This is a genomic window from Kribbella sp. NPDC051936 (genome assembly GCF_040680955.1).
Classification (GTDB): domain Bacteria; phylum Actinomycetota; class Actinomycetes; order Propionibacteriales; family Kribbellaceae; genus Kribbella.
In genome coordinates this window covers 774,240-1,004,925 of sequence record NZ_JBFAXS010000001.1, presented here as the reverse complement: position 1 = coordinate 1,004,925, position 230,686 = coordinate 774,240, and the positions used below count along the sequence as shown (strand labels likewise).

Annotated in this window: 203 protein-coding genes, 1 tRNA gene and 1 riboswitch (2 of these 205 only partly in view); of the genes, 101 read left to right on the top strand and 103 right to left on the bottom strand. The window is 69.6% G+C overall.

All coding sequences use genetic code 11. The features are described from left to right. Positions 1-828, bottom strand: the 5' portion of a protein-coding gene (locus AB0L64_RS05050; protein WP_363707817.1) for a sensor histidine kinase. 315 nt of this gene lie to the left of the window's left edge; only the first 828 of its 1,143 coding nucleotides appear in the window; its start codon is at positions 826-828; its stop codon lies off the left edge, out of view. A 155-nt stretch (positions 829-983) separates the two neighbouring features. Here AB0L64_RS05050 and AB0L64_RS05045 point away from each other — a divergent pair, with 155 nt between their 5' ends. Continuing rightward, positions 984-3,107: an MMPL family transporter gene (locus AB0L64_RS05045; protein ID WP_363707815.1), complete on the top strand. Its 2,124-nt coding sequence runs from the start codon at positions 984-986 to the stop codon at positions 3,105-3,107. 32 nt (positions 3,108-3,139) lie between these two features. Next, positions 3,140-4,096 (top strand): NAD(P)-dependent alcohol dehydrogenase, encoded by a 957-nt coding sequence (locus AB0L64_RS05040; RefSeq protein ID WP_363707813.1) that lies wholly within the window; start codon positions 3,140-3,142, stop codon positions 4,094-4,096. Between the two features lie 131 nt (positions 4,097-4,227). On the opposite strand, the gene AB0L64_RS05035 is transcribed toward AB0L64_RS05040, so the two are convergent. Continuing rightward, positions 4,228-4,800: a hypothetical protein gene (locus tag AB0L64_RS05035; protein WP_363707811.1), complete on the bottom strand. Its 573-nt coding sequence runs from the start codon at positions 4,798-4,800 to the stop codon at positions 4,228-4,230. Positions 4,801-4,878: 78 nt separating this feature from the next. Further along, the gene (locus AB0L64_RS05030) at positions 4,879-5,646 is read right to left on the bottom strand and encodes a hypothetical protein (RefSeq protein ID WP_363707809.1); all 768 of its coding nucleotides are present in this window, start codon (positions 5,644-5,646) and stop codon (positions 4,879-4,881) included. 503 nt (positions 5,647-6,149) lie between these two features. On the opposite strand from AB0L64_RS05030, the gene AB0L64_RS05025 reads away from it, so the two are divergent. Both AB0L64_RS05025 and AB0L64_RS05020 read left to right on the top strand, forming a co-directional pair. Continuing rightward, positions 6,150-7,274, top strand: a complete 1,125-nt coding sequence (locus AB0L64_RS05025) for a helix-turn-helix domain-containing protein (protein WP_363707807.1) — start codon at positions 6,150-6,152, stop codon at positions 7,272-7,274. Further along, complete coding sequence (locus AB0L64_RS05020) at positions 7,271-8,476, top strand: hypothetical protein (protein ID WP_363707805.1); 1,206 nt, start codon at positions 7,271-7,273, stop codon at positions 8,474-8,476. Before AB0L64_RS05025 ends, AB0L64_RS05020 begins: the two co-directional genes overlap by 4 nt. Here the strand turns inward: AB0L64_RS05020 and AB0L64_RS05015 are convergent. The 4 genes from AB0L64_RS05015 to AB0L64_RS05000 form a co-directional block, all read right to left on the bottom strand. Then, on the bottom strand, positions 8,423-8,896 hold the full coding sequence (locus AB0L64_RS05015; RefSeq protein ID WP_363707803.1) for a GNAT family N-acetyltransferase: 474 nt from the start codon (positions 8,894-8,896) through the stop codon (positions 8,423-8,425). The genes AB0L64_RS05020 and AB0L64_RS05015 overlap by 54 nt on opposite strands. Before the next feature lie 88 nt (positions 8,897-8,984). Further along, positions 8,985-10,058 carry a serine hydrolase domain-containing protein gene (locus tag AB0L64_RS05010; protein WP_363707801.1) on the bottom strand — a complete coding sequence of 358 codons (1,074 nt, stop codon included), beginning with the start codon at positions 10,056-10,058 and terminating at the stop codon, positions 8,985-8,987. 69 nt (positions 10,059-10,127) lie between these two features. Next, positions 10,128-10,745: a tyrosine-protein phosphatase gene (locus AB0L64_RS05005; RefSeq protein ID WP_363707799.1), complete on the bottom strand. Its 618-nt coding sequence runs from the start codon at positions 10,743-10,745 to the stop codon at positions 10,128-10,130. A 40-nt stretch (positions 10,746-10,785) separates the two neighbouring features. Beyond that, the gene (locus tag AB0L64_RS05000; RefSeq protein ID WP_363707797.1) at positions 10,786-12,210 is read right to left on the bottom strand and encodes an MFS transporter; all 1,425 of its coding nucleotides are present in this window, start codon (positions 12,208-12,210) and stop codon (positions 10,786-10,788) included. Between the two features lie 108 nt (positions 12,211-12,318). On the opposite strand from AB0L64_RS05000, the gene AB0L64_RS04995 reads away from it, so the two are divergent. Together AB0L64_RS04995 and AB0L64_RS04990 are read left to right on the top strand one after the other, a co-directional pair. Continuing rightward, positions 12,319-12,972 carry a TetR/AcrR family transcriptional regulator gene (locus AB0L64_RS04995; protein ID WP_363707795.1) on the top strand — a complete coding sequence of 218 codons (654 nt, stop codon included), beginning with the start codon at positions 12,319-12,321 and terminating at the stop codon, positions 12,970-12,972. 80 nt (positions 12,973-13,052) lie between these two features. Beyond that, positions 13,053-13,238 carry a YegP family protein gene (locus tag AB0L64_RS04990; RefSeq protein WP_355699751.1) on the top strand — a complete coding sequence of 62 codons (186 nt, stop codon included), beginning with the start codon at positions 13,053-13,055 and terminating at the stop codon, positions 13,236-13,238. A 63-nt stretch (positions 13,239-13,301) separates the two neighbouring features. Here AB0L64_RS04990 and AB0L64_RS04985 read toward each other — a convergent pair whose 3' ends face one another. After that, entirely contained in the window at positions 13,302-13,664 is a 363-nt protein-coding gene (locus AB0L64_RS04985) for a YciI family protein (protein WP_363707793.1), read from the bottom strand. A gap of 95 nt (positions 13,665-13,759) precedes the next feature. Here AB0L64_RS04985 and AB0L64_RS04980 point away from each other — a divergent pair, with 95 nt between their 5' ends. Then, the gene (locus tag AB0L64_RS04980) at positions 13,760-14,722 is read left to right on the top strand and encodes a pyridoxal-phosphate dependent enzyme (protein ID WP_363707791.1); all 963 of its coding nucleotides are present in this window, start codon (positions 13,760-13,762) and stop codon (positions 14,720-14,722) included. A 271-nt stretch (positions 14,723-14,993) separates the two neighbouring features. Then, a riboswitch (cyclic di-AMP (ydaO/yuaA leader) is annotated at positions 14,994-15,185 on the top strand. Further along, positions 15,185-16,045 (top strand): NlpC/P60 family protein, encoded by an 861-nt coding sequence (locus AB0L64_RS04975; RefSeq protein WP_363707789.1) that lies wholly within the window; start codon positions 15,185-15,187, stop codon positions 16,043-16,045. It overlaps the preceding riboswitch by 1 nt. Positions 16,046-16,198: 153 nt before the next feature. Here AB0L64_RS04975 and AB0L64_RS04970 read toward each other — a convergent pair whose 3' ends face one another. From AB0L64_RS04970 to AB0L64_RS04960, 3 genes are read right to left on the bottom strand one after another with little or no spacing between them, the layout of a single operon-like run. Beyond that, complete coding sequence (locus tag AB0L64_RS04970) at positions 16,199-16,687, bottom strand: hypothetical protein (protein WP_363707787.1); 489 nt, start codon at positions 16,685-16,687, stop codon at positions 16,199-16,201. A 38-nt stretch (positions 16,688-16,725) separates the two neighbouring features. Beyond that, positions 16,726-17,382 carry a response regulator transcription factor gene (locus AB0L64_RS04965; RefSeq protein ID WP_363707785.1) on the bottom strand — a complete coding sequence of 219 codons (657 nt, stop codon included), beginning with the start codon at positions 17,380-17,382 and terminating at the stop codon, positions 16,726-16,728. Then, positions 17,379-18,620, bottom strand: a complete 1,242-nt coding sequence (locus AB0L64_RS04960) for a histidine kinase (protein ID WP_363707783.1) — start codon at positions 18,618-18,620, stop codon at positions 17,379-17,381. The genes AB0L64_RS04965 and AB0L64_RS04960 overlap by 4 nt, the downstream gene beginning before the upstream one ends. A 142-nt stretch (positions 18,621-18,762) precedes the next feature. Here AB0L64_RS04960 and AB0L64_RS04955 point away from each other — a divergent pair, with 142 nt between their 5' ends. From AB0L64_RS04955 to AB0L64_RS04945, 3 genes are all read left to right on the top strand, one after another. After that, positions 18,763-19,647 (top strand): ABC transporter ATP-binding protein, encoded by an 885-nt coding sequence (locus tag AB0L64_RS04955; RefSeq protein ID WP_355699744.1) that lies wholly within the window; start codon positions 18,763-18,765, stop codon positions 19,645-19,647. Between the two features lie 29 nt (positions 19,648-19,676). Then, on the top strand, positions 19,677-20,483 hold the full coding sequence (locus tag AB0L64_RS04950; RefSeq protein WP_363707781.1) for an ABC transporter permease: 807 nt from the start codon (positions 19,677-19,679) through the stop codon (positions 20,481-20,483). A gap of 194 nt (positions 20,484-20,677) precedes the next feature. Beyond that, the gene (locus AB0L64_RS04945) at positions 20,678-20,863 is read left to right on the top strand and encodes a DUF3073 domain-containing protein (RefSeq protein ID WP_355474918.1); all 186 of its coding nucleotides are present in this window, start codon (positions 20,678-20,680) and stop codon (positions 20,861-20,863) included. 176 nt (positions 20,864-21,039) lie between these two features. On the opposite strand, the gene purM is transcribed toward AB0L64_RS04945, so the two are convergent. Next, positions 21,040-22,131 carry a phosphoribosylformylglycinamidine cyclo-ligase gene (gene purM, locus AB0L64_RS04940; RefSeq protein WP_363707778.1) on the bottom strand — a complete coding sequence of 364 codons (1,092 nt, stop codon included), beginning with the start codon at positions 22,129-22,131 and terminating at the stop codon, positions 21,040-21,042. Between the two features lie 27 nt (positions 22,132-22,158). Continuing rightward, entirely contained in the window at positions 22,159-23,718 is a 1,560-nt protein-coding gene (purF, locus tag AB0L64_RS04935) for an amidophosphoribosyltransferase (RefSeq protein ID WP_363707776.1), read from the bottom strand. A 256-nt stretch (positions 23,719-23,974) separates the two neighbouring features. Here purF and AB0L64_RS04930 point away from each other — a divergent pair, with 256 nt between their 5' ends. Together AB0L64_RS04930 and AB0L64_RS04925 are read left to right on the top strand one after the other, a co-directional pair. Then, positions 23,975-24,958: a helix-turn-helix transcriptional regulator gene (locus AB0L64_RS04930; protein ID WP_363707775.1), complete on the top strand. Its 984-nt coding sequence runs from the start codon at positions 23,975-23,977 to the stop codon at positions 24,956-24,958. Between the two features lie 7 nt (positions 24,959-24,965). Then, entirely contained in the window at positions 24,966-25,952 is a 987-nt protein-coding gene (locus AB0L64_RS04925) for a helix-turn-helix domain-containing protein (protein WP_363707773.1), read from the top strand. A 774-nt stretch (positions 25,953-26,726) separates the two neighbouring features. Here the strand turns inward: AB0L64_RS04925 and AB0L64_RS04920 are convergent. The 4 genes from AB0L64_RS04920 to AB0L64_RS04905 are packed head-to-tail and all read right to left on the bottom strand — an operon-like array spanning position 26,727 to position 30,895. Then, complete coding sequence (locus tag AB0L64_RS04920; protein WP_363707771.1) at positions 26,727-28,097, bottom strand: NAD(P)(+) transhydrogenase (Re/Si-specific) subunit beta; 1,371 nt, start codon at positions 28,095-28,097, stop codon at positions 26,727-26,729. Beyond that, complete coding sequence (locus tag AB0L64_RS04915) at positions 28,094-28,399, bottom strand: NAD(P) transhydrogenase subunit alpha (protein WP_355699737.1); 306 nt, start codon at positions 28,397-28,399, stop codon at positions 28,094-28,096. The genes AB0L64_RS04920 and AB0L64_RS04915 overlap by 4 nt, the downstream gene beginning before the upstream one ends. Beyond that, a complete protein-coding gene (locus AB0L64_RS04910) occupies positions 28,396-29,517 on the bottom strand; it encodes an NAD(P) transhydrogenase subunit alpha (RefSeq protein WP_363707768.1) in 1,122 nt (373 codons plus the stop codon). The genes AB0L64_RS04915 and AB0L64_RS04910 overlap by 4 nt, the downstream gene beginning before the upstream one ends. Positions 29,518-29,560: 43 nt before the next feature. Next, entirely contained in the window at positions 29,561-30,895 is a 1,335-nt protein-coding gene (locus AB0L64_RS04905) for a dipeptidase (protein ID WP_363707766.1), read from the bottom strand. A gap of 119 nt (positions 30,896-31,014) precedes the next feature. Here AB0L64_RS04905 and AB0L64_RS04900 point away from each other — a divergent pair, with 119 nt between their 5' ends. After that, the gene (locus AB0L64_RS04900; RefSeq protein ID WP_363707764.1) at positions 31,015-31,950 is read left to right on the top strand and encodes a hypothetical protein; all 936 of its coding nucleotides are present in this window, start codon (positions 31,015-31,017) and stop codon (positions 31,948-31,950) included. Here the strand turns inward: AB0L64_RS04900 and AB0L64_RS04895 are convergent. After that, positions 31,947-33,356 (bottom strand): serine/threonine-protein kinase, encoded by a 1,410-nt coding sequence (locus AB0L64_RS04895; RefSeq protein ID WP_363707761.1) that lies wholly within the window; start codon positions 33,354-33,356, stop codon positions 31,947-31,949. The genes AB0L64_RS04900 and AB0L64_RS04895 overlap by 4 nt on opposite strands. Before the next feature lie 109 nt (positions 33,357-33,465). Between AB0L64_RS04895 and AB0L64_RS04890 the strand changes: the two genes are divergently transcribed. The 11 genes from AB0L64_RS04890 (at position 33,466) to AB0L64_RS04840 (ending at position 44,476) form a co-directional block, all read left to right on the top strand. After that, positions 33,466-34,683 (top strand): hypothetical protein, encoded by a 1,218-nt coding sequence (locus tag AB0L64_RS04890; RefSeq protein ID WP_363707759.1) that lies wholly within the window; start codon positions 33,466-33,468, stop codon positions 34,681-34,683. A 66-nt stretch (positions 34,684-34,749) separates the two neighbouring features. After that, positions 34,750-35,895, top strand: a complete 1,146-nt coding sequence (locus tag AB0L64_RS04885) for a hypothetical protein (RefSeq protein WP_363707757.1) — start codon at positions 34,750-34,752, stop codon at positions 35,893-35,895. 55 nt (positions 35,896-35,950) lie between these two features. Then, positions 35,951-36,688: a metallophosphoesterase family protein gene (locus tag AB0L64_RS04880; protein WP_363707755.1), complete on the top strand. Its 738-nt coding sequence runs from the start codon at positions 35,951-35,953 to the stop codon at positions 36,686-36,688. Positions 36,689-36,705: 17 nt separating this feature from the next. Next, positions 36,706-37,836 (top strand): histidine kinase, encoded by a 1,131-nt coding sequence (locus tag AB0L64_RS04875; RefSeq protein ID WP_363707753.1) that lies wholly within the window; start codon positions 36,706-36,708, stop codon positions 37,834-37,836. 180 nt (positions 37,837-38,016) lie between these two features. Beyond that, entirely contained in the window at positions 38,017-39,231 is a 1,215-nt protein-coding gene (gene fdhA, locus AB0L64_RS04870; RefSeq protein ID WP_363707751.1) for a formaldehyde dehydrogenase, glutathione-independent, read from the top strand. Positions 39,232-39,324: 93 nt separating this feature from the next. After that, positions 39,325-39,516, top strand: a complete 192-nt coding sequence (locus AB0L64_RS04865) for a hypothetical protein (protein WP_355699727.1) — start codon at positions 39,325-39,327, stop codon at positions 39,514-39,516. Positions 39,517-39,544: 28 nt separating this feature from the next. Further along, positions 39,545-40,288 (top strand): LytTR family DNA-binding domain-containing protein, encoded by a 744-nt coding sequence (locus AB0L64_RS04860; RefSeq protein ID WP_363707749.1) that lies wholly within the window; start codon positions 39,545-39,547, stop codon positions 40,286-40,288. Between the two features lie 16 nt (positions 40,289-40,304). Next, the gene (locus tag AB0L64_RS04855) at positions 40,305-40,685 is read left to right on the top strand and encodes a hypothetical protein (RefSeq protein ID WP_363707747.1); all 381 of its coding nucleotides are present in this window, start codon (positions 40,305-40,307) and stop codon (positions 40,683-40,685) included. A gap of 21 nt (positions 40,686-40,706) precedes the next feature. Next, the gene (locus AB0L64_RS04850) at positions 40,707-42,245 is read left to right on the top strand and encodes a cation acetate symporter (RefSeq protein WP_355699724.1); all 1,539 of its coding nucleotides are present in this window, start codon (positions 40,707-40,709) and stop codon (positions 42,243-42,245) included. Positions 42,246-42,500: 255 nt separating this feature from the next. Continuing rightward, positions 42,501-42,833 carry a DUF485 domain-containing protein gene (locus AB0L64_RS04845; RefSeq protein ID WP_359936996.1) on the top strand — a complete coding sequence of 111 codons (333 nt, stop codon included), beginning with the start codon at positions 42,501-42,503 and terminating at the stop codon, positions 42,831-42,833. An 11-nt stretch (positions 42,834-42,844) separates the two neighbouring features. Further along, positions 42,845-44,476, top strand: a complete 1,632-nt coding sequence (locus tag AB0L64_RS04840; protein WP_363708095.1) for a cation acetate symporter — start codon at positions 42,845-42,847, stop codon at positions 44,474-44,476. A 120-nt stretch (positions 44,477-44,596) separates the two neighbouring features. Here the strand turns inward: AB0L64_RS04840 and AB0L64_RS04835 are convergent, their stop codons facing one another. From AB0L64_RS04835 to AB0L64_RS04825, 3 genes are read right to left on the bottom strand one after another with little or no spacing between them, the layout of a single operon-like run. Next, positions 44,597-46,093, bottom strand: coding sequence for a CYTH and CHAD domain-containing protein (locus AB0L64_RS04835; RefSeq protein ID WP_363707744.1), 1,497 nt, complete (start codon positions 46,091-46,093; stop codon positions 44,597-44,599). 20 nt (positions 46,094-46,113) lie between these two features. After that, the gene (locus AB0L64_RS04830; RefSeq protein WP_363707742.1) at positions 46,114-46,254 is read right to left on the bottom strand and encodes a hypothetical protein; all 141 of its coding nucleotides are present in this window, start codon (positions 46,252-46,254) and stop codon (positions 46,114-46,116) included. Continuing rightward, entirely contained in the window at positions 46,251-47,051 is an 801-nt protein-coding gene (locus tag AB0L64_RS04825; RefSeq protein WP_363707740.1) for a methyltransferase, read from the bottom strand. Before AB0L64_RS04825 ends, AB0L64_RS04830 begins: the two co-directional genes overlap by 4 nt. A gap of 28 nt (positions 47,052-47,079) precedes the next feature. Here AB0L64_RS04825 and AB0L64_RS04820 point away from each other — a divergent pair, with 28 nt between their 5' ends. After that, positions 47,080-48,600 carry a PLP-dependent aminotransferase family protein gene (locus tag AB0L64_RS04820; RefSeq protein ID WP_363707738.1) on the top strand — a complete coding sequence of 507 codons (1,521 nt, stop codon included), beginning with the start codon at positions 47,080-47,082 and terminating at the stop codon, positions 48,598-48,600. Here AB0L64_RS04820 and AB0L64_RS04815 read toward each other — a convergent pair. The 3 genes from AB0L64_RS04815 to AB0L64_RS04805 all read right to left on the bottom strand — a co-directional run bounded on the left by AB0L64_RS04815 (position 48,588) and on the right by AB0L64_RS04805 (position 51,299). Further along, positions 48,588-49,559: a hypothetical protein gene (locus tag AB0L64_RS04815; protein WP_363707737.1), complete on the bottom strand. Its 972-nt coding sequence runs from the start codon at positions 49,557-49,559 to the stop codon at positions 48,588-48,590. The genes AB0L64_RS04820 and AB0L64_RS04815 overlap by 13 nt on opposite strands. 13 nt (positions 49,560-49,572) lie before the next feature. Next, complete coding sequence (locus AB0L64_RS04810) at positions 49,573-50,859, bottom strand: MFS transporter (protein ID WP_363707735.1); 1,287 nt, start codon at positions 50,857-50,859, stop codon at positions 49,573-49,575. Positions 50,860-50,942: 83 nt separating this feature from the next. Next, on the bottom strand, positions 50,943-51,299 hold the full coding sequence (locus AB0L64_RS04805) for a sterol carrier family protein (protein WP_359936975.1): 357 nt from the start codon (positions 51,297-51,299) through the stop codon (positions 50,943-50,945). 83 nt (positions 51,300-51,382) lie between these two features. On the opposite strand from AB0L64_RS04805, the gene AB0L64_RS04800 reads away from it, so the two are divergent. After that, complete coding sequence (locus AB0L64_RS04800; RefSeq protein WP_363707732.1) at positions 51,383-52,012, top strand: hypothetical protein; 630 nt, start codon at positions 51,383-51,385, stop codon at positions 52,010-52,012. Here the strand turns inward: AB0L64_RS04800 and AB0L64_RS04795 are convergent. From AB0L64_RS04795 to AB0L64_RS04765, 7 genes are all read right to left on the bottom strand, one after another. Next, on the bottom strand, positions 52,009-53,547 hold the full coding sequence (locus tag AB0L64_RS04795; protein ID WP_363707730.1) for an alpha/beta hydrolase: 1,539 nt from the start codon (positions 53,545-53,547) through the stop codon (positions 52,009-52,011). The genes AB0L64_RS04800 and AB0L64_RS04795 overlap by 4 nt on opposite strands. Further along, complete coding sequence (gene ricT, locus AB0L64_RS04790) at positions 53,544-54,596, bottom strand: regulatory iron-sulfur-containing complex subunit RicT (RefSeq protein WP_363708093.1); 1,053 nt, start codon at positions 54,594-54,596, stop codon at positions 53,544-53,546. Before ricT ends, AB0L64_RS04795 begins: the two co-directional genes overlap by 4 nt. Before the next feature lie 417 nt (positions 54,597-55,013). After that, a complete protein-coding gene (locus tag AB0L64_RS04785) occupies positions 55,014-56,099 on the bottom strand; it encodes a DUF4190 domain-containing protein (protein ID WP_363707728.1) in 1,086 nt (361 codons plus the stop codon). 30 nt (positions 56,100-56,129) lie between these two features. Further along, positions 56,130-56,795 (bottom strand): DUF4190 domain-containing protein, encoded by a 666-nt coding sequence (locus AB0L64_RS04780; protein WP_363707726.1) that lies wholly within the window; start codon positions 56,793-56,795, stop codon positions 56,130-56,132. 117 nt (positions 56,796-56,912) lie between these two features. Further along, positions 56,913-58,121, bottom strand: a complete 1,209-nt coding sequence (locus tag AB0L64_RS04775) for a DNA polymerase III subunit delta' (RefSeq protein WP_363707724.1) — start codon at positions 58,119-58,121, stop codon at positions 56,913-56,915. Continuing rightward, positions 58,118-60,103 carry a dTMP kinase gene (tmk, locus tag AB0L64_RS04770; protein WP_363707722.1) on the bottom strand — a complete coding sequence of 662 codons (1,986 nt, stop codon included), beginning with the start codon at positions 60,101-60,103 and terminating at the stop codon, positions 58,118-58,120. Before tmk ends, AB0L64_RS04775 begins: the two co-directional genes overlap by 4 nt. 9 nt (positions 60,104-60,112) lie before the next feature. Further along, the gene (locus AB0L64_RS04765) at positions 60,113-61,213 is read right to left on the bottom strand and encodes a pyridoxal phosphate-dependent aminotransferase (protein ID WP_363707720.1); all 1,101 of its coding nucleotides are present in this window, start codon (positions 61,211-61,213) and stop codon (positions 60,113-60,115) included. A 63-nt stretch (positions 61,214-61,276) separates the two neighbouring features. Here AB0L64_RS04765 and AB0L64_RS04760 point away from each other — a divergent pair, with 63 nt between their 5' ends. The 3 genes from AB0L64_RS04760 to AB0L64_RS04750 are packed head-to-tail and all read left to right on the top strand — an operon-like array spanning position 61,277 to position 63,406. Then, positions 61,277-62,689 (top strand): PLP-dependent aminotransferase family protein, encoded by a 1,413-nt coding sequence (locus AB0L64_RS04760; RefSeq protein WP_363707718.1) that lies wholly within the window; start codon positions 61,277-61,279, stop codon positions 62,687-62,689. Positions 62,690-62,726: 37 nt separating this feature from the next. Further along, positions 62,727-63,002 (top strand): type II toxin-antitoxin system prevent-host-death family antitoxin, encoded by a 276-nt coding sequence (locus AB0L64_RS04755; protein WP_363707716.1) that lies wholly within the window; start codon positions 62,727-62,729, stop codon positions 63,000-63,002. After that, a complete protein-coding gene (locus AB0L64_RS04750) occupies positions 62,999-63,406 on the top strand; it encodes a type II toxin-antitoxin system VapC family toxin (protein WP_363707714.1) in 408 nt (135 codons plus the stop codon). The genes AB0L64_RS04755 and AB0L64_RS04750 overlap by 4 nt, the downstream gene beginning before the upstream one ends. A gap of 98 nt (positions 63,407-63,504) precedes the next feature. Here the strand turns inward: AB0L64_RS04750 and AB0L64_RS04745 are convergent, their stop codons facing one another. The 5 genes from AB0L64_RS04745 to AB0L64_RS04725 all read right to left on the bottom strand — a co-directional run bounded on the left by AB0L64_RS04745 (position 63,505) and on the right by AB0L64_RS04725 (position 73,071). Further along, positions 63,505-66,282: a glycoside hydrolase family 2 TIM barrel-domain containing protein gene (locus AB0L64_RS04745; RefSeq protein WP_363707712.1), complete on the bottom strand. Its 2,778-nt coding sequence runs from the start codon at positions 66,280-66,282 to the stop codon at positions 63,505-63,507. A gap of 97 nt (positions 66,283-66,379) precedes the next feature. Further along, positions 66,380-68,161, bottom strand: coding sequence for a sialidase family protein (locus tag AB0L64_RS04740; protein WP_363707710.1), 1,782 nt, complete (start codon positions 68,159-68,161; stop codon positions 66,380-66,382). Positions 68,162-68,287: 126 nt separating this feature from the next. Beyond that, the gene (locus tag AB0L64_RS04735; RefSeq protein WP_355699703.1) at positions 68,288-68,725 is read right to left on the bottom strand and encodes a Fur family transcriptional regulator; all 438 of its coding nucleotides are present in this window, start codon (positions 68,723-68,725) and stop codon (positions 68,288-68,290) included. Positions 68,726-68,738: 13 nt separating this feature from the next. Further along, a complete protein-coding gene (gene topA, locus AB0L64_RS04730; protein ID WP_363707707.1) occupies positions 68,739-71,435 on the bottom strand; it encodes a type I DNA topoisomerase in 2,697 nt (898 codons plus the stop codon). A 289-nt stretch (positions 71,436-71,724) separates the two neighbouring features. Then, a complete protein-coding gene (locus AB0L64_RS04725) occupies positions 71,725-73,071 on the bottom strand; it encodes an alpha/beta hydrolase (protein WP_363707705.1) in 1,347 nt (448 codons plus the stop codon). Positions 73,072-73,227: 156 nt separating this feature from the next. On the opposite strand from AB0L64_RS04725, the gene AB0L64_RS04720 reads away from it, so the two are divergent. Both AB0L64_RS04720 and AB0L64_RS04715 read left to right on the top strand, forming a co-directional pair. Beyond that, complete coding sequence (locus AB0L64_RS04720) at positions 73,228-76,863, top strand: NPCBM/NEW2 domain-containing protein (RefSeq protein ID WP_363707703.1); 3,636 nt, start codon at positions 73,228-73,230, stop codon at positions 76,861-76,863. Positions 76,864-76,950: 87 nt separating this feature from the next. Then, complete coding sequence (locus tag AB0L64_RS04715; RefSeq protein WP_363707701.1) at positions 76,951-78,393, top strand: methyltransferase; 1,443 nt, start codon at positions 76,951-76,953, stop codon at positions 78,391-78,393. Here AB0L64_RS04715 and AB0L64_RS04710 read toward each other — a convergent pair. Both AB0L64_RS04710 and AB0L64_RS04705 read right to left on the bottom strand, forming a co-directional pair. Then, positions 78,356-79,936, bottom strand: coding sequence for a GGDEF domain-containing protein (locus AB0L64_RS04710; protein WP_363707699.1), 1,581 nt, complete (start codon positions 79,934-79,936; stop codon positions 78,356-78,358). The genes AB0L64_RS04715 and AB0L64_RS04710 overlap by 38 nt on opposite strands. Before the next feature lie 36 nt (positions 79,937-79,972). Then, the gene (locus AB0L64_RS04705) at positions 79,973-81,574 is read right to left on the bottom strand and encodes a GGDEF domain-containing protein (protein WP_363707697.1); all 1,602 of its coding nucleotides are present in this window, start codon (positions 81,572-81,574) and stop codon (positions 79,973-79,975) included. 212 nt (positions 81,575-81,786) lie between these two features. Here AB0L64_RS04705 and AB0L64_RS04700 point away from each other — a divergent pair, with 212 nt between their 5' ends. The 4 genes from AB0L64_RS04700 to AB0L64_RS04685 are packed head-to-tail and all read left to right on the top strand — an operon-like array spanning position 81,787 to position 86,902. Then, positions 81,787-83,094, top strand: coding sequence for a CHAT domain-containing protein (locus AB0L64_RS04700; RefSeq protein WP_363707695.1), 1,308 nt, complete (start codon positions 81,787-81,789; stop codon positions 83,092-83,094). Positions 83,095-83,118: 24 nt separating this feature from the next. Further along, on the top strand, positions 83,119-83,466 hold the full coding sequence (locus AB0L64_RS04695; RefSeq protein ID WP_363707693.1) for a hypothetical protein: 348 nt from the start codon (positions 83,119-83,121) through the stop codon (positions 83,464-83,466). After that, positions 83,463-84,086, top strand: coding sequence for a hypothetical protein (locus AB0L64_RS04690; RefSeq protein WP_363707691.1), 624 nt, complete (start codon positions 83,463-83,465; stop codon positions 84,084-84,086). The genes AB0L64_RS04695 and AB0L64_RS04690 overlap by 4 nt, the downstream gene beginning before the upstream one ends. Continuing rightward, a complete protein-coding gene (locus AB0L64_RS04685) occupies positions 84,071-86,902 on the top strand; it encodes a hypothetical protein (RefSeq protein ID WP_363707689.1) in 2,832 nt (943 codons plus the stop codon). The genes AB0L64_RS04690 and AB0L64_RS04685 overlap by 16 nt, the downstream gene beginning before the upstream one ends. On the opposite strand, the gene AB0L64_RS04680 is transcribed toward AB0L64_RS04685, so the two are convergent. From AB0L64_RS04680 to AB0L64_RS04645, 8 genes are all read right to left on the bottom strand, one after another. Further along, positions 86,895-87,350: an NUDIX hydrolase gene (locus tag AB0L64_RS04680; protein ID WP_363707687.1), complete on the bottom strand. Its 456-nt coding sequence runs from the start codon at positions 87,348-87,350 to the stop codon at positions 86,895-86,897. The genes AB0L64_RS04685 and AB0L64_RS04680 overlap by 8 nt on opposite strands. Positions 87,351-87,366: 16 nt before the next feature. After that, on the bottom strand, positions 87,367-88,671 hold the full coding sequence (locus tag AB0L64_RS04675) for a cytochrome P450 (RefSeq protein WP_363707685.1): 1,305 nt from the start codon (positions 88,669-88,671) through the stop codon (positions 87,367-87,369). Between the two features lie 295 nt (positions 88,672-88,966). After that, a complete protein-coding gene (locus AB0L64_RS04670; RefSeq protein ID WP_363707683.1) occupies positions 88,967-89,761 on the bottom strand; it encodes a DUF2785 domain-containing protein in 795 nt (264 codons plus the stop codon). 187 nt (positions 89,762-89,948) lie between these two features. Further along, positions 89,949-90,698, bottom strand: coding sequence for a hypothetical protein (locus tag AB0L64_RS04665; RefSeq protein ID WP_363707681.1), 750 nt, complete (start codon positions 90,696-90,698; stop codon positions 89,949-89,951). Position 90,699: 1 nt separating this feature from the next. Beyond that, positions 90,700-91,692, bottom strand: coding sequence for an ABC transporter ATP-binding protein (locus tag AB0L64_RS04660; protein WP_363707679.1), 993 nt, complete (start codon positions 91,690-91,692; stop codon positions 90,700-90,702). A 282-nt stretch (positions 91,693-91,974) separates the two neighbouring features. After that, positions 91,975-93,180, bottom strand: a complete 1,206-nt coding sequence (locus AB0L64_RS04655; protein ID WP_363707677.1) for a DUF4142 domain-containing protein — start codon at positions 93,178-93,180, stop codon at positions 91,975-91,977. Positions 93,181-93,273: 93 nt separating this feature from the next. Then, on the bottom strand, positions 93,274-95,577 hold the full coding sequence (locus tag AB0L64_RS04650) for a sodium-translocating pyrophosphatase (RefSeq protein ID WP_359936884.1): 2,304 nt from the start codon (positions 95,575-95,577) through the stop codon (positions 93,274-93,276). Between the two features lie 237 nt (positions 95,578-95,814). Next, complete coding sequence (locus tag AB0L64_RS04645; protein WP_355475853.1) at positions 95,815-96,144, bottom strand: STAS domain-containing protein; 330 nt, start codon at positions 96,142-96,144, stop codon at positions 95,815-95,817. 193 nt (positions 96,145-96,337) lie between these two features. Between AB0L64_RS04645 and AB0L64_RS04640 the strand changes: the two genes are divergently transcribed. The 8 genes from AB0L64_RS04640 to AB0L64_RS04605 all read left to right on the top strand — a co-directional run bounded on the left by AB0L64_RS04640 (position 96,338) and on the right by AB0L64_RS04605 (position 106,309). Beyond that, complete coding sequence (locus AB0L64_RS04640; protein WP_363707674.1) at positions 96,338-98,647, top strand: DEAD/DEAH box helicase; 2,310 nt, start codon at positions 96,338-96,340, stop codon at positions 98,645-98,647. 37 nt (positions 98,648-98,684) lie between these two features. Continuing rightward, entirely contained in the window at positions 98,685-99,095 is a 411-nt protein-coding gene (locus tag AB0L64_RS04635) for a hypothetical protein (RefSeq protein ID WP_363707672.1), read from the top strand. A gap of 317 nt (positions 99,096-99,412) precedes the next feature. After that, positions 99,413-100,180, top strand: a complete 768-nt coding sequence (locus AB0L64_RS04630; protein WP_363707670.1) for a hypothetical protein — start codon at positions 99,413-99,415, stop codon at positions 100,178-100,180. Positions 100,181-100,716: 536 nt separating this feature from the next. Further along, on the top strand, positions 100,717-102,156 hold the full coding sequence (locus tag AB0L64_RS04625) for an extracellular solute-binding protein (protein WP_363707668.1): 1,440 nt from the start codon (positions 100,717-100,719) through the stop codon (positions 102,154-102,156). After that, a complete protein-coding gene (locus AB0L64_RS04620; RefSeq protein WP_359936870.1) occupies positions 102,156-103,112 on the top strand; it encodes a sugar ABC transporter permease in 957 nt (318 codons plus the stop codon). The genes AB0L64_RS04625 and AB0L64_RS04620 overlap by 1 nt, the downstream gene beginning before the upstream one ends. After that, on the top strand, positions 103,109-103,930 hold the full coding sequence (locus tag AB0L64_RS04615) for a carbohydrate ABC transporter permease (RefSeq protein ID WP_355474981.1): 822 nt from the start codon (positions 103,109-103,111) through the stop codon (positions 103,928-103,930). The genes AB0L64_RS04620 and AB0L64_RS04615 overlap by 4 nt, the downstream gene beginning before the upstream one ends. After that, positions 103,930-105,021 (top strand): ABC transporter ATP-binding protein, encoded by a 1,092-nt coding sequence (locus tag AB0L64_RS04610; RefSeq protein ID WP_363707665.1) that lies wholly within the window; start codon positions 103,930-103,932, stop codon positions 105,019-105,021. The genes AB0L64_RS04615 and AB0L64_RS04610 overlap by 1 nt, the downstream gene beginning before the upstream one ends. A gap of 40 nt (positions 105,022-105,061) precedes the next feature. Continuing rightward, positions 105,062-106,309 (top strand): CehA/McbA family metallohydrolase, encoded by a 1,248-nt coding sequence (locus tag AB0L64_RS04605; protein ID WP_363707663.1) that lies wholly within the window; start codon positions 105,062-105,064, stop codon positions 106,307-106,309. 884 nt (positions 106,310-107,193) lie between these two features. On the opposite strand, the gene AB0L64_RS04600 is transcribed toward AB0L64_RS04605, so the two are convergent. The 8 genes from AB0L64_RS04600 to ssd form a co-directional block, all read right to left on the bottom strand. Further along, a complete protein-coding gene (locus AB0L64_RS04600) occupies positions 107,194-107,640 on the bottom strand; it encodes an NYN domain-containing protein (RefSeq protein WP_363707661.1) in 447 nt (148 codons plus the stop codon). 10 nt (positions 107,641-107,650) lie between these two features. Continuing rightward, positions 107,651-108,271 (bottom strand): response regulator transcription factor, encoded by a 621-nt coding sequence (locus AB0L64_RS04595; protein WP_363707659.1) that lies wholly within the window; start codon positions 108,269-108,271, stop codon positions 107,651-107,653. A gap of 586 nt (positions 108,272-108,857) precedes the next feature. After that, positions 108,858-109,190 carry a TadE family type IV pilus minor pilin gene (locus AB0L64_RS04590; RefSeq protein WP_363707657.1) on the bottom strand — a complete coding sequence of 111 codons (333 nt, stop codon included), beginning with the start codon at positions 109,188-109,190 and terminating at the stop codon, positions 108,858-108,860. A 991-nt stretch (positions 109,191-110,181) separates the two neighbouring features. Continuing rightward, entirely contained in the window at positions 110,182-110,583 is a 402-nt protein-coding gene (locus tag AB0L64_RS04585) for a DUF4244 domain-containing protein (protein WP_363707655.1), read from the bottom strand. A 118-nt stretch (positions 110,584-110,701) separates the two neighbouring features. Continuing rightward, positions 110,702-111,418 (bottom strand): type II secretion system F family protein, encoded by a 717-nt coding sequence (locus AB0L64_RS04580; protein WP_363707653.1) that lies wholly within the window; start codon positions 111,416-111,418, stop codon positions 110,702-110,704. 493 nt (positions 111,419-111,911) lie between these two features. After that, a complete protein-coding gene (locus AB0L64_RS04575) occupies positions 111,912-112,652 on the bottom strand; it encodes a type II secretion system F family protein (protein ID WP_363707651.1) in 741 nt (246 codons plus the stop codon). A 450-nt stretch (positions 112,653-113,102) separates the two neighbouring features. After that, a complete protein-coding gene (locus AB0L64_RS04570; protein ID WP_363707649.1) occupies positions 113,103-114,527 on the bottom strand; it encodes a TadA family conjugal transfer-associated ATPase in 1,425 nt (474 codons plus the stop codon). Then, a complete protein-coding gene (gene ssd, locus AB0L64_RS04565; RefSeq protein ID WP_363707647.1) occupies positions 114,524-115,618 on the bottom strand; it encodes a septum site-determining protein Ssd in 1,095 nt (364 codons plus the stop codon). The genes AB0L64_RS04570 and ssd overlap by 4 nt, the downstream gene beginning before the upstream one ends. A gap of 203 nt (positions 115,619-115,821) precedes the next feature. On the opposite strand from ssd, the gene AB0L64_RS04560 reads away from it, so the two are divergent. Then, positions 115,822-117,573 (top strand): glycosyl hydrolase family 18 protein, encoded by a 1,752-nt coding sequence (locus AB0L64_RS04560; protein ID WP_363707645.1) that lies wholly within the window; start codon positions 115,822-115,824, stop codon positions 117,571-117,573. Between the two features lie 28 nt (positions 117,574-117,601). Further along, the gene (locus AB0L64_RS04555; RefSeq protein WP_363707643.1) at positions 117,602-119,143 is read left to right on the top strand and encodes a cellulose binding domain-containing protein; all 1,542 of its coding nucleotides are present in this window, start codon (positions 117,602-117,604) and stop codon (positions 119,141-119,143) included. Between the two features lie 32 nt (positions 119,144-119,175). Here the strand turns inward: AB0L64_RS04555 and AB0L64_RS04550 are convergent, their stop codons facing one another. Together AB0L64_RS04550 and AB0L64_RS04545 are read right to left on the bottom strand one after the other, a co-directional pair. After that, complete coding sequence (locus AB0L64_RS04550; RefSeq protein WP_359941079.1) at positions 119,176-119,949, bottom strand: hypothetical protein; 774 nt, start codon at positions 119,947-119,949, stop codon at positions 119,176-119,178. A gap of 79 nt (positions 119,950-120,028) precedes the next feature. Further along, positions 120,029-120,916 carry a LysR family transcriptional regulator gene (locus tag AB0L64_RS04545; RefSeq protein ID WP_363707640.1) on the bottom strand — a complete coding sequence of 296 codons (888 nt, stop codon included), beginning with the start codon at positions 120,914-120,916 and terminating at the stop codon, positions 120,029-120,031. Between the two features lie 71 nt (positions 120,917-120,987). Between AB0L64_RS04545 and AB0L64_RS04540 the strand changes: the two genes are divergently transcribed. Both AB0L64_RS04540 and AB0L64_RS04535 read left to right on the top strand, forming a co-directional pair. Continuing rightward, positions 120,988-122,199: an MFS transporter gene (locus AB0L64_RS04540; protein WP_363707638.1), complete on the top strand. Its 1,212-nt coding sequence runs from the start codon at positions 120,988-120,990 to the stop codon at positions 122,197-122,199. Positions 122,200-122,203: 4 nt separating this feature from the next. Then, entirely contained in the window at positions 122,204-122,653 is a 450-nt protein-coding gene (locus AB0L64_RS04535; protein WP_363707636.1) for a YbaK/EbsC family protein, read from the top strand. On the opposite strand, the gene AB0L64_RS04530 is transcribed toward AB0L64_RS04535, so the two are convergent. Beyond that, the gene (locus tag AB0L64_RS04530; protein ID WP_363707634.1) at positions 122,650-123,552 is read right to left on the bottom strand and encodes a helix-turn-helix domain-containing protein; all 903 of its coding nucleotides are present in this window, start codon (positions 123,550-123,552) and stop codon (positions 122,650-122,652) included. The two genes, AB0L64_RS04535 and AB0L64_RS04530, sit on opposite strands and share 4 nt — an antisense overlap. A gap of 2 nt (positions 123,553-123,554) precedes the next feature. Beyond that, the gene (locus tag AB0L64_RS04525; protein ID WP_363707632.1) at positions 123,555-125,228 is read right to left on the bottom strand and encodes a glycoside hydrolase family 18 protein; all 1,674 of its coding nucleotides are present in this window, start codon (positions 125,226-125,228) and stop codon (positions 123,555-123,557) included. A gap of 416 nt (positions 125,229-125,644) precedes the next feature. Here AB0L64_RS04525 and AB0L64_RS04520 point away from each other — a divergent pair, with 416 nt between their 5' ends. Next, positions 125,645-126,442 carry an HAD-IB family hydrolase gene (locus AB0L64_RS04520; protein WP_363707630.1) on the top strand — a complete coding sequence of 266 codons (798 nt, stop codon included), beginning with the start codon at positions 125,645-125,647 and terminating at the stop codon, positions 126,440-126,442. Between the two features lie 292 nt (positions 126,443-126,734). Here the strand turns inward: AB0L64_RS04520 and AB0L64_RS04515 are convergent, their stop codons facing one another. Next, positions 126,735-127,508 (bottom strand): cell filamentation protein Fic, encoded by a 774-nt coding sequence (locus AB0L64_RS04515; RefSeq protein ID WP_363707628.1) that lies wholly within the window; start codon positions 127,506-127,508, stop codon positions 126,735-126,737. A 24-nt stretch (positions 127,509-127,532) separates the two neighbouring features. Here AB0L64_RS04515 and AB0L64_RS04510 point away from each other — a divergent pair, with 24 nt between their 5' ends. The 4 genes from AB0L64_RS04510 to AB0L64_RS04495 all read left to right on the top strand — a co-directional run bounded on the left by AB0L64_RS04510 (position 127,533) and on the right by AB0L64_RS04495 (position 133,464). Beyond that, on the top strand, positions 127,533-129,596 hold the full coding sequence (locus AB0L64_RS04510; protein WP_363707626.1) for a CDP-glycerol glycerophosphotransferase family protein: 2,064 nt from the start codon (positions 127,533-127,535) through the stop codon (positions 129,594-129,596). A 133-nt stretch (positions 129,597-129,729) separates the two neighbouring features. After that, on the top strand, positions 129,730-131,394 hold the full coding sequence (argS, locus tag AB0L64_RS04505; protein ID WP_363708090.1) for an arginine--tRNA ligase: 1,665 nt from the start codon (positions 129,730-129,732) through the stop codon (positions 131,392-131,394). Positions 131,395-131,405: 11 nt separating this feature from the next. Next, positions 131,406-132,443, top strand: coding sequence for an alpha/beta hydrolase-fold protein (locus tag AB0L64_RS04500; RefSeq protein WP_363707624.1), 1,038 nt, complete (start codon positions 131,406-131,408; stop codon positions 132,441-132,443). Positions 132,444-132,483: 40 nt separating this feature from the next. Next, positions 132,484-133,464, top strand: coding sequence for a GNAT family N-acetyltransferase (locus tag AB0L64_RS04495; RefSeq protein ID WP_363707622.1), 981 nt, complete (start codon positions 132,484-132,486; stop codon positions 133,462-133,464). On the opposite strand, the gene AB0L64_RS04490 is transcribed toward AB0L64_RS04495, so the two are convergent. Further along, positions 133,453-134,931 (bottom strand): MFS transporter, encoded by a 1,479-nt coding sequence (locus tag AB0L64_RS04490; protein WP_363707620.1) that lies wholly within the window; start codon positions 134,929-134,931, stop codon positions 133,453-133,455. The two genes, AB0L64_RS04495 and AB0L64_RS04490, sit on opposite strands and share 12 nt — an antisense overlap. A gap of 125 nt (positions 134,932-135,056) precedes the next feature. Between AB0L64_RS04490 and AB0L64_RS04485 the strand changes: the two genes are divergently transcribed. Continuing rightward, on the top strand, positions 135,057-135,656 hold the full coding sequence (locus tag AB0L64_RS04485) for a helix-turn-helix domain-containing protein (RefSeq protein WP_355699655.1): 600 nt from the start codon (positions 135,057-135,059) through the stop codon (positions 135,654-135,656). On the opposite strand, the gene AB0L64_RS04480 is transcribed toward AB0L64_RS04485, so the two are convergent. Next, positions 135,616-136,134, bottom strand: coding sequence for a dTDP-4-dehydrorhamnose 3,5-epimerase family protein (locus AB0L64_RS04480; protein ID WP_363707618.1), 519 nt, complete (start codon positions 136,132-136,134; stop codon positions 135,616-135,618). The two genes, AB0L64_RS04485 and AB0L64_RS04480, sit on opposite strands and share 41 nt — an antisense overlap. Next, positions 136,131-137,336: a DUF2786 domain-containing protein gene (locus AB0L64_RS04475; RefSeq protein ID WP_363707616.1), complete on the bottom strand. Its 1,206-nt coding sequence runs from the start codon at positions 137,334-137,336 to the stop codon at positions 136,131-136,133. Before AB0L64_RS04475 ends, AB0L64_RS04480 begins: the two co-directional genes overlap by 4 nt. A 193-nt stretch (positions 137,337-137,529) precedes the next feature. Between AB0L64_RS04475 and AB0L64_RS04470 the strand changes: the two genes are divergently transcribed. Then, positions 137,530-138,924 (top strand): FAD-binding oxidoreductase, encoded by a 1,395-nt coding sequence (locus tag AB0L64_RS04470; protein ID WP_363707614.1) that lies wholly within the window; start codon positions 137,530-137,532, stop codon positions 138,922-138,924. 319 nt (positions 138,925-139,243) lie between these two features. After that, positions 139,244-140,818, top strand: a complete 1,575-nt coding sequence (locus tag AB0L64_RS04465) for a DUF222 domain-containing protein (protein ID WP_363707612.1) — start codon at positions 139,244-139,246, stop codon at positions 140,816-140,818. Between the two features lie 280 nt (positions 140,819-141,098). Here the strand turns inward: AB0L64_RS04465 and AB0L64_RS04460 are convergent, their stop codons facing one another. From AB0L64_RS04460 to AB0L64_RS04445, 4 genes are read right to left on the bottom strand one after another with little or no spacing between them, the layout of a single operon-like run. Next, positions 141,099-141,845, bottom strand: a complete 747-nt coding sequence (locus AB0L64_RS04460; RefSeq protein ID WP_363707610.1) for an SDR family NAD(P)-dependent oxidoreductase — start codon at positions 141,843-141,845, stop codon at positions 141,099-141,101. After that, positions 141,838-143,079: a class I adenylate-forming enzyme family protein gene (locus tag AB0L64_RS04455; protein WP_359941127.1), complete on the bottom strand. Its 1,242-nt coding sequence runs from the start codon at positions 143,077-143,079 to the stop codon at positions 141,838-141,840. The genes AB0L64_RS04460 and AB0L64_RS04455 overlap by 8 nt, the downstream gene beginning before the upstream one ends. Further along, positions 143,076-143,291, bottom strand: coding sequence for an acyl carrier protein (locus AB0L64_RS04450; protein WP_238350281.1), 216 nt, complete (start codon positions 143,289-143,291; stop codon positions 143,076-143,078). The genes AB0L64_RS04455 and AB0L64_RS04450 overlap by 4 nt, the downstream gene beginning before the upstream one ends. Then, complete coding sequence (locus tag AB0L64_RS04445) at positions 143,284-143,568, bottom strand: hypothetical protein (RefSeq protein WP_363707607.1); 285 nt, start codon at positions 143,566-143,568, stop codon at positions 143,284-143,286. The genes AB0L64_RS04450 and AB0L64_RS04445 overlap by 8 nt, the downstream gene beginning before the upstream one ends. Before the next feature lie 115 nt (positions 143,569-143,683). On the opposite strand from AB0L64_RS04445, the gene AB0L64_RS04440 reads away from it, so the two are divergent. Further along, a complete protein-coding gene (locus AB0L64_RS04440; RefSeq protein WP_363707605.1) occupies positions 143,684-146,146 on the top strand; it encodes a hypothetical protein in 2,463 nt (820 codons plus the stop codon). A 5-nt stretch (positions 146,147-146,151) separates the two neighbouring features. Here the strand turns inward: AB0L64_RS04440 and AB0L64_RS04435 are convergent, their stop codons facing one another. Further along, complete coding sequence (locus tag AB0L64_RS04435; RefSeq protein WP_363707603.1) at positions 146,152-147,726, bottom strand: family 10 glycosylhydrolase; 1,575 nt, start codon at positions 147,724-147,726, stop codon at positions 146,152-146,154. 83 nt (positions 147,727-147,809) lie between these two features. Here AB0L64_RS04435 and AB0L64_RS04430 point away from each other — a divergent pair, with 83 nt between their 5' ends. From AB0L64_RS04430 to AB0L64_RS04420, 3 genes are read left to right on the top strand one after another with little or no spacing between them, the layout of a single operon-like run. After that, the gene (locus AB0L64_RS04430; RefSeq protein ID WP_363707601.1) at positions 147,810-148,316 is read left to right on the top strand and encodes a GNAT family N-acetyltransferase; all 507 of its coding nucleotides are present in this window, start codon (positions 147,810-147,812) and stop codon (positions 148,314-148,316) included. Continuing rightward, on the top strand, positions 148,313-149,365 hold the full coding sequence (pseI, locus tag AB0L64_RS04425) for a pseudaminic acid synthase (protein ID WP_363707599.1): 1,053 nt from the start codon (positions 148,313-148,315) through the stop codon (positions 149,363-149,365). The genes AB0L64_RS04430 and pseI overlap by 4 nt, the downstream gene beginning before the upstream one ends. After that, a complete protein-coding gene (locus AB0L64_RS04420) occupies positions 149,365-150,849 on the top strand; it encodes a class I SAM-dependent methyltransferase (RefSeq protein WP_363707597.1) in 1,485 nt (494 codons plus the stop codon). The genes pseI and AB0L64_RS04420 overlap by 1 nt, the downstream gene beginning before the upstream one ends. 138 nt (positions 150,850-150,987) lie before the next feature. Here the strand turns inward: AB0L64_RS04420 and AB0L64_RS04415 are convergent, their stop codons facing one another. Genes AB0L64_RS04415 through AB0L64_RS04395 form a run of 5 tightly spaced genes read right to left on the bottom strand, consistent with a single transcriptional unit; the run spans position 150,988 to position 158,689 of the window. Then, on the bottom strand, positions 150,988-153,135 hold the full coding sequence (locus AB0L64_RS04415) for a glycosyltransferase family 2 protein (RefSeq protein ID WP_363707595.1): 2,148 nt from the start codon (positions 153,133-153,135) through the stop codon (positions 150,988-150,990). Next, on the bottom strand, positions 153,132-154,796 hold the full coding sequence (locus tag AB0L64_RS04410) for a hypothetical protein (protein WP_363707593.1): 1,665 nt from the start codon (positions 154,794-154,796) through the stop codon (positions 153,132-153,134). Before AB0L64_RS04410 ends, AB0L64_RS04415 begins: the two co-directional genes overlap by 4 nt. Continuing rightward, a complete protein-coding gene (locus AB0L64_RS04405) occupies positions 154,789-155,628 on the bottom strand; it encodes a hypothetical protein (RefSeq protein ID WP_359941157.1) in 840 nt (279 codons plus the stop codon). The genes AB0L64_RS04410 and AB0L64_RS04405 overlap by 8 nt, the downstream gene beginning before the upstream one ends. Further along, positions 155,628-157,889 carry a glycosyltransferase family 2 protein gene (locus AB0L64_RS04400; protein WP_363707591.1) on the bottom strand — a complete coding sequence of 754 codons (2,262 nt, stop codon included), beginning with the start codon at positions 157,887-157,889 and terminating at the stop codon, positions 155,628-155,630. Before AB0L64_RS04400 ends, AB0L64_RS04405 begins: the two co-directional genes overlap by 1 nt. Before the next feature lie 47 nt (positions 157,890-157,936). Beyond that, a complete protein-coding gene (locus tag AB0L64_RS04395) occupies positions 157,937-158,689 on the bottom strand; it encodes an N-acetyltransferase (RefSeq protein WP_359941163.1) in 753 nt (250 codons plus the stop codon). A 95-nt stretch (positions 158,690-158,784) separates the two neighbouring features. Between AB0L64_RS04395 and AB0L64_RS04390 the strand changes: the two genes are divergently transcribed. Next, on the top strand, positions 158,785-161,013 hold the full coding sequence (locus tag AB0L64_RS04390; RefSeq protein ID WP_363707588.1) for a hypothetical protein: 2,229 nt from the start codon (positions 158,785-158,787) through the stop codon (positions 161,011-161,013). Here AB0L64_RS04390 and AB0L64_RS04385 read toward each other — a convergent pair. Continuing rightward, positions 161,006-162,028: a spore coat protein gene (locus AB0L64_RS04385; protein WP_363707586.1), complete on the bottom strand. Its 1,023-nt coding sequence runs from the start codon at positions 162,026-162,028 to the stop codon at positions 161,006-161,008. The genes AB0L64_RS04390 and AB0L64_RS04385 overlap by 8 nt on opposite strands. Before the next feature lie 134 nt (positions 162,029-162,162). Between AB0L64_RS04385 and pseB the strand changes: the two genes are divergently transcribed. The 10 genes from pseB to AB0L64_RS04335 all read left to right on the top strand — a co-directional run bounded on the left by pseB (position 162,163) and on the right by AB0L64_RS04335 (position 174,757). Next, positions 162,163-163,146 (top strand): UDP-N-acetylglucosamine 4,6-dehydratase (inverting), encoded by a 984-nt coding sequence (gene pseB, locus AB0L64_RS04380; RefSeq protein ID WP_363707584.1) that lies wholly within the window; start codon positions 162,163-162,165, stop codon positions 163,144-163,146. Between the two features lies 1 nt (position 163,147). Further along, entirely contained in the window at positions 163,148-164,272 is a 1,125-nt protein-coding gene (pseC, locus tag AB0L64_RS04375; protein ID WP_363707582.1) for a UDP-4-amino-4,6-dideoxy-N-acetyl-beta-L-altrosamine transaminase, read from the top strand. Between the two features lie 10 nt (positions 164,273-164,282). Continuing rightward, complete coding sequence (locus AB0L64_RS04370) at positions 164,283-165,692, top strand: hypothetical protein (RefSeq protein ID WP_363707580.1); 1,410 nt, start codon at positions 164,283-164,285, stop codon at positions 165,690-165,692. Beyond that, positions 165,692-166,507, top strand: a complete 816-nt coding sequence (locus AB0L64_RS04365; protein ID WP_363707578.1) for a hypothetical protein — start codon at positions 165,692-165,694, stop codon at positions 166,505-166,507. The genes AB0L64_RS04370 and AB0L64_RS04365 overlap by 1 nt, the downstream gene beginning before the upstream one ends. Continuing rightward, positions 166,495-167,244, top strand: a complete 750-nt coding sequence (locus AB0L64_RS04360) for a glycosyltransferase family protein (protein WP_363707576.1) — start codon at positions 166,495-166,497, stop codon at positions 167,242-167,244. Before AB0L64_RS04365 ends, AB0L64_RS04360 begins: the two co-directional genes overlap by 13 nt. Before the next feature lie 38 nt (positions 167,245-167,282). Next, positions 167,283-168,119 (top strand): class I SAM-dependent methyltransferase, encoded by an 837-nt coding sequence (locus AB0L64_RS04355; RefSeq protein WP_363707575.1) that lies wholly within the window; start codon positions 167,283-167,285, stop codon positions 168,117-168,119. Between the two features lie 154 nt (positions 168,120-168,273). Next, on the top strand, positions 168,274-168,618 hold the full coding sequence (locus AB0L64_RS04350) for a DUF485 domain-containing protein (protein ID WP_359941186.1): 345 nt from the start codon (positions 168,274-168,276) through the stop codon (positions 168,616-168,618). Next, complete coding sequence (locus tag AB0L64_RS04345) at positions 168,615-170,267, top strand: cation acetate symporter (protein ID WP_363707573.1); 1,653 nt, start codon at positions 168,615-168,617, stop codon at positions 170,265-170,267. Before AB0L64_RS04350 ends, AB0L64_RS04345 begins: the two co-directional genes overlap by 4 nt. Positions 170,268-170,456: 189 nt before the next feature. Beyond that, a complete protein-coding gene (locus AB0L64_RS04340) occupies positions 170,457-174,035 on the top strand; it encodes a discoidin domain-containing protein (protein WP_363707571.1) in 3,579 nt (1,192 codons plus the stop codon). Between the two features lie 206 nt (positions 174,036-174,241). Further along, the gene (locus tag AB0L64_RS04335) at positions 174,242-174,757 is read left to right on the top strand and encodes a hypothetical protein (protein ID WP_363707569.1); all 516 of its coding nucleotides are present in this window, start codon (positions 174,242-174,244) and stop codon (positions 174,755-174,757) included. A 95-nt stretch (positions 174,758-174,852) separates the two neighbouring features. Here the strand turns inward: AB0L64_RS04335 and AB0L64_RS04330 are convergent, their stop codons facing one another. Beyond that, positions 174,853-175,854 (bottom strand): winged helix-turn-helix domain-containing protein, encoded by a 1,002-nt coding sequence (locus tag AB0L64_RS04330; protein ID WP_363707567.1) that lies wholly within the window; start codon positions 175,852-175,854, stop codon positions 174,853-174,855. A gap of 98 nt (positions 175,855-175,952) precedes the next feature. On the opposite strand from AB0L64_RS04330, the gene AB0L64_RS04325 reads away from it, so the two are divergent. Continuing rightward, positions 175,953-176,870 (top strand): superoxide dismutase, encoded by a 918-nt coding sequence (locus AB0L64_RS04325; RefSeq protein ID WP_363707565.1) that lies wholly within the window; start codon positions 175,953-175,955, stop codon positions 176,868-176,870. Here AB0L64_RS04325 and AB0L64_RS04320 read toward each other — a convergent pair. From AB0L64_RS04320 to AB0L64_RS04305, 4 genes are all read right to left on the bottom strand, one after another. Further along, the gene (locus AB0L64_RS04320) at positions 176,867-177,325 is read right to left on the bottom strand and encodes a MarR family transcriptional regulator (protein ID WP_363707563.1); all 459 of its coding nucleotides are present in this window, start codon (positions 177,323-177,325) and stop codon (positions 176,867-176,869) included. The genes AB0L64_RS04325 and AB0L64_RS04320 overlap by 4 nt on opposite strands. 47 nt (positions 177,326-177,372) lie before the next feature. After that, positions 177,373-178,692, bottom strand: coding sequence for a GGDEF domain-containing protein (locus AB0L64_RS04315; protein WP_363707561.1), 1,320 nt, complete (start codon positions 178,690-178,692; stop codon positions 177,373-177,375). A gap of 141 nt (positions 178,693-178,833) precedes the next feature. Next, positions 178,834-180,069: an MFS transporter gene (locus AB0L64_RS04310; RefSeq protein WP_363707559.1), complete on the bottom strand. Its 1,236-nt coding sequence runs from the start codon at positions 180,067-180,069 to the stop codon at positions 178,834-178,836. Between the two features lie 56 nt (positions 180,070-180,125). Next, a complete protein-coding gene (locus tag AB0L64_RS04305; protein WP_363707557.1) occupies positions 180,126-180,566 on the bottom strand; it encodes a hypothetical protein in 441 nt (146 codons plus the stop codon). 49 nt (positions 180,567-180,615) lie between these two features. Between AB0L64_RS04305 and AB0L64_RS04300 the strand changes: the two genes are divergently transcribed. Continuing rightward, positions 180,616-181,332 carry a class I SAM-dependent methyltransferase gene (locus AB0L64_RS04300; RefSeq protein ID WP_363707555.1) on the top strand — a complete coding sequence of 239 codons (717 nt, stop codon included), beginning with the start codon at positions 180,616-180,618 and terminating at the stop codon, positions 181,330-181,332. Continuing rightward, positions 181,329-181,820, top strand: coding sequence for a DUF402 domain-containing protein (locus AB0L64_RS04295; RefSeq protein WP_363707553.1), 492 nt, complete (start codon positions 181,329-181,331; stop codon positions 181,818-181,820). The genes AB0L64_RS04300 and AB0L64_RS04295 overlap by 4 nt, the downstream gene beginning before the upstream one ends. Positions 181,821-181,870: 50 nt before the next feature. On the opposite strand, the gene acs is transcribed toward AB0L64_RS04295, so the two are convergent. Next, positions 181,871-183,805 (bottom strand): acetate--CoA ligase, encoded by a 1,935-nt coding sequence (gene acs / locus AB0L64_RS04290; RefSeq protein WP_363708088.1) that lies wholly within the window; start codon positions 183,803-183,805, stop codon positions 181,871-181,873. Between the two features lie 252 nt (positions 183,806-184,057). On the opposite strand from acs, the gene AB0L64_RS04285 reads away from it, so the two are divergent. After that, positions 184,058-184,201 (top strand): hypothetical protein, encoded by a 144-nt coding sequence (locus tag AB0L64_RS04285; protein WP_363707551.1) that lies wholly within the window; start codon positions 184,058-184,060, stop codon positions 184,199-184,201. Here AB0L64_RS04285 and AB0L64_RS04280 read toward each other — a convergent pair. Together AB0L64_RS04280 and AB0L64_RS04275 are read right to left on the bottom strand one after the other, a co-directional pair. After that, the gene (locus AB0L64_RS04280; protein WP_359941224.1) at positions 184,198-184,638 is read right to left on the bottom strand and encodes a MarR family transcriptional regulator; all 441 of its coding nucleotides are present in this window, start codon (positions 184,636-184,638) and stop codon (positions 184,198-184,200) included. The two genes, AB0L64_RS04285 and AB0L64_RS04280, sit on opposite strands and share 4 nt — an antisense overlap. 47 nt (positions 184,639-184,685) lie before the next feature. Continuing rightward, a complete protein-coding gene (locus tag AB0L64_RS04275; protein ID WP_363707548.1) occupies positions 184,686-185,030 on the bottom strand; it encodes a helix-turn-helix domain-containing protein in 345 nt (114 codons plus the stop codon). A gap of 75 nt (positions 185,031-185,105) precedes the next feature. Here AB0L64_RS04275 and AB0L64_RS04270 point away from each other — a divergent pair, with 75 nt between their 5' ends. Together AB0L64_RS04270 and AB0L64_RS04265 are read left to right on the top strand one after the other, a co-directional pair. Next, entirely contained in the window at positions 185,106-185,708 is a 603-nt protein-coding gene (locus tag AB0L64_RS04270) for an NAD(P)H-binding protein (RefSeq protein ID WP_363707546.1), read from the top strand. Between the two features lie 204 nt (positions 185,709-185,912). After that, positions 185,913-186,587 (top strand): SIS domain-containing protein, encoded by a 675-nt coding sequence (locus AB0L64_RS04265; RefSeq protein WP_363707544.1) that lies wholly within the window; start codon positions 185,913-185,915, stop codon positions 186,585-186,587. 173 nt (positions 186,588-186,760) lie between these two features. Here AB0L64_RS04265 and AB0L64_RS04260 read toward each other — a convergent pair whose 3' ends face one another. Next, the gene (locus AB0L64_RS04260) at positions 186,761-187,519 is read right to left on the bottom strand and encodes a GntR family transcriptional regulator (protein WP_363707542.1); all 759 of its coding nucleotides are present in this window, start codon (positions 187,517-187,519) and stop codon (positions 186,761-186,763) included. A 198-nt stretch (positions 187,520-187,717) separates the two neighbouring features. Between AB0L64_RS04260 and AB0L64_RS04255 the strand changes: the two genes are divergently transcribed. Beyond that, the gene (locus AB0L64_RS04255) at positions 187,718-188,665 is read left to right on the top strand and encodes a glutathione S-transferase C-terminal domain-containing protein (RefSeq protein WP_363707540.1); all 948 of its coding nucleotides are present in this window, start codon (positions 187,718-187,720) and stop codon (positions 188,663-188,665) included. Here AB0L64_RS04255 and AB0L64_RS04250 read toward each other — a convergent pair whose 3' ends face one another. Beyond that, positions 188,666-189,247, bottom strand: a complete 582-nt coding sequence (locus AB0L64_RS04250; protein WP_363707538.1) for a TetR/AcrR family transcriptional regulator — start codon at positions 189,245-189,247, stop codon at positions 188,666-188,668. A gap of 50 nt (positions 189,248-189,297) precedes the next feature. Here AB0L64_RS04250 and AB0L64_RS04245 point away from each other — a divergent pair, with 50 nt between their 5' ends. The 4 genes from AB0L64_RS04245 to AB0L64_RS04230 all read left to right on the top strand — a co-directional run bounded on the left by AB0L64_RS04245 (position 189,298) and on the right by AB0L64_RS04230 (position 192,671). Then, entirely contained in the window at positions 189,298-189,960 is a 663-nt protein-coding gene (locus tag AB0L64_RS04245; RefSeq protein ID WP_363707536.1) for a haloacid dehalogenase type II, read from the top strand. A 71-nt stretch (positions 189,961-190,031) separates the two neighbouring features. Beyond that, positions 190,032-191,246, top strand: coding sequence for a Na+/H+ antiporter NhaA (nhaA, locus tag AB0L64_RS04240; protein ID WP_363707534.1), 1,215 nt, complete (start codon positions 190,032-190,034; stop codon positions 191,244-191,246). Between the two features lie 52 nt (positions 191,247-191,298). Next, on the top strand, positions 191,299-191,742 hold the full coding sequence (locus tag AB0L64_RS04235; protein ID WP_363707532.1) for a phage holin family protein: 444 nt from the start codon (positions 191,299-191,301) through the stop codon (positions 191,740-191,742). 116 nt (positions 191,743-191,858) lie between these two features. Then, positions 191,859-192,671 carry an alpha/beta hydrolase gene (locus tag AB0L64_RS04230; RefSeq protein ID WP_363707530.1) on the top strand — a complete coding sequence of 271 codons (813 nt, stop codon included), beginning with the start codon at positions 191,859-191,861 and terminating at the stop codon, positions 192,669-192,671. Here the strand turns inward: AB0L64_RS04230 and AB0L64_RS04225 are convergent. From AB0L64_RS04225 to nth, 6 genes are read right to left on the bottom strand one after another with little or no spacing between them, the layout of a single operon-like run. After that, the gene (locus AB0L64_RS04225) at positions 192,634-193,284 is read right to left on the bottom strand and encodes a hypothetical protein (RefSeq protein ID WP_363707528.1); all 651 of its coding nucleotides are present in this window, start codon (positions 193,282-193,284) and stop codon (positions 192,634-192,636) included. The two genes, AB0L64_RS04230 and AB0L64_RS04225, sit on opposite strands and share 38 nt — an antisense overlap. Position 193,285: 1 nt before the next feature. Then, the gene (locus AB0L64_RS04220; protein ID WP_363707526.1) at positions 193,286-193,771 is read right to left on the bottom strand and encodes a SigE family RNA polymerase sigma factor; all 486 of its coding nucleotides are present in this window, start codon (positions 193,769-193,771) and stop codon (positions 193,286-193,288) included. 42 nt (positions 193,772-193,813) lie between these two features. Further along, positions 193,814-194,992 carry a MarP family serine protease gene (locus AB0L64_RS04215; RefSeq protein ID WP_363707524.1) on the bottom strand — a complete coding sequence of 393 codons (1,179 nt, stop codon included), beginning with the start codon at positions 194,990-194,992 and terminating at the stop codon, positions 193,814-193,816. Beyond that, entirely contained in the window at positions 194,989-195,759 is a 771-nt protein-coding gene (locus tag AB0L64_RS04210; protein ID WP_363707522.1) for a CoA pyrophosphatase, read from the bottom strand. Before AB0L64_RS04210 ends, AB0L64_RS04215 begins: the two co-directional genes overlap by 4 nt. Further along, positions 195,756-196,361, bottom strand: coding sequence for a TlpA disulfide reductase family protein (locus tag AB0L64_RS04205; protein ID WP_363707520.1), 606 nt, complete (start codon positions 196,359-196,361; stop codon positions 195,756-195,758). The genes AB0L64_RS04210 and AB0L64_RS04205 overlap by 4 nt, the downstream gene beginning before the upstream one ends. Beyond that, positions 196,358-197,137 carry an endonuclease III gene (gene nth, locus AB0L64_RS04200; RefSeq protein WP_363707518.1) on the bottom strand — a complete coding sequence of 260 codons (780 nt, stop codon included), beginning with the start codon at positions 197,135-197,137 and terminating at the stop codon, positions 196,358-196,360. Before nth ends, AB0L64_RS04205 begins: the two co-directional genes overlap by 4 nt. 211 nt (positions 197,138-197,348) lie before the next feature. On the opposite strand from nth, the gene AB0L64_RS04195 reads away from it, so the two are divergent. After that, on the top strand, positions 197,349-198,026 hold the full coding sequence (locus AB0L64_RS04195) for a Crp/Fnr family transcriptional regulator (protein WP_167203704.1): 678 nt from the start codon (positions 197,349-197,351) through the stop codon (positions 198,024-198,026). Positions 198,027-198,115: 89 nt separating this feature from the next. Here AB0L64_RS04195 and AB0L64_RS04190 read toward each other — a convergent pair whose 3' ends face one another. The 5 genes from AB0L64_RS04190 to AB0L64_RS04170 all read right to left on the bottom strand — a co-directional run bounded on the left by AB0L64_RS04190 (position 198,116) and on the right by AB0L64_RS04170 (position 201,587). After that, positions 198,116-199,072 carry a type IV toxin-antitoxin system AbiEi family antitoxin domain-containing protein gene (locus AB0L64_RS04190; protein ID WP_363707515.1) on the bottom strand — a complete coding sequence of 319 codons (957 nt, stop codon included), beginning with the start codon at positions 199,070-199,072 and terminating at the stop codon, positions 198,116-198,118. Between the two features lie 138 nt (positions 199,073-199,210). Next, positions 199,211-199,972 carry an MBL fold metallo-hydrolase gene (locus AB0L64_RS04185; RefSeq protein WP_363707513.1) on the bottom strand — a complete coding sequence of 254 codons (762 nt, stop codon included), beginning with the start codon at positions 199,970-199,972 and terminating at the stop codon, positions 199,211-199,213. Beyond that, positions 199,969-200,799: an NUDIX hydrolase gene (locus AB0L64_RS04180; RefSeq protein WP_359941275.1), complete on the bottom strand. Its 831-nt coding sequence runs from the start codon at positions 200,797-200,799 to the stop codon at positions 199,969-199,971. The genes AB0L64_RS04185 and AB0L64_RS04180 overlap by 4 nt, the downstream gene beginning before the upstream one ends. 168 nt (positions 200,800-200,967) lie before the next feature. Next, the gene (locus AB0L64_RS04175; RefSeq protein WP_363707511.1) at positions 200,968-201,429 is read right to left on the bottom strand and encodes a RidA family protein; all 462 of its coding nucleotides are present in this window, start codon (positions 201,427-201,429) and stop codon (positions 200,968-200,970) included. After that, a complete protein-coding gene (locus AB0L64_RS04170) occupies positions 201,426-201,587 on the bottom strand; it encodes a hypothetical protein (RefSeq protein ID WP_166679940.1) in 162 nt (53 codons plus the stop codon). Before AB0L64_RS04170 ends, AB0L64_RS04175 begins: the two co-directional genes overlap by 4 nt. A gap of 84 nt (positions 201,588-201,671) precedes the next feature. On the opposite strand from AB0L64_RS04170, the gene AB0L64_RS04165 reads away from it, so the two are divergent. The 4 genes from AB0L64_RS04165 to AB0L64_RS04150 all read left to right on the top strand — a co-directional run bounded on the left by AB0L64_RS04165 (position 201,672) and on the right by AB0L64_RS04150 (position 208,748). Then, on the top strand, positions 201,672-202,622 hold the full coding sequence (locus AB0L64_RS04165; RefSeq protein ID WP_359941282.1) for an ArsA-related P-loop ATPase: 951 nt from the start codon (positions 201,672-201,674) through the stop codon (positions 202,620-202,622). Beyond that, positions 202,619-203,740 (top strand): ArsA family ATPase, encoded by a 1,122-nt coding sequence (locus AB0L64_RS04160; RefSeq protein WP_363707508.1) that lies wholly within the window; start codon positions 202,619-202,621, stop codon positions 203,738-203,740. The genes AB0L64_RS04165 and AB0L64_RS04160 overlap by 4 nt, the downstream gene beginning before the upstream one ends. A gap of 116 nt (positions 203,741-203,856) precedes the next feature. Beyond that, positions 203,857-206,208 carry an endopeptidase La gene (gene lon / locus AB0L64_RS04155; protein ID WP_363707506.1) on the top strand — a complete coding sequence of 784 codons (2,352 nt, stop codon included), beginning with the start codon at positions 203,857-203,859 and terminating at the stop codon, positions 206,206-206,208. A 131-nt stretch (positions 206,209-206,339) separates the two neighbouring features. Beyond that, entirely contained in the window at positions 206,340-208,748 is a 2,409-nt protein-coding gene (locus AB0L64_RS04150; protein WP_363707504.1) for a transglycosylase domain-containing protein, read from the top strand. A gap of 50 nt (positions 208,749-208,798) precedes the next feature. Here AB0L64_RS04150 and AB0L64_RS04145 read toward each other — a convergent pair whose 3' ends face one another. Further along, on the bottom strand, positions 208,799-209,266 hold the full coding sequence (locus tag AB0L64_RS04145; protein WP_355701025.1) for a GatB/YqeY domain-containing protein: 468 nt from the start codon (positions 209,264-209,266) through the stop codon (positions 208,799-208,801). Between the two features lie 67 nt (positions 209,267-209,333). Then, entirely contained in the window at positions 209,334-210,530 is a 1,197-nt protein-coding gene (locus AB0L64_RS04140) for a transposase (protein WP_363707501.1), read from the bottom strand. Between the two features lie 96 nt (positions 210,531-210,626). Between AB0L64_RS04140 and AB0L64_RS04135 the strand changes: the two genes are divergently transcribed. The 9 genes from AB0L64_RS04135 (at position 210,627) to AB0L64_RS04095 (ending at position 217,473) form a co-directional block, all read left to right on the top strand. Then, entirely contained in the window at positions 210,627-211,568 is a 942-nt protein-coding gene (locus AB0L64_RS04135) for a metallophosphoesterase (protein WP_363707499.1), read from the top strand. A gap of 24 nt (positions 211,569-211,592) precedes the next feature. After that, a tRNA-Pro gene (locus AB0L64_RS04130) sits at positions 211,593-211,669 on the top strand. 67 nt (positions 211,670-211,736) lie between these two features. Next, positions 211,737-213,128, top strand: a complete 1,392-nt coding sequence (locus AB0L64_RS04125) for a J domain-containing protein (protein ID WP_363707497.1) — start codon at positions 211,737-211,739, stop codon at positions 213,126-213,128. 4 nt (positions 213,129-213,132) lie between these two features. Beyond that, positions 213,133-213,762, top strand: a complete 630-nt coding sequence (gene lipB / locus AB0L64_RS04120) for a lipoyl(octanoyl) transferase LipB (RefSeq protein ID WP_363707495.1) — start codon at positions 213,133-213,135, stop codon at positions 213,760-213,762. 9 nt (positions 213,763-213,771) lie between these two features. Further along, the gene (locus AB0L64_RS04115; protein ID WP_363707493.1) at positions 213,772-214,254 is read left to right on the top strand and encodes a hypothetical protein; all 483 of its coding nucleotides are present in this window, start codon (positions 213,772-213,774) and stop codon (positions 214,252-214,254) included. Next, positions 214,247-214,945, top strand: a complete 699-nt coding sequence (locus tag AB0L64_RS04110) for a carbohydrate-binding family 9-like protein (protein ID WP_363707491.1) — start codon at positions 214,247-214,249, stop codon at positions 214,943-214,945. The genes AB0L64_RS04115 and AB0L64_RS04110 overlap by 8 nt, the downstream gene beginning before the upstream one ends. Before the next feature lie 53 nt (positions 214,946-214,998). Further along, positions 214,999-215,922, top strand: coding sequence for a tetratricopeptide repeat protein (locus tag AB0L64_RS04105; protein ID WP_363707489.1), 924 nt, complete (start codon positions 214,999-215,001; stop codon positions 215,920-215,922). A gap of 131 nt (positions 215,923-216,053) precedes the next feature. Then, complete coding sequence (locus AB0L64_RS04100) at positions 216,054-216,842, top strand: CoA transferase subunit A (protein WP_363707487.1); 789 nt, start codon at positions 216,054-216,056, stop codon at positions 216,840-216,842. A 1-nt stretch (position 216,843) separates the two neighbouring features. After that, complete coding sequence (locus tag AB0L64_RS04095; protein WP_363707485.1) at positions 216,844-217,473, top strand: CoA transferase subunit B; 630 nt, start codon at positions 216,844-216,846, stop codon at positions 217,471-217,473. On the opposite strand, the gene AB0L64_RS04090 is transcribed toward AB0L64_RS04095, so the two are convergent. After that, positions 217,463-218,689 (bottom strand): hypothetical protein, encoded by a 1,227-nt coding sequence (locus AB0L64_RS04090; RefSeq protein WP_363707483.1) that lies wholly within the window; start codon positions 218,687-218,689, stop codon positions 217,463-217,465. The genes AB0L64_RS04095 and AB0L64_RS04090 overlap by 11 nt on opposite strands. Before the next feature lie 75 nt (positions 218,690-218,764). On the opposite strand from AB0L64_RS04090, the gene AB0L64_RS04085 reads away from it, so the two are divergent. Then, positions 218,765-219,670 carry a carbohydrate kinase family protein gene (locus tag AB0L64_RS04085; RefSeq protein ID WP_363707481.1) on the top strand — a complete coding sequence of 302 codons (906 nt, stop codon included), beginning with the start codon at positions 218,765-218,767 and terminating at the stop codon, positions 219,668-219,670. A 3-nt stretch (positions 219,671-219,673) separates the two neighbouring features. On the opposite strand, the gene AB0L64_RS04080 is transcribed toward AB0L64_RS04085, so the two are convergent. Beyond that, positions 219,674-220,357, bottom strand: a complete 684-nt coding sequence (locus AB0L64_RS04080) for an NUDIX domain-containing protein (RefSeq protein ID WP_363707479.1) — start codon at positions 220,355-220,357, stop codon at positions 219,674-219,676. Between the two features lie 75 nt (positions 220,358-220,432). On the opposite strand from AB0L64_RS04080, the gene AB0L64_RS04075 reads away from it, so the two are divergent. After that, positions 220,433-221,425: an SPFH domain-containing protein gene (locus AB0L64_RS04075; protein ID WP_363707477.1), complete on the top strand. Its 993-nt coding sequence runs from the start codon at positions 220,433-220,435 to the stop codon at positions 221,423-221,425. Beyond that, positions 221,422-222,297, top strand: coding sequence for a hypothetical protein (locus tag AB0L64_RS04070; protein ID WP_363707475.1), 876 nt, complete (start codon positions 221,422-221,424; stop codon positions 222,295-222,297). The genes AB0L64_RS04075 and AB0L64_RS04070 overlap by 4 nt, the downstream gene beginning before the upstream one ends. Before the next feature lie 131 nt (positions 222,298-222,428). Here AB0L64_RS04070 and AB0L64_RS04065 read toward each other — a convergent pair whose 3' ends face one another. After that, positions 222,429-223,175, bottom strand: coding sequence for an SDR family oxidoreductase (locus AB0L64_RS04065; protein ID WP_363707472.1), 747 nt, complete (start codon positions 223,173-223,175; stop codon positions 222,429-222,431). Between the two features lie 92 nt (positions 223,176-223,267). Here AB0L64_RS04065 and AB0L64_RS04060 point away from each other — a divergent pair, with 92 nt between their 5' ends. After that, complete coding sequence (locus AB0L64_RS04060) at positions 223,268-224,092, top strand: helix-turn-helix transcriptional regulator (RefSeq protein WP_363707470.1); 825 nt, start codon at positions 223,268-223,270, stop codon at positions 224,090-224,092. Here the strand turns inward: AB0L64_RS04060 and AB0L64_RS04055 are convergent. Both AB0L64_RS04055 and AB0L64_RS04050 read right to left on the bottom strand, forming a co-directional pair. Then, positions 224,089-225,024, bottom strand: a complete 936-nt coding sequence (locus AB0L64_RS04055) for a hypothetical protein (RefSeq protein WP_363707468.1) — start codon at positions 225,022-225,024, stop codon at positions 224,089-224,091. The genes AB0L64_RS04060 and AB0L64_RS04055 overlap by 4 nt on opposite strands. Then, a complete protein-coding gene (locus tag AB0L64_RS04050; protein WP_363707466.1) occupies positions 225,017-225,994 on the bottom strand; it encodes a hypothetical protein in 978 nt (325 codons plus the stop codon). The genes AB0L64_RS04055 and AB0L64_RS04050 overlap by 8 nt, the downstream gene beginning before the upstream one ends. A 150-nt stretch (positions 225,995-226,144) precedes the next feature. On the opposite strand from AB0L64_RS04050, the gene AB0L64_RS04045 reads away from it, so the two are divergent. Continuing rightward, positions 226,145-228,037, top strand: coding sequence for a CocE/NonD family hydrolase (locus tag AB0L64_RS04045; protein WP_363707464.1), 1,893 nt, complete (start codon positions 226,145-226,147; stop codon positions 228,035-228,037). Positions 228,038-228,163: 126 nt separating this feature from the next. Here AB0L64_RS04045 and AB0L64_RS04040 read toward each other — a convergent pair whose 3' ends face one another. Together AB0L64_RS04040 and AB0L64_RS04035 are read right to left on the bottom strand one after the other, a co-directional pair. Beyond that, on the bottom strand, positions 228,164-229,321 hold the full coding sequence (locus AB0L64_RS04040) for a glycosyltransferase (RefSeq protein ID WP_363707462.1): 1,158 nt from the start codon (positions 229,319-229,321) through the stop codon (positions 228,164-228,166). Beyond that, on the bottom strand, positions 229,322-230,686 hold the 3' portion of the coding sequence (locus AB0L64_RS04035) for a glycosyltransferase (RefSeq protein ID WP_363707460.1). Its footprint extends 1,269 nt past the window's final position; 1,365 of the gene's 2,634 nt are visible here — the last part of the coding sequence; its start codon lies beyond the right edge, outside the window — the gene reads right to left on this strand; its stop codon occupies positions 229,322-229,324.

Here is a 230,686-nt window from a genome sequence, read left to right as displayed (position 1 = left end):
CACCTCGACCTCCACCCGCGGCCGGTCGCCGGTGCTGCGGGCGAGCTGCTCCAGCTCGGCTACGCCCGGCTGTGGCGCCAGCGCCGCCGTCCCGTCATCACGCAGTACTCCGACCATCGCCCGCATCTCGGCCAGGGTCCGCGTACCCTCCGCCTCGATGACGGCGAGAGCGTCGACCGCCGCTTCCGGGCGGGTGGCCGCGACGGCTCGGCCGGCCTGGGCTCGGATGACGATCGCCGACACGTGATGAGCGACCGTGTCGTGCAACTCCCGGGCCAACAGTTCGCGCTCGCGGAGTCGCACCTGGCCCAACTCGCGGTTCCGGGCCGTCCACCGATAGCGGACCGCGAGCCCGAGTGTCGCGGGGAAGAGCAGGAACATGCTGCCGAACGCCGCTTCGGCGTATCCGGTGAAGTCGCTGGCGATTCCCAGCACCAGCGCCACCAGGATGAACACCAGCCCGATGAGGATCTCGCGGCCGGATCCCCAGCGAGCCAGTGAGTACGGCAGCAGCACCACGCAGATCATCGAGTAGAGCCCGAAGGTCGCGTTCCCGGTGACCAGGGTGACGAGGTTGATCACGATCAGGACGCCGAACACGGCGGCCACCACCGTCAACGGACGGGTACGACGCCACAGCAGAGCGCACGCGACGACGACGGCGATCACGATCGCGGCAGGTCTCCACACGACGTCCTCGCGCAACACGCCTTCGAGAACGACCGCCAGCAGCAGGCCGCCGACGAGCACCCAGTCGCGCCACACCCGCCCGGGTGGCTCGGGCGCTCGCGGCTCGGCCAGCAGCGAGCGGACGGCGTTTCTCAGCATGCCCACAGCGTAGGGACTCAGGGCGCCGAGCGGATCGGCTCAAAGTACGGGACGCGACCTGGCTGTTCGGCCGACAGAAGTCCGGCCCATCGCCCGAGGTGGCGGCCGCCTGTCCGGCCGCACGCTGAACCCAACTCTCGCCGAAGGGATCCATGATGAGGTCGCATCTGTACGGACTGGGCCGGTACGCCGCACGTCGCCCCTGGGTGGTGATCGGGGCGTGGCTGGTTGTCGCCGCGCTCGTGATCGCGGCATCCGGCGCCTTCGGCAAGAAACTGGAGGAGTCGTTCGGGGCGCCCGGCGTGGATTCGCAATCCGCCACCGACCTGTTGTCGGCCGCGGGAGCGGATCAGGCCGGGCTCACGGCGCAGGTGGTCATGACTCCGCGCGACTCGACGTCGACGCTCAACTCGCCTGACCTGCGGACCGCTCTGACCCGGATTCAGTCGGCTGCGGCGTCGTTGCCGCATGTGCTGAGGGCCGGCGATCCCGTCGTTTCGCCGAACGGTCGCGTCGGGCTCATCCGGCTGCAGTACCCGGTACTCGAGAAGCTGGCGCCGAGCGACCTCGAGCAACTCAAGACCCTGGCGGCAGTTGACTCGCCGCTGCGGATCGAGCTGGGCGGGGATCTCTTCTATGCGTTCGAGCAAGGCCAGGCCGGTCTCGGTGAGGCGGTCGGGTTGATCGCCGCGATGGTGATCCTGCTGCTCGCGTTCGGATCGATCATCGCGATGGGCCTGCCGATCGGGATGGCGGTGTTCGGGCTCGCGCTCGCGATCAGTTCACTGTCCCTGGTCACGTATCTCATCGACCTGCCCAGTTGGGCGCCCGTGCTCGGCAGCATGATCGGGCTCGGCGTGGGCATCGACTACGCGCTGCTCATCGTCACGCGGCACCGGGAGTACCTGGCCCGGGGGATGTCGGTCGCGGAGTCGGTCGGGAGTGCGGTCGCGACGGCCGGACAGGCTGTGCTCTTCGCCGGCGGCACGGTCGTGATCGCGATTCTCGGGCTGGTGGTGGCCGGCGTACCGTTCATCACCGCGGGCGGGATCGCGGTCTCGCTGATCGTGCTGACCATGGTGCTCGCTTCGATCACCTTGCTGCCCGCGTTCCTGGGTCTGGCCGGGCACTGGATCAACCGCCTTCGGGTACGGCGGGTCCGGTCGTCGTCTGGTTCGGGTTGGCAGCGGTGGGCGGGGCACGTGTCCAAGCACGCCACCGCGTACGCCGTCAGCGCCACCGTGCTGCTGCTGGCGCTGGCCGCACCCGTGCTCGCACTTCGCGTCGGTACACCCGACGACGGCGCACTTCCGGTGCAACGCACCGAACGCCGGGCCTACGACCTGGTCGCCGCGGGATTCGGTGCCGGTAGCAACGGTCCGCTGGTGATCGCCGTCGACGTCTCGCGCGATCCGGGCGTCGTACAGCCGCTGTTCGACGCCGTCCGCGCCGATCCGGGCATCGCGTCGGTCGCACCTCCTGCGGTGAACACCGCCGCCGGCGTCGCGACGCTGATCGCCGTACCGACGACCGGACCGCAGGACGATGCCACGATGACGACCGTCAAGCGGCTGCGCGCGGAGGTCTTTCCTTCGGTCCTGCGGAACAGTCCGGCGACGGCTCACGTCGGTGGTCAGACGGCGACCCTCGCGGATGTGGGGGCGCGGGTCAACGATCGGCTGCCGTGGTTCATCGGCGCCGTGATCCTGTTGTCCGTCGTGCTGCTCACCGTGGTCTTCCGGTCGGTCGTCGTACCGCTGAAGGCCGCGCTGATGAACCTGCTCAGTATCGGCGCGTCCTTCGGCGTCATCGTGATGATCTTCCAGTGGGGCTGGGCCGCGGACCTGATCGGGCTGGAGTCGACCATCCCGATCCTTCCGTTCATCCCGATGTTCATGTTCGCCGTGGTGTTCGGGCTCTCGATGGACTACGAGGTCTTCCTGCTCACCCGGATCCGCGAGGAGTACGTGCGTACCCATGACAACACCGCCTCGACCATCCACGGCATCACCACCACCGGCCGCGTGATCACGTCGGCAGCGCTGATCATGATCGCGGTCTTCGTCAGCTTCTCCCTCACCGACGACCCGACGGCCAAGATGTTCGGCCTGGGCCTGGCCACCGCCGTCCTGGTCGACGCAACGGTCGTCCGATTGATTCTCGTACCGGCCCTGATGAAGCTGCTGGGCGACGCGAACTGGTGGACGCCGGCTTGGTTCAAGCGGCGGTTGCCCCGGACAGCTGCGCGTCCGAGCTCGGACATGTCCTGGCAGCGATGACAGGATCGACCCATGGTCGCGGTGGAGGGGACATGAAGGCTGTCATCTACGAGAGATACGGGCGCCCCGACGAATTGCGGGTCGAGGACGTCACGATGCCATCGCCCGCCGCTGGGCAGGTGCTGGTGAAGGTCGCGGCGACGTCGGTCAATCTCAGTGATTGGGAGGGCCTTCGTGGATCGCCGTTCTACGCGCGGCTGGGTGGACTGCGCGCGCCGAGACGCCCGACGCTCGGCTCGGACATCGCCGGCTGGGTCGAGGCCGTCGGCACCGGCGTCACTCGGTTCCAGCCAGGTGACGAGGTCTACGGCGACAATCTCCAACTCATGGGCGGCTTCGCCCAGTACGCCGTCGCCTCCGCTTCGTCACTCGCCCCCAAGCCTGGCGGGCTGACGTTCGCCGAGGCATCGACGATTCCGCAGGCCGGCGCGATCGCTGTGCAGGGCACGGTGGGTGCCGCGAAGGGGCGTCGGGTACTGATCAACGGCGGTGGTGGAGGGTCGGGTTCCTTCGCCATCCAGCTGGCCAAGCGCCTCGGTGCTCACGTGACCGGTGTCGACAACAGCGGCAAGCTCGAGTTCATGAGGGCACTCGGCGCCGACGAAGTGATCGACTACCGCCGCGAGGATTTCACCCGCGAGCACCAGCCGTACGACCTCATACTGGATCTCGTCGCTCACCGGTCGGTGTTCGACTATCGTCGAGCGCTCGCTCCGGGCGGCCGGTACCGGTGCGTAGGAGGATCCGTCCGCGCGCTGCTGCGGGTGCTCACGATCGGCGTCGCCGCCGGGCGAGTCACCGGCCGCCGGCTCGGGGTGCTCGTCGTCAAGGAGGGTCCCCGTTACTTCGAGCCGCTGGCCGACCTGTGCGTCGCCGGTGACGTGAGCATCCACATCGACCGCACCTTCGCGCTTGACGAGGTGCCGCAAGCCCTCGCGTACGTCGGCGAGGGCAGCGCCCTCGGCAAGGTCGTTGTCACCCCGCCCTGAGTGCCACAGAGGGACTGCCCGGCGATCAGCTCCTGGCCTGGCTGCGGAGCTCTTGGGAGGGTTGCGCGTCGTCGGTGTGTGCAGATTGCCGTCTGCGGCTGACCGCGCCGACGATTGATCGAGCTGCCCGGCTAGCTCTTCGGGTGGGATGGCTCGCCGACAGCCTCACGCACCCAGTCGTGGGCGGGACCGGGATCAAGGGCGGCGAGGAACTCGGCGAGCGTGCCGTCCCAACTGGCTTTCGCGTTGTCGGCCGCGGCCGACGCGACCGACTGCCGCGTCTTCTGGTCTTTGCAGCGCACGAGGACCACGGCCGCATGCGGGCCGGCGTCGGCGAGGATCTCGTGGGCCCGGTGATCCTCCGACCCGACGCGCCCTTTACGCTCCCTGGCATCGCGCACTCCGCGCCTGCCGCCCGTGAACATCGAGAACAGGCCCAGGAAGCCGATCACCCAAGCCAGCGAGATGCGCATCAGACCGGCCGTGAAATCACCGGCCTCCAGCACCCGCGAATCCGTGACCACCAGAGATCCGTCAGCGTTGCCGCGGACCACAGCAACGCGAGCGTCGCCCTTGCGAGTCTTCCTGCGAAATCCCCCACCAAGCGACGCCACCATGTGCTCGGCTCGACGGTAGCTGCCAAAACTGGCGAGTACTACTGAATCCTGCCCCGATACCGCGGCCGAGCCTGGCTCGGACGTCATACGAACAATCCTCAGCACCCGGCAACCGAAAAGCAAGACCGGCAAACCCGGTCAGGCTTCGCTTGGCTGAGACAGGGGCTACTTGAGGTGCGGGTAGAAGGTGAGTCGCGTGCCTGTGGTGGCGTTGATGACGGGACGGTTGCCCAGCGGCTGGGTCAGGGTGAGTGTGGTTGGTGTGCTGATGCCTACGGCTCGGCAGGCGACCGGTTTCGTGGTGCGGGACCCGCCGATGAGCACCATGTCGTCGTACTCGATGGCGTGGGCCCGGAGGTTGGTGTCGCAGGCGCCGTGGTGGAGAGTGAAGGCGATGGTGTTGCCTTCGACCCGGGTGAGTCTGCCGACGACAGGACCGTCGCGGTCGGGCTCGGCGAGGCCGGGTGGTGGGGTGGGTTCGGCGAGAGGCTTGAGGACGTCCTGAGAGATTGCCACGGCGACGATCGGTCTCGACAAGCCTCGGACGGTGAACGACCACGCGGGGACGGTCGCGCGGCCTCTGCTCGTGTCCACTGCGGCTGTTTTCAAGGAGCCGGCGCTGATTGTGAGCTTGCACGTCGACGCCGGTACGGCGAGGTGACCGCAGTTGTCGTACGGCGTCCCGATCGCTTCGGTCAGTGCGCGCCGCGGATCGAGAACGGTCGCCGAGACATTCGACCCGTCGCCGAAATCGACGCGGACGGTGCCGGCTGATCCGAGTTTCACGCCTGGCGCGATGGTGACGTACCCGGCGCCCCACGCGGCCTTCTGCTCGGTGGTGTCGAACATGAGGCCTGGTGTGCGGGATGTGTACAGGAAGATGCCATCGGGAGACGGCGGGATGCCCGCGGCGCGGACGGCTTCCGTGACCACACGCGCACGGTCGAGGAATGCCGGGGGCGGAGGACCTTGCGGTATTTGCGTCGGATCCACGGAGCGAACCGGTGCCGGCGTTGCACGGCTCGGCGCAGCAGTCGGCGCCACCTGGTTCCCGCACGCCGGCAGCACGAGAAGCGCGAGTACGAGCGCACAGCGCCTGATGAAGGTCATATTTGGTAGACGCATCGAAGCCGTCCAACCGTTGTGGCGATCAGGTCGGCTGCCGATGTTCTCCGCGCGTCGCGTGGTTTCAGTTGGCTTCAGGTCGACTTCAGTATTACGGTAGATCCACGGTGTAACTGCGGTCAATCGCCAGTTTGTCAGGAGCAATGGCGATCGGAGCCGTACCAGAGAGCCCCCAGTCCTACGGCGACAACGCCATCGGGTGACCCCCGGCGGCGCGGAGTACAGCGGGCTCGGTGGAGTCAGGTAGAGCGGGGTACCGGATCGGCCGATCCGCCGCCCCCGCAGTTGGTCGACCATTTTCGGGAGTGACAGTGGCCCCCTCTCCAGAGGCCGTACGACTCGCCAGGCGACTCCGGGACCTCCGGGAAACCGCGGGACTGACCCAGAAGGACGTGTCGCAGGCGCTCAGCGCCGACGTCCGGGTCGCGGTGGCGACGATCAGCTCGTGGGAGTCGCAGAGCAACCCGAAACTTCCCCCCGAGGACCGGCTGCGGTCGTACGCACTGTTCTTCGCGATGTCCCCGACCCTCGAGCGGCTGCCGCGCGAGCAGGACCTGAGCCCGGCCGAGCGCGAGCGCTTCAGCAGCCTGCAGCGGGAGCTGATGACGCTGCGGGACGACGTGCGCCACCAGCAGAGCGGTTCGTCGTCGTCCAACAGCTCGTACACCTTCGACTTCGAGTCGGGCCGGATCACGCTGATCTGCCCGGAGGTGCCGGAGCTCGGCCGTTCGCCGCTCGCGGACGAGGACAACCCGAACCACACCCGGTTGTACAAGTACGCCGACCTCGACGCGCTGATCGAGATGTGGGGGCATGTGCGCGCCTCCAACCCGGAGCTCCGGGTGCGGCACCGGCTGCCGTCCGAGGTGAGCGCCGACCACATGTCCGGCCATCTGATCCTGATCGGCGGGATCGCCTGGAACCGGGTCACCAGCCGGCTGCTGCGGGTCCTCGACAACCTGCCGATCCGGCAGATGTCGGTCCCGGACCTGGCCGACGGTGAGATCTTCCGGTCACGCGACGGTCGTGAGTACCGGCCGCTCTGGGAGGAGCGCAAGGGCGCCGCGGAGGACGACGCGCCGAGCAAGGCCGAGCTCGAGGCGGAGCAGGCGCAGGACGCCTGGAAGGGCGACACTCCCCGGGAGCTGGTCGAGGACGTCGCGCTGTTCGCGCGGCTGCCCAACCCGTTCAACCACAGCCGGACCATCACGATCTGCAACGGCGTCTACAGCCGCGGTGTGCTGGGCGCGGTCCGGATGCTGACCGACGACGCCGTCCGGGAACGCAACGAGATCTACCTCGCCAACAGATTCCCCGGCGGCGTGTACGGCCTGCTGATGCGGGTGCCGGTCATCAACGGCGAGGCCGTCACCCCCGACCTCGAGATCGAGGACAACCGTCTCTTCGAGTGGTCGCCGGAGGACGAGGACGCATGAGCCGTCGCACCAGACAGATCAAGGCGTCCCACGCGGGCCTGCTCTTCGACGGATCCGCACCGGTAGCAGCTTCCGCGAACACGCGCCTGGACGCGATCGTCGTACCGGCCGCGCGGCCGGCGTCGGAGCTGCAGAGCGTCATCACGCTGTCCGCCGAGCTGGGCGTACCACTCGTCGTCCTCTGCAGTCACAGCGCACAAGTCGGGCAGGTCGTCCAGCGGGTGAAGGACACCTTCGGTGCCCAGGCGCTCGTCATCGACGTCCCCCAGGGCTTCCGGCCCCCGTGTCCGGCCCCGAAGACCTCCGCCGAGAAGTTCCAGAACGCCTCGGCCGGCCGCGCGAGCGATCTCAGCGCGAAACGCAACATCGGCCTGTTGCTCGGTCGGCTGCGCGGCTGGAACAAGATCCTGTTCGTCGACGACGACATCAGGCAGCTCAAGGCGCGGGACGTCCGGCGCCTCACCGGCTACCTGGACCGGCACCCGGTCGCCTCGATGGTCAGCTGGGACTTCCCGGACAACTCGGTGGTGTGCCACGCACGCCGCCTGGTCGGGTCGCAGGACGTGTTCGTCAGCGGTGCGGTCCTCGGTGTGGACCTGCAACGCCCGGAGCTGTCCTTCTTCGCCGACATCTACAACGAGGACTGGTTCTTCTTCGCCCGGCACGCGGCCCGGCGGGCGATACCGAAGATCGGCGAGGTCCGGCAGCTGGAGTACGACCCGTTCGCGGATCCGGACCGGGCGGCCCGGGAGGAGTTCGGCGACCTGCTGGCCGAGGGGCTGTACGCGGCGTTCGAGGGCCAGTCGGGCTCGACCTTCGAGGAGCAGCTGCGGATCGCCATGGAGCCGTCGTACTGGGACTACTTCAAAACCGTCCGGCTGAAGACGATCACCGAGACGCTCGCCGACGTCCGGGCCGCGAAGTCCTCGTTCGACGACATCGAGTACCGCCGCATCGAGAAGTCGCTGGAAACCGCGAAGACCTGGGCCCTGAAGATCTCCTCGAAGCTGTGTGTGGAGTTCATCGAGAGCTGGCAGGAGGACGAGGAGCTGTGGCAGAAGATGCTCGGCAACCTCCCGGCCCGGCTGAGCAAGCAGGAGGCCCTGCGCCACCTCGGCCTGTCGAACTGGATGTCCTGCGGCTACGGCCTACCGACAGAATCGGAGACGGATCTCGCACCGGCCGGAGTGGTCTTCCAGTAACTGACGTTCGCCGGTGGGGCTGAACCCGAGCCGGTCGTACACCTGGCGTGCGACCGCGTTCGTGTCCAGCACCCACACCCGCCACTCGGTGACGTCGGGTTCGATCGCCGCGAGCTCGGCGAGGACGGCCCGCAGTACGCCGGTCCGGCGGTAGCGCGGATCGACCCAAACCGACTCGATATGCCGTTCGCACGCCGGCCGGTCCAGCACCCGCACCGAGCTGGCCAGGGCGATGATCCGCGCCTCGTCGCGGGCGACGACCCATCGCATCCGGGTGAAGCGCTCGCGCCAGCCGTCCTCACCGACGGTCACCTCGACCTCGTAGTCGGCGATGTACGCCGACGGTGAATCCTTCAGGGCCCGGAGGCGCACCTCCCGGGCGATGGGCCAGTCGTCGGCACCGAGCATGGCGAGTTCCAAGGTCCCGGACCCCTTCGGGAGATGGCAACAAGGCATCCATACCAGTGTCGCCGTTTCCCAGGATCACCAAACCGCAACGCGGACAATGTCACATCGGGTGACCGGTTTCCCGGCAGATCACCCGGTCGACGAACGCGTCGACGGACGCGTCCGGGTTGTCCGGGAGGTGCGGGGTGACGGCAACCGTGACCTGCCGCCGGGCGTCCTCGGTCGCGAACGAGTAGGCCTGGTACGCGAGGGCGTCGCCGTCGTTGCCGTACACCCGCACCTTGCAGGCGGTGTCGTGCCAAGACAGCCCCAGGCCGTACCGGCTGTCCGGAGTGCCGGGCGTCTTCATCGCGTCGAGCAGCCGGGCCGGGAGCAGCTGCCCACCGAGCAGCGCGGCGAAGAACCGGTTCAGGTCGCGGGTCGTGGAGATCATGTCGCCGGCGGCACCGAACAGCGTCGGGTTCAGTTCGGTGAAGTCGACCAGCCCGCCGTCCTTGGGCACGTAGCCGTGCGGGTGCGGTCCCTTGATGTACGGCGACGTCCCGGGCAGCGTCGTACCGTGCAGCCCGAGCGGGCGGATCAGCCGCTGCTCGATCTCCTCGGCATACGTCCGGCCGGTGACCTTCTCGATGATCTCGCCGACGAGCAGGTAGTTCGTGTTCGAGTAGTCGTACCGCGAGCCCGGCGTGTCGAACACCGGCGGCTGCGCGAGCGCCCGCTCGATCTGCTCGGCCGCGGTCCAGGTCCGGTACTGGAGCGCGTAGAAGGCCGGGCTCGGCGGCATCGGCAGCGTGTCCTTGAAGTCGTACAAACCGCTGGTGTGGTTGAGCAACTGGCGCACCGTGATGTTCGCGCCGTTCGGGACGACGCCCGGCAACCAGCGCTCCACCGAGTCGTCGAGCCGGATCCGCTGCTCGGCGACGAGTTGCAGCACGACCGTGGCGACGAACGTCTTCGTGATACTGCCGGCCCGGAACCGCCCCGCGACCGGGACTTTCCGCGAACTGCCCAGTTCCGCAACTCCGCTGCTGCCCCGCCAGACCTGCCCGCCGTCCCGCACCTCGGCGAGCGCGCCGATCGCGACAACGCCGTCGAGGCCCTGCTGCAACTCCTGCGGCGAGTTCACCGCAGGAACCACGGCCATCGCCGCAGCTGTCACCAATGCCACCAGCATCCTGATCTCCTCATGTGTCCGTCCGGTCCCCCAAGCCTTCAGCTCAGTGGGCCGCGCACACATCAGGGATCACCCGGTCAGGCGACTACGTAACTCACCCAGTTGTCCAGCAGTCATCCCGGCCTGCAGGAGATAAGCCGACGTTCCGCCGTACCGATCGTCCAGATGCGACAGCAATCCGACAATGACGTTGCGGGACGCAACAGAAGCTTCGTAGTCGGCGGCAATCATCTCGCGCGGCACACCAACCAGATCGAGCAGCAACGCGACGATGACTCCGGTCCGGTCCTTCCCGGCATGGCAATGCACCACCACGCACCCCGGCGGCGCCTCCACGATCGCCGTCATCGCCGACGCGATGCGGCCGCCGAAATCGTCGACGAGAATCCGGTACTGCTCGAACGGTCCCAGCTCCGACACGTCCGCATCGGCGGGATCCCACAGCGAGGCATTCCGCCAGCGCGGGTCGGCGGCGTACGGCGACCGGAACGCCTCGCATTCCCACGCGCTCCGCAGATCGACGAACCTGCTGACCCCGGCGGCCTCGACGGCGGCGAGGCCGGCGGGAGTCAGCTGGTCGAGGTTGTCACTGCGCACCAGTCGCCCGGAGAGCAACTCACCGCTTGCCGTCGGGAGGCCGCCGAGGTCGCGGGTGTTGCGGCAGTCCGGCCAGATCAGAGGGCGCATGGGGTGCAGCCTAGATCGGCCGGACGTTGCTGGCAGCAACTTATGCGGCGGCGGTGGCTTCGGTGAGCTGCTCGGACGTGGGCTGGAGTTGCGGGGCGGCGAAGGTCAGCAGGATGTTGGCGACGGCGAAGGCGGCGGCCGCGAGCAGACCGCGCTCGTACCCGGACTGCAGCGCCTGGAGCTGGGTCGCGCCGTGGGTCAGCTCGTTGGTGGTGTGCGTGATCGACAGCGTGGTGACGATCGCCAGACCGAGCGCACCGCCGACCTGGTACATCGCGTTGACGACACCCGACGCCGCACCGGCCTCGGCGGGACGGACCTCGGACACCGCGCTGATCTGCCCCGGTACGCCGACACCGATGATGCCGAACCCGAAGATGATCAGACCGGGCAGCAGCTCGGAGCTGTAGCTACCGGTCGCGTCGGCCTGCGACAGCAGAAGCAGCCCGGCGACGCTGAGCACCGCACCGGCGACCTGAACCGTCCGCGTTCCCCACCGCTGCACCAGCTGCGAGGCGAGGACCGCGCCGACGATCGCCGCGCCGCCCATCGGCAGGAAGTGTATCCCCGCGTCGAGCGCACTGTCCCCGCGGACCTGCTGCAGGTAGATAGCAGTCAGGAAGAACATCGACAGGAACCCGGCGCCGTTCAGCGCCAGCGACGCACCGGACACGCTCAACGCCCGCGACCGGAACAACCGCAACGGGACGAGCGGCGCTGCCGACCGGGACTCCACGATCACGAACGCCGCCAGCAGGACCACGCCGGCCGTCAGTACGCCGACGACCTCGAACGAACCCCACCCGGAAGGCTCCGAGCGCACCACACCGTAGACAACGGCCATCAGGCCGGCGGTGCCCAGGACCGCGCCCAGCGTGTCGAAGGTACGGCGACCCGTCGCGTGCCGCACGTCGCGGACGAACACTGGGATCAGGGCGACCAGTGCGATCACGATCGGCACGTTGACGAAGAACACCCACTGCCAACTCAGCGAATCGACGAGGACGCCGCCCGCGACCACCCCGAGGGTCCCGCCCAGGCCGGCGAGACCGCCCCAGACGCCCATCGCGATGTTGCGCTCACGTCCATGGGCGAAGGTCATCGTCAGGATGGCGAGCGCCGCCGGAGAGAGCAGAGCACCGCCGAGGCCTTGCACAGCGCGGGCGCCGATCAGGAACTCCGGCGAGTTGGACAGCCCGGCGACCAACGACGTGACGCCGAACAGCACCAGGCCCGCGGTGAACACGCGGCGCGGCCCGAGCAGGTCGGCCATCCGCCCGCCGAGCAGCAGGAAGCCGCCGAAGAGCAGCGTGTAGGCGTTGATCACCCATTGCAGGGAGTCGGCGGAGAAGTTCAGGTCCGCCTGGATGTGGGGCAGCGCGACATTCACGATCGTCACGTCGAGCACCACGATGAACTGCGCGAGGGCCAGCACCGCCAGGGTGGCCCAAGGACTGCGTCGCATCGCCGTACCTCATTCACTAAGTCAGGTCTACCCTGTGTTGTCTACACCGTATGTATACGGCGTAAGCTTACGGAGTAGACATTAGGTCTACGGTGTAAACTTGTCAACGTGATCACCAAAGAACGCCTCGACCCGGACAAGATCGTCGACACCGCGCTGGCCATCGCGGACGACGAGGGACCGGCCGCGATCTCGTTCCGGAAGCTGGCCGCGCAGCACGACGTCACCCCGATGGCGCTCTACCGGCACTTCAAGGACAAGGACGACCTGCTCGCGGCGCTGGGCGACCGGCTGCTCGCGGACATCGTGCTGCCGGAGCCGACCGACGAGCCGTGGGACCGGCAGCTGCACGCGCTGCTGACCGCGTTCGTCACGGCCTTGCGGGCGCACCCGCGGCTCGCGGACCTGACGCTGGCCCGGATCCTGGTCGCCGAGCCCGGCCTCGCCCTGGCGGAGCGGGCACTGGAGCTGCTGGTCGAGGGCGGATTCTCCGTCGACGACGCGGCCGAGGTCGGCCGGCAGTCGATCTGCTCGCTGATCGCGCTGGTCACCACCGACCCCATCGTCCGCGAGTTCGGCGACCCGGTGGCCCGTGAGGCGTCACTGCGCCGCAAGCGTGCCTCGCTCGGCGCACTCTCGCCCGAGCGCTACCCGCTGATCACCGCGTCCGCCGGCTCACTGATCTGCTCGCCGTCCCAGGAGCAGTACTACGCCGTCGGCATCGACCTGGTCGTCGGCGGCATCCGCGGCGTCCTCGCGTAGGGCGTGTGTGCCTGCCGTTTGCGTCACCGGAGGACTACGCTCCGAAGCGGAGCGATACCACTCTCTATGGAGGTACACCGATGGCGGGGAAGTTCGAGCTGTACAAGGACAAGTCCGGTGAGTTCCGGTTCCGCTTGAAGGCCGGGAACGGCGAGGTCATCGCCACCAGCAGCGAGAGCTACGGCACCAAGGCCGCCGCACTGAACGGGATCGACTCGATCAAGCGGAACGCTGCCGAGGCGAACGTCGACGACCAGACGGACTGATATCCCAAGAAAACAAGGGGGTTCTCCACAGGCTGTGGAGAACCCCCTTCGTCGTCGGAGCGGTCAGAGACCGTCCGCGAACTCGACGCCGCGGACCTCGACACCGAGGCCTTCGATCCCGGCGTCCGGGATCATCGCGGCCAGCTCGCAGGCACGCTCGCGGGACGCCACGTCGACCAGGTAGTAGCCGCCGAGGAACTCCTTCGACTCCACGAACGGGCCGTCGGTGACGGCCGGCAGCCCGTTGCGGACCCTGACGACCGCCGACTGGGCCGGCTGCTGCAACGCGACCGTGCTGTGGAACTCGCCGGACGCCTTGATCGTGTCCATGAACTTCTGATGCCCGCTGCCGATGGCCTGCTGCTCCTCCTCGGGCAGCGTGGCGATCACGTCGGGGTTGACGTTCAGGACCAGTAGGTACTTCACGATGTCTCCTTCACCAGCGGCTCCCGGTGTGGGCGCCTCTCAACCATCAGTACGGAGCGCTCCGGCCGATCTTGACATCGGTATAGCGTCACCCCATGTCGGAGCTGAGTCTCACAGATGTCAGGGCCGCGGCCGATCGCCTCGCCGGGGTCGCGCACCGGACGCCGGTCCTCACCTCGCGGACGCTCGACGAGCTGGTCGGGGCGCGGGTGTTCCTGAAGGCGGAGAACTTCCAGCGGATCGGGGCGTTCAAGTTCCGCGGCGCGTACAACGCGATCAGCAAGCTCTCCCCGGAGCAGCTCGCGACGGGCGTGGCGGCGTACTCGTCGGGCAATCACGCGCAGGCCGTCGCACTGGCGGCCCGCCTCGCCGGGACGTCGGCGGTGATCCTGATGCCCGAGGACGCCCCGCCGACGAAGCTGGCCGCGACCCGCGGGTACGGCGCCGAGGTGGTGACGTACGACCGGTACACCCAGGATCGGACCGCGCTGGCTCACGAGCTGGCCGCGGAGCGGGGGCGGCCGCTGATCCCGCCGTACGACCACCCCGACGTGATGGCCGGGCAGGGCACCGTCGCACTCGAGCTGATCGAGGAGGTCGGGCATCTCGGCGCACTGCTGGTCCCGGTCGGCGGCGGTGGACTGATGGCAGGCTGCGCAACCGCGGCGACGCTGATGTCCCCCGGGATCCGGATGATCGGCGTGGAACCGACCGCGGGCGACGACCACGTCCGGTCGCTCGCGGCGGGCGAGCGGGTCGAGATCGCCGTTCCGCGGACCATCGCGGACGGGCAGGCGGTCTCGGCGCCCGGCGAGCTCACGTTCGCAGTGAACAAGCGGCTGGTCGAGGCGTTCGAGCTGGTCAGCGACGAGGAGATCGTGGCCGCGATGGCGTTCGCGTTCGAGCGGCTGAAGATCGTGCTCGAGCCGAGCGGGGCGAGCGCGCTGGCAGCACTGCTGGCCGGACGGATCCACGGGCTGCCGGAGCGCGTCGGAGTGGTGCTCTCGGGCGGGAACGTGGGGCTGGAGCGCTTCCACGAGCTGCTCGGAAGTAGCTGAATGCGCAAGGACTTTAGGATGCCCTGACCACCCTCTGTGCTCGTTGTCACAGAGGGCCACCATCGAATGTGGTGCAGATCACACCGAAGCCCTCGTTTGCCGCCTGCGCCCCGCTCAGACGCGCTCAGGACACCTGGTGTTCACCCCGGCTTATTGAGCCGTCAGGAGCCCTCTCAGGCCCATTTCGGAACAACTCTGTGGATCTGAGGGTTTGCGTCGTGATCCTTCTGTTATACAGTCGTCGGCGGTTCGGTAAACAACACGAACCGCACACGAGTCAACGCCGAGCTCCGCCAGGCTCGTGTGCTCCCCTCGAACAACCAAGGCGGAGGTGGGGGACCCAGGAGGTTGGGTCTCGACCGTGAGTGGTCGGAACCCTGGGGTGAAGTCCGCGGGAGCGGACCGGGCTATGAATCCCAGCCCGAACCCGACAGCTAACCTCGCAGGCGTCGGGAGACAACCATGCCCGTCACTGCCCGACGGACGTCGCTTCTGCGCGCCGTCAGCCAGACCGCTGAGTCCAGTACCGACCGGCCCACGGGCCGGACCCTGGCGAAGCACCGCAAGACCACCCGTCCGGGTGCGCCCCGGGCCGCAGCGGCCGTCCTTTCCGTCGGCCTCGCTGTCGGCGGCGGCGCCGCACTGTCCGTGACGACCACGTCGGCCGCCTCGGCGTCGACCAGCTCCACCACCGCGACCACCGTGCCGCGCGGGTACTGGAGCATCCCCAGCAAGCCCCTGCTCCGGTACGGCGACAAGGGCACGACCGTCAAGTACGTCCAGCGGGCCCTGCACCTGGGTCCGGACGGCTACTTCGGTTCGAGCACCGTCCGGGTGCTGAAGAAGTTCCAGACCTCCTGGGGTCTGAAGGCCACCGGCTACACCGACAAGAAGACCTGGGGCCGGCTGACCTGGGCCGCCAAGCACAAGGTGCTTTACGGTCCCTACGGCAAGTCCACGGGTTCCGTCGGGACGTTCCGGGCCAAGGTGCTCCGGGAGGCCGCCAAGCTCAAGGGCACGCCGTACCGCTACGGCGGCACCAGCCCGCGCGGCTTCGACTGCTCCGGCTACACCGGCTACGTGTACAAGAAGGCCGGCAAGAAGCTGCCCCGCACGTCGCGCCAGCAGTACAGCGCGACCAAGCACATCAGCCGCAAGGCCGCCAAGCCGGGCGACCTCGTGTTCTTCCGCAGCGGTGGCGGCGGTGTGTACCACGTCGGCATCTATGCCGGCGGCAACATGCTGTGGCACGCCTCGAAGCCGGGTAAACCGGTCGCGAAGGCGAAGATCTGGACCAGCAGCGTGGCCTTCGGCCGCGTCTGAGTCCTGACCGGCCGGCGTCCTACCCCCCCAACTGGGCGCCGCCGGTCGTCAGCGTCCTCATCCCCCAGGCACGCTGACTTCCGAAACCGGCCCGAACCGTCGCCCCCACCCCTCCGACGGATCGGGCCGGTTTCCTGTCTCCAGGTATCGCGCCTACGCCAAGGCTGCGTTCACGGCCGCCAGCAGGTCTTTCGGCCGCCGGGCCGGCACCGCCAGCAGCTCAGGAGAGCCCGTACGGCGGACCACGATCCACTGCACGCCGCGCCCTAGCCGGCCCCACGCTCCACCGACGATTCGCACGCCGGTCTCGCCGACGACATCGCTCGCGGTCTGGGTGTTGAGCCTGTCCAGCTGGGCTTTGCTCAGCACGGCTTCGGCCGGATGGGCACCGAACGACCGATCCAGGTCACGCAGGACCACCGTGTGCTTACCGACCACCAACTCCTGCCGGGTGACCCGGACGTTCCCGTAACGGGCGTGCGCGAAGAAGTAGATCGCCACCGGAAGCAGCACGACACCGGCCACCAGGAGGACCGGCTGCGCGATCAGACTGCCGATACCGATCAGTGCGAGCGCCGCGACGGCCAGGCCGCCGTACACCCACTGGTTGCCCATGCTCTTGCGATACAACGTCTCGTCCACGGCGCCAACCCTAAGGTCGAGCAGGTGTACGCGTTCTGCTAGCCGTCGAGCAGGCCGGCCTCGTGGGCCAGGATCGCGACCTGGACGCGGTTGGTCGCGTCGAGTTTGACGAGGGCGCGGGACACGTGGGCCTTCACGGTCGCCTCGCTCATGAACAGCTTCCGGCCGATGTCGGCGTTCTGCAGGCCGCGGCCGACCTCGACGAGCACCTCGCGCTCCCGCTCGGTGAGCTTGCTGATCCGCTCCTGCGCGGCCCGCTTCCGGTCGGCGCGCGGATCGCCCGCGAAGTGCCCGATCAGCCGCCGGGTCACCGCCGGCGACAGCATCGCGTCGCCGGCCGCCACCACCTTGATCGCCTGCACCAGCTCACGCGGCGGCGTGTCCTTCAGCAGGAACCCGCTGGCGCCCGCCTGCAAGGCCCGGAACACGTAGTCGTCCAGGTCGAACGTCGTCAGCACGACGATCTTCGGCGGATCGGGCAGGGCCTGCACCTCCCGGGTCGCGGCCAGGCCGTCCAGCCGCGGCATCCGGATGTCCATCAGCACGACGTCCGGCCGATACTCCTTCACCATCGCGGCGGCGTCCGCGCCGTCCTCGGCCTCGGCGACCACCTCGAGCTCGGAGTCGGACTCCAGGATCATCTTCAGCCCGGCCCGCACCAGCGCCTCGTCGTCCACGATCAGCAGCCGCGTCATCGCTCCCCTTCATCTCCGTCCAGCACCGCGTCGCGGTCCGACACCGCGCCTCCTGGCAGCCCGGCAGCGCTGGGCAGCGCGTCGTCGTCGCGGCCGTCCGGCCAGGGCAGCCATGCTTCCACCCGCCAGCCGCCCTCGGGGGTCGGCCCGATCCAGAGCCGCCCGCCGACCAGCTGCACCCGCTCCCGCAGGCCGACCAGCCCGGCACCCGCACCAGGCAGCAGTGAACCAGCAGCCACCGGCCGGACGTTCGCCACCCTGACCGTCACGCCCTGCCCACGAGCGCCATGGACCTGTACGTCGGTCGCGGCGCCGCGGGCGTGCTTGTGCACATTGGTCAGCGACTCCTGCACCACCCGGTAAACAGTGCGCCCGACCGACACCGGTACGTCGTCCGGCAGCGTGACGTCGTACCCCACGGTGACTCCGGCGTCTCGTGAGGCCTTGATCAACCGCTCGAGGTCCGAGGCCTTCGGAACGGGAGTCAGGTCCGCCCCGGCGACGCTGACGTCGGTCCGCAGCACCCCGAGCACCTCCCGCAGGTCCTCCATCGCCTGCCGCGCGGTCTCGCGGATCAGCCGGGCGGAGCCCTCGACCTTGTCCGGCCCGACGGCCGGGTTCACCTCGAGACCACCGGCATGCAACGCGATCAGCGAGACCTTGTGGGCGAGCACGTCGTGCATCTCCTGGGCGATCCGGGAACGCTCGCCGAGCCGGGCCTGCTCGCTGCGCAGCTCGCGCTCGGCCTCGGCCCGCTCGGCGCGGTCCCGCAGCGACGCCATCAGGTCACGGCGGGCGCCGACGTACGCACCGACGGCGATCCAGGTCCCGACCAGGAACGGCCCCGTGAAGACGGCCACCCAGATCTGGTTCACGTTGCCCCAGCTGTTCAGGACATACGCGGCATACCCGGCGAGGCCGAGGACGGCCAGCGCGAGGTCGCGCCGGCGGATCGCCAGCGTCAGCAGCGCGAGGCCCATCGGGACGAAGATCCCGCCGGTCAGCATCGCCAGCACGGTGACGGCGGTGACCGTCACCGGGAAGCGCCGGCGCCAGAACAGGACGACCGAGGCAACAATCCCGGCGCCCAGCACATACCAGTCCTTGACCGACCAGCCGTTGCCGCCGGACGCGGCCTGCAGCACGATCGTGAGCAGGCTGAAGCCGACGTACAGGATGTCGCGCAGGCGCGGGGCATGCCTGGCCCACCAGGCGTACCACCTCCGCAACCGTCGCATTCCGTCACTGTAGTTCGACGGTCGACGCGATCACGTCCCCCTTCCGGGTGGGTTCCGGAGCCGATCGGACGACTTTCGTAGGGGGTCGGCGCAGCCGCTCGTCCGATGTGCGACGGGGGGCGGAGACGGTTGACTCGTTGCCATGATCACCGTCGAGAACCTGACCAAGCGCTACGGCAGCACCACGGCTGTCCAGGACGTGTCCTTCACCGTTCAGCCGGGCAGCATCACCGGCTTCCTCGGCCCGAACGGCGCCGGCAAGTCCACCACGCTGCGGATGCTCACCGGGCTGACGCCGCCGACCTCCGGCACCGCCACGATCACCGGTAAGCGGTACGCCGACCTGCCGAACCCGGGCCGGGTCGTCGGGGTCATGCTCGACGCCGCCGCGCAGCACCCGGGCCGTACCGGCCGCGAGACGCTGCTGCTGAACGCGAGCCTGCTCGGGGTGCCGAAGACGCGCACCGACGAGATGCTCGAGGCGGTCGGGCTCAGTCACGCCGCGAAGCGCCGCGTCGGTCAGTACTCGCTCGGTATGCGCCAGCGGCTCGGCATCGCGAGCGCACTGCTCGGCGACCCGGCCGTCCTGATTCTCGACGAGCCCGCGAACGGGATGGACCCGGAGGGCATCCGCTGGATGCGCGGGCTGCTCCAGGACTTCGCCGCCCGGGGCGGCACGGTGGTCCTGTCCAGCCACCTCCTCGGTGAGGTGCAGGCGACCGTCGACCGGCTGGTCGTCATCGGCGGCGGCCGGATCGTCGCGAACGGCTCGCTGGAGGAGCTGCTGGCCGGTTCCGGCACGCTCGTCCGCGGCCTCGACCCGGTCGGGCTGAACGAAGCCCTGACCGCGGCCGGGCTGCAGCTCGAGCCGCTGTCCGACGGCTCGCTGCGCGTCGACGCCACCGCCGAGCAGGTCGGGCGGGCCGCCGCCGCGGCCGGCCAGATCCTTCTCGAGCTCCGCCAGAGCGACGGCGCCGGCCTGGAGGACCTGTTCTTCCAGCTGACCGCCCAGCCTGTCGCCGCCTGATCACACCTACTTTCTTCTGGAGACCTTCGATGACCACCGTGACCGACGTCGCACCCACGGCGCCCGCCAAGCACCGCGCCGAGGTGGCGACCAGCCTGCCGCCCGCGCGCGGCCAGTCCTTCCTGAAGCTCGTCGCCCTCGAGCTCCGCAAGTCCGTCGACACCCGCAGCGGCCGGGTCCTGATCGCCGCGATCCTGCTGCTGGCGGTCGCCGCGATCACCTGGCAGCTCACCCACCTGCCGCAGGGGACGGTCGGGTTCGAGGGCTTCCTCGGCGCCGCGTCCGCCGGTCCGATGCTGATCCTGCCGGTGATCGGCGTGATGGCGATGACGTCGGAGTGGACGCAACGCACGGCGCTGACCACGTTCACGCTCTCGCCGCGCCGGGTGCGCGTGCAGCTGGCCAAGTTCGTCTCGGCGGTCGTGCTCAGCGCGGTCGTGACCACGGGCGTCGTCCTGCTCGCGTTCGCCGGCACCGCGCTCGCCGGGGCGACCTCCGGCCGCGGTACGTCGTACGCCGGGCTCGGCGGTCAGCTCGCCGGCGGCTACCTGACCGTCGCGCTGAACGTGGTGATGGGCGCGGCCTTCGGTGCCGTGATCGCGCAGACCGCGGTCGCGATCCTGGTCTACTTCATCGCGCCGACCGCCTGGTCGCTGGCCGGTCCGGCGCTGTTCAAGGACAACGCGAACTGGCTGGACGTGTTCGGCGCGCTCGGCCGGATCGCGGAGCGCGACCTGCACGGAATGGTGCCGGAGACGCTCACCGCGGTGGGCGTCTGGATCGTCCTGCCGACCGTCGTCGGACTGTGGGCTAGCTCACGCCGCGAGGTCAAGTAGCGGTGGTGAGCACGGCGGGGCGAGCCGGTTTGAGGGGACCGGCCCGCCCCGCCCGCTGTGTGATCGGACCTCTGCCCGGGGGCGGTGCGTGTGTCGATCCCTGGCTCCGGGTATCCTTGAACCACGATTACTGACGACTGATCCGTGGGCGCCACGCAGCGTACCCGGTTGACTTGTGCGAGGGGGTCGACGCTATGGGGCGCGGCCGTGCAAAGGCCAAGCAGACGAAGGTCGCACGCGACCTGAAGTACCGCACCTGGGACACCGACTTGGACCAGCTCAAGCGAGAGCTGTCCGGTGAGCAGGGTGGGAACAGTTCTGCGAACGGCGACAACGACGGCGACGACTACGACGCCGACGACTACCACCCCCGTCGGTAAGCAATTTCAGCCCGGCTGAGCTGCTCAGTGCCCTCAGGGGTACCTGAGAGCAGTTCACCGTGCGCCCGACGAATTGACACACAGCACCGCCTGTGGCGGATCGACGATTCAGCAGCCCGAGGCGTCGGACGGCTCCATCGTGACCCGCTCACAGGCGGACGCTGTGCACCCGGGCTCTACTTGGCGTAGGTGCCTTCGAGCGTGACCGTGCCGCCCGGCGTCGCGGTGACCTCACCGCACACCCAGGCGGGGATGTCGCGGGCTGCCAGTGCCTGGATCGCGGCGTCGGCGGACGACGGATCGAGGACGGCGACCATGCCGGCGCCCATGTTGAGCGTCTTCTCGAGCTCGGGCAGCGCGACGTCGCCGAGCAGGCCGACGAGTCCGAAGACCGGCGCCGGCGTCCACGTCGAGCGGTCGATCCGCACGGACAGCTCGTCCGGGATCACGCGCGCCAGGTTCGCCGCGAAACCGCCGCCGGTGATGTGCGACATCGCGTGCAGCGCCTTCTCTCCGCGGTGATTCAGTTCGTCGGCGCCGTTCAGCTCCTGGATCAGCTCCAGGCAGTGCTTCGCGTAGACCCGCGTCGGCGTCAGCAGCACCTCGCCGAGCGTCGTCCCCAGCTCCGGCACGACCCGGTCGAGCGTCCACTTCGCCCGGTCGAAAAACACGTGCCGCACCAGGCTGTACCCGTTCGAGTGCAGTCCCGACGACGCCATCGCCACGACGACGTCCCCCGCGCGCACCCGCTCCGCGCCGAGCACCTCGTCCGCCTCGACGACACCGGTCGCCGCGCCCGCCACGTCGTACTCGTCCGGCTCCAGCAGCCCCGGGTGTTCCGCGGTCTCGCCGCCGACGAGCGCCGTACCGGCCTCGACGCAGGCCTCCGCGATGCCCTTCACGATCTGCGCGATCGTCTCCGGCACCACCTTGCCGGTGCAGATGTAGTCGGTCATGAACAGCGGCTCCGCGCCGCACACGACCAGGTCGTCGACGACCATCCCGACCAGGTCGAACCCGATCGTGTCGTGCTTGCCGAGCTTCTGCGCGATCGCGACCTTGGTCCCGATCCCGTCCGTCGACGTCGCCAGCAGCGGCCGCCGGTACGACGTCAGCGCGGTCGCGTCGAACAGCCCGGCGAACCCGCCGAGCCCGCCGACCACCTCGGGGCGGGTCGCCTTCGCCACCCACTCCTTCATCAGCTCGACGGCCCGGTCACCGGCCTCGATGTCGACCCCGGCAGCGGCGTAACTCGCGCCTTGACTCACTGTGTTCTCCCTGTTGGGTACGGCGTACTACGGGCGGCTGAGCGCGTCCGCGGCGCCGCCACCGCCGGAGACCGTGGCCAGGCCGTCCGCGTCGGTCACCGGCAGCTCGAGCAGGTGCTTGCCGAGCCGCTCCGGATCGGGCAGCGCGACCGGGTACACACCGTCGAAGCAGGCCCGGCAGAGCCGCTCCTTCGGGACCGTGGTCGCCTCGACCAGACCGTCCAGGCTGATGTACCCGAGCGAGTCGGCGCCCAGCGAGCGGCAGATCTCCTCGGTGTTCAGCCCGTTCGCGATCAGCTCGGCGCGGCTGGCGAAGTCGATGCCGTAGAAGCACGGCCACTTCACCGGCGGCGCGGTGATCCGGACGTGGATCTCCTTGGCGCCGGCCTCGCGCAGCATCCGAATGACCGCGCGCTGGGTGTTGCCGCGGACGATCGTGTCGTCCACCACAACCAGGCGCTTGCCCTCGATCACCTCGCGCAGCGGGTTCAGCTTCAGGCGGATGCCGAGCTGGCGGATCGTCTGGCTCGGCTGGATGAACGTGCGGCCGACGTACGCGTTCTTGACCAGGCCGGAGCCGTACGGGATGCCGGACTCCTCGGCGTACCCGATCGCGCCGGGCGTGCCGGACTCGGGCGTCGCGATCACCAGGTCGGCGTCGGCCGGGTGTTCCTTGGCGAGCTTGCGGCCGATCTCGACGCGGGTCGAGTAGATCCGCTGGCCGGAGATCTGGGTGTCCGGGCGGGCCAGGTACACGAACTCGAACAGGCAGCCCTTCGGGTCCGGCTCGGCGAACTTCGTCGAACGCAGCCCGTCGGCGTCGATCGCGACAATCTCCCCCGGCTCGACCTCGCGGATGAAGCTGGCGCCGACGATGTCGAGCGCGGCGGTCTCACTGGCGATCACCCAGCCGCGCTCCAGCCGACCGAGCACCAGCGGGCGGATGCCCTGCGGGTCACGGGCGGCGTACAGCGTGTTCTCGTCCATGAAGATCAGGCTGAATGCGCCCTTGACCTTCGGGAGGATCTTCGCCGCGGCCTGCTCGATCGTCAGATCGGGGTACCCGGCCAGCATCGAGGTCAGGATGTCGGTGTCGCTGGACGCACCGTGCTTCGCGTTCGCCTTGGCGTGATCGACGTCGGCGTCCAGACCGAGATCGAGATCACCTTCGCCGTTCAGGCTGGCGGCGAGCTCACTGGTGTTGGTCAGGTTCCCGTTGTGACCGAGCGCGATCGAGCCGGTCGCCGTACTGCGGAACGTCGGCTGCGCGTTCGCCCACACACTGGACCCGGTCGTCGAATACCGGCAGTGACCGATCGCGATATGCCCCCGGAGCGACGCCAGGGTCGCCTCATCGAAGGCCTGGCTGACCAGCCCCATGTCCTTGTAGACGAGGATCTGACTCCCGTTACTGACCGCGATCCCGGCCGACTCCTGCCCCCGGTGCTGCAAGGCGTAGAGCCCGAAATAGGTGAGTTTGGCAACCTCTTCCCCCGGCGCCCAGACCCCGAAGACGCCACAAGCGTCCTGCGGACCCAGATCCTGCGGGTCGAGTTCATCAGTAAGCCGACCATCGCCACGAGCCACACCCGCAGTCTACGGGACGCCCAGAGGACCGAAGACCAGCGTCTACCAGCAGGCGACGCAGGGGTCCTCCCCGCTCCCGGCTGCGGATGCAGGCACCGGAGCAGCAATGACGAGAAGTAGGGCGACGCTGACCACGGTCAGCAACTTCTTGATCACGTAACGTCCCTTCAGAAATAATCCGAACCCACCATTGGGTGCTCAATGTCGACGCACTCTGTATATGGTCGGTTCCGACAAGTTCTGGAGGAGAAGGATCGTGCTCGAGCCGCTGGGGGTGGACGAAGCCACTTTTGCGATCTATCACGCCCTTCTCAGCCACCCAGACAGTACGCCCGAACAGATCGCCTCGCTACTAGAAAAGCCTCTGGCAGATGTTCTCGCGCTGATGGACAAGCTTCGGATGCTCGAGCTCCTCGTCCCGACGTGGACCAACCCGGATGGAGAGCATGCAGTCCACCCGCGCGTGGGGCTGACCGGCCTCGCTGAGCGGAGGCGGACTGAACTGAACAAGATGCTCGGCGAACTGAAGGAGGCAGAGGCCTCGGCCGAGGCGATCGCCGAGCAGTACAACGAATTGCTGACGTCCCGAAGCAGCGGAGATATCGAAGTCCTCAAGGGCCGCGCGAACGCGTCTCGGCGGATCGAAGAGCTCGCCTTGAAGACCCGGGATAGCTTCTGGGGCCTGGTGCCTGCCCACTTCGACGAATCCATGCCCGCATCGGACCGCTCCCCAGACGCCGAGCTGCTGAGACGCGGAATCAAGATGCGGACTGTTTACCTCCAGAGCATGACCGAGTCCAAGCAGGCCCTGGGGTATGCAGCGACCATCCACAGGCTCGGTGGCGAGGTCCGGGTTACCCCGACGCTGCCGATGCGTCTCCTTCTCCTTGACCAAGAGCTCGCGATCATGCCGATGGACCCGGGGCATCCGTCCGCAGGCGCCGTGATCCACCGCAGCCCGGCCGTTGTGTCGGTAGCGCTGGCCCTCTTCGACGCCTACTGGTCCCGCGCGACCGAGATGTTCAGCCCCGACGACCGCGACGACGAGAACCCGCTCACTCCCCACGAAGCCGAGGTCCTCCGCCTCCTCGCCGGCGGCGCCAAGGACGAGCAGGTCGCCCGCCTCCTAGGCATCTCCCTGCGCACGGCCCGACGGATCACCGCCAACCTCTCCGAACGCCTCAACGCCGCCAGCCGCTTCGAACTCGGCGTAGCCGCCGCGAAGCGTGGCTGGGTGTAGGTCTGACTTGTTCGAGTCGCTAGGGCTGACCAAGGAGAGCCTCGCGGTCTACCGGGCTCTGCTTCAACGCCCAGAGCTGATTCGTACGGCGCACATCGGTGACCTCGCTACCACCGTCGAGGTGACGGAGAGCGAGGTCGAGGCGCTGCTCGGCCGGCTCCGGGAGCTTGGTCTGCTCGTGCCGCGTTGGAATATCCCGGACGAGGAGTACCCTCTCGACCCGCGAGCAGCGTTCGACATTCTTGCCGGCCGCCGTCAGCAGGAGATCGACCAACTCAGCGGCGAACTGAACGCGGACAGAACTGAGGCGGCACAATTTGTCGCGGACTACTCCGACATTCTCGTTCAGAAGACCGCCGGTGGCGTTGAGGTTCTCGAGGGCGAGCGCGCATATCAACGGATGCAGCATTTCGAACCGGTGAAATCCAGTTGGGCGATGTTTCCACCGGATCCGGTGCCACTGTCTCGTCCACCGGAGGAAACTGGCGACATCCGGTTTCTGGAGCGTCGCGTCGACGCTCGGTACCTCGTTGTCGAGTCGCAGTTGAAGGTGCGCGGAACTCGCGAGTACATCGATTACATACGGGACTACGGCGCGGAGGTGCGGGCCGTACCTTCGGTGCCGCTGAAGATGATCATCTTCGACGGTGAGGCTGTGGTTGTAGGGATCGACCCTGACAACAATGCGGTCGGGGCGATGGTTCATCACAGCAAGGCTGTCCTTCGGATCGCTGTCGACCTCTACGAGCACTACTGGCGGCGTGCTCGACCTGTGATCGAAAGCCCCTTACCGCAGGAGAACGACCTCACTGCGCAGGAAGCCGAGTTCCTCCGACTGCTCGTGCAAGGCGCGACAGACGACCAGGTTGGACGAAAGCTTGGGGTCTCGCTGCGGACCGTGCGGCGGATTGCGGCGAAGTTGAGTGAGCAGGTGGGGGCTTCGGGGCGGTTTGAGTTGGGGGTTCGGGCGGCGCAACGCGGGTGGGTGGATTAGCCCCAATCCCAGGCTCGGGATAAGGGCTTGTTCGGGCAGGGCAAAGTGTTGGCTCCTTGTTTGGGACGGGTGAGAGGAATGGGTGCGCCGCCCGGCCTCTCGGTACCGAAGTCAAACAGAGAGACCATGTCCTCGACAACGGACGACATTGGCCGGGAGAGGTCTTTGGCCGGGTGCGGCCACCTGCACGAGGTGCCCGAAATTCAGCGCCTGGCGGTGCACCGCGCCCTCGGCGTACCGCGATCCGACATACGACGGTCAATCACCCGCGCCGTACGACAATCCCACCAACCCCGTCACCGCTGTACGCCGACGCCCTCCGTCACACCACAGCCCGTCGTCGATGTCGGCGTACATGCCGAGGTGGGCCTGGCGTGCTACGGACCCCGCCGTAAGTTCCGACTACCAGCCCGGCGTACGGCGAACCGATCGACCCAGGACGTCACCGATGCCGCCTACAACAGCCGAGCCGAGGGACGAGACCTCGCCGTACGGTCCCACCACCAGCCCCGTCGTCGTCGTACGACGGTTCGCCGGGACCCGATGTACACACACCGCAGTCCGCCACAAACCCCGCCGTGCGTAGCAGCGGTAACCCGCCACGACGAGCCCGCGTTTCCCCATCGCCAACCCCGCTATCGCTGTACGACTGCAGACCAGCATCCCACCGACATACCGCTAGCCGATGCACGCGTCGACCTCGGCCGTCTTGGTCCGCCACACACCCCGCTACCGTCGTACGACCGCCCACCGGACCCGCCGAGGGCGGTTGAGTCAGACGGTTTTAAGTGCCGCCAGGAGCTTGGTCAGGGAGTCTCGGGCGTCGCCGAACAACAATGTGGTTTTGGGGTCGTAGAGGAGTTCGTTTTCGATGCCGGCAAAGCCGGGGCGCATGGAGCGTTTGAGGAAGATGACTCGTTGGGCTTCGTCGGCGTTCAGGATGGGCATGCCGTAGATGGGGGCCGACGGGGTGGTGCGGGCGGCGGGGTTGACGACGTCGTTGGCGCCTACCACCAGGACTACGTCGGTGGTCTTGAAGTCGCCGTTGATGTCGTCCATCTCGCGGAGCTGGTCGTACGGGACCTGGGCCTCGGCGAGCAGGACGTTCATGTGGCCGGGCATCCGGCCTGCGACCGGGTGGATGGCGTAGTCGACCTTGACGCCGCGGCTCTGCAACTCCTCGACGAGGTCGCGCAGTGTGTGCTGGGCCTGGGCGACGGCCAGGCCGTACCCGGGCACGATGATGACCTTGTTCGCGTACCCGAGCAGGATCGCGACGTCCTCCGGTCCGGCCGAGATCACCGGCCGGTCGGATGCCGTGCCGCCGCCGAGGGTGGATCCGCCGCGGACGGCGCCGAAGAGGATGTTGAAGACGGACCGGCCCATCGCGTCGGCCATCAGCTTGGTCAGCAACGTACCGGCCGCGCCGACCAGGGTGCCCGCGACGAGCAACAGGGTGTTGCCGAGGACGTAACCGCCCGCGGCCACCGTCAGACCGGTGAAGGCGTTCAGCAACGAGATGACGATCGGTACGTCGGCGCCGCCCACCGGCAGCACCAGCATGACGCCGATCGCGAGGCCCAGCAGGCACAGCAGTACGCCGACCCACACGCGCGGGTCCGACACCAGCCAGACCGCGAGCGCGACGCCGCCCAGCAGCGAGGCGACGAAGAGCACCGGCAGGCCGGGGAACGTCACCGGACGGGTCGTCATCAGCTCCTGCAGCTTGGCGAACGTCACCACAGAGCCGGAGAAGCTGACCGCGCCGACGACGATCGTGAACGCGGTGGCGATCGCCGAGACGGTCGCGTCGGAGGAGATCTCACCGAGCTCGAGCAGCGCGACCAGCGCGGCCGCGCCGCCGCCGACACCGTTGAACAGGGCAACGAGCTGCGGCATCTGGGTCATCTGCACGCGCCGCGAGCCGACCACGCCGCCGACGGTGCCGATGGCCAGCGCGATCAGGATCGGGGCCAGGTGGTCCGGCTTGTAGGCGGCGAACGTGATGATCACCGCGAGCACCGCACCGGCGGCGCCGATCAGGTTGCCGGTGCGTGCGCTGCGCGGCGACGACAGTGCCTTCAGCGCGACGATGAAGCAGACCGCGGAGACCAGATAGCCGATCTGGGCCCAGGTGGGGATCACTTGTGCAGCTCCTTCTTACGAGCCCCCGGACCTTTGAACATCTCCAGCATCCGGTCGGTGACCACGAACCCGCCGACCATGTTGACGGTCGCGAGCACGACGGCCAGCAGCCCGACGGCGACCACGATCGCCGAGTCGGCGGCACCGGTGACGATGATGGCGCCGACCAGGATGACGCCGTGGATGGCGTTCGCCCCGGACATCAGCGGGGTGTGCAGCGTCGAGGAGACCTTGCTGATCACCTCGACCCCGACGAACGCGGCGAGGACGAAGATCGTCAGCAACGCGATGGACTCACTCATGCCTGTCCCTCCAGAAGGGCGCGGGTCGGCTCGTGGAGCACGCTGCCGTCGTGGGTGACGCAGCAGCCGCGGACGATCTCGTCCTCGAAGTCGGGGTCGAACGCGGCGTTCCGCGTCATCAGCCGGATCAGGTTGGCGATGTTCTGACCGTAGAGCCGGGACGCGGGTCCGGCCATCTGCGACGGGACGTTCGCGCCGCCCCAGACCAGCGCGTCGCCGATCGTCAGCTCGGTCCCGGCGACGGATCCCTCGACGTTGCCGCCCTGTTCCGACGCGAGATCGACCACGACCGAGCCTGGCTTCATCTGCTCGACCATCGACCGGGTGACCAGCATCGGCGCGGTCCGGCCCGGTACGGCGGCGGTGGTGATCAGGGCGTCCGCGGCCGCGACGTACGGCGTGAGCAGTTCGCGCTGGAGCTGGGCACGCTCCGGCGTCATCTCGCGGGCGTACCCGCCGGGGCCGTCGAGGGTGCCGAGCTCGAGCTCGATCGGTACGGCGCCCATCGACGCGATCTCCTCCGCGGCGGCCGTGCGGACGTCGTACGCCTTGACGACCGCGCCGAGGCGTTTCGCGGTGGCGATCGCCTGCAGGCCGGCCACGCCGGCGCCGAGGACGAGGACCTGGGCCGGCGGGACGGTGCCGGCCGCGGTCATGTTCAGCGGGAAGAATCGCGGCAGCCGTTCGGCGGCGACGATGGCGGCCCGGTACCCGGCGACGAGCGCCTGTGAGGACAGCGCGTCCATCGACTGGGCCCGGGAGATCCGCGGAATCAGCTCCATCGCGAACGCCGTCAGCTTGGCCCGGGTTGCGGTCCGGACCACGTCTGGCGGGTTCGTCGGCAGGAACGACATCAGCGCCGTACCGGCGTGCAACCGCTGCAGGCGCTCGCGTTCCAGCGGCTGCACCGACGCCACCACGGTGGCCGCGTGGTCGGCGCCCCAGGCCACCTCGGCGCCGGCCTCGCGGTACTGGTCGTCGGAGAACAGCGCCCGCTCACCGGCGGCCGGCTCGACCGCGACCTCGTAGCCGAGCTCGATCAGTTTCGCGACATGTTCCGGCACCAGGGCGACCCGGCGCTCGGCCGGTCTGGTCTCCCGTACGACTGCGATCTTCACTCGCCGAAACCTATGCCAAACTGTGGGTCGCCGGAAAGCCCGATCACGCCTGGTTGGCCAGGTTCTGAAGGAGCAGGGCCTCCGCGAGGCAGACCTTGCGGAACTCGGCGAGGTGCAGACCTTCGTCGATACCGTGCGCGCGGGTGTCCGGGTCCTCGACGCCGGTGACCAGGATCGTGGCCTCCGGGAAGGCCTGCTGGAACTCCGCGATGAACGGGATCGACCCGCCCATGCCCATGTCGACGGGCTCGACGCCCCACGCCTCCTGGAACGCCGACCGGGCCGCTTCGTACCCGGCGCCGCGGGCGTTCACGCTGCACGGCTGCCCGGTCTGGCCCTCGGTCACGGTCAGCTGCGCGCCCCAGGGGACGTTGCGCTCCAGGTGCTCGGTCAGCGCTGCGCTCGCCTTCACCGCGTCGTCGCCCGGGGCGACCCGCAGGCTGATCTTGGCGCGGGCGACCGGGATCAACGTGTTGCTGGCCTCGGCCACCGACGGCGCGTCGATTCCGACCACGGAGATGGCCGGCCGCGTCCACAGCCGGTCGACGAGCGAGCCCGTACCGGTCAGGCGGACCGAGTCGAGCACCGAGGACTCCGCGCGCAGCCGGTCCTCCGGGTACGTCACATCCGCCGCTCGGGAGGCGTGCAGACCGTCGACAGCGACGTCGCCCTTGTCATCGTGCAGCGTGGCGAGCAGCCGGATCAGCGCCGACAGGGCGTCCGGGATCGGGCCGCCGAACAGGCCGGAGTGCACCGCGTGCTCCAGCGTCCGGACCTCGACGTACGTCTCGACCAGGCCGCGCAGCGAAACGGTGAGGGCCGGCCGGCCGACCTCCCAGTTGCCGGAGTCGGCGATCACGATCGCGTCCGCGGCGAGCTCCTCGGAGTACTCGTCCAGCAGCTGCAGCAGGGTCGGCGAGCCGATCTCCTCCTCGCCCTCCACGAACACCGTCACGCCGACCGGCAGGTCGTTGCCGAAGGCCCGTACGGCGGCCAGGTGCGCCGCGATCCCCGCCTTGTCGTCGGCGGCGCCCCGCCCGTACAGCCGATCGTCGCGCTCGGTCGGCTCGAACGGGTCGGAGGTCCACTGCTCGACCGGACCGGTCGGCTGCACGTCGTGGTGCGCGTACAGCAGTACGGTCGGCCTGCCGGCCGGGGCGGGCTTCTTCGCGATCACCGCCGGCGCGCCGTCGCCGACCCGGACGATCTTCGCCGCGAAGCCCTCCGCCTCGAACAACGCCGCGGTCGCCTCCGCGGACCGCTGGACGTCGGCCGCACGGGCGGGGTCGTAGCTGACCGAAGGGATCCGGATGAGGTCCTCGAGGTCGGCACGGACACTGGGCAGAACGCGGTCGATCGCCGCGGACAGATCGGTCATGCGACAACCGTACGGCGTCCGTTCGGCGAACCGACGCCCAGTCAGCCCTCGCGCGTTACTTATTGGCGATCTACTCTGAAAATCTCGTAGGTTTTCGCCCACAACCGAAGAGGATCATCATGGTCAAGCGCCCCCTTGCCATCGTCATCACGGTCCTGGCCGCGGCACTCACGGCGGCCACGCCGGCGCACGCCGCGATCAGCTGCGACACCTCCACGAGTGGAGGATCGACCTTCTACGACGGACCGTCCGCCTCGTACAAGTACGACGCCCGGTTCAGCAACAGCGCGAGCATTCCCAACCTCGGCACGCACACCCCGCAAGGCGCCGGTACTTGGTACAACTGGGACGGCTCCGGCAAGAACCTGATCCTGATCGGGGCGTACCGCGACGGAGCCGACTCGCAGATCTACGGCATCGACCCGTCCACCGGCTCGACGGTCGGTGTCGTCGCGATCGCCGAGTCCCACGTCGGCGGGATCACCGTGAGCAAGGGCTGGGCGTTCGTGTCCGGCCAAGGCAGCAGTATCCGCAAGTACCGGCTGACGGAACTGCGGGACGCGTTGAAGGCCGCTGGTACGCCCTACCTCGCGCAGGTCGGTACGGCGCGCGACGTGGCCGGGTCGTCGTTCATGGGGAGCTACGGGGACTCGTTGTTCTCCGGGACGTTCAACGCGGACGGCCGCGGGACCATGTACGAGTACAAGATCGCGGACGACGGCACGCTGACCACGGTGGCCGGCGCCTGGGAGATCCCGACGAAGACGCAGGGGCTGACGGTCACCGCCAACCACTTCATCTACAGCACGTCGTACGGACGCGGGAACCGCAGCAACATCTACGTGGTGAAGCGCGGCCAGAAGGACCTGGACGCCGCGGCGCTCAGCTGCTTCCGCGCCCCCAGCATGACCGAGGGCATCACGGAGCTGAACGGGACGGCATATCTGGTCTACGAGTCCGGCTCGTACCTGTACGCGTCGGACCCCGCCACGCTGAACGTCATCCCCAGGATGCACAAGGCAACCATCTCGTCGCTGACGTCGCTGGTCCCTTAGGAGCCGTACTTCGCGGAGCCCAGCACTTCCTGGCGCTGCTTCGGGTTGTCGTCGCGGACCTGAACCCGAAGCAGGGTCGTGTCGTTCACCTTCTGGTACTGCTCGATGACGGTTGGCACGTCGTTGCAGTTGTATCTGAAGGTGGCGACATTCCCGGACGTCTCCGGGGTGCTTCCGGTGCAGCCCTCAGGAGGGGTAGCGGTCGTCGGCAGCTCGGTCGCGTTCACCAAACCCACGAAGACGCCCTCGGTCTCCGGATCGGTCCGCCAGGTCGATGTGTTCGTGCTGACCAGCAGCGACTGGTCACCCGCAGCCTGCTGGCCCCAGTGCCGTGGGACTACTACGGACAACTGTCCGCTCTCCACCTTCACCGGGCGTGTGAGGACGTACTGGTAGCCGCCGTAGCCGCCGGCCGCTGCCAGCACGACCGCCGCGAGCACTGTGAGGACACCGGCCCGCCGACCACGCTTGGGCTTCACGGCGACGGTGGACTGGTTTGCGCTGGCTAGTGCGGTGGCTTGGTCGACCGGGCCGGTGGCGGCGGCCGGGGTGGGCATGTCGGCGGCCGGCACGAGACCCGGTGGGACCTTGCCGGTGGTGTGGGCCTCGCGGAGGGCGTTGAGGAAGCTGTCGAGGTCCGGCCAGCGCTTGTCCCGGTCCGGCTCCAGGGCGCGCCGTACGACGACGTCGATCGCGTCCGGCACGTCCTCGCGCAGGGTGGTCATCGAGGGCGGCGGTGCGTCGATCTGCATCACGGCGCCGAGGCTGACGACGCCGTGCGGCGCCTGGCCGGTGAAGGCGGCGTACGCGACCGCGCCGAGCGAGTACAGGTCGGCGCGGTGGTCCAGCCGCTCGCCCATGACCTGTTCGGGAGCGACGTACGCCGGGGTGCCGCCGGGCATCGTGATGCGGGACACCTCGGCGAGCGACTTGCCCAGCCCGAGGTCGGACAGCATCGCGCGGTCGCCGCTCGGGTCGGTGCGGAACAAGACGTTGGCCGGCTTCACGTCGCGGTGCAGGACGCCGCGCGCGTGCAGGTGCTTCAGGCCGCGGCCGACCTGCGTGATGATCCGGACCGCCTCGGCGAATTCGAGCGGGCCGGCCTTGATCCGGTCCGCGAGCGTGCCGCCGTCGGCGTAGGTGAGCACCATGAACGGGCGGCCGTCGTCGGCCTCGCCGATGTCGTGCACGCCGACGACGTACAGCGAGTCGACCCTGCGCAGGAACCGGCCCTCGGCCAGGAACCGGCGGCGGACGTCCTCGTCCTCGACCCAGTTCTCGGACAGGATCTTGACCGCGACCTCGGCGTCGAGCTGCTCGTCGCGCGCCAGCCAAACGGTCGCGAAACCTCCGGCACCCACCCGGCGGACCAGGGAGTACCGGCCGATCCGGGGTGGCTGGTCCATGGCGTAATTATGCTCGATCCGTTCTGCGACCCGTTCGCCGCACCGAACAAACCGGCCGCCCGCGACGTCAGAAGGGCAATTCATGGGGGACGACGGAGGGGGCCCGCCGATGCGGCACACGAACAGGCGGCTGGTGATCGTGGTCAGCGCGATCGCGGTCGCGGCGGTCGCGATCGGCGGTGCGCTCGCGTATCGCACGGGTCCTGCCGAGGCCGAGGGCCTGGCCGCGCCACTCAGCGGCTCGCCGTCCCCGAGCCCGACGCCCACTCCGGCTCCGACTCCGACACGGGCCGCGAGTCGCACACCGATCGTGAGCCGGACGCCGTCCGTGCCGCCGCCGACCGCCAAGACGTCCAGTCCCCGCGCGACGGCCACCGGCCCGACCAAGGTCACGCTGACCGTGAGCAAGCTGTCCGAAGGCCGTGAGCCGCAGGTGCCCTACCTCGTCGACCGCGAGGTCCGCGGCGGGTCCGGCTCCGTGGTCAAGCTCCCGGGCACCGGCGGGGTGATCGCACTGGGCCGCCTGGACGCGGACGTGCTCGCGATCGTCCAGGACGGGAACGACGGCACCGAACTGCTCAAGACGCAGAACGAGAAGGTCGTGCGCCGTACGCCGGGTGTGAGCTCGCTGGTGACCACCCGCGACCAGTCGGCGGCGGCCTACGCGGTGGCTCGGATCAGCTCGATGGGCCAGGCGGTCAAGGGCGGGACCGTGTATGCCGAGACGACCAGCTCGCTCAAGTCCCTGAAGCTGCCGGACAGCTGGAACCTGCAGGTACTCGCCTTTGCCGACGGCAAGGTCTACTACCGGGCCGCGAGCAGCGAGGACGGAGCCTGGACCTTGTACTCCTGGACGCCTGGTGCGGCGGCCGGCGTCAAGGTCAAGACCGTGGTCTCACCGACGGCCGTGTCCGCCAACGGCCGGGTCGCCGCGTCGATGGGAACCCTGAACGACAGCGGCAGCTGCTCCAGCATCGTCGAGGTCGGCAGCGGGCGGCAGCTGTTCCGGACCTGCGACAACCAGGTGTCGGGGTTCACCCCGGACGGCAGTACGGCGATCGGCGGATCGGCGTACGGCGACGGGTACTGCGACACCGTGCAGGTCGCGCTCGACGTCACCACCGGCAAGCTGATCCGGGAGTGGAAGGGCTGTTTCCACCAGTCGGTGGCCGAGGACGACCAGCACGTGCTGATCGTGGCCGTGGCCTCCGGTGGCGGCGGCGACCCGGGGACGAAGAGCGCGATCATCCGCTGCACGATCACGACCGGCGCCTGTGAGCTCGCCACCTCGATCAGCACCGACAAGGCGCTGCGGATCGGCACCTGATCCAACCAACCGGAGCCGTCCGGCGTCGAAGAGGTGGACAGACCGACAACGGACAGGAGCGTGTCGATGCGGCACACGAACAGGCGACTCGTGATCATCGTCGCCGCGATCGCCGTCGCCGCGGTGGCGACCGGCGGGGCACTCGCGTACCGCCAGGGACCGCGCACGGCCGCCACCGCCGACGCGGCCCCGCTCTCCAGTTCGCCGACGCAGTCCGCGACCACCGAGCCGACGAGGACCACGGCCACGCCGAAGCCCTCGAGCCCGTCGAGCGGCGCCCCTGCCGGGCCGGTGAAGACCAAGATCGACCTGCAGAAGCTCACTACCGGCCGCGCGCCACAGGTCGCCTACCTGGCCGGCCGCACGATCCGCGGCGGCGCCGGCGGCGACGTCAAGGTTCCAGGAACCGCGCAGATCCAGGAGGTCGCACGGCTGCGCTCGTCGGCCCTCGCCGTGGTCACCAAGGGGTACGGCACCGAGATGCTGACGATCGACTCCGAGGGCAAGGTCACGCGGCGGACGCCGGACGTCACCCAGATCTCCACCACCGAGGACAGCACGGCCGCGGCGTACGTCGCGACGCAGCTGAAGGACACCGGAGAGGACCTGCCCGGGGCGACCGTCTACGCAGAGAGCGACAGCATCCACAAGGTCACCGTGCCGGGCATCTGGAACACCACACTGCTCGGTTACCTCAACGGCAAGGTCTACTTCGACGCGTCGACCACCCAGGAGGGCACGAGCAGTCTGTACGAGTGGACGCCCGGTCAGCCGGCGGCCACGCTCGTCAAGCCGATCCCGAAGGCGATGGCAGTGTCCAGCGTCGGTACGGCGGGTTCGCTGACCACGCTGTCCGACCAGAACAGCTGCAGCAGCCTCCTGACCGTTCCGACGGGCAAGCGCCTGTGGCGTACCTGTGACTACCAGATCGTCGGTTTCACACCGGACGGCGCGACCGCGATCGCCGGCCCGATCTACCAGGACGGGTACGGCAACGGCATCGCGGCGGTGCTGGACGCCAAGAAGGGTACGCTCCTGCACGAGTGGTCCGGCGTGTTCCGGCAGTGGGTCCCGGAGGACGACGAGCACCTCTTGCTGCTTGCCGACAACGGCGAGGGCACCGCGGCGTCGATCGTCCGCTGCACCATCTCGACCGGAGCGTGCGAGCTGGCCACACCGCTCGCCAAGGGTGACCTGCTGATCGGCGCCTGATCTGCCCTGGGCAGATCATCCTTCGATACAAGGCTCTACGCGGCAGACTGCAGCTATGACAACAGTTGCTGTCCTGGCTGACATCCATGGCGTGCTGCCTGCACTTGAGGCGGTCCTGGCCGAGCCTGATGTCCAGGCGGCGGACAGGATCGTGCTGGCCGGGGACATCGCCAGCGGGCCGCAGCCTGTCGAGACGTTGGATCTGCTGACGACGCTGGGCGACCGGGCGGTGTGGGTGCGCGGCAATGCGGACCGGGAGCTCGTGGAGATGGCTCGCGGGCAATTCGACAAGCAGCCGCCCGACGCGGTGAGTCCGTGGGCTGCTGAGCAGCTGAGGCCGGACCAGATCGAATTGTTGGCCGGACTGCCGACGACGGTGACGATCGGGGACGTGCTGTTCTGCCACGCCACTCCGCGCGACGACGAGGAGATGGTCCTGGTGGACAGTCCGATCTCTCGGTGGGCCGAGGTGTTCAGCGGGCTGCCGGACGACGTCAGGACGGTGGTCTGCGGGCACACGCACATGCCGTTCGCACGACAGGTCGACCGGCGGCTGGTGGTGAACGCCGGCAGCGTCGGCATGCCGTACGGCACCCCTGGTCCGAGTTGGGCGCTGCTCACCCAGGACGGCGTACAGCTGCGCCGTGCACCGCTGGACGCAACCAAGGCTGCGGAGCGGATCGTCAGCGAGTCGACGTACCCGGGACGGGCGGAGTGGGTCGACGAGTACCTCCTGCACACCTACTCCGACACGGAGGCGCTCGAGGCGTTCAGGCCGCGCGCTCAGGCCTGAGCGGTTACCGTCATGGAGTGTTCACGCGCCGGCGGAAGCATTTCGGGACTCCGGCCGACAAGGCGACATACGCGACCCTGCATACCGCCTCGTTGGCCAGCCCGCACCTGCGCGAGGGCCTGACACCCGCCGCGGCGGGCAAGGCCAGCCGGCACCTGAGAGACCTGCTGGGTACGGCGGCCATCGCGATCTGCGACTCCTCCGGCGTCCTGGCGTGGGACGGCGTCGGCGGACAGTACGAGAGCAACCATCGCCGCGACGCCAAGGACCTCGCCGCGGTGACGCTCCGCTCCGGCCGGACAGCAGTCCTGGGTGCGCACGACGTGGCCTGCGGCGACCCGCAGTGCCCGATCCGTGCTGCCGTCGTGGCGCCGATCGTGACCGAGGAGCGCGTGGTCGCCGTACTGGTCGCATACAGCAACAACACCTCCGCGGCGCTCGTCAGAGCGACCGAGGAGGTCGCCAGGTGGGTCTCCGGTCAGGTGGAGCTCGCAGAGCTCAACAAGGAGCGCACCCGCGCCATGGAGGCCGAACTGCGCGCACTGCGCGCTCAGATCAGCCCGCACTTCATCTACAACGCTCTCGCGGCCATCGCCTCGTTCGTCCGCACAGACCCGGAGCGGGCGCGTGAGCTCGTGCTGGAGTTCGCAGATTTCTCCCGCTACGCCTTGCGGCGTGGTGGCGAATTCACCACGCTCGCAGACGAGCTCCGCAACGTCGAGCGCTACCTGGTGCTGGAGCAGGCCCGCTTCGGCGACCGTCTCAAGGTGTCGCTGCAGATCGCTCCCGAGGTGCTGCCGGTGGTCATCCCGTTCCTGGTCGTCCAGCCGCTGGTGGAGAACGCCGTACGGCACGGATTGGAAGGTACGACGGGGGTCGGCCACATCACGATCCGCGCCCGGGACCAGATCAACGAGGCGGAGATCAGCGTCGAGGACAACGGCTCCGGCAGCGACCCGGAGGTCATCCGGGCGGCCCTGGCCGGCGAGTCGGGCAGTGACTCGGTCGGCCTCGGCAATGTCGACGCCCGGCTGCGGCAGGTGTACGGCGACGCCTACGGGCTGGTCGTGGAGACCGCCGTGGACGCAGGCACCAAGGTGACCTTCCGGATCCCCAAATACTCTTCAGGCGTGCACGCCTCGCCGTAGAGTGCTTTGTTTCGTTGACGGTTCTGGCCGGTCGGACTAGCGTCGGCACCATCCCCCCGCTGACATCGACGGGGCAGGCGACGACCGGATCGCCTTGTCTCTCCCCATGGCGATCGCGGCCCGCGGTAGTGGACGTTTCCACCGTCGCGCGGTGGAAGATCCTGCAGAAGAGGGGCCCTCATGCCAGGAAACAGGGCAGTCATTTACAAGGGACCAGGCTCCGTGGCGGTCGAGACCATCGACTACCCGACCCTGGAACTCAAGGACGGGCCGGGGGTCAACCCCGCGAACGTCGGCCGGCAGGTTCCGCACGGCGTGATCCTGAAGGTCGTAGCGACCAACATCTGCGGCAGCGACCAGCACATGGTCCGCGGCCGGACCACCGCACCGCCCGGTCTCGCGCTCGGCCACGAGATCACCGGTGAGGTGGTGGAGGTCGGCCGGGACGTCGAGTTCATCAAGACCGGCGACCTGGTGTCGGTGCCGTTCAACATCGCCTGCGGGCGGTGCATCAACTGTAAGGAGGGCAAGACCGGAGTCTGCCTGAACGTGAACCCGGACCGGCCGGGATCGGCGTACGGCTACGTCGACATGGGCGGCTGGGTCGGCGGTCAGGCGGAGTACGCGCTGGTGCCGTACGCCGACTGGAACGTGCTGCGGTTCCCCGACAAGGACCAGGCGATGGAGAAGATCCGCGACCTCGCAATGCTGGCGGACATCTTCCCGACCGGGTACCACGGCGCGGTCACCGCCGGCGTCGGCACCGGATCCACGGTGTACGTTGCGGGCGCGGGCCCGGTCGGACTGGCTGCGGCCACGGCCGCACTGCTGCTCGGCGCGGCGGTCGTCATGGTGGCGGACCTGCAGAAGGACCGGCTCGACCAGGCACGTTCCTTCGGATGCGAGGCGATCGACGTGTCCCAGGGCGATCCGAAGGACCAGATCGAGCAGATCCTCGGTGAACCCGAGGTCGACTGTGCGATCGACGCCGTCGGGTTCGAGGCGCACGGCCACGGCAGCGACGCCCAGGCCGAGCGGCCGGCGACGGTGCTGAACACCGTCATGGACGTCACCCGGGCCGGTGGCGCGGTCGGCATCCCGGGCCTCTACGTGACCGGTGACCCCGGGGCCAGTGACGAAGCAGCGAAGACCGGTTCCCTGTCGATCCGCCTGGGTCTCGGCTGGGCGAAGTCGCTGTCGTTCACCACCGGGCAGTGCCCGGTGATGCGCTACAACCGCCAGTTGATGCAGGCGATCCTGCATGATCGGACGCAGATCGCGAAGAACGTGAACGCCACCGTGATCTCGCTCGACGACGCACCCCAGGGGTACGCCGAGTTCGACAAAGGCGCGGCCCGCAAGTACGTGCTCGATCCGCACGGAATGATCAAGTAGCCGGCAGCGCGGCGGGAGCGGGCACCAACCGGCTCCCGCCGGCGCCGAGGCTCCGGACCATGACCGAGCGCCTGCCATGACCGAGCGCCTGCGATGACCAGCGACAGCCGGCTGGACCTCGAGTTCGCTTACACGAGCCACGACGACTCGTGCAAGGACCTGTACTCGCCGTACTACTACTGCCGCCGGCCGCGCGGGCACGACGGCGTACACGCCGCGGGCTACGGCTCGCACCGGCTGCGTTGGGAACACCGTCCCGACCACCCACCGCGCATGCTTACGTAGAGGCCGCTCGTCTTCTAGTGTTCGCTGTATGGCCGACACTCCCCTGCGTGCGCTGGTCGCCGACGACGAGGAGCCTGCCCTGGCCGAACTGGTCTACCTGCTGCAGCAGGACCCCCGGATCGGCTCCCTCCGGACGGCCTCGGACGGAGCCGAGGCGCTGAAGATCCTGCAGGACACCGACCTGGACGTGGTGTTCTGCGACATCAAGATGCCCGGTCTGGACGGGATCGACCTGGCCCGGGTGCTCTCGAAGTTCGCCAGCCGCCCGCAGATCGTGTTCGTGACGGCGTACGACGAGCACGCGGTGGCGGCGTTCGACCTGGAGGCCACCGACTACGTGATGAAGCCGGTCCGGCAGGAGCGCCTGGCCGAGGCTGTCCGCCGCGTCGTCACCCAGGGCGCCCCGGTCGGCCTGCAGTCGCCGGAGGAGTCGGACGACGAGGTGATCGCCGTGGAGCTGGCCGGCGTCACCCGGTTCGTGCAGCGCTCCACGGTCCGGTACGTCGAGGCGCAAGGCGACTACGCCCGCCTGCACACCGGCCAGAACTCACACCTGGTCCGTATCCCGCTCAGCACGCTGGAGGAGCGCTGGCGGGACGCCGGGTTCACCCGCATCCACCGGAGCACCCTGGTCGCCCTGCAGCACGTGGACGAGATGCGGGTGGACGGCGGCCGCTGCTCGGTCCGGGTCGGCGAGGACTGGCTCCCGGTCAGCCGCCGGCACACCCGCGAGCTGCGTGACCTGCTGGTCCGCTCGACCTCACTGAAGTGACTGAGGCCGAGCAGACATGAGTACGCCGGAAGGACCGCGCAGGGTCCGCGTCACCAGCCCCCGGACCAGCGCGGCCCGGCGGCCGATCATGCCCACCGGCACGCGGGAGATCGACGAGCAGACCCGTCTCGGCCAGGTCTACATGCAGTCGCTGATCCAGTCCCAGCTCCGGCTCACGCTGGCCGTCATCGGCGGCGTCGTACTCGTCCTGGGCAGTATCCCGCTGCTGTTCTGGCTGGTCCCGCCAGCCCGCACGCTGTCCGTCGTCGGACTGCCGCTGCCGTGGGTGATCCTCGGCATCCTGGTGTACCCGGTGGTGTACGTCGCCGCGCGCATCTACGTCCGCAACGCCGAGCGGATCGAGGCCGAGTTCACCGAGTTCGTGGGGCGGCAGTAGATGCCCGCCGGGAGGCACTGAATGTCGCCGGCGCTCAGCCTCACCGCGATCGGCCTGGTCGTCGTGGCGACGATCGGGATCGGGCTGTTCGGTCTGCGGATCTCCCGAACCACCAGCGACTTCTACGTCGCCAGCCGCGCGGTCAGCCCGCGCTGGAACGCATCGGCGATCAGCGGCGAGTACCTGTCGGCCGCGTCGTTCCTCGGCGTCGCCGGGCTGGTCCTGGTGAACGGCGCCGACATGCTGTGGTTCTCCGTCGGCTACACCGTCGGCTATCTGATGCTCCTGGTCCTCGTTGCCGCTCCGCTGCGCCGGTCCGGTGCGTACACGTTGCCGGACTTCGCCGAGACCCGTTTCGAGTCTGCCGCCGTACGCCGGATCTGCGCCGGGCTGGTGGTCGGTATCGGGACGCTGTACCTGCTCCCGCAGCTGCACGGCGCCGGGCTGGCGGTCCAGACGGTCACGGGTGCACCGCCTCAAGTGGGCGCGGCGATCGTCGCGGTGATCGTGGTGATCAACGTGGCCGCGGGCGGCATGCGGTCGATCACGTTCGTCCAGGCCTTCCAGTACTGGCTCAAGCTGACCGCCCTGGCGACGCCGATCTTCGTCATCCTGCTGATGTGGCACCAGCCGGTCGGCGTCCTGGACTCGTTGCACGGCGCCGCCGCCGAGTGGGCCGAGCCCTTGTCGCGCGCGGGCGGCCGCGACCACCCGCTGTACGCGACCTATTCGTTGCTCCTGGCCCTTTGTTTCGGGACGATGGGTCTTCCGCACGTCCTGGTCCGCTTCTACACCAACCCCGACGGGCGCGCGGCCCGGCGTACCACCGTCGTCGTCCTGGCGCTGCTCGGGCTGTTCTACCTCTTCCCGCCGATGTACGCCGTCCTCGGCCGGACGTTCGCGCCGGACCTCGTCACGACCGGCGGAGACACCGTCGTCCTCGAGCTGCCCGGCCGGGTTTTCCCTGGTACCACAGGGGATCTGCTCGGTGCGCTGGTCGCGGCGGGTGCGTTCGCGGCGTTCCTGTCGACGTCGTCGGGGCTGACCGTCGCGATCGCCGGAGTGATCGACCAGGACCTGTTGCGCAGCCGGCTGCACCGGTGGACCGGCGGCGACTACGTCGCGGTGAACAGCTTCCGGATCGCGGCGCTGATCTCGATGATCGTGCCGTACCTGGCGTTCACGGTGACCGGGTCGCTGAGCCTCGCGGACACCGTCGGACTCGCGTTCGCGGTCGCCGCGTCGACGTTCTGCCCGCTGCTGGTGCTGGGGATCTGGTGGCGGCGGATGTCGACGACGGGCGCCGCGGCCGGCCTGGTCGTCGGCGGGATCGCTGCCAGCGCGGCCGCGCTGGTGAACGTGGCCGGCGCACCGCAGGGCGGCTGGCCGCGGGCGCTCGTCGGTCAGCCGGCCGCGTGGACGATGCCACTCGCCTTCGTCACCGTCATCGTCGTCTCCAAACTCACCCCGCACCGCATCCCGGCCGGGGCCGCCCGCTCGATGGTCCGGCTGCACACACCGGAGGCCGTCGACGTCGACCGCGGGCTGCCGTCGCGATGAAACCGTTCGTCGTGTGATTCCTACCGCTCACCGCAGTTCAGCGATCCACCGAGCGACTGGTGTGCTCCGCTGAGCGCTCGACGCGCGTTGGTGCTGTCGGGCGGGGCGTGACGCGGGCCACAGTACGGGGCACAGCCGGCTCCAACCGCCCGGCGATCCCCCGTCTTGGAGGTCCCACGTGAATGAGCGTAGCGAATTCACCGACAAGCACAGCGAGTGCCACTCATCGGCGCCCGCAGCGAAGCGAGGACGGCGATGAGTGACATGCGCGATCGCGAGCTGACGACGTACCGGGATGTCCAGTTGTCACCGGACTTCTCCGAGTTGCGTCGCCGCTTCCGGCGCTTCGTGTTCCCGATGACCGCTTTGTTCCTGGTCTGGTACTTCGTCTACGTCCTGCTCGCCGACTACGCCCACGACTTCATGTCCACCAAGGTCGCCGGCAACATCACCGTCGCCCTGCTGTTCGGGCTCGGGCAGTTCGTGTCGACGTTCGCGATCACGATGATCTACGTCCGCTGGGCCGACCGGCGGATCGACCCGGACGCCGAGAAGTTGCGCCACCAGATCGAGGGAGAACCGCAGTGACCGCCCCGCTGATGTTGCCGCTGGCAACCGACATCGGTAACCCGACCGTCAACTTCGTGATCTTCGGCCTGTTCGTGGTCGCCACCCTGGCGATCGTGTTCCGGGCGTCGCGGAACAACAAGACCGCGGCCGACTTCTACGCCGGCGGCCGGTCGTTCACCGGCCCGCAGAACGGCATCGCGATCTCCGGCGACTACCTGTCCGCCGCGTCGTTCCTCGGGATCGCCGGCGCGATCGCGCTCAACGGGTACGACGGCTTCCTGTACTCCATCGGCTTCCTGGTGGCGTGGCTGGTCGCGCTGCTGCTGGTCGCCGAGCTGCTCCGGAACACCGGCCGGTTCACGATGGCCGACGTGCTGTCGTTCCGGCTCAAGCAGCGGCCGGTCCGGATGGCGGCCGCGATCTCGACCCTCGGCGTCTGCTTCTTCTACCTGCTGGCGCAGATGGCCGGCGCCGGGGGTCTGGTCGCCCTGCTGCTCGGTGTCTCCGGGCGGACCGGGCAGAGCCTCGTGATCGCGGTGGTCGGCATCCTGATGATCACCTACGTGCTCGTCGGCGGCATGAAGGGCACCACCTGGGTCCAGATCGTCAAGGCGGTGCTGCTCGTCATCGGCGCCGGGATCATGACGATCTGGGTGCTGGCGAAGTACACCTTCAACCTGTCCAGCCTGCTCGGTGCGGCGGTCGACAACAGCCCGGCGGCCGGCGAGAAGCTGCTGAGCCCGGGCCTGCAGTACGGCGCCACCGGCATCACCAAGCTCGACTTCGTCTCACTCGCGCTCGCGCTCGTCCTCGGCACCGCCGGCCTGCCGCACGTGCTGATGCGGTTCTACACGGTGCCGGACTCCAAGGAGGCGCGGCGCAGCGTCAGCTGGGCGATCTGGATCATCGGCATCTTCTACCTGTTCACGCTGGTCCTCGGGTACGGCGCCGCCGCGATCGTCGGCCCGGACGCGATCAAGGCGGCCCCGGGCAAGGCGAACTCGGCCGCGCCGCTGCTCGCCTTCGAGCTCGGCGGCGAGGTGCTGCTCGGCGTCATCTCGGCGGTCGCGTTCGCGACGATCCTGGCCGTGGTCGCCGGCCTGACGATCACCGCGAGCACGTCGTTCGCGCACGACATCTACGGCCAGATCATCAAGAAGGGCCAGATCAGCGGCGACGGCGAGGTCCGGGTCGCGCGGTACACCGCGGTCGTGATCGGCATCGTCGCGATCATCGGCGGCATCTTCGCGAACGGCCAGAACATCGCGTTCCTGGTGGCGCTCGCGTTCGCGGTCGCGGCCAGTGCGAACCTGCCGACGATCCTGTACTCGCTGTTCTGGCGGCGCTTCAACACCCGCGGCGCCCTGTGGAGCATCTACGGCGGTCTGTCCTCGACGATCATCCTGATCGTCTTCAGCCCGGTCGTCTCCGGCAAGGTCGACGCCAAGACCGGCAAGAGCCTGTCGATGATCACCGACACCAGCATCGACTTCCACTGGTTCCCGCTGGACAACCCCGGCATTGTCTCGATCCCGCTGGCGTTCCTGCTCGGCTGGCTCGGCACCGTGACCAGCAAGGAGCAGGTCGACGTCGACCGCTTCGCCGAGATGGAGGTCCGCTCGCTGACCGGCGCCGGCGCCGAGAAGGCGGTCCAGCACTAGAGACCTGTCAGGCAGGCCCTGCTGAACCGACGCGGACCTGCCTGACAGCCCCAATCCACCCGAACCGCGGGCGGCCAGGTAGGCGAGCACCTGACCGCCCGCACTCCTGTCCGGGGCGCGTCAAAGTTTGAACTTGAGGGTCGGCCAGAGCTCGTAGAAGGTTTCGCGGGAGGTGTTCCCGCGGGCCTCTTCGGTGGCATGCAGGCGGCCGAAGGTGAAGGTGTTGCCGCCTTCGGCGTACACCATCAGGGCCAGGTGGTGGAGGAGCTCGCGGGAGACCACCGAGTCCTGGTGTGCGCCGAGGATCTCCTGGACCTCTTCGGCCCGCGCGGCCAGGTCCGCGGCGTCGTCGCCGAGAACGGGTACGGCGGACTCAGCGGCGTACCGCAGTCGCTTGGCGGCTTTGCGGACCTCGTGCAGCTCGTGGTCCTGCTCGGCGACATCCGGCGCGGCCTTCGACCGGCGCACAGCCTTGCGCATCCGCCGGTAGTCGTGCGAGAGCACGTCCCCGATCTGCTTGCTCGCCTTGCGGTCGTCGTCGCCGATCACCGGCGGCTTCGCGACCAGCTGGTCCAGAGCGTCGAGCAGCCGGAAGTACCGCGGACTCTCCAACGCGGTCAGAGCCCCGGCACGGCCCTTCTTGTAGACCTCACGCAGATGGTCGTCGATCCGCCCCGCGACCCGCCCGATCACCAGCTCGACCGGCTGCTCGGCGACCTCGGCCGCGAAGTGCTCGCGCTGTACTTCCGCGTCCCGGGCGACCCCGAGCTCACTGGCCAGCCACTTCAGCTCGGCCCGCAGCGCGTCCCCGGCCTCGCGATCGATCACCGGACGGTACGTCGCCAGCGCCGACCGCAGCCGCCGGGTCGCGACCCGGAACTTGTGGATCGAGTCCGGAACGTGACGCCGTACCTCGGGGTCCCGTTCGCGGATCGCCTGTACCTGCGCCCCGGCGTACGCCCGGAACAGGTCCGACGTCCGCGGCTTCTTCGGCAAGGTCCAGTCGTCGTACGACGGGACGCGGTCGCCGAGCGCCCGGGCGAGCTTGCTCGGACCGCTCGCCGGACGGGCGCCCGCCGCCGTCAGCAGCTCACCCGCCTGCTCGAGCAGGGAACTGTCCGCGCTGACGAGCTCGACCTCCCACTCACGCCAGCTCTCCGGCTCACTGCCCTCGACCGTCGCGGTCACGTGGTCGTCGGCGAGCTCCGCGAGGACCGCGCCGTCGGCGTCGAGGAGCCGATGGACGACCCGCCGGGTCCGCAACGTCACGACCGGGATCAACGGCCGGTCACGGACCTGCACGCGGACCGTCCGCACCACCGCGATCGGCACGTTCTGCGTCGACCGGCCGAGTGGATGCCGCACCTCGAGCCGCTCGCCGGACGACACCGGGAACTTCACGTGCCACCCGTCGTCCTCGCCGCCGGTACGCCGGCGCAGGGTCACCTTGTGCGCGGCGAGGTCCAGGTCGGCGGTGTCGTAGTACACCGCCTCCAGGTCGAGCTCGACCGGTTGCGCGACACTCGCGACCCCGGGCAGCTCGTGCAACGCCGGGAGGATGACGCTCGCGGCGACGTCGTACTTGGTTTCGATCTCGAGCTGCTCGGTCGGGCTCATGCTTCTTGTTTACCAGGCGTTCATGAACGCGTCCGCAATTCGTCGACCAGACGTTCCAGATCGCGATCGGTGACGCCGCCCACCGTGGGCCGCAACTGCGTGCGCCGGTTGCGATTCAGACCCCAGCAGACCAGGGCGATCAGGACGAGGAAGGCGATCATGTCCGGCCCACTCCCTTGAAGAACGTGTAGTGGAAAGTGCCGCCGGGTTCGGCGGACTTCTCGAGATCGCGGACGCCCGCGGCCCACTCGGCCGCGGTGCGCAGGCCGGCCGCGATCGCGCGGTCGCGAACGGACTCGACCATCGCGATGAAGGTCTTGCGGGTGAAGCCGTCGACGAGGTGCGGGAGGGTCTGGTCGGCGTACACGGTGCGCGGCCCGACCTGCACGTCGTCGTACCCGGCCTGCTCCAGCAACGGCTGCAGCCGGCGGCCGATGAGCGAGTCGCCGCCCGCCGCGGCCTGGAGGTCGACGAGGCAGTCGATGACGGCCTGGGCGCGCGGGCTGCGCGGGTGGAAGAAGGCGGATTCGTGATCGCCCTCGATCACCGTGATCGTGCCGCCGGGGTTCAGCAGGCCCCGAAGCCGGACGAGCGCGGCAGCCGGGTCGGCGAGGTGCTCCAGGACGAAGCAGACGAAGACGTGGTCGAACTTCTCGCCTCGCAGGTCGTGGAGGTCCGCGTGCCGCCAATCGACGGTTGCGTCCGGCGCCTGTTCGGCGACCCGCGACTTGGCCTGGGCCAGCGACGCCTCGGAGATGTCGATCGAGACCAGGTCGATGCCCGGGCTCCGGGTGACGAGCTGCACGGTCTGCGCGCCCACTCCGCAGCCGGCCTCGAGGACCCTGCTCCCCGGCGGGTAGCTGGTGCCACCGTGCAGCAGGTCGGCCAGCGTGCCGGCCTGGTCGGTCAGCCGGCGTGTCTCCGCCGGGGTGTAGCCGTGGACGTAGTCGATTCCCATAGCTCCACGGTCGCGCCACAATGGTCCTGTGAACAGGTCCAATCCGGCAACAAGTGGCAGGTCCATAGGCGGGGCGGACTTCCTCCAGCTCGACCCGGGCGAGGCGCCGCCCGGCGGCCTCGCGGACTGGCTCACCGAGCGCCTCCGCTCGGCGATCTCCACCGGCCACCTGCCGGTCGGCACCCGCCTTCCCGCGACCCGCACCCTCGCCATCGACCTGGGCATCTCGCGCGGCGTGGTCACCGAGACCTACCAGCGCCTCACCGAAGACGGCCACGTCGCCGGGCGCGGCCGCTCCGGGACGGTCGTCGTCGCCGCGCCCGGCGTGGACCGAACGACAGGACGTACACGTCTACGTACATCGGCCCGCCCGCCTGGCGCGCTTCGCGCAAGGGGCTCAGAGGCCGACACCTCCTGTCCTCCTGCACCGAACCTGCGCGACGCCGGGCTCGACATCTTCGACGACCTGCGGGCGGCGCCGTCGCGTATCGACCTGACACCGGGCGTGCCCGATCTGGCGGCGTTCCCGCGCAGCGCCTGGCTGCGCGCGGAGCGAGCGGTGCTGACGGACCTGGCCTCGACCGAGTTCGGGTACGGCGACCCCGCCGGGACGCCGACGCTGCGCCGCGCGATCGCGGGGTGGCTGGCGCAGTACCGCGGGATCGCGGCGGATCCGGAGGACCTGATCGTCGTGGCCGGTGTGGCTCAGGCGATCGGCCTGGTGGCGCAGATGCTCGACCAGCACGACGTGCACGCGGTCGCGGTCGAGGACCCCGGCTCGCTCGGCTCGCGGCAGCACCTGCAGAACTGGGGGATGCGGACCCCGCCGATCCCGGTCGACGACCGCGGCCTGCGGGTCGATGTACTGCGGGAGTCCGGCGCGAGCGTGGTGATGGCGACGCCGGCGCACCACTTCCCGACCGGCGTCGTCCTGGACGGCGAGCGCCGGCGTGAGCTGATCCGGTGGGCGGCCGACGGCGGGCTGATCATCGAGGACGACTACGACGCCGAGCACCGGTACGACCGCCCGCCGGTGCCCGCGCTCCACGCCATGCTGCCCGACCAGGTGATCTACACCGGCAGCGTCTCCAAGCTGCTCGCCCCGGCGCTGCGGATCGGGTGGATGCTGGCGCCCCCGCGGTACCAGGAAGAGCTGATCGCCCGCAAACGGCTGGCGGACCTCGGCAACGCGAGCCTGCCGCAGCTCACCCTCGCGCACCTGATGGAGTCCGGCGAACTCGAACGCCAGCTGCGCTTCCTCCGCCGCCGGCACCGTGTCCGCCGCGACGCGATGGTCACCGCCATCCGCGACCATTTGCCCGAGGCAACCATCCACGGCGCCGCCGCGGGCCTGCACCTCACCATCACCTTCGAGACCGGAGACGACACCGCCCTGGCCGCGGCCGCGCTGGACGCCGGGGTCAAGACCCACCCGCTGTCGTGGCACTGCCAGCTCCCGCACCCGCCTGGGTTGGTCCTCGGCTACGCCGCCCGCCACCCGACCGAGATCACCGAGGCCATCGCCACGATCGCGGCTCAGCGGGTGTAGAGCGGGGACATCGCGAGCGCGAACTGGGTCATCAGGTCCGGGTTGACCGCGCGCTCCGGGAGCGGCACCAGGTCGACGAGCTTGTCGTCGCCGACGCGGATCGTGGTCCGGCCGGTGGCGGTGTCGACGTACCCCTCGTCGCCGAGCGGGATCGACTGCGAGGTCGGCGCCTTGCGGATCGGCGCCATCAGCGCCTCGGCGTCCGGCTCCCGGCGGACCGAGGTGGACAGCGCGCTCGCCGGGCCGATCCAGCCGCAGACCAGGTCGCCCACAAGGGTCTCACCGTCGCGCCGGGCCACCGGCGGCGCGCCCATCACCTTCTCCGCCGCCTGCGAACCGCGGTCACAGTCGGGGCGCGTGATCAGCCGCTCGGGTTCGTCCAGCCCGGGGGCCTGACGGACGACCTCCTGGCCGAGGGCAACGTACTTCGCGAGGGTGGCCTGCGGCCCGGTGAGCTTGTACAGCTTGCCGTCCAGGAGGAACACCACGAACGTGCTCGTGCCGAAGCCGCCCTGCCCGAGCTTCGCGGGCTTGGCGGGCTCGCGCTGGTGTGCCGCGTACGCCTTCTGGGTCGCCGCCAGAGTGGCCGCTGTGGCCGGGAGCACCGACACCCCGACCCGCAGCACCGATGCCTTCGGACCGGTGCCGAGCGTGAACTGACAGACGTCGTACGTCGGGACGCCGAACTCGGCCGGCGGATTCCTGGGCTGCATGGTCGCGACCGGCACCGCGAGCGCCGTCTGCACCACCGTGGGATCCATCCGCGTGCACAACGTGTCCGCGACCTTCGAGGTCTCGGACGGCGTCGCGGACGGGGTTTCCGACGGCGTCTCCGACGGCGGCGCGCTCGTCGACACCAGCGGCGGGACGCTCGGCGCGGTCTCCGACCCGGGACCTGAGCAGCCGGCGAGCACGACGGAGGCCAGCGCGGAAACGGTCACTACCCGGCGGATACGCATGATGGCAGGAACTCTAACCGGCAGCCCGGAGCTCCCTTTCGCGGACGGCGTGTTCGTCGGTACGGGAGTCGTACCGCCAGAACTCGCGCAGCCAGACGGCCGTGGCGACCACGCCGGCCACGCACATCACGCCGCCGCTGACGATCGCCGTGCGGACGGTGGTGAGGTCGGCGACGAGCCCGGAGCGGGCCTGGCCGCCGAGCGGGCCGAGCGAGTAGCCGAGCATCTCGATCCCGGCCAGCCGTCCGCGCATCTCGTCGGGGATGGTCTGGTTCCAGATCACCGACCGGAACAGCACCGACACCATGTCGGCCGCGCCGGCCAGGGCGAAGAACCCGATCGCGAACCAGATGTTCGGCGCCAGCCCGGCGATCCCGACCGCGGCGCCCCAGCCCATCGTGGCCAGCACCACCGCCCGGCCCTGGTGGTGCACATGCTTGGCCCAGCCGCTGGTCAGGCTGGCGCACATCGCCCCGATCGCCTCGGCGCTGTACAGCAGGCCGAGCAGCCTCGGTTCCTGCAGGATGTCCGTCGCGAACGCCGGGAACAGCACGATCGGCATCGCCAGGAACATCCCGACCATGTCGACCAGGTACGTCGCCAGCAGGTCCTTGCGGCGGAACGCGTACACGATCCCGCCGCCGATCGCCCGCAGACTGGGCGCCGTGGAGTGCTCGGCGGCGCGGTACGACCCGAGGCGGGCGTACAGCAGCGTCGCGAAGACGATGCCAACCAGCTCGACCGAGAACGCCCAGGTCACGCCCACTGAACCGACCAGAACGCCGCCCAGCGCAGGTCCGGCCAGCTGGCCGACCTGCGAGGTCAGTGAGCTCAGCGCGACCGCGGCCGGGATCTCCTCGTGCTTGACCACCCGCGGGAGCAGCGCCTCCCGCGAGGGCCGCTGCAGCGAGGAGGCGACCGCGTTCAGGGCGCCGCAGACGTAGATCAGCCAGACCTGCGGGTTCGGGAGCAGCGTGTTCGCGACCATCAGCGCGGAGATCACGACCTGCGCGAGACCGGTGCCGACGAGCAGCTTGCGGCGCTCCACATGGTCGGCCAGCGCGCCGCCGTACAGGCCGAAGACGACCAGCGGGACGATCGTCACCAGGCCCATCGCGCCGACGGCGAAGTTCGAGCCGGTGAGTTGGTAGAGCTGGTAGGGCAGCGCGACGTACCCGACCATGCCGCCGAGGAAGAACACCGATCCCGACACCAGCAGGATGCGGAAGTCGCGAGAACCACGCCACGGAGTCAGATCCACGCGCAACCGGGCCAGCCGCGCGCGAAGACTTGCTGCCACCGCCCCATACTGACAGTTCCGACCGGCCTGGACGAACCTGTTTCATTCTCCGGCCGCGGGGCGCCGGTTCGTTGCCGAGGGCGTCAATCGAGGGGCAGCAGGGCGGACAGGTCGGTGCGTTCGCCGCTGGCGCGGAGTTTGCCGGTCAGCCGGGCGTCGGGCCAGCTGATGCGGCCGAGCGCCACGTCGATCCACAGCTCCGGGGGCATCTCGATCACCGCGCCCGGCGTCCCACGGGTGTGCCGCGGGCCCTCGATGCACTGCACCGCGCCGTACGGCGGGACGCGGACCTCGACCGCGTGACCCGGCGCCTTGGCGACAAGACGTTTCAGCAGTTCCTTCGTGAGCAGTTTCAGGTCGGCGCGTTCCGCCGTACCGTCGTTGTAGCGCTGCAAGGCCTGCCGGAACAGGGGGTCGGACAGGGGGTCGGACGTCTCCACGACGTGCCAGCGTACGCGGCAGTTTGCGGAGACGCCCCTCTCGTCAGGGATAATCGGGCCGGAGAGAGGGAAGCGAGGTCGGGATGCTCACGCCCAGGCACCAGGCGCTGCTGATGACGCTGGCGGGAATGACCGTCGGCGTAGCGGTGTTCGGAACGGTCGTCGCCGTGAACGGTGGAAACCCGTTCACCGCCCACGACACGCCCGTGGGCTTCGTGAGTCCGACGCCCTCCGGCACGCCGAGCCGCGGCGACGGCCTCCAGGCCGACGGACTGCAGTACGTCGTGCAGAACTTCGGCACCGACAACGACCCGGTGTCCGCCGAGGTCCCGGCCGGCTGGAAGAGCGCCCAGGACGGCACCCGGCCGAAGTTCCTCGACTCGACCGGTGTCTGGCAGCTCCGGTTCGACACCCGGGGCAGCAAGCAGCCGCCGGACCAACTGGTCGCGAACCGCGAGCGCAGCATCGACGAGCCCGGCCTGAAGGTGCTCAGCCGGGACAACGGCACGCTGATCTACACCTACACCGACAAGACCCGCGGCCCCCGGATGGGCCTGTCGCGCTGGATATCGCTCGACAACGGCAAGACATCAGCCGTCGAGATCACCGTCGGCGGCCGCCCGCAGGACGAGGCCGGCCTGCGCGCCATCCTCCAGCACGCCACCGAGACCATCAAACTCCCGGTGGCCGACGGCGACGACCGTCCGAACTAACATTTGATGTCGGCGGCTGGTGTGTTGCCCTGCACCAAGTAGCTCTCGACGACGTTCTTCACGCAGGCGTTGCCGGACAGGTACGCCGTATGGCCGTCGCCGTCGCGGGTCACCAGGATGCCGCTCTCGAGCTGGTGCGCCAGCCCGACCGCCCACTCGTACGGCGTGGCCGGGTCGCGCGTCGTCCCGAGGACCATGATCGGCTTCGCGCCGGCCGCCTTGATCTGGTGCGGCTTGTCCGTCGGCTTCACCGGCCAGTTGATGCAGGCCACCGACGACCAGGCGAGGAACTCACCGAACCGCGGCGATGCCGCCTTGAACTCCGGCACCTCCGCCTGCAACTGCGCGATCGACGCGGCATCCGGCCGGTCCGAGCAGTTGACCGCGATCTGCACCTCGTTCGAGTTGTCGGCGTACCCGGACGGCTTGCGATCCGTGTACTCGTCGGCGAGCGCTAGCAGCCGCGCCCCGTTCCCGGCGAGGCCGTCGGCGACGGCGTCCTCGAGCCGCGGCCAGAAGTCCTTCAGGTACAGCGGGTAGACCAGGCCGAGGATGACCAAGGCCTGCGTGACCTGCCGCTGTCCGTCGCCGGGAAGTGGATTCGCGTCGCTGGCCTTGATCAGCTGGTCGATCTTCGCCAGCACCTCGTTCTTGCTGCTGCCGAGCTTGCAGGAGCGCTGCGCGCAGTCCTCGGCGAAGGCGTCCAGCGCCTTGTCGAAGCCCTTCGCCTGCGCCATCCCCATCTGCGCGGACGTGATCGCCGGGTCGACGGCACCGTCCAGCACCATCCGGCCGACGTTCTTCGGGAACAGCTCGGCGTACGTCGCACCGAGGTAGGTGCCGTACGACATGCCCAGGTAGTAGAGCTGGGGGTCGCCGACGATGCCGCGCAGTACGTCGATGTCGCGGGCGGCGTCCTTGGTGTTCACGTGCGGGAGCAGCTGGCCGGAGCGCTGCTCACAACCGGCCGCGAAGGCCTTGGCCTGCTTGTCCAGGTCGGCGACCTCGGCGGCGTTGTCCGGGCTGCCGTCCGCGGCGATCATTGCGTCCAGCTGGGCGGTGTCCAGGCACCGCACCGGCGTGGACTCGCCGACGCCACGCGGATCCCAGCCGATGATGTCGAACTTCCGCAGCAGCGACGACCCGAACAGCATCGGCACCTGCGCCGCGAACTCCTGCCCCGAGGCTCCCGGGCCGCCCGGGTTGATGAACAGCGTGCCGAGCCGGCCGCCGCGGTCCCGGGCCAGCACCTTCCGGGCCCGCAGCTCGATCGTCTGACCGGTGGGCTTGGTGTAGTCCAGCGGGACCTCGATGGTCGCGCACTGCTGGTTCGAACCGCAGCGCTCCCAGTCCGGCTTCTGCTGGTAGTACCTGTCCAGCCCGGCCGGGATCGGCCCCACCGGCCCGCTGGGCGGGTTGCTGCCGACACCAGGCGCCGTACCGTCGCCCGCGTCCTGCGCGCGGCTCGCCACTCCACATCCGCTCGCGAGCACCGCAAGACTTGCCACCAGTACGGTCGACCTGCGGAATCTCACTGCGCGGAATCTCCCTCGTCGTCATGGTGCAGGCGGCGCCGCCGGCGTGGTTTGCGCGCCCGCCGCTCCGCACGGGACTCGGCGCGATCTTCGGTTACGTCTTGTGGCGGCGCCGGCGTTTCCTTCGTTTGCGGTGTTTCCGGTGTTTCCGGTGTTTCCCTCGTCTGCGGCATTTCCGGTGTTTCCGGGGTTTCCGGTACGACGGGTGGTGCGTCCGGGGTCGTCGTACCGGAGGCTTCGTACTGCTGCCGCGGCGAGCAGACGTCCGCCCGGCTGCACGCGCACCGCCTGCCCGAGGCCGCCAGCCGCACGACGACGGTGTCGCTCGGCACGTTGTGCCCGACCACCACTCCATCACCCGCGGGGGTCTCCACCGCGGACCCGACCGCGGGCGCCTTCGCGTTGAACTCCTGGTACAGCGGGTGCTCGTACTTCAGGCAGCACATCAACCGGCCGCAGGCGCCGGAGATCTTCAACGGGTTCAGCGGCAGGTCCTGGTCCTTCGCCATCCGCACGCTGACCGGCTCGAAGTCCTTCAGGAACGTCGCACAGCACAGGTCCCGCCCGCACGGCCCGATCCCGCCCTGCAACCGCGCCTCGTCGCGCGCACCGACCTGCCGCAGCTCGATCCGCGCCCGCAGCGCGCGGGCCAGATCCCGCACCAACTCGCGGAAATCCACCCGGTGCGGCGCGGAGAAATACACGATCACGAGCTGGTCCACATCCGGCCGCCGGTCGACGAAATCGATCCCGACCACCTTCATCGGCAGCCCGTGCTCCCGGATCGTCCGCTTCGCGATCACCCGCGCGTCCGCCCGCCGCTGCCGGTTCTTCTCGTCCCGGTCCAGGTCGGCACCGGTCGCGATCCCGGCGCACAACGGCAGCCCGCCGACGTCCTCGGTCACGTACTGCGGCGCCCACACACACTCCGCAACCTCAGGCCCGTCGTCGGTAGGCACCAACACCTTGTCCCCCACCCGGGGCCGCAGTTCACCCGGATCAAGGTAGTAAAGCCGCCCATACCGCTCGAACGACACCGCCATCACCATACCCACGCCGTCAGAGTACTTCCCACCAGTCACCCGGGCGCCCCACACGGCCGCTCCACACGCTCCCACCTGCCCCGGCTAACGCCCGGCGCGTCCTTTCCGGCCGGCACCGACTGCTGCCGGTCGCCGCAGGCTGTTGCCGGTCGCCGCAGGCTGTTGCCGGTCACCTCCGGCTGTCGCCGGTCACCGCACGCTGTCGCCGGTCGAGAACACCCCGGCGCAGCCCGAACCCCGCGGCGCCAGCCGCAACACCCGGCGTAGCCGGGAGCTGCGGCTCCGGGCGGCAGCCCGGGGGTGGGTGGGAGCGCGCGGAGCGGGTGCGTTGAGGAGCGGAGCGACGAAGGAAGCGCCCGCGAAGCACGCGTGGGCTCGCCGTACTCCAGCCCCGTACTCCAGCCCCGTACTCAGCCCGTACTTCTACCGGTGGCTGTTCTTGACGGTCTTGGTGAGGGGTTCGTCGTCGGGGCCGTATGCGGCGCAGACGACCAGCCTGTCCTCGTCGTTCCAGAGTTGCTCGGTGGGGGTCCAGAAGAACGGTTCGAGGTCCGAGGCCGACGGAGGCTTGCCGACGTAGTTGGTGAACAGCGGCGTGCAGGCGCGGTCGGCGGCCTTGTCGAGGCCGTCCTCGCCGGGCCACGGGCCGTCGGGGAGGGTGGCGTTGCCGATGATCTCGCCGTCGTGGTCGGTGGTGCACGGCTGGCGGATGACCTCGTCCTCGTCGCGGCCGGCGTCGTCGAAGCATTCGCCGACGGCCAGGTCGTCGACCGTGACGATCGGGTCGTTCGAGTACGACGGCACCGGGTCGGGCGCGCCGTAGTCGTCGTCGGACGACGAGCCGAACGCGATCACGAGCCCGAACAGCAGCACGTACCCGATCGTCACCAGCGACCCGATCACGAGGCCGGCGATCGCCATGCCCTTGCCTTCTTGCCCGCGCCGCTTGATCTGCACCAGCGCCGCGATGCCGAGTCCGATCGCCACCGGTGCGGCCAGCCCGACGACGAGCCCGCCGAGCCCGGTGACGAGCGAAGCGGTCGCCAGCCCGTTCGTCCCACCCGAGCCGCTGTACCCGTAACCGCCGTACCCGTAGCCGTACCCGTACGGCCCCGGAGCCTGCCCGTACGCCGACGGATACTGCCCCGGCTCGTAACCGGCCCCGTACGCCGGCCCCTGCTGCCCGTACCCGGCCTGCCCACCCGGCGCCTGCCCGTACTGCCCGTACGCCTGCCCACCCTGCGCCTGCCCGTACGCCTGCCCACCCTGCGCCGGCCCGTACGACGACTGCCCGTACCCGCTCTGGTCGTACGGCGATTGCTGCTGACCAGGCGTCGCCCACGGCGCCCCGCCGTGCGCACCGGCAGCCCCGCCAGCACCGGCACCACTGGCACCACTGGCCGCACCGGACGTCTCGCCCGGGCGCCCGTACGTCGGGAACACCCGGGTCGGATCGTGCGGCCGGTCCTGTGGCCGTTCCGGCTCGTGGCCGTACGGTGGCTGAGTCATGCTGCTACCCCCACTGATCCCCCGCAGGCACTAGCGCTGTGATCCGCGCATCGTACCCGTCAGATGGGTCCCGGGCATCCCGACCAGACACAGGACGTTGCCACTGGCAACAGCGCGGTCTTCCAGCACGACGTAGTACATGTCCAGCTCGGACTGCTCGTAGGGCTTCCCGACGAACTCCCGGAACGCGCCCGCGCACTGCTGCGTGGCGACCGTCCCGGTCTGGCCGGTGGACAGGCCGACGAGCGCCGCCTGCACCTTCGCGTACGCCTCGCCGGTGTGCGCCGCGGCGCAGTCGGCGATCCGGACCAGCCGGAGCGCCTCGGCCTCCAGGTCGGCGTCGAAGCACCGGCCGACATCCACCTGCGAGATCGACACGGTCCGGCCGATGCCGCGCCGGTGCTCGCCGATCAGGTTGAGCGCGACCGCGACGCCGATCGCGATCACCCAGCACAGTGACACCACCAGGGCGCCGTATGCGAGCCGTTTCCCCTGCCCGCCGGCGCGCTTGATCCGCCGCAGCGCGACCCCGGCCAGCACGACCGCGATCGGCACCAGCCCGGGCAGGCTGGTCGCGAACGCGGCGACGGCGTACCCGTCCTGGCGGCCCTTCGGTGCCGGGACGCCCTCCAGCCAGGACTCGGCCGACGGCAACGACGGCCGTGCCGGCTGAATCGGGGAGGACGGCTGGGTCATGGGCTTCCGTTTCGACAGGACGCCGAGCGGTCTGCTCAGCTCGGACACCCAGTCATCGGACCCGCCGGTCTCGGTGTTACACCGTCCGCCCAGTTATCGGACGAGGTGATTCACGCCTCAGCGCGCCAGGCGCCGCGGGATCGTGAAGCCGTCGCTGCGGCCTTCGAACAGCGAGACCGTCATCGCCTCGAGCGCGACCAGCGGCGCCACGTTCGCCTCGATCGCCTCGCGGCTCGTCGCGATCGCCTCGATCCGGCGGACCGTCTGCTCGGCCGTCGTCCGCTGGCTCAACTGTTCGATGTTGCGCCGCAGCTCGGCGTTGATCAGCTCGCTGCCGGCGCCGGTCTGCACCACGAGGACGTCCCGGTAGAGGGCCATCAGGTCGACCAGTGATCGGTCGAGCACATCCCGCTCCCACCGCTTGGCGCGAGCCTTCTGCTGGTCCTCGAGCTCTTTCAGCGCCGCGTTCGCCTCCCGCGGCCGGGCGCCCTTCGTCCCGACCCCGAGCGCCTGCTCGAGCGCGGCCCGTTCTTTCTCGTCGACCTTCTCGGCGCTGGCCTTGGCCTCTTCCTTGGCCGCCTCGACCAGCCGCTGCGCCGCCTTCAGGCAGGCGCCGAGGTCACGCAGCGCGAACGGCACCTCGAGCACCTTGTTCCGCCGCTCGCGCACCGCCTCGTCGCGGGCCAGCGCCCGCGCCCGGCCGATGTGCCCCTGCGCGGCCCGCGCCGCGAACCAGGCCAGGTCCGCGTCCACGCCCATCTTCGCACTCAGCATCTCCGCGATCGCGGCGACCGGCGGCGTCCGCAGCACCAGCAGGCGGCAGCGCGACCGGATCGTCGGTACGACGTCCTCGACGGTCGGCGCGCACAGCACCCACACGGTCCGCGGCGCCGGCTCCTCGATGCTCTTCAGCAGCGCGTCCGCGGCCTGCTCGGTCAGCCGGTCCGCGTCCTCGACGACCATCACCTGCCACCGGCCCTGCGTCGGGCTCATCGCCGCCCGGCGGACCAGCTCGCGCACCTCGCTGACCCGGATCGACAGCAGCTCGGTGCGGATCAGCGACACGTCCGGATGCGCGCCGGTGAGCGCCGTACGGCACTCGTTGCACTCGCCGCAGCCCTCGTTGGCGCACTGCAACGCGGCCGCGAACGCCCGGCCCGCGTTCGACCGGCCGGATCCCGGCGGGCCGGTGACCAGCCAGGCGTGGGTCATCCCGGCGACCGCGGCGCCCGTCTCCCCCCGCAGTACGGCGGCGGCGCCTCCGACGGCCTTGCGCAGTACGGCGACCGCGGGCTCCTGCCCGACCAGGTCGTCCCAAACACTCATAGGCCCACCTTCGGCAGCATCGGTTCCAGTCGGGCGCGGATCTGTTGCGCGATGGCCTCGCGGTCCTGCGTCGCGTCGAGGACCAGGTAGTGCTGCGGCTCGGCCGCGGCCAGCTCGAGGAACGCGTTCCGCACCCGCTCGTGGAAGTCGTCGGCCTGCGCCTCGATCCGGTCCCGCTCCGTGAACCGGCCGAGACCGCCCTTCGGCGGCATGTCGAGCAGGACGGTGAGGTTCGGCCGTAGATCGTTGGTCGCCCAACGGTTCACCCGCTCGACGTCGGACAGGTCCAGGTCCCGCCCGGAGCCCTGGTAGGCCAGCGCGGAGTCGACGTACCGGTCGGTGATCACGACCGCGCCGGCCTTCAGCGCGGGTTTGATCACCGAGTCGACGTGCTCCGCCTTGTCCGCGGCGTACAGCAGGGCCTCGGTGCGGTGCGAGATGTCGCCGGTCGCCGGGTCGAGGACGATCTGGCGCAACGTCTTGCCGATCTCGGTCGCGCCGGGCTCCCGGGTCAGCAGGACCTGCTGGCCCTGCTCCTCCAGCCACTTCACCAGCAGCGCGGACTGGGTCGACTTGCCCGCGCCGTCGCCGCCCTCGAGCGCGATGAACAGACCGGTCGTCGGATAGTCGCCACGGGTCTTGCCGAAGCTGCGCCGCACGTCGCGCCAGAACGGCACCCCGGGGCGGTCGTCCATCTGCCGCCAGGCGAGCACGCCGATCACGCCGGCCAGGATCGCGGCCGCGACCATCGTCATCGAGGCGCCGTTGTACGTCACGGAACGGCCGGCGATCGTCCAGGTCTGCCGGCCGATCGCGCCCGCGGCGAACGGCGCGATCGCCAGCGTGACCGCGAGCACCGTCCGGACTGCCGACTGCACGAACGCGAACGTCCGCCCGCGGACCGCGTCCGGCACCTCGAGCCCGAGCAGTGTGTACCCGGAGACCCACGAGCCGCCGGCGCAGAACCCGAGCAGGACCGCGATCATCGTGGCGATCTCGATCTGCTGGATCAGCGCCAGCCCGGCCAGGCAGATCCCCGAGCCGACCAGCCCGGCCGCGAACAGCCGGCGCCGGGACAGCCCGGAGAAGATCCGCGGCGCGAACCCCATCCCGAGCGCCAGCCCGCCGAACACGGCCCCGAAGAGCAGGCCGTACCCGGGGTCGCCGGCGCCGAGGTCCTCGACGTACGTCCGGCCGAGTCCGATCACGACCGCGCCGGCCGCGAACGCCCCGGAGATGCCGACCACGAGACCGCGGACCACCGGCGTGCCGGTGACGTAGGACCAGCCCTCGACCATGGTCCGCCACAGCGTCGGATGCTCGTCGTGCTCGTGCACCGCGCGGCCGATCTCGGCGACCGACACGATCGCGAACGCCGAGATCACGAAGGTCGCCGCGTTCACGTAGACGGCCAGGTCGATCGAGAAGTCGCCGGCCCAGCGGGTGACCAGCGTGATCGCGGTGAAGATCACCGCGGCCGGGAGGGCCGAGCCGTACGTCGTGATCAGGCTGAGCTGGTTGGCCGCCTCGAGCCGGTGCCGGGGCACCAGGTTCGGCACGCTGGCGTCCTTGGCCGGGCCCCAGATCAGGCTGACGATCTCGATCAGCACGGTCGCGACCAGCAGCCAGGTGAGCGTGCCGACGAGCGGGATCGTCACGAAGAACGCGGCCCGGACCAGGTCGCCGACGATCATCGTCCAGCGCCGGTCGAGCCGGTCCGCGATCCAGCCGGCCACCGGACCCATCACGAGCGCCGGCAGCACGCGCAGGAACAGCACCCCGCCGATCGCGAAGTTCGCCAGCTGGTAGTCGTCGCCCGCGAACGACTTCGCCATCGCGGTCAGCGCCAGCAGCCCGATCCAGTCCCCGAGGCTCGACAGCCCGAACGCGATCCACAGCCGCCGGAACGCCCGGATGCGCAACACCGCCCGCACATCGTGCGCCGGTGCAGGATCGGTCAACGGGTCATGAACCTCCGGCACACCGCAAGCCTAGTGGGCGGCGTGGACAGCCTCGCGCAGCGCATCCAGCGCCGCCTTGAGCTCCTCCTGCGGCAAGAACCCGAACCCGAGCCGGAAGACCCGCGGCTCGTCCCCGAACCAGTCCCCGTCCGCCAGCCGCACCCCAAGCTCACCCGCCGTACGCCGGAACTCGGCCAGGTCCACCTGCGGCCGCAACCGAACCACGCACAAAGCCCCGGCAGAGGGACGAACCCACTCCACAACGTCACTGTTCGCCTGCACCCAGTCCTGGGTGATCAGGAGGTTCTGCTCGAGCCAGGTCCTGCGCTCGGCGAGGATGCGGGGCTCCTGCTCGAAGACCCGCACCGCGAGCGCCTCCGTCACCGGAGACGCGGAGACAACCGTGCTGAACTTCGCCGTCGTCAGCCGCTCCACGAGCCCTGCGTCCGTGCTGATCACCCATCCGATCCGCAACCCGGCCGCCCCGTGGCACTTGGACAACGACGCCACGGACACCACCTTCGGCCCCAGCCCGAGCGCCGTGTCCGCCACCGGATCATCGCCGTACGACGCGGTGCGATAGGTCTCGTCGACCATCAGGTACGCCTCCGGGCAGACCTCACTCATCGCGTCGGCAATCTCGCTCAGGGTCTCCCGCGGAACGGCGACGCCGGACGGGTTCTGCGGCGTCGCCAGGCTGACCAGCCTGGTCTCGGGCGTCAGCTGCGCACGTACGGCGTCCGCGGTCACCCGATAGCCCTCGTCGAAGCTCAGCGGAACGACCCGCACCGACGCCCCGACCGTCTCGAACGCGTTCCGGGTCATCGGGAACTCCGGCGCGGTCGTGACGACCTGACCACCCTGATCCGCCAGCAGGTACGCGAGCAGAAAGATCCCGTGCATGCCGCCGACGGTGATCACCACGTCCTCCGGCCGTACGCCGTGCCGGTCCGCGATCGCCGTCCGGAGCTGAAGGCCTCCGGCGGCGGTGCCGTAGCCGAGTTCGAGGTCGGCGAGCTCCGGGGTGAGCAGGTCCGCGAGCCGGAGGTCCGGCCCGTAGCTCTCACCGAGGTCGTGCCGGGGTTTCGACGCGGTCAGGGACATGATCTGGTTGCGCGGGAAAGTGGCCATACCGCCATCGTTCTGGGCCACGGCTGGTCACCCCAGAGCCAATCCGGCAGAATTGGTTCGCGGATGAGACCAATCGAGGTGGTTGATCGGTTGGGCCGCTGGTCGTCCGGCCGCGGCCCGCTCTACGTGCTGCTCGCGGCCCGCCTGCGGCAGCTGATCGACGACGGCGAGCTACCGCCGGGCGTGCTGCTCCCACCCGATCGCGCGCTGGCCGGAGCCCTCGCGGTCGGGCGTACGACGGTGGTCGCCGCGTACGACCTGCTCCGGGCCGAAGGACGGATCGCCCGCCGCCAGGGCAGCGGGACCCGTGTCGCCGGCGTTCCGTCGGACGTACCGGCTGAGGACGCACCGGTCGATCCGATCTTCCTGGACTCGCTGGAAGCACGCGACGACGACGTACTGCTCGCGGTCTGCGCCGCGCCGGGCGATCCGCCGCCGCAGCTCGCGGACGCGTTCACCGCGATCGCGCCGGAGCTCGGCCGGATCACCGACGACATCGGCTACTACCCGTACGGCCACCCGGAGCTCCGTGCGGCGCTCGCGGACCGCTACACGGCTCGCGGCGTACCCACGGCGTACGAGCAGATCCTGGTGACCAACGGCGGTCAACAGGCGCTCTCGCTGCTCGCACATGCCCTGCTGTCGCCCGGTGACCAGGTGCTCGTCGAGGCGCCGACGTACCCGGGCGCGCTGGAGGTGTTCCGTGAGGAGGGTGCCGTCCTGCGCGGGCTGCCGGTGGGACTCGTGGGCATCGAGGCGGCGGTGCGGGAGCGGCGTCCGGCGCTGGCCTACGTCATTCCGACGTACCAGAACCCGACCGGCGCGGTGATGTCCACGCTCGCGCGGCAGCGGGTGGCCGGCGCCGGGATCCCGGTGATCGAGGACGAGGTGCCGGCCGACCTCGGATTCCCCAGTGCGGAGGAGCCCGTGCCGATGGCAGCGTACGGCGACTCGGTGATCTCGATCGGCTCGCTCAGCAAGAGCATCTGGGGCGGTCTGCGAATCGGCTGGATCCGCGCGGCGCCCCCGCTGATCAACCGGCTGGCCCGGCTCCGCGCTGTTCACGACCTGGGCGGCAACGTCCCCAGCCAGCTGGCGGCCGTACACCTGCTCCCGCTCCTGGACGGCCCTGACCTGCCTCGCACACTCAAGGCACGCCACGACCACCTGCATGGTCTGCTCACCGAGGCCCTGCCCACCTGGGAGATCCCGACCGTGGCCGGTGGCCAGTGCCTCTGGGTGCGCCTCCCGCACGGCGACGGCGTCTCCTTCGCCCAAACCGCGCTCCGCCACGGCCTCGCCGTTCTCCCCGGCGCAGGCCTCGACGTCACCGACGCAGGCGCCCCCTACATCCGCCTCCACTTCCGAGCCCGCCCCACCGACCTCACCGAAGCCGTCCACCGCCTGAAATCAGCCTGGACCGACTACCGCCCTTCAACCACCCGCCAGCACCCCCGCCCCACCATCGCGATCTGACTGGCCAACGTAGAACATGATGTTCTACATTTGAGCCATGGACAGCATTCCCGTACGCGAACTCAACCAGCACACCAGTGCCGTACTCGCGCGAGTCGCGAACGGCGAGTCCCTCGAGATCACCGTCAGCGGTCGGCCGGCAGCGCGATTGGTCCCCATCGACGACAGCACCAGCATCCGCGCCGATCTGATTCGCCGTGGCAGATTGATTCCTGCAAGCAATCCGGGTCCGCTGGTCCTGCCACCAGGCGAGCCGGACCTGTCGATCGACTCCACCGAGATCATCTCGGATCTGCGCGAGGAGCGCCTGTGATCTTCCTCGACTCGGCTGCGATCGTGAAAATGGTCCGGCAGGAGAAGGAAAGCCGAGCACTGGAGACCTGGCTCGCGACGCATGCGGACAAGGAGCTGGTGGCCTCGGCTCTGGTCCTCACCGAGGTTCCGCGTGCGCTGCGTCGGTCGGATCCGGGCCGACTGGCAGCGGTGCCGACCATCCTGACCAGGATCGACCGCGTGCCGGTCGACGATACCGTCCTGGCCACCGCTGCTGCTTACACCGACCCGATGCTGCGAACCCTTGACGCCATTCACCTGGCCAGCGCCCAGACTCTCGTGCTGGAAGGCCTCGCTCTGACAGCCTTTGTCACTTACGACAAGCGGCTACTAGCCGCGGCGGTTGAGGTTGGCCTGGCTACGGCTGCCCCTGGGGCCGGCTGACGGGTGAACGTGCAGCACTCGCCAACCCGGTCGTCAGGACGGACCGGGGTTGGCGAGTGAGCGCGGGAGCCACCAGTTGGTGAGTGGCTCAGGTCCGCTCAGGCGGTGGTGAAGCGGAGGGTGATTGCGGCCGGGGCCGTCTTGAGCTTGTCGCGGTCCGGGAGGGCGGGGCCGCAGGCGGCGGTGCCGACGCCGGTCTGGGCGAGGTCGAGGGTGACGTACGTGGTGTCACCCGGGACCAGGTCCGCGGTGTGCTTCGCGTTCTCCAGGTCGGCCGACGTCCAGTCGCGGACGGTGAGGCCGAAGAGCTGGTCGACGGCCTCGATCCGCAAGCCGTCGAGCTGGGCCCAGCGGGTGTCGATGCGGTGGCCGTTCTCCTGGGGGCGGACGTACGGCGTCTGCAGCTCGGCGACCGTGGCGGAGTACTTGCCCACCGCGGCGGCCTCGCGCGTGTCGACGTACGCCTCGTTCGGGCCGGTGCCGAACCACTCGACCTGCTGGACCTTCGGCAGCTCGAACGTGATGCCGAGCCGCGGCAGCACCTCCGGGAAGAGCCCTTCCGGTACGACGCTCAGCTCCAGAACAACTCCGCCGCCCACGGCGGTCCAGCGCCAGGTGCTGCGCAGACCCCACTGCAGCGCCGGCGGCGCGGTCCGGGTGACGACCTCCCAGGCCCCGTCGCGCTCGCCCTGCGACACGACCCGGTGCTGCACCCGGTGCAACCCGTCCTCGCGCCAGGCCGCCGCGACACCAGGAATCGCGTCGTTGTCGATCGGCGCCCGCCAAACATCCAGCCGAGCGTTCTGCACGCCCGCAACGCTGATCCCGGCAACACCGGCGTCACCGACGGCCGGTGCACCGCTGACCACGCCATCGGCAGCAGCCGGCTCGTCCAGGCGGATCTGGCCCCAGGCGATCCGGTGCCCCGCCTCGGCCCAGGACGTCGCCTCGGTGAGCTCAGCGGTGACCGTCACCCAGGTCTCGGGCTTCGAGGCATCCACCGACGGCAGATCGACCGTGACGGTCTCCCCGGCCGCGATCACCGGAACCGTCAGCGTCCCGGAGTCCACCTGCGAACCCTCGGTCTCCACCGAGTAGCGGAAGGTCAGGTGACCGGTGCCGAGGACCTCGTAGCGGTTGGTGATCGACACCCGGTTGCCGTCGGCAACGATACGCAGCGGCTCGATCACCTTGATGTACTCGTGCATACCCGGCGACGGCGTGCGGTCCGGGAACAGCAGGCCGTCGCAGACGAAGTTGCCGTCGTGGATCGTCTCGCCGAAGTCCCCGCCGTACGCGTAGACCTCACGCCCGTCGATGGTGGTCCGCAAACCGTGGTCGATGAACTCCCAGATGAACCCGCCCTGGCAGCGCGGGTACTTCTCGAACACCTCGCGGTAGTCGACGAGCCCGCCCGGGCCGTTGCCCATCGCGTGGCCGTACTCGCACAGGATGAAGGGGATCCCGCGGTAGAGCGAGCTGTCCGCGCCGATCTCCGCGCAGCCCTCGGGCGAGGTGTACATCCGCGAGTAGATGTCGACCCACTCGGCCTCGGTGTCACGCTCGTAGTGCACCGGACGCGACGGGTCGAGCTCCTTGACCAGGTCGTACATCGCCTTGAGGTTGTCACCCATGCCGCACTCGTTGCCGAGCGACCAGATCACGATCGACGGGTGGTTCTTGTCCCGGTGCACGGTGCGCCGCATCCGGTCGACCAGGTCGTCGCGGAAGCGCTCGTCCATCACCGGGTTCGGCAGCTTCGGCGGCTGCGGCTCGTACCCGAATCCGTGCGTCTCCAGGTCGCACTCGTCGATGACGTACAACCCGTACTCGTCGCACAGCGACAGGAAGTGCGGGTGCGGCGGGTAGTGGCTGGTCCGGACCGCGTTGATCCCGGCCCGCTTCATGATCAGGACGTCGTCCAGCATGTCCTGCTCGGTCAGCGAGCGACCCCGGTCGGGGTGGAACTCATGCCGGTTGACGCCGTTGAACAGCACCCGGTTGCCGTTGACCGTGAAGATCCCGTCGACGATCGCGACCGTCCGGAACCCGATCCGCAGCCGCACCTCGCCGCCGGCGGTCCGCAGTACGGCGTCGTACAGCCGCGGCGCCTCGGCGCTCCACGGCTGCACGCCCTGCACCCGGGTGTGCTCGCCGGTCGGCAGCTCCAGCCCGAGCTCGGGGACGGTCACGGTGCCCGGTACGTCGGACTCGACGAGCAGCGTGCCGGCGCCGTCGACGTGGTCCCAGGCGGCCTTGACGAAGACGTCGGTCGGCGCGTCCGGGCGGAGCGCGAGCAGGTTGACCTCGCGGAAGATCCCGGACAGCCACCACATGTCCTGGTCCTCGACGTACGAACCGGTCGACCACTGGTGCACCCGCACCGCGATCCGCGCTTCGTTGCCCGGAGCAACCAGATCGGTGACGTCGAACTCCGACGCCAGCCGGGAGCCGGACGACCAGCCGGCCCACTCGCCGTTCACGTACACCGCGAACCGCGAGTCCACGCCCTCGAACCGCAGCACGACCTTGGCGCCCGCGAAGTCCGCCGGCACCGTCACGGTCCGGACGTAGTCGCCGGTCGGGTTCTCGGTCGGCACGTACGGCGGCTCGAGCGGGAACGGGTAGACGATGTTCGTGTACGCCGGCGCGCCGTACCCGTTCAGCTGCCAGTGGCCCGGGACCGCGAGCGTGTCCCAGCCGGAGGTGTCCGGGTCCTTCAGGTCGTCCGGCGCGTCCGCCACGGTCGGGGACAGCCGGAAGCTCCAGTCACCCGACAGCGGCAGCCGCCCGGAGTCGTCGTCCAGCCAGGCGCGCGGGGGCAGGACGTTGGCGCCGGAAGCAAAGTCCTCGACGTAGCTGTGGTCATGAGTCACAACTCAGGAGCCTAAGCCCTCCCTGTTCATGAATCCACACCGATCAACAGATATGGACAGCCCTGACCTGATCAGGCCAGGGCTGTCCGGGACTCTCCTAGCCGGTGGTGGCGCTGAAGATGTCGTTGTTGCCGAACGTTGCCGGGCAGTCTCCGAGCGGCCACGGCGCCGGCAGCACGACCTGGCCGGCCGTGGCGGACGCCTGACGCCATACGTCGATCGCGGGGCAGTCGGCGGTACGGCGGACATCGGTCCACACGCCGGCCCCATAGGTGCGAGTGGCGATGGCGTACACGTAGTCGCCGAGGAACTCGTTGTACAGGATCCGGCCCTGCGACGTCCCGCGGGCGTCACCGTCCGGCCCCGTGTAGTCCGTCGTCCAGGCACCTGGCGCACCACCTGCCCCGACCGCCGCACTCTGCAGCACTCCGTGCTCCGGCCGCGGGTTGGCCGTGGTCGTCTGGAACGGCTGCGTGAACGCCTGGGACACGACGTAGATCCGGGCGCCGTTCGGGCTGATGGCCGGAGCGGCGTACGACGTGATGTCGCCGGGCGGCGAGATCGGCGCCGGTGGACTGAACGAGTTCGCGCCGTTGGTCGAGTAGGCGAGGAACGCGTGCTCGTGGTCCGGGCCGTCGCGGCCGTCGACCCAGACGTCGACGATCTCGTTGGTCGCGTCCACCCCGGTCGGCGCCCCGTTGGCGATGTCCACGCTCGGCATCGCGGCCAGGTCCGTGCGGGCACCGGCGACACCGTCGATGACGCACCGCCCGCTCACCGGGTCGGTGTGGAAGCACGGATCCGTGATCCGCACGACGTCTCGCGGCTGCCGCCAGGTCTGACCACCGTCGTACGAGCTGATCACGGTGTGGAAACCGGACAGGCTGGTCCCGCCGAAGTGTGTGAAGAACACGTGGACGACGCCGTGGCTGTCGGTCCGGACAGTGCAACCGTCGTACGCCCCCTGCTTCGCGTTGGCGATCGCAGGTGCGACCTGGTGCTGCTTCCAGGTGACGCCGCCGTCGCGCGACGTCGACACCATCGGCTTCAGCGGGAACGCGTTGCCGCCGCTGAAACTGTGGAAGTCGGAGTAACAGACGTAGACGTTGCCGAAGAACGGGCTCGAGGATGCGTTGTCCGCCCAGACCTGCTCCTTGTCGAGGCCGGAGCTGAACGCCGCGTGCGGCGCCGCGAAGTACGGCCGCGACCAGTTGCGCTGATCGGCGATCCGGGCCGGTGTGACGTTGTCGATGTGCGACACGTTCACCCCGAAAAAGCCGTTCTGGCTCGCGCCGGTGTTGCGCATCACGGTATCGGTCAGGTTGGTCGACAGGCTCGAGAAGTACAGCCGGTCACCGTTTGTCCAGGAGAACCCGTTCGGTCCGGGCGCCGGGCCGAAGGCGACGCCGGTGTCGCTGCGCGAGCGCAGTCCGTTCTCGTAGTAGTTCGGCACCGTGTGGATCGGTCCGAGGTGCGGGACACACGGCTCGATCGTGGGACTGCAGTCCGCCGCCGTCAGGCCGCGGTACGTCGGCTGGATCCAGGTGTGTCCGCGGTCGAACGAGAAGTGCACCCCGGACAGGCCGACGCCCAGGTTGAAGGTCCCCAGCGGGAACGAGCAGGCCGCGTGCTCGGTGGCCGCGAGCCGCGAGCAGGGCTGCATGTCGACCAGGTCGTTGGACCCGGCGGCGAGCACGTCCGTCCGGATCGCGCTGACCGCCAGGGACGGCTCGTTCGACGAGTTCCGCGGGTGAAGGTTGGTGGGACTGGCGACGCTGACGAGAGCGTCCACAGCCGGGGCGGAGTTAGCTGCCGGTACTCCGATCGCGCCGAGCGCCAGAGCAGCTGCCAGGATCAGACATCGTCGCAGGGAACGCACGGGGGACTCCTCTCCGCGCGGCCCAGGTCCGGGCAAGCGGAGCGTTCACCACAGGTTTGGCCTGGGCCGTGACAAACGTGTCCGGCGCCAGCGTAAATCCGCGACGGCCCCGCGCGAAGATGTCGCTCAGGTGTTCTTGGCGCAGTTCTGGCACACGCCGACCAGGGCCACCTGTTCGGGGGCGAGGTGGAAACCCAGCTCGCGGGCGACCTTCTTGCGGGCGGATTCGAGGATGTCGCCGGGGGCGTCGTACACCGTGCCGCACTCGGAGCAGCGCAGGTGCAGGTGCCGCGGAGCGAGGTCGCCGGCCAGGTGGTACGTCGTCCCCGCCCGGCCGAGATGCACATGCGTGACCAGGCCGAACTCGCCCAGCGCGTCGAGCGCCCGGTAGACGGTGGCGCGGTGGATGCCCGGCCGGAGCTGCTCGGCCCGCTCGCCGATCTGCTCGGCGCTCAGGTGCTCCTCGGTCCCGGCCAGCACCTCCACGACCGCGAGCCGGGCAGGCGTGACCCGCTCGCCCCGCTCCCGCAACCGCTGCGCGCTGACCTCGACCGCACTCGTCATGGGCGCCGCTCCCTCAGGACTTCTTGGCTGCCGTCTTCTTGGCCGCCGTCTTCTTCGCAGCGGTCTTCTTCGCGGCCGTGGTCTTCTTCGTGGTCGTCTTCTTGGCCGCCGTCTTCTTCGCGGCCGTCTTCTTCGCGGCCTTCTTGGCGGTCTTCTTCACCGGGCCGCGGGCGCGCTTCTCCGCGAGCAGCTCGGCCGCGCGCAGCAGCGAGATGGTTTCCACCGAGTCGTCCTTGCGGAGCGTCGCGTTGGTCTCCCCGTCGGTGACGTACGGACCGAAGCGGCCCTCCTTCACCACCACCGGCTTCTTGGACTCCGGGTCCTCGCCCAGCTCCTTCAGCGGCGGCGCGGCAGCCCGGCGACCGCGCTGCTTCGGCTCGGAGTAGATCTTCAGCGCCTCTTCGAGGGTGATGTCGAACATCTGCTCCTCGGACGACAGCGACCGCGAGTCCGTGCCCTTCTTCAGGTACGGCCCGTAGCGCCCGTTCTGCGCGGTGATCTCGTCACCGGACTCCGGGTCCTTGCCGACCACGCGCGGCAGCGACAGCAGCTTCATCGCGTCGTCGAGCCCGACCGATTCCAGCGTCATCGACTTCAGCAGCGACCCGGTCCGCGGCTTGGCGCCCTTCGGCGCGTCCTCCGGCAGCACCTCGGTCACGTACGGCCCGAACCGACCCGCCTTCGCGACCACCTTCAGGCCGGTGTCCGGCGCGTTGCCCAGCTCGTGCTCGACACCCGACGGCTGCGCGAGCAGCTCGTGCGCCTTGTCGACGGTCAGCTCGTCCGGCGGCAGGTCCTCCGGTACGTTCGCGCGCCGCTCGTCCTTGTCCTCGACGTACGGCCCGTACCGCCCGACGCGGACGACGATGCCGCTGTCGTCGCCGCCGACAGCGAACGTCGACATCTCCCGGGCGTCGATGTCGCCGAGGTCGGTGACCATCGACTTCAGGCCCTCGAGGTCGTCGTCACCGAAGTAGAACCGGGACAGCACGCCCTCGCGCTGCAGGTCACCGGCCGCGACCTCGTCGAGCACGTCCTCCATCGTCGCGGTGAATGCGTAGTCCACCAGCCGGGTGAAGTGCTCCTCGAGCAGCCGGACGACGGCGAACGCCAGCCAGGCAGGAACCAGCGCCTGGCCCTTCTTGTAGATGTACTTGCGGGCCTGGATCGTGCCGATGATCGAGGCGTACGTCGACGGCCGCCCGATCTCCCGCTCCTCCAGCTCCCGGATCAGCGTCGCTTCCGTGAACCGCGCCGGCGGCTTCGTCTCGTGCCCCGAGGCCAGCACCTCGACCGCGGGCAGGACGTCGCCCTCCTCGACGTTCGGCAGCCGGGTCTCCTGGTCGTCGGTGCCCGCGGACGGGTCGTCCGCGCCCTCGACGTACGCCTTCAGGAACCCGTGGAAGGTGATCACCCGGCCGGACGACGTGAATTCGCACTGCTCGCCGGTCGATGCGGTCGCGTCGATCCGGATCGAGACGCTGTTCCCGGCGGCGTCCTTCATCTGGGACGCGATCGTCCGCATCCAGATCAGCTCGTAGAGCCGGAACTCGGCGCCGCTCAGACCGGTCTGCGCCGGAGTCTGGAAGGTCTCGCCGGCGGGGCGGATCGCCTCGTGCGCCTCCTGCGCGTTCTTCACCTTGGAGGTGTAGACGCGCGGCTTGTCCGGCAGGTACGACGCGCCGTACAGCTCCCGGACCTGGGCTCGGGCGGCGGTGATCGCGGTGTCCGACAGCGTGACGCTGTCGGTACGCATATAAGTGATGTTGCCGTTCTCGTAGAGCCGCTGGGCGACCTGCATGGTCTGCGACGCGGACATGCCGAGCTTGCGGCCGGCCTCCTGCTGCAGCGTGGTCGTCCGGAACGGCGCGTACGGCTTGCGGGTGTACGGCTTGGACTCGATCGACCGGACCGTGAACTGCGAGTCGCGCAGCGCGGCGGCCAGCGCGGTCGCGGTCTCTTCGTTCAGATGGACGGTGTTGGCGCCCTTGAGCTCGCCGGTCGAACTGAAGTCGCGGCCCTGCGCCACCCGCTTGCTGTCCACCGAGACCAGGCGGGAACCGAACTGCCGCGGCGTCCGGCTCTCGCCGGCGTCGAGGGTTGCGTCGAGGTCCCAGTACGACGCGCTGCGGAAGGCGATCCGCTCGCGCTCGCGGTCCACCACCATCCGGATCGCGACGGACTGCACCCGGCCCGCCGACAGCCTCGGCATGACCTTCTTCCACAGCACCGGGGAGACCTCGTACCCGTACAGCCGGTCCAGGATCCGGCGCGCCTCCTGGGCGTCGACGAGCGCCTCGTCGATGTCCCGGGCGTTGCCGACCGCGTCCTGGATCGCCTTCGGGGTGATCTCGTGGAACACCATCCGGCGGACCGGGACCTTCGGCTTCAGCTCCTCCAGCAGGTGCCAGGCGATCGCCTCGCCCTCGCGGTCCTCATCGGTCGCCAGGAAGAGCTCGTCGGCGCCCTTGAGCAGGTCCTTGAGCTTGCGGATCTGCGCCTTCTTGTCGGCGGGCACGACGTACAGCGGGTCGAAGTGGTCCTCGACGTTGACGCCGAGCCGGGCCCACGGAAGGCCCTTGTACTTGGCGGGGATCTCGTCCGCCCCGCTCGGCAGGTCGCGGATGTGGCCGAAGCTGGACTCCACCACGTACCCGGACCCGAGGAAGCCGGCGATCATCCGCGCCTTCTTCGGCGACTCGACGATCACCAGACGGGTCCCTGCCGCTGTCTTCGTCCCTGCTGCCCCTGCCACTGCGCTCCCTACTCTCGTCCTGCCGACAACGTCTCGTCTGCGACGTCTGTTCCCCCGAGCACAGACCGACCCTGCCCGAGGACAGGGTAAGGCCGACGGCAACGCGTTTTCTCAACGCACGGTAACCGCTGACGGCCCCTGCATGCCTCCGAGGGTGCCAGAAAGTGTCGAACACCCCACCGTCACCGCGCGTTGCCACACCGCCACAGTGTGCCCCGGGCGACGGCTACGAGCGTACGCCGTCTCAGCGGGCGAAGCGCACTTCCGGGAATTTCGGCGACTCGCCCCGGAGCAGCAGCGCGGGGCGGCGGCGCAGCGTCTGGTCGAAGAACGCGGCCAGGTACTCGCGCTGGGCGAGAACGCTGCGGGCTGGTTTCGCGCTGCCGACGAGGGCCTTCATGACCGAGGTGATGATCGGGTCCTCGCCGTAGATGTCGTGGAACAGCTGGGAGAAGACGAACTGGTAGTCGGTGAACGCCTTCTGCTTGGTGCTCAGCAGGGTCAGGTTCAGCTTGCCGCCGCGCTGGGCCTCCCAGAAAGTGGCCCATGACTTGTCGTAATGGTCCTTGCCCGGATCGGTCCGCTGCGTCTCGGCCGAGCCGAACAAGAGGAACGGCCGATCCAGTCCGCGCTCTGCGACCTCGCCGAGCGGTCCCTCGAGCCGGTCGTCCTGCAGCGTGCCGTCCAGGTCGACGCCGGCCAGGAACCGCTCGTCCTCGAGCATCGTGTTCGCGGCCGCGTATCCCCCGAGCCCGAACCCGAAGATGCCGGTCTTCCGGAGGTCCAGCGCCGCGGCCAGCCCGCCCGGCAGGTCGGCGCCGTCGGCATCGACGTTCTGGCCGCCGGCGATCCGCTCGAGCTGGTCCAGAACGAACCGCGCGTCCGCGGTCCGGGTCGCGACCGCCTTCCGGATCGCCTCCGGATCTGCCGGCTCGGGCGCCGGCGCCCCCGGCAGGAACCGTCCGCCCGGGAACTCGACCGGCGTCTCGTGCGTGTGGTCCATCGTCACCACGACGTACCCGCGGCTGGCCAGGTCCTCCACCTGCGCCGTGTTCACGAACCGGCTGTACTGATAGCCCGGCGAGAACAGGACGACGGGATGCCGCAGCCGCTGCACCGGTACGCCGACCCGCGCGTGCGTCTCGGTGTTCGCGAAGTCGAACGACCCGCTGGGCAGCGCGAGCCCGTACTCGCCCGTCCACGCGGCGTCCACCTCGACCGCTGTCTTCGGCGGCATGTAGTTCGCGAGCGGTGCCGCGCCGAACATTCCCGCCGGGTACCAGAGGCCGATCATCAACTCCCGCTGCCCACTGGGCATGCTGGGGTCCGGACGCGACCGGTCGATCAGGTGAACCGCCGTCGTCCCGAGCGCCTTGCGCCCGGTCGGCTGCGGCAGCCGGAAGCGCACCGGGTGGAAATCCGGGTTGAGACGGTGGGCGGCACCGTCGTCCGGGTAGCTCGGCGAGGCCTCTGCCAGGCCCGGGACTGCCGCTGCTGCGCCCGCGGCCAGAGCGGCCGTCAGGCCGGCCCGCAGGACGCGCCGCCTGGTGAGGCTGTGACTGCTGAGGCTGATGGGACGCGAGTTCGCCATGCGCTCATCGTCATCGGCCCGATTCACCCCGTGATCGCGACACCGTCTCAACTTCATGAAGGCCGACCTGATGACAACACGTCGCGGGTGAGCTTCAATGTGCGCATCTTGTTCATTGATGCGTGAAGTGAGGCAGTCGTGAGCATCTTTGTCCGCATGAAACGTTCAGTAGTCGCCTTGGCCCTACTAGCGGGTGCACTTGTGCACACGGCCGGTTCCGCACAGGCCGCCGGCACCACGCTCGGTGACGTCACCGGCTTCTCCGCCGACCAAGCGACGTACACCCTCAGCGCCGGGACCGCGAAGGTCCGGGTCGTCTTTCTCGAGGACGACGTGTTCCGGCTGTGGATGGCGCCGGACGGGAACTTCACCGACCCCGCGACCACCGGCGAGGGCTCGAAGATCGTCACCAAGACCGACTACGGCACCCCGCGGACGTCGTGGCGGGATCGTGGCTCCTACTACTCGCTGACGACCGGCAAGATCGAGGTCCGGGCGCAGAAGCAGCCGCTGAAGTTCTCGCTGTACCGCTCGAACGGCCAGCTGGTGTGGTCCGAGGCCGCGCCGCTGTCCTGGACCGACACCTCCACCACGCAGACCCTCGGCCGCGGCGCCGACGAGCAGTTCTTCGGCGGCGGCATGCAGAACGGCCGCTTCTCGCACCGCGACCAGACGATCAAGATCTCCCGGGACTTCAACTGGGAGGACGGCGGCAACCCGAACGCCTCGCCGTACTACATGAGCACCGCCGGGTACGGCGTACTCCGCAACACGTTCAGCCCGGGCAGCTACGACTTCAGCAGCCCGGTGGCGACAACGCACGACGAGAAACGGTTCGACGCGTACTACTTCGTCGGCGACCTCAAGACCTCGCTCGACCGCTACACCGAGCTCACCGGCCGGCCGTTCATGCCGCCGATCTACGGGCTCGAGTACGGCGACTCGGACTGCTACAACCGCGGTCACTACGCGACGGACCCGGACCCCAGCAACGACTGGAAGGTCAACCCGGACAAGGTGACGACGCTGGACGCGGTCAAGGTCGCGCAGCGGTTCAAGGACGAGGACATGCCGGGCGGTTGGATGCTCGTCAACGACGACTACGGCTGCGGCTACTCCGACAACACCGAATCCGAGCAGGTCGACGGCACCTGGTGGGGCAAGCGGGACATCCCCGCGCTGAAGCAGGCCGGCGACGAACTGCGGGCGCGGAACATCCAGATGGGCTTGTGGACGCAGTCCAACCTGGACCGGCAGCCGGCCGAGGTCGGGGACGCCGGGGTCCGGGTGCGGAAGCTCGACGTCGCGTGGGTCGGCCCGGGGTACCGGTACGCACTGACCGCCTGCGACACCGCGCACGACGGGATCGAGCAGTACAGCAACGCCCGCGGGTTCGCGTGGATGGTCGAGGGCTGGGCAGGCGCGCAACGCTGCGCGGTCCAGTGGACCGGCGACCACAGCGGCTCGCTCGACGCCATCAAGTGGCAGATCCCGGCGATCACCGGGTCCGGCAACTCCGGGATCGCCTACAGCGCGGGCGACGTGGACGGCATCTTCGGCGGATCGGCGACGTCGTACGTCCGGGACCTGCAGTGGAAGGTGTTCAACCCGGCGTTCATGAGCATGTCCGGCTGGTCGACCCCGGCGTACAAGCAGCCGTGGGCGTACGGCGATCCGTACACCTCGATCAACCGCAAGTACCTGAAGCTCCGCGAGCGGCTGCTGCCGTACTTCTACACCTACGCCGCCGAGGCGCACCGGACCGGCGCACCGCTGAACCGGTCGCTGGTGCTCGAATACCCGACCGACCCGAAGACATGGGACGACACGACCAAGTACGAGTTCCTGGCCGGCAAGGAGTTCTTGGTCGCGCCGATGTACGGCGCGGACGAGGTGAAGAACGGGATCTACCTGCCCGCGGGCCGGTGGATCGACTACTGGACGGGCCGGGTGTACCAGGGCCCGACGACGGTGAACGGGTACCACGCGCCGCTCGACACCCTGCCACTGTTCGTGAAGGCGGGCGCGGTGGTGCCGATGTGGAAGTCCGGGATCAACACCGCCGCCGAGCAGCGGCCCGGTGACCCGATCGGCGTCGACATCTACCCGTCCGGCAAGTCGTCGTTCAGCATGTACGAGGACGACCGCGTGACCCGGTCGCCCAAGTCCGCCACGCAGACGTTCGCGGTGGACGCGCCGACCACGGGCCGCGGCGACATCACGGTCACCATCGGCGCCAGCATCGGCTCGTACGACGGCAAGCCCGCCAACCGCCCGTACGACCTCACGCTCCACACGGGCAGCGCTCCGCACAACGTCTCTGTCGACGGCAAGCCGGTCAAGTGGACGTACTCGAACGGAATCATCCGCATCCAGACCGCGGCGATTTCCACCGCACGCAACGCCGTCGTCGAGATCAGCGGCACCTCCGCGGTCGGCGGCCCGGACGTGACGAACACCTTCGGCACACCTGAGCTCAGCACACCGTCGCTCTGGAACGCTCCGGGCCAGGCGACCGAGGTGACTGCGACCTTCCGCAACGGCACCGCGACGACCGTGCGCGACGTCCGGCTGGACGTCCAGGTGCCGTCCGGGTGGAGCGTGGCAGGCGCGAACACCTTCGCCTCTGTGGATCCGGGCCGGACCGTGACGACCAAGCTGCAGGTCACCCCCGGCGCGGACGTGAAGCCGGCGAGCTTCACGTTGACATTGAAGGCATCATACGTTGCTCAGGGCAACAAGTACGCGAACACGGCGACGGGGACAGCGCAGTTGCCGTACGCATCGGTGTCGCAGGCCGCGAACGTGGTCGGCGTGAGCGACGCGTCGACGTACAAGCAGGGCAACTTCGACGGGTCGGGCAACAGCTTCAACGGCGAGGCTCTTGCGGCGGCCGGGTACACGCCGGGCGCGACCGTGAACGTGCAGGGCGCCGACTTCACCTGGCCGAGCGGCGCACCCGGTACGCCGAATCTGGTCAAGAACCAGTCGGCGCCGATCCTCGTGTCCGGCACCGGATCGCATCTCGCTCTGCTGGGTGCGGGCGCCAGCCTGAACGCCCGTGGCACCGTGACGATCATCTACACCGACGGGTCGACGTCCGAGGGGACGTTCCAGCTGCCGAACTGGTGCTGCCAGGACCCGACCACGGGCGGCGCGAAACTGGCCGTGTCGGTCAAGGGGCGGTACACCGCCGCCGGGTTGAGCAACACGACGACAGACTACCGGGTGTTCTACACCGCCGTACCGCTGGATCCCGGGAAGACCGTGAAGGCGATCAAGCTGCCCGGCGGCGGGCTGGGCTTCTTCGCCGCGACGATCGCCGACAAGCCGTTGCCGCCGGCACCTACCGGGGAGAACTGGGTCAGCGACCTGGAGTTCCTCGACTCCACCAACGGGTGGGGGCCGGTCGAGCGTGACCACAGCAACGGCGAGGACGCGGCCGGCGACGGCGGGCCGATCACGCTCGACGGCGTCCAGTACGCGAAGGGGCTGGGCGCTCATGCACCGTCGTCGGTCAGTGTCCGGCTGGGCGGCAACTGCACGAGCTTCACCAGCAAACTGGGCATCGACGACGAGATGGAGGACCGCGGCAAGGTCACCTTCAAGGTCCTGACCGACGGCACCGCCAAGTACACGTCGGAACAGCTCACCGGTACGTCCCCGACCGCCACCACGACGGTCGACGTCACCGGCGCCCAGACCCTCACCCTGCAGGTCACCGACGGCGGCGACGGCAACACCAGCGACCACGGCGACTGGGCCGACGCCAAACTCACCTGCAACCCGTAGACCTTGAACACCCTGGTGGCCGTGGACACGTCATGACGTGTTCACGGCCACCACTTCTTGTGCAAGGTCGGGTGGGAGGATGTGGGGATGGTGGAGTTGACGGGGAAGGTGGTGGACGGGTTGCGGGCGGCGTTCCGTGGCGCGGGGTACACCGTGGACGGGGTGGCCGAGCGGCTCGCGGTGCAGGCGAACGCCGCGTTGGCGCGGAACGAGACGGCGCCGGCGTTTCGGCGTACGGCGTCGGGGGATGCGCTCGACACGATGATCCGGCTGTTCCTGCTGCAGCGCGCAGCGCCGGAAAACCTTGTGGACAAGGCGTTTCCGGGTGTTGATCTGGTAGGCCTGGGCGTCGTCGAGCGCAGTGGGGGCGACGTACGGGCACTCCTCGACATTCGGCCGTTCGCGGAGGATGGGCGGGAGTGGTGGGTGGTTGCCGACCTCACGCCGGGGCTCGACGGGCGCCGGGAAGCGATGCGGTCCGATTACGTGCTCGGGATCGCGCCGGCCAGCCTGAGCCTCATCCAGCTCACCGTCCCGATCAAGGCCGAGCGGGCTCTCGACATCGGCACCGGGTGCGGCATCCAGTCGCTGCATCTGGCGGATCGCGTCAACCAACTGACGGCGACCGACGTGAATCCACGTGCGCTCCGACTCGCGAAAGCGACCGCGGCCCTCAACCACATCGACCTCGACATCCGCGACGGCAGCCTGTACGAGCCGGTCCGCGGCGAGCGGTTCGACCTGATCGTCAGCAACCCGCCGTACGTGATCTCACCGCCCGGCGGCGACCTCACCTACCGCGAGACCGGATTCACCGGCGACGCCGTGGTCGAGCAGCTCGTCCGCCAGGCGCCGGACCACCTCACCGACGGCGGCTGGTGCCAACTGCTCGCCAACTGGACCTGCGTGCGCGGCCAGGACTGGCAGGACCGCATCGCCTCCTGGACCGCCAACCGCTCCGCCTGGGCGGTGCAGCGCGAACAGCTCGACCCGCCCGAGTACGTCGAGCTCTGGCTCCGCGACGCCGGCCTGCACGGCTCGCCGCAGTACACGACCCGGTACGACGCCTGGATGCGCTACCTGGACGAGCACGACGTCGAGGCGATCGGCATGGGCTGGATCACCCTGCACAACGTCGAAGGATCGCTGCACGCGGAGTCCTGGCCGTACGAGATCGAGCGCCCGATCGGCCCGCACGTCCTGCACCGCTTCGAACGCCTCGAAGGCCTCCCGGCCGACCTCACCGCGCTGCACCTGCGCGTCGCCGACGACGTCGTCCAGGAGACCGCCGGGCAACCAGGAGCCGAGGACCCGGCGACGATCGTGCTCCGCCGCCAGCGGGGCATGCGCAGAGCCGAGCAGGTCGACACCGTGCTGGCCGGCTTCGTCGGCGCCTGCGACGGCGACCTGAGCGCCGGCCAGATCCTCGCCGCCCTGGCCGACCTGATGGACCGCCCGGTGGTCGACGTCCTGTCGGACTACCTGCCCCAGGTCAGGCACCTGGTCGTGGAAGGCTTCCTGGACTACTGAGCGCCCGCCGGCGCCGGCGCTTCTCGGCGTACATGCGCCGATCGGCCTCGGTCAGCAGCTCGGCGACCGGCGTACCGTCCGTGCTGCTCGCCTGGCCGACGCTCAGCCGCAGCATCGCGAACCACGGCTGCTCCGCGCGTGCCGCCTCGCGATCGGCCGCGCCCTTGATCCGCTCGACCAGCTCGGGCGCACCGCGCTCGTCGGGGTTGTCGAGGACGACGACGAACTCGTCCCCGCCCGCCCGCGCCACGACGTCCTCCGCGCGGCACTGCTCGGTCAGCAGCGTGCCGACCCGGCGCAGGACGTCGTCGCCGCTGGCATGACCGTAGCTGTCGTTGATCACCTTCAGGTTGTCCACGTCGATCGCGAGCACCGCGATCGAGCGGCCGGAGTCCTGCGCCACCGACATCCGCTCGTCGAGCGCGCGCCGGTTCCCCACGCCGGTCAGCGGATCCTCCCGCGCCGCCCGCCATTCGGCGTCGTGCCGGATCGACAGCTCGTGGCTGGCCAGCGCGCTCCGGACGGCGTACAGCCCGCGCAGCCGCTCCGCCCACCATCCGCGACTGATCGCCCGCGCGTACTGCAGCCCGGTCACCGCGCCGGGGTCACCGGACTCCGCGATGATCTGTACGGCGGTGTGCCGGATCAGTGCCTCCACCGGCGGATCGGACGTCGGCGGCAGGTCGCTCGCGGCCCGGTCCGCCGCGTCCATCGCGTCCCCGCCCCGGCCGAGCGCCAGATACGCCTTGGCCAGGTAGGTGCCCGCGATCGCGGCCAGCTCCAGGTCGCCGAGCTTGGCCAGCTGGTCCCGGCAGTCCTTCAGGATCACCGCCGCCTCGTCGGCCTCCGCGGCGTCGTTGCTCGCCGCGAGCCACATCCGTCCGGCGATCGGCCAGTACCCGAGCAGGTCGGCGGCGAGGATCACGTCAACCGCCGCACCCGCCCAGCGGTGCGCCTCCCGGCGGCGTTGCCGGATCTCCTCGTCGTATGACGTGTCGCCGAGCCGCTCGAGCTCGTGCGCCCAGCGCAGATTCGACTCGGCCAGGTTCAGCCGGTTGATCGCCGGCGCCTCGGACAGGCCGAGCGGGTCGTGGTCACCGTCGGCGGCGAGCTCGAAGTGCGGGATGCACAGCTCGTACAGCCGGAGCAGGTCGTAGGCGTAGCCGAGACCGGTGTGCGCCCAGCCGGCCAGGCCGAGGTCCCGGGTCCGCGACAGCGCGTTCTCCGCGGCGACCAGGTCGGCGACCGAGTCACCGCCCTCGCCGGTGCGGATCAGCGTGACGATCCGCAGCGCGATCGCGTTCGCCTCCCAGCCCGGCTCGTCGATCGCGCGGGCGACCCGGATACAGCCGTCGACGGCGTCCAGCGCCTCGACGGAGTCGGTGGCGTGATGCGCCGCGACGGCCCGGACGTACTCCGCGGCGGCCCGCTCGTGACTCGGCTCCGGGCCGAGCTCGGCGAGCAGCGCGTTCAGCTCCAGCGCCGCCTCGGCCGGACTGCCCGACTGCGCCCGCGTCATCGCGTCCGCGATCCGCGTCGTCACCCCCGACGTCTCCCGCACCACACCGCCCGCCCTTCGTCACTTCTTGCGGCGCTTCTCCTCGTACAGACGCTGGTCCGCCCGGGAGATCAACTGCTCCACACCGATTCCTTCGGCCGTCGCGGCGTACCCGATGCTCACCCCGAGCCGACGCAGCCACGGCCTGTCCGTCGTCGCCGCGATCGCCTCGAGGGCGATCCGGATCCGCTCGGCCAGCTGCGCGCCGCCCTTGGCGTCGGGCTGGTCGAGGACCACGAAGAACTCGTCGCCACCCGATCGAACCACGGCATCGGTGGCCCGCGCCTGTTCTACCAGGAGATTTGCCACAACCTGCAGCAATTCGTCCCCGCAGGCGTGCCCGAACGTGTCGTTGACGAGCTTCAGGCCGTCGACGTCGAGCGCGAGCAGCGTCACCGCCCGGCCCGAGTCGCGCGCCGCCGTCAACCGCTCGTCCAGCGCCCGGCGATTGCCCACGCCGGTCAGCGGATCCTGCCGTGCCGCGTGCCATTCGGCGTCGTGCCGGGCCGGCAGATCGTGCACGGCAAGCGCATGCCGTACGGCGTTCAGCGCGCGCTGCCGCTCCTTCCACCAGCTCCGCGCGACCGAGCGGGCGTAGGCCAGGCCGGCCACCGCTCCCGGCGTACCGCCCCCCGCCTCGATCTCCGAACGGGTCTGCAGGACCAGCACGTGGGTCGATGGATCGGCCAACGGAATCAAGTCGTCGGCGGCCCGGTCCGCGGCAGCCTTGGCCTCGTCGGGTTTCCCCTGCGCCTGCAGGGCCCGGGCGAGGTAGGCGCCGGCGAGCGCGAGCCGCTCGGTCTCCCCCAGCTTGCTGATCTCGTCGCGCAGCTGGGTCAGGTCGGCGACCGCGCGGGCCGGGTCCTCGGCGGTCACGGCCGCGGCCAGCCAGAGCCGGGCGCTGAGTCTCCAGAACTCCTGGGTCTCGTCGTCGACCAGGACGTCTTCGGCCTCCCGCGCCCAGTACGCGGCGGACGCCAGGCGCTCTTCGATCTCCTTTGTATACAACGGATCGCCGAGCCGCTCGAGTTCGTGCGCCCAGCGCAGGTAGGTCTCGGCGAGGTTCAGGCGGTCGATGGCGAGCGACTCGGCCAGCTCGAACACGTCGTCGTCCAGCCGGGTGGCGAGCTCGTAATGCGGTATGCACAGCTCGAAGAGCCGCAGGACGTCGTACGCGTAGCCGAGACCGGTGTGCGCCCAGGCGGTGAGGCCCGGGTCGTCGGTGCGGTTCAACGCCGCTTCGGCCGCGACCAGGTCGTTGACCGTGTCACCGCCGCGGCCGCTGCGGGCGAGGTTGATGATGCGGATCGGCAGTGCGTTGGCTTCCCAGCCCGGTTCGTCGATCGCGCGGGCGATGTCGATGCAGGCGTCGACCGCCCGGAGCGCTTCGTCCGCGTCACTGGCGTGGTGCGCCGTCACTCCCCGGACGTACTCCGCGGCGGCCGCCTGGTAGCTCGGCACCCCGCCCAGCTCGGCCCGGATCGCGTCGATCTCCGCGGCCGCCGTCGCATGCCCGCCCGACTGGGCCGCCGTCATGGCAGCGGCGATCCGAACGGTCAGCGGGTCGTCCGCCGCCATCTCGCCATTGCCCATACCGCCGACGGCCCTTCCCTGATCCGTCACCCGCACCTCGGGCCGGACCGCCCATTGTGACCACCTACCCCACATCCTGTCACGACCCGATCAGGCCAACGGCCACCTAGTGCCACCCGAACCGTACTCGGCGTATCGCTTTTCACTTGCTGTCATCGCCGCTGCGCTGGCCCGAGGACCTGCGTCACCTTAGGGTGAGCAGTCGGGTGCCGAGCGTTCTGGGGGACGCGTTGGAAGATCACATGCGCAGGCTGGACGAACTGGCGGCGGCCGATGCTCGTCGGGGCGGCGAGCGGATCGCCTTCGAGCGGGAGTGGGACGAGCTGCTGGCGGAGATCCGGCGCATCGACGGCTTCTCGGGCTTCCTCCGGCCGCCGGGCCTGGACGAGCTGCGGCGGGCCGCGTCCGGTGGGCCGGTCGTCGTGGTCACGGTCGGCCGGCTGCGGTCCGACGCCGTGATCCTGGCGGCGGATGGTGTCGAGCGGGTGATCCAGCTGCCGGCGACGTACGACGACACCGTCGAGGAGGCGCTGGGCTACCTGCAGACCGTTCACGACTTGGAGGTCGCGCGGCAGGTTGCGGCCGAGGCCCAGCGCCCCTTCCTGGACGGCGACCGGTCGCTCGCCTCCATCCAGGCGTTCCACGCCGCGGCGGCACAGTTGCATACCGAGCGGATTCGCGCGGAAGGAACCATCCTCGAGGTCCTCGACTGGCTCTGGACAGCGATCGCGGAGCCGGTCCTCACGGCGCTCGGACACACGACGACACCCGAGGGCGACACCTGGCCGCGGCTGTGGTGGTGCCCGTCCGGCCTGCTCACCGCGATGCCGCTGCACGCCGCCGGGCGGTACGCCGCGGACGCCACCGGCGACACCGTCCTCGACCGGGTCGTCCCGTCGTACACGCCGACCGTCCGAGCGTTGCTCGAGGCAACGAAATCGCCGGTCGGCACGGTCGATCCGGGGCTCCTGGTGGTCGCGGCCCCCGACGTTCCCGGCCAGACTCCACTCCCCAACGTCGAGCGCGAGGTCGAGCTCCTGACCCGCCTCTTCGCCGGCCGCAGCACGGTCCTGTACGGCGAGGCGGCCACCACGACCGCCGTACCGGCCGAGCTGGGCCGCCATCCCTGGGTGCACTTCAGCTGCCACGGGAACCAGGACGTCACCGACCCGTCGAACGGCGGCCTGATCCTGCACGACGGCACCTTGACCGTGCACAGCATCACCGGCGGCACCTACCAGGGCGAGCTGGCGTTCCTGTCGGCCTGCAAGACGGCGACCGGTGGAGTCGAGTTGCCGGACGAGGTCATCACGCTGGCGGCAGCCATCCACTACGCCGGCTACCGCCAGGTCATCGCCACTCTCTGGTCCGTCTACGACCCGACCGCCGCGGATGTCGTCGAGGCGGTCTACACCGAGCTCGCGGGCAACGGCGGCCGGCCGGACAGCACCCGAGCCGCACAGGCTCTGTACCGCGTGGTCCGCCGCTTGCGTGACCGCTACCCGACCAGCCCGAGCGTGTGGATGCCGTTCATCCATCTCGGGCCCTGACCGATCAGCGGCGAAGGAGAGACCGTGACGACAGACGACGCCGTGCGGAACGGACCCGTTCCGTATCGCGAGGTGAGCGAGCCCGGATACGCCGAGCAGGCCGCCGGGACGTTCGTCATCGAGAACTTCGGAGTCGGTACGTCGCTGCTCGGCGGCCGCTGCCCGCGCTGCGACGCCTCGATCGAGGTCCCGTTGCTCGACGACGTCTTCCGCGGTGATCTCGGCAGCCGGCCGGGCGGCGGGACCGGTGCGCCCGGCGGCATCCGCTCGGTGCCGATCATCTGCACCTGTGCCGAGGCGCACCCCGGCCGGCCCGCGGACCGGGTCGGCTGCGGCGCGTACTGGATCTTCGACGTCCCGGCCGGCTCATGACCGACCGTCCGGCCGCCGGCCGCGCGGCCACACCGGCCGATCTCCGGCGGGCCCAGCAGCTCGACGCGATGCGCCGTACCGAGCTCCTGCGGGTCCGGACGGCGGCGACCCAGTGGCGCAACGGCCTCGCCGGCCTGCTCGTCGCACTGATCGGCTTCAGCCTGGTGAAGGGCCGCTCGGATATCGGCGAGCTCGCCTCCGGGGCAGCCGTCGCGGTCGGCCTGCTGCTCCTGCTCGCCCTGGCGACCGGTGCCTCCGGTGCGCTCTACCTGCTCCGGGCGGCCAACGGTCGGCCCTCGGTCGTGCAGGTCAGTACGCTGCCGCCGGGCCCGATCGCGGACCACCGTGAGGCCCAGGACGCCGCACGCGCACTGCGCCGCGGCATCGCGCTCAGCCTGACCTGTGCGGCGCTGCTGACCGCTGCGGTCGCCACAACCTGGTACGGCCCGGCCAAGGACCAGCCGATGGTCGAACTCACGACCGACAGCGCTGTGCTCTGCGGTGCGGTGATCCGGATCGACGACGACCAGGTCACGCTCCGGACCAGCGCGGGTGAGCGGCTGGTCGAGCTGGGCAAGCTCAGGGCGATGCGGGCGGTGGGCTCATGTCCCGGCAGCTGATCGACGCGCTGCTCGCACGGGTGGCCCGGTGCGAACAGGATCCGGCCAGTGACGCCGTACTCGGTCCTGCGGTCGACGACGAGCTGGAGCGGCTGACCGCGCTCCCCGGCTTCCCGCAGGACCTCGAGGCCCGGTACGTGGTCGGGCTGGTGCTCTGGTGCCGCTGCGTCGCGCTAGGCCCGGACGGCGAATTCGCACTCAGCAAGGCCGTCGACATGCTCGCACCGATCGCTCATCAGCTGCCGTACGCCCTGCCTGAGGAGCTGCGGCACTGGGTGCGGATCCGCGAGCAGGCCGTCGCGGAAAGTGTCGAGGCGATGCAGGAGGTCGACCGGTACTACGAGTCGAGGAACCTCGAGACCCTCGACCGGGCGATCACCCTGCTCACCAACGCCGCGCATCGGCTCGACGACACCAGACCCGCCACGGCGACGTTCCTGTTCGACCTCGGGAACCTGTTCTGGATCCGCTATCAGCACACCGGTCTGCCGATCGACCTGTCCATCACGGCCGATGCGATCACCAAGGCGACCGCAGCCGATGAATCGGGGTACCTGCTCGGGCGCGACGGGCTGCTCAACGATCAGGCCTCCCAGGTCTACGCGGTGTGGGAGCGTGACGGCTCACTGGAAACCCTGCAGGCCGCGGTCGACCTGCAACGTTGCGCGTTCCGGCTCGCCACGACGGACCGGCCGTCCCAGGCCGCATCCCTGGCGTATCTGGTGCAGATGGGGTACGAACGCACCGGCCGACGGGAACTGCTCGACGACGCGATCGCCACGTCCCGGTGGGCGGTGGCTCAGGAGCCGGCGAACGGATCCGCGCTGCTCAACCTCGCCCATGCCCTGACTCATCGCGCCCGCGCCGACCAGGACACAGTGGTCGCGCACGAGGCCGTCGACCACGCACGGCGGGCGGTCGGCGCCGTCCCCGCCGCCCACCGTGGACGCGCGCTGCAGATCCTCGGGAACGCACAACGCGTCGTACACACGCTCGCGCCGGAGCCCGCGGTGCTCGCCGAGGCCGTGGAGACGCTGCGGCAGGCGGTCGCCGAGACCGATCCTGAGGACCCGGACCACGTTCGGCGGCTGATGGCGCTCGCCGACGCGCTGCGGGCCGCGGCGAGCGACGAGTCCGAAGCTGCGGAGGCGGTTGCACTGGCACGACGTGTTGTCGCTGCGACGACCCCGTCCTCACCGGAATTCCACGTCCGGCGCGCGGTCGTCGTCACGGCCCTCGTCAAGCAGCACGAGCTGACGAGGGACGCTGCTGTCCTGGCCGAAGCGGTCAGCGAAGGCCGCGCGGCGCTCAAGGTCACCCCTTCCGACTCGGTCGAGCTGCCCTCGGTCGTCCGCGCCCTGGTCAGAGCGCTCAGCTCCGGCCGGGTTACCGCCGACCGCTCCGACGTACTCCAGGAAGCCGTCGACCTCGTCCGCGACTGCATCGGCCGGATCGCGCCCTCGCACCCGGAGGCCGACGCGCTGGCCGGTGATCTGGCTGCCCTGGAGGCCGACCACGCCGACGCCCAGTTGCTGCGGTACGTCGAGACGCCCGACGACGCCGCCCTCGACCGGATCATCGCCTCGGCCGAAGCCGGTACGGCGGCAACCAGCACCGCACTGACGACGCTGTGCGAGGCGCTGCGCCTGCGGTTCGAGGCGTACAGCGAAGTCACCGACCTGGACCGATCCATCGAAGCCGGTCTGCGGGCGATCGACGAGCTCACCGACCAGCCGGAGCCGCTGAGTCGTGCGCAGGTCGCCGTGGGTTTCAGCCTGCGGCTGCGCTACGAGCGGACCGGGCACCTCGCCAGCCTGGACGACGCGATCGAGCTGCTGCGCCGATCAGCGGCGGCCGCCGAGGCGCAGCCCGGCAGCGCGTTTTTGGCCGCACGGCTCAACATGCTCGGCAACGCGCGGTGGGAGCGGAGTATGCGCGACCAGGACGCCGGGCTCCTGGAGAGCGCGATCGCCGACCTCCGACGCTCGGTGGAGCTCGGGAGTGCGGCCGGTGCCGTCGATCCCGGCCACCTCAGCAACCTCGCGCTCGCCGTGCGAACCCAGTACGAAACGACCCACGAGCCGGCGCTGGTGGACGAGTTGGTCGAGATTCTCCAGCGCGCGGTGCGGGAATCCAGGCCGGACAACAACCGGCTGCCGGTGTTCCGGTCGAACCTCGCGATCGCGTTGACCGACCGCTACGGGCGCGACGGGGATCTCGCGGATCTCGACGCCGCGATCGCCGTCCATCACGAAGTCCTCGCCGCGCCGACGGCCGGGCCGGCGTTCCGGGCGGGGAGCCGGACGAACCTGGCGCACAGTCTGGTCCAACGGTATCGGCGGACCGGGGACCGCGAGACGCTGCGATCGGCGTTCGCCGAGTACCGCGCCATCGTCGGCGAGACGTCGCACCCGCCGATCGGGCGCTGCCAGGCGGCCTTCGCGTGGGGTGCGCTGGCGGCCGAGGTGCAGGACTGGGCGGAGGCGCTGGAAGCGTACGCGGCGGCGATCGCCCAGCTTCCGCTCGTGGCTCCACGCTCGCTTGATCGCGCCGACCAGGAACACGGCCTTCGCCAGTTCACCACGCTCGGCCCGGACGCCGCAGCCGCCGCTCTCCAGCTGGCCGATGCGGCGAGCGATCCGGCACTCGCCGGCGAGCTTCGCGCCCGCGCCGTCGAGCTCCTCGACCAGAGCCGCGGCATCCTACTCACCCACCAACTGGAGGCCCGCAGCGACCTCTCCCGCCTGCGCACCCACGCCCCCACCCTCGCCGCCCGCTTCGAGAAACTGCTGGCCCTGCGCAATGAGGTCACCTGACGCGCTTGCCGTGCTCGCAGAGTACGACGATGCCCTCCTGGGCCGCTTCGACCGCAGCCTCGAGACGGTCCGCGAGCAACGGCTTGCCGAGCGTGCGAACCTCGGCCGGCGTGTACAGGCCGGCCGACAGGATCTCGCCGTCGGCGAAGCTGAAGGCCGCGACGTCGGCGTCCGTCACGACACCGCCGTCGAAGACGAAGATCATCCCGTCGGGTCTGCCGTCGTACGCGTGCACGTGATCGACGACCAGCAGCCTCCCCACCGGGCGCTCGCTGCCGAGCTCCTCGCGCAGCTCGCGCGCCGCCCCGGCCCACGGCGACTCGTCGGCCTCGACGATCCCGCCGGGGATCTCCCAGTTCGGCTTGTACGACGGCTCGACCAGCAGGACCCGTCGGTCCACCGCCCGGAACAAGACCCCGGCCGCCGTCCGCTTCTTCGGCAGGTCCACGAAGGACCTGACGCCGTCAGCCGGCGGCTTGTTCGGTGGTGGCGCGGTGTAGCTGGACCGGGAGGGACTCGACGCCGTAGACGATGGAGAAGTCGCGGAAGCGGAGCTGCTCCTCGGGGACGGCCAGTGCCAGGTCGGGGAAGCGGTGTGCGAGCGCGGTGAACGCGGCGCGGAGCTCCATCCGGGCGAGTTCGGCGCCGACGCAGCGGTGCATGCCGTGGCCGAAGGCGAGATGCGCGGCGGACACCGTACGACGGGGGTAGAAGTCCTCGGCGTCCGACCCGAAGACCACCTTGTCCCGGTCCGCGCCGGACAGCGACACCGCGACCAGGTCGCCCTTCTTCACCTGGTGCCCGAACAGCTCGTGGTCGTGCCGGGCGAACCGCGGGAACGCGACCTGCACCACGGTCAGGTACCGCAGCAGCTCCTCGACGATCCCGTCGACGGCGCCGGGTTCGTTGCGGATCCGCTCGAAGTTCTCCGGATCACGCAGCAGCACCAGCGTCCCGAGCGCGAGCATGCTGGCCGACGTCTCGTACCCGCCGAGGAACACACCGTCGGCCAGTCCGCCGAGCTCCACGTCGTCGAGCGCGTCGCCCTGGGCACGGATGATCGACCCGATCAGCCCGTCGCCGGGGCTCACCCGCTGCTTCCGGACGATCTCGAACAGGAACTCCCGCGACTCCGAAGCCGACCCGAACAGCCCGATACCGCCGCCGGACATGTCGAACCGGGCCGGACCGAGCGCCCGGAACCGGTCGCGATCCTGCTCCTCGACCCCGAGCAGGTCCGCGATCAGCAGGAACGGCACGTTGAAGGCGAAGTCGGAGACGATGTCGGCGACCGGGCCCTTGGCCTCCATCAGATCCAGCTGGTCGTTGACGATCTTCTCGATCGCCGGCTCCAGCCGCGCCAGCCGGCGCTTGGTGAACTCCGGCGTCAGCAGCTTCCGCAGCCGGGTGTGGTCCGGCGGGTCGGTGAAGCCGAGGCCGCCGATCCCCTCCGACGGCTTGTTCGGGTCCGAGCCGACCAGCGGCCGGATGTCGTGGCTGTAGTCCTCTTCGTTGGAGAGCACGTACTTCGCCTCGGCGTGCCCGCTGACCACCCAAACGTTCAGCCCGAACAGGTGCGCCAGCTTGTGCACCGGCTCGGTCTCCCGGACCGCGGCCAGTTCCGGCACCGGGTCCACCCCGTGCCGGCGCAGCGGCATCGAGACCTGGCTGGGGAACATCCGCATCTTCGACAGGTCGAGACCACCCTTGCGGGTGGACCTGTTGAGGATCCGGCTGCCGACCCAACGCTTCAGGTATGTCGCAACCATGACTTCTACGCGCCCTCTCTCAACTGCGCCCCCAGGCTCTTGTCGGTAAAAGCTAACCTCGCGGGGGGACCAGATCTGATGGTGTTGGCACTACTCCGGTAGTGGCGTTGGCACCACCATGGGAGGGGGCCACGGCATGCCAGCAGAGACATTGTCATGCACAGAGGCTCCGTTGCCACCGGAACCCACCTGTACTGCGCCCCGGACTGTGACATGGCGTCGCTCAGGGAGTTTTCAGGGAAACCAGCGACGAAAGTCGGATGCGCGATCCGTCCGCAGATCGTTGCCTGGACGCTCAGAGGTAGTACGGAGTCACGATCCGGAGCACGTCGGCCAACTTTGTCTTGACCTGCTCGCGTTGCGGGACCTGTGTGAGTTTCTTCGCATCTCCCACCCGCAGACCGTGATCGGCCAGGACGTACACCACCCGCAGCGTCCGGATCGTGTTCGTCACCTCGGGCGTGATGCCTTCGGCCGGCGGGTTCGACAGCACCCGGATCGCCGGGTCCAGCCAGTCCGTGGCGTCGCTGCCGCTCAGGTCGGAGCGGGTCAACGTGGCCGCGAGCGCATACCCGAGGCGGTCGTCCTCCATGTCGCGCAGCACGTACGACGTCGGCGTCAGCAGCCGCCCGATCCCGAGCCGCAGCATCTGCACCGGCTCGACCGCCTCGTGCAGCCCGAGCGTCCCGAGCAGGTCCGCACCGTGTGCGACCGCGTGCAGCCAGCCGAGCTTCTCGTCGTACCCGCGCAGGTCCTCCTCGCCGACGTACCAGCGCTCGAAGGGCGGCACCCAGCTCGGCTCGAAGACCCCGGCCGACACGATCGAGTCCAGGATCAGCGGAGCGAACGTCCGCGCCTGGATCTCCGGGTCGCCGAACCGCGGCACCATCAGGTCGCCGAGCGCCCGCAACTCGTCCGCGGACAGCACGCCACGCCCGATCCAGGTCGCCAGAACGGAGTACGCGTGCCGGTCCCGGACGACGGGATCCGGCGACCGCAGCATCCCGGCCAGCTCGGCCACCAACTCGCCCAGCGGCCGTCCTTCGGGAACCGCGTCATCGGTGTCGCGCACCTGAGCCCAATCGGTCATGCGCGGCACGGTAGACGTTTGCCGGGCCACCGGCCACCCCAGGACCGGACAGGGAAACGGCCCGCGGTCCATCCGGAGACCGGATGCACCACGGGCCGTCGCGGCCAGGACCCCTCAGCCCGGCCGGGCCCCTGCCCCGGTCAAGGGCCCCTCAACCTCCGACCGGGGTGGACTTGAAATCACGCGGTCACGCGTCGCGCTTGCTCGCCGAGAACAACGCGATCGCCATCAGCACCGCGGCCCAGGCCGCGAAGTACAGCAGCGCCCACCACGGACCCATCGCGTACTGCGCGTCGGCCGGCGGACCGTTGACGCCGAAGTCCTGGCCTTGGTTCAGGAACGAACCGGCGTTCTGGAACGGGGACCAGCGCGACATGTCGTCGCCGACCTTCGGGATCAGGTTGAACAGATTCTCGACCAGCAGCGGCCACAGGATCAGGATCGCGATCGCACCGGCGCTCTGCCGGATCAGGATGCCGACCGCCACCGCGATCACCGCGGACAGCGCGAACACCAGCCCCTGGCCGGCCAGCAGCCGCCATTCACCGGCGGTGTTGATGGACAGGTCCGCGCCGTCCTTGAAGATGTTGCCGATCCCCCAGGCGCCGAACGACGCGATCAGCCCGACGAGGGCGGACAGCGCGGCAACCACAGCGGTCTTGCCGAGCAGCAGCGCCGCCCGCTGCGGCACGGCCTGGAAGCTGGTCCGGATGGTGCCGAACCGGTACTCGGTCGTCACCGCCAGCGCGGCCATCACCATCATCACCATCTGGCTGAGCTGCGCTCCGCCCTGGGTGAGGCCGATGGTCACCGGGCCCTCGGAGAAGCCCGAGGCCAGCGCCGCCAGACCGAGCGTCAGTACGGCGGCGACGACCATGCACCACCACGGTGAGCGGGTGGAGAAGAGCTTGATGCGCTCGACTGCGATCACCGACATGTCAGTTGTCCTCCTTCGGACCCGCGGCCACCTCGGCGGCCTCGGGGGCGTCGAGCGAGGTCACAGCGGCGATCTCCTCGTGCGCGTGGTACTCGACCGAGTCACCGGTCATCTGCATGAATGCCTGCTCCAGCGAACCGCGCTGCAGCGTCAGCTCGTGCAGCACGATGCCGTGCGCGGCGGCGGCCTCGCCGACCTGGTCGGTGGTCAGGTCGCCTTCGACGAACAGCACCTTGCCCTGGTCCTCGACGTCCTCGATCCGGGTGGCCAACTGCTGCTGGCTCAGGACGGCGGCGAACTGGTCGAGCTGCGGAGTCCGCACCTTCACCGTCGTCCCGCTGGCGCGGTCGACGAACTCCTGGGTGCTGCTCTGCGCGATCAGTTTGCCGCGGCCGATGACGACCAGTTCCTCGGCGGTGAGCGCCATCTCGGACAGCAGGTGGCTGGAGACCAGCACGGTCCGGCCCTCGTCGGCCAGCCGGTGCATGAAAGTCCGGATCCAGACGATGCCCTCCGGGTCGAGACCGTTCACCGGCTCGTCGAACAGCAGCACCTCCGGGTCGCCGAGCAGCGCGCCGGCGATCCCGAGTCGCTGCGACATGCCCAGCGAGAAGGCGCCGGCCCGCTTGTTCGCGACCGAGCTCAGGCCGACCATCTCGAGCACCTTGTCGACCGATGACTTCGGCAACTTGTTGGACGCGGCCATCCAGGTCAGGTGGGCGCGCGCCGAGCGGTTCGGGTGCACCCACTTGGCGTCCAGCAGCGCGCCGACCTTGGTCAGCGGCCGGTGCAGGTCCCGGTACCGCTGCCCGTCGATCGTGACCTCGCCGGACGTCGGGGTGTCGAGCCCGAGGATCATCCGCATGGTGGTCGACTTGCCGGCCCCGTTCGGGCCGAGGAAGCCGGTCACCTTGCCGGGTTTCACCTCGAAAGACAGGTTGTCAACGGCAACTGTCGTGCCGTATCGCTTGGTGAGGCCCTTTGCCTCGATCATCGCCGTGCTCCTCGTCAGATGGCGTGAAATCGTCCCCGGTCGGGCGGGATGTGTCGTGATGAGATCAGTATCGAGGCCCACCCGGTGCTGAGCATCGGACCCCGGGCGGATCCGGTGTGTCCACCCGTGGGTTGATTCTGCCGTCGGCACCCGAACGACTGCTATCGGTTAACTCCCTGACCACGACCCCGACGATCCCCCATCCCGCGGGGGAGCACATCAGCCGAAAGTCGACGGCGGGCGTACTTCGGTCGACCGTTGCTGGAAGTGACTACCAAAAGATCAGTCGACCGGAACGCCGTAGAGCACGAGGTTCTGGCTGTAGCGGTGCGCCGCACGGTCGTACGAGCCGGTGCAGGTCACGAGCGCCAGCCGGGGCTTCGCCGCGCCCTGGAACAGGTCGGCGGGCAGGGCCTCCTGCTTGTACGTCCGGCGCGCCACGATGCGGTACCAGTGCTCCTCGCCGTCGCCGCTCGTCACGCCGACGGTGGTGCCGACCGGTACCTCGGACAGCGCCGCGAACACACCACGCCCGCGGGTGGTGTCCACATGTCCCGCGAGCAGCACTGTACCGCCGTCAGCGCCCGGCGCCGCACCGGCGGCCCACCAGCCGACGTCTGCGCTCGACTTGGGCACCTGCAGCTGGCCGTTGGCGCCGGTACCAACCGGCTGCACCGCTGCCTCCAGGACACCGGGCAGCTTCAGCCGGACAGGCGGTACGGCGGCCTCCCGTTCCGCGGCCGTCTTCCCCGCGGCCGGGACCTTTCCCGTGTTGGCGGGCTGTCCACCGAACAGCATGACCAGGCCGGCTCCCAGTGCGATGACGCCGGCCAGACGTCGCCGTACCGAGATCGACTTGCCGACCAGCAGCAGAACCAGTCCGATGCCGAGCAGGATCACCGCGGCCCGGGCACGGGCCTTCTCCGCGTCCGCGTGCTGGCCGCCGTCGCCGGTCGGCACCACCGGAGTGCCGGTGCTGGTCTTGCAGGTCCCTGTCACCAGGCGCTGATGCATCTGGAGTACAGGCTTGGCGCCGTCCGCCAGTGACTCGACAGCCGGCGACGCGCTGATCGGCAGCTCACCGTTGACGAGCGCCAGGTACTGCTGATGCTCCTGCCGCTGCAGGGCCAGCCAGGCAGCGTCGTACCCGGCTGTCCCGGCTTTGGCCGCGACAGCGTTGAGTTGCTGGCGCTGCGTCGCAGAGGGCTCTGTCGGCAGCAGGATGTTGAGGCGGGTGGCGACGTCGAGCTCCTGCGCCGAGAGCTTGCTGTGGTCGCGCTCGAGCTGCGCGGCGGCCCGTCGTACGCAGGCGGTCTTGCCCTTGGTCGTCGCGGCGTGCGCGGACTCGATGATCGTGAGGTTGATCTGGTGCGCGGCATTGAGGTACGCGACATCCGGCTGCGGCGTCGCGGCGTTCGCCGGCTGCAGCGCGCCGAGCACGCCCACCGCGACCAGGAGCAGCAGCGCGGGCACCCGGGCGATCCTCACAGGACGACAGTAGAAGAGCCGACGGCCCCGGGTCCAGACATGCGAAACGGCCCGCCGGACAGGCCGGCGGGCCGCTTCGCAAGGTATCGCGAATCAGGCGGCGGCGTTCACCTCGGCCGGCGTGTCGGCGATGACCGACTCCCGGCGCTTGGAGACGAACACGGCGGCGGCCAGGATCACCACGGCCACGACCGCGATGATGATCCGCAGCGCGGTGTTGGTGTCGTCGCCGATCGCCGACATCCCGACGACCGCCGGAGCGATCAGCACCGAGACCAGGTTCATCACCTTGATCAGCGGGTTGATGGCCGGACCGGCGGTGTCCTTGAACGGGTCGCCGACGGTGTCACCGATGACGGTGGCCTCGTGCGCGGGCGAACCCTTGCCGCCGTGGTTGCCGTCCTCGACCAGCTTCTTGGCGTTGTCCCAGGCACCACCGGAGTTGGCCAGGAAGACCGCCATCAGGGTGCCGGCGCCGATCGCACCGGCCAGGTAGCCGGCCAGCGCCGAGGCGCCGAGGCCGAAGCCGACGGCGATCGGGGCGGTCAGCGCGAGCAGACCCGGGGTGGCCAACTCCCGCAGCGAGTCGCGGGTGCAGATGTCCACGACCTTGCCGTACTCCGGCTTGCCCGTGCCCTCCATGATCCCGGGGATGTCGCGGAACTGGCGACGGACCTCGTAGACGACCGCACCGGCGGCGCGGCCGACGGCGTTGATGGCCAGACCCGAGAACATGAACACGACCGCGGCGCCGAGGATCAGACCGACCAGCGTGCCCGGGTTGAACACCAGGGCGTCGGCCTCGAACTTGGCGTACTGGTCGCCCAGCGAGGACCGGATCGCGTCGGTGTAGGAACCGAACAGCGCGGTCGCGGCCAGCACGGCGGTGGCGATCGCGATGCCCTTGGTGATCGCCTTGGTGGTGTTGCCGACGGCGTCCAGCTCGGTGAGGATCTGGGCCGCCTCGCCGTCCACGTCGCCGGACATCTCGGCGATGCCCTGCGCGTTGTCGGAGACCGGGCCGAAGGTGTCCATCGCGACGATGACGCCGACAGTGGTGAGCAGACCGCAGCCGGCCAGCGCGATCGCGAACAGCGCGACCACACCGGAGCCGCCGACCAGGAAGGCGCCGTACACGGCCGCCGCGATCACCACGGCGGTGTAGACGGCGGACTCGAAGCCGACCGAGATACCGGACAGGATCACCGTGGCGGCACCGGTCAGCGACGACTTGCCGACGTCCTTGACCGGCTTGTCCTCGGTGCCGGTGAAGTACCCGGTCAGCGCCAGGATGACGGCCGCCAGGACGATACCGATGATGACCGAGATGGTCGCGATCAGCCGCGGGTCGCCGTCGGTCGCGGCGATCGACTCGCTCGCGCCGGTCAGGTCCTTGAAGCTGCTCGGCAGGTAGACGAACGCCGCCACCGCACACAGCACACCGGAGATCAGCGCGGAGATGTAGAACGCCCGGTTGATCGTGCGCAGGCCGTTCTCGCCGGTCCGCGGACGGGTCAGGAAGACGCCGACGACGGCGGTGAGCGCGCCGATGGCGGGCACGATCAGCGGGAAGATCAGGCCCTGCTCGCCGAACGCGGCCTTGCCCAGGATCAGCGAGGCCACCAGCATCACGGCGTACGACTCGAACAGGTCGGCCGCCATACCGGCGCAGTCGCCGACGTTGTCACCGACGTTGTCGGCGATCGTCGCGGCGTTCCGCGGGTCGTCCTCGGGGATGTTCTGCTCGACCTTGCCGACCAGGTCCGCGCCGACGTCGGCGGCCTTGGTGAAGATACCGCCGCCGACCCGCATGAACATCGCGAGCATCGCGGCGCCGAAACCGAAGCCCTCGAGCACGGTCGGGGCGTCACCCTTGAACAGCAGCACGACGAGCGCGGCGCCGAACAGGCCGAAACCCACGGTCGCCATACCGACGGTGCCGCCGGTGCGGAACGCGACCCGCATCGCCGGGTTGCGGCCCTCGTCCCGGGCGGCCGCGGCGACCCGGACGTTGGCGCGCGTCGCGAGCCACATGCCCAGGTAGCCGATCGCGGCGGAGAAGCCCGCGCCGACCAGGAAGAACACCGAGCGGAAGATCTTCAGCGTGGTCTCGTTGCCGCCGTCGGTGTGGGCCGGCAGCAGGAACAGCAACAGGAACGCGACCACGGCGAAGATCGACAATGTCCGGAACTGCCGGTTCAGGTACGCCGAGGCGCCTTCCTGAACCGCCGCGGCGATCGTCTTCATGTTCTCGGTGCCATCGTTCGCGGCAAGCACCTGGCCCCGGAAGACCATCGCGATGACGACCGCGAGAATCGCGATCACCCCGACAACGATCACCAGTGTGGTGTTGCTCGACGAAAGATCCACCGCTTGTGGAGCAAGCAGCGCGGACATCCGTCCTCCTTGTAGGCAACCCATCCAGGCTTGACGGCCCCCGTCTGCCGCAACCGAAGGGTTGGGGAAATACGACACAGCGCCAATGGGCTGGCGCGGTGGGTTACTCTAACGGGTTCCCGACCAGACCTGACGACAGGGTGGTCTACGCCATACCGGGTCGGCCCGGCAAGACCCCTGCCGGAACCTGGGCGGAACAATCACCGAAAGTAGCGAGGCGGACACCGTTTCGCTTCATCAGATCGCCGAGGCGACGTCCGGGTGGATGTCGAAGACCTTGGTCAGGCCGGTGATCCGGAAGATCTTCAGCAGCCGTTCCTGGGTGCAGACCAGGGACAGAGATCCGTCGTGGGTGCGCACCCGTTTCAGGCCGCCGACGAGGACACCGAGACCGGTGGAGTCCAGGAACTCCACGCGTTCCAGGTCGATGACGATGTCGTAGACGCCTTCTTCGACGAGCGTGGCGATCTTCTCCCTGAGCTTCGGTGCGGTGTAGACGTCGATCTCCCCGGCAACCTCGATGACGGTTCGCCCGCCCTCGGCGCGCGCGGTCAGCGACAGATCCACTTCAGCCTCCGATCCCATGAACTGCTGCATTCAACCATGTACGGACCGTGAGAAGACCCGTTGCCGAAAACTCTTTCATCTCGCCCACCCGAAGTCGATTCCCCTCCGGAAAAAGCCGCGTGCATCCGCGCGTGCATTCTCAGCGGACTCTCAGCGGCAAGCCCTTGTCCGTGCAGGGCACTACGCTCACCGTATGCGTGCAGGTGGTGAGGCGGCTGCCGTCCTGAAGCGCCTGGCCGCCGGTCGTGACGACCGGTTGACGCATGTCGAGGCGGTGCCGCCACGGCTGGGACAAACATGTGATTGGCCGCGGTGGGTGCCGTCCGAGGTGCTCGACCAGTTGCGGGACTCCGGCATCACGGCCCCCTGGACCCATCAGGTCGCGACCGCCGAGGCGGCGTATTCGGGCAGGCACGTCGTCGTGGCGACCGGGACGGCATCCGGCAAGTCGCTCGGGTACCTGTTGCCGGCCCTCGCCACGTTGAGCATCGCGCAGGCCGCGTCACCACACCGTCGTACGGCGTCGGTGCTCTACCTGTCTCCGACCAAGGCGCTCGCCCATGACCAGTTGCGCGCGGTCTCGGCGTACACCGTGCCGGGTCTGCGGGCCACGACGCTGGACGGCGACTCCGAGCGGACCGAGCGGGACTGGGCGCGCGACCACGCGACATACGTGCTCAGCAACCCGGACATGCTGCACCGGTCGGTCCTGCCGAACCATCAACGCTGGGCGCGGTTCCTGGGCTGCCTGCAGTACGTCGTGGTCGACGAGTGTCACCACTACCGCGGCGTCTTCGGTGCGCACGTCGCCGGCGTACTGCGGCGGCTGCGGCGGGTCTGCGCGCAGTACGGCGCCAATCCGATCTTTGTCTGCGCCTCGGCGACAGTGGCCGAGCCGGCGCTGTCAGGTGAGCGCCTGACCGGGCTGCCGATGGTGGAGGTGGTCGAGGACGGCTCTCCACGCGGCGGCATCGCCTTCGGCCTCTGGGAGCCGCCACTGACGGCCCTGCACGGCGAGAACGGCGCACCGGTACGACGGTCCGCCACAGCCGAGGTGGCCGACCTGCTCACCGACCTGGTGGTCACAGGTGTCCGCACGGTCGCGTTCGTCCGCTCGCGGCGTGGAGCCGAGACGGTGGCGATGACAGCCCGGGAGAACCTGGCCGAGGTCGACCCGGCGCTGACGGACCAGGTGTCGGCGTATCGAGCCGGGTATCTGCCAGAGGAGCGGCGCCGGCTCGAGGGCATGTTGCAGAGCGGCGAGCTCACCGGCGTCGCGGCGACGAACGCTCTCGAGCTGGGCATCGACATCGCCGGACTGGACGCCGTGCTGCTGTCAGGATGGCCCGGCACCCGCGCCTCACTGTGGCAGCAGGCCGGTCGCGCCGGGCGCGCCGGCGGGGACGCGGTGGCGCTCCTGATCGCGCGGGACGACCCGCTGGACACCTATCTGGTGCGCCACCCGGGCGCCATCTTCGGCCGCCCGGTCGAAGCCACCGTGTTCAACCCGGAGAACCCGTACGTGCTCGGGCCTCAACTGTGCGCCGCCGCCCAGGAGCTACCGCTGACGCCCGACGATTTCGAGATCTTCGGCGAGACGACAGCGCAGGTGATCGCACAACTCGTACGGCAGGGTGCTCTGCGGGAGCGGCCGCACGGGTGGTTCTGGACGCGCCGGGAGCGCGCCGTCGACGCCATCGACATCCGGTCCGCCGGCGGCAAGACGGTGCAGATCGTGGAGGACCGGACCGGTCGCCTGCTCGGCACGGTCGATGGCGGCTCGGCCCATGCGTCGGTGCACGAGGGCGCCGTCTACGTGCACGCGGGCGAGTCGTACCTGGTGCGGTCGCTGGACCTCGAGGAGCACGCCGCGGTCGTCGAGCCCGCCTCGCCCGACTACACGACCTTCGCCCGGGACGTGACCGAGATCAGCATCCTGGCGACCGAGGAGACGTGCACCTGGGGGACGGCGGAGTTGTCGCGCGGCTGGGTCCAGGTGACGAGTCAGGTCATCTCGTACCAGCGCAAGCTGATCGCGACCGGCGACGTACTCGACGAGCAGCCGCTGGACCTGCCCGAGCGCACCCTGCGGACCAAGGCGGTGTGGTGGACGATGCCCGACGCCGCCGTCGAGGCGCTCGGGCTGGCCGACGTACCGGGCGCGGCCCACGCGGCCGAGCACGCGTCGATCGGCCTCCTCCCGCTGTTCGCCACCTGCGACCGCTGGGACATCGGCGGCGTCTCCACCGCCCGGCACGCCGACACCGGCCGGCTCACGGTCTTCGTGTACGACGGCCACCCCGGTGGCGCCGGATTCGCCGAACACGGGTACGCCGCGGCGCGCGAGTGGTTGACCGCGACACGCGAGGCGATTGCACACTGTGAATGTACGGACGGATGCCCTTCGTGCGTACAGTCGCCCAAGTGTGGGAACCAGAACAACCCACTCGACAAGAGCGGCGCGGTGGCGCTGCTCTCCGCATTACTGAGCAGTGAGGCCTGACGAGTCCGGCGGTCTCCGGACGGAGAGGCAGCGTGCCATGGTCGTCCTCGGAGTTGTTCTGATCGTTCTGGCCGTGCTGTTCGGCCTGGGCGTCTCGGTGTCGTCCACCGCATCGACGACGATGGAGGTGTTCGGCGTCGACTTCGGCGTCTCGGTGCCGACGATCTTCTTCCTCGGCGCGGTGACCGGTGCCGCGCTGATCGCCGGTCTGTGGCTGACGAAGAAGGGACTCGGTCGCGGCTGGCGGCGCCGCAAAGAGATGCGCGAGCTGCGCGCCCAGGCGGCGAGCACGCCGAGTAACACCGTCGGCGGAGAGATCACGGAAAGTGACGCCGCTGCCGATGTCCCGCCGCGCCTCGAGGGTTCGCCGGAAGCGCCCGCCGACGAGCGCCTGGCGACCGAGCAGGAGCTCGCGCCGGACCCCAGGGACACCAAACAGCCCCACTGACAACTCTGTTGCCTACGGCATCTTCCAACGCGGTGCACTACCTGAATCGCAGCGGATTGCCGTAAGATCTCGAACAGCTCACAACGGCGGAACAGCGGCCTCGCATCCCGATGTAGATGCCTTGCGCAACGACGCCTGCCTGGCAGTTAGTTGCCATTGGCATCAAGTTTCGCAAGGTCGGCATAACCTCCTCGGTCGCTCCTGTGCCTTACTTGTTGTGGCGTCAACGTCGCGCTGAGTCACTGCCGGCGTTCCGGCTCGCGCCACGGGTCCCGACGGCCTGACGCCAAGCGATGGCACGACCTCTGGAGGTTGTCTTGATCATCCGAAAGCTGTTCAGTCGCACCGGCGTGGTGGTGCTCGCGGTCAGCGTGGCGATCGCCACCGCCGTACCGGCCCAGGCCGCGAACCCGGCACCCCGCGGTTCGACGGCACCCGGAGTCACCGTGGGCGTGGCACAACAGATCGCCACCCGCTCCGACACGCGCTACTGCCTGACGTTCGTCGCGGCCGACAAGGTCCCGATGGCGGTCATGATGGCGTGTGCGCCGGGCAAGGAAGGCAAGACCCAGGAGTGGATCTACACCGAGTCCGGCCAGCTGCAGGTCGCGATGAGCAAGAGCGTCGGTGGCGCCCTTGCCGCGACCGGAGCCTGCCTGGACAGCGGTGCGGACCTGGCCAAGGTTCCGGCGTCGGCTCCGCTGCTGGTCCTGCCCTGCCGTGACGGTGACGGCCAGAAGTGGAACTACGACGAGGGCACCGGCACGTTCGTGAACGCCGCCAGTGGGCTCGCCCTGACGTCGCTGCTTGGCAAGGGGAAGGCCAAGCAGGCGCAGCCGACCGGCACGATGAGCGCCGCCGGCACTCCGGTCCAGGCCTGGAGCGGCCTTCCGGTGCCGAGCCTGGACATCCTGGGCGCGGTGCTGGCACTCGTGAACGCGCTGCTGGCGTCGCTGGGCCTGGCCCTGCCGCTGCCGATCGCGGGCGCGGCCGCCAGCCTGCTGTCGCTGCTCAGGCCGCAGGTTCCGATCCCGGCCCAGATGACGGTGCTGCCGAAGCAGATGATGCAACTCGCCCAGAGCTGAGCCGAGGAGGACACCAGCCACCAGCCAACGAGAGGACGGCCGGCCCCGACATCGTCGGGGCCGGCCGTTTCTCTCTCCTTGTCTCTCGTGCCGTCGCTCTCGGTCGGCCAGGCGGTGCTCGGGGATGAGTTCCGGGATGCCCGCTGCTTGCGCGTCAGCGGGAGCCCGGTGTCGTCACCGCGCGGCCCTCGGTCACCACCAGCACCAGCAGTGGCAGAGCAGGTCGTCGACAAGGCAAGCGACTCCGTGGAGCAGTCTCACGTCTTTCACCTCCGATCCGCTGAACCGAACGGCAAGACAGTAGCTCCGCTGATCACCCTCTGTATCTACTCAACTACCTGTTGCCACACAACCTTGAGCATCCTTTAACTCTTCCGCAACGACTGCCACGAGATCCCGACTTGACAGTTCGCGGTTGGTTGCCTCCAGCCCCTGACAACGTTCGCCTCCGGGTTGGGAAAAAGTCTTCACATAGTCGCCGGAGAGTGCCAATGTTTGACCGGCACGCTGCTGGACCACTTCTGCTAGGAGCCCTGATGCGATCTCTCTCGCGGTTGACCACCGCCGGCGTCCTCGGCGCCGCGGCCCTCGCCCTGCTCACCGGATGCCTCGGCTCGTCCGACTCCGGCAGCGGCGACCAGGACGCGAACCGGAACGCCGACGCCAAGAAGGTCGAGCTGACCTTCGGTTCGAACTCGGTCAAGGGCGGTAAGAGCAGCGCCGGCGCGACCTTCGTCGAGGACGTGCTGATCCCGAAGTTCGTCGCCGACCAGAAGGGCAAGGGCGTCGACGTCACGGTCAAGTTCCAGGGCGACGGCTCCGACGACGAGGTCTACAAGCAGAAGCTGTCCCTCGACCTGTCGAACAAGTCCGGGCCGGACCTGTTCCAGATCGACGGCATCTGGGTCGGCGAGTTCGCCCAGGCCAACTACATCAAACCGCTCAGTGACACGGTCGGCGACGGTGCTGGATCTGGGGCCAAGGTGGACGACTGGGACGGCTGGAAGCAGATCCCGGAGTCGGTTCAGGCGCTCGGCAGCTACAACGGCCAGCGGTACGGCGTACCCGGCGGCACCGACGGCCGCGTGCTGTACTTCAACAAGAAGCTCTTCCAGCAGGCCGGACTGCCCGCGGACTGGCAGCCGAAGTCCTGGGCCGACATCATCTCCGCAGGTCAGGCGCTGAAGAAGATCGCCGGTGTGACGCCGATCCAGATCAACGCCGGGACCGCGATGGGCGAGGCGACCACCATGCAGGGTGTGCTGCCGCTGCTGGTGGGCACCGGCGCGACCGTGAACTCCGACGGCAAGTGGCTCGGCAACAACGAGCAGCTGCGGCAGGTGCTCGACTTCTACCACCAGGTGTACTCGACGGGTCTCGGCGACCCGGTGCTGCAGCGCGAGGCGAAGGGCCGGGACAAGTCGTTCGCCGAGTTCGCCGCGAACAAGATCGGCATCCTGCTGGAGAGCGACTACTTCTGGCGCAGCGTCGTCGAGCCCAAGGAGGGCGTCGCGAAGATGGCCGACCGCGACACCGCGGTGGGCTGGGCGATGATCCCGGCGCGGCAGCCGGGCGCCGGTGTGAAGGGCCAGGACTTCGTCTCGATGTCCGGCGGCGGGGCGACCGTGATCAACCCGAACACCAAGTTCCCGCAGCAGGCCTGGGAGTTCCTGCAGTTCATGAACTCCGCCGAGATGGTGAAGGAGTCGCTGGCCGGCGCCGCCAAGATCACCCAGCGCTCGGACGTCAACAGCGAGGTGCTGAAGAGCGACCCGATGCTGAGCTTCGTCGCCGAGAAGGTGCTGCCGATCACGCAGTACCGCCCGGGCCGGGCCGAGTACCCGAAGGTCTCGGCGGCGCTGCAGCAGGCGACCGCGGACGTGGTCGGCGGTAAGAGCACCGACGCCGCCGCGGCGGCGTACGGGAAGGCCGTCGAGACTGCGGCCGGCGGCAAGGACAAGGTCAACAGCAACTGATGACTTCCGCTTCCGCACCTCCCGTGCCCGCCGAGCCGGTGCCGGGACGTGGATCGGGCCGTCGATCAGGCGGTGGCCGGGGACCCGCGCGCGACGTCGCGGGCCTCGGCGTCGGCCGGGCGCTCGGCTTCGTCGCGCCCGCGATGCTGCTGATCGGCGCGTTCCTGATCTTCCCCGCGCTCTGGACCATCTACATCGGCGTCACGAACTACCGGCTGACCGGCGTCGAAGCCGTGTCGCCGTCGATCGTGGGCTTGTCGAACTACACGAAGGCGTTGAACGACGCCCTGTTCCACAACGCGTTGTGGCTGACGCTGCTGTTCGTGCTCGGCTCCGCGATCATCGGGCAGAACGTGCTCGGCTTCACGCTCGCGTGGGTGATGCGCCGCACGCGTCCCGCCGTACGCCGGACCGTCGAGGCGTTCGTCCTGCTCGCGTGGATCCTGCCCTCGACCGTGGTCGCGTACCTGTGGGTCGCGTTCTACGACCGCGACGGCGGCACCTTGAACAGTCTGCTGGGCACACCGGGGACCGCGTGGCTGATCGACTACCCGATGGCGTGCCTCGTGGTCTTCAACACGTGGCGCGGTACGGCGTTCTCGATGATGCTCTACTCGTCGGCGCTGCAGGCCGTGCCGCCGTCGCAGCTCGAGTCGGCGCGGATGGTCGGGGCATCGGGCTGGCAGACCCTGCGGGACGTGGTGTTCCCGCACATCCGCGGGCACGTGCTGACCAACACGCTGCTGATCTCGCTGTGGACGGCGAACGACTTCTCGCCGTTCCTGCTCACCAAGGGCGGACCGAACCACGAGTCCGAGACGGTGCCGGTCTACATCTACAACGTGGCCTTGCAGGGCGGTGAGCTCGGGTACTCGTCGGCCATCTCGTTCCTGCTGCTGATCGCGAACCTGCTGGTCTCACTGGTCTATCTGCGGCTCTTGCGGAGGCGCTCGTGACGACGTCCTTTGTGCTGCGCCGGATCGGCTTCTACGTGCTGATCTGCGCGATCACGCTGTTCTTCGCCGTACCGATGCTGTGGATCGCGTCGGCGCCGTTCGACGCGTCGCCGGGCCTCGGGGTGCACTGGCCGGACTGGACGCTGGAGAACGTCCGGAAAACGCTGGACCACCCGTACGCGATGCACTCGATGGTCAACTCGTTGCTGATCTGCGTGACGACCGCGGTTGCCGTGACAGCTTTTGCCGCGTTGGCCTCTTATGCACTGTCGCGGGTCCGCATCCCCGGACGCGACGCCCTGCTGTACGGGTTGCTGCTGCTGTCCTCGGTCGTCACCGGGACGGCGGCGATGGTGCCGATCTTCGTGATGATGTTCCAGCTCGGGCTGATTGACTCCCGGTTCGGCGTCGCGCTGGTGATGACCGGCGGGCTGTTGCCGGCGGCCATTTTCATCCTGAAGGACTTCGTCGACGCGGTGCCGAAGTCGTACGAGGAGTCGGCGCGGGTCTTCGGTGCGTCCACCGGCCAGATCCTGCGCGACGTGGTCCTGCCGGTCGCCCGCCCCGGGCTGGCGACCATCATGGTCTGGGCGTTCGTCAACTCCTGGGGCAACTTCCTGGTGCCCTTCCTGCTCATCCGGTCGATCGACAAGCAGCCCGGTGCGGTGCTGATGCAGACCCTCACCGACGAAGGCGGCAGCGTGAACCTGCAGGTGCTGCCGGTGTTCTCGCTGCTGTTCTCGATCCCGGTCGTCGTGCTGTACCTGCTGGTGAACTCGCGTTACGGGTTCCGTTTCCACGGAGGGATCAAGAGCTGATGGCGGGCATCGACATCGAAGGCCTCGCAACCGTCTACCCGAACGGCGTCCGCGCCGTCGACGGGCTGGACCTGCACGTGGCCGACGGCGAGTTCTTCGCCCTCCTCGGCCCGTCCGGTTGCGGCAAGACCACGCTGCTGCGAACGATCGCCGGCCTGGAGACCGCGACCGAGGGGACGGTGCGGATCGACGCGGCGGATGTGACTCGCGTGGAGCCCGGCAAGCGCGGCGTGGCGATGGTGTTCCAGGACTACGCGCTCTTCCCGCACATGAGCGTGTCCGAGAACATCACCTATCCCTTGAAGGTCCGCCGGGTCGCCGCGGCTACTCGCGCGGATGTCGCGTCGCGTACCGCGGGCGAGCTGTCGCTGGACGGGCTCCTCGAGCGCAAGCCCGGGCAGCTGTCCGGCGGTCAGCAGCAGCGCGTCGCGCTGGCCCGCGCGATCGCGTCCGAAGGCAAGGTCCTGCTGCTCGACGAGCCGCTGTCGAACCTCGACGCGCGGCTCCGGCTCGAGGCGCGGACGTTCCTGAAGAAGCTCCAGCGCGACCTCGGCATCACCACGGTCTTCGTCACCCACGACCAGGCCGAAGCGCTGGCGCTCGCCGACCGCATCGCCGTGATGGAGTCGGGCAAGCTCCGGCAGCTCGGATCTCCTCGTGAGGTCTTCGCCCGTCCCGCCAACACCTTCGTGGCGAACTTCATCGGGTCGACGCCGATGAACCTGCTCCCGGGCAAGGTGCTCGGCGACGGCACCGTGTCCGTGGCCGGCGGATCGTTGCCTGCGGCCACCTCATCCACCCCGACGGATGCCGAGGTCACGGTCGGCATCCGGCCCGAGTACCTGACGCTGTCCACCGGCGACGTCAGCGGGCCCGCACTGCGCGGCGAGGTCGTCGTCGCCGAGAACCTCGGCACCCAGTCACTCGTCACCGTCGACTGTGCCGGCACCCTCATCGGCGTGACGGTCCCCGAGGAGACCGAGCCGGTACCTGGCGCGCCCGTCGCGCTGACCGCGCCGGCTTCTCGTGTCCTGCTCTACACCCAGGACAGCGGCGAACTCCTGGCCGCCGAGCCGGCCTCCGTCGTCTGATGCTGCCGCACAGCTCGTTCGAGAGCAGGGAGATCGCCTGATGGCCGTTACGTCGTACCGCCGGCGATGGACACTCGACGACCGCGCCGAGTCGGTGTGGCATTCGCTGCCCGTCGACATCCCGGCCGACTGCCCCGGCCTGCACGTCACGCTCACCATCCCGCCGGTCGAGGGCGCCGTCATCGACATCGGCTGCGAGGGCGCGGCCGGCTGGCGCGGCTGGTCCGGCGGTGCCCGCACCACTTTCGCGATCACACCGTCGGCCGCCACGCCCGGCTACGTTCCCGGCGAGCTCGAAGCAGGCACCTGGTGGGTCGTCCTCGGCCTCCACCGAGTACCGGTCGAAGGTGTCGAACTGCTCGTCGAGGCAGTCACCGGCCCGGTCGACACCATCCCCGGTCTCACCGAGTACGCCGAGGCCTCGGCCGCGATCGCCGTACCGCCGCGACCACCTCGCCGTACGCTGCCCGCCTCGTCCGGCCTGAAATGGATCGCCGGCGACTTCCACGCGCACTCCCTGCACTCGGACGGCTCTACCCCGATCGCCAACCTCGCCGCGCTCGGTGTGTCGGCCGGACTCGACGTACTCGCCGTCACCGATCACAACACAGTCGCCCACCACCCCGAACTCCCGTCGCTCAGCAAGCGCTTCGGCATCGGCCTCATCCCCGGCCAGGAAGTCACCACCGACACCGGCCACGCGAACGCGTTCGGCGAGATCGGCCCGATCGACTTCCGCCGACCGGCCGCCACCTGGGTCTCGGAAGTCGCCCGGCGCGGGGGTCTCCTCTCCATCAACCACCCGCTCGGCGGCGACTGCTCCTGGCGCCACCCGCTCCCCGAACACCCACCACTCGCCGAGATCTGGCACTCGTCCTGGCTCGACCAGACCTGGGGCGGCCCCGTCGCCTGGTGGCAGGCGTGGGGCCTCGAGAACACCACCCCCATCGGCGGCAGCGACTGGCACAACCCCACGTCCCTAATGCCACCCGGCTCCCCCACCACCTGGATCGCCGTAGACGCCAACGCCGAAGGCCCCGACGAACTCCCCACCGCCACCCTGCAAGCCCTAGCCGCCGGCCGCACCGCCCTCTCCTGGTCCTACACCGCCCCCGTCCTCATCCGAGCCGACGACGAACTCATCGCCCTGGACGCCCCCAACACCCTCGTCATCTCCCCCGACGGCACCCGCCACCCCGTCCCCACCCCCAAAACCCACCTCCCCGCCACCCCCGGCCCCCACCTCCTCATAACCCACACCGGCCAACTCCTCTCCACCTGCGCCTAACTCCCTCCTTCCCCCCGCACAGGCCCGGCGCGACCTCGCGGCACCCAACAAACAGACACACACCAGCCACACGATGCACCCGCAGCCCGCCATAGATGAACCGATGCACCGGCCGGCGCCGCAGCTAGGCGAGCCGGCACAACCGGTTCCACACACGCCCCACCAGGAGAGGTCCAGCGCGGGGCCGACCAATCACGCAGGTCGGGCAGAGCAGCCCGACACATACGCCAAACCAGGCAAGTCGGCGCAGCCTGGCCAGCGCGGAGGTACGACGGCACAGGCACGACAAGGCAAGCCCACACCCGCAGGACCGCGCCGACACATACACCCAATCCAGGCGGGCCGGCGCAGCCCGGCCAGCACACGCACGACGGCACACGCACGACAAGGCAAGCCCACACCCGCAGGGCGACGCCAGCACATGCATCCAGTCCAGGCCTGTCGGCGCAGCCTGGCCAGTACAGGTACGACGGCACAGGTACGACGAGGCAAGCCCACACCCGGCGGCCCACGCCGGCACATGTACCCAATCCAGGTGGGTCGCACGGTCAGGCCAGCGCGGGTACGACGACACCGGCACAACCGCGGCACACGCGGTGCGGAGCATGCGTCGCGGGAGGCGTGCAGCCGAGGGCGGCCGGTTGATGCGGCGGCGGTGATGTCAGGTCGGCGACGGGATTGGTGCTTGCGGGACGCAGTGGTCGACCTGACGAATCCAGCCCCGGCGAGGCCGCGCAGGGTAATTCAACTTCTGCTACGGCAGCCCGACCTGGGCCTGTTCGTGCGCAGGCCGGTTTGGCACGGCGAGGTCGTGGCTTGTGCCGCGCCAGATTGTTGCCGCACGCATGAATGCCGGCGACCGGCGTACGAGCGGTCCCGGCCAGCTACTCGGGTAACGCGTCCAGCTGATCGAGGAGCCAGCGCGGACCGGTGGGGGTCGCGCCGGTGGGTTCGACACGTTGCCGGAGCTCGCGGTCCGCGGTGACGACGGTGACCGCCGGGTGATGCGCCTGCCCGACGACCTCCGCGGTAACGCTCACGATCGTGTCGTCACCAGACCCCGACGCAAGCACCACCCGAACACGACCTGTATCCGGCGCACCCTCCCCAGACACCGCCCGGCGAGCAGCACCCTCCAACACCACAACCACCTCGGTGTCCGGCAACTCCTCCTGCAAGGCAGCGAGCCGCGTCAACAACCGCCGAGCCGCGCCGACCCGATCCCGCCACCATCCGTCCGGCCGCGACCCAACCACGTTCGCAGCATCGACCACGACAACTCGGCTCCGACCGTCATCCACCACCCCAGTCTGCCCGTCCCCGCAGACCATCGACGATCAACTAGTCGAGAAGCCAGCCGTTTCGTTCCGCGATCTCGACCGCATCGGATCGAGTGTGCGCACCGGTCTTGCCGATCGCCGACCACAGTCGAGTACGGACGACACGCTCGGACACGTCGAGCTTCTGTGCCATCAGCGCGACCGATCCACCGTCCCGCGCCGCGCGAAGGGTGTCAGTCTCGTCAGCGTTGAGCGGAGTTTCGGAGTACCGGAGGTTGTCGGCCGCGAGGTTCGCATCGACCACCCGGAGGCCCAGGTGCACCCGCCGTACCGCATCAGCCAGTTGCGGTACCGGACTGCCCTTCAACGCGAACCCTTTCGCACCGGCATCCAGCCCGCGGCGCATGTGCACCGGCCGCCCGTACGTCGTCAGCATGACGACCCGGCACTCCGGCATCGACGTACGCAACTTGGTGGTCACAGTGATGCTGTCGTTGCCCGGACCGGCCGCGTCGAGCAGCGCGACGTTCGCCCGATGCCGTCTGGCGGCACCTACGACGTCGTCAGATCGGTTGAGCTCGGCAACGATCTTCAGATCGCGCTCACGCTCCAGACCGCTGCGAAGCAAACCTCGGCTGAGGATCTGGTCGTCAACCAGCAGCAGCCGAATCGGGTCGGGCAAACGAGCCTCCGAGGTAGCATCCGGGCGCCGGGGAAGTACGTCCGGGAACATGAGCAGTACTCGGTTCCCGATCATGGAGCGCCGGTCCGTACGTCGTCCACATCAACGCGGCATCTCTACCAGATTGCGACCAGATCGCGATCACCGGAGGACCGGCCGCACGACGAGTGGTTGACGAGGCGACATCAGACCGGGCCGGCTCGCGCGGCCGCGCTCAGAGTTGGACGTGCTATTCGGAGGTCCAACCGCAGCGATACCTCAACAGTGACCGCGTCAGACGAGACCAAGCACGCGGTCAGCTGCACCTTGTTGAGCGCAGCTGCCCGCTCTGCTGTCGCGCAAGGCGTTGTAGGCGGTCTGGTGCCTGTGGGTTTCTGCTCGCCCGGATCAGCCTGACCGGTCGCATCGTCGGGGTCGGAAGCATCGAGAGAATCGGCGGCGCTCAGCGCGGTCATGTCGGCCGCCGCGGTGAGTTTGTGGTGGGCGGTGGAGATGGCCGTCCAGAGGACCGCCGCGGCGAGCACTGTGCAGAGGAGTACGACTGCGAACAAAATGTGAAGCGTGGCGCTGCCTCGTTCGGAGCGGGTCATGGCGTCTCCGGCTCCGCTTGCAGGATGGCAGTTGCTGTGAGGCTCGCGGGAGAGAAGACACCGAGCAACGGCGGGGTATGCACGGGCACGGCAGTGACTACCACTTTGATGTCTGATGCCTCGCGGGTGATGACGATCGTGCCTGTCGGAACGGTACGGTGTCCGATCGCTTTCGCCTGATCGACCGGCTCGCCACGCGCGACCGCCCGGGCGACGTCGCGGGCAGCATCGATGCATCTGATGTTCAGCACAACCAGTCCGATGGACCAGATCCCCAACAACAGAACTGAAACCAACACCGGCAGCACCAACGCCATCTCGGCCGTCACCGCTCCCCGCTCACCCCGCCGCCGCAACCCGTCGGGCATCGCCTCACCAACTGGACGAGCCCCACACCCACCAATCGCGGCGCCCTCTCCGCCTCCACTCCCGTCACCACCGCCGTCACAGCCACCGCGCTGAGCAGGCGTGGCCCCGTCAACGCGGTCGACGGTGTAGCTAAACCAAGTGACGCGATCGAACAGGACCACCCGCCTGACCCGGTCAACACATCTGCCAACCCCGGCACGGTCGGCACCGCCGGCGCCGCCAGCACGGTCGGCACGGCTGGCACGGTCGGCGCAGCTGGCAGGGTCGGCGCAGCCTGCATGGTCGGCACAGCCTGCACGGTCGGCACAGCTAACACAGTCGCCACGGTCGGCACGGTCGGCACGGTCGGCACGGTCGGCACGGTCGGCACGGTCGGCACGGTCGGCACGGTCGGCACGGTCGGCACTGCTAACACAGTCGCCACGGTCGGCGCGGTCGGCACTGCTAACACAGTCGCCACGGTCGGCACCGTCGGCACATTCGGCGCGGGTTGCGCCGGTGACGCGGGTGGCACGATCGGCGCAGCCGGCATATTCGGCACAGCCGGAGCGGGCAACGCGGCAGACACGGTCGACACGATCGGCCCGGCCGGCGCGATAGGCCAAGCTGCCACTGTCGGCGCGGATGGCCCGGGTGGCACCGTCGGCGCGTCTTGCGGGTGCGCGGCCTGCGCGGGTGGCGCGGTCGGAGTGGGCGGCAGCGGATTTGGCTGGGGCTGGGGCGGAAGAGTCTGGGTGATGGGGCATGAGACTCCTTGGGGTGGCGGCCGGTCGAGGAGGGGGGCATCGACCGGCCGCCGGATCGAGGGTGGAACGCGTTGGTGAGATTGCTTGCTAGGGCCGGGCGGTTGGCCGCCTGGCGGGCTGGCTGTTGAGCACGCGTTGCCGAGCTCGGGCTAGGAAGGTTCTGCTCGGTGGGTGATTGAACATCAGGCGGGTGGGCTCGGTTGGGTCAGATGTGTACGCCTTCTACGCCGGCGATCTTCAGGCCGTAGTTGATGATGGCTTTGAGGGCGCCTTGCATCGCTGGGGATCTGAGGAGGGCGACCAGTACGCCGCCGAGGCCGCAGGCCGCGACGATGGCTACGGCGTACTCGGCTGTGATGGCTCCGCGTTCTGCGTGGGGTCGGAGATGGCGGATGGGGTTGCCGTGGAGGCGTCGGATCGCCTTGGCGGGGACTCGGCAGACCTCATCGCGCGAGGTGCCTTCGCGGCGGGTGTGGCTGCGGGCGTGATCGCCGACGCAGACGGTCGCGCTCTTCGGCGTATTGCGATCGAGCTCCGGATCAGCTGTTGGGGCTTGGTGAGCGGTGGGGTGGGGGCGGTTGCTGGTGGCTGCTGATGCCTTGGGCATTGGGCCTCCTGCGGGAGCGGGCTGGGGGTGGTGCGAGGGGTCGTTGGTAAAGGTGCCGTTGTTGGATGTCCTTTTTTCACAGGAGTTTTGGGTTGTGGATACGGGGCGGGTGGTGTGGTCAGGGGTGGAGGAGGTACGGGACGAGGGCGTCGGCGATTGTGGGGACGATGGAGAGGAGGACGAAGGCGGGGAGGAAGCACAGGCCTAGGGGCAGAGTGGCTCGGGATTCTGCGGCTCGAGCTTGTTGGTCGGCGAGGTGGTGATGGGCGCGGCGAGTTTCGTCCGCGAGGTGGTCGAGGGTTTTGGAGAGTGGGGCACCGGAGCGGAGTGAGCGGGAGATGGCTCGGGCCATTGGGGCGCAGGATGGTTCGGCTCGTAGGTGGGACCAGGCGGTGGTTGGGTCGGCGCCCAATGCGAGGTGGTGGGCGATCTTCGTGAAGACGTCGGCCAGGGGGCCGGGTAGGGCTTCGGCTACGAGGGCGAGGGCTTGTTGGGGTGGGCGGCCGGCTCGGAGGCAGGCGGTCAGGAGGTCGATCGCGAGGGGGAGGTCGTGGGCTATGCGGGCGTTGCGTTGTCTGGTGGTGGCTGGTTCGAGGCGGGACAGGGCTCGGGGGATGGCGTAGTACGCGATTGCGCTTGGGATTAGGCCCCACGGGAGGCCGAGGATGGTGAGGGCGGCTAAGGCTGCGCCGACTGCGGCCAGGCGGTGCGATCGCGGGGGTTGGAGGCGGGATCGGGGGCGGGGTGGGGTTAGGCGGCGGAGGTTGGGGTGGGGCGGGGTCAGGAGATAGATGCTGATGGCAATGGCCGCTGCGGCGGCCAGGATGTGGGGCATGCGAGGTCTCGAGGGAGCGGGAGTGAGTTGGGCAGGGAGTGCTTGGGTGAGGTGAATGTTGGGGGGCGGCGAAAGCAGGCGAGGTGCAGCGTCGGTGCTGCAGTCGGGTGGGGGTGCGACTGCTGCAGCTCAGGTGAGGCGAAGCGGCGGGAGGTGGCCAGGTGGGGTGGGAACGCCGTAGGTCAGGTGCGGTGCGAGTGCGCAGGTCAGCCCTACTGAGAGTGGGGCAGCTCAGCCCTACTGGGAGTCGCACAGGTCATCGGTGGGGAGAGTCAGGCAGGCCGGCCCGGTGGGATGGACCGGGGGCAGTCTTGGCGGGAGCCGCGCAGATCAGCCCCGGCGCGAGTCACGCGGGTCAGCCCCGGCGGGATTGGCGCAGGTCGGGCCTGCCGGGACTGGCCAAGTCGGCCCGGACGGAGTCGCGCCAGTCAGGCCTGGCGGGATTGGCCAGGTCAGGCTGGGCGGGATTGGGCAGGCAGGTGGGGGGTGCGGGTCAGGGGTGAGGGGTGGAGATTCGGGTGGTCCAGTGGAGGCCGGTGGTGGTTAGGGCGAGGCCTGTTAGTAGGCAGAGCCAGCCTGGTGGGGTGGTGGTTAGGAAGGTGAGGGGGTCGGCGCCCAGGAGGTAGCCGATGGTTATGCCGAATGCCGGGAGGACGGCGAGGATTCGGGCGGTGGAGCGGGCGCCGGCGAGGCTGGATTGGGTTTGGCGGTGGATGGATTCGTCGGCGCGGAGGGAGTCGGCGAGGCGTTCGGTGAGGGTGGCGAAGGCGGCGCCGGATTGTTCGGTGACGCGCCAGGCTGCGGCTAAGGCTCGGAGGCTGGAGGCGCCAGGGGTGGTGGCTGCTCGGGTGAGGGCGGTGGGGACGTCGGCACCGAGTTTGGCTGCGGCGTGGGCGAATTCGAAGTCTGGGCTGATGGAGGCGGCGCCTTCCAGGGCGGCTATGGGTGGGCGGCCGGCTGTTAGGTCGGCGGCGAGTACGTCGAGGGCTTCGATGATGGTGGTGCGGCGGGCTGCGATGAGTTTCTGCTGTTGATGGTGGGCGCGTTGGTTGGCTGTCAGGGCCAGGATGACGGCGATCGCGAGGGTTGAGACGAGGGCTTGGGGGCCGAAGAGGGCGGTGGCCAGGGCAGTTGGTGGGGCGAGGAGCCAGGCTCGGGGCAGGCGGGATCGGAGGTGGCGGCTCGGCGGCCGGAGGGCGGTCGGTTCGAGGCTGGTCGGTTGGACGCCTGGCAATTGAGCGTGGGGCGGTTGGGGGTGGGGGTTCGCTGGGGTGGGCGGTCGCCGGGTGGGCGGGGTGGTGCGGGTTGTCAGACGGTGGAGGCCTGGTGGGCGGGGTGGCAGAGCGAGGGTGCAGGTGAGGAGGGCCAGGAGGGCGGCGAGGAGAGCTGGGGTCATGCGGCACCGGCAGCGGGCGCGGGAACGGAGCCGGGGGCGGGCATTGGGACCGAGACGGGTGCGGGCGTGGGGAACGGGCTGGGCGCGGGAGCGGGAACGGCATCGGCGGCAGGTGTGAGAGCGGAGCCGGGCGCGGGCGCGAGACCGGAGGCAGACGTGACACCCGAGCCGACAGCAGGCGCGGGAGCAGAGCCGGATGCAGGCGCGAGAGGCGAGCCGAAGGCAGACGTGACACCCGAGCCGACAGCAGGCGCGGGAGCGGCGTCGGTGGCATACCCGGGGCCGGAGTCAGAGGTGGGTGCGGGAACGGGAGCGGGGAGGGCGCCGGTGGCGGGCGGGGGAACGGCGCCAGCGGCGGGCATGCGGGCTGCATCGGACGCGGGCGTGAGAGTTGCACCGGGTGTCAGAGCTGTGCCGTTGGCCGGCGGGACGGGAGAGCCGGTGGTAGGAGTGGGCGCCGGGCTGGGGGTAGGCGTGAGTGCTGAGCAGGGGGCGGGGTGTGGGGGTAAGTGTGAGTGCCGAGTGGGTGGCGGGTGTGGGAGTGGGGGGTGGGGTTGTTGGGGGTTTGGGGGTGAAGCGGTGGGATGGGGGGTGGAGGGTGAGGGTGTTGTTGGGGTGGAAGGTGACGGCGGGGTGGGTGGTTAAGGGGGCGTTCGGGGGTTTGGTGAGGGTGTGGATTTCGGTGATTCGGCGGTGGCCGTTGGGGGATCGGGTTAGGTGGATTACTGCGTGTAGGGCTGAGGCTGCTTGGCTGTGGATGGCGGAGGGGGTCAGGCCTGCTAGGGCACCTAGGGCTTCCAGGCGGGCGGGGACGTCGGCGGCGGAGTTGGCGTGGATGGTGCCGCAGCCGCCTTCGTGGCCGGTGTTGAGAGCGGTCAGGAGGTCTACTACTTCAGGGCCTCGGACCTCGCCGACGACCAGGCGGTCGGGGCGCATGCGGAGGGCCTGGCGGACCAGGTCGCGGAGGGAGATCTCGCCGGTGCCTTCGATGTTGGGTGGGCGGGCTTCCAGGCGGACCACGTGCGGGTGGTCGGGGCGGAGTTCGTTGGCGTCCTCGACCAGGACGAGGCGTTCGGCGGGATTCGCCAAGGACAGCAGGGAATTGAGCAGCGTGGTCTTGCCGGTGCCGGTGCCGCCGCTGATGAGGAAGGCCAAGCGGGAGTCGAGCAGGTCCTGGAGGATTGCGGCGCCTGCTTGCGGGAGGGCGCCTGCGGCCACCAAGTCGTCGAGGGTGAAGACCTTGCGTGACGGGACACGGAGGGACAGGCACGTGCCCGGGGCCGCGACCGGGGCGAGGACGGCGTGGAAGCGGGTGCCGTCGGCGAGGCGCACATCGACGTACGGCGTGGAGTCGTCGAGACGGCGGCCGGCCGCGGCGGCGAGGCGGGTGGCGAGGCGGCGGATGGCCGGCTCGTCGCCGGTGCGGATCGCTACGAACTCGAGTCCCCGGCCGCGGTCGATGTAGACCTCGTCCGGGCCGTTGACGAGGATGTCGGTCACGCCGGGCTCGGCGAGCAGGCTGTCGAGTGGTCCGGCGCCGAGGGCCTCCCGGCGGAGGGCGGTGACGACCGCGAGGACCATCGAGTCGCCGCAGACGGTGCCGTCGGCGCGGAGGGCTGCCGCGACGTGAACGGGCGTCGGCTCCGCGCCGGTGAGTGCGAGAGTGCCGCGGACGCGGTCGAGTAGGTCTGCGGGCACAACCGTCGTGGTCATGTGGGCACCTGCCTGGTCAGAACGGGCGGATCGAGTGGAGTGAACAGGTCCAGCAGGGTGTCGGCGGCGCGAGTGAGCGGGCTTCGGGTGTGGAGTGGGAAGTGGCCGTCGTCCATCGCGGCGGGCAGGCTGCGGTCGACTCCGAGCTTGGTTGCCAAGGGCAACTCGAGGTGCGCCGCGACATCGGCGGCGGAGGGACCGGGGCGGGAGTCGCGCGCGACCACGCGGAGGTCGCCGGCGACGGCCCGGAGTGGGCCCGCGAGGCGTTTGGCTGCGGCGACCGAACGGACGTCGCACGGCACGACGAGCAGGGTGGCGGTGGAGCGGACGAAGCCTTCCTCTACGGCCGGATCCGCGCGGCGAGGCAGGTCGAGGACGACCAGATCGGTGCTGCGCTGGGCAGCGCCGATCACCGAGCTCATCGTGTCCGGGGGCAGGACGGTGACGTCGGACCGGTCCCAGGACAGGACCGACAGGCCGTCGACCGAAGGGAGTGCGGAGCGGAGCGCGGCCGCACTGATCCGGCCCGCTGCGTTCAGCAGTTTGGGCCAGCGGTCCCCCGGGTCGCGCTCGATACCGAGGGCGAGCTCGATCCCGCCGCCGAGCGGATCGCCGTCGATCAGCATCGTCCGGAGCCCGCGTCGGTTGCCGAGGACGGCCACCGCGGCGGCAAGCGTGGTCGAACCCGCTCCCCCGCAGCCGCCGACGAACGCCAGGGTGACAGCGGCGCGAGTGCCACCATCCAAGGTGTCGGACAGCTTGCCGGCCAGCAACGGCTCGTCGTCGGGCAAACGGCAGACCGCATCGGCGCCGACGTCGAACGCGCACCGGTAGAGGTCGTCGCCGTCCGCGGTCGAGCCGACCACGACGACCCCGGGCCGGTGCGCGGGCTGGACGCGGGCCAGCGGCTCGGCGAGGTCGCGGCCGACGACGACCAGGGAGCAGGTGTGCCAACTGCGTCGCAGGCCGGGCAGGTGCGCCTCGACCAAGGGCGTGACGGATGCGGCCGCGGCGAGCCGGAGCAGGTCGTCGAGCAGGGTCTCGTTGGTGGTTGCCATCAGCACCGATGGGGGTGGTGAGTTCGTGTCCATAACTAGAACATGCCGTTGTCCGGCGGCTTCCGGGAACGGCACCGGATCCCTGTGGACAAAGAGTTGTCGGGTTTCCGTCAGCAGCGGGAACCCGCCACGACGAGCCCGCGACCAACCCGCCGGGAACGGTTACGGTTCCTTTCGAAGCGTCTTTAACTAAATTTCACCGGACCGCTTCCGTCCCATCGCTCCGGAGGAACCTGATGAGTCGATTACGCACGCTCGCCGCCACGGCCGCCGTCGCGGCCACCGCCCTGATCACCGCCGCCGGCGTCTCGCTCGCGAGTCCGGACGCCACGACGGCCGACGCAGCCACCGCGGCGCCACAGGCGACCAGCGGCGGCGTCAAGACGGCGTACTTCACCCAGTGGGGGATCTACGCCAACGGCTTCTACCCGAAGAACATGGTCACCACCGGGGTCGGCGCGAAGCTCGGCTTCCTGAACTACGCGTTCGCCAACATCGACCCGGTCAACCACACCTGCTTCATGGCCAACAAGGCCGCGTCGCAGGACGAGAACAACCCGAACGCCGGTGACGGCGCGGGTGACGCGTTCGCCGACTACGGCAAGTCGTACGGCGCGGACATCAGCGTCGACGGTGTCGGCGACGTGTGGAACCAGCCGATCCAGGGCAACTTCAACCAGCTCAAGAAGCTCAAGGCGAAGTACCCGAACCTGAAGATCCTGATCTCGATCGGCGGCTGGACGTACTCGAAGTACTTCTCCGACGCGGCCTCCACCGACACCAAGCGCAAGGCTTTCGTCAGCTCCTGCGTGAACATGTTCCTCAAGGGCGACCTGCCGGTCATCGACGGCTTCGGCGGTCCCGGTTCGGCGGCCGGCATCTTCGACGGCGTCGACATCGACTGGGAGTACCCGGGCTCGCCGAACGGTCACGTCGGCAACCACTACAGCCCGGCCGACAAACAGAACTTCACGCTGTTGCTGGCCGAGTTCCGCGCGCAGCTCGACGCGTACGGTAGCCAGACCGGGAAGCGGTACTACCTGACCGCCGCAACGCCGGCCGGCCAGGACAAGATCGCCACGATCGAGACGAACAAGATCGGGCAGTACCTCGACTACAACAACGTGATGACGTACGACATGCACGGCGGCTGGGAGGCCACCGGGCCGACGAACTTCCAGGACCCGCTGTACACGGCGCCGAACGATCCGAGCAACCCGATCCCGCCGGGCCAAGGCAAGTACTCGATCGACTCCGCGGTGAAGGCCTGGACCACCGGCGACGCGGCGTACGGCATCCCGGGCGGATTCCCGGCGAACAAGCTGAGCATCGGATATCCCTTCTACTACAGGGGATGGAAGGGTGTCCCGGCCACGGCGAACGGCAAGTACCAGAGCGCGACCGGACCGGCCGACGGGCACGCGCTGAGCGGCAACGTGCCGGGCGTCTCGTTCTACAAAGAGCTCACCGGCTTCGTCGACAACCCGTCGGCGACGTACTTCGACGACACCACCAAGTCGTCGTGGTTCTACAGCAACGGCACGTTCTGGTCCGGTGACAACGCCCAGTCGATCAAGGCCAAGGCCGACTACCAGCACTGCAACGGGCTGGCCGGCGCAATGATGTATTCGCTCGAGGCACTCGACCCCAGCGTCACCCTCTTCAACAACGTGGTCGACGCGGTCAACGCCGGCACCGCGGGCTGCTCCGGCGGACCTACGCCCACCCCCACGCCCACCCCGACTCCTACGCCCACCCCGACTCCTACGCCCACCCCGACACCGACCCCCACCCCGACCCCCACCCCGACTCCCACGCCGACGCCGACTCCCACGCCCCCGACGGCTACGCCGTGGGCGCCCAACACGGCGTACGCGACCGGTGCGCTCGTGACCTACGCCGGTGTCACCTACAAGTGCATCCAGGGCCACACGTCCCTGACCGGCTGGGAGCCGCCGAACGTCCCCGCACTCTGGGGACGGGTCTGATCACGTACCGCCCACTGATCGGAGCATCATGAAACGCATCTCTCTGGCGATCGCGGCCATCACCGCGGTAGTCATCGCTCTGCTGACCGCACAGGCAGCCAACGCGGCAGGTGTCACTGCCACCTTCACCAAAGTCTCCGACTGGGGCACTGGCTTCGAGGGCAAGGTGACCATCACCAACGGCACCACGAGCTCTCTCAGCACCTGGTCGGTCGCACTGGACTTCCCGTCCGGCTACACGGTCAGCTCCACCTGGGACGCCAACCACACCAGCAGCGGCCAAACGCACACGTTCACCCCGCCCAGCTGGGCCGGACCGCTCGTCCCAGGCGCAACTGCAAGCTTCGGCTTCAACGGCAGCCCGGGCAACTTCCCCGGCCTCGCCGCCTGCCGGCTGAACGGCGGCTCGTGCTCGGGCGGTGGTGGCGGTACTGTCCCGGCCGCGCCCACAGGTCTGTCCGGTACGTCGACAGCGTCGTCGGTGAGCCTGATGTGGTCGGCCGCGTCGGGTGCGACCAGCTACAACGTCTACCGCAACGGTACGAAGGTCGGCAGCCCGACCGGTACGTCGTACACAGACTCGGGGCTGACCGCGAACACGACGTACAGCTACCAGGTCAGCGCGTCGAACAGCGCCGGTGAGGGACCGAAGAGCGGCACCATCTCGGTCAAGACCGGCACCGGCGGCGGAAACACCGGAACCAAGCAGGCCGCGCCGTACCTGTACATGGGCTGGGGCGACCCGCCGAACCCGGCGACGGTGATGAACGCGACCGGCATCAAGTGGTTCACGATGGCGTTCATCCTGTCGTCCGGCGGCTGCAACCCGGCCTGGGACGGCAGCCGCCCGCTGCAGGGCAGCGCCGACGCCAACGCGATCGCCCAGATCCGCGCCGCCGGCGGCGACATCGTGCCGTCGATCGGCGGCTGGAGCGGGAACAAGCTCGGCCCGAACTGCAGCACGCCCGAGGCGCTGGCCGGCGCGTACCAGCAGGTCATCAACGCGTACGGCCTGAAGGCGATCGACATCGACATCGAGAACTCCGACGAGTTCGAGAGCGAGGTCGTCCAGGACCGCATCCTGAACGCGCTGAAGATCGTCAAGCAGAACAACCCCGGCATCACGACGATCCTGACCTTCGGTACGTCGACGACCGGCCCGAACTACTGGGGCAACCGCCTCGTCGAGCGGTCCGCGGCGCTCGGCGCGAACATCGACATCTTCACGCTGATGCCGTTCGACTTCGGCAGCTCGAACATCTACAACGACACGGTCGGCGCGTCCCAGGGGCTGAACAACAAGCTGAAGTCCGTCTTCGGCTGGACCACGGCGCAGGCCTACGCGCACCAGGGCATCTCCGGCATGAACGGTCTGTCCGACCAGCAGGAGATGACCACCACCGCGACCTGGCAGAACATCACCAACTGGGCGAAGAGCAACGGGCTCGGCCGGCTGGCGTTCTGGTCGGTCAACCGCGACCGCGGCTGCGCCGGCGGCGGCGTGGTGTCCAACTGCAGTGGCATCGCCCAGGGTGACTGGGACTTCACCCGCATCACGGCAGGCTTCTGACCTCGAGGCTGAGTGCGGCCGGCAGGCCGCACTCAGCCGGCCTTGATCGCCTCGATGATCAGGCCGTTGCGGGCGTTCTGCCCGAGCGGGACCGACGGGTGCAGACCGTCGCGGAGCAGCCGGGCCAGCCGGTTCGGGCTGGAGGCCAGGTGCTCGGCCCAGTGCACGATGCGCAGGTTGTCGTAGCGCCGCTGCGCGTCGGCGAGCTGCAGGTTGATCCAGGCGCTGTTGCGCTGGTCGGCGACCTTCACGTCCGGGCCGTGCGCGGTACGAGCCGCCTGCACGTTGACCCAGTAGACGATCCGCTCGTCGCCGACGATGCTCATGGTCCGGTCGACCTGCGCCTCGACGGCCGGCGGCGTGAAGATGTCGTTGGACCCGACCGACATCAGGATCCGGTGCGGCAGACCGTACTCCTGCGCCCAGGTGTCCAGCGCGTCGACGGCCGGCGTCACCGGGCGGCCGGCCCAGTTGTGGACGGCGATGGTGATGCCGAGCTGGTTCAGCTGCCGGGCGAGCGCCGGGCCGTCCTGCACGCCGATGCTGTCGCCGAACATGAAGACGCCGTCGGTCTCCCGGGTGCGGCGGATCTGTCCTTCGTTCGAGATCGCGCGCGCCTGGCGCTCCCAGGCGCCGAGCACGCCGGAGCCGTAGGCGCCGAGTGAGAGCAGTCCGGCGGTGGCTGCCGCCGGGGAGCCCGGAGTGGCCTCGGCCGTGCCGGCGGCAACCGTCGACGCAGCCGCCGCGGTCCCGGCCGCGAACAGCAGCCGGCGACTCGGCCGGAAAGAACCCAGACGCTTCCTCACGCACGTAAGGGTGCGGGGGAAAGCCCTCTCTCTGCAAGTCGAGACCTAGAAAATGGAACGAAGGCTACGGAAGTCACAGTCAACTCGTCGTCACCGGACGGGACCGTACGAACGCCCGGAATCGCTCCGCCGCAGGCGTCAACGGCGCGCTCAGCCGCCACGACATCCCGATCTCCCGTCGCGACCGTACGCCGGCCAGCGGCACGGACACCGCCCCGCTGTCGTTCCCGCGCACCGCGCCGGCCGGCAGGATCGCCACACCGAGCCCGGCACCGACCAGACTGTCGATCGTCGCGAGGTCGGTCGCCTCGAACGCCAACTGCGGGCTGAACCCCGCCTCACGACACAGCCGGTCGGTCACCCGCCGGAAACCGAAGCCCGGCTGCAGCCCGACGAACGCCTCGTCCCGCGCCGCCTCCAACTCCACCCGATGCCGAGCCGCCAGCGCATGCCCGGGCGGTACGTGCAGACAGAGCCGCTGCCGCTCGAGGAGATACCACCCGAAGCGTGACGGGTCCGGCCGCGGCGCGACGATCGCGATCTCCGCCTCACCCGTCTCCAGGTCCTGGACGATGTCGTGCGCGGGCTCCTGCCGCAACTGGAACTCGACGCGCGGCGCCACCGCCCGGAAGGCCTTCAGCAGGTCAGGCATCAAGCTGGTCGCGACCGAGTGCAGAAACGCCAGCCGCACGGTGCCGGACTCCGGATCGAGCAGAGCGTCGATCTGTCGCTTCGCCGTGTCGACCGCTGTGACTCCGGCCCGCGCGGCATCGAGCACGAGGCGGCCGTAGGGATTGAGCCGTACGCCGCGACGCTCCCGCTCGAACAGCGGTACGCCGAACGCGCGTTCGACCCGCTGCAGCGACCGGGACAGGTTCGGCTGACTGGTGCCCAGCGCGGCGGCCGCCTCGGTCAGGTGCTCGGTCTCCGCCAGCACGGCGAACCACCGCAAATCTTCGACATGCATACTGAAATCGTATCGATTGCTGCTGGGATCAACATTTTACGTATCGGAAATCCCGTGCGACCGTCGAAGACATGCACCAGTCCGTCGCCCACCAGACCGGGTACCTGCCCGGCGACCCGGAGTACCGCAAGCTCTCCGTCGCACTGTTCGCGGCCGGTTTGGCGACATTCGCACTGCTCTACAGCACCCAACCGCTGCTGCCGGAGCTCGTCGACGCCTTCCATATCTCCCCCAGCCAGAGCGCCTTCAGCGTCTCGTTCGCGACGTTCGGTCTGGGCCTCGCGTTGCTGATCGCCGGTCCGGCATCCGAGGTCCTCGGCCGGACCAACCTGATGCGCTGGTCGGTCGCCGCAACGTCGGTCTTCGCGCTGCTCAGCGCATTCGCGCCGACCTGGCACCTGTTGCTGGCCTTGCGCGGTCTGCAGGGAATCGCGATGGCCGGCCTTCCAGCCGTCGCCATGGCGTATCTGCGGGAAGAGGTGCACCAAGACAGCCACGCACGCGCCAGTGGCCTCTACATCGCCGGTACGGCCGTCGGCGGTATGGCGGGACGTCTCATCGCAGGCGGGTTGTCCGACCTCGGCGGATGGCGCTTCGCGACCGGCGGGATCGCCCTGGTCGGCGTACTCTGCGCTGGTGTCGTGTGGCTGCTGCTGCCGGCGTCACGGAACTTCCATCCGACCGCTGCGCGACCACATGACCTCTTCCGCGTACTGCGGGACCCAGCGTTGCTGGCGCTGTACGGGATCGCTGCGACGGCGGTGGGCGCGTTCGTCGCCGTCTACAACGGAGCCGTCTTCCGCCTGTCCGGCTCGCCGTACGAGCTGAGCGCCGGCGCGGCCGGGCTGGTGTTCTGTGTCTATCTGCTCGGCTCAGCCGGGTCAGCCACGGCCGGAACGTTGGCGGATCGCTACGGCAGGCGCAAGGTGGTGCCGGTCGGGTGTCTGATCACTCTGGCCGGCGTGGCGATCACCCTGGCCGCGCCGCTACCGCTCATCATCCTGGGGCTGGCTGTGATGACTGCGGGCTTCTTCGCGGTGCACGGCGTGGCCAGCGGCTGGGTCCCGGCGAGGGCGCACGCGAGCGGAGTCGGAACGGGGCAGGCGTCGAGCATGTACCTCTTCGCGTTCTACCTGGGGTCCTCGGTCTTCGGCGGCCTGGCCGGTACGGCGTGGAGCCACGCCGAGTGGACCGGAGTCGCCGGGGAGGCCGGGGCGCTGTTCCTCGTCACGTTGATCCTCGCCGCCCTGCTCCGGAACGTTCCCAGCCGGGTGCAAAACTGATCCGGTGACCAGAGCCACGGATGCTGCCGACCAGTTGGGACTCACCTACGAGGTGACCAGACACGGCCGGGTGAACTCGCTGGAGGAGGCCGCGGCGGCCCGCGGGATCGAGCCGGCGCGGCTGATCAAGACGATCGTCGTCCGGCTGTCCGACGACGACTACCGGTTCGTGCTGGTGCCGGGCGACCGGGAGATCGCGTGGCCGAAGCTGCGCACGCTGCTCGGCGTGAACCGGATCTCGATGCCGGACAAGGACACCGCGTTCGACGTCACCGGCTACGTCCGAGGGACGATCACGCCGCTCGGGAGCACGCACGCCTGGCCGGTGATCGCCGACGAGCGGATCACCGGCACGATCTCGATCGGCGGCGGTGACCACGGCGTCGGGATCACCGTCGACGCCGGGGCACTCGCCAAGGCTCTCAACGCCACCGTGGCTGACGTGACCGATTAGACCAGTAGTCCTTGCTGGCCGGCTCGGAGTCCTGCCTGGAAGCGTGTGGTCGCATCCAGCGCTTTCAGGATGCGCTGCATGCGGCGTTCTACTGTGCGTTGGGCAACCCCCAGTCGGCGGGCGATGGCTTGATCCGTCAGCCCGGCAGCGGCCAGCGAGAGCAACTGCTGGTCCTCCGAGGTCAACGGACCATCCGAGGACACCGACGGCGTCAGCGGGCTGGCTTGCTGCCACAGCAGGTCGAAGAGGCGCAGCAGTGCGTCCAGCAGGCTTGACTGTCCGAGCTCCACCACGACGTCCGGAGCAGTCGGCAGCAAAGCGGTACGGCGGTCGACGGCGACCAGCTTCAGCGGTACGTCGCGCAGCATCCGGCAGCAGCCGGACGAGCGAGCGGCCGCCAGGTCGCCCGGCTGGGACAGTGAGTCCATGTCGTAGATCGCTCGGTAGGTGATCCCGCGCGGGACGGCGACGTACGGCACGCGGTCCAGCACGAGCACCTCGTCCTGCGCACACTGCTGTGCCTGGTAGAAGCGCTGGGCGATCGCCTCGGCGCCACGGATGACCGTGAACGCGTCCGGCTGCCGGAACTCGGCCGTCAGCACCGCAGCGCCCAGCCGCGCCTCGACGATCGCCGCCTGCTTCCGGAGCGCGAGCAACTCGACCGCGGCCTCCGGTACGGCGGGCAGGTATCTGGCCGGACGGCCTGGCGTACGGGACGCCAGGCCGAGGGACAGCAGCGACTTCAGGTGCCGGCCGACGCGGTTGGCCGGCCAGCCGACGTACGACGCCAGCTCGGTCGCAGTGGACTCCGGGCGGGCCAGAAGCGCCCGGTAGAGCTGCTCGTCCTCCGAGCAGACACCGAGCGCCTCCAGCAACGGAGTCGGTCGATAGTTGTGCATGATCAGGGCAGCGAGTGCACGTGGCCGCCGACCTGGGTCGCGAACTGGTTGCCGTTCGACGCGTCCCAGTTGGTCGACCAGGTCATCGCACCGCGCAGCGACGGCCAGGGAGTGCTCGGCTTGTAGTTGCCGCACCCGGTGCCCTTGGTCAGGCAGTCCAGTGCGTTGTTGACGACCGACGGCGCGACGTACCCACTCCCGGCTGCCCTGGACGACGCCGGCAGGCCGAGACCGACCTGGTCGGGGCGGAGGCCGCCCTGGAGCATGATGCAGGCCTGGGCGGTGATGAAGTCGACCGAGCCCTGCGAGTACACCTGGCCGTCGCAGCCGTTCATCGAGCCGGAGTTGTAGTACTGCACGTTGACGATGGTCAGGATGTCCTTGATCGCCAGCGCGAGCTTGAAGTACTCGAACGACGTGCTCTGCATGTCGATCGTCTGCGGCGCCATGGTGATCACCAGCCCGCTGCCGAACTGGCTCTGCAGGCTGTGCAGCGCCTGACCCATGTACTGCGCGTTGACGCCGTTCTCCAGGTCGATGTCGATTCCGTCGAACCCGTAGGTCCGCAGCACCGAGAGCGCGCTCGACGCGAAGTTGGCCGCAGCCGTCGGGTCCGCCACCGAGATGGTGCCGTTCTGGCCGCCGACGGACAGGATGACCTTCTTGCCGGCCGCCTGCTTCGCGGCGATGTCCGCCTTGAACTGCGCGACCGTGTACCCGCCGAGCCCGGCGCTGTCCAGCGTGAACGTGATGCCGCCCGGCTTCGACGGATCGGCGTCCGCGAAGGCGACCGCGATCAGGTCGTACGCCGCCGGCACGTCGGAGATCTTCTGCACCGTCGCGCCGTTGTTGAAGTTCTGCCAGTACCCGGTGAGGACATGGGCCGGGAGGGCAGCGGGCGGGTTGGTGCCGCCCTCGGAGGTGGTGCCGGACACCGCAGGGCCGTACGGCGAGCAGTTGCCGCTCGGGTCACACGCCCGCACCTTGAACGAGTACGTGGTGGAGGCGCTCAGCCCGGTAGCGGTCCAGCTGGTCACGTTGCCGACGCTCTGCGCCGCCCCGGTACCGCGGACGACGTCGTAGTGGTCGATGCCGTTCGCGTCGGACGCCGCGGACCAGGTCAGCTCCAGCGAGCTCGAGGTCGGACTGCCGACCGTCAGGCCGCCGGGCGTCGACGGCGGCGTGGTGTCCTGCGTCCCGCCAGGCCCGTCCAGTACGACGTCATCGACCTGGTACGCCGGCAGCGCGTACCAACTGTGGACATAGATCGTGACGGCGCTGGAGGCGCCAGTGGTGAACCGCACCGTCAGCTGGCTCCAGCCGGAACTGGTCGTCCACGTCGAAGGACCACCGTCCACTCCGAGGTAGACGTTCGAGCCCTTGACCCACGCCGAGAGCGTGTACGCCGTATTGGGCTGGACTGCTATCGACTGGGAACACCGGCCGATGTCGCTCCCGCTCGGCGTCGCCGACAGCGCGTACGAGCCGGAGTGCGGGGCGGTCGTCGTGACGCTGCCGGCCGGGCACGACCAGCCGGAGAGCGTGCCGGACTCGAAGCCGGCGTTCGTGACGAGGTTGGTGGCCGCGGAGGCGGGACCGGGGACCAGGAAGGCCATGACTACGACGAGCAGGCTGATGACGACCGCTGCCTGGGGGCGGTGTGCAGGCGGTTTCATGCCTTACAACCTGTGACCGCGCAATTACATTGTCAAGACCCTACATAAAGTGAGAACGCTCCCACGCGCAGAAAAACGAGAATCTTTACGCTTACTTGGCTGAGCCGGGAAAGGCGACGGCCCCCGGCGGGGGGGTGACCGGGGGCCGTCTTCGGCCACGGGCTCGGGGGGAGGAGCCGGGGGCCGTTCAGGAGGCGACAGTCTGCCACTGTCAGGGGGTATGTACCCCCTGAGATCGGGCCTCACACATCTCAGTTCGATTTCAACCGATTATGTTTCACCCAGGCGCTGGTCCCGCCCGATCGGGCGCTTCCAGCCAGTGTCACTGTCACACTGCTCACCAGTCTAACGGGATACCGGCCCACACAAAAGCCCGGGTCCCCCGGCGTTTCGCTCCGATCTCTATCCTCGACTGCATGGCGCACCCTGGGACGGCTCGATCGGCGGCCTTCTTCGATCTGGACAAGACCATTCTGGCTCGCTCGAGCACGCTGGCCTTCTCGCGGCCGTTCTACGCCGGCGGCCTGATCAACCGGCGGACCGTGCTGCGCAGCGCCTACGCCCAGTTCGTCTACCTGCTCGGCGGCGCGGACCACGACCAGATGGAGCGGATGCGGGAGTACATCTCCGCGATGTGCACCGGCTGGGACGTGTCGACGGTGAAGGCGATCGTCGCCGACACCCTGGACCACATCGTCCGGCCGATGATTCACAGCGAGGCGGTGGAGCTGATCGAGCAGCACCACGCGGCCGGCCGGGACGTGGTGATCGTGTCGTCGTCGGGCGCCGAGGTGGTGGAGCCGATCGGCGCGATGCTCGGCGCCGACCGGGTGATCGCGACCCGGATGGTAGTTGCTGACGGCAAGTACACCGGCGAGATCGCCGAGTACGCGTACGGTCCGTACAAGGCGACCGCGATCCAGGCCCTGGCCGCGGCAGAGGGTTACGACCTGGCCGCGTCCTACGGGTACTCGGACTCGATCACCGACGAGCCGCTGCTGGCCGCCGTCGGGCACCCGTACGCGGTCAACCCGGACAAGGCGTTGCGCCGGGTCGCGGTCGAGCGCGGCTGGCCGATCCTGGAGTTCGCCGAGCCGGCCGAGCGGATCGGATTCCAGGGCGTACGGCGCCCCGCACTGGCGGCCGGGGTGGTCGCCGCGATCGCCGCCGGGGCGCTGCTGCTGGCCTCCCGCCGCCGGTCCCGGGCGAGCTGAAAGCTGAAGCGGGCTTCATACTTCTCAACTCCATGAAGCACGCCGCATCCCCTTCCCAGAAAGGGGTTTCAGGAGTACAAAGGAATCAACAAAGGACCTTCGGGTCCGGTAGAGATTGCACGGGAACCCAGGTACCCACGCGGCGACCAGCCCATCCCAAACGGGCAGCGCGACCCAGGCCAGTCCTGTGGCGGCAAACCGGTGCACGCATGGTAACCAGGGCAACGTGCCAGCGACGGCGTTCTCCCAGGAGAGCGCCGTTCGCACGGTCGGCCGAGCATCCGGGACGCGCTCAGGAGGCGAGCGGCGAGAGCTCGGCACCTTTTGTCACGACCTCGCAGGACCGCAGCAGCCAATCACGAACACCCGTCAGTCCTCGCGCTGTGTAGTCGGTGAGGCCGGACGCATAGCTGGCTCGCAACACATAGTGACCACCCTCAGGGACCGTGACCGCGACCGGGTCGATGCCCCGGGCAACCAACAGGCAGCGCTCGGCGGCCCGGGCGACCAGTCCGTTCGCGGCCGGGAACGGGCGCAGCACGGCGAGTTCGGCGTGCACGATCGCCGCGACGACCAGGCCGGGCGCCTTCGTCGGACGGGTGAGGTTCTGCGCGAGAGCGCTCAACCGCTCCCACATCTCGTCGGCGCCGGGGGCCGGCGGCAGTCCGGGGATGTCGTCGGGTACGGGTTCCGCACTGGTCCGGAGATGGCCCAACTGGTCTTCGGGGAGCAGATCGGCCGCGGCCAACTGGTGCAGTCTGGTCCAGACCTGCACCGAGGCTTTGTCCAGCTGCGGAGCGAGCGTCATCAGTTCGCCGGTCAGCCGGACCGCGCCGGAGGCCAGTCCGTCGGCGGTGCCCCGGCGTACGTCGTCCGGTGTCGCCGTACTGCCGGCCAGCGCGGCGGACGCGTGCGCACCACGCAGCAGCGCCTCCGCGGTCATGTCCGAACCGACCCGGCGCAGACCCCGGTCCCGGAGCAGGACGTCGACCGCGTCCCGTGCCGCCCGGGCCGCCGACCCGACCCCCTCCAGACCACCCAACGGCTCGAACACGTCAACACTCATACCTGCACCCTAGGATGAGGAGGCATGGCGCTCGGCACCGTCCCCAGGTTCAGCATCGTGGTCCCCTGCCATGGCTCGCGGGCGTGGTTGCGGCCGTGCCTGGACTCGGTGCTCGGTCAGTCGTTCACCGATTTCGAGGTGATCGGGGTCGACGACGCGGACCCGGACGGCTCCGGACGGATCCTGGACGAATACGCCGCCGCCGACCCGCGCGTCCGGGCGCTGCACCTGGAGGAGAACATCGGCCTCGGCCCGGCCCGCAACGCCGGCCTGAAGGAGTGCCGCGGCGAGTACGTGCTCTTCCTGGACGCCGACGACGAGTACCTGCCCGGCTCCCTGGAAGCGATCGCGACCCGGATCGACAACGCGCGGCAGCCGGACATCGTGATGTTCGACTACGAGCGGATCTACTGGGACGGCCGGGTGCTCGGCAGCCAGCGGCACGACGCGTTCGCGCGCGAGGGCGCCGGGGTGTTCACGGCGGCCGAGCGGCCGATCTTCCTGACCTTTCTCGAAGTGGTCTGGAACAAGGCGCACCGGCGGGAGTTCCTGACCCGGCACGGTTTCGCGTTCACCAGCGGCTTCTACGAGGACGCGCCGTGGACCTACTCGACGATGCTCACCGCCGAGCGGATCGCGACGCTGGACCGGGTCGTCGTGCACTACCGGCAGCACCGGACCGGCGGCAACATCCACGCCACCAGCGGCCGCCGCCAGTGGGACATCTTCGACCAGTACGACCGGGTGCACGCGTTCATCCAGTCCGACCCGGACCTGGCCGGCTGGCGCCGGTTCGCCTTCGACCGGTCGCTGGATCACATCCTCGCCGTGCTCGCCAAGCCCGAGCGGATCGACACCGAGGACCGGGCCGAGTTCTTCCACGCCGCCCACGCGTTCGCCAAGCGGTGGAAGCCCGAGGGCTACAGCACCGATCGGACGGCCCGCGGGTTCAAGCGCTGGCTGCTGATCCACGACGACTACGCGACCTACTCGACGCTGAAGCTGAGCGCGCGGATGCTGCAGGTCCCGAGCCCACGCAAGCGGGTCGGCAAGCTGCTGCGCCGCGGCAAGCTCGATCCGAACCTGGTCGCGTACGCCGCCGGCGGGTGCACGCAGTACGCCGGCAATCCGCGCGCGATCTGCGAGAAGGCGGCCGAGCTCGCGCCACAGCTGCGCGGGGTCTGGGTCGTCGACGAGGAGCACGTCGGCGCGATCCCGGAGGGCGTCGAGTACGTCGTCGCGGACTCCCCGGCGTACGAGAAGCTGCTCGGCAAGGCGACGTACTTCGTCAGCGACGCGAACTGGCCCAACGACCTGGACAAGCGCCAGGGCCAGGTGCACCTCCAGACCCAGCACGGTACGCCGCTGACGACGGCGGCGTTGCCCGTGGAGGGCAGGGACGAGCTGATGCGCGCGGTCGACCGCTGGGACTTCAACCTGTCCTCGAACCGGTACTCCTCGGAGATCTGGGAGCGCATCTACCCCTCGTACTTCGAGGAGCTCGAGTACGGCTACCCGCGCAACGACCGGCTGCTGACCGCGACACTCGACGAGGTCCGTGCGATCCGCGCCGGACTGGGTTACGACGACTCGCACCTGGTGATCCTCTACGCGCCGGCGTCCGACGAGCGCCTTGATTCGGACCGGCTGGCGACCGCGGCCGGCGAGCACACCCGCGTGCTCCGCATCGAGGAGCAGTCCCGGGCCGAGGACCTGATGCTGGCGGCTGACGTCCTGGTCTCGGACCACTCGTCGATCATCGTCGACTACGCCAATCTCGACCGGCCGATCCTGCTCCTCAATGACGACCGGACCGACACGTACTTCGATGTCGCCGAGTTCCCGCCCGGCATTGTCGCGCGCTCCGCCGAGGAGCTGTTCACCGCGCTGCGCAACGGCACGTTCGCGGCGCCCGAGGCGGCCAAGCACCGGCACCTGTTCCGGGAGAAGTTCTGCGAGTTCGACGACGGCCGCGCGGCCGAGCGCGTCGTCCGGCGGGTGTTCCTGGGCGAGCTCGAGCTCCCGGCGGTCACGCCGTTGGCCGACCGGTCCCCGGCCCCCTCGGCGTACTTCGTGCATAATGGCTGACATGTCGATCAGCCTGAAGCCTGTCCACACCTCGCGTGTGCGCTTCAGCCTGCGACGACGACGCACTGTCTGAACACCTCAGCCTGTTCCAGTCGCGTCATCTTCGGTGAAGGACCACGTCATGTCCGCAGTTCTGCCTGTCCTGTCCACGAGACTGTCCGCTGCCGCCGCGGCCGCCTTCGGTACGCCGTACGACCCGGAGTTGCGGTCGGCGACCAAGCCCGAGTTCGGGCATTACCAGAGCAATGTCGCGCTGCGGATCGGCAACGCCCTCGGCCTGCCGCCGCGGTCGGTCGCCGAGCGTCTGATCGGCGAACTGCAACTCGACGACCTCTGCTGGCCGCCGCAGATCGCGGGACCTGGATTCATCAATCTGACGTTGCTGCCCGAGACGCTCGCCAGGGCGGTCAACGAGCCCGAGACCTTCGGCAGCAACGGCCGGCGGGTCGTCGTCGACTACTCGCAGCCGAACGTCGCGAAGCAGATGCACGTCGGCCATCTCCGGTCGACGGTGATCGGCGACGCGCTGTGCAAGGTGCTCGAGTTCGTCGGGTACGACGTGATCCGGCAGAACCACGTCGGCGACTGGGGCACGCAGTACGGGATGATGATCGAGCAGTTGCTCGACGAGGGGATCACCGCGCATTCCCTTGATCTGCAGGGATTGCAGCAGCTGTACGAGCGGAGCCGGAAGCACTTCGACGCCGACGGCGCCTTCGCCGACAGGTCGCGGCTGCGGGTCGTCGCGCTGCAGTCGGGTGATCCGGAGACGCGGACGATGTGGCGGCACATGGTCGACGTGTCCCTCGACGACTTCGACCAGGTCTACGCGTTGCTGGGTTCCGCACTGACCAGACAGGACGTCGTCGGCGAGAGCGCCTACAACGACGACCTCCCGCACGTCGTCAGCGACCTGGATCAGCAGGGTCTGCTGACGGAGTCCGACGGCGCCCTGTGCACGTTTCTCCCCGGGTTCCAGGGCCGGGACGGCGATCCGCTTCCGGTGATCGTCCGGAAGTCCGACGGCGGATTCGGCTACAGCGCAACGGACCTCGCCGCCGTACGTCACCGGGTGAGCACCCTGAAGGCGGACCGGATCGTCTACGTCGTCGACCACCGGCAGGCCCTGCATTTCGACATGATCTTCACCCTCGCGAGAACCGCCCACTGGCTCGACGTACCCGCAGAGCACGTCTCGTTCGGCACCGTCCTCGGACCGAACGGAAAACCCCTCAAAACAAGAGAAGGCGGCACGGTCAAGCTCGTCGACCTGCTCGAGAGCGCGGTCGCCCGGGCCGACGCACTGCTGGACGGACGGGAGGGCGTCGACCGGGCCACGACCGCAAGGGCAGTCGGCATCGGCGCGGTCAAGTACGCCGACCTGTCGAGCGACCGGGGCAACGACTACGCGTTCGACCTGGACCGGATGGTCGCGATGACCGGCAACACCGGCCCGTACCTGCAGTACGCCCACGCCCGGCTCACCAGACTGCTCTCCAAAGCAGACGTATCAGGTGAGGTCACCGAGCTGAAGGACCCGGCCGAGCAGCGGCTCGCTCTCCTCCTCACCGGCTTCGGCGCCGTTGTCGAACAAGTCGCCGAGACACTCCAGCCGCACAGACTCTGCACCTATCTGTACGACGTCGCCTCGGCGCTCTCGGTGTTCTACGAGCAGTGCCCGGTGCTGAGCAGCGAAGGCGAGACCAGAGCAAGCCGGATCGCCCTCTGCACCGCGACCCGGAAGGTGTTGCAGGATGGACTCGGCCTGCTGGGGATCGAGGCCCCCGATGCGATGTGAGTGGAGGACCGATGCTGCCGTGGTCGGCCGAGTTCAAGGGACGTCTGGACCAGACGACGTACACGAGTGAGTTGCTCCGCGGGAACCCGCTGGGCGATCCGCACGAGCGTCCGGTGCTGGTCTACCTGCCGCCGGGGTACGACGACCCGGACAACGCGGGCGAACGGTACCCGGCGATCTACGTGACGATGGGCTACACCGGCCACGTCGGCATGTGGTTCAACCGGGTCCCGTTCCGGCAGCCGTACCCGGAGCTGCTGGACGCGATGTTCTCCGACGAGAGCGTGCCGCGCGCCGTCGTCGTGTTCGTCGACTCGTGGACGAAGTACGGCGGTAGCCAGTGCCTCGACTCCCCCGGCACCGGGCAGTACCAGTCGTACCTGTGCGACGAGATCGTGCCGTGGGTCGACGCGACGTACCGGACGATCCCCGACCGCGACCACCGCGCCGTCACCGGCAAGTCGAGCGGCGGCTACACCGCGATGGTGACGCCGCTGCTGCGCCCGGACGTGTTCGGGGCGCTCGCGACGCACGCCGGTGACGCGCTCTTCGACGTCTGCTACCGGCCCGAGTTCCCGGAGCGGGCGCGGACGCTGCGGGACAAGTACGACGGCAGCTACGAGAAGTACTTCGAGGTGCTCGCGACCAAGACCGGCCGGACCACCAACGAGGACCTGCACCTGCTGGAGATGTACGGCTATGCGTCGGCGTACTCCGCCGAGCCCGACGGCACGGTGCTGATGCCGTTCGACGACCTCGGGGCGATCATCCCGGACATCTGGGCGCGCTGGCTGTCCCGCGACCCGGTCGAGATGGTGAAGGAGCCGCAGTACGCCGAGGCGCTGCGCTCGTTGCGCGCGGTCTGGATCGACGCCGGCCGGCAGGACGAGTACTACCTGGATCTCGGCGCCACCGCGTTCCACCGGGCCGCCCGCGAGGCCGGTCTCGCGGACGAGCGGATCCACTTCGAGTTGTTCGAGGGCACCCACGGCGGGATCGAGTACCGCTACCCGATGGCGGTGCGCTGGCTCGCCGAGCAGCTCGGCTAATTGGCGTGCCGTCGTCCGGCGGACGCCGTACCGTCGAGCCATGAGCTGGCCGGAGGGGATCGCGGCGCGCCCGATCGACAAGGGTGACGTCGAGGCGTGGGCGGTGTTGATGGCCGCCAAGGAGAAGGCCGACCAGGAGGGCGAGAACTTCTCCGCGGAAGACCTGGCCGAGCATCTGGACCGTCCGAACCGGGACATGAGCCGGGAGAGCATCGGCCTGTGGGCCGACGGCCGGATGATCGGCTACGGCATCGTGCACGTCCCGACGTCGGTGGTGGACGTCGACCGGGTGCGGACCGAGGGCACCATCGATCCCGAACTGCGCCGGCGCGGCCTGGGGACGGCGCTGATGCGCTGGCTGATCCAGCGCGCCGGCGAGCTGCACGCCGCCACCCACCCGGAGGCGCCCGGCGTGGTCGGCGCCGGCACCAGCAGCGACAACGTCAGCGCGACCAGCTTGTTCGAAGGGCTGGGCTTCGAGCCCGAGCGGTTCTTCTTCGACATGCGTCGCCCGCTCGACCAGCCGGTGCCGGAGGCGTCGGTGGCCGACGGGCTCCGGTTGACGGGATACGACCCGTCGTACGCCGAGGCCCTGCGGCTGGCGCACTTCGAGGCGTTCTCCGACCACTGGGGCTGGACGCCGCCGACTCCGGAGATGTGGCGGTCACGGTCGATCGGTTCGCGGGCGTTCCGCGGCGGGCAGTCGTACCTCGTGCTGGACGGCGACACCGTCGCGGCGTACGTGAACTGCTACGAGTGGGAGGCCGACACCGAGGCGACCGGCGTCCGCGAGCTGTACATCGGCCAGGTCGGCACGCGGCGCGCGTACCGTGGCCGCGGGCTGGCGCGGGCGACCATCGCGAGGGTGCTCGCCGAGGGCGCACAGGCCGGCTACCAGCGGGCCGGTCTCGGCGTCGACGCCGACAACCCGACCGGTGCGCTCGGCCTGTACGAGAACCTCGGCTTCACCACTCACAAGAAGTTCACCGACTACGCGCTGCCCCTTCCGTCAGACGTGTGAGTCCGCGACGACCGGGGCCTCGACCGGCTCCGGCTCGCTGCGGAACCACGTCCACGGCCGAACCGTGAACACGATCATCGCCAGGCTCACGGCCGCGTAGACGAGCGCTCCGACGAACGCGGCGTGCACGCCGTGGACCAGGACCTCCCGCGGTGCGGTCGCCGTCGAGTTGCGGCTCGCCGTACCGAAGATGGTCACCAGGATGCCCAGGCCGAGCGCGCCGCCGACCTGCTGGACCACGTTCAGCATGCCGGACGCGGCGCCCGAGTCCTCCGGCGCGACACCGGAAATGGCGCGGCCGACGAGCGGGATGAAGATCATCCCGGCGCCCGCTCCGAACAGCAGCATCGGACCGACCACGTCGTGCAGGTAGGTGCTGTGCGCGTCCAGCCGGGTCAGCCAGATCGTGCCGAGCGTGACCAGGGTGGACCCGGCCACCAGCAGCTTCGCCCCGTCGATCCGGGCGACCAGCTTCGGTACGACGCGCGATGCGGTGAACAGCAGACCGGTGAGCGGCAGGAACGCCAGACCGGCCGTCAGCGGGCTCAGCGCGAGCACGCCCTGCAGGTACTGCGTCAGGAAGAAGAACATCCCGAACATCGTCCCGACCACGAGCAGCATGGTGAGGTACGACGCCGACCGCTGAGCGGACTTGAACAACCGCAACGGCACGATCGGGTGGCTCACGCGGCGCTCGATCAGGACGAACGAGACCAGCAGCACGACGCCGGCCGCGAACGCGACCAGGACCTCCGCCGACGACCAGCCGGCCTCGGCGACCCGGATGAACCCGTACACCAGCGAGGTGATGCCCAGCGTCGAGGTGAGCGCACCGGCCACGTCGAACCGGCCGGTCTCCGGCGCGGTCTCGGTCAGCACGCGGCGGGCCGCGAAGACCAGAGCGATACCGATGGGGACGTTGATGAACAGGCCCCAGCGCCACGACACCCAGTCGGTCAGCATGCCGCCGAGCACCAGCCCGACGCTGCCGCCACCGGAGGAGACGAGGCTGTAGTAGCCGAGCGCCTTCATCCGCTCGGGACCTTCGCGGTACGTGAGCATCAGCAGCGTCAGGGCGGCCGGCGCGGCGATGGCGCCGCCGATGCCCTGCAGGACGCGCGCGGCGAGCAGCAGCTCGGCGTTCGGGGCGAGGCCGCCGAGCAGTGAGGCGAGGGTGAAGACACTGATACCGGTGATGAACACCCGGCGGCGGCCGAGCAGGTCGCCGGCGCGGGCGCCGAGCAGCAGCAGGCCGCCGAACGCGAGCGCGTAGGCATTCTGCACCCACGACAGGCTCGACGGGCTGAAGTGCAGTGCCTGCTGGATGTGCGGCATCGCGATGTTCACCACGGTGCCGTCGAGGATGACCATCAGCTGGGTGACCAGGATGACCGCGAGCACGACCCCCGGCCGCCGCGCAGGCGTGCCGGTTCCGGCGCCGGCCGGGCCTGAGGATGTTGCCGACATATTGCTCCTTACCCCGGAGGGGCTACAGTTGTGGAAGGAAAAGTGGAGTGCTCCTCCGGATACGATACGGAGGCCCCCTCCGCTTTGCAAGCGATATTCTGGACGGACCCGTGAGGAGGTCGAACTTGGCGCCGCAACCCCTGCCGTGCGCACGGCCCACCCGTGCGGACGCCGCCCGGAACTACGACCGCCTGGTGACGGCCGCCCGGGAGACCTTCGGCGAACACGGCACCGACACCTCGCTCGAGGAGATCGCCCGCCGGGCCGGAGTCGGCATCGGCACGCTCTACCGCCGGTTCCCCAGCCGGACCGCGCTGCTCGAGGCGGTCTACGTGGACGAGATCCAGTCCGTCTGCGATCGGGCGTACGACTTCGACCGGGAGCTGGAGCCGTTCGACGCGCTGGCCGCGTGGCTGCGCAGCTTCGTCGGCTACGGGCTGTCCAAGAAGAGCCTGGCCACCGAGCTGATCGATGCCCTCGGCAAGGAGTCCCCGTTCTTCAAGGCCTGCAAGGTGAACGTGCAGGAGGCCGGGCAACTGCTGCTGGACAAGGCGAAGGCGACCGGCGACGTCCGGCCGGAGCTGGAGCTGGCCGACGTCATGCGGCTCGTCGGCGGCATCACCCACAACGCCGACACCCCGCCGGAGCAGGCCCACCGCCTGCTCGACATCGTGCTCTGCGGGCTCAGGCCCGCTGCTCCCGCAGCGCAGCCAGCGAAGGGTTAGCCGCGTCCCGCTCGGTGTACTTGAGCTCGCGGACCGGCCACTCGATCGCCAGCTCCGGGTCGAACAGGTCCACCGCCACCCGCTCCGGCGACCAGTGCTCGTTCACCAGGAAGTTGTACGTCGTGTGCGGCGCCACCGTGCAGAACGAGTTGCCGACGCCGCGCGGCACGTAGAGCGCGTCCGACGGACCGAGCTCGAAGGTCTCGACGCGGCCGAAGGTGTCGTTGTCGCGGAGGTCGACGATCGCGGCGAACACCCGGCCGGACGACGGCGACAGGTACTTGTCCCACGGCTCCGCGTGGATCCCGCGGACGATGCCGGCGTCCTCGAAGTACGCGACGTTGTGCTGGACGACGACCATGCCGAGCTCGGCCAGCTTCTCGCGGTGGAAGTTCTCCTTGAACCACCCGTCGCCGTGCGGCTGGACCTGCAGCCCGACACGCACCACTCCCGGGATCGACGTCTCCTCGGTCCTCACCGGCGCACCTGCCGACGGGCCTCGAGCTGCGCCTGGTCGGCGGCGGCCAGGCCCGCGTGCCATCCGGCGCCGTTCGTGATGCGGGTCCTCCGGGTGGTCGTCCTCGGGAACAGCTGGGTGAACAACGCGTCCACCTGCTCCTCCCGCTTGGCCAGCACCGGCAGCAGCCGGTCCGCGTCGGCCTCGGGCACGGCGGCCTGGGTCGCGGCGGAGGCCTGCTCGAGCCGCTCGGCGATGCGCTGCGCGTAGGCCATCAGGAACGACTGCCGGAACGACCGGGTCCGCGACTCGCCGCGCTGACCGATGTGCTTGCCGGCAGCAATCATCGCCCGGTTCGCCTGGACCAGCAGCGAGGTGCTGAGGATCTCGGTGAGCTGCAGATCGAGCTCGGCGCCGACGATCGTGACGACGGCCAGGTCCTCGATCACGACGGTCCGGCAGCGGTTCGCCGCGGCGACCGCGCCGACCAGTTGCGCCTTGGCCGAGACATACGGCGTGTCCATCCAGAGCCGGCGCGCCGACGAGTCGTCCGGGATCTCCTCCTCCGCCGTCACCAGCACACTGTCCAGCGAGAACTTCGCCATCAGCTCCTGCGCCTTCCCGGACAGCGCTTCCGCCTCGTCCGGGAACTCGGTCGCTTCCGCCTTCGCGAGCAAAGCCCGGATCCGCGCCAGCATCTTTCCGTCCACCGGTACTGCGGGGCGCGCCGGGCGGGACGGCGTACCGGGCAGCGGGAGCAAGCGGGCCATCACCGGCAGTGTTTGCAGGAAGCCCGCAAGCGCGAGAGCGTGATGCAGGCTCAGGTAGCGGCCGACCCGCGCCGTCGCGGCCCACGCGGTCAGGCGCAGCTCGGCGAACGGCTGCGGCACACCGAGATCGGTGAGCTGGTCGAGCCAGCGCGGATCGATGGCGGCGGGAGCATACTGCTGGTGCTCGGCTGAGATCGCGGCCAGCAACAACGGCTCGACGGCTGCCTCCAGCTGGCGCCGTCCGTGCTGGACCACATCCGCCGGCGCCCAGCCGCGCTCCCAGGCACCGCGAACCAAGGCGTTCAGGAATCCTTGCAGGCAACGATCCACGGCCGCCTGGTCGCGCTCGTCGTACGCACCCAGCCTGGCCAGTTGGGCGGCCGCGCGGTCGTCGGCGACGGCAACCGCGGCCGCCGCGATCGGCAACAGGCGGAGGATTTCCTGATCAGTCACGCGGACGAGTCTGACAGTCGCACTCCGTCGACCCAAACGGTGTTCACCGGACCTGTGGACAACTCCGGCCGCAGATCAAGGCGACATACGATTCGGACAACGCGTTCCACCGGAATCAGAACGTCAGACCCGTTGCTTTGAGCCCGCGTCGGGACGATCCTGCCTACAGGGGACATCACAGGGGGGCTTCGTCATGACTCAACTTGCCGGCAGTGGGATCGGCGATCTGCGACAGAACTTCGAAGGATCGGTGCTCGGCCCTGACGACGGCGGGTACGACGACGCGCGCCGGCTGTGGAACGCGGACCAGGACCTGCACCCGGCCGTGATCGCCCGGTGCCGGAGCGCTGCGGACGTCAGCCGTGCAGTGTTGTTCGCGCGTGAGCACGGACTGGAGATCGCGGTCCGTGGCGGCGCGCACAGCATCAGCGGCATGAGCTCGGTCGACGACGGGCTGATGATCGACCTGAACGAGTTCAACGAGGTCACGGTCGATCCGCAGGCGCGCCGGGCCACGGCCGCCGGCGGCGCGTTGCTCGGTCAGCTCGACGCGGCGGCGCAGGAACACGGTCTGGCGACGCCGGCCGGCATGGTGAGCCACACAGGTGTCGCCGGACTGACGCTCGGCGGCGGGATGGGCTGGCTGAGCCGGAAGTTCGGTCTCAGTATCGACAACCTGCTGTCGGTCGAGGTCGTCACCGCGGACGGTCGCATCCTGCGCGCGTCCGACGACGAGAACCCCGACCTGTTCTGGGCGATCCGCGGCGGCGGCGGCAACTTCGGCGTCGTGACACAGTTCGAGTTCCAGTTGCACGAGGTCGCGCCGATGATCCAGTTCGGCATGATGTTCTGGGATCTCGACCAGGGCGCCGAGGTGCTGCGGATGGCCCGCGAGGTGATCGCGAAGCTGCCGGCCGAGGTGAACATCGTGGTGGGCGCGATCAGCGCTCCGCCGGCTCCGTTCGTGCCGGCCGAGTACCACTTCCGGCCCGGGTACGCATTGATCGTCCCTGGCTTCGGGTCGGCCGAGGAGCACGCCGCCGTACTGGCCGAGATCCGCTCGACGCTGCCGCCGCTGTTCGAGTTCGGCGGCCCGATGCCGTACCTCGCGCTGCAGCAAATGCTCGACGAGGCGAACGGCTGGGGATTCCACGCCTACGACAAGGGCTTCTACCTCGACGACTTCACCGACGAGGCGATCGCGGTGGTCACCGAACACGTGCCGCGCAAGCAGTCGCCGGGCTCGGTCGTGCTGTTCTACCGCCTCGACAACGGGTACTCGAAGGTCCCCGACGAAGCCACCGCCTTCAGCGGCAGCCGGGCGCCAGGGTACGCCGGTTTCATCATCGCCGTCTGCCCGACGCCCGAACTGCTCGAGCACGACCGCGAGTGGGCCCGCTCGTTGTGGGCGGCAACAATCCCGGTGAGCCGCGGGATCGGCAGCTACGTGAACGCGATCAGCGACACCGGCGTGGACGACCGGGTGCGCGCGTCGTACGGCGCGAAATACGACCGGCTGGCGGCGATCAAGGCGAAGTACGACCCGGAGAACGTCTTCCACCGCAACGCGAACATCAAGCCCGCCTAGAAGTCCATAAAGGAAGAGAGAGACTGGGAGTCTGCGTGTGTGGCCGGGTTCGTGGGCCGGTGACACGCGCCGACGTCTATCGCCGTTTGGACCGCTCCCGGCTCACCGAACTCGTTCGCCGCACCAGTCGCTGAGGTTCTCCTCCTGTCTCGGCTGGTGCCGCGATCGAGCTGCGGACCGAGGGGTGCAGTCGTCCGCAACCGAGGACGCCCGGTCCTGAAGATGCCAAGGTGTTTGCTGGCGTGGGCCCCCGAAAAGCCCACAAAATAAGGGGATTCCGGCTCGGGAACTGTCGGTGGCGCCGTCTAGAGTCGATGCCATGGAACTCCTGGGCGAGCGGCCGGCGTGGTCGATGAGTGGCAGCGAACTGCTGTCCACTCTCGACACGCTCGAAGCCGAGCTCGCCCGCCTGAAGTCCTACCGGCTGAGCGTGATCGCCGCCATCGAAACCACCGGGTACGCGCAGGAGCTCGGCGCCCGCGACACCGCCGAACTCCTGCGCTTCCGCTACCGCCTGGACCCACCGGCCGCCCGCCGCACCCTCCGCCTCGCCCAGACCGCCCCGCACTACCCGGCCGTGGCGACCGCCCTCGACCGCACCGCCTCCTCCGCCACGACCGCCAACGTACGGGACGACAGCGGATCCGGCGACGGTGCTGGTGATGGCTGGCTGCTGCGGCCGGCGCAGGCGGCCGCGATCGTGTTCGGACTCGACCGGGTCCGGTCGCGGGTCCCGGTGCAGCACCTGGACGCGGCCGCGGAGCAACTGGTCGGCCTGGCCGGTCACCTGTCACCGGGCGAACTGCGTACCGCCGCCAAGGAGATCGCCGACCTGCTCGACTCCGACGGCCCCGAACCCGAAGAACACAAGGCCTACGCCCGCGAATCCCTGACACTCTCGGCCGCCGACAACGGCGTGAAGTTCAAGGGCTTCCTGGCCAACGAGAACGCCGAACTCCTGCGCGCCGTCGTGCACGCCGGTGCCCGCCCACACAAGACCGTCGACGGCGAGCACGACCCGCGCCCCCGTGACAAGCGCCAGGCCGACGCCTTGTCCACCGCCCTGGGCATCGCCGCCGCCGCGTGGGACACCACCAGCCCCACACCCAGCCCCACAGCCGGCCCCGCCAGCGACACGGAGGGCGCCGCGAGCACACCGGGTACAGGGGACATGACAGGCACCGCCGGCGCCGCGGGCACGGGTGGTCGCGCGGCCGGGTACGGCGCGAAGGCGAACATCACCGTCACGATCGACCTGGACGACCTGAAGGCCGCGACCGCGGACGCGATCGGGCGCACCGTCTACAGCGGCGGGCTGTCCGCGGCCACGATCCGGCGGCTGGCCTGTGACGCGAACATCATCCCGCTAGTGCTGGGCTCGAACTCCGAACCGCTCGACGTCGGGCGCCGCGTGCGGCTGGTCACCGGGGCGATGCGCCGCGCCCTGGACGCCCGCGACCGCGGCTGTGTGGTCTGTGGGGCGCCGCCGGTCATGTGCGACGCCCATCACCTGGTCTCTTGGATCGACGGGGGCGACACCAAGGTCGACAATCTGGCTTTGCTGTGCCGTCGTCACCACGTCGACCTGCACAAAGGCCACTGGCACGTCACCATCCTCGACGGCATCGCCCACGTCGCCCGCCCCAGCTGGGCCGAACCCGCACCCACCCCCGCCGTAGCCCGCCGCACAGCACCCCCGCGCGCCCGACCACCCAGCGGCAGCACGGGCCCGCGCGAGTCCGAGCCCACACAGCCCACCCAGCCCACCGAACCCGCCGACGTCGGCCTGCGGGCGGTCGAGGGCGACGTGGTGGACACCGTCGCCGACCGCTCGCGATGGCGGGCCGACGAGGCTGCCCTCCAGCAAGCGGCCGCCTTCGCAGCCACCGGCTGAGCCCCGACAACACAACAGCCTCCCCCGGGCAGGAGGCTGTTGTGCTGCGGTAGGCCGGGAGCGGGCGAGTGATTCCAGCCGCCTCCGACGACTGGCCCATGCTTGTATGCCCTTCGCGCGGTGCCCGGCGCGGCTCTAATCCGAGTGCAGGGTCGAGCGGTAGATCCGCGACACGGTCGGCCGGCTGACGCCGTCCATGTCCACGCGTTCCGCCTGACCGACGTTCTGCCGCAGGTACATCGGCACCAGAGCTGACGTCGCGCAGAGCGATCCGCGAGCCCTAGATCGAGGCGGCGCCGTCCACGACCAGGACCTGGCCGTTGATGTTGGTGTTGTCCAGCAGCAGCATGCGGACCAGCGGGAGGACGTCCTCCGGCTCGGTCAGGTGACCGGTCGGGGTTCGGCGGACGATCTGGTCGAGTTGGGTCTGGCCGAGGACGGCCGACATCTCCGAGGCGAAGAACCCCGGAGCGATCGCGTTGGCGAGAATGCGGCCACCGAGTTCACGGGCCAGTGACCGGGTGGCCGCGTCCATCCCGCCCTTGGTGGCCGAGTAGGCGACCAGGCCGGGGTAGCCGCGTTGCGCGCAGATCGAGGTGATGTTGACGATCCGGCCCTTCAGGCCCTTGGCGAGCATCCGGCGCAAGACGAAGCGGGTCAGCACCAGCGGTGCGGTCAGGTTCGTCTGGATGATCTCGGCCAGGTGCTCCGCGGACGTGTGGACGTGCAACGAGTCCTGGCCGATCGCCGCATTGTTGACCAAGGCATCGATCGGCCCCAGGGCAGTCTCGACCTCGCGAACGAACGCCTGCCCGGCCGCGGTGTCGTTGACGTCGACGGACCCGTAGTACAGGTGCTCGGGGTACTTCTCGCCGAGCGCCGTCAGCTCGGGCGTGACCGTCCGGGCGAACGCGGCGACCTTCAGGCCGGCCGCGAGCAGATCGGTGACGATCGCCAGGCCGAGGCCGCGGGAACCGCCCGACACGAGCACGACCGAGGCCGGCGGGACTGTGGTGACGTCAGACATCGCTCTTCAGGGTTTCCTTCTGCGGGATCTCGTCGAGGAACCTGATCCGCCGCGGTACGCCGTAGTCCGGCAACCGGGTCGAACACCACTGCACCAGGTCGGCGTCGGTGATCGGGCCGAGGGACCGGTTCGGGACGACCTCGGCCGCGACCATCCGGCCGACCAGCGGGGCCTTGCGCGCGAACACCCGCGCCCAGGACACGCCCGGATGGCCCATCAGGACGTTGCGGACGACGCCCGCCGACACCTTCGACCCGCCGACGTTGATCTCGTCGGTGTCCAGGCGGCCGGTGATCAGCACCCGGTCGCCGTCGAACTCGACCCGGTCGCCGGTACGGACCGCCCCGACCAGGCCGGCGCCGTGGTGCGGTGAGCGGATGACGAGCTCGTCGCCGTCGACGCTGACGACCGGGCGCTCCGGGTGCGGGTCGCGGTCCAGCCAGGACCTGGGGAATCCGGCCTTGCCGTCGTGCACCACGATCGAGGCGCCGACCTCCGAGGACGCGTAGATCCAGGAGATCCGGGTGGCCGGGAAGAGCTCCCGGAGCTGATCGAGGATCGCCTGGTCGACCGGTTCGCCGCCGAGCGTGATCTGCTCCAGCGGTACGCCGGCGAGCGCGTCGGCGTCGCGGTAGATCGCCTGCCGCCAGAAGGTCGGCGTACCCGAGGCGGCCGTGACGCCGTGTTCGGCGGCGATCGCCGGCCAGTTCTCCAGCTCGTGCGGCTCGATCACGACCAGGCCCTGGTCGGCCTGGGTCAGCGAGAGCGTGACGACCTGCCACCACGCGTACGTCCCGGGCGAGTACGGCAGGAGCCAGGTCCGCGGCGGCTGGTCGGCGGTGACCGTGGTCAGCGACTCGAGTGTGTGACCGATGCGCTTCGGACGGCCGGTGGAGCCTGAAGTGAGCAGCCAGGCCCGCCCGGACTCCTCGACGCGCTTCAGCCTGGCGGGTGTGACTGCCCCATCGGGCAGGACGACCGCGAACCCGGACTCGCCGAGTTCCTCGCGCATGCGCTCGTCAACGCGTGATTCGGTGGCGACGAGCAGCTCCGTGCCGTGCACAGCGTGGTGGCGCAGGGCGGCGAGCGCGTCGGCGCCGTTGTCCACCAGAACGGCCGCGGGCGACGGCAGCTGCGGCAGTTTGTGCAGCGTCCGCCAGGTCAGGCGCTTGCCCGCGACGACCACGGTGTTGTCGTCGCCGATCAGCGCGGTGGTGCGGCGCCGGCTGCTCACGCCGACTGGAGTTGCTCGATGAAGTCCAGTACGTCGCCGACCGTCGCGATCCGGCGCAGCCCAGGGGCATCGAAGTTCAGCTCGTCGCCGAGCTCGTCCTCCACCCGGAGGGCCAGCTCGGAGAAGTCCAGCGACCGGAACCCGATCTCGCGCAGGTCCGCCGTGTCGTCGGCCGGTAATGCCCGGCCCTGTGCCGTCATCACCTCACCCATCAACTCCCTGACCCGACTCCGATCCACCGAACTCATAGTCCCGAAGCCTAACGCCGGACGTCCCGCACTCACCAACCGTCCGGGCGCCGGACCCGTCGCGCTCGGCCGAGCCCCGCGTCGGCGCTCTTTCCGGGGTTGATGAGTGCCGGCGGTCCAGCAATCGCTTGAACCGGCTCCTGATCTCCAGCGCGACCAAGGTGATCACCGGGGCCGCCGCGGCGAGCGCCGCTAGCAGAACCTCCTCGACCGGCAGTCCGGCGATGTGCTGAGCGACCATCGGGCCCTCCCGAACGCTCCGAGGCTGGGAGATTACCGAGTGTAAACGGGAAGCCGTCGCCGGTAAACGGCTCACCGGTCACGAGCGCGACATGGCGGACTCATACACTTTGCCGATGATCAGAGCGGGCCGGCGGCGTACGACCGGACGGGGCATACGGACCGCGGCGGCGGCGAGTCTGCCTGTGCTCCCACTGGCATGGTTCGTGGCGCTGCAGGAGCACCCGCCGTGGATGCCGGCCGCCTACCTCGCCTATCTGCTGGTCGTGGTCGTCGTCCCGGGCACGATGTTCTGGCGGAGGCTGACCGGCGGCGTCGGCTGGCTGTCCGCGGACGTCATCCTCGGTACGGCGTTCGGGCTGGCCGTCGAGGCGCTGCTCTATCCGATCGGGATGCTGTTCGCGATGCCGTTCGCGGCGTTGCTGATGCCGGCGCTGGCATTCGGGATGTGGCGCGCGCTGCCCCGCCGCACGCTGCCCGAACGCCCGACGCCCTGGTGGTCGATGGCCGGGATGATGGTCGCGGTCGGCGTCGCGGCCGCGTGGTTCGTGCGGGTCGGCTCGCAGCTCATCCCGCTGAACGGCGCACAGGCGCTGCGGCCGGACTCGGACGCTCCGCACAACCTCGCGCTGGCCGGTGAGGTCACGCACCACTTCCCACCGCGGGTCCCGTACGCCGACGGCGGGTGGCTGACGAGCCACTGGGCGGCGTACGACCACGTCGCGTCCGTGCACTGGATCACCAGCGTGCCGCTCGACGTGCTGACGCACCGGATGGTGCCGTTCGCCTGGATCCTGCTGACCGTGCTGGGCGCGGCCGCGGTCGGGATGCTGCTGACCGGGCGAGCGGTCGCCGCTCCGATCGCGGCTGGGCTCGTGGTGGCCGGCGGCGATCTGGTCGCATGGCCGTGGACGGTGTCGGACCGGGTGTTCGCGGACGGGCCGTTCTCGCTGGGCGAGCTGACCAATCCGCCGCAGGCGTTCTCGACGGTGCTGTTGCTGCCGTTGATCGCGGTGACGACGCTGCTGCTCCGTCGACGGCCGGGGACGACGCGCGGTCAGTTGTTCCGGCTGTACGTCGCGGCCGGCGTGCTGATTGCCGCGCTGGCGTTGACGAAGGCGACGACGCTGCCTGTGTACGCGGCCGGGCTCGCGGCCGCCTGGATCTACCTGACGGTGCGGGCCGGGCGGGTGAACCTGCGCGCGCTGGTGCTCGGGGTCGGCGTCGCGGCGGCGTACACGGCGACGTTCTTCCTCGTCCTGCAGGGTGCCGCGTCGAGCGTGCGGTTCGATCCGGGGGCGACCTTCGAGAGCCTCGCGGACCGGATGGGCGGCGGCTCCGCGGTCCCGATCATCGCGGTGGTGATCGTGATCGGGTGGGTGATGCCGCTGGCGGGCGCGCTGCTGATCAGGCGGCGGGTGACCCGGGACCCGATGCCGGTCTTCCTGGTGGCCGGATTCGCGGCGGCGGTGCTGGGCGCGTCGTTGCTGGCAGATCGTGGGGAGACCCAACTGTTCTTCGTGCGGACCGGCTTCGTGTTCGGCGTCCTGCTGGCGACCTGGGGACTGGGATCGCTCGAGCGCCGGCAGTTCTGGATCGCCGGGGTCGCGCTCCTGATCGGGGCCGCGGCGATCTACTGGGGCCGCGAACGGTCGCCGAGGTCGTGCACGACGGCCGACTGCTTCGGGCAGAGCCTCGCCGTCGCGCTGGTGATCGCGGTGCTCGGGATCGGCGTGTTCGGGCTGATCCTGCGCGGTTCCCGGCGGATCTGGGCGGTGATCGCAGTCGCGGTCCTCGTCGGGACGACGGTGTCGCCGACGGTTGCATCCGTCCGGCGGTTCGCGGAACCACCGCTGACGTCGTACGAGTCGATCGCCCCCGGCGGGATCGAGGCGGCGCAGTTCATCCGGCGGAACTCCGGCTCGAACGACCGGATCGCGACGAACCTGCACTGCCACCAGCCGCGGGCCTCGCACTGCGGGACAGGGTCGTACTGGATCGCCGGGTACGCCGAGCGCCGCGTGCTCGTCGAAGGCTGGGCGTACCGGACGAGGGTCGACGACACCTACCCCGCGGGAGTGCAGGGGCCGTACTGGGACCAGGAACAACTGCGGCTGAACGACGAGGTCTTCAGCAACCCGAGCCGCCAGGTGATCGAGACGCTGCGCACCAAGTACGGCGTGCACTGGCTGCTGCTCGACGAGCGGGTCGGCGCGGCGCCGAAGAACCTCGACAAGCTGACCGAGCTCCGGTTCCAGCTGGGCACTGTCCGGGTCTACCAGGTCTTCCCGCCGCCGTCCGAGACCCCGTTCCCCACAAAGCCCCCGTCGCCGACGACGAGCCCGACGAACACCTCGAGCTTGCCGACCAGTACGCCGAGCTTCCCGACCGGCTCGCAGTCTCCAGGGGTGCCGACCGGGCCGCCGTCACCCGGTCAGACGCAGCCGACGCAGCCGTTCCCGACCGGTCCGCTGCCCACCACCGGCAGCTTTCCGACCACTCCGGTCGCGACGCAGGTCACGACCACCGCGGTCCCGGCGCAGTTCACGATCACGCCGGGACCGACGACCAGCCCGTAGCCGGCTCAGCGGACGGTGACGGCCGGGATCGCGATGCTCTGGTTGGCGAGCCGGTCGAGCGCGGTCACCGAGTAGATGTACGCGGTGCCCGGCGTCGCGGTGGTGTCGACGTACGACTGGGCGGCGCCCGTCGAGCGGACCGTGGCGATCAGGTTGCGCGCGTCGTTGTCGGGACAGTGGTCGCCGCCGCGGAGCTCCCGGCGGTAGATCGCGTACGACGTGGTGTCGTTCGACGTCCTGGACCACTGCAGCTGGACACCGTCACCCGTGCGCGCCGCGTGGACCCCGTGCACCGGCAGCGGCGCCCGCGCGTCGAGGGCCGGCATCGCGGGGATCAGCGCCGGCCGCGTGTACCAGGTGTTGTTGAGCAGCGTGGTCGCACCGAGCCGGTCCGCGCGGACGTCCTTCGCGGAGAAGAAGATGTTGCCCTTCACCTCGGGGATCGTGCTGTCGAAGGCCAGGTGGTCGCTCAGCTCCTTCGGATCCGACCAGTCCGGCGACTGCGTCGACGTACCGACCTTGTAGGTTGCCTCGCCGATGTAGAGGTGGACGTGCGTCCCGCGGACCTGCTCGGCCCACCACGGCACGATCTTGTTGTAGTCCGCGGGCGCGAACCCGCCGGCCCAGTACACCTGCGGGACGATGTAGTCGATCCACTCCTCGCGGACCCACTTGCGGGTGTCCGCGGCCAGGTCGTCGTACGTCTGCACGCCGGCCGTGGTGTCGGTGCCCTCCGGGTCGGTGGCCTTGTTCCGCCAGACCGCGAACGGCGAGATGCCGAACTTGATCCACGGCTTGGCCGCGTGCATCTTCTGGCCGAGCTCCTGGATCAGCAGGTCGATGTTGTTCCGCCGCCAGTCGGCGATGTTCGAGAAGCCGGCGCCGTACTGTGCGTACGTCGCGGCGTCGTTGAAGACCTGGCCGGCCACCGGGTACGGGTAGAAGTAGTCGTCGAAGTGCACGCCATCGATGTCGTAGTTCGAGACCGCGTCCATGATCGCGTCCTCGACCAGTTTCCGGGCCGCGGGGATGCCGGGGTTGTAGTAGAGCTTCCCGCCGTACGAGACCACCCAGTCCGGGTGCTGCCGCGCCGGGTGGGTCGGCAGCAGGCCGTTGATGTTGGTGTCCATCGACAGCCGGTACGGGTTGAACCACGCGTGCAGCTCGAGGTTCCGCTTGTGGGCCTCGGCGACCGCGAAGGCCAGCGGGTCGTAGCCGGGGTCGCCGCCCTGCACGCCGGTCAGATACTTCGACCAGGGCTCCACCTTGGACGGCCAGAACGCGTCCGCGGTCGGGCGGACCTGCAGGATGACCGCGTTGTGGTTCTGCCGGACCGCGTCGTCGAGCCAGCCGACCAGCTCGGCCTGCTGCTGCGCGGCGGTCAGCCCGGTCTTCGACGGCCAGTCGATGTTCACCACCGACGCGACCCAGCTCGCCCGGAACTGCCGGAGCGGGGTGGACGCGTTCGGCGCACACGTCTGCTGCCCGTCCGTCTCCACGGCGGACGCCGTACCCGTCAGACCGCTCAGTATCAGTCCCGCCGTCACGCCGAGAACGCCCATCACTCGCCAGACTCTCATGTCACTCTCCGACTATTCTTTCCGGTGAAGTGGAAAGATGTTTACACATCAGCGGCCTTCCGGGAAGACGCTAGGTTAGGACCATGCTGCGCGCCGCGACCGAGGACGATGTCGACACGATCCGGCGACTACGAAATCAGCAGGCGAACCGTGCCGTCAGCATCACCGCGCACGAGATCACCGCGGACGAGCACGCGGCCTGGTGGGCGAAGGCGTCGGCCGATCCGTCCCGGCGGGTGCTGATCTACATCCGGGACGGCGCGACCGCCGGGGTCGTGAACTTCTTCGATCTCGACGGCCCGTCCGGAGCCTGGGGGTTCTTCCTGGACGCGGACGGTCTCGCCGAGCGGGGCGAGACACTGCCGGCCTGGATCGAGGTCATGCGCGAGGCCACGGCGTACGCGTTCGACGACCTCGGTCTCGAAGTGCTGACCGGAGAGGTGCTCGAGCACAACACGGTGGTCCGGCAGATGAACCGGCGGTTCCGGTTCGTCGAGGGTACGCCGGAGACGCGGTACGCCGACGGGCGCGAGATCAGGGTGATTCCGATCAGCCTGCGTGAACACGATCGACGCAAGGGGAAATCATGAGCACCACCATCGAGATCGGCGGCGTCGCGGTCGGGCCCGATCACCAGCCGTTCGTCATCGCGGAGATGTCCGGGAACCACAACGGCGACCTGGAGCGGGCGCTGGACATCGTCCGTGCGGTCGCCGACTCCGGTGCGCAGGCGCTCAAGCTGCAGACATACACCGCGGACACGATGACACTCGACCTCGACCTACCGGCGTTCCGGCTGCCGGCGGAGCACGAACTGTGGAGCGAGGCGCGGCTGTACGACCTGTACGAGGAGGCGCACACGCCCTGGGCATGGCACGAGCCGATCTTCGAGCTGGCGAAGTCGCTCGGGCTGGTCGCGTTCTCGTCCGCGTTCGACAGCACCGCGATCGACTTCCTGGAGAAGCTCGACGTCCCGGCGTACAAGGTCGCCTCGAACGAGATCGGCGACCTGCCGCTGGTGCGCGGGATGGCGGAGACCGGCAAGCCGATCATCATCTCCACCGGCTCCGCGACGCTCACCGACATCGATGCCGCCGTCCGGGCCGCGCGGTCGACGGGGAACGAGCAGATCATCGTGCTGTCCTGTACGGCGAGCTACCCGGCGCCGCCCGAGCAGTCGAACCTGCGCGGCATCCCGGTCCTTCGCGACGCACTCGGCGTCCAGGTCGGGCTGTCCGACCACACCATGGGGATCGGCGCCGCGGTGGCCGCGGTCGCACTCGGCGCGACCGTGATCGAGAAGCACGTGACGCTGAAGCGCGTCGACGGCGGTGTGGACTCCGCGTTCTCGCTGGAGCCGTGGGAGCTCGAGCTGCTCGTCGAGAGCACCCGGGTCGCGCAACTGTCGCTCGGTGAGCCCGTCATCGGCCCGAAGCAGGCCGAGCAGAACGTCCTCCGCTTCCGACGCTCGCTCTTCGTCACCCAGGACGTCCGGGCCGGCGACCTGATCACGTTCGAGAACGTCCGCTCGATCCGGCCCGCCGGCGGCCTCGCCCCCGACCTCTTCACCCAGGTCGAGGGCCGCCCGTTCCGCACCGACGCCAAGGCCGGCACTCCGCTCACCTGGGACCTGCTCTGATGTACCTGCTGTTCCCCGGGCGGCACCACGTCCTGACGCGTTTCCAGGCCGAGTTCCTGCGCCGGCACGCGGACCGGACCGTGGTGTGGGCCGTGACGTCGGCGAATCACCGCACGACCAAGCGGAACCCGGTGGCGTTCGATCGGCGGGAAGCAGCGATCGAGCGGTTCAGCGTGGCGGAGGGGCTCCGCTCGCTGGTGGTCGGGGTGGTGGACACCCCGCCGACGGACGAGTTCGCCGAGGTCACGGTGAAGGCGATCGAGGCCGGCACCGACGATCTCGTCCGGTTGACGCCGGCGAACACGGTGGTGGCGTGTTCGACGCCCGCGGTCGGCAAGCTGTACGAGCAGCTCGGGTACTCCGTGATCGACGTCGAGCCCGACGGTACGGCGCGGCCGTGGGACGTGCTGCTGATGATCGCAGCGGGCGACGAGCAATGGAAGGAGTTCGCGCATCCGGCGACCGTGGACGTGTTCGGGCGGTACGCGCTGGACGCACACATCGCCCGCTGCGTGAACGACCCGGTGGTCGGCGACGACGGCGGCCTCACCACGACCCGCGACTACAAGACGTACGCCGACGCGTTCGAGACCGCGGCCGAGCGGAAATGGCTGCAGATCAAGGACTTCGTGCGTCCCGGCCGGATCCTCGACATCGGCTGCGCGACCGGCGCGACGCTGCAGCTCGCCGACCGCGACCCGCGCTTCCACGAGTCGGACCTGATCGGCGTCGAGGTCGCGCGGCACCTGTTCGCCGAGTGCGAGCACAAGAAGGAGCAGGGTCTCTTCAGCAACCCGAACGTCTACTTCTACCAGCGCAACATGCTCGGCTCCGCGGTGTTCCCGCCGCGGTCGATCGACACCACACTGACGCTGGCGCTCACCCACGAGATCTGGTCGTACGCCGACGGCTCGCGGCCCGGCACGGTCCAGCGGTTCGCCGACGCGCTGTTCGCGCACACCGCCCCGGACGGCGTCTGGATCAACTCCGACGTCTGCGGCCCCGACGAGCCCGAGCGTCCCGTCGTCCTGCGGCTGGACGACAGCGACGGCGAGAACCCGGACGGCGTCGCGGAGCTCGAGGCGCTTGCCGACCCCGCGGCGTACGTCGGGAGGCTGTCGACGCGGGCGAGGTTCTTCCAGTTCGCCCACGACTTCCGGCGGAACGCCCGCGTCCCGTTCTCCTACGACGTCCGCGCCGACGGGCTGGTGCTGCGGCTGGCGGACGCGATGGACTTCCTGACCCGCAAGGACTACGTCGACAACTGGCTGAGCGAGACCCACGAGCAGTTCTGCGGCCTGACCTTCGCCGGCTGGTCCGCGATCGCCGAACGCGCCGGCTTCACCATCGACCCGGCCTCGAACGCCTGGCGCAACGACTGGGTGATCGAGAACCGCATCGCCCCCGTCGCCACCATCACCACCCCCGACGGAGACCCCATCACCTGGCCCGTCACCCACCAACTACTCATCGCCCGCCGCTGACCCCGCACCCCGGCCCGCCGCCGCCCACCCCCCAATTTGCCTGGTGGACCAGGCAAATGCCGGGTCCTGCACCCTGATAATCAGTGCAGAACCCCCAATTCGCCTGGCTCACCAGGCAAATTGGGGGTGGGCGGTGTGCTAGGTGACCTCGAGGTGGAGGGTGCCGGCGAGGGGGCGGACGGTGAGGGTTCGGGGCGCGCGGTTGACGGTGAGGGGGAGGCGGCTGGACAGGAAGGGCTCGCACTGGACGGCGTGGGCGGTGTCGTCGGGGAGGGTGGCGAAGAGGATCCACTCGGCCGGGTCCAGGGCGGCCATCTCCACCACGGCGGCCCAGCCGTCGTCGGAGACCGTACGGCGGCACGGGACGTCGACGTGGTCGTCGGAGTCCGGCAGGTACCGCCGCCAGCTGAAGTCGACGTCACCCCAGTCCGGCCCGCGCACCACCAACATGGTGCCTGCGGCAACCGCAGCGGTGGCGGTCATCCGGATCGGCGACTCGTGCAGATTCACGTACCCGCCGGTCGACCGGGTCAGCATCACCGCGCGACCGCCCTCGGCATGCGACACCAGCCGGTCGCCCGCCGTCCAGAGCAGCACCTGCTCGCGGCCCTGCGGCCCCCGGACCCGGAACGCGCGCGTCGTCCGCTGACTGAACGGGTCGTCCGGGTTGACCTCGGCGAGGATCGGCCCGATCGGCAACCGCGCCGTGAAGTCGCGGCCGTGCACCTCGAGCGGCAGCTCCTCCTCGCCACCCGACAGCGGCCGGCTGACGAACAACGACGGCTCGTCGAACGCCGACCGGCCGTGCAGGATCAGCGCGCCCGGTGTCTGCTCGACCGACGTCAACCGGCACGGATCCGCCAGCCGCCGGACCGCGAACGCCCCGTCCTTGCCCGGACCGGGCTGGATCCAGTTCGTCGCGTCGATCCACGCGCCCGGCGGCCACCCCGGGCTGCCGGCCTTCTGCCCGCGCAGCAGGTCCCGGCGGCGGATCCCGCCGGCTCGCAGCCGGACGTCGAAGTGCGACGGGCCCGCCGTACACCTGGCCAGCAGCTCCCGGCTGACGCGAACCTCGAACCCCACCAGGCTTTCCGCGCCGCGCAGGTCCGCCGCCGGGTAGCGCCGGACCGGGAGCCGGTGCCTGCGGCCCGCGATCACCAGGTCGATCCGGAGGCTCGACGGCTTCGACTGCAGGTGCCGGATCTCGGCGGTGCCGCGGATCGACAGATCGCCGTCGATCCAGGTCACCTCGCGCACCCCGGTCGCCATCGTCAGGTCGGTCTTCGCGAACTGCAGGTGGTCCTGCGCCGCGTCCGGGTCGAGCGCGACCTTGCGCAGCAGCCCGAGGTCCCCGGCGCGTAACGCGTCGAACTGGAGCTGCGCGACGCGGGGCGAGTTCACCAGCACGTCCGCGTCCAGCCGGTCGAGAAGCTCGGTGGTGAGCGCGACCAGGTGCTGCTCCTCCTCGGCCGGGACCGTACCGAAGGCCGAGAGGATCGCATGCAGGTCGATCTGCCGGAAGTGCGCGTGCACCCGCCGCCGGATCTCCGGCTGCGCGTCCTCGACCTCGTCCAGCACCAGGCCGGCCGAGACCACCCGGTCGCGGATGTTCGCGAGCTGGAACTTCTGCTGCGTGATCGAGTCGCCGGACTCCCGCTCGCGCCAGAAGTACACCGGCGCCGCGAGCGTGTCGACGGTGACCGCGTCGAGGTGCGCCTTGAGCGTCACCGGATAGTCCTCGTACCGGATCGCCGGGAAGCGGTAGCCGTACTCGTCCCAGAACGACCGCCGGTACACCTTGTTCCACACCATCCGGTCCAGCACGAGCTGCGGCGTCTCGGAGACGTGCGTGGCCAGCCGGTCGGCCGTGAACGCCTGCGCGTGCAGCCACGACGGCCGTACGCCGTAACTGTTGTTGAACCGTCGCGCATTGCCGCCGGCGAAATCCGAGCCGGTCCGGTCGAGCGCGCGGATCAGCATCCCGAAGCCGTGCCGGGTGACCAGGTCGTCGCTGTCGACGAACGTGACGTACTCCCCCGTGGCATGCTCGACGCCCGTGTTGCGCGCCGGTCCGAGGCCGGCGTTCTGCTGCTCGACGATCCGGAACCGGGAGTCGTTGACGCAGAACTCCTTGGCGATCACGGCGCTGTCGTCCGGTGACCCGTCGTCGACCAGGATCGCCTCGAAATCGCCGAAGGTCTGCCGCGCGATCGAGTCCAGGCAGTCCCCGATGTAAGCCCCCACGTTGTAGAACGGCACTACCACGCTCAGGCGCGACCGCTTCACCGCTTCCGGATCCGGCGAGCGAGCTTGCGGGCGACGACCTTCGGCTTGCGGACCTGGGCCGCGTGGAAGATCACCCGCGAGACGGCGTACGTGCGGGATCCGCGGATCCGGTCGTGGGCCGTGGTCAGCCGCTGGAGCTGACCGCGGAGCTCGCGGATGCGGTTCTCGCGGGTCTTCATCGCCTTGTTGCGGAAGCCGAGGGTGCGCTCGAGGCCGTAGACGTGGCCCTTCAGCTCGAACAGCTTGTGCTTGGCGTCCTCGGCCTCGGCGAGGCTGGTGCGGACGTCGACCGTGGCGGGTTTCCCCAGTACGGCGGCCAGGGCGTCGGCCAGCTCCTTGCCGTGAGCAACTTGTTCGGTGGTGGCGGCAACTGTGTCGGGAGACGTGGCCTGGGCCGGTTCGGGCGGCTCGACACCGGACATGCCGAGCCAGGCGGAGACGAGGTCGTCGCCGATCATCCACGACGGCCACGGATGCCGCCGATGCTGTCCGACCAACCGGTCGTGGAACCGCACCCAAGCTGCTGCGAGAAGATCCTCCTTCTCCACGGCTCCCTCGGACACCCACCCCGAAACACCGTGGGCGAAGGACTCGCCGTCGTAGATCACGTCGTCCCACCGCACGATCACCGGCGAGGCAGTCACCCAGTCGCCGAGCTCCGCCGCCAGCTTCCGGAACGCCGGCACATCCTCCGCGGCCGCGAGCCGGAACAACACACTCTCGACCGACACCCCCGCGGGCACCGTCGCAGGCACGACCGCAGGGTCGAAGGACAGGAGCTCCGCCGCGGGACCGGGATCGCCGGTCAGGGCGATGTCCCAGCCTGTCAGGGTCTGGCCGGCGGTCAGGACGGCGTCGGCGGTTTGGGCGTAGACGTCGTGCGGGGGCTGGACGCCTACGACGGCCAGCCAGCCGGTGGGGACGGCCGGGAGGAGCCCCGCGCGGGCGGCGGTGTCGATGCCTTCGTGGGCGGGAGACAGGAGCGGCACGTCGACCGTTTCCACCGCGGCGACCGCCAACCGGGTGGGCAGCTCGCCCGGACGGGCCGCCGCGGCGACGTCGGCGCGGACGTACGTGCGCGACGCGAAGTCGGCGTACACCTCGGCGGTCCACGGGAGCGCGGCCCGGAACTGGTCGACGGAGACCGGCCGGGTCGGGTCGTCGTGGAGCGGGCGCCACTCGTCGTCGCCGTGGCGCTCGTGCGCAGGCCTGCTGTCCAGCAGGTTGACCAGCGAGAACTCGTTTTCCAGCCCGAGGACGACGACTGCGCCCGGACCGGCCAGCGCGCGCACCGCCTCCAGACGTGCGGTCCAGGACAGGTCTGCGCTGTCGTAGCCCAGCACCCGGTCGAGACCGTCCGACGCGATGATCACGTCGTACGGCTCGGCCTGAAGCCCGTCCAGCGCGCCCGCGATCACCTGCAGGCACGGGCCGAAGTCCTCGCCCAACCGCTGCGCGTCGGCGACCGAGCGGACCAGGATCGACACGTCCGCGGAATGCGCGAGCACCGACTCGATCAGCTGCGGAGCGTGCGGCCCGAGGATCAGCGTCCGCCGGTTGGCGGGGACGACGTCGGTGAGCAGCGCGGCGAGCGCCGGCCGCGGCGTCGTGTGATCGGTCCACGGCTGCATCTCACCGCGGACCACCTGAACCTCAGACACGCTCTCTCCAATCGAACAGGCTCCGCAGTTCCGCGGCCGGCATCATCCAGGGCTTGCCGAGTTCCACGTCGGTGGTGGCCCGGGCGGCTTCGAGGTCGACGGTCTTTCCGAGCATTTCCGGCCAGAGCCGCTCAATCCGGCCCTGACCGCCGAACAGCGGGTTCTCGCCGTCCATCTCCATCGGGTCGCCGTACACCGCCGGTTCGCAGCCGGCGGCGACGCCGTAGAAGATCGCCGTCGACAGCCGGTTCGCGGCCACCCGCTTGTGCTTGCGCAGCTCGGCCAGCTGCTTGAACAGGAACCGCCGATCGGTCCCCTCGTACGAGAACCCGCGGCGCCCGAACGAGACCACCCGGAAGCCCGCGTCCTCGTAGAACCCGCGCACCTCGGGCCGGTCGTACTCGGTGTAGTACAGGCTGAACGTCACCGGGCCGGGCTCGGTCTCGCGGATCTCGTCGATCAGCCGCTGGTGATCGCCGTGGATCTTGCCGCCCTCCCACCCGTGGAAGAGGAACCACAGCGTGCCCTCGCGCTCGACCGGCCCATCCTGGTCCGACACAGCGGGCTCCGGCTCCAGATCCATCAGGTAGAGGAACGGGGCGCCGATGCTGTGGTAGTTCCGCCGACCAAGCGCGTGCCCGCGGCGCTTCGGCGCATCGCTCCAGGTGAACCGCCAGGCGCCGTCGTAGAACTCGTGCACCGGGTTCCAGCCGCAGCCGATGTTCCACCCGTGCTGCAGGTATCCGCGCAGCCGCGGCGGGTGGTCGAAGTCGAAGCCGGCGTACCGCGAAAGGATGTGCGCCTGACCGTAGTAATGGTTGTGGTGATGCATCAGCGCACCTCGACGTGCAGAGTGCCGGCATGGGGTCGGACGGCGAGCGCGTGCCTCCCGTGCGTGATTGCCAAGGGCAACCGGCTGCACAGGAACGGCTCGCACTGGACGGCATGCGCCGTACCGTCGGGAGAGGTTGCGAACAGGATCCAATCGGCCAGCGCCGCCAGCGGGTCGACCGAGACCTGCACCGCCGTCACCGGGATCAGCGCGTCGACGTCGACCGCCGCGGACCACCCCTCGGCGGTGCGGGTGTGACGGCACGGGACATCGAGATGCTCGTCGGAATCGGCCAGGTACCGCCGCCAGGCGAATGTCACGTCACCACGTTCCGCACCGCGCACCACCAACTGCCTGCCGTCGGCGACAGCAGCCACGGCGGTCGTCCGGATCGGCGCCTCGTGCAGGTTCACGTAACCGCCGGTCGACCGGGTCAGCGTGACCACGCGCTCGTCCACGACGCACGAGACGGCCGCGTCGCCCGCGGTCCACAGCAGCACGCGCTGCTGACCCTCGGGCCCGCGGACGCGGAACACCCGGGTCGTCCGCTGACCGAAGGGGTCGTCGTGGTTCGCCGCGGCGAGGATGTCCCGGACCGGCACCCGCGCGACGAAGTCCCGCCCGTCGATCTCCAACGGGATCTCTTCCTCGCCGCCGACGACCGGCCGGCTCAGGTACAGCTCCGGTTCGTCGAACGACGCCGTGCCGTGCAGCACCAGCTCGTCGCCGGTCTGCTCGACCGCGGTCAGCCGGCACGGATCCGTCAGCCGCCGCAGCGAGAACCAGCCGCGCGTCCCCGGCCCGGGCTGGATCCAGTTCGCCGGGTCGATCCAGGCGCCGGGCGGCCACCCGGGACTCCCCGGGCCCTGACCACCGAGCATGCCCTTCCGCTCCCGCCGGCCCGACCGCATCCGCACCTCGAAGTGTGCGGGTGCGCCGGTGCACCGGCTGAGCAGCTCCTGGTCCAGCAGCACCTCGAACCCGACGAGCGTCTGGTCCCCGTGCAGGTCCAGCGCGGCATACCGCCGTACGTCCAGCGGGTACGTCGTCTTGCCGACGGCGAGTGCGATCTCGAGGGTCGACGTACGCAACGTCTCCAGGTGGCGAATCTCTGCGGTGCCCTTCACCGAGAGCTTGCCGTCGATCCAGCTGACCTCGCGGACGCTCGTCGCGAGGGTCAGATCCTGCTCGCGGAGCTTGTACAGCGCCTGGGGCACGACGGGCTCACCGAGCCCCGGATAGTTGTATTCGAGCCGCCAGGCCCGCGGTACGGCGCGCGCCCCGCCGCGGAGGCCGCCCGAGTTCCGGAAGACGGCGAGTCGCCGGAGCAGCTCGACGTCGCCGGACCGGAGCGCGGCGTGCTGGATCCGGTCGTACCGGTGGGTCGCTGCCAGGACGTCCTCGTCGAGCCGGCCGAGCAGCTCGCGGGACAGGTCGACGAGCGCCTGCTCGTCCTCGGTCGGGACCGTGCCGAACGCGGACATCAGCGTGAGGACGTCGATCTGCGCGAGGTGTGCGTGCGTCCGCCGGCGGACCACCGGCGCGGCGTCCGCGACCAGGTCGATCACCATCCCGGCCGACGTCACCCGGTCCCGGATGTTGCCGAGCTGGAACTTCTGCTGCGTGATCGACTCGCCCGACTCCCGCTCGCGCCAGTAGTAGACCGCCTGCGTGATCGTGTCCACGGTCACCGCGTCCAGATGCGCCGCGAGCGCGACCGGGTAGTCCTCGTACCGGATCGGGGGGAAGGTGTAGCCGTGCTCGGTCCAGAACGACCGCCGGTAGACCTTGTTCCAGAGCATCCGGTCCAGGACCAGGTCGGGGAACTCGGTGACGTGCGTGGCGTGCCGAACCCGCGCGAACGGCTGCTTGTGCAGCCACGACGGCCGGACCCCGAAGCTGTTGTTGAACCGCCGCGCGTTGCCGCCGGCGAAGTCCGAGCCGGTGCGGTCGAGGGTCCGCACCAGGGCGGCGAAGCCGTACCGCGAGACCAGGTCGTCGCCATCGACGAACGCCAGGTACTCGCCGGTGGCCTCGCGGATCCCGGCGTCCCGGGCCGGACCGGGGCCGGCGTTGTCCTGCTGGATCAGCCGGAACCGCGGGTCCCGGGTGCAGAACTCCTTCGCGACGACGGCGCTGTCGTCGGGCGAGCCGTCGTCGACGAGGATCGCCTCGAAATCGCCCCACGCCTGCCGCGCGATCGAGTCCAGGCAGTCACCGAGATACTCGCCGACGCCGTAGAAGGGCACCACAACGCTCAACCGCGGCGTCACTCCGGTGGGCCCTCCCTCGCGGTCGCTACGAAGATCTACGTAGCGGCAACGAGGTGAACCGTCAGGAGGTTATGCACAGGTTCGAAGCCGTACCGGGACCAGATGCGCTGGATGCCGATCTGGTGGGCCTGCGTGGTGACGACCAGGCGCCGCGTCGTACAGGCGTCCTCGACCGCCGCGAGCAGGTGACCGTACCGGCCGCGGCCCTGCTCGGCCGGTACGACGCCGGCCAGCTGGATCTCGGTCCACGACCGCTGCTCGTCGACGGCCGCCAGCGCCAGCACCCGCCGGTCCGGTCCTCGCAGTACGACGGCACCCGCGGCACCGATCCGCCGCCGGGCCCATTCCTGCCGGCCGGCCAGTGCGAGCGCCCGGTCGAACACCGGGTCGGCGCAGTAGTGGTTGCCGGAGTCGCCGAAGACGTCCGCGACCACGTCGTCCACCAGGTCGTCGTCGACGTCGGGCTCGACCTGCGCCGTGAAACCGGCCAGCGGCGCCGGGCGGCGGCCCTTGCCCACGGGCAACGCCCAGGCGGTGACGGTGTCGGCCAGCAGCGCCCGGCGCGGACCGTCGGCGAGCGCCGCGAACCAGGTGGTCTCGCGCGCCGGGTAGCGCAGCACGATCACGTCGGCCGTCGACTTCTCGACCGCGGACAGTACGTCGGCGAGCGGCGTACCGGCCGAGGCGGACACCGACATCCGGTCGATGGAGACGCCGAACCGCTTCGCGGCGTCCACGGACGGCCGCACGGTCAGCTCGCCGGCTTCGAGCGCGTCGTACCAACTCATAGGCCGTCGAGCTTAGGCCATCCGGGCCGTCCGGGTCTCACAGGGAGTGACACGTTGCATTCGTGGTGCGACTGATTTCACATTAGTGTTACGGCATGCGCGCGAAAGCGAGGCGGCGGGGGCCGCGGACCGCGGGGCCTTCGCTGTCCGGTCTGGTCGCCGGACTTTCGGTCGTGGTGCTGGCGATCGTCCTGCTGGCGCTGCAGGCGACGGTCTTCGAGGTCGCCCGGTTCGTGCTGTTCACCGTGGTCGCGGTCGCGCTGCCCGGGTTCGCGGTGTGGCGGCTGATCGGCGGGTACGGGCGCAACCTGGTGGAGGACCTCTCCGCCGGATTCGCGGTTGGTACGGCGGGGCAGGTTCTGGTCTACCTGGCGAGCGCGTCCGTCGGGCTGCAGGCGTGGTCGTGGGTCTGGGCGCCGGTCGTCCTGGTGATCACCTTCGTGGACGGTGACGCCCGCGCCCGGGTCTGGCGGCGGGTCGAGCGACCCGTGCGCCCGCTGCAGGCCTGGCTGCTCGCGGCGTCGACCGCGGTCGTGCTGCTGATCGTGTACCGGCGCGGCCCGGCACAGTTCCTGCCGGCGTACACCGATCCGCTGCGCGCCTACCCCGACCTGGCCTTCCAGCAGGCCCTGGCGGCGAGCGCGAAGTACGACGTACCGATCTCGACGCTGTGGCTCGGCGGCGAGCCGATGAAGTACCACACGTTCTTCCATCAAGCGACCGCCGCGACACAGTGGGGGACGCGGATCGACCTCACCGACCTGATCCACTCGCTGAGCTGGCTGCCGCTGTTCCTCGCCGGGTGCGGGCTGGTGTTCGCGCTGGCCGGCCGGTTGGCGCCGACCGCCGAGTCAGGAGCCACGTGGGCCGGGCCGCTCGCGGTCTTCGTTGCCGGTCTCGGCGGAGCTGTGCAGCCGCTCGCGAGCACCGGGTTGGGCGGGATCTCGACCGCGGTGGCGGCGTACCTGAGTCCGACGCAGAACCTCGGGGTCCTGATCACGCTCGCCTTCTGCGTGGTGGCAGTGGATCTGCTGCGGGCCGACGGCAGGCCGCGGAGCCGGTGGGTGCTGCTCGTCCTGCTCGCGTTGATCGCGGCCGGGTCGAAGTCGACGATTTTGCCGCTGGTGGGCACCGGGTTCGCCTTCGCGTTCCTGCAGTTGGGGCTCGTACGGCGGAGCACGCGGCCGGCGTTCCTCGGTGGGTTGCTGTCGTTGACGGTGTTCGTGGCGGCGTTGATCGCGATCTTCGGCGGGAGCACGTGGGGGACGGAGATCAAGCCGTTCGAGACGTTCGTCCAGCTGGCGCCGTACCCGATGCTGGTGTCGAACCCGCACGCCCAGTTGTTGGCCGGGGCAACGACTCTGCTGAGCTGGGCATTGGCCGCGTCGGGGTTGTTCTTCCTCGGCCGGCGATGGCGCGACACCGGTGCCGTGTTCCTTGCGGGTGTCGCGGTGGCCGGGCTGCTGGGCACGGTGCTGACGACCCAGTCCGGCGTCAGTCAGCTGTACTTCCTGCGGACGGCCTTCCCGGTCATCGCCGTCCTCGCGGCCGTCGGGCTCGCGAATCTGGTCGGCCGGCTCGGCGACCGGCGGGCCGTGGTGCTCGTCGGCGCAGCCGGAATCCTCGGCCTGATCGCGGTGGCATTTGCACGCTCGCAGTCGAGCGACCTGCGCGGCATCAAGGGCCCGTGGGCGTGGAGTGCCGTGGCCGTGGCGGCCGTCGCGGTGCTGGTGGCTGTCGGCTGGAAGCTGGCCCGACGACCTGGCAGCTTCTTCGTCGCGCTGATCGGTGCCGCGGTCGCCGCCTGCATGATCGGCGCGACGCTCGTCCCGCTGCAGGGATTCGTGTCGGACAAGGCGTCGAACCTGGTCTTCGCGCATCCGTTCCGCGGCGGCGCGACGGCGGCCGAGGCCGGCGCCGCGCAGTGGCTGCGGCGGAACAGCGCGCCGGGCGACCTGGTCGCGACGAACGCGCACTGCATCATCGAGCGCGACGGCCTCTGCGACAGCCGGCACTTCTGGCTCGCCGCGCTGTCCGAGCGGCCGGTCCTGATCGAGGGCTGGTCGTACTCCAACCAGGCGAACCGGATCGCCCTCGAGAACGACGGCAACCCGAGCCTCATCCCGTACTGGAACCGCGAGGAGCTGGTCGCCAACGACATCGCGTTCAAGGCGCCCACGCCCGCCGCGATCGAGCGACTGCGCCAGGCCGGCGTGCGCTGGCTGTACGCCGACCACCGGGCCGGCACGGTGTCACCCGCGCTCCGCAACTACGTCCGTCTGCGGCACGCCACCCTGGACGCGACGATCTACGAGCTCAGATGAGGCCGAGCAGGGCGTCAGCGACTCGTTCACGCCCGCGGCCGTCGACCAGCTCCCACCCCGCTCTCGCCAAGCGCCCACGCTCGGCCGGATCGCCGAGCAGCCGCTTGAGCACCTGATCCGCCGACGAGCTGTCCTGCTGCAACGCGCTCAACAAACCGAGGCCGGCGGCGGCGCCGGTGTCGACAGCGCGCTCGTAGCCCATCACCTGGTTGTCGACCACGCACACCAGCGCCGCGGTCGCCCCGAGACAGAGCAGCTCCCACGTCGACGTACCGGAGGCGCTGATGGTCAGATCGGCTTCGCGGACGCGGGCCGCCAGCTGATCCGTCGGGCCGATCACGTCGAGCCGCTGGTGCGGCTGCAGCTCGACCGCGGCGATCCGCGCGGCGAGATCCGGTGCCGGCGCGACCACAGTGGCCTCGAACGGCAGACCGGTCGCCGCCAGGGCGCGGGCGACGTACGGCCCGGCGCCGAACGCGTCCGTGCCGCCGAAGAACGCGAACACCCGCGGTACGGCGCTCGCGCGGCCTGTGGTGGGCGGCGTACTGGGCCGGTGGCCGAGGATCTCGTCGCGGATCATCACGTACGGCAGGCCGGCGAGGCGGACCGAATCCCGCGGCAGCGACGGGTGGTCGAGCTCGGCGGCCAGGTTCTGGTCGACCAGCACGTCTGCCTCGGCGCCGCGGAAGTCGCCGTCGACGATCGCGAGCGTCGGGAGACTTGCCCGGACCGCGGAGTAGACCGGCGCGTCCAGGTCGTAGGAGTCGAAGACGACCGCGTCGAGCCGCAGCCGCTTGAAGAGCTCCACATGTTCGTCGGGGCTCCCAACCGCGCGTTCGACCGCCATCCCGCGCGCGGCGATCTGCTCCGCCGCCCACGGCACGGTGTACGCGTCACACACGAACACCAGGTCGACCCCGCGCCGCCGTACCTCCTCAGCGAGCGCCAGGCAGCGCATCACGTGCCCGATCCCCCGGCCCGGCCCGACATCACACCGCACCCCGACGCGTCTCATCCGGCCCAGCGTACGTTTGATGTCGCGGTGCTGAGACAGTGGATTGAGGAGGTACTGAACGGGGCAGCTATTGTTTCGAGGTCTGCACCGCGTGTGTGCGGTTCGGAACTGTCCGTCAGAAGGGTCCCGCTCGCGTGTCAATCCTTACCGGCTCCGACATCCTGGTCACCGGAGGTACCGGGTCGTTCGGCCGGAGCTTCGTGCGGCACGCGCTGACCCACCTGAACCCGCGGCGGATCATCGTCTTCAGCCGCGACGAGCTGAAGCAGTGGGAGGTCCGGCAGTCGTTCGGCGACGACCCGCGGCTGCGGTTCTTCATCGGCGACATCCGCGACCGCGCCCGGCTGAACCGGGCGATGCACAAGGTCGACCACGTCGTGCACGCGGCCGCGCTGAAGCAGGTGGACAGCGGTGAGTACAACCCGTGGGAGTTCGTCCAGACCAACGTGGTCGGTTCGCAGAACGTCATCGAGGCGGCCATCGACTCCGGCGTGCAGCGGGTCGTGGCGCTGTCCACGGACAAGGCGTCCAGCCCGATCAACCTGTACGGCGCGACCAAGCTCACCGCGGACAAGCTGTTCATCAACGGCAACCACTACGCGGCGGCGTACGACACCCGCTTCAGCGTCGTCCGGTACGGCAACGTGATGGGCAGCCGGGGCTCGATCATCCCGAAGTTCCGCGCGCTGCACCTGAGCGGCCAGCCGCTGCCGATCACCGACCTGCGCTGCACCCGGTTCCTGATCACGCTGCCGGAGGCGGTCGAGTTCGTGGTCGACTCGTTCGACCTGATGACCGGCGGCGAGCTGTACGTGCCGCGGATCCCGTCGATGAAGGTGACCGACCTGGCGGAGGCGATCGCGCCCGGCGCGGCGATGCACGACGTCGGCCTGCGCCCCGGCGAGAAGCTGCACGAGGAGATGATCAGCCCGGAGGAAGGCCGCCGCGCGCTCGCCCTCGGCAACCGCTTCGTGCTGCAGCCGGACCTCGCCACCTGGGGCTACCAGCCGCCCGCCGACGGCACACCGGTGCCAGACGGCTTCCACTACGCCTCCGACACCAACGACCAGTGGTACTCGATCGAGGAGATCCGCAAGATCCTCGAGAGCGACGTCTGACGTGCTCCCCTACGGGCGCCAGTCGATCGCGGAGGAGGACATCGAGGCGGTCACCGCCGTACTGCGCGGCGACTGGCTGACCACCGGCCCCGCGGTCACCGCCTTCGAGAACGCGATCTCCGAACTGGCCGGCGGCCACCGCGCCGTCAGCTGTACGTCGGGCACCGCGGCACTCCACATCGCGTACGCCGCCCTCGGCGTCGGCCCCGGCGACGAGGTCGTCACCACCCCCATGACCTTCGTGGCCACCGCCTCCTGCGCCGCCATGCTCGGCGCTCGCGTGGTCTTCGCCGACGTCGACTACGACACCGGCCTCCTCGACCCGGCGGCCGTGGACGCTGCTCTGACGGAACGTTGCAAGGTCATCGCAGCGGTCGACTATGCCGGCCAAGCCGCCGACTACGCAGCGCTGCAGTCCTTGGCCGATCGGATGGGTGCGAAGACCCTCGCCGACGCGGCACATTCCGTCGGCGGGTCGGCATACGGCCGCCCGGTCGGCGACCTCGCCGACGTCACCACCATGTCGTTCTTCCCGACGAAGAACCTCACCACCGGCGAAGGTGGCGCGGTCGTCTGCAAAGACCCGGCGATCGCCCAGCGGGCCCACGAGTTCCACTTCATCGGCCTCGTCCGCGACCCGGCGCGCTTCGAGATCACCGACGAGGGCCCGTGGCACCAGGAGGTCCACGAGTACGGCGTGAACTATCGCCTGACCGACCTCGGCGCCGCGCTCGGCCTGTCCCAGCTCCGCCGGCTCGCCGAGTTCAAGCGCCGCCGCGCGGAGATCACCGCCCGGTACAACGCGGCCTTCGCCGCCGCCGACGGCCTGCGGACGCCGGTGCAGCGGGCCGGGGTCGATCCGATGTGGCACCTGTACCCGGTCCGGGTCCTCGGCGGACGCCGCCGCGAGGTGTTCGAGGCGATGCGCGCCACGGGGATCGGCGTCCAGGTGAACTACATCCCGGTCTACTGGCACCCGGTCTTCGCCCGTCAGGGATACCGGCGCGGCCTGTGCCCGAACGCCGAGCGCTACTACGCCGAGGAACTCTCCCTCCCGCTCTTCCCGGACCTCACCGACAGTGATGTAGACCGGGTGATCGAGACCCTTCTCCAGTTGGTTGGCTAACGTGACGGATGTGACCCGATCGAACCTGATCGGCGGGGAGATGCTGAACTGGTCGGATCTGCGCCCGGGCGACGCCCGTCCCGCGGCTGCCGGACCCGCGGCCGGAGCACTCCTGGCCGCCACGCTGACCGCCGACGACACCGTCCTGCTCGCCGGTCCGCATGCTGTCGAGCTGGTCTCGGCCGTCGCGGCCCAGGTCGCGTCCGTCGATCTGCTGGTCCGGTCGGCGCCGGACGCGGAGGAACTCGCCGAGTTGCTGGACGACGTCAAGGGGCAGGTCTTCTGCGGCTCCGTCGACCGGTTCGCGGCCGGCGGGAAGAGCGGCGTGGGTGACGGGTACGACGTGGTCGTCGCGCTGGACGGGCTCGAGCGGCTCGTCGGGCCGGACACCGCCGGGTTCAGCTGGGCGGACGGTCTCGATCGGCTCACCGGCCTGCTGAAGCCTGGGGGCCGGCTGCTGCTCGGCGCCACGAACGCGTTCGGCTTCGAGCGGCTGGTGCAGCCGGACATCACCGCGGCGCTCCCCCGTGACGAGGACTGGGGCCGCGACGTCGCAGACCGCGCGCCGGCCGGCTTCAAACCACTCGTGACAGCCCTTCGTACGGCCGGCTTGGACAACCAAGCCGCGTACGCGGTGTTCCCGTCTCTTGTGCAGGCAGACGTTGCAGTTACCTCGGTCGAAGGATTCGCCGCCGTGGTCGCGGCGCGAGCTGTTGCCGCGCGCAACGAAGGCCCCGTGCTGATGGACCCGTATCGTGTCGTGCTGGACGCGGCCGCGGCCGGGCTCGCGTTCGAGCTGGCGCCTGCCTGGTACTTCGTGGTCGGCGCGGCGGCACCTGCCGCCCTTCCCGAAGGCGTCGTCCCCGAGGGCGAAGGCGTTCTGCTGGAGGAGCACCTCCTGACGGCCCTGCGATCCGACGATCAGGCCGCCTTGCGCAGGACGATTCCCAGTTATGTGGCTTGGCTGGGAACGGGCGGCGCGGGGTCGCCGGACAACGTGATCCTCGACGGGTCGGCGTACCGGCTGTTCGGGCAGGCGCAGGAGCTGGATGTCGTCGGGCACCTGCAGCGGTTCGCGCGGCGCGCGCTGGACAGTGGCTCGCGGCAACCATGGCCCGCCGCGGCCGATCCGCACGCGTTGACGGCGCGGCTCGCGACGATGGCCGGGATCACGGTGCCGGAGCAGGAGTTCAGCCCGGACGAGGTGATCCGCCCGCGCGGCAGCGCCGAGCAGCTCACCACCGTCGCCCGGCTCGCCGACGAACTCGCGCACGCCAGTGCCCGGGCGATCCTGTTCGAGGGCACGGTCAGCGGTATCCGCCGTTCGCGGCCGTACCGCGTCGGCCACGCGGTGATGAACCCCGCCCGGGTGATCCGCCGCCGGCTCAAGCGGGTCCTGCGGAAGGTCCGGCGCCGCTGATGCACCACGCCAACCACTTCTACGGGCACGCCAACATCATGGCGTCGTACGCCGGGCTCCCGGAACCGCCGCGGATCTGGGGCTACCTGCAGCACGGCTGGAACATCCTGGACGGTTTCGCGCACGGCACGAACTTCGCACCCGGGATGCCGAAGTTCGTCTGGTCCGACAGCGTCCGCCGCCGCGGCCACGCGCTCGGCCTGCGCAACTACTCGGTGATCGGCTCGGTCTGGCTGTACCTGCTGCGGATCCACCCCGAGCTGGCGAGGCCGGACAAGCGGGCCAAGGGCACCATCTTCTACCCGTTCCACGGCTGGGAGGGCCAGCACGTGCTCGGCGACCACGGCCGGATCGTTGCCTCGATCAACGAGCACGAGACCGGCCCGGTGACCGTCTGCCTGTACTGGAACGAGTACGAGAAGCCCGCGATCCGCAACGTCTACAAGGACGCCGGGTTCCGGGTGATCACGCACGGCTACCGCGGCCTGCACTGGCGCCGGACCGACGCCAAGTTCCTGGTCAAGCAGCTGCGTGAGCTGCGCCGGCACGAGCGGGTCGCCTCCAACCGGCTCAGCTCCGCCGTTCTGTACGGCGCCTCGCTCGGCCTGGGCGCCGGGGTCTACGGTGATCCCATGGTGCTGGAGAACGAGCACCCGTCGTTCGGCGGTCAGGCGCGGATCAAGCGGCTGTGGCCGGAGATGGATCAGCCGTACGTACCGGCGGCGGTCGCGGCCGAGTTCACCGACACCGAACTGGGCGTCGACCACGTCGCCGGACCCGCAGAAATCCGGGAGATGTTCCGATGGAACAGCTGAAGATCGGCATCGTCACGCAGGTCCGCGTGACCAGCACACGGCTGCCGGCCAAGGTCCTGCTGGCCGTCGCCGGCCGCTCGTACCTCGAGCACCACCTCGACCGGCTGGGCCGCACCGGCCTGCCGGTGATCGTCGCGACGACCACGAACTTCAACGACGATCTGGTCGCCCAGCTGTGCGCGGAGCTGGGCATCCCGGTGTTCCGCGGCAGCGAGGACGACGTCCTCAGCCGCTTCGCCGGCGCCGCCCGCGAGCACGCTCTCGACGGCCTCGTCCGGGTCACCTCCGACTGCCCGCTGATCGATCCGGAGATCGTTGCCGCGGGCGTCGATCGGTGGCGCGCCGAGAACGACCCCGACCTCTACATCTCGAACTGTCTCGAGCGCACCTACCCGCGCGGCATGGACTTCGAGATCTTCTCCGCGGCCCGCTTGTACGACGCGGAGGCGAAGGCCACGCTCAAGGCCGACCGGGAGCACGTCACGCCGTACCTGCACCAGAACCGTTCCGGCGAGATGCGGCTGCTGAACCTGCCTTGGTCGGGCGGCCCGTCATCCAAAGCAGCGGAGTACCGGCTGACCCTCGACACCGCGGACGACTGGAAGTTGCTCGACGCCCTCATCGAGGACTTCGACGCGACCCGGCTGGGCTGCGCCGAGCTGGTCGCGATCCTGGACGAGCACCCGGAGCTGGCCGCGCTGAACGCGCACATCGAACAGAAGAAACTCGGCGAGTAGCAGGCTTCCCGCTGTCTGCTACGGCATGATTTACGGTGATGACCACCAATGATCCGGCCGGGGACTCCGCCGCAGTCCCGGACAACAGCGCGCACGCCGCCCGGGCGATGTCGTTCGGCGCCGTCGCGGACGCGTACGACGCCGGCCGGCCGACGTTCCCGGTCGAGGCGCTGATCTGGATCCTGGGCCCGGGCCGGGGCCTGCAGGTGCTCGACCTGGGCGCCGGGACCGGCAAGCTCGCCGCGGTTGCCGCCGGGCTGGGGCACGACGTGATCGCCGTCGACCCGTCCCAGGAGATGCTCGAGGTCTGCCGCCGGCGGACCGGCATCGACACGATGGTCGGCGCGGCGGAGTCGATCCCGCTCGCGCACGCGTCGGTGGACGCGGTGATCGTCGGACAGGCCTTCCACTGGTTCGACCACACCCGCGCGTTGCCGGAGATCGCCCGGGTACTGCGCCCGAACGGCGTCCTCGGCCTGCTCTGGAACAACGCCGACACCGTGGTGCCGTGGGTCCGCCGGCTCTTCCAGGTGATGCAGGGCGACGGGTTCGGAGGCATCGACCGGTTCGACCCGGCGCCGATCCTGGAGCAGTCGAACCTGTTCACGATGATCGAGCAGGCCCGGTTCCGGCACTGGCACGACCTGGATCGCAACGGCCTGCGGCAGCTGGCCCGGTCGCACTCGCGGGTCGCCGTCCTGAAGGAGACCAGGCGCGAGCAGGTCCTGGACCAGATCGACCTGATCTACGAGCACACCGCCCGGCCGCCGGAGCCGCTGCGGATGCCGTACTTCACCGGCTGCTTCCGCACCCACCCGAGCGAGTTCGCGAACTACCGCCGAACGCTCGACGGCCCGGTGGCCCCGCACCTCTGAGAACTTTTTGGTTGCAGTAGGGCGTGTCCGACACTCCAGCGCCGTAGCGAGGAGTGCCCCGCAGTAGGCGATGGAGTGTCGGACACGCCCTAGAGGTCACAAACGGGCGACTTGCGGCTAACGTGCACCTGTTCGGTCCAGTGAAGGGGAACTCATGGACGAGAAAGTGGTGCACGAGCGGGACGCCCGAGCGTACGAAGCGGTGCACGACGCGGCCGACTTCAAGGAGCTGAAGCGGCGCTACCGGAACTTTGTGGTGCCGTGGACGATCGCCTTCATGGCGTGGTACCTGGCGTACGTCGCCTGCAACAACTGGGCGCGGGACTTCATGAGCCACAAGATCGGCGGTTCGCACATCAACGTCGCGCTGGTCTTCGGCCTGGGACAGTTCGTGTCGACGTTCTTCATCGCGGCCTTGTACGGGCGGTTCGCCAACCGCAAGCTCGACCCGCTCGCCCACGGCCTGAACGCCAAGTACAAGAGGGAGCGTCGCCGGTGAACACGCTGCTCGTCCCGCTCGCCCTCCCGTTGGCCGCCGAGCCGGGCAACCGTACGCTGACCATCTCGCTGTTCACCGCGATCGTCGCCGTGACGCTGTACATCACCTGGTGGGCGTCGCGGCAGAACAAGACCGCGGCCGACTACTACGCCGGCGGGCGCTCGTTCAGCGGCGCGCAGAACGGCCTCGCGATCTCCGGTGACTACATGTCCGCGGCGTCGTTCCTCGGCATCTCCGGCTCGATCGCCCTCTACGGGTACGACGGCTTCCTCTACTCGATCGGGTTCCTGGTGGCCTGGCTGGTGGCGCTGCTGCTGATCGCCGAACTGCTGCGGAACTCCGGCCGGTTCACGATGGCCGACCAGTTGGCGTTCCGGATGCGGCAGCGGCCGGTCCGGACCGCGGCCGCGACCTCCACGATCGTGGTGTCGATCTTCTACCTGCTGGCCCAGATGGTCGGTGCGGGCTCGCTCGTCGGCCTGCTGCTCGGGGTCAAGAGCGAGGGTCTGAAGGCCGGCGTGATCATCCTGGTCGGCGCGCTGATGATCATCTACGTGACGATCGGCGGCATGAAGGGCACCACCTGGGTGCAGATCGTGAAGGCCGTGCTGCTGATGGCCGGCACGGTGCTGATCACCTTCCTGGTGCTGGTGAAGTTCCATTTCAACCTCTCCGACCTGCTCGGCACGGCCGCCGAGAAGTCCGGGAAGGGCGAGGCGTTCCTGCAGCCGGGCCTGCTCTACGGCAAGGACCTCACCGGCCAGATCGACTTCCTGTCGCTGGGCCTCGCGCTGGTTCTCGGTACGGCGGGTCTGCCGCACATCCTGATCCGCTTCTACACCGTGCCGGACTCGCGGTCCGCGCGTCGCTCGGTGCAGTGGGCGATCGGCCTGATCGGCGCGTTCTACCTGATGACGCTGGCCCTCGGCTTCGGCGCCGCGGCGCTGCTGGACACCGGAAAGGGCTCCGCTGTCGAGGCGTCGAAGGGCAACGTCGCCTCGCCGCTGCTGGCAGAGTCCGTCGGCGGCGGCGCCGGCTCGACCGGCGGTGCGATCCTGCTCGCACTGATCGCGGCGGTCGCGTTCGCCACCATCCTCGCGGTGGTGGCCGGGCTGACGCTGACCTCGTCGTCGTCGTTCGCGCACGACCTCTACGCGAACGTGATCGCCAAGAAGAAGCCGACCGAGAAGCAGGAGCTGCGGGTGGCGCGGTTCGCGGCGATCGGGATCGGCGCGGTGTCGATCGGGCTGGCGATCCCGGCGCAGAAGCTGAACATCGCGTTCCTGGTCGCGCTGGCATTCGCGGTCGCGGCCTCGGCGAACCTGCCCGCGCTGCTGTTCAACCTGTTCTGGAAGCGGTTCAACACCGCGGGCGCGACCTGGAGCATCTACGGCGGTCTGATCTCGGCCGTCGTGCTGGTGATCTTCTCGCCGGTGGTGTCCGGCAACGGCGACAAGTCGATGATCACCGGCGCGGACTTCCAGTGGTTCCCGCTGTCGAACCCGGGCATCGTCTCGATCCCGCTGGGCTTCCTGTTCGGCGTGCTCGGCACCTACCTCGGCAAGGACCGGACCAGCGAGGCCCGCTACAACGAGCTCTCGGTCCGCGCGATGACCGGCGCCGGTGCGGAGGGTCCCGCCAAGCACTGACGCAGTACCTCGAAGGGCCGGCTCGCAGATCCTGCGAGCCGGCCCTTTCGTCGTTCATGAACCGTTGACGCCCGGTTGATGCTGCCGTAACAATGAGCCATCGCCGCGCAAAAACTGAGCAAAGTCAGCGAAAGTTTTGAACTCTCAACGCGGTGGCTCTTCCCTGTCCCGCCCACCAGGAGAGGCCCCATGCGAAATCCGACCTGGCGGTTGCTGACCGCCTTGCTGGCCGCGAGTCTCGCGGCCGCACCCCTCGTCCGGCCGGCGCCGGCCGCACAGGCCGCCGTTCTCGCCGGCCCCAACCTCGCCGCCGGAAAGGCCGCGTCGGCCAGCAGCAGCACCCAGAACTACGTCGCGTCGAACGTCACCGACGGCAACCAGAGCAGCTACTGGGAGAGCGCCAACAACGCGTTCCCGCAATGGGTCCAGGTCGACCTCGGGTCCTCGGTCGCGACCAACCAGGTCGTGCTCAAGCTGCCGGCCGCGAACTGGGGCGCCCGGGACCAGACGCTCGCGGTCCAGGGCAGCACCGACGGGCAGAACTTCACCGACCTGTCCGCGTCCGCGGCGCGCACGTTCAGCCCGCCGGGCAACACCGTGACCGTCGACTACGGCACCGCCACCACGCGGTGCGTCCGGATCCACGTCACCGCCAACACCGGCTGGCCGGCCGGGCAGCTGTCCGAGCTCGAGGTCTACGGGCCGGCGACCGGTGACACCCAGGCTCCTACCGCCCCGGGCGGCCTGGCCTTCACCGAGCCCGGCGCAGGGCAGATCAAGCTCACCTGGAACGCGTCGACCGACAACGTCGGCGTGACCGGGTACGACGTGTACGCGAACGGCCAGCTGCGGACCAGCGTGGCCGGCAACGTACTGACCTACACCGACAACCAGCCCGCCAACGTGTCGATCGCGTACTACGTCCGCGCGAAGGATGCTGCTGGCAACCAGTCCGCGAACAGCAACACGGTCACCCGGAACGGCAGCGGCGGGCCGGGCAGCAACCTGGCGCTGAACAAGCCGATCACCGCGTCCGGCTTCGTGCACACCTACGTCGCGACGAACGCCAACGACGACAACGTCACCACGTACTGGGAGGGCAACGCGAACCCGGCGACGCTCACCACGCAGCTCGGCGCGAACGCGGACCTCAGCTCCGTCGTGATCCGGCTGAACCCCGATCCGGCCTGGGGACCGCGGACACAGACGTTCTCGATCCTCGGGCGCGAGCAGAGCTCTTCGACCTTCACGACGATCGTCGGCTCGGCGGCCTACGACTTCAATCCGGCGAACGGCAACGCGGTGACGATCCCGGTCGGCGCGCGCGTCGCCGACGTACGGCTGAACTTCACCGGGAACACCGGCGCTCCGGCCGGGCAGGTGGCCGAGCTGCAGGTGCTCGGCGTCCCGGCGCCGAACCCGGATCTCACGCTCTCCAACGTCAGCTGGACACCGACCTCGCTGGTCGAGACGGACGTGATCACCGTCCGCGCGACCGTCAACAACGGCGGCACCGGCGGATCCGCGGCGACGGACGTCAACTTCTACCTCGGCGCGACCAAGGTCGGCACGGCGGCGGTCGGCGCCCTCGCGGCCGGTGCGTCGACGACGGTGAGCGCGTCGATCGGGACGCGGGACGCCGGTTCGTACGCGCTCAGCGCGAAGGTCGACGAGGGCAACGCGGTGATCGAGCAGAACGACGGGAACAACACCGCCCAGGCGTCCGGGCCGATGGTCGTGACACCCGTGGCGAGTTCGGACCTGGTGGCGGCCGCGGTGAACTGGACGCCCGGAAATCCGTCGGCCGGAAATTCCGTCGCTTTTTCCGTGGCGTTCCGGAACCAGGGCAGTGTGGCTTCCGCGTCCGGTGCGCACGGGATCACGCTGACGGTGCTGAACGGGTCGTCCGTGGTGACGACGCTGACCGGCGCCTACACCGGGTCGATCGCGGCCGGTGCGACCACCCCTGCTGTTGCTCTTGGCAACTGGACGGCGGCGAACGGCCGCTACACCGTGCGTGTCGTGCTGGCCGACGACGCGAACGAACTGCCGGTGAAGCGGACCAACAACACCAGTGAACGACCGCTGTTCGTCGGTCGCGGCGCGAACATGCCGTACGACCACCTCGAGGCCGAGGACGCCTCGGTCGGCGGCGGCGCGGCCGTGATCGGGCCGAACCGGACGATCGGCGACCTGGCCGGCGAGGCGTCCGGACGGCGCGCGGTGACGCTGAACTCGAACGGCGCGTACGTCGAGTTCACCACGCGGGCCGCGACGAACACCCTCGTCACACGCTTCTCGATCCCGGACTCCGCCGGTGGCGGCGGCCAGTCCTCGTCGCTGAGCGTCTACGTGAACGGGACCTTCGCGAAGTCGCTGCCGCTCACCTCGAAGTACTCCTGGCTGTACGGCGCGGAGGCGTCGCCGAACAACTCGCCCGGTTCGGGACCGGCGCGGCACATCTACGACGAAGCGAACCTGATGCTCGACCAGACCTACCCCGCGGGCACGAAGATCCGGCTGCAGAAGGATCCGGCGAACGGTACGACGTACTCGATCGACTTCCTCGACACCGAGGCGGTGGCCGCGGTGCCGAACCCCGGCACGGGCTTCGTGACGCCGAACGGGTTCACCCAGCAGGACGTGCAGAACGCGCTCGACCGGGTGCGGCAGGACACCACGTTGCAGGGTGTTTACCTGCCGGCGGGCGAGTACCAGACGTCGTCGAAGTTCAACGTCTCCGGGCGGGCCGTGCAGGTCGTCGGCGCCGGGCCGTGGTTCACGCGGTTCGTGGCGCCGCAGAACCAGTCGAACACCGATGTCGGGTTCGACGCGCAGCCGTCGGCGAACGGGTCGACGTTCCGCGGGTTCTCGTACTTCGGGAACTACGACAGCCGCAACGACGGCCCGGGCAAGGTGTTCAACTTCGCCGGCACCTCGAACATGACGATCGACAACATCTGGATCGAGCACCAGATGTGCCTGTACTGGGGCGCGAACACCGACAACTCGGCGATCAAGAACTCGCGCATCCGGGACACGTTCGCGGACGGCATCAACATGACGAACGGGTCGTCCGGAAACACCGTCAGCAACAGCGAGGCGCGCTCGACCGGTGACGACAGCTTCGCGCTGTTCAACGCCACCGACAACGGGGGCGGCGAGGTCCGGGACAACGTGTTCGAGAACCTGTCGGCGATGCTCACCTGGCGGGCCGCCGGGTTCGCCGTGTACGGCGGGACGAACAACGTTTTCCGCAACCTGTACGCGGCCGACATGCTCACCTATCCGGGAATCACGATCAGCTCGCTGGACTTCGGGATCCCGATGAACGGGTTCGGGGCCACGCCGCCGACGCAGTTCCAGAACGCCTCGGTCGTCCGGTCCGGCGGTCACTTCTGGGGCAACCAGACGTTCCCCGCGGTGTGGATCTACTCGGCGACCAAGGTGTTCCAGGGCATCCGGGTCTCCGACCTGGACGTCGTCGACCCGACGTACTCCGGGATCATGTTCCAGACCGACTACGTCGGCGGAAGCCCGCTGTTCCCGGTCGCGGACACCGTCTTCACCAACACCACGGTCGCCGGCGCCCGCAAGTCCGGCGACGCGTTCGACGCCAAGTCCGGCTACGCCGTCTGGGTCAACGAACTCCCCGAACCAGGCGAAGGCCCCGCCCGCGGCGAAGTCACCTTCAACAACCTGACCCTGACCAACAACGCGACAGACATCCAGAACACCACTACAACCTTCACCATCCACCGCAACTGACCCCACGCCCAGGGGCCGCCGAACCATCTCCTCCGGCGGCCCCTGGCACAGATCGCCACCGTATCTCCTTGTTCTGCGTGCGTCTGAGCCCTCTTCCAATATGCCCCGGGATGCCCCGGGATGCCCCTGGATGCCCCGGTGTCACAGCCGGGCCGCCGCCGTTTCACGTGTGAAGCTCATGCCTTGCCACTCAACAGGGCGGGGAAATGCCGATCCACGTGTTCGTCGACGAGATCAAGTCCAAGGGTTTCCTGATGGCTGCCGCGCGGTGCCAGGCAGGCGACGTCGGGGTCAATCGGAAGGCGCTCAGAAGCCTGCTGTTGCCTGGGCAGGAACGACTGCACTTCCGCACCGAAAGCAACCAACGACGCAAGAAGATCCTGCAGATCGTCACCGACTTTCGGCTGTTGGTCGACCTGTACCCGGTCCGTGTGAACTCTCACGAGGCCCGCAAACGGTGTCTGGACGCGATCGTCAGAGACACCGCAACGTCGGCAGAACGTCTGGTGATCGAGCGCGATGACTCGACCTACGAGCACGATCGCAGGTGCTTGCGGGAGGCAGCGCACCGCTTCGGGTGTCACGACACACTTCGCTGGGATGTGCTGGCGGCGAAGAGCGATCCGCTTCTCTGGATCCCGGACGCCGTCGCCTGGAGCTGGGTACGGGGCGGAGAATGGAGGAAGTCGGTCGCCGCCTTCTGCCAGGTCAAAGTGCCATGACAGCGCGAAACCCGGCTCGTCCACCGTCCGGAGGGCTGCCGGGTTCACTTCCGGGGGACTCGTGTCCCTCGGCAACCACAACTGTAGCGCTGGATTCAGGTGTTCGGGGTGGATTTTGCTATCTGCCCCTGGATGCCCTGGGATGCCCCGGTGAGGAGGTTGTGGGCTGTGGGGGTCAGGGCGTGGAGGGCGGTGCCTTGGGTTCTGTGGGTGGTTATGAGGCCGGCGGTGCGGAGGACTCGGGTGTGTTCTGAGGTGGAGGCCAAGGAGATGCCTACGCGGCGGGACAGTTGGGTTGTGGTGGCGGGGTGGGTGAGGGAGCGAAGTACAGCGGCTCGGGTGCGGCCCAGGAGGTCTGCTAGGGCGTCGGTGGCTTCGACGGTCGGGTCGGTCAGGTCGGCGCAGGGGTAGACGAGGACGGGGCGTCGGTCGGGTGCGTCCATCGCCAGGCAGTTCGAGACCAGCGGTGACGGATAGAGCTCCAGGCCGCGGCCCTCCAGGTGGATGTCCGCAGTCCAGTCGTCCTCCGGGCCGTACGTCGTCAGCACCGGCGTCGACCACTCGACGTCCGGATGCAGCGTGGACAGCAACGCATCGGTCCCGCCGTGCAGGACCGCGCGCGACCGGACTCCGAGGTCGGCGCCGTACCGCCGTTGCAGTTCACCCGACGACGGCCGCAGCACCTGCCGATGAAAGTCCCGGACCGCCATTCCCAGCGCCCGCCGCGATCCGGCGCGCCCGTCCAGCAACCCCCGCATGTACCGGTCGATGTCCGGCGGCAACCACGGCTCCAACTCGCCCCGGATGACATCAGCCGGCGTATCCAGCAATGCCTCGACCGCCGAGTTCAGATCGGGCCCCGGCACGTCCGGGACCAGGAAGTCGGGGAACAACCCGCCCGGCGAGATCAGCTTGAACAGCGGCCGCATCGACACCTGCACCCGCGGTGCCGCCGTACGTCGCCAGCGTCGCGCGGCCGGTGAGATCGACCGGTCCCCGAGCGCCCGGGCCGCGAGCGCTGCCTCCCACAGCGGGTGCGGCTCGGCGGGGAACGTGACCCGGCCGAGGTCCGACGCGGTGAAATGGACCCGGATCATTCCCCGATTGTGACGGCCGCCGGGTCTCCCGCCCAGACCTCTTCGGCCCAGGCCGAATCCGGTCGCCGGCGGCCGTCGTACGATCCCACGCTGGCCCGATGAAACGTCTCGCAGCCCTCACCGTCCTGGCCCTGGCCGCGGCCACCCCGTCGGTCACCGCACAGGCCAGTCCCGTCCATCGCCCGACCGAGTACGTCGTCTCGACCACGCCGGGCGAGAACCTCGAGGGAATCGCGGTCACGCCCCGCGGCACGATGTACGTGACCAGCGTCGCCACCGGCGCCGTGTACCGCGGCACCACCCGCTCGTCCCGCCTCAGCCTGTTCCTCAAGGCCGGCAACGACGGACGGACGTCGGCAACCGGCATCCACCTGGACCGCTGGGGCCGGGTCCTGGTCGCCGGGGCAAGCACGTCGAAACTCTTCCTGTACGACGCCCGCGGCCGGCTGCTCGGCGTACGGAAGGCTGCCGACGGCTCGTTCCTCAACGACTTCACGATCGCCGGCGACGCCGTCTACGTGACCGACTCGGCGCACAACCAGATCTGGAGGGCGCCGCTGACCCGCGACGGTCTCGGCGAGCTCGAACCGTGGATCACCCGCGACCGGATCCAGCCGACGCCGTACTTCCTGAACGGGATCGTCACCGACGGCCGCGTCCTCCTGGTCGGCGAGCAGGGGCAGGACGTCACGTACCGGATCGACCTGCGCAACCGGCAGGTGACGGTTCTGGACGTCCCGAACGGGATCCTGTCCGGCGATGGCTACCTCCTCGAAGGACACCGGCTGTACGCCGTCCACAACGCCGGCGGCGGGAAGTACGTGACCCGGCTCGCGATGCTGAACGACGACCTCACCGAGGCGACGCTGCTCGCGGACTCGCGGCCCGGCGCGGCCGGTGCGACCCCGACGACGATCGCCCGCGACCGAGGCCGTCTGCTGTGGGTGAACAGCCAGCTCGACGTCGCGCCGGGCACACCGCCGTACACGGTGACCGTCGTACCGGGCCTGCGTTAGAGCCCGTCGGTGACGCGGGCCAGGACCGCGCCCGCCTGCAGGACGAGCGCTCGATCGGACTCGTCCAGCCGGTCGAGGAGCTTGGCGAGCTCGTCCGCGGCCTGACGGCCGGACGCCGCGACGGTCTGGGCGCCCGCCTCGGTGAGCACCACCGCGGTCGCCCGCCCGTCGACCGGGTCCGGTTCCCGCCGGACGAGGCCGGACTCCTCCAGCGCCGCGACCGTGGTGGTCGCCGTCGGCTGGGAGCACGGGACGCGCGCGGCGATCTCACCGATCCGGATCGGCTGCTCGTCGGCGATCAGCATCAACGCCAGGAACTGCGTCGGATGCAGCAGCGTGGTGGTCCTGCTGCGGCGCAGGTGCCTGACGATCCGGTGCATGCTGACCAGCAGCTGCAATGCTTCCTGCGCCATCGTGATCACCTCCGTCGGGAAGCGCAATCCTGGCACAGGCATCCAAACATCACCTACCGCGCCGGCCCCGCGGCCCGGAGCCCGGGGAGTCAGGACGCGGGCAGCTCGCCGCCGTTGGCCGGTGCCGAGACCACGCAGTTCCGCCCGGCATCCTTGGCTTGGTACATGGCCAGATCGGCCGCCATCTGGAGCTCGTCGAGGCTGCTGCCGGACTCCGGGTACGTCGCGGCGCCGATCGAACACGTGATCGTCTCGCACAGGACGGGCCCGGTCGGGGTCGGGATCGTGACCGCCAGGCCGGCCACCCGGCGCCGGATCCGCTCGGCGGCCAGCGCGGTGTCGGCCGCGGACGTCTGCGGCAGCAGGATCACGAACTCCTCGCCACCGAGCCGCCCGACCAGGTCGTTGTCGCGGACTTCTTGGCGCAGCTCGGCGGCGACCGCCTTCAGGGCCTCGTCACCGGCCATGTGACCGAAGGTGTCGTTGATGGCCTTGAAGTGGTCGAGGTCGAGATACAGCACACCGAGCCGGGAGCTGGTGCGTTCGGCGCCGGCGAACTCGCGGCGGGCGATCTCGTGCCAGAACGCGGCGTTCGCCAGGCCGGTCTTGGGATCGGTGCGCGACGCCGCCTGGAACTGCTCGACCAGGAGCGCCCGGTGCAGGCCGAGGATGGTCAGCAGCAGGACCGCGACTGCCCACGGCTGGCTGAGCAGCAAGGCGGCGGTGGCGACGCCCAGCCCGAGCGAGCCGGCCACGATCAGCTGCTCCGAGAGCTTGCCGATGGCGTTGCGCCCCGGGGAGTCCGGGTTCGACAGCATGATCGCGCCCGCGACCAGCGCGAAGTTCACGAACCAGTACGCCAGACCGGCCGTCACGACGGCGACGAGTCCGAGCGGACCGCCCGGATAGCCGGGATAGACGCCGGGGCGGATCGCCGCCAGCGCGACGGCACCGGCGGCTCCGGCCAGCACCACGGTGGTCGCGGTGAAGACCGAGCGGTACGGCGGAACCCGGCGTACCCGCAGCCAGGAGTGGACGTAGGTGCTGACGATCAGCGCGGCCGCCAGCGGCGGCGGCAGGATGAGGACGCCGGCGAAGGTCCACATCCCCTTCAGGTTCGTGTACGGAATGCCTTCGGCGCCGACCTTGCGCAGCCGCTCGATGTCGCGGGCGGCCTCGATGTGGATCGCCGACCCGGCGGCCAGCACCAGCAGCCGGATCCAGTCACCGGCCGTGATCGCGACCAGGTCGAACGTCGAAGCGACGACGACCGCGGTGATGATCTCGACCGCCAGAACGTAGCCCAGCACCGTGCGCGGCAGCGACCATAGCGCCCATTTGGTCGGGCTCCACGCCGCGTCCTGACGCCGGCGCAGGCGACGGTGCGCCAGCCGATGCCGGATACTCATGAAAAAGACCCCCGCCTCACAGTCGGTCCTTGTCACAGAGTAGCCGCGATGTGCACGCATTGTCATGGCTTCTCTGGTTTTACCTCGCCCGGATTCCGCGAGAGGAGGCCGCCGCCATGCAGAACAACGACTGGTGACCACTCATGCCGGTTGTCGCGTAGCGCCGGCGTATCCGTACGCCGCGCCCGCTGCGACGAGCACACCGACAACACCGGCGGTCGCCACCACCAAACCCGGCGACCACCGATCTGCCGCCGCCCCGGCAGTGAGCACTCCGACTCCCTGGGAGACGATCAGCGCAGTGCGCGCCAGGCCGAACGCCTGGCCGCGCTGTGCGTCGGGGACGTTCAGCACGAAGGCCGCGCTGGCGGCGAGCTGGTACGACGCGCACAGTCCGGAGAGCATCCACAACCCGACGGTCGCCCACAGCCCGGGCTGGACGACGCAGCCGATCAGCGGTGCACAGGACCCGATCGCCAGCGGCCCCATCAGCGTGAGCCGCCGCGCCGGCGCGGCACGCGTCAGCAGCAGCATGCCGACCATCTGGCCGGCCGGATTCGCGGCCAGCAGGATCCCGACGGCGATCGGTCCGCCGCCGACCGCCGCGGCGTACGGCGCGGCGAGTCCCTCGACGCTCACGTAGAAACCCGCGACACAGGCCAGCGCGACGAGGTAGCGCAGCCGCCGGTCGCTCCAGACGAGCCCCGCGCCCGCCGACAACGACTCCCACCAGCCCGGACGCGCGTCGGCCGTCTGCGGCAGCGGGCGCTCCCGGACGCCGAGTTTCAGCAGCAGCACGGACAACGCGAACGTGGCCGCGTCGGCCAGCAGCGCCTTCTCGACGCCGAAGGCCGCCACCAGCGTGCCACCAGTCACGAACCCGGCCAGCTGGGCCGCCTGCGCGGTGATGTTGGTCACCGAACTGGCCAGGACGAACTTGTCGCCGGTCAGGATCGACGGCAGCAGGGCCGCCCGCGCGGACTGGAAGGGTGAGGCGAGCAGTTGCACCGCGACCAGCAGGACGCAGAGGATCCACAACGAGGTGCCGGGGATCGCCATCGCAGCGAGCAGCAACGCCCGCAGGATGTCGCAGCAGATCATCACCCGGCGGCGCGGATACCGGTCGGCCAGACCGGACAGGAGCGGGCCGCCGACGATGTCGGGCAGGAAGGTCAGCGCGTAGGTGACCGCCGACAGCCCGGCCGAGCCGGTCCGGTCGAAGACGAGCACGGCGAGGGCGACCCGGGCCAGCTGGTCCCCGATCACCGAGCCCAGCTGCGCCAGCCACAGCCAGCGGAACTCGGCCACACCGAAGACCTCGCCGTACGTCGCAGGCTGCTCGGCGGGGTCTGTCGGAGGATGAACAGGGCGGGTCACCAGGTCAAACTACCCACGATCCGCGACGGAATGCGCACGCTACGGTGCGCCGCTTTTCACAGGTGTACGGCGAGCACCCCCAGAGTGAATGCTGTACCGGCCAGTCCGAGCATCGCGGTCGCCAATGTCACCAACCGTGACTGCAGCTTCGGCAGCTCGGCCGTGGTCGCGAAGATGCGCTGCGGCCAGTGCCGCCAGGAGACGTACCAGAAGATCCCGGTCGCGATCAGCAGCAGCAGTCCCTTGACGGCGTGGAGCTGCCAGTGGTCCTGGTCGATCAGGAGCAGGCCGCCACCGGTGAGCGCGATGACGGCGCTCAGACCGATCACCTTCCACCTGTTGCCCGAGGCAATCACCGCGGTCAGTGTCTCGCGACCGTCCTGGTCGGGTCCGAAGTACTTCTTCAGCTTCGGCTGCACCACGAACAACGAGTACGCCATCCCACCGACCCAGGCCGCAGCCAGCCCGGCGTGGATGATCGCAAGCACGGCCGTCATGCCCCGAAAATAGTCCTCGCCAGGGGCCAGACCTCTATAGCCTCGCGGCATGGACCCCTGGCAAACGTTGACCACCGACTACGAACGATCCCGGGCCCGCGACGACTCGCTCGACCAATTGATGGAATGGGACGCGCAACGCTGTCTGATCGGCCCCGTCGAGGGCCGCACCGTGCTGGACATCGGTTGCGGCAACGGCGAGAAGACGATCGAACTCGTCCGCGAGCACGGCGCCGCCTCGGCGGTCGGCGTGGACGTCGGCGGCCAGTTCCTGACCCCGCCCGACGGCGCCGACGTGACTCTGGTCCCCGGCGACCTGTCGACGCTCGACGAGATCTCCGCGCTGGACGGCCACCGGTTCGACGTCGTCCTGTTCCTGCAGTCGCTCGCCTACGCCCAGGACCGCGGCAGAACCCTTCGCGCCGTGCGGTCCCTGATCGCCGACGACGGCGTGCTGGTGGTCTCGATGGCGCACCCGATCCGCTGGGCGGTGGAGCGCTCCGCGCAGGAGGGGATCGCGCTGGGAGACGCGTATCACACGGTCGGCCCCTACTCGTACCCGTCGCGGTGGAATCCGGACATCACCATCACGCACACGACGGACACGTTCTCCAGCATCCACAATGCGCTGACCGACAGCGGTTTCCGAGTCGAGCACATCCTCGAACCGCAACTGTCCGACGAGAACAAAGAGCGTTTTCCGCACAAGCAGGAATGGCTCTCGGAGCACGTCGGAATCATCATTTTCCGCGCCCGGCCGGCATGAGGGTCCTGCACCGGTCCGGGCAATGGTGTCCGGCCCGACAGATCGGAGAGGTCGTCGCGTACGACGTGCGGATCCTCCCGCAGTACCAGGTGCCGGGCCGGCCGACCGTCGATCGGAGTTATCTGCTGCTCGGTGAAGGGGTGCAGCTGACCAAGCCCGCCGCCTTCGAGGGACCGGTCGAGGGCTGGTGGTACGTCGACCTGGTGGAGATCGAGCGCACCGACGCCGACTTGATCGTGCACGACCTGTACGTCGACTTCCTGATCCCGCCCGCGGTGGATCGCTATCAGATCCTCGATCTCGACGAACTGGGTGAGGCTGTGCGGGACGGCAAGCTCACCGCCGCCCAGTGCGCCGACGTCCTGATCACGACGCAGCGCTTCGTCGACCGCTACCTGCGCCGTCCCGAGGAAGGCCCGAACGGCCCATCCGCCGCGTTCCCACCGCCCGAGGTGACCGCCCTCGAGCAGCTGCCGTCGTTCCTCTGAAAACCACAGGCCCCCGGGATGCACCCGGGGGCCTGTTGTCTGCGAGTTTGTCAGTCCTCGTCGGACTTCCCGGCCTCCAGGTTGGTCTTGATCAGATCCATCACCGTGGAGTCGGCGAGCGTCGTGACGTCGCCGACCTCGCGGTTCTCGGCCACGTCGCGGAGCAGCCGGCGCATGATCTTGCCGGAGCGCGTCTTCGGCAGCTCCGAGACGACCATGATCTGCCGCGGCTTCGCGATCGGGCCGATCTCCTTGGCGACGTGGTTGCGGAGCTCCTGCACCACGTCCGGACCGCCGTCGCCGGCCTCCGAGCGCAGGATGACGAACGCGGCGATCGCCTGACCGGTCGTCGGGTCGGACGCGCCGACCACGGCGGCCTCGGCGACCTTCGGGTGCGAGACCAGCGCGGACTCGATCTCGGTCGTCGAGAGCCGGTGGCCGGAGACGTTCATCACGTCGTCGACCCGGCCGAGCAGCCAGAGGTCGCCGTCCTCGTCCTTCTTCGCGCCGTCACCGGCGAAGTACACCCCCGGCCAGCGCGACCAGTACGTGTCGACGAACCGCTGGTCGTCGCCCCACAGCGTCCGGAGCATGGCCGGCCACGGCTTGGTGATGACCAGGTAGCCGCCCGACCCGTTCGGCACCGGCTTGCCCGCGTCGTCGACGACGTCGACGTTCACGCCCGGGATCGCCTTCATCGCGGCGCCCGGCTTACCGGCGGTCACGCCCGGCAGCGGCGAGATCATGTGCATCCCGGTCTCGGTCTGCCACCAGGTGTCGACGACCGGCGCCTTGCTCCCGCCGATGTGCTCGCGGTACCAGACGTACGCCTCCGGGTTGATCGGCTCGCCGACCGACCCGATCACGCGCAGCGAGGACAGGTCGAACTTCGCCGGGATCTCGGCGCCCCACTTCATGAACGTCCGGATCGCGGTCGGCGCGCAGTACAGGATCGAGACCTTGTACTTCTGGACGATCTCCCACCAGCGGCCCTGGTGGGGCGTGTCCGGCGTGCCTTCGTACAGCACCGAGGTGGTCGCGTTCGCCAGGGCGCCGTACACGATGTAGCTGTGGCCGGTGACCCAGCCGATGTCGGCCGCGGTCCAGTAGACGTCGGTGTCCGGCTTCAGGTCGAACACACCCCACTGCGAGTACGACGTACCCACCAGGTAGCCGCCCGTGGTGTGCAGGATGCCCTTCGGCTTGCCCGTGCTGCCGGACGTGTACATCACGTACAGCGGGTGCTCGGCGTCGAACGCCTCCGGGGTGTGGTCGGTCGACTGCTTGCCGACGAAGTCCTCCCACCAGAGGTCGCGGCCCTCGACCATGGCGGTCTCCTGGCCGGTGCGCTTCACCACGACCACGTTCCGCACGTCCGGGCAGTCGGTCAGCGCGGCGTCGACGGCCGGCTTCAACGCCGCGGGGGCGCCGCGGCGGTAACCGCCGTCGGAGGTGATGACGACGCGGGCGTCGCAGTCCTGGATCCGGCCCTTCAGGGCGTCCGAGGAGAAGCCGCCGAAGATCACCGTGTGCGGCGCGCCGATCCGGGCGCAGGCGAGCATTGCCACCACGGTCTCGGGAATCATCGGCATGTAGATCGCGACGATGTCGCCGGGCTTGACGTTCAGCTCGAGCAGGGCGTTCGCGGCCTTGCTGACCTCGTCCTTGAGCTGCGCGTAGGTGATCTCCCGGGTGTCACCGGGCTCGCCCTCGAAGTAGTAGGCGATCTTGTCGCCGAGACCGTTCTCGACGTGCCGGTCGACGCAGTTGTACGCCGCGTTCAGCTTGCCGTCGGCGTACCACTTGGCGAAGGGCGGGTTGCTCCAGTCCAGCGTCTCGGTCGGCTCGGTCGCCCAGGTCAGCCGCTTGGCCTGCTCGGCCCAGAACCCCTCGAAGTCGGCCGCGGCCCGGTCGTAGGCGTCGGCCTTCAGGTTCGCGTTGGCGGCCAGCTCGGCGGGCGGGTCGAACCGGCGCTCCTCGTGCATCAGGTTCGACAGTGCCTCGGACTGGGGTGGCTCTGCATTCGTCACGTCGACGACTCCTCCTCGCTGGCTTCGGCGCGCTGGAGCGCCCGGTTACCTTTCTACCAACGCCGACCCCGCCACGGGAACCGGCGTATCGCCGAGCCGGTCCGAATCTGCGCCGAACAGGCCGCGCCGGAGGACGGGCGGCCCGGGAATTCCGGCGTACGGCGGAACCGAACCGCCCGGCCGTGCATCGGACGTGATGTGAACCCGATGCAGCCGAACGCCCAGTCGCCGACTCTCGCCACCGCGGAACGCCGGAAGATCTCCTGGGCCGCGCGCCGCCGGGTGCACGCCCGCGAGCTGCGCGTCCGCCGGACCCAGAAGGCCGCCCGCGCGCAGCTGCCGACGTACTAGGCCTGGTGGTAGGCCAGGAGCTTGCCGAGGATCGTGGTCAGCCGGGTACGGTCCGTGGCCGACAGCGGCGCGAAGATCTCCTCCTGCGCCTTGCCGACCAGGTTCGTCAGCCGGCGGTACTGGCGCTTGCCGGCCGTTGTGATCGTGATGACGTTGCGGCGGCCGTCCTCCGGGTCCGGGCTGCGCTCGACGTACCCGTCCGCCTCCAGTTCGTTGAGCGCGGCAACCACATCGCTGCGGTCGATCGAGCTGCGCCGGCCGAGCTCGGCCTGACTGGCCGGCCCGAACTCGACCAGCGTCGCGAGCAGGCGGAAGTGGTACGCCCGGGCGCCGCCGGCCGCGAACGACTCGGTGACGACCCGGTGCGCCTGGGCCGCACTCTGGGTCAGCAACCAGCTCGGCAGTTGGGTCAGGGCGGTCGGAGTCTGCTCATCCACCCGCGCAGTCTAAGCGCTGACCGGTTCGTCGCCAGCGTTGGCGCGACCTACGATTCGCGGGCGTCCAGAAGCTCGTCCCAGTGGTCCTCGGCCCAGTCGCAGAACGCGCGCAGCGGACCGAGCAGGCTGCGACCCAGAGCAGTGAGCTCGTAGGTGACCCGTCTTTCGTGCTGCGCCCTGCTGACGAACCCGTCGCGCTCGAGGTTGCGGAGCGACTGGGTGAGCATCTTCGGGCTGATCCGGGCGAGCGGGACCCGCAGCTCGGAGTACCGGCGGGGGCCGTCCTCCAGGCAGCGCAGCACCAGGCCCGCCCATTTGTCACTGCCGATCCGGAACGGCAGCACCGTCGACGGGCAGATCTCCTCGAACATGTCCGCTCGCAGCGCCTCCATGCCTCCCAAGGTATCCAATCGGTAACCACACCTCCTTCTACGGTCGCCGTACCTGTTTCGGAGGAGGAGGTTGCGGTGAGCAAGATTCTGGTGATCGGAGCCCGTGGACGGGCGGGCGCGGCGGCGGTCGCGGAGGCGCGGGAACGCGGGCACGACGTGCTCGGGGTCGCTCGTACGGCGGAGGGTGGGCTGGTTGCGGGGGACGTGACGGACGCGGGACGGATCGCCGGCCTGGCCGCCGGATACGACGCGGTGATCGCCGGTGTGTATGACGGCGGGAGTGATCCGGGCGACTTCTTCCCGGCGGCGGCTCGGGCGCTTGTGGAAGGGCTGGAGAAGGCCGGCGTGTCCCGGCTTGTATGGGTCGGGCTGGCGTCGATCCTGCCGACCGTCGACGGGACGTTGCTGATGGACACCGGCGGGTACCCGACCGAGTACCGCTCGTTCTTCCTCGCCCATCAGGCGGCGCTGGACATCTTCGTTGCCTCGTCACTCGACTGGGTGTCAGTGGCACCGACCGGCGACTTCGACCACGCGAACCCCTCCCGGAAGGGCGGCTACCGCGTGGCCCCGGCGAATGCCCAGGACCTGATCTCGTACGCCGACCTGGCCATCGCCCTCGTCGACGAGGCGGACCACCCGGCACACCACCGCGAGGCGATCGGAGTTGTCGCTTAGCCCCGGCGAGGCGGACCTGGGTCACACACCAACCGGAACACCACACGTCCCCGCACGCTCAACTCCGCGCATGGACCACCCAACAACCAGGGTTGGTGAGTGCCCCAGGTCCGGCAACCACCAGCCAACCGCACCACCCGCGCCAAGGTAGTGGTCTAGACGGGTGTCTGGCGCGGGCCGGCGTGCGGACGATAGGTTCGGGGCATGGCTGGGGCCGAGGAGTACTTGGGCAAGGCGTTGGCGATCGCGCAGCGGGCCGCCGACACACAACTGGGGGCGATCCGGGTGGCGGCCGGGCTGGTCGCCGACGCGCTTGCCGGCGGGAAGACGTTCTGGGTGTTCGGGACCGGGCACAGCCACGCCCTGGCCGAGGAGCTGTACGGGCGCGCCGGCGGGCTGGCCGACGTACGCGCGATCCTCGAACCGGGGCTGATGCTGCACGAGGGCCTGCAGAAGAGTTCACTTCTCGAACGGCTCCCCGGCCTGGCCGACGTCCTGCTCGAGATCAACCCGCTGGCCGCCGGCGACGTCGTCCTGATCGCGTCCAACTCCGGCCGGAACGCCGTACCCGTCGAGTTCGCCCTGGGTGCCCGTGCGCGCGGCGTCCAGGTGATCGCACTGACCTCCCTGGCCCACTCCAATGCGGTGACATCCCGAGCCCCCGGCGGCCAACGCCTCTTCGAAACCGCCGACGTCGTCCTCGACAACTGCGGCGAACCAGGCGACGCCCTCATCGAGGTCCCCGGCACCCCAGAACCCACCGGCGCCACCTCAACCCTGGTAGGCGCCCTACTCCTCCAGGCCCTGACAGTAGAAGTAGTAACCCGCCTGACAGACCGCGGCCAACCCCCCAACATCCTCCGCAGCCTGAACGTCTAGCCCAAGAGCGGGCGTGCGGTCGACCCCCGCGCGACTACTCACGCTGGACCGGATGGTGGCAGAGCCGAGGAACGTTGGACACCAGATGGGGTCTGGAGACAAGGCATTGCTTGTTCAAGGTCCCCGTTGCTTGTCCGAGGTACAGCAACTAGAAGTCCGGCGCTGAGCCGGGGTCAGGTGGCGCGGTAGGCGACGGTGATGTCGTAGCGGTCTGAGCGGTACGTCGAGATGCCGAATTCGATGACCTGGTCGTTCGCGGTGCGGGGGGCCGAGGTGATGATCAGGCACGGGGTGGTGCTGTCGATCTCGAGGAGTTCGGCGTCGCCCGGTTCGGGTGGGGCGGCGACGATGGAGGCGGAGACCATGCCGAGCGTCACGCCGTACCGGGTGGAGAGCTCGGTGTAGAGGGACTTCTCGGCGAAGTCGATCTCGTCGAGGCCGGGGTAGCGGTGCAGGGACAGGGCGGTGCGCTCGATCGCCATCGGGTCGCCGTCGGCGGTGCGCAGCCGGACCAGGTGCAGGACCGGCGTGCCGATCGGTTCCTCGAGCTCGCGGGCGAGGTGCTCGTCGGCGGCGCCGACGCGGTGTTCGAGAACCTTGGCGCCGGGCTTGATGCCGCGGTTGACCATGTCCTGGCTGAACGACGACGCGAGCATCCGGGACGGGCGCGGCTCGGCGACGAAGGTGCCACCGCCGGGGCGGCGATTGGCCAGGCCCTCGGCCACGACGCGGTCGACCTCCTGCCGGACGGTCATCCGGGCGACGCCGAAGCGTTCGGCGAGAACACGTTCGGACGGCAGCACGGTGCCGACGGCCAGCGAGCGGGTGAGGTTCTCCAGAATCTCGCGGATCTGGTCACCCTTCGGGCGATCGGGCCGCAGCTCGGTGGGGAGCTCGGCGAGGTCGCCGGGGTTGTTCCGTGGGCGGGCCATGAGGTCAGTATCCCTGGGAATCTGCCCGGCAAACCGGTTGCCGGGGACACGGGCCGCGGTGGGGTCGACCGCGCAGGCCGCCCGTGACCGCGTTGTCGCGGACGACCTAGTCAGCCCGACTGTAACGTCCGGTGCCGCCTCACGGCCAGTGACGGCTCACCGCCCCAGGCAATTCACAGCGGGGGTAGTTTTAGCGCTATGACCCCGGGACAGTTCGTACAGGAGACGTCGTCGACCGGCGAATGGAAACGGCAGGGCAACAGATTCACCGGCCGCATCACCCGGGACTCCACCGCGGCGCCCGGCGAAGGACCGGACGGCCAGGGCCGCTGGCCGGTCGAGCCGGGGCGGTACCGGCTGGTCGTCAGCCTGGCCTGCCCGTGGGCGCATCGTTCGATCATCGTGCGCCGGCTGCTCGGCCTCGAGGACGCGATCAGCCTCGCGGTCGTGGACCCGATCCGCGACGACCGCGGCTGGCGGTTCACGCTCGACGCGGACGGTCGCGATCCGGTGCTGGGTATCGAGTACCTGTCCGAGGCGTACCTGCGCACGGATCCGTCGTACGACGGCCGCGTGACCGTGCCCGCGATCGTCGACACGACGACGGGCGTGGTCGTCACCAACGACTACCCGCAGATCACGCTCGACCTCTCCACGGAGTGGACCGACTTCCACCGGGCCGGCGCTCCGCGGCTGATCCCCGACGACCGGGCGGAGATGGACCAGCTGATCGACGAGATCTACCGGGACGTCAACAACGGCGTGTACCGCTGCGGTTTCGCGACCAGCCAGGAGGCGTACGAGGCGGCGTACGACGCGCTGTTCGCGAGGCTCGACGTCCTCGAGGACCGCCTGGAGGACCGCGAGTACCTGCTCGGCGACACGCTCCGCGAGGTGGACGTGCGGCTGTTCACGACGCTGGTCCGCTTCGACGCGGTGTACCACGGGCATTTCAAGTGCAACCGCCAGAAGCTCACCGAGTTCCCGAACCTGTGGGCGTATGCACGCCGCCTGTACGGGCTGCCGGGCTTCGGTGAGACCGTCGACTTCGACCAGATCAAGCGGCACTACTACGTCACCCACGACAGCATCAACCCGACTGGCATCGTCCCGAAGGGGCCGGACCCGCGCGTCTGGACCGCCTGATCAGGCGGCGAGCGCGTCCAGTGCCGCGGTGACCGCGGACCGCAGTTGCGCCCGCGTCGCACCGGACCGCGAGCGCAGGTTCACCGCGTACGCGAGCAGCGTCAGCATCTCGGCCGCGCCCGCGACGTCGACCCCGGAGCGCAACTCCCCGTTGCTCTGAGCAACCTTCAGCGCGGCGGCCAGCGCGTCGCGCAGGACGGCGTGGTGCTCGGACAGGACCGCCCGTACGGCGTCGGGCGGGTTCTCGGCGTTCGCGTTCGCCATCATGCAGCCCCAGCCGGCGTACTCGCCCGCGCACCGCAACCGCAGCAGTTGGTCGAAGAACGCCCGCACGGCATGGAGGCCACGACCGTCGGCGGCCAGCCGGTCGAACATCGGGCGGGACCGGTGCTCCAGGTACCGGCGCGCAGCCGCCGCGTACAGGTCGTCCTTGCCGCCGAACGTGTTGTACAGACTCGACCGGCTCAGCCCGGTCGCGGCGACCACGTCCTGGATCCCGGTCGCCGCGCTCCCGCGGCGCCAGAACAGCTGCTCGACCACAGCCAGCGCTTCCGCCTCGTCGAAATGTTTGACATCCGGCATACCCGGCATCATATCTTGGAACGACCGATCCAAGATAGCGAGGAGTCGTGATGATCGACGTGCTGGTGCTCGACGTCAACGAGACCCTGACCGACATGGAGCCGCTGCGCGACGGGTTCGCGGCGGCCGGGCTGCCGCGGCACGGCCTCGACGCATGGTTCGCGGCGATCCTGCGGGACGGGTTCGCGCTGACCGCGGTCGACGCGTACGCCGCTTTCCGCGACGTGGCCGCCGACCTGCTGACGGACCAACTCGTCGCCGCCGGGATCGAACCGGATGCGGAAACGATCCAGAACGTGCTTTCCGGGTTCACCCGGCTGCCGCTGCATGCGGACGTCGCACCGGGGCTGCGGCGGATCCACGACGCCGGCGTCCGGATCGTCACGCTGACCAACGGCGCGGCCGCGATGTCGGAAAACGTGTTCAGAAACGGCGGAATCCTGCCGTTCCTCGAGCACCGGCTCGACGTCTCGGCGCCGCAGCGCTGGAAACCGCACCCGGACGCCTACCGGCACGCCGCCGAGGTCTGCGGCGTACCCGTCGACCGCGTGGGCCTCGCCGCGGTCCACCCGTGGGACATCGACGGCGCGCAGCGCGCCGGCCTCCAGGGCTTCTACGTCGACCGGCGGAAAACGCCGTACCCGACGGTGTTCAGCACGCCGGATCACGTCGTTCCGGATTTCGAGGCGCTGGCCGCGCGGATCACCGGGTAAAATCCTCGGCAGGGTGTGCCGGGAAGCCTGGTCGGCGTCCGTCCGACCGACCCCGAAAACGAAGGGCCGACATGAGCCAGCACCCTCGGATCCGGCAGAAGAAGCGCGCCTTCCCCCGCATCCTCGGGCGCGAGCGGGCGTTCCTCGCCGAGACGTTGCGCGCCGAGACGACCGGCGGCCTGCTGTTGCTCGCGGCCACGGTGGTCGCGCTGGCCTGGGCGAACTCTCCCTGGCAGGACGCGTACCACCACCTCAGCGACACGAAGCTCGGCCCGCTGACCGTCGAGGCCTGGGCGTCCGACGGAGCGCTGACGCTGTTCTTCTACCTGGCCGGCGTCGAGCTCAAGCGCGAGCTGGTCGTCGGCACGCTGTCGAAGCTCAACGAGGCGGTCGTGCCGGTGGTCGCGGCGATCGCCGGAATGGTGCTTCCGGCAATCATCTACCTGGCCGTCAACCTGGTCGCGGACGACGGCAGACCGCAGGGCTGGGCAGTCCCGACAGCGACAGATATCGCTTTCGCGCTCGCCGTCCTGGCGATCGTCGGGTCGTCGCTGCCGAGCGCGCTGCGGGCGTTCCTGCTGACGCTGGCGGTGGTCGACGACTTCGGCGCGATCCTGGTGATCGCCGTGTTCTTCTCGCACGGATTCCACCTGATCCCGCTGCTCGCCGCGATCGTCCTGATCGCCGTCTGGTACCTGCTCCAGCGCCGCCGCGTCCGTACGCCGTTCCTGTACGTGCCGATCGCGCTCGCGGCCTGGTGGTTCATGCACGAGTCGGGCATCCACGCCACGATCGCCGGCGTCGCGCTCGGCCTGGTCACCCGTGTGGTCGCCGATCCCGGTGAGGAGCATGCGCCGGCCGAGCGGATCGAGCACCGGCTGCGGCCCTGGTCCGCGGGCGTCGCCGTACCGCTGTTCGCGCTGTTCGCCGCCGGGGTGACGTTGAGCGGCGGCGCCGTACGGCAACTGCTGACCGACCCGGTCGCGATCGGCGTGGCCGCCGGGCTGCTGGTCGGGAAGTCGATCGGGGTGTTCGGCGGCTCGTGGCTGACCGCGCGCTTCACCCGCGCCGAGCTGAACTCCGATCTGGCCTGGCGCGACGTCGGCGCGGTGTCGGTGCTGGCCGGGATCGGCTTCACGGTCGCGCTGCTGATCGCGCAGCTCGCGTTCGGGTCGGACGCTGCCCAGGTCGAGCGCGCGAAGGCCGCCGTCCTGATCGCCTCGGTGGCCGCCGCACTGATCGCGTCGCTGTTGCTGGCTCGCCGAAACCGCGCGTACGCCGATTGACCGCGGCACTGCCGGTAGTGTCGGGGCCACGGACGTGTGGGAAGGAGTTGCGATGTCGATGGGGCAGAACGGGGACGAGCCCACGGTCGGTCAGCTGGTCGCGAACGTCAGCAGAGATCTGTCCAGCCTGGTCCGCAGCGAGGTGGAGCTGGCGAAGACCGAGCTGAAGAAGACCGCGGCAGCGGCCGGGACCGGAGCCGGCATGTTCGCGGCGGCCGCGTTCCTCGCGCTGCTCGCGGTCATCCTGCTGAGCATCGCCGCGGCGTATGCGCTGACCGCGGTCGGCCTGCACCCGGCCGTCGCGTTCCTGGTCGTCGCCGGCGTTTACCTGCTGGTCGGCGCGACCCTGGTGCTGATCGGGATGCGCGCGCTGAAGAACGCGAAGGCTCCGCAGCGCACGATCGACAGCGCGAAGGAGTCGGTCGAGGTCCTGAAGGCGATCGGCAAGGGCAACGAGGAGCACCCGGCCCTGCCCGAGCCAGGCGTACGGCGCTGAGCCCGGCAGGCGTCGTCGACCTCCTGGTCGACGGCCCCTGGTCGCACTCGCTGGTCGCGGCCAACGGGGCCCGGTTCCACGTCGCGGAGTGCGGCGCGGCGGACGATCCGCTCGTCGTGTTCCTGCACGGCTTCCCCGAGTTCTGGTGGGCCTGGCGGCATCAACTGCCGGTCGTCGCGGCCGCCGGGTACCGCGCGGTGGCGATGGACCTGCGCGGGTACGGCGCCAGCGACAAGACACCCCGCGGCTACGACCCGTACACCGCTGCGGCGGACGTGTCCGGGGTGATCCGCTCGCTCGGCGCGACGGATGCCGTGCTGGTCGGGCACGGGTGGGGCGGGTTCATCGGCTGGTCGGCCGCCGTCCTGACGCCGCGGCAGGTCCGTGGACTGGCAGCCGTGTCGGCGCCGCACCCGTTGCTGCTGACCCGGTCCGGGCAGACGAAGGCGTTGACGCGGAGCGCGTGGTTCCAGCTGCCGATCCTGCCCGAGCGCCGGCTGCTCGCCCACGACGGGATCCACATCGAGCGACTGCTCCGCGCCTGGGCCGCGCCGGGCGGGACGTTCCCCGACACGGAGGCGTCGCGCCGCTACCGGGCCGCGCTCCAGGTCTGGCCGGCACCGCATTGCGCGCTCGAGTACCACCGCTGGTTCGCACGGTCCCGCTTGCGGCCGGACGGGCGGAAGTACTCCACGAAGATGCGCACACCGGTCGCCGTACCGGTGCTGCAACTCCAGGGCGCTCAGGACGCCGCGGTGTCCCCCACCGCGACCACACCCCCGGACCTGGTCAGCGCACCGCTCCGCCACGAACTCATCACCACCGCCGGCCACTTCCCGCACGAAGAGACGCCGGAGACCTTCAATCGCGTGTTGCTCGACTGGCTGCGCGCTACCAGTTCGCCGAGCTCGTCGACACAGTCCCAGTGACCACCCAGCTCGGGCCCCGGTGCTCGACGCGGTACGTCGCGTTCGACGCGTGGTTGCAGTCGTGGAAGAGACTCGCCCGGGCCTCGACGTGGTCGCCCTTGTCGACCACGTCGGCGATCATCACCACTCCGACCCGGTTGTCCTGGCACGTCGGCGGCGCCGGCAAGAGGTGCCCGCGGAACTGGAGCGGCGCGATCCTGCGCACCAGGTAGGTCATCATCTCCTGCTGGTCCGCGGAGATCGGCGGTCCCTTGGGGGGGTGGTTCGTCCCATCGTCGGATTGCTCCAGCACGATCACCGACCGCCAGGCGCCGGAGCCGGGTTTCACGGACCGGAGCAAGGTCTCGATCGAGGCCGTCCAGATCAGCGCGTCGTCCGACGCGGTCCGCGTGGGCGTCGGAGTCGCTGCCGGCGGCGCCGGGTCGGCGGCTCCGACCCGGCCGACGCCGTACAGGGCCCCGGCGAGGACAGCCAGTACGGCGGCCGCGGCGAGCAGCACCGGTGCGATGCGGCGGCGCTTGGTCGCCTCGGGCAGGTGGTCGGCCAGGTGCTCATGGTCGGCGAAGGTCTCGCGGAGGAGGTCGCCGAGTTCGTCGTCGGTCAGCTTGGGCATGTCAGTTCGCCTCCTCGGCAGACATGTGGTCGCGCAGGGTCGCCAGGGCGCGGGCGGCGTTCGAGCGGACGGTGGCTGGGCTCACGCCGAGGACCTCGGCGATGTCGGAGTCCGCAAGGTCCTCGTAGTACCGCAGGACCAGCACCGCGCGCTGCTTGCGCGGCAACCGGGTGAGCAACCGCCAAGTGGCGTCGCGTTGCGCCTGGCGGGCCCCGAGGTCGTCGTCCGTCGGACGCTCGATCGGCTCGGCCAGCGGGACCTCGCGGTTCTTCAGCAGCCGCCGCCACCCGAGGTACTCGTTGACCACCATGGTCCGCAGGTATGCCTCGGGATACTCGAGTCCGCCGATCCGCTCCCACTGCCGGTGCGCCCGGGCCAGCACGCTCTGGACCAGGTCCTCAGCGTTGTGCCTGCTCCCGGACAACATCAGCCCGAGGCGCAGCAACCGATGCTCGGTCGACCGCACCACCTCGTCCAGCGAACTCACCGTCACACCCTTTCAATGCGGCGGACGGCGGAAATTGCTGCATCACGTGCAGGACTGGGTGGACACCTCTTGGGTGGCGCTGCTGCCGGCGCGAGCGTCGGCCGCGACCTGTTGCGCGGTGAGGACGTAGCCGGTGCGGTTGTCCTCGACCGAGGCCGCGAACACCACGCCGTACACGACGCCCTTCGCGGACAGCAACGGGCCGCCGGAGTTGCCCGGGCGGACCGAGGCCCAGATCGAGAACGCCTCGCGGGTGACCGTCTTGTCACCGTAGATGTCCGGGCCGCGGAGCCGTTCCTCGGAGCGGATCCGGGCCGGCTCGGAGTCGAACGGACCGTTCTCCGGGTAGCCGAGCACGACCGCCGGGTCGTCGGCCTTGCCGGTGAGGTCGAACGCCAGCGGCTTCACCGACTCGCTCAGGTCCTTCACGTACAGCACCGCGATGTCGGTCTCCGGGTCGAACACCACGACCTTGGCGTCGTACTTCTTGCCGCCCACCTCGACCTGCGGCGAGCTGACGCCGGCGACGACGTGCGCGTTCGTCATCACCCGCTTCGGCGCGTACACGAAGCCGCTGCCCTCGAGTCCGCGCGAGCAGCTGGCGACGCCGGTGACCTTGGCGATCCGGCTGTACGCGTCCCGGACGGACTGCTGCCGGGCGATCCCGCTGTCCGGCGGCTGGGTCTCCCGGATCCGCTCCGGGACGAACGGGTCGAGGAACCGCGGGAACAGGTCCGTGTTCACCACGTCGTTGAACGACTGCAGCGCGCGGTCGGCGCTGTCCGGCAGCACTTCGTCGGTCTTGGCCAGCACCTGCGAACCGCGGACCGCCGACGTCACGCTCGGGATCCGCGCGCCGCTCACCGCGACGCCGAGCACCCAGGCGACGATCAGCACCGACGCGGCCGCCAGCGCGGCGCCGCCGAGCGCGTCCAGGAACCGGATCGGCTTCCAGGACAGCTTGTTTCTGACCCGCGACCCGATCAGGGCCCCGAGTGTTCGCCCGATCGAGGCGAGCAGGACGACGAGCACCAGCGCCGCGAACGACACCGACACGCTCGGTGAGAAGTTGTCCAGGACCTTCGGCACGCCCCAGACCCCGAGCGCGGCGCCGGCCAGCAGGCCGACGGTGGCGCAGGCTCCCAGCACGAAACCCTCGATGTATCCCGAGATCGCCACCAGCGCGGTGACGATCAGCAACGCCCAGTCGAGCTTGCTCACTCCACACCTTCCGGCTCGGGACCCTGCGTACGGCCGAGGTCGTGCTCGATCGCTGTCATCCGGCGAACGTCCGCCGGCCGTCGCCCCTCGCTCCGCCAGGCCGCCTCGACCAGCCGGTCGGGCAACGGTACGACGTGCGAGGGGTCCCAGTCGCGGTACCAACCGCCGAGCTGGAGCATTTTGTCGAGCAGGCCGGCCGTGAAGCCCCAGATGTAGAGGTTGCCGATCGTGAACGCCGGGCCGGTGAAGCCGCTCGGGTGCAGGCAGCTGATCCGGTTCGCCGGGTCGGCGAGCGCGCTGATCGGCACCTCGTGCACGGAGGCGACCTCGGCCGGGTCGACGACCGCGACCGGCGACGGCTCCCGCCACCAGGCCAGCACCGGCGACACGCCGAAGTTGCTCACCGGCACCCACAGCGCCGGCCAGATCCCGAACGGCACCACACCGTCCGGGTCCAGGCCGGTCTCCTCCTCGGCCTCCCGCAGCGCCGTCCGGACCAGACCGCTGTCGCCGGTGCCGTCCTCCGGGTCGGCGCCGCCGCCCGGGAACGCCATCTGCCCGGCGTGCTTGCGCAGCGTCCAGGCCCGCTCGGTGAGCAGCACCTCCGGGCCATCGTTGCCCTCGGCAAGCAGGATCAGGACGGCGGACTTGCGCACCGACGGGTCGTCCGGCGGCAGGAACCGGGACAGCACGTTCGGGTCCACATCCTCGGACGCCTTGGCCAACGGTCGCAGCCAGTCCGGGATCCCGACGTCGGCGAAGATCATGGGGTTACTCCCAGCTTGTCCTTGACCAGCTGGTCGAGCTGCTGCTGGGACGTCAGTACGCCGCGGTGCACGTATGCCACCGCGCCGTCGTCGTCGACGAAGACCGTCAACGGCGGGCCGCCGACCTTCAGCGCGCGCTGGATCGCCTTGTCCCGGTCGACGACGTGCGGGTACGCCAGACCTTCCTCGCTCGCGAAGGTGACCGCGAGCTCCGGCCGCGGGTCGTCGTAGTCGATCCCGAGCATCGCCACCTTGCCCGACTTCGCGAGCGCGGCCAGGTACGGCGCCTCGTCGCGGCACGGTCCGCACCACTGCGCCCACACGTTGATCACCAGCGGCCCCCGCAGGTCGGCGAGCCGGACATCGGGGCCGGAACCGAGGCACGGCAGGCTGACGTCCGGCAGTCCGTTGCTGACCGGCGGCTTCGAGGGCGCGGCCGGGCACGCCTCGAGCTTGTCCGCACCCGCCACCGCGGTCCGCCCGGACGACGGCGTACCGCTGTCATCGGCTCGCTCCGATCCACACGCCGCCAGTGTCACCGACAGCACCAACGCGACCGCCCCGACGAGGTGCGGCCTGCGGAGCGGCGTACCGGTTCTCATGCCGGGGTCTTCACCAGCTTCGCGGCGGTCTCTGGGTCGATGGGGCCGGCGCCGTACGACGGGCACCACTGGGCGATCGGGCAGGCTCCGCAGGCCGGCTTCTTGGCGTGGCAGCGGCGGCGGCCGTGGAAGATCAGCCGGTGCGACAGCATCGTCCAGTCCTTCTTCGGGAACAGCTCGCCGATGATGTGCTCGACCTTGACCGGATCCTCCTCCGCGGTCCAGCCGAACCGGCGGACCAGCCGGCCGAAATGGGTGTCGACGGTGATCCCGGGAATACCGAACGCGTTGCCGAGGACCACGTTGGCGGTCTTCCGGCCGGTGCCGGGGAGCTTCACCAGCTCGTCCAGCTTGTTCGGCACGACGCCGTCGTAGTCGTCGACGAGGGCCTGGCCGAGCTTGATCACACTGTTGGTCTTCGCCCGGAAGAAGCCGGTCGGCTTGAGGATCGCCTCCATCTCGTCCCGATCCGCCTCGGCGTACGCCTGGGCGGTCGGGTACTTGGCGAACAGGGCCGGGGTCACCTTGTTCACCGTGACGTCGGTGGTCTGGGCGGACAGGATGGTGGCCACCAGCAACTCGAGCGGGTTGGTGAAGTCCAGCTCGCAGTGCGCGTCCGGGTAGGTCTCGGTCAGCACCTTGTGCATCTTCCGCGCCCGCCGGACCAGCTGGGTGTGGGTCTCGTCGACGAACACCGGGGCCTTGCGGGGGAGCTTCAGCGGGACCAGGACGGCTGATTCGGCGGAGGCGGGAGCCTCGACACGCTGGGTCGGCATGGAGGCCAGCCTACGTCCGGCCACCGACAGGCGCCGGGCGGATCCGGGAGGCGTCCCGGAGAGTGCTCCGGCGAGTCCGGACGGGCCTACGTGGCGGTGCCGACACCCGAGGGGCTACGGTTTTGTGGCGACCGGGTGTACACATATCGGTCGACGGACGTGGCGGATCCCATGTCCGGAGTCGTGGTCGAAGGTCCTAGGAGGCCCAGAAGTGGATGCCGCAGTGCTCCGACAGGCACCGCTGTTCAGTCAGCTCGACGACGAGGCGGCCGACGCGCTGGCAGCCTCGATGACCGAGAGCCGGCTGCGCCGCGGCCAGGTGCTGTTCCACGAGGGTGATTCCGGTGACCGGCTGTTCATCGTCGTCGAGGGCAAGGTCAAGCTGGGCCGCACCTCCGCCGACGGCCGGGAGAACCTGATCGCCGTGCTCGGGCCGGGACAGATGTTCGGTGAGCTGTCGCTGTTCGACCCCGGACCGCGGTCCGCGACCGTCACCGCCGTCACCGACGCCTCGCTGATGTCGCTGACCCACGACGAGCTGCTCCGCTGGCTCGACGGCCGCCCGGCGGTCGCCCGCGGCCTGCTTCTGCAGCTGGCCTCCCGGCTCCGCAAGGTCTCCGACGTGGTCGCCGACCTGGTCTTCTCCGACGTACCGGGCCGGGTCGCGAAGGCCCTCCTGGACCTGGCCAGCCGCTTCGGCCGCACCGCCGACGACGGCGTCCACGTCCACCACGACCTCACCCAGGAGGAGCTCGCCCAGCTGGTCGGCGCCTCCCGCGAGACCGTCAACAAGGCCCTCGCCGACTTCGCCTCCCGCGGCTGGGTCCGCCTCGAGCCCCGCTCCGTCGTCCTCCTCGACGTAGACCGCCTCCAGCGCCGCGCCCGCTAGACGTCTTCCCCGCCCAATTTGCCTGGCTGACCAGTCAAGTTCCGGGTTCTACACCGTGATTCAGAGTGCAGAACCCCCAACTTGACTGGTCAGCCAGCAAGACGGGTACGGCGCGCGCGGTCGAAGGCGCGCCGGATCTCCCATGCTGTGCGGCGTGGGTGGGCGAGGTCGTCCCAGGTTGTGCGAACGACCTCGAGCCCCATCGCGCGCAGGCGGTCCTCACGGAACTTCTCCTGAATCAGCGCCTCGCGCGCGCCGTCGGCGTACTTCAGCAGGCCGTCGAACTCGACGACGGTGTTCTGGTCGGGAAAGTCGAAGTCGACGCGGGCCACGAACCCGTCGGCGTCTCTGTACGTCACCTGTAGCCCCGGGGCCGGCAGACCCTGCTGGTGCATCAGGACCCGGAGCCGTGACTCGCCGACGGACTCGGCCAGCGGATTCGCGAATGCGAGCGCGGCCCGGATGGTGGGGCCTCCCGGCCAGTACTCGGTCAGCTCCAGCACGCGCCGTACCTCATCGTCAGACAACCGCCCACCGCGTAGCGCGGCATCCGCGCTCACCACGGCCGCCTCGAACGCACCTGTGCCGGCGGTCTCGACCAACGCACGGGCGACCGTGGTGCCCTTCAGTCCGTCCACCTCGCCGACGTCTGATGCGCTCAGCTGTCCTCGGTGATGCCTGACACCCGCCACCGCCCCCTTCCGCCAGCCGCTGGACCTGGTCAGCTGAACTTCAGAGAGGTCCGCATCCCACACCGGTACGCCGTGCATGATCAGCGCAGAGTGATGGCTCACCACAGCAGTTCCTGGTTGCATCGAGTTCACGGCTGCGTGCACGAGACGCCGGTGGAGCTGTAGTTCCCGCTCCCAAGGCGGCAGGTGTCCGGAGTCCACGCGCTCGGAGTACTGCCCGTGGCGCAGTCGCACCCAGCGTCCGTCGCCGAGACGTTCCTGGATCTGCTCGTGCGTGTAGCCGGCCGCCAACGCCTGACGCCGGCTGAACACGCCGCCCTGGCCGTCCGCGACGAGTGTCAGCAGAGGATTCACGGCTCCAGCATTCCCGAAACCAGCCCCGGCCGAGCAGCCTTCCGTCGTACCTGTGGAAAACCCCAATCTGGCTGGTTGGCCCATCAACTTGGGGGTTGTGCACTCTGAATACGGGTGACGAACCCCCAAGGTGGCTGGTCAGCCAGCCAAATAGTCCAGCTGGGCCCGCACCGAGCGTTCGGCGGCGGGCCAGAGGGTTTTGTCGACGTCGGCGTAGACGTGTTCGACGATGGACTCGGGGGTGGTGTGGCCCTCGGCGATCGCGGCGCGGACCTGGGCGAGGCGTTCCTGGCGGTGGTCCAGGTAATAGGTGAGGACGCCGGTGGGGTCGTCCACGACGGGGCCGTGGCCGGGGAGCAGGCGCAGGACGTCGGCCGGGCTGTTGGCGAAGGCCCGGAGGCGTTCGAGGGAGTCGAGGTAGGGGCCGAGCGCACCGTCCGGGTGCGCGACCACCGACGTACCGCGGCCGAGGACCGTGTCCCCGGTCAGCAGCGAGCCGTCCTGCGGGAGCCAGAAGCACACCGAGTCGAGGGTGTGGCCCGGCGTCGGGAGCACCTCGACGCGGAGGCCGTCGACCGTGATCACGTCGCCCTCGGCGAGGCCGTGCGCGTGGTCGGTCGGGATGCGGAACGCCGGGTCGACCGCGCGGACGCCGCAGCTGGCCTGGTTGGCGAACCACGCGGCGCCCTCGGAGTGGTCCGGGTGCTTGTGGGTGAGCAGTACGACGGCGACCTGGCCGGCCTGCTCGAGGACCGCGCGGAGGTGGTCCTCCATCAGCGGGCCGGGGTCGACGACCACCGAGCGTTCCGCGCCGGGCGCCCGCAGGATCCAGGTGTTGGTGCCGTCCAGCGTCATCAGGCCGGGGTTGTCGGCGCGTACCAGCGTGGCGTACTCGGTCATGTGGTCTCCAGATAGGCCTGGTCGCCGTCGACGCGCACGGTGGGCATGATCGCCCGGATCGCCCGCTCGCCGGCCGCATCCAGGATCGCGGCCACGTCGTCGTACTGCGAGAGTTCGTGGCAGCAGACGTACGTCGGGGGCAGCATCAGGACCTCGCCCGCGTCGACGGCCGCGACCGCGTCCGCGGGGCGGATCCAGGTGACCTGGTCGGACTCGCTCGTCACGTCCCGCGTGACCTGCCCGGACGGGAGGGCGGCGACGAAGAACGCGGTGTCGTACCGCTTCGGCTCGAATTCCGGCGTGATCCAGTGCGCCCACGGGCCGAGCAGGTCCGCCCGGAGCACGAGACCGCGCCGGTGCAGGAACTCCGAGAACCCCAGCTCCCGGGTCTCCAGCGCGACCCGGTCGGCCTCCCAGCCGGCGCCGGTGGTGTCGCCGACGACCGAGTCCGCCGAAGGGCCGGCCAGCAGTACGCCGGACTCCTCGAACGTCTCCCGCACCGCGGCCGCGACGTACGCCGCCGCGGTCTCCGCCGAACACCCGAGCCGCTCCGCGAACCAGGCCGGCGAAGGGCCGGACCACGAGTCCGCCACGGTGGAGTCGGTCGCGTCGACCCGCCCACCGGGAAACACCGTCATCCCCGCGGCAAAAGCCATCGTCCGTTGCCGCCGCAGCAGATAAACCTCCGGCCCACCGCTGAGCGCGTCGCGGAGGAGGATGACGGTGGAGGCGGGGCGGGGTGCGACCGGGGTTCGGTCGCCGCGGGCGTAGTCGAGCGCCACCTCGGCCATCCGGCCGCTCATCAACTGCGACTTCAGATCACGCACGACGGCTCCCGGAACAGCAAGCCGCACGCGCCGACAGGCCGAGAGCGGCGTACGGCGCTCCCGGACGACACGCGGCGGGCGTCGCACGGCTTGCCTGAGTGCTCGGACGGCAGGCTGCGGAGGCGACCGGCCCGGGCCGGTCGCCTCGCTTACCCGTGTGGCGGTGGATCAGTTGACCTCGACGATCAGCTCGACCTCGACGGGGGCGTCGAGCGGGAGGACCGGGACGCCGACGGCACTGCGGGCGTGCTGGCCGGCCTCGCCGAAGACCTGGCCGAACAGCTCGGACGCGCCGTTCGCGACCTGCGGCTGGCCGGTGAAGTCGGGCGTGGAGGCGATGAACGCGACTGCCTTCACGATCCGCTTCACGTTCGCCAGGTCGCCGATCTCCGCCTTGACCGCGGCCAGTGCGTTCAGCGCGCACTGCTGGGCGCACTCGCTGGCCACCTCGGGAGTGACCGCGTCGCCGACCTTGCCGGTGGCGATCAGCGTGCCCTCGCGCAGCGGCAGCTGGCCGGACGTGTAGACCAGGTCACCGGTCCGGACCGCCGGGACGTACGCCGCGACCGGCTTGGCCACCTCGGGCAGCTTCAGGCCGAGCTCGGCGAGCTTCTCCTCGGGGTGGCTCATTTGTCCTCGATCTCCCGCTTGAAGTACGCGACCAGGTTCTCCGGGTTGAGGCCCGGGATCACCTGGACCAGCTCCCAGCCGTCCTGGCCGAAGTTGTCCAGGATCTCCTTGGTCGAGTGGACCAGCAGCGGCGCGGTGAAGTACTCGAACTTCTTCATGAAGGGGACTGTACCGAGACCTTCCCCGCCCCACTGCCCCGGTCAGGAACGGTGTGTCCTGCACCACGCCCTACCCTGGGACGTATGGCGCGACTGCACGTGGTGACCGGCAAGGGCGGCACCGGGAAGACCACGGTCGCGGCCGCCATGGCGCTCGCGCTGGCCGAGGAAGGCAAGCGCGTCCTGCTCGTCGAGGTCGAGGGGCGCCAGGGCCTCGCGCAGCTCTTCGACGTACCGCCCCTGCCGTACGTCGAGCGCCGGATCGCGCAGGGCCCCGGCGGCGGTGAGGTGTTCGCGCTGGCCGTGGACGCCGAAGCCGCGCTGCTGGAGTACCTCGACATGTACTACCACCTCGGCCGCGCCGGGAAGGCGCTGGAGAAGGTCGGCGCGATCGACTTCGTCACCACGATCGCGCCCGGGCTCCGCGACGTCCTGCTGACCGGCAAGGTCTACGAGGCGACCCGCCGCAAGGTGCACGGCCGGCTCGCGTACGACGCCGTGGTGCTGGACGCGCCGCCGACCGGGCGGATCGCCCCGTTCCTGAACGTGAACACCGAGGTCGCCGGACTCGCCAAGGTTGGGCCGATCCGCAACCAGGCGGACGCGATCATGGGCATGCTGCGCTCGGACGTGACCCGGATCCACCTGGTCACGCTGCTCGAGGAGATGCCGGTCCAGGAGACGCTCGACGCGTTCGAGCAACTGGAGGCGCTGGACCTGCGGATCGGGTCGGTGGTGGTGAACATGGTCCGGCACAGCCCGCTCGACGACGACGCGCTCGCCCTGGCGGTGAAGGAGAAACTGCCCACCGCCGAACTCACCCGGGGCCTGAAGGCGGCCGGGATCACGATCGGCGCCGACCTGGTGCGGACGCTGGCCGCGGAGGCCCACGACCATGCCATCCGGGTCGGGCTCGAACGCGAGAACCGGGACCGGATCGATGCCCTGGGCAAGAAAGTGACCGAGCTGATGCTGCAGCCGGAGGGCATCGACCAGGGCACGCTGCTCGACCTGGCAGAGGAGTTCCGGGCATGACCGAGCTCGACCTGGACGCGTTGATCGACGATCCCACGACCCGGATCGTGGTCACCTGCGGCGCCGGCGGGGTCGGCAAGACGACCACGGCGGCCGCGCTCGGGCTGCGGGCCGCGGAACGCGGGCGGAAAGTCGTCGTGCTGACGATCGACCCGGCCCGCCGGCTGGCGCAGTCGCTCGGGCTGACCGAGCTCGACAACACCCCGCGGGCGGTAGCCGAGGTCGAGGCCGCGAACGGCGGCCGGCTGGACGCGATGATGCTGGACATGAAGCGGACGTTCGACGACGTCGTACTCCAGCACGCGACGCCGGAGAAGGCCGAGCAGATCCTCGCGAATCCCTTCTATCAAGCGCTTTCCTCGTCGTTCGCGGGCACTCAGGAGTACATGGCGATGGAGAAGCTCGGGCAGCTGCACAAGCAGGCCGAGCGGACCGGCGACTGGGACCTGATCGTCGTGGACACTCCCCCGTCGCGGTCGGCGCTGGACTTCCTGGACGCGCCGGAGCGGTTGGCGTCGCTCCTCGAGGGCCGGTTCCTCCGGTTGCTGCTGGCACCGGCGAAAGGCCCGTTCCGGCTGATGTCGGCCGGGGTGAACATGGCGATGTCGGTGCTGAACAAGGTGCTCGGCGCCCAGGTGCTGACCGACGTACAGACGTTCGTGGCCGCTTTCGACACCCTGTTCGGCGGGTTCCGGCAGCGGGCCGAGCAGACGGTCGCGCTGCTGCGGGAGCCGCACACGGCGTTCCTGGTTGTGGCGTCGCCGCAGAACGACGCGCTGCGCGAGGCGTCGTACTTCGCCGAGCGGCTGCGCGCCGAGGGAATGCCGCTGGCCGGCGTCGTGCTCAACCGGGTCACGAACGCGCAGGCGCCGGACCTGTCGGCGGAGCGCTCCCTCGCCGCGGCCGAGAAGCTCGAGGAAGCGGACAAGTCCCCGCTGACCGTCGCCGTACTGCGGTTGCACGCGGACAAGATGCAACAGGTCGTCGGCGACCACAAACGCGCCGACCGCTTCCGCCGCGGCCACCGCGCGATCCGCACGGTGGAGGTCCCCGCCCTCCCCGACGACGTCCACGACCTCACCGGCCTACGCCAGATCGGCGACCTCCTCACCGCCTGAACATGCCCGGCCACCGTCCCGGGTTCACTCTGAGCGAACGTGGATGGGGGCGGGAATTACCTGCTTACACCTGTGGTTGAGCCTGTCAGACTCAATCTTGAAAAGGGTGTGACAGCGTGACCGATACGTTGAATCTTCCTGTTCTGCCGCTGGACGACGTGGTGGTCCTGCCGGGGATGGTCGTGCCGGTCCGACTCGCCGACAGCGAGGCCCGGGCGGCGATCGATGCCGCGCAGGCTGCTGGGCAGGACCAGGTGCTGCTGGTGCCGCGGCTGGACGGGAAATATGCCAAGGCCGGGACGCTCGGTGAGATCGAGCAGATCGGCCGGCTGCCGGGCGGTGCCCAGGCGGCCGTGATCCGTGGGGCCCAGCGGGTCCGGATCGGCGCCGGGACCACCGGTCCGGGTGCCGCGCTCTGGGTGGGCGCGACGGTGATGCACGAGATCACCGACGAGCGCTCCGCCGAGCTGGCCCGCGAGTACAAGACCCTGACCACCTCGGTGCTGCAGCGTCGCGGCGCCTACCAGGTCATCGACTCCATCAAGGGCGTCGACGACCCGGCGGAGCTGTCCGACCTGGCCGGCTACGCGTCGTACCTGAGCACCGAGCAGAAGTCCTGGCTGGTGGAGAACGCGAACGTCTCCGAGCGGCTGGAGAAGCTGATCGGCTGGGTGAAGGACCACCTCGCCGAGCTCGAGGTCTCCGAGACGATCCAGAAGGACGTCCAGGAGGGTATGGAGAAGCAGCAGCGGGAGTTCCTGCTGCGCCAGCAGATGGCCGCGATCCGCAAGGAGCTGGCCGAGCTGGACGGCAAGGCCGAGTCCGAGGAAGAGGACTACCGGGCCCGCGTCGAGGCTGCCGACCTGCCCGAGCACGTCAAGAAGGCGGCGCTCGCCGAGGTCGACAAGCTGGAGCGGACCGCGGAGCAGTCCCCCGAGGTCGGCTGGATCCGGACCTGGCTGGACACCGTCCTCGAGCTGCCGTGGAACGAGCGGACCGAGGACAGCTACGACATCCGCGAGGCGCGGGCCGTGCTGGACGCGGACCACGCCGGCCTGGACGACGTGAAGCAGCGCATCACGGAGTACCTGGCCGTACGGCGTCGTCGTGCGGACCGTGGTCTCGGTGTCGTCGGCGGCCGCCGCAGTGGCGCCGTCCTGGCACTGGTCGGTCCTCCTGGCGTGGGCAAGACCTCGCTCGGTGAGTCCGTGGCGCGTGCGATGGGGCGCAAGTTCGTCCGGGTCGCGCTGGGCGGTGTCCGCGACGAGGCCGAGATCCGGGGCCACCGGCGGACGTACGTCGGCGCGCTGCCGGGCCGGATCGTCCGCGCGATCACCGAGGCGGGTTCGATGAACCCCGTCGTGCTGCTGGACGAGATCGACAAGGTCGGTGCGGACTACCGGGGCGACCCGACGGCCGCGCTGCTGGAGGTCCTCGATCCGGCGCAGAACCACACCTTCCGGGACCACTACCTGGAGGTCGAGCTGGACCTGTCCGACGTGGTCTTCCTGGCCACGGCGAACGTGCTGGACTCCATCCCGGCGCCGCTGCTGGACCGGATGGAGCTGGTGCAGCTGGACGGGTACACCGAGGACGAGAAGGTCACGATCGCCCGTGACCACCTGCTCCCGCGTCAGCTGGAGCGGGCGGGCCTGACGGCGGACGAAGTGACCGTCGAGGACTCGGCGCTGCGGGTGCTCGCGGGTGAGTACACCCGGGAGGCCGGCGTACGGCAGCTCGAGCGCTCGATCTCACGGGTGCTGCGGAAGGTGACGGCCAAGCTCGCCCTGGGCGAGGACCTGGGCAACCTGACGATCGGTTCGACCGACCTGAAGGAATACCTGGGTTCGCCGAAGTTCACCCCGGAGTCGGCCGAGCGGACGGCGCTTCCGGGCGTGGCGACCGGGCTGGCGGTGACCGGTGCGGGTGGTGACGTGCTCTTCGTCGAGGCGTCGCTGGCCGACAAGGAGACCGGCCCGACCGGAGTCACGCTGACCGGACAGCTCGGTGACGTGATGAAGGAGTCGGCGCAGATCGCCCTGTCGTACCTGCGCTCGCACGGCGCGGAGCTGGGGCTGCCGGTCGGCGACCTCGCCGAGCGGAACGCCCACATCCACGTGCCGGCCGGAGCCGTCCCGAAGGACGGACCGTCGGCGGGTGTGACGATGACGACGGCGCTGGCCTCGCTGCTGTCCGGGCGGCCGGTCCGCTCGGAGGTCGCGATGACCGGTGAGGTGTCGCTGACCGGACGGGTGCTCCCGATCGGCGGTGTGAAGCAGAAGCTGCTCGCCGCGCACCGGGCCGGGCTGACCACGATCCTGATCCCGAAGCGGAACGAGCCGGACCTGGAGGACGTACCGGCGTCCGTGCTCGCGGAGCTGACCGTGCACCCGGTGAGCGACGTCCGCGAGGTGCTGGATCTGGCGCTGGAGCCGGCCGAGGTGCAGAGCCACCAGTACGCCGCGTAACGCCGTACCGAACGAGGGCCCGGGCAACTGCCCGGGCCCTCGTCCTTTCGGATGAACTTTGTCCAGCATGAGTGACCGAACTCACACGCGCAGCGGTAACCCAAAAAGCTGATCCCGTAGTCTTTACAACCATGCGCGTCAGGGAGAAGGGCGACCGGGGAGTCGTCCAATCTGTGGTTCTGTTCCTCGGGGTGAGCGTGCTGTCGGGGGCCTTGGCCGCCGGTCTCGCGATCCCCCTCGCCGGCCTCGCCGGGTTCACCACGGAGAAGACTTCCGACACGTTGCAGGACCTGCCGCAGCAGTTCGACGAGGTGCCGCTGAAGCAGAAGAGCACCATCCTGGCGGCCGACGGGTCGGTGATCGCCACCCTCGCCGAGCAGAACCGGGTCCCGGTCAAGCTCAAGGACGTCGCCTCGATCATGCAGAAGGCGATCGTCGCGATCGAGGACGACCGGTTCTACGAGCACGGCGCCCTGGACGCGAAGGGCACGCTGCGCGCACTGCTGCAGAACCAGTCGTCGGGCTCGGTACAGCAGGGCGGTTCGAGCATCACCCAGCAGTACGTGAAGATCAGCCTGGTCGAGAAGGCGAAGACGCCGGCCGAGGTGGCCGCCGCGACCGCCGACACGTATCAGCGCAAGGTCGCCGAGCTGCGGTACGCGATCGCGGTCGAGAAGCAGTACTCGAAGAACGAGATCCTGGAGAAGTACCTCAACCTCGCCAACTTCGGCGACGGCGCCTGGGGCATCCAGGCCGCCGCCCAGCACTACTTCTCGGTGAACGCGTCCCAGCTCACGCTGCCGCAGGCCGCGATGCTGGCCGGCCTGGTGAAGAACCCGACCGGCTACGACCCGACCAACAACGCCAAGCGCGCCAAGGACCGCCGCGACGTGGTCATCCGCCGGATGCTCGAGCTGCACGTCATCTCGGTCGCCCAGGCCAACTCGGCGCTGAAGACCCCGGTCATCGACCCGGCCAAGGTCCGCCCGAACAAGCTGGGCTGCGCGAACGGCAAATACCCGTTCTACTGCGAGTACGTCGTCTCTCAGCTTGAGGACAACGCTGCTTTCGGCAAGACGAAGGCAGACCGCGCCAACTACGTCAAGACCGCCGGCCTGACCATCAGGACGTCCCTTGACCCGAAGATCCAGGCGGCCGCGCAGCACTCGATCGACGCGCACAGCAAGCCGACGGACTCCGCGATCGCGGCGATCACGATCGTCGAGCCGGGCACCGGCCTGGTGAAGGCGATGGTGCAGAGCAAGCCGTACGGCGGGAAGCGGAATCAGACGTCGTACAACTACAACGTCGAGAAGTCGTACCCGGGCGGGTACGGCGGTTTCCAGAACGGTTCGACGATGAAGGCCTTCACGATCGCGGCCGCGATCCAGAAGGGCATCCCGCTGAACTACAAGATCAACTCGCCCAACCAGATCGACCTCAGCGGCAAGAAGTTCAGTACCTGCACCGGGACCACCGAGGATCCGAAGTACACGCCGAGCAACTCGACGTCGAACGTCCCGGAACCGACGATGATCCAAGCGGCGCAGAAGTCCACGAACACCTACTTCCTGCTGCTGTCCCAGCGGACGGGGCTGTGCCCGATCGCCAAGATCGCGGCATCGCTGGGCCTGTACGACGCGCAGACGGGCGACGCCCAGTCGGCCAAGCCACTCGACCAGGTCGTCTCGATGACACTCGGCGTCGGCTACGTCACGCCGCTGCAGCTCTCGAGCGCGTACGCCGCGTTCGCCGCGCGGGGCATGTACTGCACGCCCTGGCTGATCACCTCGGTCAAGGACGCGGCAGGCAAATCGGTCGCGACGCGCGGCGCGGACTGCAAGCAGGCCCTCGCTCCCGAGGTTGCGGACGGCGTCAACGCAGTCCTGCACCAGGTCATGCAGAAGGGCGGCACCGGCGTCAAGCTGAACTTCGGCAAGAGTGACCTGGCCGGCAAGACAGGAACGATCACGGCGAACAAGGCCGTGTGGTACGCCGGTTACTCGACCCGGCTCGCCGCCGCCTCGGTGGTGGCCGACGCCTCCGTGCCGTACAAGAACCTCATCGGCCAGACACTCAACGGCAAGAAGATGTACGACGCCTCCGGTTCCGGCACAGCGGGTCCTCTGTGGATGACTGCGATGCAGGGCGCCCTCAAGAACTACCCGACCACGCACTTCGTCGCGCCGTCCGACAAGACCCAGCGCGGTGACGTGAAGAGTCTCCCGTTCGTGAACGGCATGAACCCGGAGGACGCCGCGAACAAGCTGCGCCAGGCCGGCTTCGAGGTCGCGATCGCCTCCGGCACGGTGAACTCCGAGGAGACCGCCGGCACCGTCGCGTACACCGACCCGCGGCAGCGCGACGGCGCCCCGGCCGGCTCCCTGGTGACGATCTACGTCTCCAACGGCAGCAAGAAGAACCAGCCGAAGCCAGGGACGACCACCAACACCCCGCAACCACCGCCCACAACGCTGAATCCGAACTGCCCGCCCTGGAACCCGAAGTACCCGAACTGCGGCGGCCGCGGCCACGGCTGACAGCACTGAGGGCCTCGTCCACCATGGACGGGGCCCTCAGTCTTTGATGATCAGGCGCCGAGCTGGCGTTTCACCTCGGCGGAGACGACTGCGCCGTCGGCCTTGCCCTTGACCTTGGGCTGGAGGGCGCCCATGACCTTGCCGATGCCGCGCGGGCCGAGTTCGGCGGCGCCGGTGGCGGCGATGGTCTCGGTTACCAGGGCCTTGATCTCGTCCTCGGTGAGCTGCTCGGGGAGGTACTCGGCGAGGATGTCCGCCTCGGCCTGTTCCTTGTCGGCGAGCTCGGCGCGGCCGGCCTCGCGGTAGGCGACGACGGACTCACGGCGCTTCTTCGCCTCGGAGCTCAGCACGTCGACGATCTCGGTGTCGCTGAGTTCGCGGGCCTCCTTGCCGGCCACCTCCGCCTTGGTGATCGCGGTGAGCGCCATCCGCAGGGTCGACTTGCGGATCTCGTCGCGCGCCTTGAGGGCGGCGGTCATGTCGTCGTGCAGGCGCTGCTTCATTCCGGAGTTGGACATACCTGAGATTGTGGCAGGCTGGTGAATTGGCGTCCTCCTCGCCCGGAGCAGACGGGGATTCCAACCGCTACGCGGAGGTAGCGAGTTGAGGTTCACGCTTCGGCGAGACCGGTACGGCAATCTCTCGGCGTGCGTTCACGGCCCGCCCGGCCGCGATGTTGACTGCCGCGTTCACGTCTGCGTGTGCCTGGTGTCCGCAGGCCACGCACCGGAAGACCGCTTGGTTCTTGCGGTTCTCCGGTGCGCAGTACCCGCAGACGGTGCAGGTCTGCGATGTGTACGCGGGGCTGACCTTCTCGACCCGTCCTGCCGCCTTCTGCTCCAGACGGGTCACCAACAAGCCCCAGCCATTGACCAGGATGCCCCGGTTGCGGCCGGACTTGGCACGCCGACGGTTCGAGACGAAGCCCCCGGGCCGTTCGGGATCGGGTCTCGGCCTAGGCCGCCTCGTCATCTGCGCGATGCGCAGGTCCTCAACCCGGATCACGTCGAACCGCTCAGCAAGGTCGGTGCTGGTCTTCTCCACCCAATCCTTACGACGGTCACCGGCGCGCGCATGCAACTGGGCGATCGCAGCCTTCACGCGCCGGCGACGGTTCGAGCCACTGAGGCACCGCGCCAGTCGGCGTTGCAGGTGCTTGAGTCGCTCCCACTCACGTTCCGACAGCCCAGGACACGACAGAAGCTCACCAGTCGACAGGGCAGCCGAGACGGTGACGCCGCGGTCCACGCCAACGATCTCGCCAGCACCCGGGGCGGGGATCGGTTCCGGAATGGCCGCGAACGCGAGGTGCCAGCGGCCAGCCTGATCGCGGGTGATGCGGTACGACTTCGCGCGTGGCACGGCGCGGGAGAGCCGGAACCGTATCCAGCCGACCTTTGGCACGAGCACTTTCGCCCACTTGCGGTTCATCTTCTCGATCCGCATTGCCTGACCACCGACGATGCGGAATCCCTCGTGTCGCCCCGTCTTGCGCCAGGCAGGCCGCCCGTGGATACCGGCGTAGAAGTTCTGCACGGCTTGATCGAAGTCGCGCAGAGCCTGCTGCTGGACGGTCTGCGATCCCGCTCGCAACCACCCGAACACTGCGCGCGCTTCGGTCAGCTCCCGGGACTGATCGACGTACCCAGGCGTGGGGCCTTTGTCACGGGACCACATCGACCACTGCTCCAGCGCCAAATTCCACACGTACCGGGCGTGCCTACACTGTTGCAGCAGGCCGGTTTGCTGCGCCGGAGTCGGGTACAGCCGGAACCGGGACATAGTAGCTACCCAATCAGACAGGACCGACAGTCCTCGATCACTGAACGGAGGCAGTCGCGGTTTCCCCGGCCTGAACGGGCGCCCGCGACAGATCCAATGAGCAGCAGGCTAGCCAGCACCGTCGTGAAGACCACCGCGGTGGTCGGCGCCGTCGGCGCCGCGTGTGTCGGGTACGCGGCCGGGATCGAGGTGCGCTGGTTCACACTGCGCAAAGTCACCGTGCCGGTGCTGCCCGAGGGGTCGGTGCCGCTGCGGGTGCTGCACCTGTCCGACCTGCACCTGATGCCCACGCAGGAGAAGAAGATCCGCTGGGTCAACGACCTGGCCGCGCTCGAGCCCGACCTGATCGTCAACACCGGCGACAACCTCGCGAGCGAGTACTCGGTCCCTCCGCTGCTCCGCGCGTACGGCGACCTGCTCGACCTGCCCGGGGTGTTCGTGTTCGGCTCCAACGACTACTGGAAGCCGCACTTCAAGAACCCGGGCAAGTACCTGCTGCCCGCGAACAAGCAGCGGCACAAGCCGCACGGCCCCGACCTGCCGTACGAGGAGATGCGCCGCGCGTTCACCGGCGCCGGCTGGACGGACCTGAACAACGCCAAGGCCACCCTCAAGGTGAACGGCCTGCGCCTCGACTTCGCCGGCACCGACGACCCGCACATCAAGCGCGACCGGTACGACGACGTCGCGGGCGAGATCGACCCGGCCGCGGACCTGTCGATCGGCGTCACGCACGCGCCGTACCAGCGGGTCCTGAACGGGTTCGTCGGCGACGGCTATCCGCTGGTGCTCGCCGGCCACACGCACGGCGGCCAGCTCGCCGTCCCGTTCTACGGCGCCCTGGTGACGAACTGCGACCTCGACACGTCCCGCGTGAAGGGCCTGACCACCTGGGGGTACGGCGGCCGTCAGGCGGCGCTGCACGTGTCCGCAGGCCTCGGTACGTCGCCGTACGCGCCGGTCAGATTCGCCTGCCGGCCGGAGGCGACACTGCTGACTCTGGTCCCTCGAAATAACCCGATTTCGTCCGGACGCTGAGCCCATGTAAGCTACTCGCGACTTCGGGCTGTGGCGCAGCTTGGTAGCGCGCTTCGTTCGGGACGAAGAGGTCGCAGGTTCAAATCCTGTCAGCCCGACCACCATTGAGGGTCAGTCACTGCGGTGACTGGCCCTCAGTGCGTTAGGACGTGTCGCGGAGGTGCTTGGGTGGGCGGGGCCGATCACTACGAGGTGCTCAACGTCGAGCGCACGGCCAGCACCGCCGAGATCAAGTCCGCGTACCGGAAGCTCGTCCGGCAGGTGCATCCGGACCAGGGCGGCAACGCGGCGCTCTTCCGCCTCGTCCAGGACGCCTGGAACACCTTGTCCGACCCGGCGAAGCGCGCCGCGTACGACCGCGGCCTCGACCGGCCGGCGGAGGCGCCGCGCGCCGATCCGCGCCGGGAGCCGGATCCCGAGCCGGAGCCGAGCTGGACCTGGTCGACCGACCAGCCGTGGTCCGACGAGCAGTCCCGCTCCAATGACCAGTCCTGGTCGTCCGAGCAGGCGTGGTCCGACGGGCAGCCTCGCGCGGCCGACGAGTCCAGGGCAACCAGTACGGCCGGCGACCCGGCTCGGCCGGTCGATGCCGGCCTGGTCCAAGCCCGCCCGGGGTTCGGCCGCTGGCGCCTGCCGGCGCTCATCGCCTTGGCCGTCTTCGCCGCCCTGGTCATCGGCATGCTGGTCAGCGCCGGCTACCAAGGCTTCTGGGACATCGCCTTCGGCATCTGCACCGCCGCGATGATCGTGGTCGCGCTGCCTCCGCACTGGAGCCGGCGAGTGCCGTTCCGCGGCCTGTTCACGACCCTCGGCGTCCTCACCGCGGCGTTCTACCTGCTGGCGCTCGTGCTGACCGCGCTTCCGTTCGCGGCGGACAACGGGTCCACCGTCGGCCGCATCCTGATCGGCGTGACGGTCGTCGGCCTCGTGGTCACGCGGATCCTCACCGGCCGCTGGTCGAAGGCGCATGCCCTCGACCGGGCGATCGACCGCACGGCGGCGTACGAGTTCAACCTGTGGGGCCGTCCCGGAGAGCCTCTCGTCGACGACGCCCTGGCCGCGCCGATCACGCCGTACGACGTCCTGCTGCAGCGGCGGACGGCCAACCTGCTCGATCCGGTGATCACCGCCCTGCCCGCGGCGAAGCTCGTCCACGGCGCGCAACTCGGCGCGGTCGCCGTCGACCACATGCTGCTCAACGGCCACCGCGTCGCACTGATCGTCTCGCTGGTAGGACCGCCCGGCGTGTACTCGCTGGACGCCTACGGATCCCTCGTCCTCAACGGCCAGCCGCTGGACAGCCCCGCGGCCGCCTTGGAAGCCGCCGTGACCTCCTGGCGCAGCCGCCTCCGCACAGCCGAGGTCCGCGGCTTCCTGATCGTCCACCCGTCCACCGACGGCCGCATCACCACCCGCCCCACCACCGACACCGCCGTCACCTGCCTCCCCTCCCAGTCCGCCGCCGACGAGCTCCTCACCTGGCTCCAACGAGAAGGCAACCTCCTCGACCGCCGCCTCCTCTACGACGTCCTGCACCGCGCGCCGTACGGCCTAATCTGAACGTATGCAGCGGGTTGATCTCGGTGAGGTGGAGTACGGCGTTGCCGCGAAGGACATGCGGGAGTGGGTCGAGGAGCGGGTTGCAGGCAAGGTTGGGGATCGGCTGTTCTTGCTGAGTCATCCGCCGGTGATCACGTACGGGCCGCGGACTGTGCTCGACCATCTGCCGGCGGAGGCGGCCGGGATCCCGGCGGTGGAGGTTGATCGGGGTGGGTTCGCGACGTATCACGGGCCCGGGCAGCTGGTCGGGTATCTGGTGATCGATCTGCACCAGCGCGGGCCGGTCGACGTCGTGCGGTGGGTGGAGAACGGGCTGATCGACGCGCTCGGGTCGCTCGGGTTCCCGCTGGTGCGGCGGGACACCCCGAAGGGTGCGAGCAGCCTGGTCGGGGTCTGGACCGCGGACGGCCGGAAGCTGTGCTCGATCGGGATGCGGATCCGGCGGGGCGTGACCAGTCACGGGTTCTCGATCAACGTGGACCCGGACATGACCGTTTTTCACACGTTCACGAGTTGCGGACTGCACGACGTCACGATGGTGTCGCTCGCGGAACTGGCCGCCGAGCAGGGCCTGGCCGCGCCGAGCGACGCCGACGTGCGCGATGCCGTCGCGCGCAGCCTGGGAGCCCGATAACCTGCGGCAATGAGTCAGGAGGACGACGGCGACCGGATGCCGGAGGATCTGGAGGCCGTCCTGGAAGCCGCCGACGAGGCGGAGCAGGCCGAGGAGGGGCGGTACGACGCCCCGCCGCTGCCGCCCGCGCTGATCCTCGGTGTCGTCGGGCTGCTGTGCGGGTTCGCGACCATCGCGCTGGTGTGGCTGAGTGAGCGCAGTTGCGAGCGGTTCCGGGACACCACGAACTGCGGCGCCCTCGGACTGCCGCTGCTGGTGCTGATCGTCGTGGTCACGATGGTGCTCGGCGGCCTGGCGCTCAGCCGGCTGGCGATGCCGCACCCGAAGCTGATCCCGTTCCTCGGCGTCGCGTTCATGGTCGCGCTGGTCGTCGCGTTCCTGACCGGCCACCTGGACTCGCCGTGGATCCTCGCCGTCGTACCGGCGCTGACCGCTGTCACCTTCCTGCTCGCCGATCTCGTCGCCCGACTGCTGGAGCGTGCCGATGCCTGACCTGCCCGTCTACGAGTGCCCGCGGACCGCCACCACGCCGAATCTCGACGGCACCCTGACCGACCCCGCCTGGGACGCCGCGCCCTGGACCACGGACTTCGTCCCGATCCACGACGGCCCCGCGCCGCGGTTCCGGACCCGGGCCAAGCTGATGTACGACGACCGGTACCTGTACATCGGCGGTCTGCTCGAGGAGCCGCACGTCTGGTCGACGATGACCGAGCACAACACGAAGCTGTTCCACGAGAACAACTTCGAACTGTTCCTCGACCCGGACGGCGACGGGCTGAACTACTACGAGTTCGAGATCAACCCGCTCGGCACGATCTGGGAGCTGACGCTGCCCAAGCCGTACGTCGACGGCGGCGTCCCGATCGACCCGACGAACCTGCCCGGTCTGCGGACCGCGATCCACGTCGACGGCACGGTCAACGACCCGTCCGACACCGACACCGGCTGGTCGGTCGAGCTCGCCGTACCGTGGGCCGACCTGGCCGCCTACAACAAGGGAAGGGCGACGCCGCCGAACCCGGGCGACGAGTGGCGGATGAACCTGATGCGCTGCGAGTGGCCGCATGAGGTCGTCGACGGGGCGTACGTCAAGGGTGAGGACATCGAGTTCTGGGTGTGGTCGCCGCAGGGCATCGAGGACATGCACCGGCCGGCCACCTGGGGCGTCCTCCGTTTCTGACCCCGATGACCCCTGTGACACGGCGTTAACACGGCCAAGAGACAATGAGGTACGTGAACTTGGGGGGCAGCGGCGATCTCGACGGCGACCAGGTCGTCAGTGCGATCGAGCGTGCCTGCGAGAGCGATCTGCGGACGGCTTTGCGGCTGGTTGCGCGCTACTCGGCGTACTGGTGGTCGAACGGGCTTCAGGACGAGGCCGCGGCCGCGGCGGAGCGCGTGCTGAGCATGCTCGGCCGGACCGTCCCGGTCGGGCTCGACGAGGAGTACCTGCTCGCGGTCGTCCACGGAGCCGCGACGGCCGAGCAGGAGCAGGTGGAGCTGGCCCAGCAGATCGTGCTGACGACGACCGGCCCGTTCCGGTACTCCGTGACGGTGCTGCTCTGGTCACTCGTGTTCGGGCCGTTCGAGCCGGCCGCCGTGGTCGAGGACGTCCTGGAGCGGAACGAGGGCGGTGACGCGTGGACGCGCGCAGCCGTCGAGCTGTGCCGCGGGTACCCCGGTCTGACCACGGCTGCGCCGGGTGACGCCGTACAGGCGTTGCGTACGGCGCTGGGCCGGTTCCGGATGCTGGAGGACCGCTGGGGCATGTTCCTGGCGCTGAACGGGCTCCGGCAGGTGGTCGACGAGCCGCTGGACGTCATCACGGAGGCGATCCGGCTGGCCGAGGAGCTCTGTCTGGGTGACCACACAGCGCTGCTGCTGTGTGAGCGCGCCGCCCTGTACCTGCGGTCCGGCAAGCTTGAGGACGCGCAGGACGACTACAGCCGCGCACTGTCGATCGGCGAGCACTCCGACCTCCCGGAGAGCGTCGCCGCGGCACGGATCGGCCTGAGCCGTGCGGCGCGCGGCTCGGGGAACCTTCCGGCAGCCCGCGCGCACCTGTCCGCCGTGCTCGCGCTCCCCGACCTGGATGTCGCCCACCACGAGGCGATCCTCGAGCTCACCGCGCTGAACGCCTCCGAAGCGTCCGCGTAGGACCCGACCACACAGCCGGGTGGTACGTCGCCACATCTGTGGCACCGCCCACATCGCGAGACACCGTTCCTCTGGTTAGAGTCGGAGCGAATCGGCAGAAGACAACACCGGCCACTGCAACGGAGCAGCTGATGGACAAGACGTACGGGTCGCCGCAGGAAGCGGTGGCGGACATCGGGGACGGCGCCAGCCTCGCCGTCGGCGGCTTCGGGTTGTGCGGCAACCCGATGCAGCTGATCAGCGCTCTGCACGACAAGGGGGTGTCCGGGCTCAGCGTCGTGTCGAACAACTGCGGCGTCGACGACTGGGGCCTCGGCATCCTGCTCGCGGACAAGCGGATCGCGAAGATGACCTCGTCGTACGTCGGGGAGAACAAGGAGTTCGCCCGGCAGTTCCTGTCCGGTGAGCTGGAGGTCGAGCTGACGCCGCAGGGCACGCTGGCCGAGAAGCTCCGGGCCGGCGGCTGCGGGATCGCCGCGTTCTACACGCTGGCCGGCGTCGGCACGCAGGTCGCCGAGGGCGGGCTGCCGCAGAAGTACAACGCGGACGGCTCGGTCGCGAAGGCGTCCGAGGCCAAGGAGACGCGGGAGATCAACGGCACGACGTACGTCCTGGAGGAGTCGATCACCACCGACTTCGGGCTGGTGCACGCGCTCAAGGGCGACACCCACGGGAACCTGGTCTTCGACCGCAGCGCACGGAACTTCAACCCGCTCGCCGCGATGGCGGGCCGGGTGACGATCGCGCAGGTCGAGGAGCTCGTCCAGCCTGGTGAGCTGGACCCGGACTCGATCCACCTGCCGGGCGTCTACGTCCAGCGTGTCGTTGCGGTCGGCAAGGACATCGAGAAGCGGATCGAGAAGCGCACGGTGCAACCCCGCGAGGCCTTCGAGGCGCAGCGCGAGAAGCTGGAGGCCTGAGATGCCACTCACCCGTGAGCAGATGGCGGCCCGCGCCGCCGCGGAGCTCGAGGACGGCTCGTACGTGAACCTCGGCATCGGCCTGCCGACGCTGGTCCCGAACTACATCCCGGACGGCGTCACCGTCGTCCTGCAGTCGGAGAACGGCATCCTCGGCGTCGGGCCGTACCCGGTCGAGGGCGAGGAGGACCCGGACCTGATCAACGCCGGCAAGGAGACCGTCACGACGATGCCCGGAGCGTCGTTCTTCGACTCCTCGCTGTCGTTCGGGATGATCCGTGGCGGCGCGATCGACGCGGCCATCCTCGGCGCCATGCAGGTCTCGGCCAAGGGCGACCTGTCGAACTGGATGATCCCCGGCAAGATGGTCAAGGGGATGGGCGGCGCGATGGACCTGGTGCACGGCGCCAAGAAGGTGATCGTGCTGATGGAGCACGTCGCCAAGGACGGCTCGCACAAGATTCTCTCCGAGTGCGACCTGCCGTACACCGGCCGCGGCGTGGTGAACCGGATCATCACCGACCTGGCCGTGCTGGACGTCACCGACGACGGCCTGCGCCTGGTCGAGCTCGCCGAAGGCGTCACCTTCGACGAGCTCCAGTCCAAGACGGGTGCGCCGATCAAGCAATGAACTTCGTCTCCGGCAGCGCGTGGCTCCAGTCGGAGGGGCGCTGCCGGAGGTGCTGGTCGAAGAACGCCGGGACGTAGGTGCGGAGGGCGCGCAGCACGTGGCCCGCGTCCGCCGTACCGACGGTGTTCGCGATCAGTTCCGGCGGGACGGTGAAGAACCGCTGGAACCACGGGATCAGCGCCTGGTAGTCGACGAAGCTGTAGTGCCGGCCGTTCGGCAGGTTCAGGTCGCGCTTCCAGCCTGACGAGCGGTCCCAGAACAGTCCCCAGGACGGGTCGGTCCGGTGGTCGTGCGGCCCCGGACCGATCACGCCCGAGCCCATCAGCAGGAACGGGCGAGTCGTCCCCTGCGCGACGGTCGGGCAGTCGGCCGGGTCGTCGTATCCGTAGCCGAGCTCGCCGTCCATGTCGATCGCGGCGCGGATCCGCGGGTCGGCGACCATCAGGTCGATCGAGCTGAGCCCGCCGGCCGAGTGGCCGTACGCCCCGATCCGGTCGAGGTCGAGGACGGCGCCGAGTCCGGCCGGGAGGCGGCGGTGCTCCGCATCCGGGTTCTCGCCGCGGGCGAGCCGGCCGAGGGCGTCGAGGACGAACCGCAGGTCGTCGAAGCGCGCGGTGCGGGCGAGCAACGCGTACGGCGCCGGCGGCAGCGTCTGCACCTCGATCCGGTTCCCCGGGAACTCGACACCCGCGACCTCGTACGTGTGGTCGACGGTGACCACGACGTACCCGCGACTGGCGAGCTCCGCGACGCTGATCGACGCGAGCCCGCGCGGCACACCGAACCCCGGCGAGAACAGCACGACCGGCCGCTTCCCGGGCAGGACCGGTGCGAGCAGGCCGCCGTGGCTCTTCGCGCCGGCCCAGTCGATCGTCCCGACGGGCTGCTGGAGCGCGATCGCCGCACCCTCGCCGAACACCTGCGCGGTCAACGGCGGCAGGTACGGCGCGGGCGCGGCCGGGCGGGCCGCCGGGTACCAGACGCTGACCATCAACTCACGCGGCCGGCCGGGAACGTACGGATCGTCGCGACCGCGGTCGACGAGGTGCAGCTCGGTGGTGCCGACGGGAAAGGCGCCGGTGGGTCGCGGCAGCCGGATCGGCACCGGCACCCCACGACTCACCGCACGATTCGCGGAAGCGGTCAGGGCCGGCGTGGCGAAGCTGCCGAGTGGGGCCAGCAGGGCGGAGGCGATGAGAGTTCGGCGATTGAGCATGGCCCGACTGTGCCCGGACACCAACTATCCGTTCAGCTTGCGAAAGACACCTGTGATCCCTGGCGAAAGTCGGGTATGACGGGACAGGTGGAGCTGGATGTGCTGGTGATCGGCGGAGTAGGCATCGACACGATCGTGCGGGTGCCCGGCCTGCCGTTGGCGGACGTGGACACGGTCCCGGTGGAACCGATCGAGTCGTACCTGGCGCACACCGGTCACGGCGTCGCGCTCGGCTGCCACCTGCTCGGATTGCAGGCCGGACTGGTGGACGTGATCGGCGACGACCCCGAGGGCGCGCGGATCCGGCGTGCGTACGACGAGCTCGGCATCCCGCTGCGCGTCGTGCTGCACCCGAGTGGCACCCGCCGGTCGGTCAACCTGGTCGCCCCGGACGGCCGCCGGCTGTCGATGTACGACGGCCGCCACCCGCGCGGTCTGCGCGTCGACCCGAACCTGTGGCGCCCGGTGCTGCGCCGCGCGCAGCACGTCCACGTCTCGATCATGGACTTCGCCCGCGACGCCCTCGGCGACGCGATCGCCGCCGACCGGTCGATCTCCACCGACCTGCACGACTGGGACGGCCGCAACGACCACCACAAGGACTTCGCCACCGCCTCCGACATCGTCTTCGTCTCGGCCACTGCGCTGCCGGCCGACGGCGTCGACTGGATCCTCGCCAACGGCCGCGCCGACGTGGTGGTCGCGATGGCCGGCGCGGACGGCAGCTACCTGCACGTCCGCGGCGAGCCGGTGCGGCACTTCCCCGCGATCACGTTCCCCGACCGCCCGATCGTCGACACCAACGGCGCCGGCGACGCCTACGTGGCCGCCTTCCTGGCCCGCTACCTCGACGGCGCCCCCTGGCAGGACGCCGCCACCGCCGGCACCGTCGCCGCCAGCTGGGCCTGCAGCTCCCCCGGCACCCACACCAACCTGATCACCGCAGAAGAACTCGCTGTTCGCAGCAGAACGCTCGGCTGAGGGTCAGCCCCGGGTCATCGGCGGGTGCAGGGTGGTGGCGGTGCCGCGGTGGAAGAGTTGGGCCGGGCGGCCGCCGTCGCGCGTCGTGGTGGCGCCTACGGGGGCGACGAAGTCGGGTGTCTTGGTGACCTTGCGGTGGAAGTTCCGCGGGTCGAGCGGGATGCCCCAGACCGCCTCGTAGACGCCGCGGAGCTCGGAGATCGTGAACTCCGGCGGGCAGAACGCGGTGGCCAGCGGTGAGTACTCGAGCTTCGCGCGCGCCCGCTCCACGCCGTCGGCCAGGATCCGGTGGTGGTCGAACGCCAGCCGCCCGGCGTCGTCCAGGACGTCGGTCGCGTCGACCCAGCTCGCCGACGCCGCGTCCGAACCGGCGACCGGCGCGGGCAGGTCCGGCACGAGCGCCAGGTACGCGACGCTGACCACCCGGCCGCGCGGGTCGCGGTCCGGAGCGCCGTACGTCGCGACCTGCTCGAGGTGGATCCGCTCCGCGGACAGCCCGGTCTCCTCCGCGAGCTCGCGGCGAGCGGTCGTCTCGAGGTCCTCGGCCGGCCGGACGAACCCGCCGGGCAGCGCCCAGCGTCCCTCGTACGGCGGGATGCCGCGGCGGATCAGCAACACCTCGAGGCGGCCGTCGCGGACGGTCAGGATGACCAGGTCGGTGGCCAGGCCGAGCGGCTCGAAGTCCATCACCCCACTCTAATCGTCATCTTGACGAAAAGTCACTCAACCCCTTATCGTCATAGTGACGACAAGGAGTACGAGATGGCAGACATCACCCGGTTCCGCTTCATCAGCCACCTGCGGGCCAACCCGACCACCCACGTGCGGCACCTGCGCAACGGCAAGGTCGCGCACGACGGCCCCGGTCAGGCGTTCTGGTTCCGGGCGCTGAACTCGTCGCTGAGCGAGATCCCGATCGACGACCGGGAGCAGCCGTTGCTGTTCCACGGCCGCACGCAGGACTTCCAGGACGTCGCGGTGCAGGCCACCGTCACCTACCGGGTGACGGATCCGGCGCTGGCCGCGAGCCGGCTGGACTTCGGCATCGACCCAGGCACGGGGCTGTGGCGGTCCACGCCGCTCGAGCAGCTCGGCGGCCTGCTGACCGAGCTGGCTCAGCAGACCGCACTCGACGTGCTGGCCCGGATGACGCTGACCGAGGCGCTCTCCGAGGGCATGACCGCGCTGCGTCAGGCGGTCGGCACCGGCCTGCGGGAGGATCAGCGGCTGACCGGCCTCGGGATCGGCGTCGAGGACGTCCGCGTCGTCGCCGTGCGGGCCGAGCGTGACGTGGAGAAGGCGCTGCAGACGCCGACCCGCGAGATGGTGCAGCAGGCCGCGGACAAGGCGACGTACGAACGGCGCGCGCTCGCCGTCGAACGGGAGCGCTCGATCGCCGAGAACGAACTGCAGAACCAGATCGAGCTCGCCCGGCGCGAGGAGCAACTGGTCAACCAGCGCGGCCAGAACGAGCGCCTCCGGGCGACCGAGGCGGCGGCCGCCGGTCAGATCGAGACGCACGCGGCGGCCGGTCGGCAGCGGGCCCTGGCCGAGGCGGAGGCGGACGCCAAGCGGGTGATCGGCGCCGCGGAGGCTGCGGCCGAGCAGGCGATGCTGGCGGCGTACGCCGAGCTGGACCAGGGGACGATCCTGGCGATGGCGATCAAGCAGGGCGCCCTGCCGGAGATCGGCACGCTGAACCTGACACCGGACCTGCTGACTCCGATCCTCAGCAAGCTGGCCGAACAGCGATGACACTTCCTCCGAGGGCGGTGATCGTGCACCGGGCGACCGAGCTCACCGAGCTGGTCGCCCGGCACGGGACGCGCCAGCAGGCCGGGTTCTTCCTGGCCGGGCGCGGACGGGATCTGGCGGAGCTGGATGCGCGGCACCAGGCGCAACAGGACGCGCTGGCGACCGTGTCGGCGGCGATCCCGCTGGACTGGCGGCGCGCGGTCGCCGAGCGCGACGATCTCGACCGGTTCGGGTTCGGGCCGGAGGACGTGGTGATCGCCGTCGGGCAGGACGGCCTGGTCGCGAACGTGGCCAAGTACCTCGACGGCCAGCCGGTGATCGGGATCAACCCCGAACCGGCCCGCAACCCCGGCGTACTCGTCCCGCACGAACCCGAGGCGATCGCCGACCTGCTGGTGTCACCGCAGGTCGCCGAGCGGACGATGGTTGCCGCCGGCACCGATGACGGACAGCACCTGGTCGCGTTGAACGAGGTGTACGTCGGCCACCGCACGCACCAGTCCGCGCGCTACCGGCTGAGCGCGCCCGACGCGCTGCCGGAGCGGCAGTCGTCGTCCGGGATCCTGATCGGCACCGGGACCGGATCGACCGGCTGGTGCCGATCGGCCTGGCAGGAACGCCGCAGTCCGCTGGCGCTACCGAGGCCGAGCGATCCGGTGCTCAGCTGGTTCGTGCGCGAGGCCTGGCCGTCGCCGGCGACCGGCACCGACAACACCGAAGGGCTGCTGAAGGCGCCGGATTCGCTGACGATCACGGCCGAATCGGACCTGGTCGTCTTCGGCGACGGCATGGAGTCCGACACCTTGAGCATCAGCTGGGGCCAGCGGATCGAGGTCGGCGTCGCAGCGGTCAAGCTGCACCTGGTGGTCTGATCGTGGCCGGGGCGGCGATGGTGTGCACGCCCGACAGGTAGTGCACCGGCGAGACACTGTACGCACAAACAGTTTCACGCCCAGGTGCACTACCCGACCAACCGACACCTCCTGTCGAGGGTGCACGCCGGTTAGTTCTCTCTCGACGGCTGGATGATGACGTGTGGGAGGTTGACCTCGCGGGGGCGGCTGGTGATGTAGGCGATCAGGTCGGCGACCTCGCTGACGGGGACGGCAGGGAGGGTCGCACGGAGGTCGTCAACCGCCGCCTGGAGGTCGGGCGGGAAGCTGTCGGCGAGTTCGGTGCCGTCGATCATGCCGGGCTCCAGGTCGGTGACGCGGATGCCTTCACCGGACAGTTCGGCGCGTAGCGTCCGGGTCAGGTGGCTGACGGCTGCCTTCGAGGCGCCGTACACCGCCATGCCGGGGTTGGTCCGCACGCCGGCCAGCGACGACACGTTGATCAGGTCGGTGGTGCGCGTCGCGGCCGACCTGCGCAGCGCCGGCAGGAACGCGTGGGTGACGTTGATGACGCCGGTGAGATTGACGTCGACCGTACGCCGCCACGCCTCGACCGGCCCGTCCGCGAACGGGATCACCTCCATGACCCCGGCGTTGTTCACCAGCAGGTCGACGTCGCCCAGCCGTTCCTGCACCAGCGCGGCGGCCTCGGCGACGGACTCCCCGGAGGTGACATCGGCCGGTACGACGAACGCCGTACCGCCGGACTCGGCGATCTCGGCGGCGACCTTCTCGAGCCGGTCGCGGCGCCGGGCGAGCAGTGCGACGGACGCGCCGTCGGCGCCGAGACGAGTGGCGACAGCACGGCCGATTCCGCTGGCGGCGCCGGTGACGAGTGCGATGCGTGAGGTTGTCATGGCTCCACCTTCGTCCGCCCGGCGCGGGCTCAGGAGATCCGCTTCGACCCTAGGTCCGGCAGTACCACCCAGGCGGCGGGGATACTGGTCGGGTGAGCGCGAGACCGCAGCTGGGAGAGTTCCTGCAGAGCCGACGGGCCCGGGTACGGCCCGAGGACGTCGGGTTGCGGCCCGGCCGGGACCGGCGGGTGTCCGGTTTGCGCCGTGAGGAGGTCGCGCTGCTCGCCAACGTGAGCGTCGACTACTACGTGCGGCTCGAGCAGGGGCGCGCCGGGAACCCGTCGACGGCTGTCCTGACCGCGGTGGCGGACGCGCTGCGGATGGATGATGCTGAGCGGGACCACTTGCGGCTGCTCGCCTGCGCGGCGCCGCCCGCCGTACCGCCGAAGGCCGGGGTCCGCCCGCAACTGAAGGCGATGCTCGACGCGATGCAGGCCGTGCCGGCGCTCGTCGTCGACCGGCTGAGCAACGTCCTCGCGTGGAACGCGGCGGCGCTCGAGGTGGTCGCGGACTTCGAGAACCCCCAGCAGCGGAATCTCGCTCGTGTCTACTTCCTCGATCCCAGCTCTCGGGAGTATTACGCGGACTGGCCGACCGTGGCGCAGGACGCGGTCGCGCTGCTTCGGCGGGCATCGGCCGAGTACGCCGACGACACGGAACTGGCGGCGCTCGTCGCGGAACTCCGCGCCGCCAGCCCCGACTTCGAGCGGTTCTGGATCTCCCAGAACGTCCAGAACCGCTCGCACTGCCCGAAGACGGTGAACCACCCGGTCGCCGGGCAGCTGACCTTCTCGCTGGAGTCGCTCCAACTCCCCGGCGACGACGGCCAGTACGTCCTCACCTACACCCCCGCCGACGCCGCGACGCGAGAGCGCCTCGCGGCGTTGGGGAGTCGACCGGTGTCCGGCCGGTCCTAGTCGCCGTTCGCGACGTCGTACTCGGGGTGGGTCTGGACCCAGCGGAAGTACACCGGGTCGTCGAAGGTGGCGGGCACCTTGCCGCGAGACTGGATCACCGTGGACAGACCGTTCGCGTGTCCGACGGCATACAGGTAGGCGCTCTTGGTGTCCTTGTCGATGCCGAGCAGCAGCGTGCCGTTCTTGCCGCACGCGGCCGCGGAGAGAGTCTCGAAGCCCTGCCACGTCCGAGTCCGGACGGGCGTGACGACCGGCTTCGACGATGCACTCACCGGCATCCGGATCGTGTACAGAGCGCCGCCCCGCGTATTGGCGAGGAATGTCTCGTACGTCGGTGTCTTCGCGATCAGCGTCATCGACTTGACCGCAGCGAACCCGGCGTACGAACCGGCGGCCCGCCAAGCGCCGTTGCTGATCGTCCAGCGGTAGAGCCTGCCGTCGGCGCGGAGCGCGTAGGCGGTCTCGCGGTGGAGCGTGCTGGGGTACGGCGCCTGGTACACCGACACCTCGAGTGACTTGAACGGGCTCCAGCCGCCCCCGACGCGACGCAACTCGGGCGTACCGATGAGCTTGCCGTTCGCATCGGAGACGTAGCTGCTCCAGTAGAGCGAGTCAGCGGCCACGACGTACCCGGAGCTCGTCATCGAACCTCCCGCGTTCGGGAGGCGCGACTGGCGCGCACTGAGCCGGATCTGCCCAGGCTTGTAGGGAGCAGTGATCACGTCGTTGACGACCGAGATTCGCGCGGTCGCGTGAATCCCCAGCGATCGGTGCCCGCCGGCCGGCGTCACGGACCCGAGCCAGATCGAACAGGGCACCACCGCAGTCGTCGCGACCGGCTTCCCGCTCGCCGGCAGCACGGTTCCCAAGGCGAACATCGCGGCACAGGCCAGACCTGCGCCGCGCCGCAACACCGAGATCACGTCAGTCACCGTTCGCGACGTCGTAGACGGGGATCGGGACCCAGCGGAAGTCGACCGGGTCGTCGAACGTTCCCGGGACCTGGCCGCGCGACTGGATCACCGTCGACAGGCCGTTCGCGTGCCCGACGGCGTACAGGTAGCCCTTCTTGGTGTCCTTGTCGATGCCGAGCAGCAGCGTGCCGTACTGACCGCAGCCCATCGCCGACAGCGTCTCGAAACCCTGCCAACTGCGGGTCCGGACCGGCTTGACGACCGGCTTCGCCGAGCCGACCGGGATCCGGATCGTGTACAGCGCCCCGCCCCGGGTGTTCGCCAGGAAGGTGTCGTACGTCGGGGTCTTGGCGATCAGCGTCATCGTCTTGACCGCCGAGAAGCCCGGGTACGATCCCGTGGACCGCCAGCCGGCGGTGCCGGTGTTCCACCGGAACAGCACGCCGTCGTTGCGCAGCGCGTAGTTCGTCGAGCGGTAGATCTTGTTCTTCACGCTGTCCGGGCTCTCGTAGTCCGCGGACTCGAGGAACCGGAAGCTGCTCCAGCCGCCGCCGATTCGCTTCAGGAACTTGTTGTCGACGGTCCCGTCCTCGTACTCCTGGTACCCGCTGAGGTAGAGCCCGTCGCCGATCACGACGTACCCGTAGCGGTCGGTGCCGGAGATGTCCGGCTCGATCGTCTGCCGGGCGCTCAACCGGACCTGGCCGGGCTGGTACACCCCGTCCGTCTTCCAGTCGTCCGGCACCGTTGGCGGGACGGTGGCGGTCGGGTCGGTGAAGTGGTGCCCGCCGGCGGCGTTGACCCCGCCGTGCCAGACGAAACACGCCGCGGCCTGCGCCGCGGTGATCGTCCTGCTGGTGCCGGGCACTTTGGCGCCGGGCTTGGTCGGGTCGGGCCTGGCCGTCCCTTGGGCGTGCGCGGCGGCCGGCATCAGCGCGGTCAACGCGAGTACGGCGCTCCCGGCAAGGGCAGTGAGTCGTGGATTCATGTCGCCCCCTCTCAGAACTCTTGATACGAGGCGGACACAGAAAGTTGCGGGTGAAGTATTACCCGTGCTTGTTCACGAATGGTGAGCACGCGAGTGATTTCTGTGCACAGAATAGAGCCTCACCTACCGCCCATAGGGGGAGATCCACCCATGCGCAGAACTCGGTTACGTGCCGGGCTGGCCCTGGTCGTCGCAGCGGTCGTGGCTCCGGCCGCCTCGCTGACCGCCGCCGCAGGACCCACGGCCAAACCCTTCGTCCAGGGCACCGCGACGGTGCCCGCGTACGACTACGACAACGCGATCCACGAGCGCGTGCAGGTCGACGTACCCAAGCTCGACGGGGACGCGAACGGTGTCACCGACCAGATCACCGTCGACATCATCCGGCCGGGCGAGGCGGCCCAGGCCGGCATCGACGTACCGGTGATCATCCAGGCCTCGCCGTACTACGCCGGCGACCCGGCGAGCTACTTCGACGCCACCGGCACCCGGCAGGTGTTCGGGAGCTGGCTGGACAACTACTTCGTGCCGCGCGGGTACGCCGTCGCGTTCGTCGACATGCCCGGCACCTTCCGGTCCACCGGGTGCAGCGACGTCGGCGCCGACCTCGAGGTGCTCGGCACCAAGGCGGTCATCGACTGGCTGAACAACCGCACCACCGGACACACACCGGACGGCGGCGCCGCCAAGGCCGACTGGTCGACCGGCAAGGCCGGCATGATCGGCGTGTCCTGGAACGGGACGATCGCGAACTCGGTCGCCGGTACCGGCGTTCGCGGGCTGGAGACGATCGTGCCGATCGCGGCGATCTCCAGCTGGTACGACTACACCCGCGGCTTCGGTGTGCCGTTCTACGACGAGTACATGGGCTTCCTGCACGACTACGTCAGCAACGACGCGTCGCCGCGGTGCGTCGAGATGACCAACGAGATCGAGCAGGACTCCGACACCCGCACCGGGTCGTACAGCAGCTGGTGGGACCCGCGGAACTACCGGCTCGACGCGTCGAACGTCCGGGCGAGCGTGTACGTCGTCCACGGGCTCGGCGACGAGAACGTGAAGACCCGGCAGTTCGGCGAGTGGTGGGACGAGCTCGCGCAGCGGAACGTGCCGCGGAAGATCTTCCTGCACCAGGGCGTGCACCTGGACGGGTTCAGCTTCCGCGACGAGTGGGTGAACAAGCTGCACCCGTGGTTCGACTACTGGCTGCAGGGCCTGCAGAACGGCGTGATGGACACGCCGCAGGCCACGATCCAGCGTGAGGACGGCTCGTTCGTGGACGAGGCCCGCTGGCCGGCGGTCGGCGCTCGCCCGACGACGTTGCAGCTCAGCAAGCTGTCCGGCACGAGCGGCCCGGTCAGCTTCACCGGGACGGACAAGGAGTCGGTGGACACCGTCGTCCTCGATCCGACGGCCGCGCGGACCGATCGGGCGGTGTTCCTCAGTGACGAGTTGACCAAGGCCGTCCGGGTCAGCGGCACCGGGAAGGTGTCGGTGCGGGTCAAAGTCAACAAGGTTGCCGCAGGCATCAAAGCGCGACTCGTCGACTACGGTACGGCGAACCGGTACGTGAACGTCACGAACGTCCCGGACACGCGTGTCTGCTGGGGTGACGGGAACGCGCTCGACACCGGGTGCTACGCGGACACGCAGATCAACACCGCTGTCTCCGACACGTCCGTCGTCGTCCGGACGCTGGCCGATGTCGGGCACTACAAATCCCTGTACACCAAGGAATCGCTGCGGTCGGACCGTTGGTACGACCTGTCGTTCGAACTGAACGCCGACGACGTGGTGTTCGCGGCCGGGCACCGTCTGGGCCTGGTGTTGACGGTCGAGCCGGACAACCCGTCCGTACCGTTCACCGGCGCGACGATCACCCTCGACCCGACCCGCTCGTCCCTCACCCTTCCCCTCACGAGCTACACCTCATCCCTCCAAACAGCCGAGCAAGCCCGAGTCCCCTCCACCCGCCTGGCCCAGCCAGAACCGGAGAAGAACCCGGTGGACCTGATGCGCCAGATGGTCGAAGCCTCCCGGTAAACCACATTTGCCTGGTTGACCAGTCAAATGCGGGGTTTGCCACCCGGAATCAGGGTGACAAACCCCCAACCTGGCTGGTCAACCAGCCAAATTGTCTGGGGCTCGGCGGCGAGGGGGCGGGCGGTGTCAGCCGGCCAGTTCGGCGTAGGCGGAGACCAGGGTGGTTGCGTCTTGTTCCCAGTTGAGTTCTGTGGCGGCTGAGCGGACGCCGTCGGTGTAGGTGGTGTAGTTGTCGATGACCGAGCGGACGGCGGTGGCCAGGGACTCCGCGTTTCCGGGCTCGTACAGGCCGCCCAGCTTGTACTGGGTCACGACCGCGCGGAGTTCGGGGAGGTCGGCGGCGACCACCGGCACGCCGGCGCGGACGGCGTGGAAGAGCTTGTTGGGAAGGGCGAGGCGGTGGTTCTCGCAGGTGTTCGTCAGCGTGACGAGCGAGATGCCGTACGAGCGCAGTGTGTCGTCGACCTCGTCGATCGAGCGCTCCGCGACGGTTTCCACCGGCCCCAGATCCAAGCGATAGTTGGGATCCACCGACCCCATCAGCACCGTACGGAACGGCGCCAGCTGACGAGCCGCCGCCACCACGGTCGGCAGGTCCCGCCCAGCTCCGACGCGTCCGGCGTACAGCAACCCCTCGGGCTTCGAAGGTGCAGCCGGTACGTCGTCCGCGCGCGGGAACGTGTTCCGTACGACGCGCACGTCCGTCAGGCCCCGCGACCGCAGCCGCGCCGCGATCCCGTCCGACACGGTGAACACGACCCGTGCGCGCGACGCCAGCGCAACCTCGTGTCGCCGCCCACGCGCACGCCACAACGGTGTCGGCCGTCCGGGCAAAGCGCGGTCGAACCACAGCTCATGACTGTCGTACACCAGCGCCGCAGACCATCGCGAGGCGTACTCCGCGGCGAGCTCGAGCGTGTTGAAGTCGTGCGCGTGCACGACGTCGACCGGACCGGCCGCAGCCACCAGCGGCGCCGCGGCGGTCCGCCACTGCTTCTCGGTGCGCAACCGGTGCTCGGGCAGCAACAACCACCGCCCGAACCGTTTCGCCAGCACCTTCGGACCGGTGTGCCCGTGCCCGACCGTCAGTCCGCCGTTCCCGGTCCGGAGACCGGAAGAGCGGGAGACCGACGCCACCGTGATCCCGGGGCCCACCTCGAAGCCTTCCGGAACGTCGCGGCCGATCACGTGCAGCGTGTGACCGGCCGCGGCGAGCGCCGTCGCCTCCCGCAGGATCCGCGAGTCCCCGGCGATCGGGGACTGCGCGATCATCAGAATTCGCACTTACTCGCTCTCGTCCTCGGCGTTGTCGAGGCTGAGCTCGTTGTTCAGGAACGGCAGCAGCACCTCGACCGACTTCCGCCCGTCGTGCAGATCGCGGACGAACGACGGTCCCGCGTCGGCGATCTTGCGGGCGGTGTCGCGCTCGGCGACCAGCCGCTCGATCACCTCGGCCAGGTCGTCCGGGTTCGCCTCGGCGATCGGCAGGTCGGTCGGCAGCAGGTCCCGGACCGGGTCCGCGATGTGCCCGACGGTGACCCGGCCGGCCGCCATCGCCTCGCACGCGAACACGCCGTACGAACCGAGTAGCAACTGGTCGACCACGATGTCGGCGCTCTTCACCATCTCGGCGAGCTCCGCGTGCGGCACACCCTGGACACGGTTGTACTTGATCAGCCCGCGCGCATCCAGGTCGGTGAGCACCGGGTCGACGTACGCCGAGCCCTTCAGCGCGGACGCCGACGGTGCGTGCAGCACCACCGGGACCTCACGCTCGAGCACCGGCTGGGTCGACACGAAGCCCTCGACGTCGACGGCCAGCGGCAACCAGATGCCGTTGTCGACGAACTCGAGCAGGTCCGGCGTGGTGACGAAGACCGGGCCGTTGTAGCCCTCGAGGTGGTGCCGCATCAGGTTGTTCGCGGCCTGCAGGCGCACCGTCAGCTCGTCGTCCGGGTCGCGGAACGGCGAGTAGCGGTACTGCTCGCGGTGCTGGGCGGGATCGCGGATCTCCGACCCGTGGAACACCAGGCCGTGCTTGATGCCGGCCTGGTCGAGCATCGGGACGTCGGTCGTCCACATCTGCCCGCGCTGCTGACCGAACATCGGCCGGCCCGCCTCGAACAGCACGTGGGTGACCTCGCGCAACGCGTAGGCCGTGAGCTCCAGCTGCCAGCGCAGATCCGACCGGTACTGGCGGTAGGTGCCCGTGCGGTGCACGCGGAAGTCGAACGCCCCGCTGCCCGTGGTGAGCGACTCCGCCTTGATGTCCGGCACCGCGCGCTCCAGCGCGGTCGCCCACAACCACGCCTGGCCCGCACTGTTGACCGGCCCGAGCAGCAGGTGCCGCCCGGTCTTCGTGATCTTGCCGCCCGGCCGCGTGATCTCGAGCTGCCGCCCGGTCAGCTCGCCGTACAGCGCGCGCAGCTTGGTCGCCTGTCCGGCCCAGGACACCTCTTGCTGGTACGCCGGATCGGCGACCCGCTCGCGGTACGCGTCCAGGTCGCCGAGCACCGTCCGGACCTTCGATGCCAAGTCGTGCGCGTCGGCCGCGGTGAAGACCTCGCCGATCCGGATACGGTCGACGAACTCCTTCATGCTCGGCATGTCGCTGACCACCACCGGCAGCCCGGCGAAGGCGTACTCGAA

Bases quoted from the DNA above. Each gene is read 5' to 3' on its own strand.
- AB0L64_RS04720 (WP_363707703.1), top strand. From the start codon at position 73,228: ATGAAACGTTCAGTAGTCGCCTTGGCCCTACTAGCGGGTGCACTTGTG.
- AB0L64_RS04570 (WP_363707649.1), bottom strand. From the start codon at position 114,527: ATGACCACGACGGTTGTGCCCGCAGACCTACTCGACCGCGTCCGCGGC.
- AB0L64_RS04755 (WP_363707716.1), top strand. From the start codon at position 62,727: ATGGACAGCATTCCCGTACGCGAACTCAACCAGCACACCAGTGCCGTA.
- AB0L64_RS04690 (WP_363707691.1), top strand. From the start codon at position 83,463: ATGACCGACCGTCCGGCCGCCGGCCGCGCGGCCACACCGGCCGATCTC.
- AB0L64_RS05040 (WP_363707813.1), top strand. From the start codon at position 3,140: ATGAAGGCTGTCATCTACGAGAGATACGGGCGCCCCGACGAATTGCGG.
- AB0L64_RS04760 (WP_363707718.1), top strand. From the start codon at position 61,277: ATGAGACCAATCGAGGTGGTTGATCGGTTGGGCCGCTGGTCGTCCGGC.
- AB0L64_RS04520 (WP_363707630.1), top strand. From the start codon at position 125,645: ATGGCGCACCCTGGGACGGCTCGATCGGCGGCCTTCTTCGATCTGGAC.
- AB0L64_RS04045 (WP_363707464.1), top strand. From the start codon at position 226,145: ATGCGCAGAACTCGGTTACGTGCCGGGCTGGCCCTGGTCGTCGCAGCG.
- AB0L64_RS04465 (WP_363707612.1), top strand. From the start codon at position 139,244: ATGGAACTCCTGGGCGAGCGGCCGGCGTGGTCGATGAGTGGCAGCGAA.
- AB0L64_RS04185 (WP_363707513.1), bottom strand. From the start codon at position 199,972: ATGACCGAGTACGCCACGCTGGTACGCGCCGACAACCCCGGCCTGATG.
- AB0L64_RS04540 (WP_363707638.1), top strand. From the start codon at position 120,988: ATGCACCAGTCCGTCGCCCACCAGACCGGGTACCTGCCCGGCGACCCG.
- AB0L64_RS04785 (WP_363707728.1), bottom strand. From the start codon at position 56,099: ATGACTCAGCCACCGTACGGCCACGAGCCGGAACGGCCACAGGACCGG.
- AB0L64_RS04635 (WP_363707672.1), top strand. From the start codon at position 98,685: ATGGTCGTCCTCGGAGTTGTTCTGATCGTTCTGGCCGTGCTGTTCGGC.
- AB0L64_RS04900 (WP_363707764.1), top strand. From the start codon at position 31,015: ATGGTCAAGCGCCCCCTTGCCATCGTCATCACGGTCCTGGCCGCGGCA.
- AB0L64_RS04430 (WP_363707601.1), top strand. From the start codon at position 147,810: ATGCTGCGCGCCGCGACCGAGGACGATGTCGACACGATCCGGCGACTA.
- AB0L64_RS04395 (WP_359941163.1), bottom strand. From the start codon at position 158,689: ATGAGTTGGTACGACGCGCTCGAAGCCGGCGAGCTGACCGTGCGGCCG.
- AB0L64_RS04445 (WP_363707607.1), bottom strand. From the start codon at position 143,568: ATGGTCGCTCAGCACATCGCCGGACTGCCGGTCGAGGAGGTTCTGCTA.
- AB0L64_RS04715 (WP_363707701.1), top strand. From the start codon at position 76,951: ATGGTGGAGTTGACGGGGAAGGTGGTGGACGGGTTGCGGGCGGCGTTC.
- AB0L64_RS04315 (WP_363707561.1), bottom strand. From the start codon at position 178,692: ATGAGTATCCGGCATCGGCTGGCGCACCGTCGCCTGCGCCGGCGTCAG.
- AB0L64_RS05045 (WP_363707815.1), top strand. From the start codon at position 984: ATGAGGTCGCATCTGTACGGACTGGGCCGGTACGCCGCACGTCGCCCC.
- nth (WP_363707518.1), bottom strand. From the start codon at position 197,137: ATGCCGACCCAGCGTGTCGAGGCTCCCGCCTCCGCCGAATCAGCCGTC.
- AB0L64_RS05020 (WP_363707805.1), top strand. From the start codon at position 7,271: ATGAGCCGTCGCACCAGACAGATCAAGGCGTCCCACGCGGGCCTGCTC.
- AB0L64_RS04830 (WP_363707742.1), bottom strand. From the start codon at position 46,254: ATGATCGCCTTCCTCGTCCTGATCGCCCTGGTCTGCTGGGGTCTGAAT.
- AB0L64_RS04470 (WP_363707614.1), top strand. From the start codon at position 137,530: ATGACTCAACTTGCCGGCAGTGGGATCGGCGATCTGCGACAGAACTTC.
- AB0L64_RS04600 (WP_363707661.1), bottom strand. From the start codon at position 107,640: ATGGTCTGCGGGGACGGGCAGACTGGGGTGGTGGATGACGGTCGGAGC.
- ssd (WP_363707647.1), bottom strand. From the start codon at position 115,618: ATGGACACGAACTCACCACCCCCATCGGTGCTGATGGCAACCACCAAC.
- AB0L64_RS04725 (WP_363707705.1), bottom strand. From the start codon at position 73,071: ATGGCGAACTCGCGTCCCATCAGCCTCAGCAGTCACAGCCTCACCAGG.
- AB0L64_RS04545 (WP_363707640.1), bottom strand. From the start codon at position 120,916: ATGCATGTCGAAGATTTGCGGTGGTTCGCCGTGCTGGCGGAGACCGAG.
- AB0L64_RS04890 (WP_363707759.1), top strand. From the start codon at position 33,466: ATGCGGCACACGAACAGGCGGCTGGTGATCGTGGTCAGCGCGATCGCG.
- AB0L64_RS04555 (WP_363707643.1), top strand. From the start codon at position 117,602: ATGAAACGCATCTCTCTGGCGATCGCGGCCATCACCGCGGTAGTCATC.
- AB0L64_RS04905 (WP_363707766.1), bottom strand. From the start codon at position 30,895: ATGACCGATCTGTCCGCGGCGATCGACCGCGTTCTGCCCAGTGTCCGT.
- AB0L64_RS04800 (WP_363707732.1), top strand. From the start codon at position 51,383: ATGCTCACGCCCAGGCACCAGGCGCTGCTGATGACGCTGGCGGGAATG.
- AB0L64_RS04685 (WP_363707689.1), top strand. From the start codon at position 84,071: ATGTCCCGGCAGCTGATCGACGCGCTGCTCGCACGGGTGGCCCGGTGC.
- AB0L64_RS04700 (WP_363707695.1), top strand. From the start codon at position 81,787: ATGCGCAGGCTGGACGAACTGGCGGCGGCCGATGCTCGTCGGGGCGGC.
- AB0L64_RS04955 (WP_355699744.1), top strand. From the start codon at position 18,763: ATGATCACCGTCGAGAACCTGACCAAGCGCTACGGCAGCACCACGGCT.
- AB0L64_RS04960 (WP_363707783.1), bottom strand. From the start codon at position 18,620: ATGCGACGGTTGCGGAGGTGGTACGCCTGGTGGGCCAGGCATGCCCCG.
- AB0L64_RS04265 (WP_363707544.1), top strand. From the start codon at position 185,913: ATGGCTGGGGCCGAGGAGTACTTGGGCAAGGCGTTGGCGATCGCGCAG.
- AB0L64_RS04560 (WP_363707645.1), top strand. From the start codon at position 115,822: ATGAGTCGATTACGCACGCTCGCCGCCACGGCCGCCGTCGCGGCCACC.
- acs (WP_363708088.1), bottom strand. From the start codon at position 183,805: ATGCACGAGGAGCGCCGGTTCGACCCGCCCGCCGAGCTGGCCGCCAAC.
- nhaA (WP_363707534.1), top strand. From the start codon at position 190,032: ATGAGCCAGCACCCTCGGATCCGGCAGAAGAAGCGCGCCTTCCCCCGC.
- AB0L64_RS04610 (WP_363707665.1), top strand. From the start codon at position 103,930: ATGGCGGGCATCGACATCGAAGGCCTCGCAACCGTCTACCCGAACGGC.
- AB0L64_RS04325 (WP_363707565.1), top strand. From the start codon at position 175,953: ATGAAACGTCTCGCAGCCCTCACCGTCCTGGCCCTGGCCGCGGCCACC.
- AB0L64_RS04450 (WP_238350281.1), bottom strand. From the start codon at position 143,291: ATGGGTGAGGTGATGACGGCACAGGGCCGGGCATTACCGGCCGACGAC.
- AB0L64_RS04825 (WP_363707740.1), bottom strand. From the start codon at position 47,051: ATGGGAATCGACTACGTCCACGGCTACACCCCGGCGGAGACACGCCGG.
- AB0L64_RS04860 (WP_363707749.1), top strand. From the start codon at position 39,545: ATGGCCGACACTCCCCTGCGTGCGCTGGTCGCCGACGACGAGGAGCCT.
- AB0L64_RS04435 (WP_363707603.1), bottom strand. From the start codon at position 147,726: ATGAGAGTCTGGCGAGTGATGGGCGTTCTCGGCGTGACGGCGGGACTG.
- AB0L64_RS04585 (WP_363707655.1), bottom strand. From the start codon at position 110,583: ATGCCCAAGGCATCAGCAGCCACCAGCAACCGCCCCCACCCCACCGCT.
- AB0L64_RS04365 (WP_363707578.1), top strand. From the start codon at position 165,692: ATGCACCACGCCAACCACTTCTACGGGCACGCCAACATCATGGCGTCG.
- AB0L64_RS04460 (WP_363707610.1), bottom strand. From the start codon at position 141,845: ATGTCTGACGTCACCACAGTCCCGCCGGCCTCGGTCGTGCTCGTGTCG.
- fdhA (WP_363707751.1), top strand. From the start codon at position 38,017: ATGCCAGGAAACAGGGCAGTCATTTACAAGGGACCAGGCTCCGTGGCG.
- AB0L64_RS04850 (WP_355699724.1), top strand. From the start codon at position 40,707: ATGTCGCCGGCGCTCAGCCTCACCGCGATCGGCCTGGTCGTCGTGGCG.
- AB0L64_RS04225 (WP_363707528.1), bottom strand. From the start codon at position 193,284: ATGCCCAAGCTGACCGACGACGAACTCGGCGACCTCCTCCGCGAGACC.
- AB0L64_RS04510 (WP_363707626.1), top strand. From the start codon at position 127,533: ATGGCGCTCGGCACCGTCCCCAGGTTCAGCATCGTGGTCCCCTGCCAT.
- AB0L64_RS04300 (WP_363707555.1), top strand. From the start codon at position 180,616: ATGGACCCCTGGCAAACGTTGACCACCGACTACGAACGATCCCGGGCC.
- AB0L64_RS04115 (WP_363707493.1), top strand. From the start codon at position 213,772: ATGAGTCAGGAGGACGACGGCGACCGGATGCCGGAGGATCTGGAGGCC.
- lipB (WP_363707495.1), top strand. From the start codon at position 213,133: ATGCAGCGGGTTGATCTCGGTGAGGTGGAGTACGGCGTTGCCGCGAAG.
- AB0L64_RS04390 (WP_363707588.1), top strand. From the start codon at position 158,785: ATGCGCGCGAAAGCGAGGCGGCGGGGGCCGCGGACCGCGGGGCCTTCG.
- AB0L64_RS04335 (WP_363707569.1), top strand. From the start codon at position 174,242: ATGCCGATCCACGTGTTCGTCGACGAGATCAAGTCCAAGGGTTTCCTG.
- AB0L64_RS04080 (WP_363707479.1), bottom strand. From the start codon at position 220,357: ATGGACTTCGAGCCGCTCGGCCTGGCCACCGACCTGGTCATCCTGACC.
- AB0L64_RS04780 (WP_363707726.1), bottom strand. From the start codon at position 56,795: ATGACCCAGCCGTCCTCCCCGATTCAGCCGGCACGGCCGTCGTTGCCG.
- AB0L64_RS04255 (WP_363707540.1), top strand. From the start codon at position 187,718: ATGACCCCGGGACAGTTCGTACAGGAGACGTCGTCGACCGGCGAATGG.
- AB0L64_RS04640 (WP_363707674.1), top strand. From the start codon at position 96,338: ATGCGTGCAGGTGGTGAGGCGGCTGCCGTCCTGAAGCGCCTGGCCGCC.
- AB0L64_RS04660 (WP_363707679.1), bottom strand. From the start codon at position 91,692: ATGATCGAGGCAAAGGGCCTCACCAAGCGATACGGCACGACAGTTGCC.
- AB0L64_RS04245 (WP_363707536.1), top strand. From the start codon at position 189,298: ATGATCGACGTGCTGGTGCTCGACGTCAACGAGACCCTGACCGACATG.
- AB0L64_RS04605 (WP_363707663.1), top strand. From the start codon at position 105,062: ATGGCCGTTACGTCGTACCGCCGGCGATGGACACTCGACGACCGCGCC.
- AB0L64_RS04070 (WP_363707475.1), top strand. From the start codon at position 221,422: ATGACACTTCCTCCGAGGGCGGTGATCGTGCACCGGGCGACCGAGCTC.
- AB0L64_RS04285 (WP_363707551.1), top strand. From the start codon at position 184,058: ATGCAGCCGAACGCCCAGTCGCCGACTCTCGCCACCGCGGAACGCCGG.
- AB0L64_RS04385 (WP_363707586.1), bottom strand. From the start codon at position 162,028: ATGAGACGCGTCGGGGTGCGGTGTGATGTCGGGCCGGGCCGGGGGATC.
- AB0L64_RS04320 (WP_363707563.1), bottom strand. From the start codon at position 177,325: ATGCCTGTGCCAGGATTGCGCTTCCCGACGGAGGTGATCACGATGGCG.
- AB0L64_RS04865 (WP_355699727.1), top strand. From the start codon at position 39,325: ATGACCAGCGACAGCCGGCTGGACCTCGAGTTCGCTTACACGAGCCAC.
- AB0L64_RS04840 (WP_363708095.1), top strand. From the start codon at position 42,845: ATGTTGCCGCTGGCAACCGACATCGGTAACCCGACCGTCAACTTCGTG.
- AB0L64_RS04210 (WP_363707522.1), bottom strand. From the start codon at position 195,759: ATGATCTTCGCCGACGTCGGGATCCCGGACTGGCTGCGACCGTTGGCC.
- AB0L64_RS04980 (WP_363707791.1), top strand. From the start codon at position 13,760: ATGTCGGAGCTGAGTCTCACAGATGTCAGGGCCGCGGCCGATCGCCTC.
- AB0L64_RS04140 (WP_363707501.1), bottom strand. From the start codon at position 210,530: ATGTCCCGGTTCCGGCTGTACCCGACTCCGGCGCAGCAAACCGGCCTG.
- AB0L64_RS04950 (WP_363707781.1), top strand. From the start codon at position 19,677: ATGACCACCGTGACCGACGTCGCACCCACGGCGCCCGCCAAGCACCGC.
- AB0L64_RS04495 (WP_363707622.1), top strand. From the start codon at position 132,484: ATGAGCTGGCCGGAGGGGATCGCGGCGCGCCCGATCGACAAGGGTGAC.
- AB0L64_RS04775 (WP_363707724.1), bottom strand. From the start codon at position 58,121: ATGAGTGTTTGGGACGACCTGGTCGGGCAGGAGCCCGCGGTCGCCGTA.
- AB0L64_RS04945 (WP_355474918.1), top strand. From the start codon at position 20,678: ATGGGGCGCGGCCGTGCAAAGGCCAAGCAGACGAAGGTCGCACGCGAC.
- AB0L64_RS04915 (WP_355699737.1), bottom strand. From the start codon at position 28,399: ATGAGTGAGTCCATCGCGTTGCTGACGATCTTCGTCCTCGCCGCGTTC.
- AB0L64_RS04990 (WP_355699751.1), top strand. From the start codon at position 13,053: ATGGCGGGGAAGTTCGAGCTGTACAAGGACAAGTCCGGTGAGTTCCGG.
- AB0L64_RS05005 (WP_363707799.1), bottom strand. From the start codon at position 10,745: ATGCGCCCTCTGATCTGGCCGGACTGCCGCAACACCCGCGACCTCGGC.
- AB0L64_RS04135 (WP_363707499.1), top strand. From the start codon at position 210,627: ATGAGCAGCAGGCTAGCCAGCACCGTCGTGAAGACCACCGCGGTGGTC.
- AB0L64_RS04095 (WP_363707485.1), top strand. From the start codon at position 216,844: ATGCCACTCACCCGTGAGCAGATGGCGGCCCGCGCCGCCGCGGAGCTC.
- AB0L64_RS04625 (WP_363707668.1), top strand. From the start codon at position 100,717: ATGCGATCTCTCTCGCGGTTGACCACCGCCGGCGTCCTCGGCGCCGCG.
- AB0L64_RS04525 (WP_363707632.1), bottom strand. From the start codon at position 125,228: ATGAAACCGCCTGCACACCGCCCCCAGGCAGCGGTCGTCATCAGCCTG.
- AB0L64_RS04235 (WP_363707532.1), top strand. From the start codon at position 191,299: ATGTCGATGGGGCAGAACGGGGACGAGCCCACGGTCGGTCAGCTGGTC.
- AB0L64_RS04150 (WP_363707504.1), top strand. From the start codon at position 206,340: ATGCGCGTCAGGGAGAAGGGCGACCGGGGAGTCGTCCAATCTGTGGTT.
- AB0L64_RS04405 (WP_359941157.1), bottom strand. From the start codon at position 155,628: ATGCATCACCACAACCATTACTACGGTCAGGCGCACATCCTTTCGCGG.
- AB0L64_RS04085 (WP_363707481.1), top strand. From the start codon at position 218,765: ATGACGGGACAGGTGGAGCTGGATGTGCTGGTGATCGGCGGAGTAGGC.
- AB0L64_RS04855 (WP_363707747.1), top strand. From the start codon at position 40,305: ATGAGTACGCCGGAAGGACCGCGCAGGGTCCGCGTCACCAGCCCCCGG.
- AB0L64_RS05010 (WP_363707801.1), bottom strand. From the start codon at position 10,058: ATGCTGGTGGCATTGGTGACAGCTGCGGCGATGGCCGTGGTTCCTGCG.
- AB0L64_RS04175 (WP_363707511.1), bottom strand. From the start codon at position 201,429: ATGAGCCACCCCGAGGAGAAGCTCGCCGAGCTCGGCCTGAAGCTGCCC.
- AB0L64_RS04160 (WP_363707508.1), top strand. From the start codon at position 202,619: ATGACCGAGCTCGACCTGGACGCGTTGATCGACGATCCCACGACCCGG.
- AB0L64_RS04330 (WP_363707567.1), bottom strand. From the start codon at position 175,854: ATGATCCGGGTCCATTTCACCGCGTCGGACCTCGGCCGGGTCACGTTC.
- AB0L64_RS04500 (WP_363707624.1), top strand. From the start codon at position 131,406: ATGCTGCCGTGGTCGGCCGAGTTCAAGGGACGTCTGGACCAGACGACG.
- AB0L64_RS04845 (WP_359936996.1), top strand. From the start codon at position 42,501: ATGAGTGACATGCGCGATCGCGAGCTGACGACGTACCGGGATGTCCAG.
- AB0L64_RS04815 (WP_363707737.1), bottom strand. From the start codon at position 49,559: ATGCGTATCCGCCGGGTAGTGACCGTTTCCGCGCTGGCCTCCGTCGTG.
- AB0L64_RS04665 (WP_363707681.1), bottom strand. From the start codon at position 90,698: ATGTCGGTGATCGCAGTCGAGCGCATCAAGCTCTTCTCCACCCGCTCA.
- pseI (WP_363707599.1), top strand. From the start codon at position 148,313: ATGAGCACCACCATCGAGATCGGCGGCGTCGCGGTCGGGCCCGATCAC.
- AB0L64_RS04170 (WP_166679940.1), bottom strand. From the start codon at position 201,587: ATGAAGAAGTTCGAGTACTTCACCGCGCCGCTGCTGGTCCACTCGACC.
- AB0L64_RS04895 (WP_363707761.1), bottom strand. From the start codon at position 33,356: ATGGACCAGCCACCCCGGATCGGCCGGTACTCCCTGGTCCGCCGGGTG.
- AB0L64_RS04340 (WP_363707571.1), top strand. From the start codon at position 170,457: ATGCGAAATCCGACCTGGCGGTTGCTGACCGCCTTGCTGGCCGCGAGT.
- AB0L64_RS04650 (WP_359936884.1), bottom strand. From the start codon at position 95,577: ATGTCCGCGCTGCTTGCTCCACAAGCGGTGGATCTTTCGTCGAGCAAC.
- AB0L64_RS04880 (WP_363707755.1), top strand. From the start codon at position 35,951: ATGACAACAGTTGCTGTCCTGGCTGACATCCATGGCGTGCTGCCTGCA.
- AB0L64_RS04670 (WP_363707683.1), bottom strand. From the start codon at position 89,761: ATGACCGATTGGGCTCAGGTGCGCGACACCGATGACGCGGTTCCCGAA.
- AB0L64_RS04885 (WP_363707757.1), top strand. From the start codon at position 34,750: ATGCGGCACACGAACAGGCGACTCGTGATCATCGTCGCCGCGATCGCC.
- AB0L64_RS04090 (WP_363707483.1), bottom strand. From the start codon at position 218,689: ATGCTCAATCGCCGAACTCTCATCGCCTCCGCCCTGCTGGCCCCACTC.
- AB0L64_RS04530 (WP_363707634.1), bottom strand. From the start codon at position 123,552: ATGCACAACTATCGACCGACTCCGTTGCTGGAGGCGCTCGGTGTCTGC.
- AB0L64_RS04100 (WP_363707487.1), top strand. From the start codon at position 216,054: ATGGACAAGACGTACGGGTCGCCGCAGGAAGCGGTGGCGGACATCGGG.
- ricT (WP_363708093.1), bottom strand. From the start codon at position 54,596: ATGGTGATGGCGGTGTCGTTCGAGCGGTATGGGCGGCTTTACTACCTT.
- AB0L64_RS05035 (WP_363707811.1), bottom strand. From the start codon at position 4,800: ATGACGTCCGAGCCAGGCTCGGCCGCGGTATCGGGGCAGGATTCAGTA.
- AB0L64_RS04350 (WP_359941186.1), top strand. From the start codon at position 168,274: ATGGACGAGAAAGTGGTGCACGAGCGGGACGCCCGAGCGTACGAAGCG.
- AB0L64_RS04165 (WP_359941282.1), top strand. From the start codon at position 201,672: ATGGCGCGACTGCACGTGGTGACCGGCAAGGGCGGCACCGGGAAGACC.
- AB0L64_RS04275 (WP_363707548.1), bottom strand. From the start codon at position 185,030: ATGGAGGCGCTGCGAGCGGACATGTTCGAGGAGATCTGCCCGTCGACG.
- AB0L64_RS04975 (WP_363707789.1), top strand. From the start codon at position 15,185: ATGCCCGTCACTGCCCGACGGACGTCGCTTCTGCGCGCCGTCAGCCAG.
- AB0L64_RS04515 (WP_363707628.1), bottom strand. From the start codon at position 127,508: ATGAGTGTTGACGTGTTCGAGCCGTTGGGTGGTCTGGAGGGGGTCGGG.
- AB0L64_RS05000 (WP_363707797.1), bottom strand. From the start codon at position 12,210: ATGCGACGCAGTCCTTGGGCCACCCTGGCGGTGCTGGCCCTCGCGCAG.
- AB0L64_RS04620 (WP_359936870.1), top strand. From the start codon at position 102,156: ATGACTTCCGCTTCCGCACCTCCCGTGCCCGCCGAGCCGGTGCCGGGA.
- AB0L64_RS04110 (WP_363707491.1), top strand. From the start codon at position 214,247: ATGCCTGACCTGCCCGTCTACGAGTGCCCGCGGACCGCCACCACGCCG.
- AB0L64_RS04145 (WP_355701025.1), bottom strand. From the start codon at position 209,266: ATGTCCAACTCCGGAATGAAGCAGCGCCTGCACGACGACATGACCGCC.
- AB0L64_RS04360 (WP_363707576.1), top strand. From the start codon at position 166,495: ATGGAACAGCTGAAGATCGGCATCGTCACGCAGGTCCGCGTGACCAGC.
- AB0L64_RS04355 (WP_363707575.1), top strand. From the start codon at position 167,283: ATGACCACCAATGATCCGGCCGGGGACTCCGCCGCAGTCCCGGACAAC.
- AB0L64_RS04420 (WP_363707597.1), top strand. From the start codon at position 149,365: ATGTACCTGCTGTTCCCCGGGCGGCACCACGTCCTGACGCGTTTCCAG.
- AB0L64_RS04260 (WP_363707542.1), bottom strand. From the start codon at position 187,519: ATGGCCCGCCCACGGAACAACCCCGGCGACCTCGCCGAGCTCCCCACC.
- AB0L64_RS04735 (WP_355699703.1), bottom strand. From the start codon at position 68,725: ATGACGAGTGCGGTCGAGGTCAGCGCGCAGCGGTTGCGGGAGCGGGGC.
- AB0L64_RS04065 (WP_363707472.1), bottom strand. From the start codon at position 223,175: ATGACAACCTCACGCATCGCACTCGTCACCGGCGCCGCCAGCGGAATC.
- AB0L64_RS04050 (WP_363707466.1), bottom strand. From the start codon at position 225,994: ATGAATCCACGACTCACTGCCCTTGCCGGGAGCGCCGTACTCGCGTTG.
- AB0L64_RS04765 (WP_363707720.1), bottom strand. From the start codon at position 61,213: ATGGCCACTTTCCCGCGCAACCAGATCATGTCCCTGACCGCGTCGAAA.
- AB0L64_RS04305 (WP_363707557.1), bottom strand. From the start codon at position 180,566: ATGACGGCCGTGCTTGCGATCATCCACGCCGGGCTGGCTGCGGCCTGG.
- AB0L64_RS04250 (WP_363707538.1), bottom strand. From the start codon at position 189,247: ATGCCGGATGTCAAACATTTCGACGAGGCGGAAGCGCTGGCTGTGGTC.
- AB0L64_RS04440 (WP_363707605.1), top strand. From the start codon at position 143,684: ATGATCAGAGCGGGCCGGCGGCGTACGACCGGACGGGGCATACGGACC.
- AB0L64_RS04580 (WP_363707653.1), bottom strand. From the start codon at position 111,418: ATGCCCCACATCCTGGCCGCCGCAGCGGCCATTGCCATCAGCATCTAT.
- AB0L64_RS04490 (WP_363707620.1), bottom strand. From the start codon at position 134,931: ATGTCGGCAACATCCTCAGGCCCGGCCGGCGCCGGAACCGGCACGCCT.
- AB0L64_RS04295 (WP_363707553.1), top strand. From the start codon at position 181,329: ATGAGGGTCCTGCACCGGTCCGGGCAATGGTGTCCGGCCCGACAGATC.
- AB0L64_RS04835 (WP_363707744.1), bottom strand. From the start codon at position 46,093: ATGAGCCCGACCGAGCAGCTCGAGATCGAAACCAAGTACGACGTCGCC.
- AB0L64_RS04675 (WP_363707685.1), bottom strand. From the start codon at position 88,671: ATGGTTGCGACATACCTGAAGCGTTGGGTCGGCAGCCGGATCCTCAAC.
- AB0L64_RS04075 (WP_363707477.1), top strand. From the start codon at position 220,433: ATGGCAGACATCACCCGGTTCCGCTTCATCAGCCACCTGCGGGCCAAC.
- AB0L64_RS04965 (WP_363707785.1), bottom strand. From the start codon at position 17,382: ATGACGCGGCTGCTGATCGTGGACGACGAGGCGCTGGTGCGGGCCGGG.
- AB0L64_RS04205 (WP_363707520.1), bottom strand. From the start codon at position 196,361: ATGAGAACCGGTACGCCGCTCCGCAGGCCGCACCTCGTCGGGGCGGTC.